Origin of the sequence: Mesorhizobium sp. Root552, from assembly GCF_001427285.1 — a bacterium.
Lineage (GTDB): Bacteria > Pseudomonadota > Alphaproteobacteria > Rhizobiales > Rhizobiaceae > Mesorhizobium.
The window spans coordinates 57,235-251,443 of sequence record NZ_LMFV01000023.1 but is presented as its reverse complement, the minus strand read 5'-3'; the positions used below and the strand labels follow the sequence as shown (position 1 = coordinate 251,443).

Here is a 194,209-nt window from a genome sequence, read left to right as displayed (position 1 = left end):
AGTGCCGGATGAAAGCATGGCAATCTTGGTAATCTCCCCCCTTGAGGGGGAGATGGCCGGCAGGCCAGAGGGGGGTGTTGTTCTTGTGAGGCTTCTGATCGCGTAGGGGACAAATCACGCCTCCGCACAAAATCCTTCACCCCAYTTATCCCCACCCTCCGTGTCTCCCGCATACTCATGCCATCGCCCTTGCGGGAGACCTGGTGCGCACCGGGTATCAGGGAAGGGCGTCGGTGCCGGATTGGTCGCATGACGGTGTGCGGCTGGGTGATGAGCGCATACTCATGCCATCGCCCTTGCGGGAGACCTGGTGCGCACCGGGTATCAGGGAAGGGCGTCGGTGCCGGATTGGTCGCATGACGGTGTGCGGCTGGGCGATGAGCCCCTAAGTTCGGCCCTCGAACCGGGCGCAGTGTTGCCCGCAGTTGTCGGCCTTCAAGGCTGGAGCTGCGGCATGGCCGGTGTACTGGTTGAGGGAAGCCACCGGACGGGCGGCCGCAAGGCCGCATTATCTATCTAAACGAGCGACCGAACGGCCGCCCGTCCTCCCGACCTCTCAACCGAGGTCAGTTCTTTGACAATGGCCAGACGGCGTTAGCCGGGCGTGGCGATGAATAAGTATGCGGCGAAGCGTCAGTACAGCTTGCAGCGCGTCTTCGACGTGACCTGATAGGTCATCGTGTCTTCGCTCCTGCTAGCATAATGACGCGAGGTTTCCGGACTGCTGGAGGACGCTTTGCCCTTCAGCGAGAAGGACTTCAGCGTGCATTTTTTCCCGGCAATGACCACGACGACACTTTGGTCATTGGTGACCACGTAACTCGTGGTGCTGTCGGTCGCGATGTCAAGCGTGTAGGTGCCGCGCTGGGTGACCTTGCCGGACAGTTTCAGGACACCGCCCGAATAGCTGCCGGTGCCCTTGATGGTGGTCTTGAACGACCCGCGCTGCGACTCGTCCTTGATCTTGCAGTTGAAGTTCTCGTTCTGGGTGCCGTCCACCTTGTAGGAGAAGCTTGGGGTCTGCAACGCCCCGTCGATCTTGCACATCTTGGTCTGGAAGGTCGTCGTCGTGATCAGCGAGCCTCCCTCGAAGACCTGAAACCCGATCGACGAGTTGTCGTATTTGTTCTTCGTCCTCGACGCGCCGACATTCGGATTGCCGGACGTGTAGTTGTTGTAGACAACGGACAGGTTCTCGATCATCAGCCAACTGAAATCGACCGGCTCCGCGAGAGACGGCGAAGACACGAGGCCAGCGAGAATTGCGGAAAAGCATGCTGCGCCAAAAGACTTCCGGTTCAACATCTCTTCCCCCTACTGGCAGCGCAGCACGCCGTTGACATTGGCGCATTGGGACCCGGTCGGAATGGTCTCCCCAGCCTTGCCCGCCTTCTTTGCCTTGCGAACGAGATCGTCGTTGTGGCGCTGCAACTGCTGGACAAGGTCGTTGTCGCCAATGGTTTGCGCCATGACGATCGCCGCATGATAGGACTTGCTGGCGGCGCGGACATCGCCCTTGGTTTCCGCCTTGACCGCCGCTTGCAGGTGGCCGTGGGCAACCGCGATCGACCAGTTCTTGTCGTTTTGCGTCGCCTCGTCCCAGTTCTGGGCCTTGCGAGCGCTTTCAGCGGCAAGCTTGAACGCAGTCGCGGCGCGACTGAAGTTGCCTTTCTGCATATTCAGAAAGCCGCTCCTGTTCATCATGCGGCTCGCATTGCCCGCGCCTTTTGTATCGAGGGAAGCCTGGCCGACATTGTCTGTCGGCGTAAGCTGTCCGGCCAGCGCGCCGACGATGCCCAGGATGCCCGCAGCCGCGCCAATCGCGGCAGCCGTGTTGTTGGATGAATTGCTTCGCGAGACTGACGATTCGGGAACGCAGGCCCAGGCATTCGACGCCAACTGCTTGCCGGGGCCGCAAATGCTGTCGGCTGCTGCCGGAGCCGACCACGCGGCAAAAAGAGAAATCGTAAGCGCCATGCCGGCGCTTCTAACCGCTTGCCTTTTCAAAATGTCCCCCCGCAATAGAACAGGCCAGAAATATTGCTGGACCGCAGTATAAGAATGACTGAGCCGACGACAAGATAGCTGCCGGCGAGTACGCCGGCAAAGGCGCTTGGCTCAATCGCTCGTCCGTTGCAGGCCTTGACAAAATGTCGCGGGTCAGTCACAAGCGACGCTCCACGCCGCAAGAACGAAATTCTGCGGCCTTGAATACGGCTTCCGGCTTCATGCCGACGCGCCGCCCGAAAGTTGGATACCAATGTCTGCGATCGAAGCCAGTGCGCGAGCACCGGAAAATCTCTGGCGTGACGAGATCAAGGCGACACTCGCCCTGTCCTGGCCGATGGTTCTCACCAACCTCGCCCAGACAGCCATGACCGTCACCGACGTCATGATCCTGGGGCGTGTCAGCGCCAACACGCTGGCCGCCGGCGCGCTCGGCAGCAACCTCTATTTCGCGCCGATGGTGTTCGGCCTCGGCCTCATGCTGGCAACGATACCGATGATGGCTCATTCGGTCGGCCGCAACCGGCATTCCGTGCGCGAGCTGCGCCGCACCGTGCGCCAGGGCCTGTGGGCAGCCGTGCTGATCAGCCTGCCGATCTGGCTTTTGTTGTGGAACGGGGAACCTATCCTGCTTGCGATGGGGCAGGAACCTGCGCTGGCGGCCGAGGCAGGAGCCTACCTCAGGGCTCTGCAATGGGGCCTGCTGCCGTTCTATTTCTACATCGTGCTGCGCTCCTTCATCACGACGCTTGAACGGCCGGGTTGGGCGACAGTCGTCGCTTTCGTTGCAGTCGGCGTCAATCTGCTCGGCAACTGGGCGCTGGTGTTCGGCCATCTCGGTTCACCGGCTCTGGGCATCGTCGGCTCAGGCATCGCCACCAGCCTAGCCAGCCTGATGATGTTCGTCGGCATGGTCCTGGTGGTGTCGCTGGATCGCCGTTTCAGGCGCTATCGCCTGTTCGGCCGCTTCTGGCGCTCCGACTGGCCCCGCTTTCGGCAGTTGATGCGTCTTGGCATTCCCATTGCCGCGATGATGGCGTTTGAGACGACGCTGTTCAACGCCGCCGCCTTTCTGATGGGGGTCATCGGGGCTTCTTCGCTTGCCGCCTATGCGATCGTCATCCAGCTCTGCTCGGTCAGTTTCATGGTGCCGCTCGGCGTCAACCAGGCTGCCACCGTCCGCGTCGGTATTGCCTATGGTGCGGGCGATGCAGCAGGCGTCAGCCGGGCCGGTTGGGCCGCTTACGGTGTCGGGGTCGGCTTCATGGCGCTGTCGGCGCTGGTCATGATTACTATGCCGCACCTGCTGATAGGGCTCTTCATAGACGTCCACGACATCGCCAATGCCGAGGTCGTGGCAATCGCTGCGACATTCCTGATCTTCGCTGCCCTGTTCCAGATCGTCGACGGCGCGCAGGCAGTCGGTGCCGGCATGTTGCGAGGCCTGCACGATACCGGCGTGCCGATGGTCATCGCCGCGATCGGATACTGGGGCGTCGGCATGCCGCTCGGCGCGCTCTTGGCATTCCACTACGGCATGGCCGGCGCGGGCATCTGGATCGGCCTTTCGGCCGGGCTTGCGGTGGTCGCGGTGCTGCTCCTCTGGCGTTGGATGAAACGCGACTGGCTCGCGCCGGTGCCGAGATTCAACCCAACCTGAGGTCGGCCAGATAGGGGTTCTGTTCGGCTGCCTGCCGGAACGCCGACGGGTCGAGGTCGGCGATCAAAAGCTCCTCGACCACATTTCCGGCGGCAGCGAGAAGCGTGCCGTCGGGTGCCGCTACACCCGAAAGACCGGCATAGGCGAAGCGGTCGTCGGCGCCGCAATGATTGACGTAGGCGACAAAAAGCTGGTTCTCGAAGGCGCGCACCGGGATCATCCTGCGGGCGATGAAATCGGCATGATCGCTTGCCGGCAACGCCGTCGGAACCAGCGCGGCCTGCGCGCCCGCTTGGGCGAGCCGGCGGACGTTTTCGGGAAATTCGACATCGTAGCAGATCAGCATGCCGAACCTGATGCCGGCATGTTCGATGATCCGTGCAGAAGGCTTCTCGGCTGCAAACAAGCCTCGCTCATAAGGCCCGTAGAGATGCGACTTGCGGTAGACGACGGGCGGCTCGTCGCCATCGACGAACAATGAGCTGTTGTAGACGGTATCGCCACTCTTCTCGGCAAAGCCGGCAAGGATTGCCACGCCGGTCTCGCGAGAGACGGCGGCGAGGCGTCTCCAGCTCGCGCCGTCCGGAGCCTCGGCCAGCGCCGCCATGGCCGGACCGGCGCCGTAGCCCGGCAGTGCAAGCTCGGGCGCGACGAGCAGGTTCGCGCCTTGCGCAGCAGCCCTTCGGATAGACCCCTCGATACTGGTGAGATTGGCCCCAACGTCGCCGGCCTTCGCCTGCATCTGGTAAATCGCCAATCGCATCAATTGCCATCCGAACCCATGGCGCCAAGCAGGCGCCTGATGTCGCCGAAGCGTGCTATGGCCCCGAATACGAGCGCGGCAACCGCGACGAAGAAGATCGAAACCGAGGCCATAGTCGGCGTATAACCATAACGCAAGGCGTTGAAAATCTTGATCGGCAACGTCTCGGTGGTGAAGCCGATGGTCATGTAGGCCACGATATATTCGTTGAGCGACAGCACGAAGGCAAAAGCGTAGCCCGACACCAGATAGGGCAGGATCAGCGGCAGCACGACAGTCTTCAGCACCGTGCGATCGTCCGCGCCCATTGTGGCTGCCGCTTCGACCAGCGAACGGTCGATGGAGGCAAAGCCGAGCGACAGCGTCACCAGCGGCAAGGTAACGAAGAAGATTGCGTGGCTGATGATGGCCGTGAAAAACTGGCCGAACAGCCCGACAGTCGCCCAGAAGGTGAGGAAGCCGAGCGCCGTGATGACCGGCGGCAAGATGAACGGAGCAAGGCCGAGAACCTGGAAGATGTTCGCCCATGGCGCAATCCGCCGCCACAGGAACCAAGCTAGAGGCAGCGCGATGGCAACCGCGATTGCCGCAGAACAGACTGCAAGCGTGACCGAATGGATCAGCGCCAGACGCCATTCCGGATCGGCGAAGATCTGGCCGTACCACGACAGCGAAAATCCGCGCGGTGGAAAGGTCAGCTCCTGCTTTTCGTTGATCGAGACCCCGGCCACCACGATGAGCGGGGCGGCCAGAAACAGCGCAACAAGTGCAAAGTAAAGGCGGCGCAAGGCGATCACAGCGCATTCTCCTTGCGACCGACGAGAAGCGTCATCCCAACCAGCGCCAGCGAGATCAACACAAGGAACACCGCCATCGCCGCCGCAAACGGCATATTGGACTGGTAGATCGCCTGGTCGGTGATCAGAACCGAAAGCGTCCAGTGCTGAGGGCGGCCAAGGATTTGCGGCAACAGGTAGGAGCCGAGCGCAAAGACGAAGACCATGATCAGCGTTGCCACGATGGTGTTGCGCAATGCCGGCGTGACGACATTGAAGAAGGCGCGCAGCGGCGATGCGCCGAGGGTACGTGCGGCTTCCAGCAAGGTCGGGTCGAGACGCACAAGCGCAGGATAGAGCACCAGGATGGTGTAGGGCAGTGCCTGGTAGACCATGCCGGTCAACACCGCCCAGAAACTGGGCAGCAGCGCGACCGGTCCCTCCATCAGGCCCATGGCAACAAACAGGTTGGTAATACCGGCTGTGCGCGAAAACAATGTCGACCAGGCAAAACCGATGATGACCTCGGACAGGGAGAGAACCGACAGCAGTCCGACCAGCCACAACGTTTGCACGCGCCTCGAACATCTGCTCAGAAGGTAGGTGAATGGAAACGCGATGGCCACGCAACAGATCGCGACCATGACTGCCAGCATCAGGGAAAAGCCCAGCACCGATCCGAAGAAGACAGACAGGAAGCGGGCGTAGTTGTCGATGACGAAATCGGGGGTGTAGAAGCCGGCGGGATCGCGTTTGAAGAAGCTGACAACGATCATCGTGGAAAACGGCACGACGAAGAACACCACCAGCATCAGGCCGGGAAAGAAAAGCGGCGTGTAGTCGGTTATCGTCTTGGGGGCTTCGCGCCTCATTGCTTCAGCACCACGCAACTTTCAGGCGGCAGGACGACCCCGACGCTCTGGCCGACGCTGACGTTGGGTCGCTCGCGCGGAGTCGCAACGGCGATGATCGTTGTGCCGCCGGCCTCGACAAAGGTCTCGATGGTGCCACCGAGATCCCGCACGAAACTTACGGTACCGACAAGCGCGCCCTCTCGGGGCGCCGTGATACTGACGTCTTCCGGACGAATGGAAAGCGAAGCCTTGTCCATGCCGGCGGGTAGCGCAAGACCAGGAACGGTAGTGCCAAGCACGGTTACGCGACCGGCGCTATCGGCTTCAATCGGCAAAAGATTGGTGATGCCTATGAAGTCGGCAACGAAAGCATCAGCCGGCTTGCGATAGATCTCGATCGGCGGCGCGGCCTGCAGGATCTTGCCCTTGCCCATGACCACGACAAGGTCGGCCATGGTCATCGCCTCGCGCTGGTCGTGGGTGACGACGACGGTTGTAATGCCAAGTCGCTGCTGCAATTGGCGCAGTTCCACCTGCATGTCTTCGCGCAGCTTGGCGTCGAGCGCCGAAAGCGGCTCATCGAGCAGGAATAGCTTGGGCGAAAGGGCGAGCGCGCGCGCAATCGCGACACGTTGGCGCTGGCCGCCGGATAGTTTTGCGACCGGCCTGTCGGCAAAGCCCGGCAGATGGATCAGCGCCAACAATTCCTCGACGCGCTTGCGTTGCTCTTCCTTGGCCCTGCCGCGAATACGCAAGGCGTAGGCGATGTTTTCGCCGACGGACAAGTGTGGGAAGAGCGCCAGAGATTGGAACACCATGCCGAGATTGCGCTTGTGTGTCGGCACGGCAGTAATGTTGTCGCCGTCCAGCACGATGGCGCCGCCGGTCGGCTCCTCAAGCCCGGCAATCATGCGCAGCAACGTCGTCTTGCCGCAACCCGACGGGCCAAGCAGGCAGACGAAGGTGCCGTGGGGAACCGACAGGCTGACGTTATCTACAGCGGCAAAGTCACCAAAATTCTTGGTGATGTCATTGATGGCAAGACCGGACATGAACTCTCCTACGAGGGGCAACTGGCAGCTCTGCTGCCACGCCGGCCCTCCCTTGGGGACCAAGAGTGAAGCCGCAACAGCGGCTTCACGGCTGGCATGAGGCGGGTCTTACCCTGTGCCGAGAAGATCAGCGCATTGCGCCTCTTCTCCCCGCCTCATCTACCCTGCTTCGCAAGGCCCGGCAAAGGATGATCAGCCGACGATCAGTTCAGTCCACTTCTGGTTGATCCAGTCCGACTTGGACGTGTAAAGATCGTAGCGCGGGATGATCGGCTCGATATCCGACGACACAGCCGCGAACTCCTCCGGCTTGAGGTCGAGAACCTCTCGCTTGAGTGTAGGCGCGGTGCCGACCTTACGCGACATCAGTCCCTGGATCGCAGGCTGGCTCATATAGTCGATGAAGGCATGTGCCTCTTCCACCTTGGTCGAGGCGCGCGACAGGACCCAGTTACCGGAATCCTGGATGCCGCCCTCTTTCGGGAAGGTCGAGCGGACATGGAAGCCGTCGGCAGCCGCCAGACCTGTGACGTCATGATAATACTGGCCCATGGGGATTTCGCCCGACTTCAAGGCCTGTTCGAACTGGGCCTCGTCGCGGTACCAGAGACGCACATTGGGTTTCACTTCCGCGAGCTTTGCGAAAGCTTTTTCCAATCCCTCGTCGGTGTCCAGCGCGTTGGTGCCGCCCATGAAGGTCTTCGCCGTCACTTCGAGCAGGAAGGAGTTGGAAGCGAGCGCGAGCAGACCGAGCTTGTCCTTGTTCGCCGGATCCCAAAGCGCGTCCCACGAGGTTGGCGCATCCTTGTATGTATCGGTGTTGGTGACAAGGGTGATGTACCACGCCACGGCACCTACGCCGGCAACGCGGCCATCCGGATATTTGTTGACGAAGCGGTCGAGCAAATCGCCATAGTGCTTGAACTTCGAGGTATCTAGCGGCTGCCACAGTTCGGTCGACTGGCCCTTCAAGGTCGAGGTCTGCGACATCATCGAAAGGTCGGCCGGCGCCTGGCCTGCCTTGGCTGCCTGCTCAAGCTGGACAAGCCATGCTTCGCCGGTCGGTTCGGCAACGGATTCCACGGCAATACCGGTCGCCTTGGTGAATTCCGGGAAGATGTGCTCGTCGAACGACTTCTTGAAGTAGCCGCCGTAGACGCCAACTTTCAGAGACTTATCCTGCGCGCGCAGCACCGCCGGCATGGTGAGCATGCCCACTGCCGCAACGCCGGCGCCAAGCACGGTGCGGCGGCTGAAATTTCTGTTTGTGAAATCAGTCATGGTCATCTCCCTTGTACCGGCTTGGCCGGGTTCCCTTGTTATACGAATTTCTCGTTCACGCTGTCATTTTCAACGGCGGCCTTTCACGGCGGGGCTGAACACCATCAGGCTCAAGATCTCGAACAGCACCTGAGCGCCTGCATGCGCGGTGTTGGTGGTTGCATCGTATTGCGGCGCCACTTCGACAACGTCGCCACCGACGAGGTTTACGCCCTTCAAACCACGAAGGATTTCCAGGACCTCGCGCGTGGTCAGGCCGCCGACCTCCGGCGTACCCGTCCCTGGAGCAAATGCCGGGTCGAGGCTGTCGATATCGAAGGAAAGATAGGTCGGGCCATCGCCGACGATTTTCTTCGCCCGCTCGATAATAGCCGGGATGCCAAGGCCGGTGACTTCCTCGGCATGGATGACGGTCATGCCGGATTCGTAGGTGAATTCCCAAAGATATTCCGACGAACCGCGGATGCCGATCTGAATTGTGCGGGTCGGGTCCAGCACGCCATCCAGTACCGCATTGCGGAACGGGCCGCCGTGATGGAATTTGGTCAGATCATATGCGCCGCCGGTGTCGCAGTGGGCGTCGATGTGAATCATGCCGACGGGGCGGTTCTTGCCCACTGCCTTGAGGATCGGATGACTGATCGAATGGTCGCCGCCAACCGACAGCGGAATGACGCCGGCATCAACAACCTGGTTGAGACGATGTTCGATGTCCTCATGGCTGAGTTCGAGACGGTACCGGCTGCGAAAGGGTACGTCGCCGATGTCGGCGACCTTGAGTTCGTAGGTCGGCGCGCAGTCGAGCACGTGGTTGTATGGGCCGATGCGCTCGATGGACCGTAACGCGCGTGGGCCAAAGCGCGATCCCGTGCGGTTTGTCACGCCCAGATCCATTGGCACGCCGATCATTGCGACCTGCAAGTCGCCGAAATCCGGGCTTTCAACAGAAATCTCGCAATGGGGCGCAGCGAGGAAGGTGGGCATGCCGGCGTAGGGCGCAACGCGCGTGCCGCTCTTTGAGAATATCTTGTCGGCAACGCGGCGGAACTTCGGATCGAACAATTCGCCGCCGTGAGCCTCGCCATATTTGGCGCGCAGCGCATCTAGCTTGGTCTGGTTGAACCCCATCTTCGCATCTCCTCCCTGAGATACGGCATGCACGAACCCGCGCAGAGGGCATTGGCAGCCCTCGATGCCGTGTTGTCCGATGATCGTTGCGAATTGTCCGGGAGGACGAGTGGAAAATCAATTGATATTGTTGTAGGTCATATTGTGAGAAAAACTAACAGATGGACTGATGGCAAAACGGCTACCGCCCCTCAATCCGTTGCGTGCTTTCGAGGCGACGGCGCGTCATGCCTCGCTGACCAAGGCCGCAGGCGAACTCCATGTGACGCATGGGGCCATCAGCCACCAGATCAGGGCGCTGGAGCAATCGCTCGGCGTCAAGATGTTCGAACGCAGCGGCCAGCGCCTCAAGCTCACCCCACACGGCGCCGAACTTTTGCCGGCGGTATCGAACGCGTTTGACGGCATCGCCGCAGCGACGCAACGCCTGACGCGTCCAGCCAGCACCGGCACGCTGTCGCTTTCCTGCGTGCCGGCCCTGCTTTCGCTATGGGTCATCCCCCGTCTCGGCAGCTTTACCGCACAATATCCCGACGTTCGCCTCAAACTGACCGGCTCCAACGACACTCAGGACATTCGTTCGCCCGATATCGACCTTTGCCTGCACTATGGCGATGGCGGCTGGAGCGATTGCTGGTTGCGCAAGTGGTCGGGACTTGAGCTGTTTCCTGTCGTCAGCCCCACGCTGATCAACACACGCCCACTGCGCACCATTCGTGACCTCGCCAACCACGTCATCCTGCATGGCGATGATGGCCGCGAATGGCACACATGGTTCGCCGCTGCCGACGCACTCGATCTGGAGCGCGGACGGCGGCAATATTTCAGCGACGCCCATCTTTCGATCGGCGCCGCTTTGCACGGACACGGCGTAGCGCTCGGCGACACGGTGACCGCGAGCGATCTTCTGGCGCGCGGGCAACTGGTGGCGCCGTTTGGGCTCTCGGTCCCGGCAGTCGATGACTTCTATGTTATCTGCCGCAACGAAATGCGCTCCGCTCCGATCGTGCAGGTCTTCATCGACTGGCTGTTTGCCGAAAAGGGAGAGGCCGACGACCGCCCAAGCGGTTCGGTTGCCTCCCGCATCGGTATGCGACGCAAACGGCAAGCCTCGAAAGCCGACCATGAAATGCCTTAAGTCGTTGCGGTTACAAGGCGTTCTTTTTATCGGGCCAAGGCGAAAGCGGGCAGCACTTTGAAAAAATCGATGCTATGAGACATCGTGCGGACATGGTTCCGAGCAGCGAAGGCAACCTTGACTCATGGCCAAGACTGACATTGCGCGGCGCGTCTACAACCACACATGGAAGCTCGATCCGATCGTGCGCAGCCTGCTCGATACGGATTTCTACAAGCTTTTGATGCTGCAGATGATCTGGGGCATGTACCCCAAGGTTGACGCGACTTTCTCACTCATCAATCGCACGACTTCGGTTCGCCTGGCTGAAGAAATCGATGAAGGCGAGTTGCGCGAACAACTAGACCATGCGCGCACGCTGCGTTTCAGCAAGAAGGAAATGATCTGGCTGGGCGGTAACAACTTCTATGGCCGCAAGCAGATCTTCGAGCCGGAATTCCTCGCCTGGCTGGAGGATTTCCAGCTACCCGAATACCACCTGGCCAAGCGGGATGGCCAGTATGAACTGACTTTCCCCGGTCCGTGGATGTACACCACACTTTGGGAAATTCCGGCGCTGGCCATCATCAACGAACTGCGCTCACGTTCGGCAATGAAGGAATTCGGGCCGTTCGCGCTCGACGTTCTTTACGCGCGCGCCAAGTCCAAGATGTGGGCCAAGACCGAACAGCTCAAGAAACTGCCCGGCATCAACATTTCGGATTTCGGCACCCGGCGCCGTCACTCCTTCCTGTGGCAACGCTGGTGCGTCGAGGCGTTGAAGGAAGGCATCCGCGACTCCTTCACCGGCACATCGAACGTGCTGCTAGCCATGGACAACGATCTCGAGGCCGTCGGCACCAATGCGCACGAATTGCCCATGGTACTGGCCGCGCTCGCCGATAGCGAGGCGGAACTCAGGGAAGCGCCCTACAAGGTGCTGCAGGATTGGCAGCGCTACTATGGGGGCAACCTGCTCATCGTGCTGCCGGATGCGTTCGGCACCGCCGCCTTCCTGCGCGACGCACCGGACTGGGTGGCGGACTGGACCGGCTTCCGCCCCGATAGCGCGCCTCCCATCGAGGGCGGCGAGAAGATCATCTCGTGGTGGCGCGAGAAGGGAAAAGATCCCCGGAACAAGATTCTGATCTTCTCCGACGGATTGGAAGTCGAAACCATCGTCGAGGCTTATCGGCATTTCCATGGCAAGGTGCGCATGGCCTTCGGCTGGGGAACCAACCTGACAAACGATTTCGAGGATTGCGCGCCCGTGCCGACGGATCGGCTGAACGCGATCTCGCTGGTGTGCAAGGTGACGGAAGCCAATGGGCGGCCAGCGGTGAAACTGTCCGACAATCCGGAGAAGGCCACCGGCGACAAGACCGAGATTGCCCGCTACCTGCGCATCTTCGGCGAGAAGGACCGCGTCAGGCAACTGGTGAAGGTTTGAAGAAGCATTGCGCAATCCGCCTGCGGTGATTTCCGGTTTGTGGCCTCGTCCGGCGGCATGTTTCGCAACCCTCTTGCTCCTGGCCGCTGCGTCCGTTCCGACACCTGCCCTCGCCCATGCATCTGATCGCGGCCATGTGCTGCTCTTGCCAACCGGCTACTATGTCGTAGGCGGGGCATTCGCGGTCGGAGCATCCTTTCTCGTTCTGGCCCTGTTCCCGCCGGATATGCTGGAACGGATTTGGCGCAAGCGCCTGACGTTGTTTCCTTGTCCGGACAAGCTTCGCCCGCTTGCCAGCATGCTTTCCTTCATCTCTCTTGCGGTTCTCATTGCCGCTGGCCTGTTCGGCAGCCGCGACCCGCTGTCCAACCCCCTGCCGCTCACCATCTGGACGTTGGTGTGGATCGGACTGACGCTGCTGCACGGCCTGTTCGGCAACCTGTGGTCATGGATCAACCCGTGGTACGGCCCCTATTGGCTGGTCAGGCGATTTACGGGGATTTCGCCGGGACGAGCCCGGATTTCACCAAAACTCGGCTGTTGGCCGGCAGTCATTTTGCTGTTCGCCTTCGCATGGTTCGAGCTTGTCGACCCGGCACCGGATGACCCTGCGCGACTGGCTTTTGCAGTCGGCTTCTATTGGTCCGCAACTTTCATCGTCATGCTGATCTTCGGCTATGGCGAATGGAGCCGCTGCGGCGAGTTCCTCTCGGTTTTCTTCGCCATTGTCTCGCGCTTCGCCCCGGTGGCGCAGGGTGCGGACAATCGCTTACGGCTGTGTATGCCCGGAGCGCGGCTCCTGGGCGCGGAAAAATTGCATCCCAGCGGCACCGCCTTCATTCTGCTAGCGCTGTCGTCGGTATCGTTCGATGGCCTGTCGAAGACTTTTTTCTGGCTTGGCCTCAACGGAATAAATCCGCTCGAATTCCCCGGTCGAACTGCCTTGCTAGGTATCAGCACGACCGGTCTTTTGCTTAGCTTTGCCATGCTCGCTGCGATATTCCTTCTCGCCGTTGCCGCAGGGCAGAAAATGGCGGGAGATTCATCTGCTCTCCTGGCAAATGCCGGGCTTCTGGTCTGGTCGATCGTCCCGATCGCCCTTGCCTATCACATTGCGCACTATCTGACTTCGCTGCTGGTAGACGGACAATACGCCATCGCCGCACTATCAGACCCGTTTGGGCTCGGATGGAATCTGTTCGGCACCGCGCATCTGCAGATTGGGGCCGGAATCGTAGCAGGTGCGGAATCGGCATGGGTTCTGTGGAACATCCAGTCCGGTGCGATTATCGCGGGGCACGTACTTGCGGTTCTCGTCGCGCACGGACTTGCGTTTCGCCTGCACCCTCAACCGGTCAAGGCTGCCATCAGCCAGTTTCCCCTTACCTTGCTGATGATCGGCTATACGATTTTCGGGCTTTGGCTGCTGGCGACGCCTACCGCCGGATAGGTCGGGTGAAAAGGCAAAAAGCTTCGCGCAATGGTTTCTTGCCATGTTCCGGCTTTGATGGTTTAGCTTCTGGCCATATGTTTTTGACCGTTTGCAACAAGTGCAATTTCGCATTCCACTCAATGGCCACAGCTGAAAACAGGGAACGATGCCATGACTGATCGGCAGGGATTTTTCGATCTTAGCAAGAAGGGCATTACACGCCGTACCGCGCTCAAAGGCCTTGTTGCAACAGGCTCGGGTCTCGTCGCTCCCGGATTTGTCCGCTACTCTCAGGCGCAAAGCTCCGCGCCGATCAAGATCGGCTTCCAATGCCATCGCACCGGTATCGGCGCCGCCTATGGCCGTTGGTACGAAAAGACCACCAATGCGGCGATCAAGCTGATCAACGATGCCGGCGGCATCAATGGACGCCAGGTTGAAATCGTCATCGAAGACGACGGCACCGACGCCGGCCGCGGCGCAGAGGTGGTCGGCAAATTCGCCAACCAGCACAAGACCGACATCGTCTACGGCACGCTGTTTTCGAACGTGGTGATCGGCTCCGCACCGACCGCCGGTGAGCTCAAGATTCCTTACTATGTGGTGAGCGAAGGCTACCATGTCGCCTCCGGTAAGCTGAACCGCTATTGCCTGCAGCCAGGCATCACCGATGTGCGCGCGCAGGTGACGTCGGTCGCGCCGTGGATCGCGGCAAATGCCGGCAAGAAGGTCACGATGGTCTTCCCGGACTATGCCTTCGGCTACGACCACCGCGACTACCTGCCGCCGGCGCTCAAGAACGCCGGTGCGGAAGTCGTCGCCCAGATCGCCATTCCGCCGACGGAAAGCTCGTTCACCAAGTACTTCCCGCAGATCCCTGCCGAAACCGACGTCATCTATCACGTCATGGTTGGTCCGGCCGTGCTCACCTTCGTCAAGGAACTCGGCGAATTCTACGGCTCGAACGGGCCCAAGCTGTTCGGCTTCATCGATTCGCTGGAAGCGGTAGACGTCAACAGCCCCGGCCTCGAATATCTCAACGGCAGTCACTTCTGGGAAGGCGCGCCGCGCTATGCGCAGGCCGACGACAGCGATGCGATGAAAGCCTATCGCGCAGCAGTAGGGATCGACGACAACGGCGCTTCCACAAGCGATGCCAACGACGTGTCGACCGCCGCCCATATGTTCGGCTGCTGGGAAACACTCTACGTTATCAAGAAGGCGATGGAAGACAGCGGCTACAAGGGGCCGGAAGACCGCGCCAAGCTGATCGAGGCGACCGAAGCACTGACCGAATTCGCTGAAGGGCCAGAGCATCCGCAAGGCAAGAAGGTGTTCAACGGCAAGATTCACCAGGTCTTCGGCAGCCAGAACATCTCCAAACTCGAAGGCGGCAAGCTTACCGTGGTTCACAAGACGTCGATCGAAGACGGGCAATACGAACCAGAGGCTGACTACACGACGCAGGCTCTGTGACCGGGGAGCGACCGGGTTCAATCGGGCAGCCTGACTGAATGGCCTTTGGACCTCACCTGCTGCTGGCGGTTCTGGAAGGGCTGGTCACCTCAGCCGTGCTTGCCCTGACGGCGCTCGGTCTTTCGCTCGTGTTCGGCGTCATGCGCGTCGTCAATGTCGCGCATGGCGAACTGTTCATGCTGGGCGCCGTTCTGGCGTGGGCGATCACTACCAGCATCGGCGGCAACCCGGCTATCGGTTTCATCGCAGCGCTTTTGCTGGCGCCACTGATCGTAGGTGCCGTAGCGCTGGCTGCCGAGCGGCTGGTGCTGCGCAAAGTGAACTACGATCCGGAAGCCACCATCGTGGCAACCATCGGTCTGCTCTACATCATCCAGCAGTTGGCGCTGACTTTCTATGGGGCAGATGCTCGCCCCGTCCTGCCACCATTCAACGTTCGTATCTCGCTGCCCTGGTTCGGTTACTCCGGCTACAAGCTTTCCATCATCGCGGCCTCAGCTTTGCTGCTGGTCATATCCTGGCTTGTCATGACACGGACCAAGGCCGGACTGATCATGCGCGCCACGCAGTATGACCGCGAAACAGCGCAAGCGTTCGGCATTCCGGTCGACCGCGTCTACGCCGGCGTGTTCGCGCTCGGCGCCATGCTGGCCGCCATTGCCGCGGTGCTGATCGTACCGATCAGCCAGGCGCATTACCTGATGGGTCAGGACCCACTGCTCCTGTCCTTCATCGTGGTGATCATCGGCGGGCTAGGCTCGCTGCGCGGCACCGTTGTAGCAGCCGTTCTGATCGGCGTTTCGGACGGCGTGATCTCAGTGTTCTTTTCACCGACGCTGGCCAAGATGATCGCCACCCTGCTGGTGGCAATGGTGCTGGTGTTTCGCCCGCAAGGGCTGTTCGGCAGGACAGCCCGATGATGGAAGGTTCTTCACCGGCCAAAGCCTATCTACTGCATGTGGCCGTCATCGCCCTTCTGTTCGTCCTCAACTTCATTCTGCCTGCTTATCATCATGGGTTGCTGGCACGCATCCTCGTGCTCGCCACCTTTGCCATGGGCTACAATTTGCTGTTCGGCTATGTCGGCCTGCTCAGTTTGGGCCATGCCATGTTCTTTGCCGCTGGACTCTACGGAGCAGGCCTTGGCGTTCATCATTTCGGGCTGTCGGTTCCCGTCGCCTTCATGGCCGCGCTTGCCTGCGGGGCGGTGTTGTCCCTCGTTATCGGGCTATTGGCACTTCGTACATCCGGCGTGGCCTTCATGATCGTCACGATGATGTTTGCACAGGTGCTGGCCTTGGCGATCCTCTACTTCGCACCCCTGACCGGAGGCGACCAGGGGTTGGTGTTGCAGCAGCAGGAGCGCGTGGTCCATTTGGGTGATACCGTTCTGGATCTCACAAATCCGACCGCGCGCTACATGGTAGCGTTGGTGCTGTTTTCGATCGTCCTTTTGCTGACGCTGGCTGTCGTAAGGTCGCGCTTCGGCCGCGTTCTGATCGCCGTCCGCGAGAACGAAGAGCGCACCCGTATGCTGGGCTACGATACGTTTGCCAACAAGCTTGCGGCGGTCGTGATTTCCGGTGTTATCTGCGCCGCCGCTGGCGGGGCTTATGCGCTGCTGTTCGGCTATGTCGGCGCCAATTTCGCATCGGTCCAGTATTCTATCCTGCCGCTGTTGTGGGTGCTGCTGGGAGGGGCTGCGACGACGCTTGGGCCGCTGATCGGCACGCTGTTCATGTACTATATAGTCGACATCACCAGCGGCTACACATCCGCGTATCTTCTGATCGTGGGCATAGCACTGATATTGCTCGTACTGTTCTTCCCGAAAGGCATCCTCGGTACGCTCAGGCAGCGCTGGGTACGGTGGCTGCCATGATGCCGCTGATGACCACCAAAGGCCTGTCTCGCCATTTCGGCGGCTTGCGCGCCGTGGACAATGTCGACTTCGCCCTAATGCCAGGAGAGATTCGAGCCGTCATCGGCCCGAACGGTGCCGGCAAGACCACCTTCGTCAGCCTTGTGTGCGGCCGCATAGAACCCACCGCCGGCATGATCGTGTTCGACAACGCGGACATCACCAACCTGCCGGCGCACAAACGGGTGCGCCTGGGTATCGCCTACACCTTTCAGATCACCAGCATTTTCGCAAACCTCAGCGCCTACGAGAACGTTGCCCTGCCGGTGCAGCGCACGCTGACCGATGGCCGGTCGAAAGGGCAAGTGCATGCCGGGGTGATGGAAGCACTTGAACGTGTCGGACTGGCGGATCGGGCAAATGTGCCGGCCGGACAACTCGCCTATGGTCATCAACGTCTTCTCGAGGTGGCGATGGGGCTGGCACTGAAACCACGCCTTCTGGTGCTCGATGAACCGACGCAAGGATTGGCGGACAGCGAGATCGAGAATTTCATCGGGCTTGTTCGTGAGATCGCCAGCGAAGCAACCCTACTCATCATCGAGCACAATATGCCGGTCGTGATGGAACTGGCTGACCGCATTACGGTGTTCGAGGCCGGCCGGATTTTGGCCGAAGGTACGCCAGAGGCTATCCGTTCCAACGCTGCCGTCCAGCGTGCCTATCTGGGAGGCGGCGATGATTGATGCCTTGACCGTCTCCGGGCTCGACTGTTTCTACGGTGAGGTTCAGGTCCTGCACGGTCTCGACCTCACATTGCGCCAAGGCGAAGTCCTGTGCCTGCTTGGCCGCAATGGCGCCGGCAAGACAACCACCCTGAAAGCGATCATGGGGCTGGTGCCGGCCCGTCAGGGCTCGATAAAGCTCAGCGGCATCGACCTGACAGGTTTGCCGGCGCATGAAGTGCCGAAAGCCGGCATTGCCTATGTGCCACAAGGTCGCCGCCTGTTTGCCGAAATGACGGTGGCGGAAAATCTGGAAATCGGACTCAACACGCGCCGCAAAGGGCGCGCCACGCGAGAGACCGTCCTGGAGATGTTCCCTCTGCTTCGTGAGCGGCTGAAGCAGCGTTCAGGCACCCTGTCCGGCGGCGAACAGCAGATGCTGGCGATGGCAAGGGCACTGTGCGTGGAGCCACAGGTGCTGCTGCTCGACGAACCCACCGAAGGCTTGATGCCGTCGATGATCCAGAAGATTCGTGAGGCGATTTCGCAGCTGCGCCAACGGGGTGTTTCAACCATACTGGTCGAGCAGCGGGTCGACGCGATCCTGTCCGTCGCCGACCGGGTTTCGTTCATCGAAAACGGCCGCAACCGTGAAACGCTCGAGATCGAGCAGTTGCGGGCCGATCCTTCGGCAGTGAAACGCTATGTCGGGGTTGGCTGAGTTATACCATTCTCAACCAAAGAAAATCAGACTCGACACGACAAAGACGGGGATCAGCACCAACCCGGACCACAGCATATAGCCGAAGAAGCTCGGCATCCTGACGCCCTTGTCCTTGGCGATGGCATAGACCATGAAATTGGGCGCATTGCCGATGTAGGTGTTGGCACCCATGAACACTGCACCCGCAGATATGGCCGCCAGTGTTGATGCATACTCGTTCATAAGGTGCTGCGGATCTCCGCCGGCCATTTCGAAGAACACGAGATAGGTCGGCGCATTGTCGAGGAACGACGACAGCACGCCTGTCAGCCAGAAATAGGCCAGATCGTTCGGCTCGCCTGTTTGCAACGTAACCAGCGATACGAGCGGACCGAGCGATCCATCGAGACCTGCCCGCAGGATGGCCACCACTGGCACGATGCAGATGAAGATGCCGGCAAACAGCTTGGCCACCTCGGAAATTGGCCCCCAGTTGAAGCCGTTTGCTGCCCGATATTCCTTGCGCGAAATGGCAAGCGAGGCGAATGCCAGCGCCAGGATGATGATGTCCCGAACGAGGTTCTGCAATTCGACCGTGACGCCTTGAATGGTGAAGGCAATGCCGGGCTGCCACGAAGCCGACATCAGGATTGCGGCAATGACGCCTGCAAGCAGCGGCAGGTTTGGCAAACCACGGATGCGCACCTTGGAATCCGGCGTCGGGTCCTTGATCTTGGGCGCCCCCTGCTCTCGCCTGTGAAGAATGACATCGAGGACGAAGAAGACGGCCAGCACCAACCCGCCGACAAAGAGTGTGTCGGGCAGGATATGCACCGTGGTCCAGAAGAAATCGACACCGCGCAGGAAGCCGACGAACAGCGGCGGATCGCCGAGCGGCGTCAGCGAACCGCCAATGTTTGAAACCAGGAAAATGAAAAATACGACGACATGAGCATTGAACGGCCTGTTGTCATTGGCGCGGATGATCGGCCGGATCATGACCATAGAGGCCCCGGTCGTGCCGATCACCGAAGCCAGGGCGGCTCCTATAAACAGAAGGCCGGCGTTGACCAGTGGCGTGCCATGTATGTTGCCGGCAACGAGGATGCCGCCCGAGATGGTGAAGAGAGCAAACAGCAGGATGATGAACGACATGTATTCGAGAAGCACCGCGTGCAGCACGGCTTCCGTTGCAGTGGGCATGCCATAGCCGGCGATCAGGGGCACAATGACAAGGGCCGACCAGAACGCGGCGATCTTGCCGTAATGGTGTTCCCAGAAGTGCGGAAACAGAAGCGGCCCGGTGGCGATGGACAACAAAAGACCGGCAAACGGCATCGCCCACAAGAGCGACATTTCGGTACCCGGCAATCCATGTGCCTCGGCGGCAAAGGCGGGGTTTGCCGCAACGCCCGCCAGCGCGAGAACGGCCGTCAGAATTTTAAGAATGCGCACCTGTACCCGCCCACTTTTTAATTGTTGGCCACCGCGCAATTGTCGCGGCAACGATTTTCCATCCGCCTAGACCAGCTTGACGCCCGCCTCGCGCATGCGCTTGACCATGGCATCGACGGAACCATTCAAGTTGATGCCCCGGCAGGCATCAAGGCGCACCGACGTTTCGAACCCCTGTTTCACAGCGTCCAGCGCGGAATAGGCAACGCAAAAATCGGTGGCAAGGCCGGCCAGGATAATCGAACCGATGCCGCGCTCCTTCAGGTAGCCCGCCAATCCGGTCGGGGTCTTGTGGTCATTTTCGAAGAAGGCCGAGTAGCTGTCGATTGCGGTGCGAAAGCCCTTGCGCACGACCAGTTCGGCCTTGGTCCATGCAAGGCCGGAATGAAAGTCCGCCCCGAGGCTGCCCTGGATGCAGTGATCGGGCCACAATGTCTGTTCACCATAGGGCATGGTGATCGCTTCGAACGGCTTGGTGCCCTGATGGCTGGACGCAAAGCTGGAATGGCCCGCAGGATGCCAGTCCTGGGTCAATACGACATGTTCGGTATTGCGGATCATGTCGTTGACCAGTGGTACGATCTCGTCGCCGCCGGTGACCGCCAATGCGCCGCCGGGGCAGAAATCGTTCTGCAGGTCGATAACGACGAGTGCTTCGCCAGCCATGAAGCCTCCTTGTGAACCGATTGCACAGCGCCCTTGTGGGCCGGTGTAACTTGACCAGATGCGGGCCTGCGTCAACCTCAAAGCAACATCCCAAAAGCTGCTTTGACAATCCGGGGCGGCTTGATATCATTTGCATACGAATGAATTTGACCGGCGCCAAAAGCCGGCCGGGCCACGGGAACGGCCCCCGCCTGCGTGGCAAAGGAAGGCAACGTGTGATCCGTTACGCGAAACCCACCAAGGTCGCCGAGGCGCTGTCGCTGCTCGGAGATGATGACTGGCGCATTCTGGCCGGCGGCACCGACTTCTACCCCGCTCAAGGGACCAGGCCAGTGCGCGAGAACATCCTCGATATCAACGGATTGGCAGAGCTTCGCGGCATAGCCGAGACCGAATCCCACTGGATAATAGGAGCGCGCACGAGCTGGGCGCAGGTTGCAGGCGCTCCGTTGCCGGCGTGTTTCGACGCGCTGAGGCAAGCTGCGCGCGAGGTGGGTTCGCAGCAGATACAGAACGTCGCAACGGTGGCCGGCAATCTATGCAACGCCTCGCCAGCGGCCGACGGCGTACCGGCGCTGCTTGTTCTCGACGCGGATGTGGAACTGAACTCGGCGCAGAGAAAACGGCATCTGCCTCTTGGCGACTTCATCCTCGCAAACAGGCGGACCGCCCTGCAGCCGGGCGAAATGGTCACCGCCATCCGCATTCCGAAATCGGCGGCAGTCGGGCAGTCCGCATTCCATAAGCTCGGCGCGCGGCGTTATCTCGTCATCTCGATCGCGATGGCGGCCGTTCGGCTGGTCATTGAAGACGGCATCATAACGAATGCCGCAGTGGCGGTCGGAGCCTGCGCCGCGACTGCCAAGCGGCTTCATGGCATCGAAACCACAATTACCGGCCGCGAGGCGGACCGTTCGATGGCGGAAGCAATCATGTCTGCGCCAATCACGGAGTTGACGCCGATCGACGATGTGCGCGGCACCGCAAGCTACAGGCAGGATGCGGCGCGTGAGATCGTGGCACGCTCAGCGCTCGCGATCGTCGACGAAAGCCTCGGCAAGGCGGCAGCATGAACCCGCGGCTACCGCTCACCGCGTTCGAGGTCAACGGTTCAGCCGTGGCCTTGCCGGTTTCGCCGGTCAAACGGTTAAGCTCGGTGTTGCGCGACGACCTGCACGTGACCGGCGTCAAGGTTGGCTGCGACGCCGGCGATTGCGGCGCCTGCACCGTTCTTGTCGATGGCGAGCCTGTCTGCGCGTGCCTGATGCCGATTGCCTCTGCCGTTGGGACGAAGATCACGACGGTCGAAGGCTTGGGCAATGGTGGTCTGTCGGCGCTGCAAGCTTCTTTCCTCGAACACGGTGCAGCGCAATGCGGCATCTGCACACCTGCCCTTCTGGTGGCCGCGTCAGCTTTGCTGGAACGCAACGCAGAACCCGATGAGGCCGCAGTGCAAGACGCGCTGGGTGGAATTTTGTGCCGCTGCACCGGGTATCGCAAGATCGTCAACGCAGTGATGGCGGCAGCTCGTAAACAAGCCCGCCCCGTTGGCGGCATCGACTTTCGATTGCCCGCGTCCGGCTGCGCGATTGGCTTATCTCCCGTCAGGCTGGATGGAATTGCCAAGGTAACTGGTGCGGAAAAGTATGGGGCGGATTCATTTCCGCCGGACGCGTTAACTGTGCTGGCCGTTCGCTCGCCGTACTATCACGCAAGGTTTTCCTTGGGCGACATCGACGCCTGGAAGAGAATGAACCCAGGCATAGTGGCCGTGTTCACGGCCGCAGACATCCCCGGCATCAACCGCTTCGGCGTCATCCCACCCTTTGCCGATCAGCCGGCATTGGCGGAACGGGAGGTGCGTTTTCGTGGCGAAGCGGTAGCCGTGATCGCAGGGGAACGCGACGCCATCGCCAACCTCGGCCTTGCGGATTTTCCCATTGTCTGGACCGAGCAGCCGCATGTGCTCGAGCCCGGCGCAGCAAACGCCGAAGGCGCACAACTCATCCACGAAAATAGGACGGGCAACATTCTTACCAAGGGTTTCGTCGAGCGCGGCGACCCGGAGGCGGCGCTTGACGGCGCTGCCGTCATCGCTTCCGGCGAAATCGAGACGTCCTATGTCGAGCACGCCTATATCGAACCGGAAGGCGGCTATGCCTATCTCGACGGCGAGACGCTGGTCATCGTTGCCTGCACACAAGCGCCTTACATGGATCGCGACGACACCGCCAAGGTGCTGGCGCTTGCACCAGAGAAAGTCCGCATCGTGCCGACGGCAACCGGCGGAGGATTCGGTTCGAAGCTCGACATTTCGCTGCAGCCGCTGATCGGGCTTGTTGCGCTCAAGACGGGACGCCCGGCGGCGATGGCCTATAGCCGCAACGAATCCATGATATCGACCACCAAGCGGCATCCCGCTTTCATGAAGGCATCGATCGGCACCGATGCGGATGGCCAGATATGCGGTATGGTATTCGATGGCGATTTCAACACCGGCGCCTATGCGAGCTGGGGGCCGACCGTCGCCAACCGGGTTCCGGTCCATGCCTCCGGCCCCTATGCGACCCCCAACTATCGCGCAACCGGCCGCGCCGTTCATACGAATGGACCGATCTCAGGCGCATTCCGCGGCTTCGGCGTGCCGCAAGCAGCCATCATGCAGGAAACCCTGTACGACGAACTTGCCGGCAAGCTTGGCAAGGATCGACTGGATTTCCGTCTGCAAAACTGCCTGCGCGAGGGCAATGTTACTGTTACCGGACAGAAGATGGATGCAAGCGTCGGTATCGCCGATTGCCTCGAGGCGCTGAAGCCGCACTGGGCCCGCGCGCTTGCCGATGCCTCGGCCTTCAACATGAGCAGCGAAAGCGTCAAGCGCGGTGTCGGTGTCGCGTCCTGCTGGTACGGTTGCGGTAACACCTCGCTGCCCAATCCATCGACGATCAAGGTTGCGATTTCACAGGATGGCCATGTCATCCTGCACCAAGGAGCCGTCGATATCGGACAAGGCTCGAATACTGTCATTGCCCAGATATGCGCCGACGCCCTCGGCATGCCGCTGGCAATGTTCCACCTCAAGAGCGCCGATACCGCGATCTCTCCTGATGCCGGCAAGACATCGGCTTCGCGCCAGACTTTCGTCACCGGCAAGGCGGCCGAAAAAGCCGGACGGGTGCTGCGTGAACAGATCCTGCGCTTCGCCAATGTCTCGGCAAAGGCGACGCTGACACTCGATGGCGCAACAGTGGTGGTGCGCGAAGGCGAAGCCGTGCGACGCATCGATCTAGCGGGACTTTCCGCCAATGCCGATGGCTACGTGTTCGAAGCCACGGAAAGTTACGATCCGCCCACCACCCCGCTCGACGCGAAGGGCCAGGGCAAACCCTATGCCGTCTACGGCTATGGTGCGCAGCTCGCCGAGCTGGAAGTCGATCTAAAACTTGGTACGGTCAAGCTGGTGAAGATCACTGCCGCACATGACGTCGGCAAGGCGATCAACCCGGTCATGGTCGAAGGGCAGATCGAGGGTGGCATCGCGCAAGGCATCGGCATGGCGCTTATGGAAGAGTACATTCCAGGCCGCACCGAGAACTTGCACGACTATCTGATCCCGACCATCGGCGACGTGCCGCCGATTGAATCGATCCTTGTCGAAGTCCCGGACAGTGAAGGTCCGTTCGGTGCCAAGGGATTGGGCGAACACGTGCTGATCCCGACCGCACCTGCGATCCTCAACGCTATCCGCCACGCCACCGGCGTGCTCGTCACGAAGGTGCCAGCAACACCGTCACGTATCATGGCGGCGATCCGGGCAAGCGAGGGAAGCCGATGAGCGAGCTTTCGGAACGCTTCGAAACGTATGAAAGCGGCGACAAGCAGGTTGCCGAAAAGATCCGCTGCGATGCCTGCCCGGTCATGTGCTACATCGCGGACGGCCGCACCGGGGCCTGCGACCGGTACGGCAATATCGGCGGGCGCATCGTGCGCATGGACCCGCTCACCATCCTCGACCACTCGGCGGAGACAGGCGGCAGCGTCGTGCCCTTCGTTGCCGAAGGCGAAAACTGGAACGGCGAACTGGTCAATGCCGGTCGCCGCTTTATCACGGCAATAGGAGCTGGCACCACTTACCCCGACTACAAGCCTGCGCCCTTCATCGTCAGCCAGGAAGTCGAAGGCGTGGACCTAGTCACCGTGGTGACCGAGGGCATTTTTTCCTATTGCGGCGTCAAGGTGAAGATCGATACCGACCGTCACCTTGGCCCGGAAACGGCGATGGTACGGGCGCAAGGCGAAGCAATCGGGCACGTGACGACCGGCGAATACGGCTCGCAAATGCTGTCACTGGGCGGCGTTCATCATCTCACTGGCGGCTCGAAGCCGGAAGGGCGCGCCACCTGCGACGCCATGCTGAACCTGTGCAACAAGAAACCGGTGGAGCTTGCCATAGACGGCGGCGCAAACGTGATCGTCGAAGCCGGCAAGCCGCCCATCATCGACGGCAAGCTCGAACGGCGCATGCGCGTGGGCTGCGGCTCGGCCACCATCGGCATGTTCGCCACGCAATGGCGGGGTCTGGTCGATGAGGTGGTGGTCGTTGATGACCACATCACCGGTGTCGTTTCCGAGCATCAGGCCGGCAAGGTTCTGGACTGGCAGGATACCGGCATCAAGATCGTCGGGCGGCGCTCGACACCGGGGCGCTATTTCAAGGTCTCGGAACCTGGTCTCGGCTGGGGTGGAACGACGATTTCCGATCCGTTGTCGATCCTTGGCGAATGGAACCCCAAGAAGGGCGCGAGGCCCGGCCTCTCCATGCTGATGGTTTCCACAACCGGTGAACAGTTCGCCTATTACGAACTGGACGACAATCTGAAGCCGGTCGAGAAACCGTTTCCCGACAGGCTCGCCAAGTCGGTGCGGCTGATCGAGGAAAATTGCGAGCCAGCACTGTGCACCGTGCTTTTCGTCGGTGGCGCAGGTGGTTCGCTACGTGCAGGCGTCACGGAAAACCCGGTCAACCTGACCCGCTCCGTCCATCGGCTGCAGACTTACGTCACGGTCGGAGGCGCACCCGTCTACATCTGGCCGGGCGGCGGCATCACCCTGATGGTGGACGTCACGCGCGTTCCCGACAATGCGTTCGGCTACGTGCCGACGCCGGCGCTGGTGGCGCCAATCGAATTCACCATGCGGCGCGACGCCTATATCCAGCTTGGCGGGCATGAAAAGGAAATCCGCTCGGTCGCCGATATCGTCTCGCATGGCGGAGAGTATCTTAACCCGCGCCAATCGTCGGCGGCTTCGAGCGGAAATCCCTGGCCACCATTGGCACAGTTGCACACGAGCGGAAGCATGTTGCGATGATCGGCCCGCAAGCACACTGGCTGCAGGACGGCAGGCGGTTGCACCTCAACCACGGCCCGATCGACCTGATCATCGAAGCCTTTGGCGACGACGCAGAGCGGCGTGCCGCTTATCGTCAGGCGGTTGCTCGCTTCCAGACCATCCTGCGGGAACTGATGGAAGAACTGACCGAACTGCGCCACCCTGCCGGCGAGACGCCGCGCCGCTTCGCAGGCTCGATTGCGCGCCGCATGGAAGATGCAGTTGCCCCGCTCTCGCACGATTTCATCACGCCCATGGCAGCCGTGGCTGGTTCAGTGGCTGACGAGATGCTGGCGGCGCTTACCGCTGGGCGCAAGCTGACCAAGGCCTATGTCAACAATGGCGGCGACAGCGCTCTGTACCTCACCGAAGGTAACGCGCTGACCCTTGCCATTGCCGGCACAGGACACGGCTTTGCAAACCGCCTCGTCATTCACGCTAAAGACGGTGTTCGCGGCGTAGCTACGAGCGGCTGGCGCGGACGCTCTTTCTCGCTCGGAATAGCCGATGCAGTGACCGTCCTGGCGAAAACCGGGGCCGGGGCTGACGCTGCCGCAACGCTGATTGCCAACGCCGTCAACCTTCCGGGCCATCCGGCTATCGCGCGCACCCCTGCCAGCAGCCTGTCTCCCGACAGCGATCTTGGCGAGCGGCTGGTAACGACGAGTGTCGGATACATCACCCCAATGGAAATCGACACGGCGCTTTCCTCCGGCCTCGCCGTAGCCGAAGACTTTCGCCGGCGTGGCCTGATCCACGCTGCCGGTCTTTTCCTGGCTGGGCAATTCCGCCTGTGCGGCGCGCCCAGGCTCCTCCATCGACACCAAGAATCCAAGGAACCCCTTCATGCCTGAATTTCCGATCCGCAAGGTTGCCGTGCTCACGGAAGATATCTTCCACGAAGGTGGCCCCGCTGCAAAGGAGCCACGCCGGCGAGCCGCAGCGCTGGCTGTCGTGCAGAACCCTTTTGCGGGCCGCTATGTCGAGGAACTCCAACCGGCCATGGAAGACCTGAAGCCGCTTGGCCTGATGTTGACCGACAGGCTGATCGCGGCGCTGGACGGCGACATCAGGTCGATCGACGGCTACGGCAAGGGCGCAATCGTCGGCAGCGCCGGTGAAATCGAACATGGCGCGCTGTGGCATGTTCCGGGCGGCTATGCCATGCGCGCTCGGCTGGGCGAGGCCAAGGCCATCGTCCCGTCAGCCATGAAGGTGGGCGCTTTCGGATCACGCCTCGACGTGCCGCTCGGCCACATCAACGCCGCCTATGTGCGCAGCCATTTCGATGCGTTCGAGGTCGGCTTGTCCGACGGACCGCGACCGGACGAGATCCTGTTTTGCCTGGCGATGAGCTGCGGCGGGCGCATCCATGACCGGATGGGCGGACTTGCCGTCAAGGACATCAAGGTTTGGGACGGCCAGCGGTGAGCATCAGCAGCGTCGATCCGGTGCTGGTCGAAGCGGACGAAGCCGTTCCCGACGACTACCACCTGCAGGATCAGATCGGCTTCATCCTGCGCAAGGCGAACCAGCGCCATCTTGCCATTTTTGCAGCGCGCATCAGCGACCTGACGCCGCCGCAGTTTGCGGCGCTGGCGAAGCTGCACGAAGTCGGCGAGACATCGCAGAACCAGCTCGGCACGCTGATCGCCATGGACGCGGCGACCGTGAAAGGCGTCATCGACCGGCTCAAGGCGCGTGGCCTCGTCGACTACGGCAAGCACGAGGCCGACAAGCGCCTTTTGATGGTCAAATTGACCGCAGACGGCTTTGCCATGATCGAGCGCCTGATCCCGCTCGCCGCCCAGATCACGCTGGAGACGCTGGCTCCTTTGACCGCGCGCGAGATCGGCACGTTGATGCGCCTGCTCGGCAAGATCGCCTAGCGGGCGTAGACCAGTCCTTGCGGGTCGATCTCGGTCTTGCGGCCGGCAACCAGATCGGCAAGGAACCGGCCCGAACCGCAGGCCATGGTCCAGCCGACATGGCCGTGGCCGGTGTCGAGGTAGAGGTTTTCATAGCGCGCTCTGCCGATCACTGGCACGGAATTCGGCATCATCGGCCGCAAGCCTGCCCAAAGCTCGGCCTTCTTCTCGTCGAAGGCACCGGGAAACAATTCGTGCGCGGTCTTGAACATCGGCACGAAGTCCTTCGGCTTGAAAGTACGGTCAAAGCCGGTGAACTCCGCCGTGCAGGAGAGCCGCAAACGGTTGCCGAGGCGCGAATAGCCGACAAGCCTGTCCTCGTCCGCCCCGCCCATGGTCGGCCCCTTGGTCTCGTCCTCGAGCGGAATGGTCGCCGCATAGCCCTTGACCGGGTAGACAGGCAGGTCGACGCCATAGCGACGGCCAAGCAGCCCGCTCTCCGGTCCCATGGCAACGACGACTGCATCGGCGCTGAGCATGCCCGCCGACGTCTTGACCGCGCGCACCTTGCCACCCTCTATGTCGAGGCCTTCGACGGTGGTGTTGAACTGGAATTTCACGCCGAGCTTTTCGGCCGAATAGGCTGCAAGTTTGCCGACGAACTGCCTGGAATCGCCGGTCTGGTCGATCGGCGAATAGACGCCGCCGGCGATCAGATCCTGGGCGCCGGCCAGCCCCGGTTCGATCGCGGCCAGCCGGTCACGACCGACGATGTCAATGGGCAGCCCGTGCTCGGCCAAAAAGCGATAGTTTCCGGCGCCTTCGTCGAGGCTCTTTTGCGAGCGAAAGAAATAAAGGATGCCCTTCTTGCGCTCGTCGTAGGAAATGCCTGTTTCTTCCGACAAAGCGTTGATGCAGTCACGCGAATAGAGCGCAAGGCGCAGCTTCGGCAGCGTGTTGGCCCGTAGCCGCGCCGGGGTGCATTGAGTCAGGAAGCGCAGGCTCCAAAGGTAAAGATAAGGATCGGCGCGCAGCCTGACCCTGATGCCCAGATCATGATTGAAGATGCCGCGCACGAACGTCTTGAGCGCCGCGGGGGACGCCCATGCCGTAGCATCGCCTGGCGAAACCAGACCTGCATTGCAGTAGCTGGTGCCCATCGCAGCGGTTTGGTGGCGCTCGACGACGGTAACGTCGTGGCCGTCGCGGGCGAGGTAGTAGGCGGCAGCCGTGCCTACGACCCCGGCACCCAAGACAAGTATTTTCATGTCAGCCCCTGTGCGCCAACGCGGGCATTTTTCGCGCAGCGGTCGGCCCTCTTAGCGCGTCCATGCCCGTGTTTCGAGAGCGTCACCGGAGAAGCGGTGGATATGTCAGCCACGCGAGGAATTCTTGCCGCTCAGGATACGTTCCCATGCCAGCGCATCGTGGACGATGCCGTCGAGGTCGTCATGCTGCGGCGACCAGCCGAGTTGCTGCCGGGCTGTGTCGGAATTGGCAACCACGGCTGCGGCATCGCCGGCGCGCCGCTCTCCCATGCGGATATCGAAGTCATGGCCGAAGACGCGGCGGACGCTGTCGATGACCTGCAAGACCGAATAGCCATGACCGTAGCCGCAATTGGCGACGAGGTTCTCGCCTCCAATTCTCAGCCGTTGCAGCGCCAGACGGTGGGCGGCCACGAGGTCGCTGACATGGATATAGTCGCGGATGCAGGTGCCGTCAGGTGTCGCATAGTCGGTGCCGAACACCTGCATGAATGGACGCTTGCCCAACGCCGTCTCGCAGGCGACCTTGATCAGATGCGTGGCGCCGGGCGTCGATTGGCCTGTGCGGCCCTTGGGATCGGCCCCGGCGACGTTGAAATAGCGCAGCGCCGTATAGCTGAGGCCGTGGGCGGCGGCGGCATCGCGCAGCATCCACTCGCTCATCAGCTTGGAAAGGCCGTAGGGCGACTCCGGCGAAAGACGCGCATCCTCCTTCACTGGCTCCATGCCTGCGCCGCCATAGACTGCCGCCGTCGAGGAGAAAATGAAATTGCCGACGCCGGCGCGCACCGCCGTTTCGATCAGCGCCCGCGTCTTGCAGGTGTTGTTCTCATAGTAGGCGAGCGGATCGGCAACGGATTCCGGCACGACGATCGACCCGGCGAAATGGATGATCGCATCGACCTCATGTTCGCGGACAAGACATCCGACGAGGTCCTTGTCGGCAATGTCGCCGACCACCAGCCGCGCCTCGGGGGCCACCGCCCATTCGAAGCCGGTCGAAAGACGGTCTATGACAACGACCTCTTCGCCGGCGTCCAGCAATTCCCAGACCATGTGGCTGCCGATATAGCCCGCGCCGCCTGTCACCAAGACTGCCATCTGACCTGCTCTTTCCGCCCTGCCGCGTCCCGGACCCGATGCGCAGGCCACGATGGCGATAATCCGTTAAAAAGCCATAGCGAAAAAGCCGCCCGCGACCGGGAACGTTTTTGTTCCACCGCGATCCAACATTCGAGAAGCCGTAACTTTGACGGGCGTGGCATTATGACCGACCGCGTTCGATGGACGCCGCTTTAGCCAGCAACTAATATTCCTCGCGAAAACCGGGATGCTGAAATGAACTATCAAAGGTTCTTCGAAGAAGCCATCGACCAGCTTCACGCCGAGCGCCGCTACCGCGTCTTTGCCGATCTCGAGCGCATGGTTGGCAAATTCCCGCGCGCTTTGTGGCGCGCCGGCGGCCGCACCCAGGAAATCACCGTCTGGTGCTCGAACGACTACCTCGGCATGGGACAGCACCCCGACGTGGTGCAGGCCTTCCAGGACGCCGGCGGCCGCATGGGTTCGGGCGCGGGCGGGACCCGCAACATCTCCGGCACCAGCAACCCGCTGGTCGAACTCGAACGCGAACTTGCCGACCTGCACGGCAAGGAGGCCGGCCTGGTGTTCACGTCGGGCTTCGTTTCCAACGAGGCGGCGATTTCGACCATCGCGCGGCTTTTGCCGAACTGCCTGATCCTGTCGGACGAACTCAACCATGCGTCGATGATCGAGGGCGTGCGCCGCTCCGGCGCGGAAAAGAAGGTCTTCCGCCATAACGACGTGGCGCATCTGGAAAGCCTGTTGCAGGCCGCGGGCCGCGAACGCGCCAAATTCATCGTGTTCGAAAGCGTCTATTCGATGGACGGCGACATCGCCCCGATCAAGGAGATCGTCGAGCTCGCCGAGAAGTACAACGCCATGACCTACATCGACGAGGTCCACGCCGTCGGCATGTACGGTCCGCGCGGCGGCGGTATCACCGAGCGCGAGGGCCTGGCCCACCGCATCGACGTCATCGAAGGCACGCTCGCAAAGGCATTCGGCACGCTCGGCGGCTATATCACCGGCACGAGCGCTGTGATCGACGCCGTGCGCTCCTATGCTCCGGGCTTCATCTTCACCACGGCGCTGCCGCCGGCAATCGCCGCAGCCGCGACGACCTCCATCCGCCATTTGAAGAACTCGCAGGCCGAGCGCGATGCTCAACAGCGCCAGGCCTCGCACACCAAGCACATATTGTCTGCCGCCGGCCTGCCCGTGATGCCTTCGGTGACACATATCGTGCCGATCCTCGTCGGCGACCCGGAACTGTGCAAGATGGCCAGCGACCGGCTGCTCGGCGTTCACGGCATCTATATCCAGCCGATCAACTATCCGACGGTGCCGCGCGGCACCGAGCGCTTGCGTATCACGCCGACACCGTTCCACTCGGACCAGCTAATCATGGAACTGCAGACCGCGCTCATCGAGACGTGGGACGCACTCGGCATTCCCTACAGCACGGCAGGACGACCAGCCGTTGCCGAAAGCGAGCGTGTCGTTCCGCTGCTGGTGCCGAAGTCCGGCGGCTAGCTTTAGGTCGCTTCGTTCGCACGCACTTCTTCATCGCCTTCGTCATCCTCGGGCAAGCCTGAGCGCAGCGAAAGGCGCGACCCGAGGATCCATGCCGCGGAGATTGTGAGGTGCACGGCTACGCAGGATGGGGACTTTTTGCACCTTGCGCATTGCCGCTTGGTCACGGAATGGATCCTAGGGTCTGCGCAACGGCCTTCGGCCTGCTCCGCCCTAGGATGACGAAGAAATGGGTGTGCTTATTCATCGCCACGCCCGGATTGATCCGTCTGGCCATTGTCAAAGAACTGATCTCATCTGAGAGGTCGGGAGGACGGGCGGCCGTTCGGTCGCTCGTTTAGGTAAGTAGTGCGGCCTTGCGGCCGCCCGTCCGGTGGCTTCCCTCAACCAGTGCACCCATGCCGCAGCTCCAGCCTCAATGGCCGACAACTGCGGGCAACACTGCGCCCGGTTCGAGGGCCGAACTTAGGGGTTCATCACCCAGCCGCACACCGTCATGCGACCAATCCGGCACCGACACCCTTCCCTGATACCCGGTGCGCACCAGGTCTCCCGCAAGGGCGATGAGGGGATTATGGGCGAGACGGAGAGGGCGTGGATAAGGGAGGTGGGAAGTTTTGTGGGTAGGCGTGATTTGTCCACTACGTGATCAGAAGCCTCACAAGAACAACACCCCCCTCTGGCCTGCCGGCCATCTCCCCCTCAAGGGGGGAGATCGGCAGCTTCAAGCTTACAGCCGCCTCTGTGACCTCAGGACCGGATGAAAGCATGGCAATCGCGTGATCTCCCCCTTGAGGGGGAGATGGCCGGCAGGCCAGAGGGGGTGCCTGACGAGGCACTCGACCGGCAACCGGATCGAGCCTCTTCATCAAAAGGGGAGAGTAAGCGCGCTGGTGCCCAGAGTAGTGCCGCGATGTCACGGAATGAACCCCGGATATTCCTTTCTCGCTGCTCGAAAGTGAATTCCGGGATGACGAAACGTAGGGATGCCTTGCTTCAGCCGGGTCATGAGATGACGAAGCGGAGAGGTTGCGGTCGGGCTTGCCCGGCGAAGCGACCGTCCGCCCCTCGAAACGAGCAGAGCGGTGTTGGATGACCGTTACCGGGCAGCCGTGATCCATCGGGCCAGCCGATGCGCGGCTTCCTCGACCTGATCGAGGCGACGGTGGAAACAGAGGCGAAAATAGCGCTCCCACCCGTCGCCGAATGCCGTGCCGGGCGCAAGGCCGACATTGGCCTGATCTATGATATCGAACGCCGCACTTTTCGACTGTTCGATTCCGTCGATGGTGAAGAACAGATAGAATGCGCCTTGAGGCGCCGTGAAGCGTGCACGGCCTGTTTCGGCAAGGATGCCGCAAACGAGATTGCGTGCCTGACGCGCCCGCTCGACCTGTTCGGCGATGAAGGCGTCGCCGCTATCAAGGGCGACCACCGCTCCGCGCTGCATGAACTGCGCCACGCCCGAGGTGGAATACTGGATCAGGTTCTCGAACACCGGCTGCAGGGACGGATGGGCCTTGACCCAGCCCACCCGCCAACCAGTCATCGCCCAGTTCTTGGAGAAACTGTTGACGAACAGGATGCGGTCTTCATCCGCTGCGATATCGAGGAACGAAGGCGCGCGCGGGCCGTCATAATAGAACAGGGAATAGATTTCGTCGGCGATGATCCACAGTCCCTTTGAACGGGCGAGATCGAGGATCGCTTGCAGCGTTTCGCGGTCGGCAGTCCAGCCGGTCGGATTGGACGGCGAATTGATGAAGATGGCGCGCGTGGCAGGCGTGACAGCCGCCGCAATGCGTTCAACATCGCAGAACCAGCCGTTGCCTGACTGCTGGAGCGACACCGGAACCGCCCTTGCCCCGCCGATCCCGGCCGCAGCCGCGAAATTGGGCCAGGCAGGCGTGAGATAGATCACGTCGTCGCCCTTGCCGGCCACGGCATCGATGGCCAACTGGATGGCGTGCATGCCGGACCCGGTAACGATGAAATCGTCGCTGGCGAATTCCCGCCCGAAATGGCGCTGGTAGTAGCGCGCGAGCGCCTGGCGCAGATCCGGTATGCCCTTTTGCCATGTGTAGAAGGTTTCGCCTGCGGCAAGCGCGCGGGAGGCTGCATCGGCGATGAAAGGCGGCGTCGGCAGGTCGCCCTCGCCCGCCCACAACGGGATCAGGCCGGGACGCTCTCGCCCATAGTTCACGACGGCGACGATGCCGCTTTCGGGCGCGGCCAGCGCTTCACCGCGCAGATTCTGAATGAGGGTAATGCCAACTCCGTTCAATGCCGATGGAGTTGCTATCCGGTTTCGGCAAGCCGGAAAACAGAAAACCCCGGCCCTGACGGGCCGGGGTTTTGGTCCAGAGACCCGAATTTTTGCCTATTTGCGGGCGAGCAGGTCGCGAATCTCGGTCAGAAGAGCGACATCGGCCGGAGGCGGCGCTGCTTCAGCAGATGGCTTCTGGCGCTCGACACGCTTGCGGACGTTGTTCACGCCCTTGACCATGAGGAAGATGATCCAGGCCAGAATGAGGAAGTTCAGAACCACGGTGAAGAAGCTGCCGTAGGCAAAGACCGCACCCTGTTCCCTGGCCGCGGCAAGGGAGGTGGCCGTAACCGCCGACGACAGGCCGATAAAGTAGTTGTTGAAGTCAAGGCCACCCAAGATGGCACCGATGATCGGCATGATGATGTCGTTGACGAGCGAATCGACAATCTTGCCGAACGCAGCGCCGATGATGACACCCACCGCCAGGTCCATCACATTACCCCGGGAGATAAACTCCTGAAATTCCTTCAGCATTCGTCCCTCCTAATCATGGCAACTTCCTCGCACGCTGTTGTTGCCGACCAGTTTCCACCCTTCGGACAATAACAGAAACCGTGGGTTGCAAAATGACAAATTTACGCTTCGACTTTCCCTAACGGCAGGATGGATCGCTGCACAGGGGCAAGCCCAAGGTCTTGGTGGACATGGCGTTGCTGCTGTGATTGCTTCGCAGTCTTAGTCAGTTTGAAAGCGAAAAGCCGTGCTTGGCTGGTTGATCGTCATTGCGGCCATACTTTACGTGACGATGCTGTTTGCGGTGGCCAGCATCGGCGACCGGCATGCGGCGCGGCGCGGGCCGATCGCTTCGCGCCCCTACATCTATTCGCTCAGCCTTGCCGTTTACTGCACTTCGTGGACGTTCTTCGGCTCGGTCGGCCTCGCCTCCGAACGCGGACTGGAATTCCTCACCATCTATATCGGGCCGATCCTGATCTTCATCTTCGGCTATCCGCTTTTGAAGCGCATCATCAGGCTCGGCAAAGCGGAAAAGATCACCTCGATTGCCGATTTCCTCGCAGCACGCTACGGCAAGAGCTTCGCGGTGGCGTCGATTGCCACCATCATCGCCTCGATCGGCATCATCCCATACATCGCGCTGCAACTGCGCTCGATTGCCGGTTCAATCGGCCTGATGGTCTCGTTCTATTCGCCGGACGTGATATCGGATGATTTCGTCTACCGGGACGTGGCCTTCCTCGTCGCCTTCCTGCTGGCGGTCTTCGCGGTCTTGTTCGGGACGCGCCATGCCGACGCCACCGAACATCAGGACGGGCTGGTGCTGGCCATGGCGGTGGAGTCGGTCATCAAGCTGGCCGCGTTCCTCGCCGTCGGCACCGCAGTCAGCCTGTTCTTGTTCCACCGGCCCGCCAACCTGTTCGAGGCGATGCAGGCCAACGACATGGTGCAGGCTTCCATTGCCTACCAGACGTCGCCGGCGACGTGGATCGTGCTGACCATGCTCGCGGCCTGCGCGGTGATCATGCTGCCGAGGCAGTTCTACATGACCATTGTGGAGAACCGCAGCGAAAAGGAACTGCGCACCGCAAGCTGGCTGTTTCCGCTCTATCTGGTGCTGATCAACCTGTTCGTGGTCGGCATCGCCTTCGCCGGCCTGACCGTCGTCGGCAGCCAGGCGAGCGCCGACCTCTACGTGCTGGCGGTGCCGCTGTTCAACGGCCGCGACATCATGGCGATGATCGCCTTCATCGGCGGGCTTTCGGCGGCAACCGCGATGGTGATCGTCGAGAGCGTCGCGCTCTCCATCATGATCTCGAACGACCTCGTCATCCCGCTGTTCCTGCGCCGCCTGTTGAAGCCGGCGCCGGGCGAACGCGAGGACTGGTCGAAGGTCATCCTGGTCATCCGGCGCACGTCGATTTTCTGCATCCTGTTCGCCGGTTTCCTCTACTACCTCGAAATGGCCGACAACGTGCGGCTGGTGGCGTTCGGGCTGATCTCGTTTGCCGCGATCGCGCAGTTCGCGCCGGCCTTCGTAGGCGGGCTGATCTGGCGCGGGGCCAATGCAAGGGGGGCCGCGCTCGGCATGCTGGCGGGCATACTGGTGTGGGCCTACACGCTGTTCATCCCGTCGGTGCTGCCGCCCGAGACGGCTTTCCTCGTCAACGGCCCGTTCGGACTTACGGCGCTGAAGCCGCAGGCGCTGTTCGGGACCAGCGGCGAACCGCTCAACCACGGCGTTCTGTGGAGCCTTGCCGTCAACATCGCGTTTTACGTGCTGGGCTCGCTGTCGCGCGCATCCAAGCCGCGCGAGCGCATCCAGGCGGCGATCTTCGTGCCGCGCGAAGCCAACCCGATGCCGAGCCTGAGACGCTTCCGCACCAGCGTCACCGTCGATGAAATGAAGGATACGATCTCGCGCTATCTCGGCGTCGAGCGCACCGAGCGTTCGTTCCAGTCGTTCGAGCAACGCGAAGGGCGAGCCATTCCCGGCCATTCGCCGGCCAGCATCGAGACGATCCGCTTCGGCGAGCAATTGCTGGCGAGCGCGGTCGGCTCGTCATCGGCGCGGCTTATCCTGTCGCTTCTGGTGCAGCGCCACGACCGGTCGGCGAAGGATGCATTCCGCCTGCTCGACGACGCCTCCGACGCGCTGCAGCAGAACCGCGACCTGCTGCAGATCGCGCTCGACCAGATGGAACAGGGCATCACGGTGTTCGACAAGGATCTGCGCCTGACCTGCTGGAACAGGCAGTACAGGCTCTTGTTCGAACTGCCGGACGACATGGGGCAGGTCGGCGTGTCGCTCGGCCAGATCCTCGCCTTCCTCGCGCATCGCGGCGACATACCGGAGGTTGAGGAAGCGAGCACGCTGGACCGGCTGACCAGCTTCGGCGAACCGTGGCAACTGGAACTGAGGACAAGCGGGCGGACGATCGAACTGCGCTCCAACCCGATGCCGGACGGCGGCATCGTCGCCACCTATGCCGACATCACCCGGCGCGTGCAGGCCGACATCGCGCTGAAGCGCGCCAACGAGACGCTGGAGCAGCGCGTCGTCACCCGGACGGCCGAGCTTATGCTGGTCAACGACGAACTGGCGCAGGCGCAAAAGATCGCCGAGGAGGCAAATCTCAGCAAGACGCGCTTCCTGGCGGCGGTCGGCCACGACATCCTGCAGCCGCTGAACGCAGCCCGGCTTTATTGCTCCTCGCTTATCGAGAAGGCTGGCAGGGGGCCGGCGGGGGACGCCGCGGTCAACATCGAGTCGTCGCTGGAGTCGGTTGAAAACATCCTCGGCGCGGTGCTGGATATCTCACGCCTCGACGCGGGTGCGATGAAGCCCGACGAAACGACGTTCCGGCTCGACAGCCTGCTGCAACAGATAGCCACCGACTTCCAGCCGATGGCATCGGCCAAGAACCTCGAGCTTACCATCGTGCCGTCCTCGCTCAGCGTGAGGACCGGGCGCAACCTGTTCCGCCGCCTGATCCAGAACCTCGTTTCCAACGCCATCAAATATACAAGGCAGGGCCGCGTGCTGGTCGGCGTGCGCCGGCGCGGCAACTTGCTTGAAATCCAGGTCATCGACACAGGCATCGGCATAGCGGGCAGCAAGCTCAACACCGTCTTCCGCGAATTCACCCGCCTCGACGAGGGCGCGCGCGAAGCGGAAGGGCTTGGCCTCGGGCTGTCGATCGTCGACCGCATCGCGCGCGTGCTGCAACTCGAGATCCGCATCTTCTCGAACGAAGGCAAGGGCACCCGTTTCTCGGTCATCCTGCCGATAGCGGCCGACGTGCAACCTGCACCACTGGTCACCGACGCGCCGCCGGTGCGCTCGATCATGTCGCTTGCCGATCTCAACGTGCTTTGCATCGACAATGACATCCGCATTCTCGAAGGCATGCGCCTGTTGCTGGAAGGCTGGGGCTGCAACGTCGCGGCGTTCTCCGGCTGGCAGGCGTTCAAGGCCGGACAGGCGGGTACGCCGCCTCCCGATGTCATCCTCGCGGACTATCATCTCGATGGCGAAAACGGCCTCGATGTCATCGAGAAACTGCGCAAACTCTACGGCATCGAAATACCGGCCATGCTCGTCACCGCAGACCGTTCAAGCGAAGTGCGTTCGGCTGCAGACGCGCTCGATATCGCGGTGATCAACAAGCCGCTGAAGCCGGCGGTGCTGCGCACCATGATGGCGCGGGCAAGGCCCATGGCAACCGCGGACTGACCTCTTGCCGGCTATACGGCCGAAAGAGGATCGGTCCCGATCTTGGAAAGCTGGATTACGGCCTGGGTGCGGCTGTCCACGCCGAGCTTTTGCAGGATCGCCGACACATGCGCCTTCACCGTCGCCTCGGAGACGCTGAGCTCATAGGCGATCTGCTTGTTGAGCAGCCCTTCCCCAAGCATGCCCAGGACGCGCGTCTGCTGCGGCGTCAATGTCTGCAAACGCTTGATGAGTTCGGAGACTTCAGGGTCGCGCTCGACACCCAGATCAAGCCCGATCGGAGCGGCGATGCCACCGGCGAGAACGGTCTGCACCGCGTCCCGGATTTCGTCCATGCTTGCCGACTTCGAAATGAAGCCGGACGCGCCAAGGTCGAGCGCGCGGCGGATCGTGACCGGATCGTCATGCGCCGAGACGACCACCATCGGCACCGATGGGTGAATGCCTCGCAGCGATATCAGGCCCGACAGCCCGCTTGCGCCGGGCATGGACAGATCGAGCAGCACGAGATCGATGTCTTCATTTGCGACCACCAAAGCCTTGGCGCTCTCAAAGTCGCCAGCTTCGTGAATGGAAGAAGCGCCGCCGATGCCGGCAATTGCCTCCTTCAACGCACCGCGAAACAAAGGGTGGTCGTCGGCGATGACGAAAGTGTAGCCCACCGGCAATGGTTCCTCCCCCGACCCCTGTGTTATACTTTCTTGCGGGATCAAGCTGCCGAGATTATGCGTCGATATCCAGCGTTTTCAAGCGCAAACACCGGCTATATGGCTTTGCCAACAGTAATAGTCAAACCAACTATGGTGTAGGACACTGCTCTGGCGCCCTTCGGTCCGATTTGCCGCAGGCGCGCCAGATCAACTCAGGTCTTTTGCGGCGCCGGCTTGCCGGCGTCGCCGCCGTTGTCCTTTTCCATATCCTTGACGATGCCGAGGAAGCCGCGCAGGAAGCGCTCCATATAGCTCATCGTCTTGTTGAATTCCTCCTCGCTCGGCAGGCTGGATTCCAGCTTTGCGGCGAGCGAGTTCTCGAGCTTGGTGACGCGCCCGTTCAAATCCTCGATCGAGCGGTTCAGCCGGTCGATCTCGTCCATCGCCGCGGCGCGCTCATCGGCAGCCATGCGGCAGACCAGTTGCCCCGACTTTTCTTCGCAGCTCGACATGGCGCCGGTCTCGGTGTCCATGCGGACGTAACCGTTTGCGGTCTTTTCCAACTGATAGCGGGCGGCTTCCTGCGCCTGAACGGGCGCTGCCGCAAAAAATGCCAGCAACGAGGGAACGACGATGTGTGAAAGGCGCATCTTGTCCTCCATCGGATCAGTATACCTATGCCGATACACATAGCAGGCGTTTGCGCCGGAAATGGGGATGGCCTTGTTCCCGCCCTTCCCTGCCGGCAGGCTTCCAGCTATAGCCCGGCTATGTCTCAGCTTATTTACAAGATAGTGCCGAAATCGCTGTGGCGCGAGGCTGAAGCCGCCGGTGTGTTTACCGGCGCTCCGGTCGATATCGCGGACGGGTTCATCCATTTCTCGACGGCCAGCCAGGCCAGGGAAACTGCCACCAAGCATTTCGCCGGCCAGGACAACCTGCTGATCGCGGCAATCGACGGCGACCGGCTTGGTCCCGCCCTGCGCTACGAGCCTTCGCGCGGCGGCGCGCTGTTTCCTCATCTCTATGGTCCGCTGCCGCTGGAAAACGTGGTCTGGGTCAAACCGCTGCCGCTCGGCGCCGATGGGTTGCATGTCTTTCCAAAACTGGAGCAGGAATGAGCGCATTCGACGCTATAGGCCGCCGGCTGCTGTTCAGCCTCGATCCCGAGACAGCGCATGGCCTTTCGATTGCCACGCTGCGGTGCGGGGTGCCGGTGGCCGCCAAACCGCAAGCGGACGAGCGGCTGCGGGTTGGCCTGTGCGGCCTCAACTTTCCCAATCCCCTCGGCATGGCGGCAGGATATGACAAAAACGCCGAAGTGCCGGATGGGCTGCTCGGGCTTGGCTTCGGCTTCGCCGAAGTCGGCACGGTGACGCCGCTGGCGCAACCCGGCAATCCGAAGCCACGCATCTTTCGCCTTACCGAAGACGAAGCAGTCATCAACCGGCTCGGCTTCAACAATGAAGGCCATGACGCGGCGGAGAAACGGCTCGTCGCCAGAAAGGGGCGACCCGGCATCGTTGGCGTCAATATCGGCGCCAACAAGGACAGCACCGACCGCATCGCCGACTATGAGCGCGGCGTGCTGCGGTTTGCCGCGCTGGCATCGTATCTCACCGTCAACATTTCCTCTCCCAACACGCCCGGCCTGCGCAACATGCAAGCGCGCGAGCAGCTCGCGGAACTATTGTCGCGAGTGACGGACGCGCGCGCCAGATCGGGCGCGCAGCCGCCCATTTTCCTCAAGATCGCTCCCGACCTTGCCGAGGCAGAGCTTGAAGACATTGCCGCAGAGGTTTCGGAACGGGACGTTGACGGGGTCATTGTTTCCAACACGACGATTTCGCGCCCGCCGCTGAAAAGTGCTGCCCTTGCACGCGAAACGGGTGGCCTTTCGGGCAAGGTGCTGTTCGAGCGCTCGACCGTCGTTCTGGCCAAGATGCGCAAGCTGCTCGGACCCAAGCGGGCGATCATCGGCGTCGGCGGCGTGAACTCGGCTGAAAGCGCATTGGAGAAGATCCGCGCCGGCGCCGATCTCGTCCAGCTTTACACCTCGATGATCTATGCAGGGCCGGCCCTGCCGGGGCGCATCGTTTCGGGCATGAGCCAAGCTGTTGCAAAACAAGGCCTCAAATCCGTCAGCGAGTTGCGCGGCCAGTCGCTCGACATATGGGCCGCCAAGGCCCTTTGAGGGCCAAAGCGTGTCGCGATCTTTCAGGTTCGCTCAACACGCTTTGGCGCTCTGATTTCATCCATGTCTTTGTCCCGAAACCGGTTCCCACTTTCGGGAGACATGCATTAGCGATCCACGGTTGAAAATGTCGTGCGGGTCCGGCGCGGCAGGATCATCAGCATGGTGAAGCCGCGCACCAGCAAAAACACATGCAGCGCGGCCCACAGGCCGTGGTTTCCATAGAGATGCGCAAGCGTAAAAAGCGCGGCCAGGAAGGCCAGGAGTGCGATCAGCATGGCGTTGCGCATGTCGCGGGACCACGTCGCGCCGATGAAGACGCCGTCCATCTGGAAGGCCAGCACACCGCTCAGCGCCGTGAGGGCCGCCCACGGTAGATAGATGTCGGCGACATCGCGCACGTCCGGCGCGGTTGTGATCACGGCAACCAGATCGACGCCGAACACCAGGAATATCAGCGCAGCCCCACCCGACAGGCCGAAGCCCCAATAGAGCGTCAGGCGCACCGCCCGCCGGAACGAGCTTTCCGCAAATGCGCCAACCGCGCGCCCGGAAAGCTGTTCGGCGGCGCTGGCAAAGCCGTCGAGGAAGTAGCCGCCGACGAGGAAGAAGTTCATCAACACGGCGTTTGCGGCAAGGGTGACGGTGCCGAACTGCGCACCCTGCCGGGTGAAGAGCGCAAAGGCTATGAGCAAGGAGAAGGAACGGATCATGATGTCTCGGTTGAGCGTCATCATGTGGGTGATGGCGGCCATGTCGAAGATGCGTGCGACCGGCAGCGGCGACTTGTGAAACCGGTTGAGAAGAATGGCCAACCCGACCAGCATGGCGACGAACTCACCGCAAACGGTCGCCCACGCCACGCCGGCGACACCCCAGCCGAGCTCCAGCCCAAGCAAAATGCAGAGCGCGATGTTGATGCCGTTGAGCACAAGCTGGAGGATCAGGCCCAATCCGCCCTCCCCCCGGCCGAGCACGTAGCCAAGGATGGCGTAGTTGACGAGCGAGAACGGGGCGGCCAGCAGGCGAATGCGAACGTAAGTGTCCATGGCTTCGTTGACCGTGGCCTCCGCGCCCATGAACCATTGCCCGCCGATCGAAAAGAAAGGGGCCAGTGCCGCCATTGCCACGCCTGTCACGACGGCAATCAGGACCGCGCGCCAGAAAACCGCCTGCTCCTCCATCGCATCGCCGCGCCCGAAGGCCTGTGACACCAGCCCGGTCGTTCCTGAGCGCAGGAAATTGAAGGTGCTGAACACGACGTCGAAGACGAGTGCACCTGCCGCCAGGCCGCCAAGCAAGGCGGCATCGCCAAGCTGCCCGACAACGGCGGTGTCGGTGAGGCCGAGCAGCGGCGTCGTCAGATAGGCGAGCGTCATCGGCAAGGCGATTGCCAGCACCGAACGATTGGTCACTGCGAAGGGCTTGGAGATTGGCGCTGTTGTCTGATCCAAATTGGGTTCCGCCCGGTTCGATGCCGGCTTGCCTAAAGCGCGTCGCGATTTTTCAAATGCGCCTGGCGCGCCTTGGTCTCACAATTCATGCATGTCTTTATCCCGAAACCGGTTCCCACTTTCGGCAGACATGCACTAAATCAATTCCCGTAAAAGCGCGACGCGGTTTCGCCTCTGGAATTGCATAAAAACAAATAGATAGAGATTTCTACTCGGGTTCAATCGAAGGTTTGCGGCAGCGCCTGCAATGCACCGGAAAGTTGCCTGGTGCAGATGCTAACCCGGAGCGAAGCGAAGCCCTAGAGCGTTCCCGAACCCTGCGGCTTTGCATTGGCAAGCTGGATGAAGCTGAAGTTCTTTTCATCCCGGCCCGCTTCGCGACAATGCGTGCAGAAGAAATAAGGCCGCAGGTCGGCATCCAGGCAGCCGTGATCCGCCCCCAGCATCCCGATCATCATCTCCATGTCGAGCATAGTCTGCTTGTTGCAGGTCGAGCAGATCATGGAAATGGACCCACCCAAGGCTTTCACCTTGCCGAGCGTGTCAACCTTGTGGGGAAAGGTGAGCTTCATGCCGGCCAGCATAACAGCTTAGACAGCATGAATCATCGCCAACCGCGTGTTCCAGCAGCAGCAGTTCCGCGCATCGAAGGGCATGGGCTAGCCTTCCAGAAGCGACTTCAAGTCTCGCTGCGGCTCGGACAGAAGGGCCTTGTCGGGCGACCTGCCGGAATCGAGCAAACGCTTGGCTACCATGTAGGCACGCGGATCGTTCATCGCATCGACGGCAAGCAACCGGTCTTTCGAGTAATACCAGAAAGACGCAGTTCGTCCGTCGACCCGGCGCGCGACAATCTCGTCGAAGCCAGCCGAGAGGCCGGCGATCTGGAGTTTCGTGTCATACTGATCCGACCAGAACCAGGGCTTGGCGATGTACGGCGTCCTGTCTCCCATTATGACGGATGCGGCTTTCTCGGCCTGGTCGATTGCATTGCCGACACTTTCAAGGCGCAGGCGTCCCTCGCGGTACGGAAACGACGCACAATCGCCGGCGGCGAGGATGTCGGGGTCCGATGTCTCGCAAAAGGCGTTGACCCGGATTCCGTTCTCCACCGCCAGGCCCGACTCTTCCGCTAATTGCTGATTGGGTCGAATGCCAATGCCCACGACCGCGAAATCCAGCTCAAGTTCCGTGCCATCCGACAAGGTGGCGCCGACGACACGGCCATCGCGGCCATTCAGCCTGGCGAGGCTGGTGTTCTCAAGGATCGTCACGCCATGGGCGCGATGAAGATCACGAAACCAGTCGGATGTTTCGGAAGACGCCACGCGCTTCAAAATACGGTCCGCAGCCTCGACCAGCGTTGTCTTGACGCCGTTCTTTGCCGCGACGGCGGCAGCTTCCAGCCCGATGTAACCGCCCCCTATCACCAGCGCACGGCAGTCGGCGCGGAATTCTTCGGCCATGGCGTCGGCATCCGCCAGATTGCGGACGTAGTAGACTCCGGCAAGATCGCCGCCCAGTGAAGCGGGCAGACGTATCGGCGTCGAGCCCGTGCAAAGCACGATCCTGTCGTAGCGCAGGCGCTGGCCGTCCGAGAACTCGACTGTCTTGGCTTCGCGATCAATGCGGGTTGCTCTGACGCCGGTCAAAAGCGCGATGGAGCGTTCCTCGTAAAAGGGCAGCGGGCGAAGCAGCAACCGCTCCAGGGACATCTCACCTTGCAGATAGGCTTTGCTGAGGGGCGGGCGCTGGTAGGGAGGCTGCGGTTCCTCGCCGACGAGAGCGAGGTCGCCTGAATATCCCAGGGCGCGGAGTTTCGAGCAGCAAGAAAACCCTGCCTGACCGGCACCGATCACAACAATGCTGTCAACAGGCACGCTTCAGCTTCCTTTTTGTTGTCTCGATGCAGCGCGTTTCAAATTTCCCTCGGGCGATGCCACATCACGGCAGTCTCGAGAAATAGGCAATCTTTTCCGAGATCACGCCGTGGTCGCCGAAATAGATCAGGGCCGAGCCCTGGAAGTCGGTTCCGGTTGCCTGCCACCAGCACCACGCCTTGTGGGGAACAGAGTTCTCAGTGATGACGACATCGGTGTAGGTCAAAAAGGGTTCACCCGAAGCTGGTCCCTTCCCATCGTCGACCGCGGACCGGAAGTCTTCGAAGAAGCGCAGGAAATCCTTGCGCGAAATCCTTCCGGTATTCGGATCGTCGTAGAAGAATTCAGGCGCCGTGGCGCCAAGACTCATGTTGCCGTCACCAAGACGCCAGCCTTCGAGATATGTATCAATATGATGGCGCGCTTTCGTCATGCTTCACCCGGTGGCCGGTGCCGATTGCACGGAACCGGCGGCGCATCGCGAAGCCGGCGGCGAGTAGGCGCCGCTGGCCTTCAAGGTCATCCGCCGGCATTGGAGCTGCCGGCTATGCCTGCCGCCTTTCACCCCGAGCCTTAGCAGGCTCAAGCGAGACGCCGTTTACTTCTATTTCCTTCAGCTCTGCGATGATCGAGGAGTCACGGGTGGCATCAGATGAGGCTTCGTGCCGGAATTCCATATCCATGACCTGCTCGCCGATCTTCATCAGATAGGCCCGGTCATCAATTCCATTCTGCGGCGGCAGGTGAAGGACCGTGTCCTGGCCATAAGTGCGGACCGCGTGCGATCCGGCGCTCAAAGGTTGCGGCGGCTCCTTCCCTTCCGTTGCCAGATCGCGGATCTGGCGACGGACCCGGCGACGATAGAGCGAAATACCGCGATCGGTCGGCATCAGATTTTCGCCCTTGTGGGTCGAGATCGGCCCCATTCCTTCAACCGCTTCGGAATCGGCTGGACGCCGCTGCTTTTCCTCGGGGCTGCGTTCGAAGCGCTCGCCCTGCTCGATCAATTCGCAGCCTTCCTGCGTGTTGTATTGGTGGGGGTCGCCCCTGTCGCCGAAGTTGGCCCATGCATAAACGATCGAATGCTCGTCATCGACAGGCACGACCCAGCGCGTGAAACAGGAGCGCCCGAAATAGCGGGGCTCGGTGCCGTCGGCGGCGAACGCCGAGCCGGCCTGAGTGAAATTCGGCAATACGAGTTCATTCACGCGAACCCAGGCGTTGTCGCCTACCCGCCGCGTGCTGGAACCGAGGAACTGGTTTTCATGCCGCTCGTAGAACTTGAGCTCGCCGAGTTCGGCCATGCCTTCGGAGAATTGCGGGTGGCTGTTTTGGCTATGCAGGAACGAGGTGTGCACAGGGTCCATGATCGCATCGAGCACCTGGACCCAATTGCAGTTGTATGGAGCCTTGTAGGGGCGGTTGACCATGTCCTCGATCAGGAATATGTCGTAGACCGGAAAGGGCGGCATCTTGTCGATCGGCCCCATATAGGCAAACACGATCCCGTTATATTCATGAACGGGATATGCGCCGAGGCGCGTACGTTCCCGCACCATCCTGGCCGGTTCCGCGTCTTCCGCCTCCCCAGGCGTCTCGAGAATCTCGCCGTCCGCGGCAAACAGCCAGCCGTGATAGCAACAGCGGATGCCGTTGTCCTCGCAACGGCCGTATTCAAGCGATGCCCGGCGGTGCGGACAATATTTGTGGACCAGGCCGACCTTGTCTCCGCCATAGCGGAAAACCACCAGTTCCTCGCCGAGAATCTTGATCGCCCGCGGCAGATCGCCGAGTTCGCTGGTGAGATAGATCGGGTGCCAGAAGCGGCGCATATATTCGCCGCATGGCGTGCCTGGCCCGACACGCGCAATCTCTTCGTCGATCGCCGATGGATGCGCCTGCTGATAACCCCGAAAATTTGCGGATGCCGGCTCAGCGGATACGTTTTCAGATGCTTGCTTCATCGTTCTGACCTCAAGTGGTGTGGGGCCGGCGTCGGCGCCAAGCTTCAATACGATGCCATATTGAACTAATTATTTCGCACGTCAATGCGCATTTTTTTGCGCTTTACAAAATTTGAATGTTTATTTTTATGATTTGCGTATAAAATCTTTTCGCATCTGCCCCGTGGCGCGATTTTCGGTGAAACAAGGCGGCAGAAGATTTTCCCCTCGGGACTTTCACGAGAGTGTTTTGCCTTTATTGCTGTTTGCGTATCAAAATCGTGTTGACATGCTGATTTACGTTATCATATTTACAAAAAGTATGAATTTCGTAAAATGAAAATGCAACGGTTTTGGTGAACCGAAACCCTCCAGCGGTGTTGCGCACCACCCAGCCAAGCCAGATGGCAGATTGCCCGTCCGGGCAATGCCTCCAGAGCTCTAAACAGAAGCGGATTTCAAAATGGGTATCAAGGTACACGTCAAGAACAACCGCTGGCGCGAGGGGTCGTTTCCAAATACGGACGAGGGCGAGCGCGTTTTCAGCATCACGCGCGAGCGGTTTGAAGATGCGGCAAGGGGCTTTCCCAATCTCGCCGGAAAGCTGGACGTCACCATCGACTGGGACACCGACAATTTTGCCGGCTCGATGCGCTCGGCCGACGTGCTCCTGGCCTGGGACTTTCCGACGAAGGATTTGCGGAACGTGGCTCCAAAGCTCAAGTGGATCCACATCATCGCTGCGGGCGTCGAACATCTTTGTCCGATGTCGTGGTTGCCCGAAGGGGTAACCCTGACCAACAACAAGGGCGTTCATGCGTCAAAAGCCGGCGAGTTCGGCCTTATGAGCGTGCTGATGCTGCACTCTCATATTCCAGCAATCGTCACCAATCAAAGGGCGGCGAATTTCGTCTCTCTCTACGCCAGCCCCATCGCCGGCAAGACGCTTGTTGTCATAGGGACCGGCAGCCTGGGAGGTTCGGCAGCCAAGCAGGTATCCCGGCTGGGCGTCAACGTGATTGGAGTGAACCGTCATGGCCGCCCGGTTGACGGCTGCAACAAGGTCGTGACGACGGCCGAGTTGGACACTGTTCTTCCACAAGCAGATTACGTCCTTGCCGCGACGCCAGACACTCCCGAGACGCGCGGCCTTCTCGACCGCCGCCGTCTCGGGTTGCTGAAGCCGTCAGCCGGGATAATCAATATCGGCCGTCAGAGCGTCATGGACTACGACGCCCTGTGCGACATGCTCGATCAAGGCAGGCTGGCAGGCGCAATTCTGGATGTCTTTGACCCGGAACCGATCTCACCGGGCTCTCGGCTGTGGAACACCAGGAACCTGATCGTCACGCCGCATGTGTCGGCCGATGACGGCGACGCTTACGTTGCGATGACGCTTGATCTGTTTTTCCGCAACATGGAACGCTTCCTTGATGGCCGGCCTCTGATGAACCCGATCCAGCCCGACATTGGCTATTAGGAGAACCGCCATGAAAATTGGCTTCATTGGGCTTGGCGTAATGGGCGCACCGATGGCGTCGCATCTGGCGAATGCGGGGCATTCGATTGTAACGACGCTCAACAGATCCCCGTTGCCGGCATGCCTCGAACAGCACCACCTCGAGATTGCAGCTACACCGGCTGAAGTCGCCCAGCGCTGCGACGTTGTTATTTTGATGCTGCCCGATACGCCCGATGTCGAAAGGGTGGTTCTGGGACAAAAAGGCCTGATCGAAGGACTAGGTGAGCGGTCGCTTGTGATCGACATGAGCTCCATCAGCCCGATCGCCACGAGAACGATCGCGTCCGCGGTCGAAGCCAAGGGCGCAAGCTACCTTGATGCCCCCGTTTCCGGAGGCGAGGTCGGAGCAAAGGCAGCGACGCTGACTATCATGGTCGGCGGCGGGCAGGCGGCCTACCAAAGAGCCCTCCCCCTGTTCGAATTCATGGGCAAGAACATAACTCTGGTCGGCGAGGAAAACGGCGCTGGCCAGATGTGCAAGGTCGCCAACCAGATCATCGTGGCGCTCAATATCGAGGCCGTCGGCGAAGCCCTGGTGCTGGCTTCGAAGGCTGGCTGCAATCCGGCTGCCGTTCGCAAGACATTGATGGGTGGATTTGCGGCCTCGCGCATCCTCGAAGTCCATGGCGAACGCATGATCAAGCGCACGTTCGACGCGGGCTTCAGGATCAGGCTTCACCAAAAGGACCTTGGACTTGCACTGGAGACCGCTCGAAGCCTGGGTGTTTCACTGCCGAATACCGCGACTTGCCAGGAGCTGTTCAACAGCAGCAAGGCAAGAGGCGATGGGGAACTCGACCATTCCGCGCTTGTCCGCTCGCTCGAGGTCATGTCGGCGCACGAGATCGGTTCCCAGGCATAAAGCCCGTCCAATCATCAAATCCAGCATGTGAGGTGCACCATGCAGATAACGCGTCACGGCTCCAACCGGCGGACCAGCCAAGCCGTCATCGATGGACATACCATTTACCTGGCAGGGCAGATCGCCAACAATGTGAAAGGCACTTCGATTGAAGTGCAGACCAAAGAAGCCCTGGCAAATATCGACGAATTGCTGGCGAGCTGCGGCAGCAACAAATCGAAGATACTGCGGATAAGCGTCTATCTGGCCGACCGCGCGGATTTCGAAGGGATGAACGCAGCATGGAGCGCGTGGGTGGACGGCGAGAACCCGCCTGCCCGTGCTACCGTGCAGGCAGCACTTCTCGACCCAGACTGGCGCGTCGAGATGGTTGTCACGGCAAGGCTCTAGACCCGACGGCATCTGGCGCCATTGGGTTCCGCGAACAGTGCGGAATTGCCGGTGGCAAGGCCGGTTCGCCTTCGTCCAGCATGATGGAAATGGCGTGAGCAACCTATGAAATCCTGCGGCCGCCAATGGCCGCAGATGTTGCTTCATATCTCTCAAACGGCGGCAGCTTGAATAGCGCTGCCCCGCTGTGCCAGCGCTCGCCGTTCAGACCTCGATCGGATTCCTGACTGGCTTGTGGGCAACGGGCTTGAAAAGCCCTGCTGCTCCGAAGCTGGTTCTCGTCCACCGCAATCGACATGCGTCGATGCCTGCCCGGGCTTGATCCGGGAAGACGGTGTACGGCGAATCCAGTTGCACCGCATCCATCCCACATCAGGCCCAAGCGGGCCCGCATTCACCTGGCGACGTCAGGTTGTTCCAGCCGTGGAGCCCGTCATCGCAATTTCGCGAAACTGATAAATGCGTATCAATACGAAAAATAACTTCGCATTTCATATTTACTGGATTGAATTATACGTATAGCGTATGCATTGTTGAATGGCATTGGCGGAAACGCAACCGTGACCGATTAAATTGAGCCATCCGCATCACGCCATGCAGACACAGATTGTTTTTGTCCCCGGCGGGGAGCGATTGAGGAGAGACAAGTGCTGACTAAGGCCGAAAATACAAATCCCGCGGTGCCGCGTTACGCCGAAACATTTCAGGACGCACTGCCCAGCGCCGAGAAAGTCGCGCAGGTAAGAAAACGGCTGGAGGACGCAGGCGTCAAATACGTGCTGTCGTGCTGGATCGATCTCTTTGGCATTCCAAAGACCAAGCCGGTGCCGATGAGCGACTTCGAGGCGCTCTGCGCGGGCAAGGGGCCGCAGTTTGCGGTCCACTCGATTTCATTCGTTCCAGAACTGACGGCAGCCGATTCCGACCAGGTGATGGTGCCGGACCTGGACGCGGTCTATGTGTGCCCATGGGACCCGACGATGGCCGTCATCTTTGCCGACCTGTTCTGGGAGGACAAGCCTTACAATGTCTGCTCACGCCAGGTTTTGAAACGCGCAATTCGCGATGCCGCCAAAGCGGGCTATGTCGGTTACGCCGGCATCGAACCAGAATTCATCGTGATGCGCTGGGACGACAAGGGGCAGCCCGTAAAGGCATTCGATAACGACCCACGCAGCACGACGGGCCTTCGGCCACGCCGTCAGGCATTCGGCTATGACGTGGAATACTCCATCGACTCGATGCCTTTCCTGAAGGACATGATCGACATTCTCGAGGGACTCGGCTGGAACCTGCACGACGTCGTCGCCGAGGGCGCCTATTCCCAGTTTGAACTTGATTTCCACTACACCCACCTGCTGGAAATGGCCGATCGGCTCGTGTTCCTTCGCATTGTCTTGAAGGAAGTGGCCAAGAAGCACGGCATGTTCGTGACCTTCATGCCGAAGCCCACGACCGGCGACTGGCGCTCCGGCGCGCACATCAACTTTTCACTGCGCTCGCTTGCCGAGCCGGACAGGAACCTGTTCCAGGATGGAAATGGCGACTGGTCCGACGAGTCCCGTTATGCGGTGGGCGGATTGCTGGCGCATGCTGAAGCGATCACGGCAATCACATGCCCGACGGTCAACTCGTACAATGGCCTGGTGCCACGCGTCGGCGGCTTCGAGGGCGGAACGGTGACCTGGGCGCCGACCAACATCACCTACGGTTTCAACAATCGGTCGGCGCAGTTCCGCCTGCCGCAGAGCCGCTACTGCATCGAGAACCGCGCTGCGGACATGTGCATGAATGTCTATCTCTCGCTCGGCGTTACGCTCGCTGCGACCGTCGAGGGAATTTCCAACAAGATCGACCCCGGCAAGCCGACGGACCGCGACCTCTATGCGATGACGCCGGATGAAATAAAGAAAGCCGGAATCCGCCGGCTGCCGCGGAACCTCATGGAGGCGACGTCCTGGCTCTCCGAAGACAAGCTGATGGCCAAGGTTCTGGGCCCCACCATGCTGAAATCCTACATCGCCTACAAGTCGGACGAATGGGAGCGCTACCACCAGACCGTCACGGACTGGGAAGTGAAGGAATATCTGCGGCTTTACTAAGGGTCGATCATGTTGGCGTCGGCGCAGCTTCCCGCAGCGCCGACGCCAACGAATTTCGCGAGCTTCGACGGAGACCTTCATGACCCAGCCTGACTACGAGATTTTCGATTTGGGCCGCGTCGAACTGCAATCCGGCGAAGCGCTCATTGACGCAAAGCTCGCTTACAAGACCTATGGCATGCTCAACGCCAAAGGCGACAATGTCGTCGTACTGCCGACGTTCTACACCGGCAGCCACAGGCGAAACGAGGGCTTCTTCGGTCCCGGCCGCGCAATCGACCCGGCAAGGCATTTTGTTGTTTCGGTCAACCTGTTCGGCAACGGCATTTCGACATCGCCGAGCAATGCGTCGCCCTCGCAGCAAGGTCCGGAATTTCCCTGCATCACGCTGTTCGACAATGTTTACTGCCAGCATAGGCTTCTGACCGAACGTCTTGGTGTCAAACGCATCGCGCTGGTTGCCGGGTGGTCGATGGCGGGCTGCCAGGCCTATCAATGGGCGGCGCAGTATCCGGACATGGTGGGCGCGATTGTTCCGTTTTGTGCCTCGGCCAAGACCTCACCGCACAATTTCGTCTTTCTCGAGGGCGTGAAGGCGGCGCTGCTGGCGGATGGCAGCTGGAACAACGGCGCCTACACCTCGCCACCCGTAAACGGCCTCAAGGCGTTTGGCCGGGTCTACGCGGGATGGGCATTTTCGCAGACCTTCTTTCGCGATGGCCTCTACCGCAAGCTGGGCTACGGGACGATCGAGGATCTTCTGTCGGATTGGGGTGAGGACCACGCCAAGAACTGGGACGCGAACAACCTGCTTGCGAAACTGTGGACGTGGCAGAAGGGCGACATCAGCGCGAATTCAACCTATCTCGGCGATTTCGAGAAGGCGTTGCGAAGCATCCCGGCGCGCGCCATTCTCGTCCCTTGCACGCAGGATCTGTACTTCCCGCCCGCCGACAACGAGATCGAGGCCCGGCATATGGTGAACGCGCAACTGCGCCCGTTCGATTCACCGTTCGGGCATTGCGTGGCCAACCCCGGCAACGATCGGGAATTCGAGCGCTTCCTCGACCAATGCATTCGCGACGCGATGGCCGCATAACGAAGCTGGAATACAGGTTTATCGCTAGTTGAAGTCTCGCTTGAGAAGAAACTGGTTCTTGTACATCACAAGACCAGTCATGATTTCAATCGAGGAAATGTCCGATTCACTGTAGCAGTGCACCGTCAGGAAATTGGTCAGATCGTCGTAAGAATCAAACACGACCTCGACCAGGAGATCGTAGCGGCCGCTGACCCAGAGCGCGTACACCACCTCGGGATGCACGCCAAGCCGTTCCGCCACTTTCGCCGGCGACCAGCCTGGCGCCACCTTGATGCCGAGCATGGCGTCGGTCCGGTATTGCATTGCCGTCGGATCGACGACGGCGACAATGGTCAAAACGCCTGCTTCCTTCATCCAGGCGACGCGGTTGCGCACCGTGCCTTCGGAGACATCCAGAATTTCGGCGATCGAGCGGAAACTCATTCGCCCGTCGCTTTGCAAGTGCCTGATGATCTGTTGATTCAAAGCATCGTAAGGTGATGCTCGCGAAGCTCCAGACTGCCGGTCTGCATCTTCGTCATCGAGCGAATTGACTACATTGGTCATTTCGAAAAAGCCTATCTCAGATGTGTATTGGCATTACCCAGGAAAGTGGTCGACATAGGATTGTGGGTTGTCCACGGTGTCGCCCGCTTCGAACATCAACCGGCAGATCGCGCATCTGGCGTTGCCTCATCATGAACGCATGCCGTTAAGCAAATCCGTAACCGTGATCACCCCGATAGGACTGCTATGCGAATCGACTACCACGATAGGGTCGTAATTCGAAGCGTTCACCTTCAACTTGATAAGACTATCGAGGTCAGTGTTCTCCGTAACGCTTGAATAACGTTCGAGGTTCGCGCCGCGACGTCCATGCGTCCCGCGGTACTGATCTATTCCGCACATCAGGGAATGAGCTCGAACGAACTTCAGCTTCGAGATACCGTGGACGAAATCACGAACATAGTCGTCCTTCGGATTCGTCACGATCTCCTCGGGCGTGCCGATCTGAACGAAACGCCCCTCTTTCATGATCGCAATGCGGTCCCCGATGCGAATTGCTTCGTCCAGGTCGTGGGTGATGAACAATGCCGTCTTGTTCAGTGTTTTCCAGATACGCAAAAACTCGTCCTGGAGCTGGCGGCGGATGAGCGGGTCGAGCGCGCTAAAGGGCTCGTCCATCAGTATCAGTTCAGGATCGGTCGCGAGCGCGCGAGCCAGGCCCACCCGCTGCTGCATTCCACCCGACAGTTCCGACGGGTAGCGATCCGCCCATTGCCCAAGGTGCACCAGTTCGAGCTTTTCCTGGGCGATGGCCAGCCTTTCGGCGCGCTTGACCTTGCGCACTTCCAAACCGAAAGCGACGTTGTCGCGTACGTTCCAGTGCGAGAACAGGCCCGTGTTCTGGAACACCATGCTGATCTTTTCGGCGCGAAGACGCCTGAGTTCTTTTTGAGAAGCCGCTCCTATGTCCTGGTCCCCGATCAAGACCTGCCCCGCCGTGGGCTCAACCAAACGGTTCACATGCCGGATGAGGGTAGACTTGCCGCTACCCGATAGCCCCATGATGCAAAGGATTTCACCCGGATAGACGTCGAAACTGACACCCGCGACGCCGGCTATTGCGTGAAATCTCTCCAAGACCTCCGCCCTCGCCAGATTGTCCCGCTTGAGCGCCTCCATCGCCTCGGCAGGATTTGGCCCAAAGATTTTCCAGATATCGCGGCACCTAACCACGGGTTTCGCATCGGCTTTCATCGTCATCCTTCAAGGCTTTTGACTGGGCGCCAGCGCCGGCCCGTTGAAATCATACGAGCGGCGCCGGCGCCATGAACAGTGTGCGTTTACTTGGCCGCCCGCGCTTCCTCGATCCAGCCATCAAACTGCGCTTGATTTGCAGCAATCCACGTCTCGGCATGACGGCGAATATCGGCAGCGGATTTCTCCCCGTCATTTATCTGCAGATTTTCCTTGTTCACTTCTTCGATGGGAACCGTGACCAGTTCGAACCACCGCTTTGCGATCGGATTGGCCTCGAGGAACTTGTTGTTCGCAATTATCCGGATGTTGTTGACCGAGAATCCCACATTGCGCCCATCGGGCAGCGTCGTGTTGTCCTTGGCGTCATCCGGCAGAGCGGTGAAGGGAACCTCGAGCCATTCGACTTCCGTGCCAGGACGCAGGACCTGCGAAACCCACAGCGGCGTATAGGTGTAGTACAGGACGGGCTCCCCCGCCTTGAAGCGGCTTACGACGTCGGCCGCCATCACCATGAATTGCCCCTGATTGTGCGTAACGGTTTTCCGCAGATCATAGGCATCCATCTGGTGCTCGATCACTTTCTCGCAGCCCCAGCCCGGAGGGCATCCAGCCAGGTCCGCCTTGCCATCGCCGTCGGTGTCAAAGATCTTTGCGATTTCGGGGTCCTTCAATTGCTCAACGTTCTTGATCCCGTATTTCTCCGCGGTTGCCCTGTCGACAAGATAGCCTTGCCCCGCCCCGGAGACCAGCGAGCCGAGCCGGGTCATCGCATCCGTGCCGCCTGCCTTGTCGAAATAGCTGTTTTGCAGCGGCTCCCAATGTACCGCCGTGAAATCGGCATCGCCTTGCCCAACTGCCAAAGTCATCGACGGGATATCGAGGTGGCTTACCGGGTCGACTTTGTAGCCCAGTTTTTCCAGCCCTATGTTGACGATCTCGGTCTGAAACAATCCTTCCAGCAGGCCATCGTCCGCCGGCCTGACCACGCCAAGATCCTGCGCGCTTGCTGTATGAGCGCCCGTGATGGTCAGGAAGGATATGAACGCGCATGCGAGACTGTTCTTAAAGCTTGCCATTTGCTGTCCTTTCTCGGTGAAGTAGGTGTGACTGGAATATCGATCGCAAAAACCCAATGGGGCCACGATGCGTCCATCGGGTCCTGTTTCGCGATTGTTCGGTTATGCTGCTTGTGATCCGGTCGAGTATCATTGCCAGGATGACGATGCCGATGCCGCCAACCGCGGCCAGGCCGACATCCAGGCGGCCGATGCCGCGCAGGACCATTTGCCCTAGCCCTTCGACGGCAATCATCGACGCGTAGACGACCATCGAGAGCGCCATCATGATGGTCTGGTTAACGCCAGCCATGATCGTGTTTGCCGCCAAGGGTATCTGGATACGGAAAAGGATGCGCGATTCCGGCGCCCCGAAGGCCCGAGCAGCCTCTATGGTGTCAGAGGGAACCTCCCGCAGACCGAGATTGGTCAAGCGGATTATCGGCGGCAGCGCAAACACCACCGTCACGATGATGCCCGGCACATTGCCAATGCCGACCAGCATGACCACCGGGACCATGTAGACGAACCCAGGCAAGGTCTGCATGACATCGAGAATGGGCCGCAGGATCGCCTCGACCCGATCGCTCTTGGCGGACCAAATTCCCAGCGGAAGCCCGATCGCAACGGCGAACAGAACCGACGAAAGCACCAAGGCAATCGTGGTCATGGATTCCTGCCACATGCCAAGAAAGCCCATGAGGGTCATGGCAGCCGTGCAGAAAATCGCGGTCCGCAGGGTTGTGAACTGCCAGCAGAAGAAAAACAGCAGAACGAGAAAAATGACCGGGTTAAACGAGATCAGCGACTGCTCGATGGCATCGAGGACCGTTCCAACGGGAACGCGTATCGCGTGAAAGATCGGCCGGTATTCTTTGACGACGTAATCGAGAAACGATTGAATCCAGTCGCCGAGCGGTATGTGGTAAATTTCGAATGGATCGACCATATTGCGCTCCTGTTGACCTTCGGCTGCGTGTTGCCGTCAAAATTTGCGATATTCCAAAGGCACCCGATCCCGTTCGCTGAATGCCGCGCCGAACTCGTCCGGACCACTTCCCCAACCGATTTCTTATCTGGCTTCCCCGGCCATTGTTTTATGCGCCCACGTTTCCGGCGCATTCAAAGTAAAGCCTATATCTACGTAACGCGCAACGAAAATGTGCTGTGATTGCAATATGCGTATCTCTTTTGTGAAATTTATGTTGAAATATCACTTGGAGCGGCTAGGATGATGGTGTGGACGCTCGCATTCCCGTGAACTTCCAAGGGCAGGCGACCAAGCGGCCTGCATAGAAATCCTATTGGTGACAGCAATGGTCGAAATCACATTCATCGAGTTCGATGGCAGCCGGCGGAAATGCGAGGGGCAGCCAAAAATGTCCGTGATGGAGGTGGCGGTTCAAAACCAGGTCGAAGGCATCGACGCCGATTGCGGCGGCGCGTGCGCCTGCGCAACGTGCCACGTCTACGTGGCCGAGCCTTGGATGGAAGTCGTGGGCGATCGCAACCAGATGGAAAACGACATGCTCGAATTTGCTGTCGACGTGCGCGGAAACAGTCGACTGGCTTGCCAGGTCAGGGTTTCCGAAGAGCTCCACGGCCTGGTCGTGACGGTTCCGGAAAAACAATTCTGAAGCATCGGCAAGGACGGATCTCCAGGAATTGCTGGAGTGGAAGCTGCGACATGGAATTTCAAGGAACTATCGAGCTTCCAGATGTGGAGGCGCATCAAGCGGGGAAAGTGGCATGCAAAAGCTGTGTATCCATCGCTACTTGCGATCGGTTAGAACCGCCTTGTACAAAATCCTGCTGGCACGGGCTGGTCGGATTTTAAGCAACGATGCGGTTGAAGAACTTTGTTTTCCGGGAAAGATCGGTCGGTAGAGCCCGGTTCCTGCAGTTGCAAGATTGTCGGCTGTGCAATGTTCACAGCAAATGAGATGCGCTGCAAGTCAGCCTGATCCAGACGCTGCCCCTTGAACGGGCAGCGATGCGAAACGCCTGTATTCTCATGCCGAAGCAGTGCCGAGTTGCTATTTCCTGTAGCTCGCTATGCGCAGCAGGATGAACGCCGGGACGACAATCGCCGCGCCCAAGAGGATATAGCCCAGGAAGCGGTCAATGGCGCGAAAGCCCATGTTCCAGATGTCGAGGAAGAAATTCTGCACGCCACGCAGCACATCGTAGGGCGACCAGCCGAACGTATGCATGACCAGGCCGACGAGAAACGAAACGACCAAAAGCTTGATGATTACCCTGAGCGGCGAGTCACCGAGAAAGCGGGCCAAGGCGGACAAGGCGGTCTCCTTCGATTCCGTTCAGACCCTTGAGATACGTGAGCCGCGACAAAGCTTCAAGCGGCATGGCTTTGCGATTGCCCAAGGCACGGAGCGCATGCTAACGAAAGCGGCGCGCGGGTATGATGTAATGGTAGCTTGTCAGCTTCCCAAGCTGAACGCGAGGGTTCGATTCCCTCTACCCGCTCCAAACCCCATACCAAGATTGCCGTTTGCGGCAAGCGAAGCCAAAGAGGTAGAACCGAGGGCCACGGCCGTGCCGCGCCCCCGGTTGTCACCGTTTCTCAATAGATGTCGAAGTCGAAATACTTCGCCTGGATCGTCTTGTAGGTGCCATCCGCAACGATCGCATCGATGGCGGCGTTGAATTTCTCACGCAGCGCGTTGTCGTCCAGACGCACCGCAATGCCCGCTTCCGTCTCGGTGCCATTGACGTCGCCGATCAACTTGCAGCAGGCTCCGTCGGCGGCGTTCTTCAGCCAATCGACCAGAACGAACTTGTCGGAAATCACCGCATCCAGCCGGCCGTTGATGAGATCCTGAACCGCCTCTTCCTGTGTCGGATAAAGCTTCACGTCTGCTCCCGCCTTGGCGTAGAAATCCTCGGCGTAGATCGACTGTGTCGTGGAAGCCTGCGCTCCGACCGTCTTGCCGGCCATCGAAGCGGGATCGGTTTCGGTCAACGCACTGTCCTTCAAGGCGGCAACCGCCAGCGGCGTGACGTAATACTTGTTGGTGAAGGCGACCTGCTTCTTGCGCTCTTCGGTGATCGACATCGAAGCGACGATCGCATCGAACTTGCCGGCCTGAAGGGCGGGAATGATGCCGTCCCAGTCCTGCGTGACGAATTCGCATTCGGCCTTCATCTGGGCGCAAAGCGCATTGGCGATGTCGACATCGAAGCCAATCAGTTTTCCGTCGGCCGTGATGCTGTTGAACGGCGGGTAAGCGCCTTCCGTGCCGATCTTGATCTTGGTTGCATCCTGAGCCCACGCATATGACCCTGAAACAGCCAGCATCGCTGCTGCAGCAGCGCCCACGATCCATCCGGAAATCCGCATTCTGTCACCCCCTTGGCAAAACCGGCGACGGTGGCCGGCACCGCAGCCAAGCACGGCGCGGTCCGCGAAACAAGGCTGGAGCACGGCTGGCACAGAAGTTACGCCGTGCCAGCACCTCCCATAAGGCTTCCCCTAGTCGGCAACCCGTTTGCAGGTGCTTGCAACGATCCTTGGTGAATTCACCATTTCATAAACGCCGTAGATCGGGCCTGCTCCATTGGCCAACTGGCAAGTCCAGGTGCCGCTCTTGTCAATTCCGGTGTCGTCGCTGGCGACCGTGGAAGCTTCCACCGGGGCTTCGATCTGCCGGCAGTATTCCATCAGATTGTCCAGGTTCGCGGTGAAGGCGGAACTCCAGAAGCCGAAGAAGCCGCCGCCGCCCTGCTTGCACATCCAAGGCTGGAAATCGGCTTCGGCAACATGCTGGGGCTTTTTGGACGAGGTGTCAGGCGTCGCCAGCGACGCGGACTTGGCATCCTGCTGGCGCTTGGCTTCGGCAGCTTGCGCCTTCTCGTCGACACACCCTGTTGGCCCGTTCTTCAACTCACAATTCAAACCGTCGCCCGACTGCGCGCTGGCAGCGGACGCACCCTGATCTGCCGAGGTCGTGGCCCCATTTTTGTTGCCGCAGCCTGGTGTCTGCGAAACACCCAAGACCAACGCCGCCGCAAGCATTACCAGCTTCATACACCCCTCCCCTTCAATTGCCTTGAAAGTTGCCCGAACCCAAAAACGATGAGAATTCGCAGTGCCAGTTATTCAAAAGAAAACGGAGATACGCTTCCGGTACTTGAACTATTGCTTTTCCATTCGACAACCCGGCCGTTGAAGAGCAGTTCCGGTAGTCAGCCTGCCGGGCGAAAATGCTTCGACAGTTTCAGGCCCTGCGCCTGATAGTTGGAGCCGAGATCGGTGCCATAAAGTGCCTTCGGGCGTTTCAGCATGTGCTCGTAAACGAGCCGGCCGACGATCTGGCCGTGGTCGAGAATGAAGGGCACCTCATGGCTGCGCACTTCAAGCACCGCGCGGCTGCCCTTGCCGCCCGCAGCCGAGTGGCCGAAACCGGGATCGAAGAAGCCGGCATAGTGGACGCGGAATTCGCCGACGAGCGGATCGAACGGCGTCATCTCGGCAGCATGGAGCGGCGGCACGTGCACGGCTTCCTGGCTGACGAGGATGTAGAATTCATCCGGGTCGAGCACGAGTTCGCCGGCACCGCGGTTGTAAAGCGGCTCCCAGAAATCGAACACGTCGTGGGCGGCGCGCTTGTCGACATCGACGAGGCCGGTGTGGTGCTTGCCGCGGTAGCCGACGAGGCCGTTCTTATCGCCGGCCAGATCGATGGAGAGCGCTATGCCGCCCCATGATATGTTGGGCGGGTCGGTCGCGACCAGCGTCTCAGCGTCGTGCAGGTCGTGCAGTTCGCTTTCCGACAGCACCGCGTGGCCGATGCGGAAACGAATTTGCGACAGGCGCGAACCGGTACGCGCGACGATCGGGAAGGTGCGCGGACTGACCTCGAGATAAAGCGGGCCGTGGTAACCGGTGGCGATCTTGTCGAATTCGGCGCCGTTATCGGTCATGACGCGGGTGAAGATGTCGAGACGGCCGGTCGAGCTTTTCGGGTTGGCCGAGGCCGAAATATCCGCAGGCAAGGCCAGCGTTTCCAGAAGCGGAACGATATAAACGCATCCCGTTTCCAGCACCGCGCCGGCAGTGAGGTCGATTTCATGCAGCTTGAGGCGGTCGAGCTTGTCAGCGACGCTGTGGTTGGGGCCGGGCAGAAAGCTGGCGCGCACCCGCCACGCCTTTTCACCAAGCCGCAGGTCGAGGCTGGCCGGCTGGATCTGGTCCTTGTCGAGTGCGCGTGGCGTTTTCAGGGCACCGCTGTCAAACAGCGCTGCTATGTCCTGATCGGGGAGAATGCCTGTCTGTCGCAATATCCGCTCCCGCGGCCAACTCGAAGCCACCTACAGACCTCTTAATCACGCGGGTAATTGACGCAAGCGGTGGTGAGGTCTAAAGGGGCTTTATCCCGTGGTGATTTGGCCGGTCGGCTTGCAGCCACGTTAAACAAGTCGCTAAAGGACCGTCGGGCCGCCAGGCCATGTGGACCGGTTGCGACTTTCGCGGCCGGTTTTTTTGTATTTGGGAACGGACCTATGACATCTGACGGCAAGCGCAACTGGAAGCCGCAAACCACGCTCATTCATTCCGGAACGCTGCGATCCCAGTTCGGGGAGATGTCGGAATCGATCTTCCTTACCCAAGGCTACGTCTACGAAACCGCCGAGGCTGCCGAAGCGCGTTTCAAAGGCGAAGACCCCGGCTTCATCTACTCGCGCTACGCCAACCCGACCGTCGACATGTTCGAAAAGCGCATGTGTGCCTTGGAAGGCGCGGAAGACGCCCGCGCCACCGCGTCCGGCATGGCTGCTGTCGCGGCGGCGATCCTGTGCAGCCTGAAGGCCGGCGACCATATCGTCGCGGCGCGCGCGCTGTTCGGCTCCTGCCGCTGGATCATCGAGACGCTTGCGCCAAGCTACGGCATCCAGTCGACGCTGGTCGACGGCACCGACATCAGGAATTGGGAAGAGGCGGTTCGGCCCAACACCAAGCTGTTCTTCCTCGAAAGCCCGACCAACCCGACGCTCGAGGTGATCGATATTGCTGCGGTTTCCGCGCTGGCCAACTCGATCGGTGCCCGCGTGGTGGTGGACAACGTGTTTGCCACGCCATTGCAGCAGCGCCCGCTCGAGCTTGGCGCACATGTCGTGGTCTATTCGGCGACCAAGCATATCGACGGCCAGGGCCGTTGCCTGGGCGGCATCGTGCTTTCCGACAAGGCCTGGATCGACGAAAACCTGCATAACTACTTCCGCCACACCGGCCCCAGCCTGTCGCCGTTCAACGCCTGGACGCTGCTGAAAGGACTGGAAACGCTGCCGATCCGCGTCGCTCAGCAGATGCAGTCGGCAACCCGCATCGCGGACGTGCTGGCCGACCGGCCGGAAATCGAACGCGTCATCTATCCGGGCCGGGCGGACCACCCTCAGGCCGACATCATCAAGAAACAGATGTCGGGCGGCTCGACGCTGATCTGCCTCGACGTGAAGGGCGGCAAGAAGGCCGCTTTCGCGTTCCAGAATGCGCTCGACATCATCCTGATCTCGAACAATCTGGGCGACGCGAAGAGCCTGGTCACCCATCCGGCAACCACCACGCACAAGAACCTGACCGACGAGGCACGCGCTGAAATGGGCATCGGGCCTGGGACGTTGCGGCTATCGGTTGGGCTCGAGCATCTTGACGACCTGCTGCAAGACATCGAGCAGGCACTGGCCAGCGCAAAGGCCGCCTAACGGGCGAGCGTCGACCAGGCCATTTTCATGGCATGATGCAGGGTGGCCTCGTCGGCAATGTCGAGCGCCACCTTGGTCCAGCCCTTCTGGCCCCACGAGCCGTCGACGGGCGAAAAGACCGTGCGGGATGTCTCCATCAGCAGTTTTTGCTGATCGGGCGCGAGTTTCAGCACGGCGCGGCTATCCTTGTCGCGCCATGTCGCAAATATCCGGCCTTTGACCCGAAAGTCGGTCACATCGAAATGACCACCTTCGACCGCACCGGCAAAAGAAAGCGCCATGTCTCGAAACCGGGAACCAGTGACCATCGTAACTGCCTTTGCCCTGATCATGCCGCAAACAAGCTTATCAAGCGATACCGCCACGCTGGGCTGATTTCGAATTGACCAGATGGTGCGACAAGCCGATCCTCAGCCGTCCAGGAGGCGAACATGTACAGCGCCACGACACGCGACATCGAAGTGCGGGTGAGACCGTTCTATATCGAGGACCGGTCGGACCCTTCCGAGAACCGCTATGTCTGGGGCTATCAGGTAACGATCAACAACCAGTCCGAAGAGTTCGTCCAGCTGTTGTCGCGCTACTGGCATATCACCGATGGAACGGGGCGAGTCGAAGAGGTCAGCGGGGCCGGCGTTGTCGGCGACCAGCCGGAACTCAATCCCGGCGACAGCTACCAGTATACATCCGGCTGCCCGCTCTCGACGCCTTCCGGCATCATGGTCGGCCGCTACACCATGCGCAACGCCAAGGGCGACACGTTCGACATCGCCATTCCGGCGTTCTCGCTCGATTTGCCGGGCGTGAAGCGAACCGTGAACTGACGGCCGGAAACGCAAAGGCGCATCCGGCCGATCTCGTCTAGTTTGAACCTGCGAACGCTGCGGGGTCGAAATCATAGGCCGTCGAGCAGAATTCGCATGCGACGCGGATCCGGCCGTCTTCGGTGCTTTCCCGGATTTCCTCAGCGGTAAAGCCGCTCAAAATGCCGTGGATCTTGTCCTGCGAGCAGGAACATTGATCCGCCACTTCAACGGCATCGAACACCCGTACCCCATGCTCATGGAAAAGCCTGAATAGCAGACGTTCCGCGCCAACCGTGGGGTCTATCAACTCCGTCGGCTCCACGGTGGAAAGCAAGGCAAGCGTTTCCTGCCACGCGTTGTCGATCGGTTCGGGAGCAAATTCAGCGCTATCGCCATCACCGCCCGGAATGTCGGCTACGCGCATGCGCTCCGGAGCTTGCGGCAGGAACTGCGCCAGCAGCCCGCCAGCGCGCCACCGCTCACGCCCGCCCGGCTCGACCAGCTTGGCGACAGAGAGCCGCAGGTCGGTCGGGATCTGCTCGGACTGCCGGAAATAGATGCGCGCTGCTTCTTCGAGCGAAGTTCCGTCAAGCTGTACGATGCCCTGGTAGCGTTGCGTGTGAGCGCCCTGGTCGATGGTGAGCGCCAGCACGCCGGCGCCAAGCAGCGTTTCGTCGCTGACTTCGCCTGCCGCCACCAAGGCGTCGAGCCGCTCGGCGTCATAGCGGGCATAGGCGCGCAGAGCGTGCGGTGTGGTGAAATCAGTAACCAGCATATCGACCGGACCATCGGTGCGGGTCTGCAGGATGAACTTGCCTTCGAATTTCAATGACGTGCCCAACAGAACGGTAAGCACGCAGGCTTCGGCAAGCAAGCGGGCAACGGGTTCGGGATAGGCATGGCGCGAAAGAATCGCGTCGAGCATCGGGCCAAGCTGAACGGCGCGGCCACGCACATCGAGCGCATCTATGGCAAAGGGCACGACGTGATCGTCGCCCGCATGGCCAAATTCGCCGAGTTTCGGTTTGTGTTGAGTCAATTGCACGGTTTCCAGCATGACACATCTCCGGCCGCAGACCATCCCCTCGAAAAGAGGGCATGCCTCGGGTGGTCGGTATTTCAGGTGATGCGCCGGAGATAGGCATCACCCTGCCGCGGTTCAAGCGCAGCGGCTCAGGCGCCAAGGCACCAGGCGAGCACGGCCTTTTGCGCGTGCAGCCTGTTTTCGGCTTCATCGAACACCACCGAATGTGGTCCGTCGATCACCTCGTCGGTAACTTCCTCGCCACGATGGGCCGGCAGGCAATGCATGAACAACGCATCCCGCTTGGCCTTTGCCATCAAGGCGGCGTTGACCTGATAGGGCAGGAAGACATTGTGGCCACGCGCCCGGTGTTCCTGTCCCATCGAGACCCAACTGTCGGTGACGATACAGTCGGCTCCGGTCACGGCTTCCTCGGCTGTCTTGCTGAAATTCACCTTGCCGCCGTTTTCGCGCGACCAGTCGACAAATCTCTGCATGGGTTCGCTGCCGGGCGGAACGGCAACGTTGATGGTAAAGCTGAAGCGGGCCGAAGCTTCCATCAGCGAGTGCAGCACATTGTTGCCATCGCCGCTCCAGGCGAAGGTCTTGCCGGAAACCGAACCGCGATGTTCCTCGTAAGTCAGCATATCGGCCATCAATTGGCACGGATGGGTGTCGTCGGTCAGGCCATTGATGACCGGGATCGTCGCGTTTTCGGTCAGTTCGATCAGCCGATCGTGCGAGGTCGTACGGATCATGATCGCATCGACGTAGCGAGAGAGGACCTTTGCCGTGTCGGCTATGGTCTCCGAACGGCCGAGCTGCATTTCGGTGCCCGTCAGCATGATGGTTTCGCCGCCAAGCTGGCGCATGCCGACATCGAAGGACACGCGCGTCCTCGTCGAGGGCTTGTCGAAGATCATCGCCAGGACCTTGCCTTCCAGCGGCTTCGAGCGCTCACCGGCCTTGAGGCGCGCCTTGCGCGCAGCTGCATCGTCCAGAATGGCGCGCAGGTCCTGTCCGGAAATAGCAGACAGGTCGGTAAAATGACGAAGGCTCATCGATGATCTTCCGGCTATTTCGCGGCCGCGAGGGCTTCGGACATGGTCTGTGCAGCCGCGCGGATGCGGCCAAGGCCGTCCTGGATTTCCGCATCCGTCACGGTAAGCGGCGGCAAAAGGCGGATGACGTTGTCGCCGGCTGGCACGGCAAGAAGCTTCTGGTCACGCAAGGCCATGTTTACCTTGCTGTTCGGCGCAGCGCATTTGAGGCCGAGCATCAGGCCGGTTCCGCGTATGCCTTCGATGATTTCGGGAAACTCGTCGGCAACGGCGGCGAGACCCTGCTTCATCAAGAGAGCCTTGCGCTGTACGTCCTCAAGGAAGCCGTCGGCCAGAACCACGTCCAGCACCGCATTGCCGACCGCCATGGCGAGCGGATTGCCACCGAAGGTCGTGCCGTGGACGCCGGGGGTCATGCCCTTGGCAGCCTCGTCGGTGGCGAGACACGCGCCCATCGGGAAGCCGCCGCCGATGCCCTTGGCGATCGCCATCAGGTCGGGGGTGATGCCGGCCCATTCATGCGCGAACAGCTTGCCGGTGCGGCCGATGCCGCACTGCACTTCGTCGAAAATCAAAAGCAGGCCGTGCTTGTCGCAAAGCTGCCTGAGGCGCTTGAGCGACTGCACCGGCAAGGAGCGAATGCCGCCCTCGCCTTGCACCGGCTCAACAAGAATGGCTGCCGTTTCGGCAGTGATCAGCTTTTCGGCGGCGTCGATGTCGTCGAACGGCACCTGATCGAAGCCATCGACCTTGGGGCCGTAGCCTTCAAGGTACTTCTGCTGGCCGCCGGCAGCGATCGTCGCCAGCGTGCGGCCATGGAAAGCGCCCTCGAAGGTGATGGTGCGATAGCGCTCGGGATGACCGTTCACATAATGATAGCGGCGCGCCGTCTTGATGGCGCATTCGAGAGCCTCGGCGCCCGAATTGGTGAAGAACACCTTGTCGGCGAAACTTGCATCGGCCAACCGCTCGGCCAGCCGATGCTGGTCCGGGATTTCGTACAGGTTGGAGACGTGCCACAACTTGGCGGCCTGGCCGGTGAGAGCTTCCACCAGATGCGGGTGGCCATGGCCGAGCGAATTGACGGCGATGCCAGCGGCGAAATCGAGGTATCGCTCGCCCTTGTCGGTGATCAGCCAGGCGCCCTCGCCCCGGTCGAAGGTCAAGGGAACACGAGCAAAGGTCTCGTAAAGCGCCGAACCGCTCATTATATGCGTCTCCGGAACCGGAAAATCAAAAAGCCGCCCACGCGGCGGCTTTCGCGGCTTATCATGTTTTTCAGCCACAGTGTCAACGGAAACGTGGCCAGGCGCATGATTGGCCTTCCCCTACGTAAGCTGTTTTGCATCAGCGAGCGGGCAAGTTGGGGAAAACCGAAAAAACAGATTCGTGTTGCCTTTGGGACTCTTGTCACCGAGTCAGCGCGTAAGGTAATTGTGGGCAGGAAATAACTAGATTTCGTGCGGCGGATCTAATCACCCCAGTATATGTGGTGCCCAGCTGGCTTTTGCCGGATCGGGAAGGGAGTCCAGAGTCGCACGGTTCAAAGGAGCGCAGTCTCATGAACTGGACTGACGAGCGAGTCGAACTCTTGCGGAAACTGTGGTCGGAGGGCTTGAGCGCCAGCCAGATCGCAGCACAGCTCGGCGGCGTCAGCCGCAATGCCGTCATCGGCAAGGTGCACCGGTTGAAACTGTCGGGGCGCGGCCGTACAAGTGCAGCGCCTGCGCGCCAGAAAAAGACTTCGCAAGGCGCAAGCGTCAGCAAGTCTGTCTCGCGGGCGGCCAGCACCACGCGCCATGTGACGACATCCATCGGGGCGACCGCGCTGCAGGTTCAGTTCGACGCCGAACCAGTCGCACGCACCTACCTGCGCCCTGTGGAAAACGTGGTGGTCCCAATCTCGCGCCACCTGACGCTGGTGGAACTGACCGAGCGCACCTGCAAGTGGCCGAACGGCGATCCCCTGTCGGAAGATTTCCATTTCTGCGGCAATGATGCCGCCGAGACCGGCCCCTACTGCACCTATCATTCGCGCATTGCATTCCAGCCAGCTTCGGAGCGGCGGCGGGTTCGCTAAGACGCCAAGCGCGCCTTTGCAGCGCAAGGGCCATCCTGCTCCTTGACCATGCACGGCATGGCCCGCAATCGGGACGCGCGGCGCACGTTTTGCTATGCAGCCTGATATGCCTGCAATCTTTGCGGGCGCATGATTCAACCTGAAGCTGATGGCGCGATCTAGATCGCACAACTACGATCTGTATCGTGAATTGGAATAGGCTTGTCGAGGCGATGAGGCAGCCATTTTGTGCGCCCGTCCTGTCTGAAGTGCTGCAAGGAAGCGACGCCAGCCCGCAACTGACGTCGACATCGCGTGGTCGTAGCCCGACCTTCGCCCGAACAAGCGGCGTCGTTGGCAACAGCACACTGACCACTTCCACCATCGGAATAAATTCGAGGCGGCCCGGCGGACTACCTTTCCGCGCCCGGTACGCAAGACCGTTGGCAGATTTCAACCCGTGCGGGAACCATAGGAGGTCGCTGACATCCGGCTAGCAGCTCGCGTTGCGGCCAAGGCCAACATGGCGTGGATTGGTCGCATCACGAGGAATATTTCAAACGTGCATTCCGCAATTGAACGGGGGCCGTTCAACAGCGGCAGGGGCTTGGGGGAATTGAATGCAGTCGTCCGTTGCGGGCGGCGGGAGGGATGCGCAACGTGGAGGGCACGTTGCGCGCGACGAAGGTGCGGCAACAGCGGGAAGCGCTCCCGCATCTGCCTCGCCTCAAATTGCCTATCCCGAAGTCGATGAATGGCACCCGGTTCTCAAGAGGCTTTCCATAGATCGGGAGGTCGCGATTGAAATAGCGGCTCTTGCCCGTAAATCAGGCGAAGACTTCGTTTCCCGCCTCCTTGCGTCGGGTGTCGCTAGCCGTATCGACTTGACCGGAGCCATCGCCGCAGATCTCGGTTTGAAGGCCTGCCACAACATCGACCCGAAGAGGCTGATCGCCAGCGACGACCAACTTGTCATGGTGTTGCGGGGCGGCGGCGACAACCTTCCCGTAAAGCTGCTCGAAAAGGATGGCTCCGTTTCCTTTCTCATCCCCTCCAGACGCATCCGGCTGGATTGGATGCGCGCCTATGTCCGGTCCCATCCTGATCTTACCCAGCATCTCAGAGTTGCCGACATCGACGATCTCCAGGCGGCGGTAACGGAGCGGGTCCGCCCGTTTCTGGCCCGGATCGCGGTTAACGGCCTTTCCGAGCGCTTTCCCGAGATGTCGGCTCGCGTCGTCGCCAATGGCTGGCAAGGTGCCGTTCTGGGAATTTTCATGACCATGCTGCCAGTCGGTCTTGCCTTGGCGCCTGGCCTCACGCTCGGGCTGTTGCACGGTCTGGCCACATTTTTCTTTTTCGCCTGCGTAGCGCTGAGGTTCGCCGCGGTAGCGTCGGTGACAACGGGCAAGCGCCTGCAACGTATCGAGACGCCGCCGGCAAACGCGCCTGTCTATTCGGTGCTGGTTGCTCTCTACAAGGAAGCTGACATCGTGCCGGACCTGCTTACGGCGCTGGACTGGATTGTCTGGCCTCGCGACAGGCTGGAAATCAAGCTGGTCTGCGAGTCAGACGACGCCGAAACGCTGGCAGCCATCGAGATGCGCCCGCTTCCTTCCCACATCAAAGTCGTCCGGGTGCCGCCGACGGGACCGCGGACCAAGCCGAAGGCCCTGGCCTACGCCTTGCCGATGACGAGAGGCGAGTTCGTCGCGCTCTATGATGCGGAGGATTGGCCCGATCCGATGCAACTTGCCGAGGCGTGGACAAGATTTCGTGAAAGCGGGCCGGAACTGGCGGTTCTGCAGGCCCCGCTCGAAATATCGAATCCAAGCGAAAGCCTTATCGCCCGCATGTTCGCCTTCGAATACAGCGCCTTGTTTCACGGGCTTTTGCCGTGGTTGTCGCGCCATAGGCTGATGCTGCCGCTGGGCGGGACCTCCAACCATTTCCGCCGCGCGGCGCTTGAGGCAGTCGGAGGTTGGGACCCGTTCAACGTCACCGAGGATGCCGACCTCGGCACGCGTCTTGCCCGCTTCGGATATCAAGCCGCAACCATTTCCGCGCCGACCTATGAGCAGGCTCCGATCAAGCTTTCGGTCTGGCTGCCGCAACGCACGCGCTGGTTCAAGGGTTGGGCGCGCACTTTTCAAGAAAACATTATATCGTTGTTTTTGCTACGTTATCATACGCATGTGAACTCGACATGCCAGCATATAGCAACTCTATAGCAACATTCGAGCTTTGAGCGTTGCCAAAATAGGGATTTTTTCCTATATTCTAGAAGCACCAACCGCAAATGTGAGAATAGCAATGTCGGCGCCCGGAACTGAACTACAAATTCGATTCGCAATCGCATTCGCGCGAAATGGGGGCAACTCCACCGCCGCTGCACTCGAAGCTGGATATTCGCCTAAGTCTGCCGAGGATTTAGGCAGGCGTGCTCTTGAGTCTCCAATAGTCAATGAAATGATTTTGGTCGAGCTTACGCGGCAGCGCGCTAGAGCCGGCGTCATAGGCCTCAATGCGCTCGTGCAAGTGGCGACAAATGACAAGGCGCCGGCGCCTGCAAAGGTCGCAGCGGGCCGCGCGCTACTTGAATTTGCGGGTGTGGCGGGCTCCGCTGTGGACGACGAACGTTGGCGAGGAAACGGAAAGCCCGCGCCAGACTATAAGGCTATTCTTGATTCGTTTGCCGCTGCGGGCGTTGCGGCGAGTACCGTTCAGTGAAGCGCCCCAGGGCATCTCATAGAGATGAGCCCACCGCGCCCGCCGATATTGCCGAGGCGATAGAACGCATTTGCGGCGTGCCATGCCCGGCACCGGATGCGCCCAACCAGGCGGAGCTTTGGGCAGAGTACGAAGTGGTTGGTAATTTTTGCCTGTCGGCTCGCTTTTTGCCGCCGGGAGAGGCCCAGCGCAACGCTGCGGAATTCACGCTGCAGAATCCAGTCTATCCATTGGATATGACAAGGCCGCACATAGAGCGCGGCCTCGGTAGGAAATTGACGGACGATGAAATCGCTTTAAAGGCGATTCTTGACTAGTGCAACGGGACTATCGGTGCGGGAAAATCCTCCAAGGGCGACAAAAATTCACTTTCATCATACTCGTCAGCCAATCCAATGTGGAACGTGGCTATCGCATACGCTTCCGCCGCGCTAGCTGGTGCGAAGCCACGCCGCTCAGCTTCGAAAATCATTCTCTCGTCCGAAGCCTTCCCGTTTATCACAAACCTCTTTCGTATGTCCGGCGTACGAACGCCACAGCAAGCGATCCCCCGCGATCGGGCCCAAGCCACGATTGCTTTGTGCATCTCTTTTGCCGAACGCCGGCCTTCGGGGGTAGTTTGCCGCTTTGGCATTGCGATTAGCAATTTGCTGGCATGGATTGCCTTTGCGAGATCGTCCAGGCACCGAAACAACATATCCTCGACACCTTCGCTGTGGTGAGGTTCAATCGTAGCTGACATCATTGCGCCCCAACCACCGGCGGCGATGCCGAAAGACTTGCCGGGCGATACGGTAAGCAGTCTGGTTTGTGTAGACATATTGATTTTTCCTTGGTTTGAATCGCTCTCTAAGTGGAGCACAGTAAAAGTTGCGCGGAAACCACGCCGAGTCAACTGTAAAATTTTGTAACTGTCTGTTTTTAAAGTATTTTGTCTTCTTATAGGACCGGAACGCGGTGCAACAATACGCGACAATGGCAACACATTTTAGAAATCACCCCCTGGGGGGAGGGCGAAATCTTATTTGGTGAAGCCCATAAGCTGACTCTACTAATTTTGCAGGCTCTAGGAATCGGTTTGCAAGAGAACTATATGCTGCGGCAACCACGCACGGCACCGCATCGGTAACCACTGTCGGATAACAACACCGTGCAGCATTGAGTGTCAGCATCTCAGGCGTCCATGCCTTGGCGCGATGCTCTAGGGGTGTTGCCTAGGCCGAAATCGATAATGTGCAGAACGGGCGGCGCCCGATCCTCTTAGTCGATGATTTCTTGACCGAACACCCTGGAATGGAGTGACCGGGCTAACCCTCCAACCCCCATCAGGGACACACGTACGCAAGTAGAAACGCGAACAGAGTGATTGCTATCGCCGAAAATATGAAGATGACAAAAAAATCCAACCGAGATATCCATGACGGTCCTGGTACCATGAGGAAAAGGGCCGGCGAAGCCATGTGCAATAGCCTAGGGAATCCCAACCGCCGGCCCTCTGCGCGAGGCGCGATACGCGGGCTTCAACGAGCAGCGGAATATCTGGTTCCAGTGAATTCGACCGAACTTGGCACGAAAATGGTCAAACGGGCAGCCGACGCACTAGCGTTTGGGGGGGGCAATAGCGCGCCGGCCTTTGCAGCCTCCTTGGATGACCGCTGGCAAACCCTATCCCTCCCGACCTTCCCTGACAATCAGGCGGAACAAACGGTGTTGAAGGCTCATGCCATGATGGCCCAAAGGATGCCGACAATCGCGATGATCGCGACCACCACATAGAACCATTCCTGCATGGTGAAGTGCGTTAGCGGCCCCATGCTTCTGCCCTCCAAAGGGCAAGAGTAGCAAACCCGTAAATCCTGACAACTTGAAAGGACTAGACTATGCTCGTCCGTAACTGGCGGGCCGTGCTGCGCTATGCGTGGACGGTGCGCTTGGCGATTGTCATCGCTCTGGTTCCGTGAGTCAGTGCAGCCGACACTGTTTCCGTGAGGTTCCAAAACCTGAGTACGACTTCATCGATCAACCTCACCAGCGGAACGCTACGGACGCGCGTCCGCAAGGCTTAACTGATCCGTTTGCTGGAGGGGGCGATAATCAAGATAGAAGTTCCAATCCAGCAAGTAATATCAAGCCAGAGGGAATATCGAAAATCTGGCGTTACCGCCGCGCCGATTACCCCAATCTCATAAAGAATCCCGCTCGCAAGTAGGCCTGCGGCGACCATGAAACGAGAAGTTGAGTAACATATGTATGAAACGAACGCGACAATAAACGACCCAATGGCTACCAGTAAAAAAATTGCCTGGCTGTAAAGTGGTGTCGGCAGAAAGATCGACAAAAATCCGCGATATGCCCGGCGAAGCGAATTATCAGAGAATTCAAAACCCAAGTTGTTCTTGTGCATTATCAGGGCGGGGCCAGGATACCAAAGCGGACCGCCATCCAATCCGAGAACGTATTTCGCCATTCGCATCCTGTGGTCCAGATAGCTTGAAGTGCTGCTTGTGATCGCGCGGAGCCAATCCGCACGGAGTTCAGCAATATCGTTTTCGCTGTCTGATCGTGTCGCGAACGGCTCCGTCTTCTTGCATACCCTGAAAATGCAGACGTAGTTTTTGCCGCTCCCGAAGTTTTCGCGTACTTTATCAAGCGACGGTACGTCGGGAACTATCGAGGGATAGCGGTCGGAAAAAAGAATCTCTCCCTTTTCGATCGAGGTGCCAGCGAGGTCGTACGCAAACAGTATCTGCGTTAGGTCCACGTGACGGGTGGCAAGGGTCGAGTTCAAATAGCTGCTCGCCGTCAACGAACCTACCGTCGCCACCACAATCACCATTGGAACCCATCGATACCTGATACCCGCCAGTAAGGCGATAACGGCGAATAGCGGGGGAGTTGCTGCTACTGCATTGTGGCGGAGTCCAACGGCGGCGACAAAGAGGATAGACGCCACAACGAGCAGCAAATAACCCTTTACGCGGTCGGGGTGGGATCCGCCCATGATACCTACAGCGAATGCAAGCATCAAAGTTGCGTGCATCCAGTTATCCGCCCAGATAACACCTATAAGCCCCCAAACAGGAGGTAAAATGAGTACGGCGTATATTGCGGCTCGACCCAAAGCCCTCTGCGGATAAATACTCGTTGCAAGCAAGTAGAGCGCAACGGCCAAGGTTGAGGTTTGAAAAACAAGCGGAAGAATCGGCCCTGCAATGATCCTGTCAAGATAGCCGACGGAAGTGATCAAAAAAGGAGATTGCCAATCATTAATTTGGCCAGATCGTGCCTGCTTGAAAAATGACACGCTGTCCGGGCTGAGCATGCCGGGGTAGAAAAAGTAGACCGTAGCCAGAACGTAAAACAGCAGAAACGCTATGTCATACCGAAAAATTCTATCCGGCATGTCGATGTCCAATTAACACTAGGTTGCTTGTGACACCCGCAAGACGAACCTTTTGGACTCGCCAATCCCAATCTGAAATTTCATTTGCAAGCGAAAGCAATCCTCTCTCCGTCAGTAAATTGAGGTTTTCTTCGTGCGAGAAAAAGTCCAACTTTGAATTTCTTAGAAGTCTGCGGAATACCGGCTTAGGAAGCCAATGCAAAAATGGGATTGAAGTATGAACCTCAATCGGAAACCACCTATTGGGAGTGGTGAGGCATACGGATTTTCGAGCGACGCGCGTGCATTCCAAGATCAGCCTTGCTTGGCTTTCCTTTGAACCTACGTGCTCCAGGACGGCGGACGAGTGCGCAACATCGAAGCTTTTGTCTTCGAAGGGTAAGTCTGTACCGTCCCCTTTGACAAACTTGATTCCAGGGAATTGAGCTTCCAAGTGGGAAGCGTCATCAAGGCCAACGGCGGTGATATTGGATTTGTGGGGGTACCAAAGCTCGATATAATTCGATGCGGAATATGTTTGGTCGGAGGTTGCCCCCACATCCAGTATCGTATCCCGCTCCGAGGCCACAGAGTTTTCGACAAAAAGCCTGTACATAGCCAGGCGCTGTCGGTGCGCCACTTTCATGGATAGACTATCGGCTCTGGCAATATTGTACTGACTGTTTGGCTTGTCTCCGCTCACAGGTTCAGGTTCCGATTTCGATGACCGATTGAAGGAAAGCGGTAAAAGCGAGTTGGAGCCCCAGTGCGATCAGTGTGCAGGATATGGTCAGAGTTCGCACCATTGATCCGTATTCTAGTGGGCCGAATGAGACGTTGGCCCAAAGCCAGATGGAATGAAACAGCCCGGCGATCCCAACAGCGGTCAATAAGGCACCAACGATTAGTAGGCGTTCCAAGGTTGCGGCCGACCTCAATCTTTCGCCCGTCACGCTTGCGGGGAGAAACCCCCTGAGAGCGGCATACGAGCGAGCCAAAATACCGAATGAAAAGCATTGCATGCCCACGATCATCGCCATGCACCCGACAATTAGGCTGTGTGTGTCCAACACAACGCTGGGGGATATCTGCACCGGCCCGGCAGCGAGCAAGATGGTGAGGATAGCACCCAGGCCAAAGACAACGGCGCCGGGGAACATAAACAACCAACGTGGGCTGTGTAGTAACAGGTATCTCAGGTGTCGCCATCCGTCATGCCAAGTGCGCAGATGAGGAGGGCGTGTTCTGCCATCGGGCGAGAGAGTGGTGGGAACCTCGGATATCCTAAGTCCCATAAGAGAGGACCGCACGACCATCTCACTTGCGAATTCCATGCCTGGCGCGGTCAACTGGAGGTCAAGCACTTTGTCTCGGTTGAAGCCGCGCAGTCCGCAATGGAAATCCCCGACATTAAGTCGAAAAAACAATCGCCCCAAGAATGACAGGACGGGGTTGCCCAGATAGCGGTGCAGCAACGGCATTGCTCCCGCAGAAATACCTCCCTGGAACCTGTTGCCCATTACGAGATCGGACCCCGAACGTAGCTCCGCGACAAATGGATCCAAAGCAGTAAAATCGTAACTGTCGTCGGAATCGCCCATTATTACGTATTGTCCGCGTGCGTTCTCGATGCCGTGTCTAAGAGCGGCCCCGTAGCCACGGATGGGTACGTTAACAACGCGAGCGCCGTGCGTGGCCGCAATATCAAGGGAGCCGTCTGTGCTTCCGTTGTCAGCGACAAGAACTTCGCCATGAATTTTCGATCTTGCGAGAAAGTTCTTTGCTTTGTCGATGCAGGTGGCCAACGTCTCCGCCTCATTCAGACACGGCATGAGAATCGTAAGCTCGATGTCGGTATTTACAGAGTTTCTAATATCCAAGTTCATGCTGTTTTGCTTTTGAATACCCATAGTGAGGAGACGAAATAACTTGCTATGCCGCACGAGGCGGTTGAAATAACTGAAAGGTATATGCTGCTTTGGATATAGAAATGGGAAAAATACGAAATTGATGATGAAATAAGTGCGGCCAATAACACCCATGCAGCATATTTAGGCAGCGTCTTCCGAAATCCCTGCTTAGATTTGAAGACAAAATTGTTCTGCAAGAAATACGAAATGACGAAGCATATTCCGTACGATAACAGCCCTGAATAGAAGCTCCCGAAGCGGGCATATTCCAGAAATAAAAGAAACAAGGCAAAATACAGGCCAGCGAGTGCGCTGCCAACGGCAACAAATCGTATAAATTGGGAATCCAATTTGTGCATATTCACCGTATCTGAATACGCACCCCATACCCGTTCCCGCGCGCACTTCGCCAATCGAAAGAATTGCGCCTAGCTAGCAATTTTCTTGCTGGAAACTCTCGACAACCTGAAAGGCCCACCCATGCGGCTCGTTTCCAATTTGAAGCGGGTGCTTTGCCATGCGTACAGCATTCGTTTCCTGCCGCTTGCCGGCATCCTGTCCGGGCTTGAAGTGGCGCTGCCTCTGCTCGATGGCATCCTGCCCATATCGCCCACGACATTCCCCGTTTTCTCCGCTCTTACCGCGCTGAAGGAAACCGATGAGACGTTCATGATTACCTCCGCACTCCTGTGCCTCTGTCTCTGCGCCGACTATACGCTGACCGCTAAGTCTCAGGTGGTGGTCCAGACACAGTTCATCCGCGAGAAGATCCCTGCGGCCTTGATCGCTCCGACATGCGCGAAAGCCTGGAGCAAGAAGGACGGCCCCGAAATCACCGACGACTTTGTTGCGCGTGGCGACGTGAACGAAGGCGGGCTGACTTACCGCGAGGCAAAGCTTGAAGGAATACGGCAATGGAACGCAGGCCAGGAATAGCAACCTTCATCCTCATAGCGGCGTTTCTGATCTGCGCCGCAGTCAGGACCTATCTTTCATTCTAGCAGTGCAGGGGCCAGGGAAATTGGACAAGGCAAATGCGATGGACGAGAGCGCCATACCCGTCAACAGAATGGTGGAGTTGCCCGAGGAAACGAGGCAATTCCTCGCTGGCCTCAGTCGTGACGATGTCGCGACGTTGAGAACCGGCTTGCCGATCATCAGGGCCATTATCGGCTTTGCAACGGTCACCAAGTGGCTCGCCATCGCCAGCTTTGGCATTCTCGGCGGCGTGGTCATGTTTGGCGAGAGCGTAATGAAGATTGTCAGTTGGTTCCGGCAGTGACCATATTCCCGACGCCGGGGAAATGACCGCCCGTCCTGCAAATCCGCAGGGTGGGTTTTTGTGCTGCCAGGGGGAAGATCACGGGTTGGTTCGCGCGCTGATCAGGGGCGTCATCGCGTTTCTGATTATGAACGCAGATTGTTTGCACCTGTGTGTAGGCGTATGCTGCTCACCGCCGAACAACGGCAAGATTTTCCAGGAGGAAACGATGGCACGCAAGTTCATAGACTGCCGAGAATTCCCCAGTGAAATGAAGTGCACCGTTGCAATCTCTGCGGATCGCGAGGACGAGCTAATTGACGCTGCAGTGCAACACGCGGTGTCTGTTCATGGAGAACACGATACACCTCAATTCCGCTCCGAGATCAGGAAGGCTATCCACGAAGGCGCACCAGCTGCTTGAAATTTTTCATGCGCTTGGCCCGCTCAGCTTCGGCTGGGCGGGCTTTTGCGTTGGGCCGGAACAAACCCGCCGAAATCAGCGTTAAGCGGCCTGAGGATCATCTAGCTTCCCTTCCTGACCCTCTGCCTAGGCCCGCCATCCTTGCGTCCCGTCTGGTGGCGGGCCTATTTCATGCCGTCAGGCATCATCAGCAACAACATTGGCTTCTCTACGAGTGTGTCCGCGAGATCCCCAATGGTCTGAAGTCACGGTGACGACTTGGCCCGCTCCAGCCTGCTGACTCCGTGAATCAGCCCAAATCTAGAGAAGGCTTCGGTGTGAGTGAATAGATGAATGGGTTAAGGAAGGTATAGACTTGAACTGACCACAGTACCACAATACGGAAGTGCCGAGATTCGGAGGGGAGTGGGCGCGTGACCTCTACTTTGGCGGAGCGAGCGAGCGAAATCAGTACTCTGATTTCTCGCCGTCTGCGCAACCATAGTGTGGGAAGTCGTGTAGCCAAAGCTGTGTTTTTCGGGCTTTTTGCGTTCGTGGCCGGGGCCTCGCAATTCTTGGAATTCTGGCCAAACAAGCCCAGTGGATGGCAAATTTCGGGCATTGTGGCATCGGCGCTGGTATTTGTCGGGGCACTTTACGCGGCCATTGCAGACGAAAATGCGCCGCAAGAACTCGAAACATCGCGTCGCGCAATCGAAACTGCCACCGAAGCCGAATATCAGGCGAGAGAAGCACTCGCTGAAATCGAAACGTTTCAGGCGGAGGCCCGCCGGGCCGTCAACCTTTACCTGTCAGTCTACGCAATGAGGGGTGCCTTGGAGCGCTTCCCGAGCTGGAAAGAGAAAAGTGACGCTGCCGTTGCAAAGGCTTTGGTGGAAGCTGCTGGCGAGTTCATGCACATCGCAGCTGGCTTCGAAATTTGGCACCGTTGGACATTTGGCATCTACCGTGCGCGCCTCAAAGGTGACAGGACAGGAAAGCGAGAGCTGATATGCGTAGCAAAACGTAGAGCTATCGAGTGTGATATTTCCCAAGCTCGGATCTGGGACGAAGGTACTGGAATCCTAGGAGTGGCGTTTACCAACCGCCAAGAGGTAATCATTGGAGACACCAGTGACACTTCTGTCAGAGCAGTGTTCGCTATGGGATCGCAAGCAAAACCCGAAGATGGGGAGCGCTATAAATCGTTCGCGGCGGTACCTATCCTAGTGGGCAGCGACGATACGCCGTGGGGTGTCGTCATTGCAACCAACGATCAGGATGGGCATTTTGTACCTAATGGAAGGACGGGTGTACAGAATGCGGAGATTGTTCGGGCTTTCGCGGGTATGGTCGCGCTAGGTGTAGGAATGTGCCAACTGTCGAACAACGAGGAGACGAGCCTATGAACGCTACTGAAGTCGTACGTCACTCGTCCGCGGAGGCCGAGATTGATCGCAAGGCAGAGCAACTCCTAGCCCGCATTTTGAGCGGCTCGGCTACGGATCATGAACAAGCCCAATACCGCGAATTGTCGGCAGAGCGTTCCCGTCGCATGATGCGCATAGGGCCGACGAAGGAATTCAAGGTCAGGATGCGAAAGTAGCTTTAGCACCACCGTGAGTTGAGAGGGGCCGGCAAGAGCGATCCCCGGCGACGGCCTAGACATCACTCAGAAGCGCGGCCAGGTCCATGCCACCTCGTCGGTATAGACGCTGTTCACCCGGTTGCCGGTCTTGCGGTTCAGGACGTTGAAACGGATATTCTCGGCTTCTGTGACGACGCCGACGATCTTGACGCCACAACTCACCGAACCAACTCGCAGGAAGCCTTTCCAGGTGGCACGCGGCGCAACCATGCTAATCTCCATCACCGAAGCGATTCGAACGGATGGGGTGAGGAATCGTTCCGGTCTATGTGATCAGCCAGCCGAATGCAGCCCACAGACCGAAAGCGACGATTGCGGCGATGATCAGTTTGCCGGCCGGGCCAATCTGCGGTTCGTGCGGGCGCTCTGGCGTCATGGCGCTTCGTGCTGATTTACGACCGTTTCCAGGTGCGCCACCACCTCTTTCAGGATGGCGCAAGATTCGTTGTTGATGGCGAAGGTGTACGACCCTTCTTTCGTATCGATCGTCAGCGAGGCAACCGGGGGTGTTTCATCAGGGAATACGCCTGTGCTGAAACCCACCGGTATCAGGGGCTTGATGCGCTTTCCGTCACGCTCTGCCATCGTCCTGTCCTTTATGAAGGGTTGAGAGGTCCAATCATTCCGGCATGGTCGGCACCGCCTCTTGTGACATTCACCTCGCGGCCTACGCGATAGAATTGCAGGTCGCCGTCTATATCTTGTTTCAACAGCGACTTCGCGTCCGAAACCCCCGTGGCGGGATCGAGCCAGGCATCATGGGCGGCAGGGTCAAGTATTATTGGTTGACGAGTGTGCAACTTCGCCATCGGTTCCTGCGCGGCAGCCGTGAGGATCGTGCAACTGGTGAGGTCGAGGCCGGGATTGTAGGCCCATAGACCGGCGAAGCTGATAGGCACCCCCCCAATGACCGGCTTTCGGGCGGCAACACGCGGCCGTGCCCGAACATCCCGCGTTCTGCCTCGGGCGCCTGAATGTCGTAGCCGTGAAGCGCATACCAAAGCCGCTCGCCGGTGACGTTACGCCATATCCTGCGCATGTGCTTCGGTTCGGTGTTGTAGAGCTGTTCTACGGTCTGGATACTGGCGCGCAACAACCGCCGCTCCATGCCGCTACCTATTCCCGGAATATCGTCCAGGTTGAGCTTGAATAGAGGTGCGGGAAGGTCTTCCGGCTGCCAGATCATCAAGCCGTTGCCGTAGCGCTCACCAGCCTTCTTGCCGACCTTGCAAGCGATCTTCGCAAGCTGCGGGTTGGCGGCGATGCCAACCGACGAAGTGATGAACTGGCCGACATTGTGGGCCAGTGTGCCCTTCAGCTGCGCGACAAGCGTTTCGGGATAGTGTCGGCCAGCTTCGTCCAATCTGCAGGTCAGTTCATCGATCGACTTCACGGTGTCGATTGGAATTACCGCGTGGGTAGATTGCACTCCGGCTCCCTTCAAATCCATATCGTAACCACAGACCGCCTTATGCGACGGGCCAATGTTCGCCGGATGGATTTCCCTTCCCTCCGATCTGGCCCAACTAGATCGCATTGCCTCAACTCTGAAATGAGCATCTATTGGGCAGGGGCAATTTGGGGGAATGTAAAAATGAAATACTCGACCGGAGCGGCGTTTGGCGCCGCGCTGATGGTGGCTAGTTGTGCAACTGCGCCCGACAAGATACAGGCCAGCTACGTCTCGCCAATACTTTATCAAAATCTCAGCTGCGAACAGTTGGCCGTGGAGGCCGCAACCGTCTCTAGCCGTGCCGCCCAAGCGGCCGGTGTTCAAAACAAGAAGGCGGGCCAGGACGCTGCACTCGTTGCTGTCGGAATGATTGTCTTCTGGCCTGCTCTCTTTTTGGCTAGTGGAGATGGGGCAGCGGCTGCCGACGTTGCGCGGCTCAAGGGCGAGATGCAGGCTATCGAGGACGCCTCAAATCGAAAAGGATGTGGGATCGTGTTCGCCAAGGAGCCGCCGAAATCGAGCCTGAAAAAGCAGAACTATCCGTAGGTTCAGACGGCGGCGGGCCACGCCGCCCTCCTAAGCATCCCTTCATATCTAGTCGTGCGCCCCTTGGTCTTCAGGCGAAACGCTCTCCCGAGCGCCAGTTGCCGCTGCCAACAGCTTGTTCAGCTTGGCGTTCCAAAGCGGCGTGTCCACCTTCACGTTGCGGCCAAGCAAGTGTCCTGCCAGTTCAGGATCGAAATGCATACGCAGAATGATGTCCTTTACAGCCTCCTCCTGGTTCGGCAGCGTCGACATGAATATGCGAACTGTACGAAGAATGCCGCCACCCTTCAGCACACCGTAACGCGCCTTCAGACCACCTTCCAGCAAGGCCCACGCCTGCTCCGTCTTCCGGCGCTCATAGAGCGAACCCGCACTTCCCGGCTGGGAAAGTTCCTTCTGCGGCTTCAGAAGCCGGTGAGCCTGGCGCAGCGTATTCATTTCTTCGGGTGAGAAGACCGACGCTAGGGTATTTTCGTGCTCGTTAAACAGATTCTCCAGCTTGTCGAAACTGACCGGGCGGGCCGCATCGACAGTCTTCTGCACGGCAGGCGTGCTGACCCGCTGCATCATATAATCGACGACAGATGCTTTCAGCCCGTCTTTGGCCCGGCTGTTGCTGCCAATCTCGCGAAGTACACCCTTCATCGAGTTTTCGGGATCACCAGACCTGAAGATTGAGGAAACCGCATTTACCGGATCCTTGCCCAGCACCAACCCAAGCGCACCGCGATTTTTGGTAACGTCGTCCAGTTTCATTTCCGCCGAGCGCACATCGCGCGCGAGTTGGCCGAGGCGCAGGGCGCCGTCGTCGGTGCGTCGCAGCAAGTCGTCCACTTCAGCACCGAAACCTGGCGCGACATCGAGACTATTGCCCCATTGGCTGCGCCAGCGCCGCAAGGCGTCGGGCCGGAGATGGCCGGATGTTGCGTCAATCACGCCACTCTCGGCCAAGTCCGCTACGAGGTAGCGTCTAACTTCCGCTGCCGCTGCTGCTTGATCGGGCATCGAAGTCATGATCCGCCGCAGAGCGTCAACTTTCTCTGGTTGGCCAGCCCGGAGGAAACGGCCCGCTGTGGTCGACGGTGGGGATTGCGTCCGCGCGGCTCGATCGGCGTTCACGTCCCTGCGAAAGCGTGTCGCCTCATCACCGGGGCCGACGTTCCAGATAGGTGCGAATTCATCATTGTAGACGCGTTGCGCTTCCGCCGCTCGCTGACCTGCCGGCGAAGCCTCGCGGGCGAGTGTGTCCGTTTCGCGGTTTAGCGCTCGCTGGAGGGCCTGGATGTTGTCAGCAAGAGCGAAATCACCTGACGCCCTTGCTTTTGCCAGCCCGGCGGACAATTCCGGCCGAAGTGCGTTCAGTTCACCGAATGTTATAGTTCCGTTTCCCCCGGCATCCGGCGCCAGTGCAGCAATACGATCGAGCGTACGTGTGGGCAGCACGCTGCCGGGATCATTGAGCCGCCCAAGTCCGTCACGGATGGCCTGCGCGGACTGTACCAGCGGCCGGGCGTCCCGCACGACGCTCCTGTTGGGGTCAACGGCGGCAAAAGCTTCGTTCTTTCGAGCCTGCATCGGAACCAGGGATTCGCCGACCACTAAGGCATCGAGATTTTGGCTAGCCGGCACCTTTTGACCGACGGCGGCGGCTACGGGGGCGCCCAGGTTGCGAAGTTGTTCAGCGTGACCCTGCTCTGCCTGTCTTGCAGTTTCGAGATTGCCGCGCGCAGCCTGCTCACGGGAATGTTGTAGCTGATTTGCACTTTCGGTGAAGTCACGTGAAACCGCCTCCGCTGGTGATGTGCTTGTCACCAGATCGGCAGCACGAGAATTGACGGCACGATCGCGTTCGATGAAAGGCCGGGGTTCGCGCGAACGGGCTTCGCGCTCTAGCAACGCCAGGCCCGCATCGCCTGAAAGCGCGCCTGTTGTCGGCAAGGAAGCCTCGCCGCTAACCGACCGCAGACCTTCCGCGCTTTCGCGTATTCGAGCTGCAGCGGCTGTGGGGTTGGACGCCTGAGCCTGAACCGACCGCGCCGCTTCATCCATCTCCGAGCGTGAGTAAGGTCGACCCGTGCTTTCGGACATAGGCGCGGCCGGGTCCGACTTTCCCAGAATAACGTTGCGACCAAGATTGATCGTAGCATCCTTGGCGCCACTCACAATGGCATGGCCGGTTGCCCCACCCATCCCGCCTAACATTGCCGCGGCGGCCGGACCGACAGGGCCGAGCTTTTCCTGAACGTCCTCCGGCACAAAGTCTTCGTAGCCTGTCATAGTGGCGCCCGCACCAGCCCCTGCGGCAGCGTCGCCGATCATGGCTCGGGGTGAGTCCCTATATGGCGCCGTATAGCCGCGTAGAATGTCTGCAACCCGGCCCCTCCCCTGCGTGGCCATCTGCACAGGCCCGCTTGCGAGCAAGCCACCGCCCAACACCGCGCCAGTCCCAAATCTGGTCGCTTCGCCGAGAACGCGGGCGACTCCCGAAACTTCATCGGGCGAAACTGTTTCGCCGCCCAATGCTTCATTCGCTGCGGACGTTCGGTCAGCAATCCAGTCGGACCCCATGAACGGCTTTTCGACGCGATACGGAACGCTGGCGCCGAAGATGCTGGCCAGTTTGTCAGCGCCCAGCGCACCGATGTTCACCCCAGCGGCAGCAAGATCGACAGGGCCACCTAGAAAGTCAGCGATACCTCGATTGCCGCGTTGCAACACGTAGAGGGCATCTTTGTCCTCCACAGCGGGCGAGGCGTTCAAATCCTGTGTGAGGGTAGAAAGCTCGCCTGCGGCATCCGTATATGCCTGAGAGCGGGATTGCGGAATCAGGTCATCAAAAAGGCCCGCGCCTGACGCCTGATTTGTTTCCTGCGGGATGAGGTCGTCGAACAAACCTGGCTTTTTTGGCTGTGGCGCCGGACCGCCGAAGTTTTTGCGCATGACGCCTTTGGTAGTTTCGTCATCGGTCCCGTCGGGGAACTCGACGAGCGAGCCGTCCGGCGCTTGTATCTGGATCGGTTGGGAAGAGCGAGGCGCATGCGTCGTTCCCGACGGAATGAGGTCATCGAATAGCCCCCCTCTGGGCTTAGCCGTCTGCTGCGCCGTCATCTTCTTGAACGCAGCGACGGCAGAGTGTTCGTCAGGGGCTTCGACTTCGTATTTGGCGCCGTCGGGGGCTTCGAGTTCGAACAGAGGCATTCCGGTATCCATCGCAAAGACCAATTGTAGGAATAATATCCTATTTTGTCACCCCGCACCAGTCGGAATGTGGACGTACGGCATGATTGACGAGCCATTTTTATTGGGCGCACGGTACGCCGGCTGCGCTTGGTGGAGCGTGAGTCGTCAGGGTACGAAGACTATGGGGCGCTTTCTCTTGGGGCTGGCAGTCGGTGGCGGATTGGCCTTCTATCTGTCTAGCACAGCGACTGCGGAGTGGTATCTGATGGCGCCCGGAGACACAGAGGAAGTCGCCCACGCAGGGGAGCAGTCTCACCCGGCGTCGTATGAGGACTGCATGGATTTGATATCGCAGGTCAACGCGCGAGTTGAATGTCGGCCAATCCCACAGTGGCGGCACCGGGTAAACAAGGCGCGTTTGTGGGTTTCCAATGCACCCACAAGGTAGCGCCCACAGGCAATTTTGATCGTCCGCCACCCAGCGCTCAACCTATATAGGTGGTTGAGCGCGCAGTGGGCTTGGCCGCCCAATTGCGCGGCAATTGCGCACAATGCGCGCATGTCATTTTTATCCAGTTATATCAATAGGATAAGTGCATTGAGCGACTGCTGCGCAACTTGCGCGCTTAAATTGCCTATTGAGCGTATCAGATGGGCCGCGCAATCGGATTTTGCGCGGCCAATGGCTACTTTTAGCCTATGGAATGTTTGCAAGAGGTATTGGGATTCCGATCAGGTTTCGGATTACGCAAGTGCGAACATGTCATCCGATATCGATTTCGCGTGGCCACATTCGATGACTTCGTTACGCAGCTTCCGAAGATTTGACGGTGAACACCCTCGCGGCAGATCGGAGCCAAGGTGCCATGCGGGATCGGTGGCAGTGCAGTGGGCTTCCATCCAGGCGGCCCACGACACCTCGTTCTCTGCAGAAGTGGAGAGTGCAGCGACTAGAGATTGCCTGAGTTTCTCTGCGGCAGGTGCAAGTGGTATCGGATCGAATTCCGTGCCTGTAAGAAACTGAACAACACAGGATGACACATGCTGACCGGCTCGATTAAGGCCGAGGTCGACCGATTGCAGATCAAATCGAATATCCGCAGGAAGGAGCGGCATATCGCGCTGCTTTGTCGTTCGGAAGTGACGATCAGCAATTTCGATTTCCGTATCCGCTGCACCAAGCAAAGCTGAACTTCCACGCGCGCCTTTGGACGCGTCTTTGCCACTGTGATGAATGACAAGAATTGTAGCTTGGGTCGCCTCACGTATGGCGTCCAAATTGCGAATGCACTTGGTCATGTCCTTGACTGTGTTTTCGTCACCGGCGCCAAAAGAGCGGGCGAGAGTGTCTATAACGACCATGCGCAATGGCGCGGCGTGTTGGGCGGACAATGCATGGGCAGCGGCGATTACCGCCTTTACATCTGCCGCTCCGTCAAACAGGTCAATCGAACATGGCGCCAAAGCGAATGGCGTGTCACATGCGATTTGCCGCTTTTGCACGATGGCGCGAATACGCTGATTTACGCCCCGGCCGCCTTCAGCAGCCACGTAGAGCACTGACCCTTGCGAAACACCGTGCCCAGCCCAAGGAACAGCGCCAGCAATGGCGAAGGCCATATCAAGTGCGACAAACGATTTTCCGCAGTTTGGCTTGCCGTACAACACGGCCAGAGTGCCTTGATCCAGGACGTGTTCGATCAGAGGGACGGTGTCATCGGCTTGCGCTCTTTCGATTACTTCCTGCAAACCTAGCGTGTAAAATCCTCGCCGCTTTTCTGGCCGGATGGGTATCTCTATCTCCACCACGCCAAATTCATCTGCAGCCGACATAATCGATGGGCTTCGAACCCAATCTCGTGCAAGCTCTCTGGCGGACGGGCGTTCTGGTTTCGATGTCGATCGCTGCCAAATGTTCGCGAGACGAGCATAATCTTCCACTTCGAAATCGAGTGCTTTCAATTTGGCGGCCAATTCGAAGCGAAATTCATTCCCAGCGCCCTCGCCGTGCCAAAGTTGATCGAGGCCTGGGTCTTTCGACAATGCGGCCGCGAGACGATCACGCAGGTCAACAGGAAGATCATCGTATTCTGCAAAGCTAGTGTAGTCGCTTGCCAGAATCCTTTTACTCGTTTCCCTCGTTTCGGAACTGCGGTCCTGGCCGATCCGATCACTGGCAATTGGCGGGAACGCCTGTTCAAGAGCGTCGCGTGTCCATCGCCCTCGCTGCGTGCGGAGCACGGTTGCAATCGCCTTTGATCGACCTTTCGCCCGCTTCTTGGCATCTGGCAAGTTGACTGTGTACGGCAACCGCATAAGCCGATCGACGTTCCATGTGTTGTCGCCCCCGAAGTCTTTTCCCAAGCGGCGGCAGCACCCTTCGGCCCATTCAAAATCGGCCGCGGGGATTTTCGAAGCGAGTTGCCAAAAGAGTTGAACGCCTCCCCCGCTATCGATCACGATATCGGCGTCGGAAGCGAATGCTAGCGCTTTAAGTCGCTGGCGCTCTTTGGTGAGGTTTGCGTCGGCGGGGTCGATATCGGTAAACACGGCACGTATGGTGCCAATATCGCCCTTTTCCAGTTTCTTGTGCGGCGCGGTGGCCGACGGCTCGTTAACAGTGAAATATAGGTTCCGCTTGCCGTTGTGCCGTTCTACGAATTTCGAAATTTCATGGAATGCGTTAGGGGGGAAAGTACGGCCGATGGGACCGCCGCCTTCTGGATCGATCGCGACTAGATTGTGCCAGCCGCTCGGATCGAAGGACTGCAGAAACTCGACAGCGTACTCGGTTTCAAATGAAAATTCGGACATCGGCCAACCTCATGATCTTGACCGCAGTCTTTTCGACTGTCCGCGCCGCCGAAATTGGAGCCGCCGAGCGCCGGCGCCGTCCACAACCGTTATCTCGGTGCCCGGTAATGCCTCGTCATGCAAGCGTGCCTCCCAGGGCGCCAACCATTCCCATCGTGTTTTTACAACCGTCACTGCTTTGCGACGCTGCATATGATTCCACACGTCCGCAATGGTGAGTAGAACGTCCTGACGGCTGGCCTGAGTGCCAAACACGCCTCGCACGTCTTCGTGAAAGAGCATGATGATGATTAGATCTGCTGCTCGTATCACTCGACGAAGTGGGATCGTTTCGAATTTATGGGGACCCGGAACATCCGACGGCTGAAGATCCGAAATGTGAATGAACTTTGCCCAATCGGGGGAAACAGTATCGAGCGGGATAGCGGACCGATTGCAGCCATGCTCAACAATTGCAGTTGTAGATTCCACATCGAAAATGGCAGATAAGCTCGGCGCTTGGTTTTCCGCCGAGGACGTGTTATCAATGTTCATATTGATTTTTCCAAATTTGCCCGGCCGAGCTTTTGCTACGCTGGGCTTTTCTTTGCCCCGCAGTCGGCGCAATGCAGTTGTTAACGGGGCTAAGCGGCTTCGTACTTGGGGGAGCGGATTTCAGCTGACGGCAGATTGGACACATACCGTTCGAGATCCGAAACAAGTATGAGAGTCCGCTTTCCACTTTTTCGAGGCGTGAGGCTACCGTCCTGGAAAAGCAGATAAAGCGATGACCGACTTATTCCGATCATTGTTGCAGCTTGGGGGATGCTAACGGCTAATTGCGTCATTAGAGGCCAATCCTTACGTTTAAGGGACGGCCTTCGCCTACGGAATCCGCCCCGGACTCGGGTTGCAGATTGCGCAGCGACTTCAATCAGAGGAATTTACGCTTGCTCGTAAGGGAATATATTCCTCTACAGCGTTTAGGTCAAGTCTGTATCCCAATGAACACTACGTCATCCAATATCTCGCGAAAAATCGGGCCGAAACTGAATGACCGAGTCACCTTTCGCCCGGTTTCGGTTGGAGACAATTTCTGTTAAACGCGTGTCCCAAGCCTTCAGAGCTGCCTCTATTCGGTTATCGAGTTGAGGGCGGCTGTAATGCCGAACCAAAGTGCGCGTGTCCTTGGTCCCGCGCTGATGACCTACGACGGCGGCAATCGTTTCCAAGGAAATCCCCAGCTCATCCATGCCGCTGACAGCGGTCCGTCGCAGATCGTGAGTGGTGAAATGCGCGCAAGGAAGTTTGCGATGCTTGAGGGCATGCCCAAGATCGGTAGCTTTTAGCGCCCTTTCCGACATTGCCGCCCGGAACAGCGCCCCATTCTTATGTCGTGAAAGCGCCTGCTTGGCGATATTTCGCGCGTTGCCGATCAACGGGGTGATGCGTTCCTTCTTGTTCTTGGAGCGCGTAGATGGGAGCACCCACAACAATCGATTTCCATCTTCGACCAACTCGGAGGCCACCATACCACTGACCTCTCCGATCCGGGCACCAGTGCACAACTGAAGCTTAAGCGCCGCAATACAGTCCGCCGGCATGCTGTCTGCACCTGCGTCCAGCCAGTCCCATAGCAGTTTGATTTCTGCTGGCGACAGGACACGGTCGCGAGGCTCTCCGCGGCCGTAAACTTCGGCGCCTGCTGTCGGATCCATCGCCACATACCCCTTGGCCACACCCCAACGATACATGGCGCCAATAACTTGCCGGCGCTTCTCTGCCTCTCGCGGGGTTTTTTCCGCAATCACGTCCAGAAGATCGCTGATATCGCTTCGTCGAAGGCTGTCTGCAGCCCCTGCAAGTTTGGCACCTAATGCCCGCAGCAGACGGCTTTCAATGTCGTCGGCTGTACGCAACGCTCCGCCTTTTCTATGCGGGCTTCGAATACTCTTTACGTATCGTTCGATAAGTTCATGAATGGTCAGCGCGTCGCGCAGGGCATCGCGCTCCCCGCGTTCTTCATCCAGCAAGTCCCGCGATTGTCGCGCTGCTTTGATGATTTCTGCCGCCCGCTCACGAGCTTCAGATAATCCGAGGCCATTTCGACCGTGTGGATCACACTTTCCCAAGGACACACTTTTTGGAGAACCCGTCCCCTTGATCCGGTAGACCAACCCCCATGTCAGAACACCTGTTGGGGCAACACGAACACGCAATCCAGTCTGTTGCTCGTCCGACACATAGTAGGCTGCTCCTCGCGCTCGGAGGGAATCCAAAACTACGGCGGTCAGCCTCTTACGCACAGTGTGATTCCTTTTCGCGCGTTATAGCAACACTATAGCAACAATTTCCTTGGATTGGCGTGGACACGCACGCACGCCCAGGCATGAAAATTGAGTTAACATTCAAATAAGGCTCACTTTTTGGAGACGAGTGTAAACGTCAATGGATAATGGTTCAAGGGTTGGGCGCAGACCTGGCTGGTGCATATGCGCGACCCGGTGAAACTGGCCGGCGACCTTGGGCCGCGCTCATTCGTGATCGCGCAAGTGCTGTTTGCCGGCATGCTGGCTTCGTCGCTGCTTCACCCGCTTCTGCTGGCCACTTTCTGCTTCGGGCTGGTTCAGTTGCTGCTGACGGCCTCGTCCGGTCCCGTCCATTCCGCTCTGCTGATTGTCGACGTCATCAACATCACCTGCGGGTATCTGTCGTTCCTGCTGCTTGGCTGGCAAACGCTGGCAAAAAACCAGCGTCGCGGCTTCTGGAAGATCGTCGCCCTTACCCCGATCTATTGGGCCATGATGTCCTACGCCGGATGGCGGGCAGTGCTTCAGTTGTGGAAGCGCCCATTCCATTGGGAAAAGACGCCACACCGACAGGTGCTGGCGGCTGCGATGCCTCCTGCGAGCGGCGGCTAGGCCGCTGCCCGCCTATGCCAGCAACAACGAGTTGCCCTCATTGATGATCTTCTTGTCCTCCTTGCCGATGACGTCCAGATCACGCCCATCATAAGGCAGAGATAACAGGATGCGGCGAATGGTCGAAAGCCTTGCGCGCCGCTTGTCGTTGGCGCGCACGACGATCCACGGCGCTTCCTTGCTGTGGGTCCTTTCGATCATCTGGTTTCGCGCCTTTGTGTAGGCGTCCCATTTTGACAGGCCGGCAACGTCGATCGGCGAGAACTTCCAGTTCTTCAGCGGGCTGTGACGGCGGTCATGAAACCGCTCGAGTTGCGTTTCCTGGCCGATATCCAGCCAGAACTTGAAGAAATGGATGCCTTCGTTGCGGATCATCTTTTCGAAGCGCGGCGCTTCGTTCAGGAATTGCTCGTGCTGCTCAGGCGTGCAGAAACCCATGACCGGCTCGACACCGGCGCGGTTGTACCAGGAGCGGTCAAAGGTGACGAACTCTCCCTTGGTCGGGAAATGGGTCACATAGCGCTGGAAATACCATTGGCCGGTTTCAGTTTCCGTCGGCTTGGTCAGCGCCACGTTGCGTGCCGTTCTAGGGTTCATGTACTGGCGCAGCACGAAGATCGTGCCACCCTTGCCTGCAGCGTCGCGCCCCTCGAACAGGGCCAGAACCCGCTGTCCGGTGCGCTGCAGCCAGGCTTGCGCCTTCACCAGCTCAATCTGCAACTCCTCGAGCTTGGGCTCGAACTCCTCGCCCTTCATCTTCTTGTCGTAGGGATAACCTCCTGCCGTAAGCTTGTTGTCCTTGATCCAATCGGGAAGATCCGGAGCATCGACATCGAACTCGCGCTGCTTGCCCGCAACCGTAATTTTCAGCGGTCCTGACGCTGCTGTCACAGCGTTGTCATTGGAGTTTTTCATTCAGGCGAACCTTTCCAGTTGGAAACTTCATGCTATTGGGGGCTTCGGCACCGGTCCAGACTGAATTTGCCGTGCCGGCGAGCCATTGGGGCGCGTATGAGCGATATGGATGGTCAGCGACAAAATTGGGGCCGGCGTGCCTTGCAGCGCTTGCAGGCTAGTGGCTGGCTGATTGCCGCAGGCATCGTCGCGATGATCGCTGTCCAGGCATTTTCCGTTCTGTCGCCTCTCGTGGCCCCGCTGGCGATGCTGGGGTTCGTGATCGCCGCAATGGCATTGCCTCTGCAAACCGGACGGGCGGACATGGACCATGACGCATCTGCACAGGGCGGGATCTTGCCGCAGCTGTCGGCGGAACACCTTGCTGCTGCCGTTACCGAGCCGCTGATCGTGTTCGACCAGACGGCGACCGTCGTCCACGCCAATGCCGCCGCCATTTCCATCTTCGGCAGCATAACCGCAGGCATGTCGCTGCCGTTGAAATTCCGAGCGCCGGAAATGCAGGCGCTTATCGAAGACATGCTGACAGGCGGCGTGTCGTCGCTAGCCATTGACTACGTCGAAAAATTGCCCGTCGAGCGGGTCTATCGGGTCAGCGCATCGGCCATAGGCCACGGCACCGGTCTCTACGTTCTGGTGTTCAAGGACCAGAGCGAGGCGCGCCGGATCGACCGGATGCGAGCCGACTTCATCGCCAATGCCAGCCATGAAATGCGCACGCCGCTTGCCTCGATCTCCGGCTTCATCGAAACGCTGCGCGGACCGGCCCGCAACGATCCTGCCGCCCGCGAGCAGTTCCTGCAGATCATGCAGAACCAGGCTGGGCGCATGGCGCGGCTGATCGACGATCTCTTGTCTTTGTCGAGACTTGAGATGAAGTCGTTTCACAGGTCCGGGGTTCGCGTCGACCTGCGCAACGTGGTCGAAAGCGTCATCGATTCGCTTGCACCGCTGGCCAAGGACAGCGGCCTTGAAATCGAGCGGAACTTTGCCGACGGGGCGCTTGAGGTTCCAGGCGACCGCGACGAACTCTACCAGGTGTTTGAAAACCTGCTCGAAAACGCCTGCAAATATGGCCAATCGGGCGAGAGGGTCATCGTCTCCATCGCGCCCAGCACCAAGGGACCGGAACCCGGCATCGACGTGACCATTCGCGACTTCGGCCCGGGCATTGCCGAGGAACACATCCCGCGCGTCACCGAACGGTTCTACCGGGTCGATGTCGAAACCAGCCGATCACAAAAGGGAACCGGCCTCGGCCTCTCCATCGTCAAGCACATATTGACGCGCCACAACGGCCGCCTGTCCATCGAGTCTGAACTCGGCAAGGGGGCCGCCTTCACCGTTCATTTGCCGACAAACTAGCTTTGCGGGCAAGCAGGCGTTAGTCTCTCTGCGATTTGGCTGATACGCCATTCGCGCAATTGTCATGCGGGCAGCGTATCAGCACAGATTCAAGAGGCCGAATCGTCAAAGGTCCCGGAGGTCTTCGCGCATGCAATCGCTACACATCGTCACCGCCTACGACGAGGAACTGCAGTATCTGTCGAAGCGGATCGCTGCGATGGGCGGTCATGCCGAGCGCATGGTGGATCAGGCGATTGCCGCCCTTGTCGGCGCGGACCAGGATCTCGCCCGTAAGGTCGTCGGCGACGACACCGTGCTTGATGACGGGCAGCGCGAGATCGACGACAAGGCCATTCTGCTGATCGCCAAGCGCCAGCCGATGGCGAAGGACCTGCGCGAAATCGTGGGCGTCATTCGCATTTCAGCGGACTTGGAGCGCGTGGGCGACCTGGCCAAGAATGTCGCCAAGCGCGTAGCTTCCGTGGCGGATGGACGCCAGCCGACCTCGCTGTTTCGAGGCATCGAGGCGCTTTCGGACCTTGCGCTTACGCAGTTGAAGGAAGTGCTCGACGTCTACGCGTCGCGCTCGGTCGACACGATCGGCTTCGTGCGCGACCGCGACGACCAGATCGACGCGATGTACACGTCGCTGTTTCGCGAGCTGCTAACGTACATGATGGAAGATCCGCGCAACATCACCTCGTGTACGCACCTGCTTTTCTGCGCCAAGAACATCGAGCGCATTGGCGACCACGCCACCAACATCGCCGAAACGATCTACTATATCGTGACCGGCGAGCAGATGCCGGTGGAGCGTCCCAAGGGCGACAAGACCGACCGCATCGTGATCCAGGCCGACGCGTCTTCCAAGTAGCTACAATTTGCGGAGCTACGCCGCCAAAACCCGCCACTATAGTGAAGGCGGGTTCTGACGGCGACGGCGACTACCACTGGTGTTTCAGGACCACCGTCTCGGAATAGACGTTGCCGCTGGAAGAGAACTCGCCGTCGAACCTGCCGCTCAGCGAAAAGTTTCCGGCAAAGCCAATCTCTACACCGGCAGAAAGCAAGGCGCTGTCTTGCGCCGAAGCCGCGCCATCGACCGTGAAACTCGAACCCGGTAGCGCCTGGAACTCTGCCGAGATGTTGCGGTCATTGTCGAAGTCATGGACCCAGGCGGCACGCCCTTGCAGAGTCAGCAAAGTGCCGTCATCCAAAGTGAACAGCTTGTCGATACCCGTGCCGATCTCGGTCCGTGTCGTCGACGTCGTCTGCGCCGCATAGTCGAGCGCGAACTGGGCCGAGCCCGACTTGGCATATTCGCTATAAGACGGCGTATGCACCGACTGTGCCTGGAAGGCTGCGTAAGGCGTGATGCCCGCCATGGGCGTATCAAACCGATAACCACCTTCGACCCTTGCACCGAAGACGTTGGCGTTGAAGTCGGCGGCCAGTTCGTCCATGCCCGCGATCGTAACGGTGCGCGCCGTGCTCGCATCATGCCAAGCATAGGCCAGAGCCCCGGACAGGTAAGCGGCGCCGAAGTGCGTCTTGCCGTAGACGCCGGCCTGGAACATGTTGCTGTCGCCGCCGCCCAAGCCGTTTTCCAGGCTCCACGAGGTGGCGCCGCCCGACAGGGCAAAACCGGCCACGGTGTCCGCACCCAAGCGGTAGTCGATGCCAACGGCCAGTCCCGTTATGTTGTCATGCGTTTCATGCGTGCCCGCCACGAGCGCGTCCGCGTAAACTGTCGCCTGGCCGCCATAGATCGAGCCCCACATGCCGTAGCCGGGTTGACTGGGTGCGAGCGAAGGCGATGCGCCGCTCGAACCGGCTTCACCGTAGGCCGACGCAAAGACCGGAAGCTCTTGCCCCTGCGGAGCGAATGCCAACGGGGGCTCCTGCGCCGTTGCGCGCTGGCCGATGGTCGGATCGAGCAGCACACCGAGAAACGTGTCGAGCGCATGGAACGGCGACTGGATCGCGCCGGAAGCCGCCTCACCCGACAATTGCGACAAGCCGTTGACCAGTTGGCCCTGTGGCAGCCCAAGCAGCGTCGAGAAGCCCGAACCTATACCGCCACCGCCATTGAAGGCCTCGTCAAGCGTCTCGGCTACTGCCTGCTGGTTGCGGGTCAACCCCTTCATCTGCGCAGTCGCTGCTACGAGATCGATGCTGACCTCGGTTTGGCTATAGGCCAGGCTCGCCTGCAAGGCGGGGGCGTCGACAATGTTGAAGGCGTCGAATGTCGTGCCGCCAAATCCTCCGGTCGCCGACAAGATGACATAGCTCTTCGGAAGGTACGATCCCGCGCCGAAGCTCGCTTCGACTGCCCCAGAAAGTGTCGCCTTGCCCGAAACCGAAGTCATGTCGCCGGAGGTCGGCGACAAATCGACCGCGTATTTGCTTCCGGTCTTCAACGTAAGGTCGCCAGCCACCGAAAGAGTGCCGATCAAGCTATTGCCTGCGGCGAGTGTTCCGTCCGTGTCGATGATCGTGGGCGCCAAGGTGCCAATGCCGCCGACCGTGCCGCCGGCGCCCACAAACACGCTTTCCGAACTCGAAATGCTGCCATTCACCAAAAGCGTGCCGCCAAGGACAGTCGTTGGGCCGAGGTACCCGTTTGTTCCGGCAAGGGTGAGGGTGCCGGTGCCTGTCTTGTTAATGCGGCCTCCAAAAGGAGACGGCGTTGCACAAGGCTTCCCAACAGCACAATTGCTGATCGACCCAGAAAAGACGGTCGAGAGGTTGTTGCCACCGATCACAAGTCCAAGTGACCCCAGATAGACGTTGCCGCCACCCGCAATGGACCCGACCGTCGGTGCCACGAGAGCCTGGGAGAAATCGACAATTCCCGCGCTGCCGTTGGTGACGGCAGCATTGCCACCTGTACTCTTGTTCGCGAACCTCAGCGTACCGTTGTTGAGGATGGTGGCATCTTTTGCCGACGTCGGATCCCTCGGATCAAACCGGTTTGGCATCGGCCCATCGAATGCGAGCGTGCCGTTGTTGGTAATAGTGGCGTTACCCGCATTCGAGACCTCGGAAAACGACATCGTCCCGTTGTTGGTGATATTCGCACTGCCGGCTGTGCTTAATCGACTGAACGTAAGGTTGCCATTATTTGTGATTGTAGCGTTTTCTGCAGAGCTATTGCTGGTGGAATAGGACTGAACGGCATCGGAAAAGCTGACCGTGCCATAATTGGTGATCGTAGCGCTGCCGGCTTTCGTATTGTCTATAAAGTAGATTGTTCCATCTGCGGCATTGTTGATCACAGCATTTCCAGCCGTGGATGCTTCGAAAAAGGCCAGCCAGTTGTGGTTGGTGATTTCCGAGTTGCCGGCAGTGCTCGTTCCGGAAAAATTCAGGAACACACCAGGACTGTTGGTGATGGTGGCAGTTCCAGCGGAACTCGCATCACGGAAATCCAAACCGCCGAAGTTTGATATGAACGCGTTGCCGGCGGAACTTGCGTTAAGGAACGACAACCCGAGACCATTGACGAATGTCTGCTGGTTGGCGGAATTGTTGACGATACCTGCCCCCGTCAAAGCCAATGCGGCGCTATTTTGGGTACCGATGTGAAAAGTGTAGGCCTGCGCGCTTGCATCGAAAACGATCGCGCCGACAGAGGTCGGGACCAGTTCAAAATTCACAACAGCTCCGTTGGGGAGCGTAATTGTGGAGATGCCGCTGGAGGAAAAGGTCGCGGCGCCGGCGGGGACAACGCCGCCTATCCAATTCGCGGTATTGGACCATTGGCCTGAAACACCGCCGCTCCATGTCGCATCCGCAGCGATTGCCGCTTGCGAGAACAGGCCGGCCACGACCAGAACCGCCAATGCCGACGTGGTGTCTGAAAGAGACTTGTTGCGTGCACGCAAAACAAGCTCCGCCACCGCCGATTGCTCGACGCCGAAATTACCCCGGAAATGAGTCATGCGCCCCGTTTGCCCTGCTGAAATATTGCCTTTCAAGCCGTCTCAATTCGCGCGACGGCGGACGCTCCGGGCACATAGTCGATGGAGCCAGAGCCAAGTTGTATCGGATTGCGACTAAACCGGGTATAGGCTCACACGAACTTGATCTGGATCAATATCGGCAGCCAACCCTCGAAATAATTCGCTGGACTGCGGCTGCCAGAAACGATGCCAGAGCTGTTGAAAGGAAGTTGCAGAAGAGTAACCGCTGGAAGTCAAACCATGTGGCTGCGCCACAAGCCAGTCGGCGCGGCGGCAGGGTTCAGGGGCAAAGGCCGCTTGCGCGCCATTCTATTTGTCGCAGCGCAAAGCGCATCCCACGGTGAACTGCGAACAATATTGCCTGCTGCAACGGAGCAGCACACGCTGCAACGACGCAGTTAAAAACCCTCCTTCTTGCCTCGCTCCGGCGAGGCTTTTCTTTGCGCCCCCGCAAAGCGGCCTTGGCGCAGGTCCGCTAACAGTTCTCAAAATCGAACATCTTGAAATTGAGAGACGAAAATGAACTACGTTCTTTATCTGACCGGCTTCACGGTTGCCGTCGTGGCCATCCTGTCGTTCCTCGGCTTCAGCTGATCTTGACGGTCGTTCGCCGTTTCGTGACAAGACTGTTGCCAATCCCGCAGCCGACGAATGGTCAGTTGCGGGATGTTGGGGCCGTCGGGTTCATCGCGACGACATAGCTTGCCGGCGATGCGCGCCAATAAAGCACCGTTACGATGGCTACGCTGACGAGATGCAACACCCAACCGGATACGAAACTGCCTGTGGCATCGTGAAGGACGGCCACGACCCACGGTGCCATCGCAGCGATCAGGAAGCCGCCTCCCTGCATGAGCGCAGAGAGAGCGCCGGCCTCGACCGGGTCATGCAGATGATCCAGCGCCAGGATCATGGACAAGGAAAAGCAGCCGCCCAATCCCGCGCCAAGCAAAGCCGCCCAGAGAATGGGAGCAACCTCCGGTCGTAGCGCAAGCGCCGCAAAGCCAACTGCCTGCATGGCGAGCGTGAGCCAGAGCCAGGGTCGGCGATCCCCGCCCCTGCCGGCCAGTACAGGCAACACAAGGGCCGCAAAAGCCTGCCCCACCGATACGACTGCCAGCAGGCTGCCGCTCGATGCGGCACTCCAGCCGAAGTCCTGATAGTATTGCGCGAGCCACGCCACAACTGTGGAGTATCCGCTGTTGACGAGGCCGAAGCATGCGATCAGCAACCATGTCCGCGGTCGCTTGAGGAAGGTCTTCGCAACATGGCCGCTGCCCTGCCGCGCGGCCCCGCGTGGCAGGCTGCGCGCCGCCAGCAAAAGAGCGAGCACCGCCGGAATCGCCATCCAGCCGAAACCGGCATGCCAGTCACCGGCAGCTTTCGCGATCAGTGGCGCCAGTTGCGCGCCGAGCGCGCCTCCGCCCATCAGCATGGCGGAATAGAGCCCCATGACGACGCCGACATGTCGGGGAAACTGGTGCTTGATGACGCCTGGAAACACCGCCTGCACGATGGCTGCTCCTAAGCCCAGCAGGACCGTGGTTCCAATCATTTGCCAGCCGGTCGATACAAAAACGCGCAGGAACGAGGCAAAGCCGAGGACGGCAAGCGCAACAATAATTGCCTGACGCGCACCGATGCGGGCCTGCAACGAGGGGCCGGCAAAGGCAAACACACCCATCAAGAGCATCGGCACAAGAGTCAGAAGCGCCATGCCCTGCAGGTCGAGCCCGGTTTGCGCGCCTATGTCTGCCGCCAGCGGCCCGACACCGGTCATGAATGGCCTCAGGTTAAGACCAATCAGGACGACTGCCGCGAGCAACAGCGGGCGAGCCTTGGCTTCCACCGCTAGCGCTTCCCAGCGCGGCTGCGAGACCATTGATGGTAGAGATCGGGCTTGCCTTCAGGACGAATGGGCTGGTAGCTGATGGCCATGGATTGCTCGGCAAAAGGCTTGGCGAGGTCCTCGTAGATGGCCGCCGTCGAAAGCCCGAATGAAGCGCCGTCTTCGTTGGAGTAGGCGTAGGCAACCTTGTTCACGCCGGAAAGCCGCATCGCAGCCATGCACATTGGACAAGGGTGGCCGCTTGCATAAACAGCGCATCCGCCAAGATCTGGCATCCCTAACTTGCGGCTGGCGGCACGGATGGCCGACATTTCTGCATGAGCCGTCGGGTCGTTTGTCGTGTGGATCTCGTTCACGCCGATGGCGATGACTTCGCCGTCCCTGACCACAATGGCGCCGAAGGGCCGGCCGCCCTGATCGATATTGGCGCGAGCCAGTTCGATGGCCTGACACAAGAAGCCCTGTTCTTCGGTCATGCTTTTTCCCTTCCATCTGGGCGCGCGATTTCGGCCATACCGGCGCGAGAACCGATCTCGGTTCTCGTGACTGCGCGGGCACGAAGTACAGATAGGGAGAAAGAGAAATATTTGAAAATTAAATGTTTGGATAAATATCATTTGCAATACAGATATTAGAAATTTGGGAACGGCCTCGAAACAATGCTCGATCCGCGCCTTCTCCGCGCCTTCGTCGCGATCGCAGATGCCAGAAGCTTCACGCTGGCGGCGGAGCGCCTGAACATGACGCAATCCACCATCAGCCAGCAACTTGCCCGGTTGGAGGAAGCAGTGGGAGCGGCGTTGATCGATCGCGCGGCGCGGCCTGTCGAGCCGACGCCCACTGGTGAGCGGCTGCTGGGCTATGCGCGCCGAATCCTTGCCCTTCAGGAAGAGGCGCAATCGGCACTTGGCGACCCTGCCGGAACGACATCGATCCGGATCGGCGTCCCCGAAGATATCGTAACAAGCGCCATGGCGGCGGTGTTCAGCGACTTCGCCCGGCGATACCGCGCGATCAGGCTGGACGTTACGGCAGGCCTGAGCCGCGACCTGACCAGGCGTTATCGCGCCGGCGAACTCGATATCGTGGTCGTCAAGGAACCGGCGGCAGACCCCTCATGCCGGGCAACCTATCCGGAAGCCATGGCATGGTTCGAAAGTGCCGATGCAGCAGGTGAGCCACTCAACCCGATTCCGCTGGTCACTTTTCCGCCCGGCGGCCTTTATCGCGAAGCGATGTTCGAGCGCATCGAGCAAGACCAACGCCGCTAGTACATCGCCTTCTCGGGCAGCAGTTTGCATAGTGTTCTGGTTGCGGTCGAGGGTGGTATAGGCCTGTCCCTTCTCCCCAAGAGCGCGGTGGCGGGGTATCGCGTCCGGCAATGCACGGCTTTTGGAACGGAGCCCGCGATGGCCGTCTCGATCTACTCATGGGAAAGTACCGGGCCGGGCGCAGAGTTGGTGGGGCACATGAGTGCGATTCTAGCGGCCGGACGATCTCAGCATGGATAGATGGATGAGAAAAATCTGCAAATTGCAGCGGGCATTCCGGTCAGGCGCACAAGCTGCAAGAATGTACAGATGATGCCCGGCAATCGCACTATCCTTGACAGCTTGTTCAAGCAGATCGCCATCGGATGCCTGCTGCTTCTTGCTGCCGCCGGCGCGCTTGCGTTTTTCCAGCGAGATGCCCTTGTTGCGGAACTGGAACAGGAAAGCACGGTTCTTCACCGCCTCGCATCGCAGCGCGCCGACCAGCATGACGCCCATCTTACGGCATTATCGGCGATCGCGGTGGCCGCCGGGAGCGAGCAGCACAAGCTGTTTCTCGACGTGGCCGAGACCATCACGCGATTTTACCCGCGCATCGACGAGGTTCAGCTTGTCCCGCTCGATCCCCAGGGCGAAGTGGTAGGCACCGAGCCCCTAGATCCTGCCGCCGCCGATCTTGTCCGTTCGGCGGCGCAAGCTTCCAAAGGTCAGATCACGCTGCTGCCGCACCCCGGCAGGCAACACCACTACATCATGGTGAAGCGAAGCCCCAATTCGGATGCAGCACTCTACGGGCTGATGATTGGCATCGACGCGCAAAAACTGCTCGACGAGGCGGGAACATTCTGGTCGCGCCCCGGCGTAGCGCTCGGCCTGTCCCTGCCGGATGGCCATTCACTCGTGGGGGATTCCCGCTCGCCCGAAACGGTGCGATTCACCAAGGTTCTCGGCAGCCAGTCCCAGCCACTGCTTCTTGAAACCGGGATGAAGATCGGGATCGCCGACGTCTATCCTCCCCTGCAGACGGGCCTGACGCTGCTCGCCGTCGCCCTTGCCTATCTTGCTGCACTCGCAGCGCTACGCCAGCGGGCACGGGCGCGGGCGGCGGTTGAGCAGGCACGGCTGAGTGCGCTGGAATCACGCCTTGCCCATGCATCGCGGGTTAATGCGCTTGGTGAGATGGCCAGCGGCCTGGCGCATGAATTGACACAACCGCTTACGGCCATTCTGGCGCAGGCACAGGCAGGGCGGCGGATGCTCGGTCAAGGCGATGCGAGCGCGCTGGAGCCGGTGCTCGACGATACCGTGACGCAAGCGCGCCGGGCGTCGGCAATCCTGCAGCGTTTCCGCAACTGGTCCCGACCGCAACGTGGCGCAGCCACGGCTTTCGACTTGCGCGAAGTTTTGGCCAATGTGCGGTCGTTGCTCGCTCCCCAAGCCGCGCTGCACGGTGCACAACTGGAGTTTGAAATGCCGGAACACTCAGTGTCCGTTGTTGCCGACCCTGTCGAGATGGAACAAGTCGTTTTCAACCTCGTGCGCAACGCCATCGAGGCGGCGGGTAATGCAACCGGCACCGGACGGATTGTCGTCAAGCTGGAGCAGGATGGAAGTCAAACTGTACTGGATGTCGCCGACAATGGCCCAGGCGTCGCCGAGGAACTCCGTCCTCGCCTGTTCACGCCGTTCACCACGACACGCGCCGACGGCACCGGACTCGGCCTTGCGCTGAGCCAACGCCTGGTGGAACGCGCCGGTGGGGAAATCGCTCTGGTCGACGGCGGGCCGGGCGCGACCTTCCGGGTTACCTTGCCGCGCAATGGAGTTGCGGAGGCCGCACAATGACCCGTCCCGTCTATCTGGTCGATGACGACGAGGCAGTGCGCCGCGCGCTCGGCCTTCTTCTGTCCACGGTCGGCATCAAGGCCGTCGGCTTCGCCGATCCGCAAGCGTTTCTGGCGCAGGTGCCGAAGCTTTCGCCCGGCTGCCTGATCCTCGACATCCGCATGCCGGCCATTTCCGGATTGAAGCTGCAGGAGCGATTGACCGAGCAAGGCATCGACTGGCCAACCATCGTCATATCCGGCCACGGCGACATCGAGGCTTGCCGGCGGGCATTCCGCAACGGCGCGGTGGACTTCCTCTCCAAGCCGATCGATGAGCAGGACCTGATCGATGCGATCCAGAAAGCCCAGGAAGCACTGGAACGCACGCTCAACCGTCGCGCCGAACAGGCCGAAGCGCAGGCCCTGCTCGCAGCGCTGACGGTGCGCGAGCGCGAAGTGCTCGACCGCATCGCCGAAGGCTTTACCTCGCGCCAGATCGCCGAAGGGCTTGGCCTGTCTCCACGCACGGTGGAAAGCCACCGCGCGGCCATTGGCGCCAAGCTTGGCACCACCTCGCAAGCCGAGATGACGCGCCTGTGGATCGAGGGACGCGACACTCCGTAGAACTACGGACACCATTGCAAGGCCTACGAATGCCCGTCGTTCGAGACGTGCGCTAGCTTCCTTCCATCAACTTGGAAAGGAAACCAACAGATGCTCCGCAACCTCGTTCTCGCCGCTGCCGTTCTGGCTCCCCTTGCCGCCACCGCGCAGGAACTGCCGACCGCTCCCTACCTGCCGCTCGACATCGCCACCAAGGCTGCGGACGCCGCGCTGAAGGCCTGCGTCGCCGAAGGCCACAATGTCAGCGTCGCGATCGTGGCGCGCGACGGCTCGACCAAGGTTCTGATCAAGGCCGACAATTCCGGCCCGCATACCGGTTCCAGTGCGCAAGGCAAGGCATTCACCTCTGCCGCTCTCGGCCGCGATACGGCCGGGCTGGCGGAATTCATCGCTTCCAAGCCGGCAAACGAAGGCTTGCGCGACATGGATGCGCGTATGGTCATCCAGGCCGGCGGCCTGCCGATCAAGTTCGGCAAGGCACTTGTCGGCGGCATCGGCGTCGGCGGCGCTCCCTCGGGCGATATCGATGCCGGCTGCGCCGTGGCCGGTTTGAAGGCAATCGGCGCTGCCGAGTAAATCCAACGCACATTATGGAAACGGCTCGCTTGAAGGCGAGCCGATTCCTGTTTCAATCGAGCGTGAGCGGCTTACCGCCGTTTCAACGGCAATACCTTGCCCGGGTTCATGACCCCCTGGCCGTCTAGCGCTGCTTTCACTTGCGCCATGGCGCTTAGCTTGGTCGAGTCCGCGGTTGCCATCAGCGAATGGATGCGCTTGGAGCCAACGCCGTGCTCGGCTGAGAACGAACCTCCCCGCTCACGCAAGCCGTTGTAGAGGACGGCTTCCACAGCACTTGCCATGCTGTCACTCAACGGGCCGGTTCGATTAAGCGCAATGTGCAGGTTGCCGTCGGCCAGATGCCCGAACAGATAGGGCGCCAGATCCAGCTCGATTTCGGAAAGGCCGCGCAGGATATGCGCGACATAGGCGTCGATTTCCGACAGCGGCACCGACACGTCGTAGGATGGCGAGGCCGGATGAGTCCGGTAGATGACGTCCGTATCTTCGCGCAGCCGCCACAGCCCGATTTCCTGCTGCTTCGAACTGGCGATGATGCCTGTCGCTTCGGGGAAGCGGTCAAGTATTTCGGCAAAGAGCCGTTCGAATTCGTCGTATAGCGCCTGCTCACTGGCTCCGCCGAGCGACACCAGGAGGCAGATCGGCTGGTCGAGCGGAAAGTCGGGCTCGGACCAGCCATGGGCGGACGCGGCCAGCTTGATGTAGGACTGCCACAGCGCTTCCGCCGCGCGCAGATGGCCAGCCTCGGTGTCGAGGGCAAGGCGGATTGTTTCCAGCGCGGCGCTGACCGAAGGCAGGCCGAACAGAGCAGTCGCGGTGGCCTTGGGCAGCGGTTCGAGCTTTACCACCACGCGGGTGACGATGCCGAGCGTGCCTTCCGCGCCGATGAAGAGATGCTTCAGGTCGTAGCCGGCAGAGGTTTTCACGACGCGGGTCAGGTCGGTCATGATCGAGCCGTCGGCCAACACCGCCTCAAGGCCAAGGACGCGGTGGCGCATGACGCCGTTGCGAAAGGCCATGATGCCGCCCGCATTGGTGGAAACCATGCCGCCAATGGTCGCCGAACCGCGTGACGGCAGATCGATGCCGGGTTCGAGCCGATGCTCGGCGGCGGCGGCTTGCAGCGTTTCCAGCGTGCAGCCCGCCTGAACGACGGCAACTCTTTCGACCGGGTCGAGCCGCTCGATGGCGTTCATGCGCGCCAGCGACAGAATGATTTGGCCCTGGCTTGAGACGCTTCCGCCCACGAGGCCTGTGCGTCCGCCTTGCGGCACCAAGGATACCTGATGGTCGCGGCAGAGCTGGATGACGGCGGCAACCTGTTCGGTCGAGCCGGGTGCAACGACGATGCCCGCGCCGAAATTGTCGGGATTCCAGCCGGGATCGGCAGACGTTACCGCCTCCCCGGTCCGCACGTTTGCCGAACCCACGATGGCGCGCAAGGCATCGAGCGTCGCTTCAGGGACCAACTCTGCCACAAGAGAACCGGACGTCATCGTGATACCAATTGTCCGAGGGCCTGGATCAGGCGGTCGTTTTCAGCTGGCGAACCTATGGTGACGCGCAGGAACCGCTCATAGCCCTTTTCGCGCCATGCCTTGACGATGATGCCCGCCTGAAGAAGCGATGCGGCGAGCGCGGAACTTTCGCCGCCGCAATCGAAGAACAGGAAATTGGTCTGGGACGGAGCAAGGCGCAAGCCGAGCTTTCCAAGCGCCGCAGCAACGCGCGCTCGCTCAGTGCGGATGCGCGCGACGGACGCCTTCATCCAGGCGTCGTCTTCCAGCGCTGCAATAGCCGCGATCTGGGCGGCGGCATTGACGTTGAAGGGTGTCTTGGCAGCCGAGACGACGCGCGCAACTTCGCTATCGGAACAGACCGAATAGCCGACGCGCAGTCCCGCCAGCCCATAGGCCTTGGAAAAGGTTCGCAGCACGACATACGCGATGCCGCTTTCGCGCAGCAGTTCGATACCGTTCGGCGCGTCCGGATCGGCAAACTCGAAATAGGCCTCATCCAGCACGAACAGCGTGCCGGGCCGCACCGCATTGACCAGACGCTCAAGCTCCCGCCGGTCGAGGCCCGGTCCGACCGGGTTCCACGGAGAAGACAGGAAGACGATGCGCGGGCCTGCGGCGATCGCCTGTTCCAGCGCGTCGAGATCGAAACCGAGCGATGCAGTCATCGCAATCTTGATCACTTTCGCGCCCGCTGCCAGCGGCTCGATCTCGTGCAAGCCGAAGCTCGGCACCACGGTGACGACGGATGCCTCGGGAACGAGCATGGCCCGGGAAATCGCGGCGATCATTTCCTCCGATCCGTTGCCGACGACGATATGCGACGGCTCGACCTTCAGCCTTTCACCGAGCGCGGTCCGTAGCGCCGTGCAGGCCGGATCGGCATAGCGCCACGGCTCGAAACCGGCGGAGGAAAGTGCCGCCATTACCTTCGGCGAGCAGCCGTCCGGGTTCTCGTTGCTGGCGAGACGAGCGATGTCGTGATGACCGCTGACGGCGCGCGCCGCGGCAATGTTCATGCCGGCATTGTAGGCTGGCAGCGATGCGACATGAGGGTTGAAGGGCAGTTCGCCTTCCGGTCTGGTTTTCGCCGATTGTTCCAAGGGAATTTCCGTTTGTGAGGTGAAGTAGTACGAACCGTGCGGTTCCAAATTCGCCAACCGGTCAGATGTCGATCACCACCGGCCCCTGGGGTTTCGAGCAGCAAAGCAGCACTTCGTTCGTGCCGAGTTCATCCAGCGGATCTTCGAAATAAGCGACCGCGCCTTCAACCAGATGCGACTTGCAGGTGCTGCAGATGCCGGCACGGCAACTGAACTCCGGCGAAAGGCCTTGCGACTCGGCAAAGTCGAGCAGCGATCCGGCCTTCTCATCCCACGGCACGGTGAGGCCGGATTTGCGGAACTCGACCGTGATGGCATCGCTGGCGATTTTCTTGTCCGAAACGGGAGGCGCGGCGACGAGAACAGGTGCAGGCACCTGTTCAAGCACGGTCGCCGGGCCGAAGAATTCATAGGCAATGCGGTTCTTCTCGATGCCGAGGCCGCGCAGGGTTTGGTAGAGCGCCTGCATGAAGGGCGGCGGCCCACACAGGTAAACCTCATAGTCATCGAGCGGCAAAAGGCGCTGCAGCAATTCGCGTGTGACGACGCCTTCGCTGTGGTGGAGCTTGCGCGCCTTGTCCTGTTCCGTCGGGAACCGGTAGCAGAAATGCGCGCTGATGCCTGGTCGGGACGCAGCAATCGTCTCGACCTCGTCACGCAAGGCGTGCACGTCGCCGTTCTCGCAGGCATGGACGAAGAAGGCCGGGCGATCGCTTTCGATGGCGAGCGCGTGCAGCATCGACACCATCGGCGTCAGGCCGACGCCGCCGCTGAGCAGCACGACCGGCCGCGTGCTGGTGCGGTCGAGGACAAACTCGCCGCGCGGCCCCTCGGCCACGAGCACGTCGCCGACCTCGATCGTGTCGTGCAGATAGCAGGAGCTCACTCCGTTCGGCACATCGGATCGGGGCGCTGCTTCCCGCTTCACGGTGATGCGATAGCTGCCTTCGCGCGCAGGCGAGCAGGAGACACTGTAGTTGCGCAGCACGAAATCCTTGCCATCCGCTACCGGGATGCGGAAGACAAGGAACTGTCCCGGCTGGAAAGCCCGCCAGCCTTCCGGCTCGACGGGTTCCAGGTCAAAGGAAGTGATGATGCTGCTTTCGCGGGTTTTCGTGACCACTTTCAGGTCGCGAAAGCCCGTCTTGCGTCCAGCTTGCGGCGTTACCAGCGCGTTCATTCAGCCGCCGCAAGCTTCTGGTTTTCAGCTGCGATCAGGTTGGCGAGGTTGCGGCGATAGCGCAGCGGACCAACGTCGATCTTGAGATCGAGATTGGGAGTGCGCTTGTTGGCCATGCCCTTGTGAACGGCATTGAGCACCGCTCGATCTTCGTCGAATGCACCGCGTACGGACTTGGCGAACTGGCTCGACACTTCCTCGTCGTTCGGCGCGAAGTTGCGCATCTGGAACCAGTAATATTTCGTCTGGTTCTCGTCGATCGGCGTCATGAAGTTGTAGCTGTCCATGAGGAAGACGTCGTCATGGTAAGGCTTGTCTTCGCCGCCAGTGTTGGCCGGCACGAAAATGGCCTTGATGATCGCGTTGCTCGGATAGCGCACTTCGTAGTGCTGCTTGCGGTCGCAATTGCCCTTGAACTTCAGGAAAGGCGCATAGAAGGGCGCCGGTTCGACGTCGATCATCCAGCGCCAGACCGTAACCCCGTTTTCACCGACGGTGGTTTCGAGCGGCACGCCTTCGATTGCCGCCACGCCGCCGAACGAGGTCTGGTGCACCCAGGACACATGCGACGGGTCGAGCAGATTGTCGGTCATGTAGAGATAGTTGCAGTCAAGCATCATGGATTCGCCGCGGTTGACGCCCCAGGCCGGGTCACCCCAATGGTCGACTTCGAAGATTTTCGCAGGGTCGGCCTGTTCCGCCTCGCCCATCCAGATCCAGAGCAGGCCGTAGCGCTCGGCGACCGGATAGGACTGGACCCTCGCAACGTGCGGGATCTTTTCAGCGCCCGGAACACGCGTGCAGGTACCGGTGCAGTCGAAGGTCAGGCCATGATAGCCGCATTCGACGTCGTCACCCTTGATGCGCCCCATCGACAGCGGCAGTTTGCGGTGCGGGCAGGCATCCTCCAGTGCGGCAGGCGTGCCGTCGCTCTTGCGATAGAGGACGATTTCCTCGCCGAGGATCTTGATGGGTTTCAAATCGCGCCCGACCTCATGATCCCATGCGGCGACATACCAGGCGTTCTTGAGAAACATGTTGGCTTCCTCCCAGGGTGGCTATTTCTTTATTGAGAATACGCCGCCGCCCAAAATGCATAAAGGCCTTGCAAATGCGTTCTGTTTTAGAAAATCTAAAACAAACCTCAACAGCGGCATGATACCCTTGGCCAGCAACCTGCCTCCCCTGCGTGCGATACAGGCTTTCGAAGCCTTTGGAAGGCACGGTAGCGTCACCGCTGCCGCCAAGGAGCTTGGCGTTTCCGCCGGAGCGATCAGCCAACAGATCCGCAAGGCCGAGGAGACGCTCGGCGTTAAGCTTCTGGAGCGGCGAGGCAAGACCGTGGCGCTGGGTTCGTGGGGCAGGATCTATCACGCCGAAATCTCGCGCGGCTTCAACCAGATAAGGGAAGCGCAGGAAATCCTGGCCCGCAAGCGGCTGGAAAGCGGGTTCACCATCTCCTGCCTGCCTTCGCTCGCCATCAAATGGATTGCGCCCCAGCTTTTCGACTGGCAGGCTGACCATCCTGACGCGGCAGTGCGCCTTGAAGGTACCGAGCTTGAGCCCCGCTTCGGTGACGACCAGGTCGATTTTCGCATCTCGTATGGCGCCAAGGTGCAGGAGTTCGACCACTATTCCGAACTGTTCACCGACTGGGTGGTGCCGGCCTGTTCGCCTGCGTTGCTGGCGAAGTACAAATTGCGAAGGCCATCCGACATATTGAGCATGCCGCTGCTCGGCATAGAATGGGACCGCAGCCACAGCCTGCTGCCGGGCTGGCCGGAATGGGCGGCAAGCATCGGCGAGCACTACAGCAAGACATCGGGCGAGCTTACGCTGTCGCTGTCGAGTGCCGCCATCGACGCCGCCGTCAATGGCCGTGGCTTCGTGCTGGCGCAACTTTCTATGTCGGCTGACGAGATCGCGTCCGGCCGGCTCGTAGTTCCTTTCAATCAGCGGCTGCGCATGTCGCACGCCTACTTCCTGGCATGGGACCGTGCCGCTTTGGAAAAGCCGTATGGGCCGGAACTGCGCACGTGGATTACCTCGATCTCCCGGCGTCAGGAAGCTTTTGCAGCTAACTGGACGCCGCCGCCCGTCAAAGCCGGCTGAGCGTCCAACTTCCAGACCGGTTCTCCGATGGTTATGCATCCAGAGTCGGGACCTAGCCCAGTATCGTGCGTGCGATGATGTTGCGCTGTATCTCCGACGACCCCTCATAGATGCGGAAGATGCGTGCATCGCGAGCGTAGCGTTCGAGCGGCAGGTCGCGCGTATAGCCATATCCGCCATGGATCTGGATTGCCTTGTCGGTAACGCGACCGACCATTTCGGAGGCAAACAGCTTCGCCATGGAGGATTCGCGCGAATAGCGCTCGCCTGCCTCGCGCTTGGTTGCCGCCGCCATGCCGAGAAGGCGCGCAGCCTCGATGTCGGTCGCCATGTCGGCGAACATCCATTGCAGGCCCTGGAAACCGGCTATCGGCTCACCGCCGATCTTGCGCTGTTTCGCCCACTCGATCGCCGCCCCGAGAGCTGCCTCGGCAATACCGACGGCGCAGGCTGCGATCTCGACGCGCCCGCCATCGAGAACCTTGAGCGCGGTGCGAAAGCCCGAGCCTTCCGACCCGAGACGGTCTTCCTCCGCAACGAGGCAATCGATCGATACCTCGAAAACATGGCCGCCACGCAGGCCCATGGTCCGCTCAGGCGAACCGAAACGTACGCCGCCAGCCTTCGGATCGACCACGAAAGCAGAGATGCCGCGCGCACCTGCCGCCGGATCGGTCTTGGCATAGACGACGATGAACGCGGCCTCCGCCGCGTTGGAGATGAAATGCTTGGTGCCGGTGATGCGATAGAAGTTGCCTTCACGCACCGCGCGCGTCTTCATGTCGGCCGGATTGGAGCCTGCGCCGGGTTCGGTCAGTGCGAATGCGCCAATGCTCTTGTCGGCAGCGCCTGTGAGATAGCGATGCCGCTGCGCCTCGTCGCCGCCATACAGGATGGAATCGGTTGCAAGCCAGTGCGCGGTGATCATGGAAGCCGTGGAGCCGCAAGCACTGGCGATCAGCGCGACCGCATCGAATAAGGCGGTCGGCCGCAAGCCCAGGCCACCATATGCTTCGGGAATGTTCAGGCCCATCAATCCCATTTCGGCAAGGCTGCCCAGGTGACAGGTGGCCGAGCGGCTGGTTTCGTCGATCTCAGCGGCTGCCGGCACCAGCACCTCGGCGCAATAGCGGCGGACTGCTTCGATCAGCGCCTGATCATCCTCATTGTGCACGGTCACGTTCATGTCTCCTCGCCCAATTCGGCCAATATGGTCTGACGGTCCGCGTCGAGGGCGGGAGCCGCAGCGATACCCCCGCGCACCACGCCTGAGAAGCGGGCCGGCTGTTCAGGCACCCGCACGGCCCCCAGCAGCGGATGCTCGGTTTCCTGCAACAGGCCGCGCGCCTCGGCATGCGGAGACTTAAGCGCTTCGGCCATGTCGCTTATCTCGGCAGCGGGCACACCGGCGGCCACAAGGGCGCTGACCGCGCCTTCGGCGGTCAGTTGGCGGGACCAGCCTTCGATCGCTTCGCGCAAGGCCTGTTCGTTGGCCAGCCGGTCGGTGTCGCTGCCAAAGCGATGATCCGCAGCCAGTTCCGGGCGGCCGATGAGGTTTGCCAAAATGCCGAACAGCTTGTTGTTGAGCACTGCCAGAACGAACATGCCGTCGCGCGCCTGGAACGCACCGAAAGGTGCGGACAGCGCATGCCGATTGCCGACGCGCTGCGGGGCTTGCCCGGAGGCAAGGTAACGGGCCACGACCAGCGGCTGGATGGCGATCATCGCATCGAACATGGCAAGGTCGATGTGACGGCCGATACCAGTGGTCTGCCGCTCCACCAGCGCGGCAAGGATGGACCATGAGCCGAACAGGCCGGCAACCACGTCGGCGATGGATTCGCCCACCAGCGTTGGCGGGCCGTCCGGCGTGCCGGTGACCGACATGATGCCGCTCATGGCCTGGAGAACGATGTCGTAGGCGGGCCGGGCAGCAAGTTCGCCTTTCTGGCCGAAGCCGGAAATGGAAGCGTAAACCAGCTTCGGATTGATGCCGGATAGCTTTCCCCAGCCGATGCCCAGCTTGTCGGCGACACCGGGGCGGAAATTCTCGACGACGACATCCGACCTAGCGGCAAGCGCCTGCCCGATGGCAAGATCGCCCGGCTTGGTCAGATCCAGCGAGATGCTGCGCTTGCCGCGATTGACGGCTAGGAACAACGCGCTCTCACCTTCGATGAAGGGGCCGACATGGCGGTAGTCGTCACCTGCCGGCGGCTCCACCTTGATGACGTCGGCACCCAGATCGGCCAGCAGCGCGGTGCAATAGGGACCGGCCAGCACACGGCTGAAATCGAGCACGCGCATGCCGGCAAGAGGGCGTGTTGCGGCTTTCTGGGAAGAGGGCTCGGTCATCGGCTTCTCCGGCTGCGGAGCATGGTGGATGAAGGTTGGGCAAGAGGGTTGATTTAACGCTCTCTCCCACGGCTCTGCCTATTATGTATATACATATTGGATAGCCATGCAAGTGGGTAGCCGTCGCTTTTTTGGATGACCGCCAGCAGTCGTCTTCCAATGACGATTTCAACCCAGCATTGACTTCCGCAACGTCCGCCCTTGAAACGACACGTTGACTCGGTTTCGAAACGCTGCCTATTATGTATAGTCATATCGACTTTCGAGCGGGTCGGCGGTCGATAGTTCTTCAAGCCTACACGCCCTTGAGCGGGCACGAACACATTGGGAGGTGTTAATGCAAAAGAGGTTTTTCCTCAAAGCGCTGGTTGGTGCAGCGTTCCTTTTCGGTGCCACGGCCGGAGCCTATGCGCAGGATGCGCTGGCCCGCGTCAAGGAAGCCGGTGTCCTCAAGGTCGGCACCGAGACCGCCTTTGCGCCGTTCGACTTCATCGATGCCGGCACGCATGCGGGCCTGAACGTCGATTTGTATGACGAGATCGCCAAGGAACTCGGCGTCAAGATCGAATGGGTCCTGCTGCCCTGGGAAGGCGTGCTGCCGGGTCTTGAGGCAGGCAAGTTCGACATCGTCGGCGGCCCTGCCACGATCACCAAGCAACGCATGGAGCGCTATCGCTTCACCCCTCCGGTTGCCGAAGCGACCGTAGCGCTTTTGAAGCGCGCGGGCGATGAGACCGTGAAGAAGCCCGAAGATGTTGCCGGCAAGGCCGTCGGCGGCGGCAAGGCTTCCGCACAGCTCGAACAGCTCAAGGCGTTTGTGGACACGCTGCCCGGCAAGGCTGACGTACGCGAATATCCGGGCAACAACGAAGCCTATGCCGACCTCGCGGCAGGCCGCATCGTGGCCGTGGGCAATTCCTTGCCCAACATCGCTTTCGTCGCCAAGCAGCGCCCCGACACCTTCGAAGTCGTCCAGCCGCCGTTCGGCACCAAGGCCTATTTCGGCTACCCCGGCCTGAAGGACGACGACCACAAGAGCCTCATGGACGCAATCGAAGCCGCCATGCTCAAGATCAAAGGCGACGGCCGTCTGGGAACGATCCAGGAAAAGTGGTTCGGCTCGAAGTTCGAGACGCCCGATCTGGTCAACGACCCGGCGCTTTGATTGAGTGAACGGCCCCGCCGCGCTCACCGCAAGGAGGGCGCGGCGGCGGCGCTTCACATCAAGCCAACCCAAAACGGGTAAGCTATTCCATGTCCTGGAAATTGTTTGAACTGCTGGTCCAGGCATCGTTCTACACGGTGCTTATCAGCTTCATCTCCATCACCATCGGGCTGGTGATAGGCACGGCAGTTTCGGCGGCCTCGCTTTCGCCGAATCGTGCGCTCTCCATTTCAGGGCGAACCTTCGTCAGCTTCTTCCGCGGCGTGCCGCTTCTGGTGCAACTGCTGCTCATCTACAATCTGCTGCCGGCACTTGGCCTCAATGTGCCAAGCGTGGTTGCGGCAATCACCGGCCTTTCCCTTTGCACGGCGGCCTATCAGGCGGAGAATTTGCGCGGCGGTTTCCAGAGCGTGCCGCGCGGGCTGCTCGAGGCCGCCGACATGGCCGGACTTAGTGCGTTCCAGCAATTCCGACGCATCAAGGCGCCGATTGCGCTGCGTCTCGCCCTCCCCTCTCTGGTCAATGAAGCGATCATGATCCTGAAAGCCTCGTCGCTGGTTTCGGTGGTCGGCATCGTCGAGTTGACACGCATGGCACAGGATCTTGCAGCCAGTACGTATCGGCCGATCGAGCTGTTTTCGGCGGCTGGCCTGCTTTACCTCATCATCAACTGGCTGATCGCCTCGGGCGGCTCGGTGTTCGAACGCTCCTTCCGCTGGGGGCGGCCATGAATTTCGACACCAACCTGATCCTGAGCATCATGCCCGAGCTCGCTCGGGCGTTCGGGGTAACCATGCTGACATGGGTGGCGGGCGTGATCGGCGCAGCCCTGCTCGGCTTCCTGGTTGCCGTCGCGCGTCGGTACGGCAGCCGCTGGCTGGGCTATCCGCTGAGGTTGTGCGTCGAGGTCATCCGCGGCACCCCGTTCCTGATCCAGCTATTCCTGCTCTACTATGGCGGGCCGTTCATCGGCCTCTCGCTTGAGCCCATCCCGGCCGGCCTGCTTGGCTTGACCGTCTATGGAGCGGCCTATTTCAGCGAGATCTTTCGCGCTGGCTTCGAGGCCGTACCGCCCGGCCATGTCGAAGCCGCCGAATGCGTCGGCCTCAACCGGCGCCAGATCATCCAGCGCATCCTCATTCCGGAAATGACCATGCTGGTGCTGCCGGCTTCGGTCAACATGGCGATCATTCTGCTCAAGGAAACCGCCGTGCTTTCCATCATCACCGTGCCGGAGTTGACGCTCGTCATCAGCGCCATCGGTTCGCAGCAATACGCTTTCGTCGAATCGCTCTTCCTGCTTGCCTTGTTCTATTGGGGGCTGGTGGAGCTCGCCGGCCGACTCGGGCGCTATATGGAAGCCCGCTTCTCCAAATACAGGTTTGTGACCGCATGACGATGCCAGCCATTTCCGTAAAAGGGTTGATCAAGCGTTTCGGCGACGTCGAGGTGCTGCATGGGATCGATCTCGACATTCCGCAAGGACAGGTTTCCTGCCTGATCGGCCCTTCCGGTTCGGGCAAGAGCACGCTCCTGCGCTGCATGGCCTTCCTTGAGGAAGCATCCGATGGGCTGATATTCATCAATGGCGAGCCGCTTGGCTATGCGTCCGGCCCGCAAGGCAAGCCGGTGCGCCTGCCTGCTGCCCGCATCCGCGCGGTGCGCTCGCAGATCGGCATGGTGTTCCAGCAGTTCAACCTTTGGCCGCACATGACCGCGCTCGGCAATGTCAGCGAGGCGTTGAAGACGGTTCACGGCGTGCGCAAGAGCGAAGCCGAAGAGCGCGCCATGGTGCAGTTGAAGAAAGTCGGCCTGGCCGAGCGCGCCGGCCACTATCCATCCCAGCTTTCCGGCGGCCAGCAGCAGCGCGTCGCAATTGCCCGTGCGCTGGCGCTGGAGCCGAAGATCATGCTGTTCGACGAGCCGACCTCGTCACTCGACCCTGAGCTGACCGGCGAGGTGCTGAACGTCATGCGCGCGCTGGCGGCAGACGGCATGACGATGGTGGTGGTGTCGCATGAGATCGGTTTTGCAGCGGCGGTGTGCCAGCAGATCGCATTCCTCGACAACGGCAAGCTGTTGATGACAGGCACGCCACAGCAGATATTCGGCAAACCGCGTCATCCACGCCTCGACCAGTTCCTCGACACCTATCTGGACCGTGGCGCCGCTATGCTTGTCTAGGTCAATGAAATGGAGGCGCTGGTGAACCCCGACAGACGCTCGCTGCACCAGCGCATTCTCGACGACGTACAAGGCCGCATCCTTTCGGGCGATTGGCCGCCCGGCCACCGCATCCCTTTCGAGCACGAATTGACGGCGCAATATGGCTGCTCGCGAATGACCGTGAGCAAGGTGCTGAACCAGTTGGCGAGGGCTGGCCTCATTGAGCGCCGCCGCCGCAGCGGCAGCTTCGTGCTGCGGCCGCATTCGCAGTCAGCCGTGCTGGAAATCCGTGACATCATGACGGAAGTGCAGGCGCTCGGACTTGCCTACCGCTTCGAGATTGTCGAACGCGCAAAGCGACGCCGCGCCACCCGCGCCGACCTCGACCGGCTGCATCTGGAAAGAAAAGTTCCGGTACTCGATCTCAACTGTCTGCATTTTGCCGGCAAGGAACCGTTCTGCCATGAAGAACGCCTGATCAACCTCGATGCGGTTCCCGAAGCCGATGCGGAGACGTTTGCCGAGCGCGCACCGGGCCCCTGGCTTGTCGAACGCGTTCCGTGGAGCACGGCAGAACATCGCATCCAGGCTATCGGGGCCAACCCCGTCACGGCCGCCGCGCTCGGCATTGCCGAGGGCACCGCCTGTCTGTTGATCGAGCGACGCACTTGGGGTGCGGAGCAGCCGATCACCCATGTCCGCCTGACATATCCGGGCAACGGTCATGAGCTTGTCGCTCACTTCGCGCCGGCACGAACCTAGGGTCGGGAGCCCCCGGAAAATCTGGCGCGTCGGAGAGGACGAAAGCCAGAACCGGGAGCCTCGTGCGCACTCAGGCCAGAGCCTGTTCCGTTACCGGATCGAAATAGCGTAGCTGGCCGGGCTCGACCGTGAGATATACCGGAGTGCCCGGCTTCAACTCACGCTCCGCCTCGACGCGCGAAACCATGATCCGCGCTCCTTCGACTTCAACCTCGACCAGTTGCTCGGCCCCTAGTTGCTCGGTCAATTCGACGCGGCCGTGCAGAGCGTTGTCGGCCCTGGATTCATACAAGCGGATATGCTCCGGCCGCAGACCGATAGTCACGCCGCGTCCATCCTGTCCCACCAGCCCACGCGCGCTTTCATCGGAGACGTGGAATGCCCCGCCGGGCGCGTGGATATTGTAGCCTGAGCCGTTGCGTTTCACCTTGCCGTCAAGGAAGTTCATCGCCGGAGAGCCGATGAAGCTCGCGACGAAGCGGGTGCGCGGGCGCGAGTAGATTTCCCATGGCGTGCCGACCTGCTCGATGCGGCTGTTATTCATCACCACAACGCGATCGCCGAGCGTCATCGCCTCGACCTGATCATGCGTGACATAGACGGCGGTGGTCTCGACACGGCGATGCAGGCGCTTGAGTTCAAGGCGCATATGCGCGCGCAGCTTCGCATCCAGGTTGGACAGCGGTTCGTCGAACAGGAACACCTTGGCATTCCGCACGATGCAGCGGCCGAGCGCGACCCGCTGCTGCTGCCCCCCGGACAATTCGCGCGGCTTTCGCTTGAGCAGGTCACGCAGGCCAAGAATGTCGACCGCGCGATCGATTTCCGTCTTGATGGTGTCTTCCGGCACCTTCCGGTTGCGCAGGCCGAAGGCCAGATTGTCGTAGACCGTCATATGCTGGTAGAGCGCGTAGTTCTGGAACACCATCGCGATGTCGCGATCACGCGGCGGCAGGACATTGACCGTCTCGTCGCCGATGGCGATCGTACCGTCGGAAATATCCTCGAGGCCGGCGATCATGCGCAGCGTCGTGGACTTGCCGCAGCCCGAGGGGCCGACGAGTACGAGGAATTCCTTGTCGCGGATGGTCAGGTTGACATTGTCGACGGCGTTGTAGCTACCGTACCGCTTGCAGACGTCGCGCAGAACGACTTCAGCCATATCAAAACTCCGAATTGGGGCGCGGTCAGATGCGCAAGCCCTGGATCACGTATTTTTGGGCGAACAGCGTAATGATGACCGCCGGGATCATGGCCATCACCGCCATAGCACTCATCAGGTTCCACTCTGTGCCGAGTTCGGTCACGAACTGCGCCATCGTCACGGTCAACAGCGGCGTGCGGTTGCCGGTCAAGATCAGGGCGAACAGGAATTCGTTCCACGTCCACAGCCAGGACAGGATGCCGAGCGCGGCGATCGCAGGACCGGCAGCCGGCAGCGCGACCCGGCGAAACGCGCCCCAGCGCGTGCAGCCGTCGATCATCGCGGCATATTCCATCGAGGGATCGATGCCGTCGAAGAAGCCCTTCATGATCCACGAGAAGAAGCACACATGCACGGCGACGTGCGCGGCCAAGATGCCGAAGAAAGTGTCATAGAGGCCGAGCGATTCGTTGACCACATAAAGCGGCAGCACCCAGGAAATGTAAGGTACGGTGCGGAACACGTAGATCGACGTGAACCAGGTTTTCGGCAGCCAGCCCTTGAAGCGCGACAGCATATAGCCGCTGGTCACGGTGACGCCGAGGGAGAGGATCGTGGCTGCCGTCGCTACCAGGAACGAGTTGAAGAAGGCTTCGATGACGACGCCGCGCTGGAACACCTCGACATAGTTGGCCAGCGTAAATTCGGTGCCGCGATGGATGTAGTAGACACCCCAGCCTGGACGCAGCGAGGTCACCACCAGGATGATGATCGGCGCCAGGAACAATAGAAGCACGGCCGAGACCGCAAGGATCATGAAGGCGGCGCGCGCGCCGGGGCGCAGCAGATCGAACAGGCCGGTGCGCCGTGGCAACGGAGCGGCGGAGGAAGCGAGGCTCATCGGGACACTTCCATGAAACGGTTGATGAGTGCGTAGAGCGCCAGTCCTGCCACCATGATGATCAGCGTGCCGATGACGGCAGCCGCCGAGCCGCGGGCGAAATTCAGGTTCTGGAACGCTTCCATGAAGACGTAGATGCTGAACACTTCGGTGGAGCGAGCCGGACCGCCGCCGGTCAGCAGCCAGACCTGGTCAAAGGTGCGGAAACAGTCGATGGCCCGGATGACGACGCACACGCCGATGACCGGTCGCAGCATCGGCACGGTGATGTGCGTGAAAATACGCCAGCGCCCCGCGGCGTCGAGCGCCGCCGCCTCGAACGGCTCCTTGGGCAGGCTCTTCAAACCTGCAAGCAGCAAAAGGGCGAACCACGGCGTCCAGATCCAGACATCGGTGAAGACGATGACACCGAAGGCATACCAGCGATCGGCTAGCCAGGCAGGCTGGCCGAGCCCCAACCAGCCAAGGAATGCATTGACCACGCCGAACTGGTCGTTGAACGTCCAGCGCATCATCGTCGAGGCGATGACGGGACCGATCATCAGCGGCAGCAGCACCACGGTCTGGACCAGACGTTGGGCAGCAAAGCCGCGATGGAGAAGGAGGGCAACAGCCATGCCCAGCGCCAACGACAGGCCGACCGAGGCGACGATGAGCAGGAACGTGTTGGGCAGCACGGTAAACAGGAAATTGGTGTCGCTGAGCACATAGCGATAATGCTCGAGCCCGACCCAGGTCTTGTCCGGGTCATAAAGGGACCAACGTCGGAAACTTGCATCCGTGCCGATGAAGATCGGCACGACCTGGAACAGCAACAACACAAGCACGGACGGCAGGATCAGGCCGATCTGAAAAGAGAGCCGCTCGCCGATCAAACGGCGGCGGCGGCGCGCCGCGGGGATTGCTCCCCGCGACGCAGTCTGACGATCCCCGGCAACCGTCGGCATCACGCTACTTCGCGATCTGCTGCACGGCTGCGTCGTGCAAGGTCTTCATGCCCCGCTCCAATGCCGCGGGTATGTCTTCCCGCTTTCCGCTCAAGGCTTCGGTCGAGATGTCGGCATAAGCCTTCTGCACTGCCGGCCAGTTGGGGAAGTAGTAGGCCGACAGAACCTGGTCCTTCACATCGAAGACGACCGCCTTGAGCTTGGCGAATACCGGGTCCTGCGCGGCCAGTTCGGGCCATAGGTCGGTGTTCGGCGGCGGTCCGCCAGTCGCCTTCCACTGCGCGATCTGGCCCTCGTGGTCGAGCAGCATTGCGCCGAGCGCCTTCTTGGCGAGGTCCTTCTGCTTGGCGTCCAGGGCCTTTGGAATGCCCCAGGCCCAGATGGTGTCCCAGGCGATATTGTTGTCGAGGCGCGGACCCATCGGCCACAAGGCCATGCCGACCTTGCCGGCGATCTTCGACTTCTCAGGATCGTTGAACTGCCCCCAGAAGGTCGAGTCGGCGAAGGTGAAGGCCGATTCACCCGCCATGAAGATGGCGTTGGCTTCGTTGCGGCCATAGGAAACCATAGCCTCGGGGCTGATCTTGTCCTTGTGCAGGTTGTCCCACCAGAACTCGATGGTCTCGCGGTGGCAGTCCTCGGTCAGCGTCGGCACCCAGCCGCTCTTGTCGAGAACGGCGTTGTCGCGCTCGAACTTCGGGTTGAAGATGTCGCAACCGTTCGTCCACAGCGACCACCAGATCGAAAACCAGGTGTTCTGGTGCGTCATGCCGCCGACATAACCCCACTTGGTCTTGCCTTCCTCCTGCAGCTTGTGACCGACTTTCACCATGTCGGCCCAGGTCTTCGGTACGTCCTTTTCATCGACCAGATCGGTGCGGTAGAAGAAAGTTCCGACCGTATGGGCCAGCGGCACCGCCGTCGGCTGCCCCTCGTCATTGGGGAAGGCCCGCATCGGACCCTTGCGGATCTTGTCCATGCCCTCGACATCCGAGGTCTGCTCGACCCACTGCTTCCACAACTGGCCCCAGTCGTCGTTGTGCCAGAAGATATCGCAGTCGGTGCCGCCGCTGCTGAGCATCTGGCTCATCTTCGGCAGGTAGACCGAATAGGACATCGGGTTCTTTTCCAACTCGACGCCGCTTGCCTTGGCCCACTTTTCCATCATGGCGACATTCGCCTCGATGACAGGGTGGCTCATGTAACAGACCTTGAGCGTGTCCTCTGCTTGCGCCGGGGTTGCCCCGATCGCAGCCAGGCCGAGCAACAAGCTCCCGGCCAACGGCAGCCCGCCTAACTTTCGTGTCATAAATTTCCTCCCAAGAAGTCCGATCCACGCCACCGGCACAGCCATTGATCCGTGCGAGCCGCATGTCTCATTTGCGCGTTGCTACCAATCTTTATGAAACCGCTTTCATTTCCCTTTGAAAAATAGCGACGCGCGTAATTCTGCGCCGGCGATCGGCCTCTAACTCTTGGATTAGCCAGAAAACCCTAGCCTTTTGCCAGACTGCGAGTCAAGGAGCGGATACGGCTTTTGACCCGAATACGACGAAGGTCTGGTACGGGAAGTAGGAAAATCTGCATATTTTTCCTGCTATTTCGACCTGAAGCTTTGCAAATTATTGTTTTACATATATATTTTGTAATGCAAACGCTTTCATATGTTTGGTAATGATGTTTCTTTGGTGCTACGGTGCGTGCTACTGGATTCGCGCAGCGTGAAAGGAGTCTCGATGACGCAGTCACAGCAAGGCGAACCGAAGCGTCATCGTTCGCGCCGAAGCGCAAAGCAAAAGATGCGCCTTGCCGACGTTGCCCGCCGCGCTGGAGTTTCGGAAGCGACGGCATCACGCGCCATCAACCGGCCCGAGCTCGTGCGGCCGGAGGTGCGCGAACGCGTGGCCCGCGCCATTCAGGAACTCAGCTACGTCGCCCACGGCGCCGCCCGCGCGCTTGCCTCCGACCGGACCCATTCCATCGGCCTGATCGTGCCGACCCTGCGCACGGCGGTTTTTGCTGAATCGGCGGAGATTTTGCAGCAGGCGCTGAACCGCAGCGGCTACCACCTGATCATTGCCAGCTCCGAATACGACAAGGCGCGCGAATACCATGAAGTCAGGGCGCTTCTGCAGCATGGCATCGACGGCATGGTCCTGGTAGGCCAGGATCACGCACCCGAATTATGGCAGCTCCTCGAGAGATCAGGACTCCCGTTCGTCACGGCATTCCAATATGCGGGCGAATCCTCCTACCCCTGCATCGGCGTCGACAATCGCCAGGAATTTTACGATGCGACCCGTTTCCTCATCAATCTCGGGCACACCAATATCGGCGTGTTGACTGCGGAGACTGCCGGAAACGAGCGTCTTGCAGCGCGTGTTGCAGGCGCGCGGGACTGCATTGGCGACCACGGCCTGCCCAAGCCGGATGTCGTCGAGGTGCCATCGACGCTGACAGATGCGCGCCAGGGCCTGCGCCGACTTGTCGAGCGCAATGCGCATATTACTGCCGTCGCCTGCACCAATGATCTGATGGCATTCGGTGCTCTGGCAGAGTGCCGGACCCTCGGCATCGACGTACCGGGGCAGCTGTCGGTAATCGGCTTCGACGATCTCGATATTGCCGAGCACACCCAGCCTTCGCTGACCACCGTTCGGCTTCCGCTTGCCGAGCAAAGCCGGCGCGTGGGCGAATATCTGTTGGCCCGTATAGAGGGGCGTGATGCCCCATCTTCCACGCGCCTGAAGGCGTCCTTCATCGTGCGTGAATCAACCGGGCGCCCGCCCGAACCTGCACGAGCGACGGTTCAGCGCAGCTCTGCGGACGCCGGGCCTTTGCAAACGCCGTCTTCGAAGAGGCGCGCCCGCTCGGCCGCCGAGTAACCAAGTTCGGCAAGGATTTCTGCGGTCTGGGCACCCAGCGGTTGCGGCGTCAGGCGCAATGCCGGCGCGGCCCCGTCATAGCGGACCGGATGAGCCACCAACGTGATCGGTTCGCCGGCGGCGCTGCGTGTGTCGAAGAAGCAGCCGTTGTGACGCACTTGCGGGTCCGCCAGCACCGATTCGTAGTCTCCGACCCGCGCATGCCAGATGCCGGCCTTGGCAAAGATTGCTTCCCAGTCGCCAGCGGGCCGCTGGACAAGCACGTCTTCCAGCAGAGAACAGATGCGGTTGCGCTCCGTCCACGCGTCCGCATCGTCGATGGTTGCCAGGTCCGCCGATCCGGTTGCCTCGGCCAGCGCCTTGAGGCTGGTGAGTGAAATCGCCAGATCCGCATCGGCGGTGCGGTAGATGCCGTAGGGCGCAGGAAAATACCAGCCGCCCAGCGAGCCTTCCGTTGCAATGCCCGCTTCCGGGCGCGGACCGTTCAGGTAAGTGACGAAGGATTCGAGCTGTAGGTCGATCGCGGCATTGAGCAGGCTGACATCGACCCGGCAGCCCTTTCCGGTGACGCTGCGCCGATAAAGAGCGGCCAGAACACCGAGCGCCAGCAACGCCGCCCCATGATGGTCGACCGCCGAAACGCCCACCGGGCGCGCTGTTTGCCCAGCGCGCCCGGTGATCGCGGCCAGTCCGCTCATCGCCTGGATCAGGAGATCCTGGCCGGGGCGGTCGCGATAAGGGCCGTCGGCTCCGAATCCGGAGGCGGATGCGTAGACGACCCTGGGATTGAAGGCTTGGACAGCTTCGTAGCCGAGACCGAGTTTATCCATGACGCCGGGCCGGTAGTTCTCCACCACGACATCTGCCTGGGCAACAAGCCGCCGCGCAACCTCCACGCCCGCAGGCGACTTGAGATCGAGCGCAAGACTGCGCTTGTTTCTGCCGCCAGCCAGGAAAAGCGGCGTATCGGAGCCAATCCACTTGCCTGCCGCCGCCCAGTGCCGTTGCTGACCGCCGCCAAGCGGCTCGATCGCCACAACGTCCGCGCCCAGGTCAGCAAGGTGCTGGACGCCGACCGGCCCCATCAGGAAATGATTGAAACTGACAATGCGTACGCCGTCGAGAAGGGTCACTGTGTTTCCAATTTTTGCAAGCGTTTACATATTGAGCAAGCCGGCAGCTTTTGGAGCTACCATACAACCATATGTTTTTGTGTATATTATCCAAGCGTATCGTTGACTTGAGACTTTCAATGTGACAGATCGATCAGGTTTATGAAAGCGTTTTCATCCTTATGACAACAGTCGAGTTGATCGAGACGAGCGAGCCTGGGAGCGGCGTGCGACTGATCCGCCTCAACCGACCCAGCCGGCTGAATGCATTGAGCGGCGATCTTCTGGTCGAGCTTGCGACGGAACTGCATGCCTGCTCTGCAAGCGACGAAATTCGAGCGGTCGTGCTGACTGGTGACGAGCGCGCCTTTTCTGCCGGTGCGGACGTGCATGAAATGGCCGCTGCCGGAATCGATGCGATCTACGGTCCGCGCCGGCTCAATGCCTGGAAGGCTATCGATGCGTTCGACAAGCCGCTGATTGCGGCGGTTGAAGGCATTGCCTTCGGCGGCGGGCATGAACTGGTCATGCTGTGCGATATTGTGGTTGCCGGAGCCAAGGCCCGTTTCGCTCAACCCGAGATCGACCTCGGCTCGTTGCCTGGCGATGGCGGCACGCAACGTCTGCCGCGCAGCCTCAGCAAGGCTCAGGCGATGCGACTGGTCCTGACCGGCGAAGCCATCGACGCGGCGACTGCGGAGCGCTGGGGACTGGTGTCCGATCTGGTACCGGCCGGCGAGGCCGTGCAATGCGCCGTCGAAATCGCCGCCCGCATCGCCGCCAAGGCACCCGTTGCAGCGCGCCTGGCGAAGCAGGCAGTGCGCACCGCCTATGAGACGGCGCTTTCAGCCGGCCTGGATGCCGAACGCCAGCAAGTCCGGCTCAGCTTCCAGACCAAAGATCACGACGAGGGCGTCGAGGCCTTCATGACGAAACGCAAACCGATCTTCCAGGGACGCTGAAGCATGGCTCGCACTATTATCGTCACGGGCGCTGCGTCCGGCTTCGGCGAGGCGATCGCCAAGAGTTTCGCGACGGCAGGCGATGCCGTCATGCTGGCCGATATCAACGAAGTCGGCGGCCAGCGCGTGGCGGGAGAGATCGAGGCCGCAGGTGGCAAAGCCCGCTTTCAGTACACTGACGTGGCCGATGCGCGCTCCACACAAAGGCTGATCGACACGACAATCGAGTGGTCCGGCGGCATCGATGTTCTGGTCAACAATGCTGGCATCACGCATCCGCCGGTTCCAGTCGAAAAAATAGACGAGGCAGAGTTCGAGCTGATTTTCGCGGTCAACTTCAAATCTGTCTACCTGATGACGACACAAGCCATACCGGCACTGCGCAAGCGCAAGGGAGCGATCGTCAACATTGCCTCCATAACCGCCGAGCACCCCCGCTGGGGGCAGTCGGTCTATGCCGCGACCAAGGGGGCAATGATCAGCTTTACTAGGGCGCTGGCGATCGAACTTGCGCCCGACGGCGTGCGCGTCAACGCCGTCGCGCCGGTCGCCTCGCTCACCGGAATGACCAAGGACACACTGGGCAGCGCCGATCCGCAGGCCCGCCGCCGCCAGATCGAAGCGACCATACCGCTTGGGCGGCTTGGCGAAGCTTCTGACATTGCCGGCGTTGTCAATTTCCTGGCATCGCCTGCCTCTGCATTCCTTACCGGCGTTTGCCTGCCGATCGATGGCGGACGCTCAATCTAGAAATTGCGTGCACATTGCTTGATCTGCAATCGCATCAGAAAACCGAAGCGTTCCAGCACCTTTGCTAGAGCGTGACGTCCCGATCGAGCGGAAATATCGGGCGCGGCACGTTGCGATAGTGGCGGCGGTGATATTGTGGCGTCGACAACGCGCCGCTGTCGCAGACGATGACGCGGCCAGAAATCGGTTCGAAAGCAGCGCGAAAATGCTGCATGGATTTCAGCCCGATGACCGATTTCTCCGCTGGCATGATTCCGAACGCCTTGAACTGTTGCTGGTCCAGCATTTGCGAATTGCCGCTCACGACCAGCACATCGATTCCGTCGATGCGCAGAACGGCCGTCGGGCCGAAGCTGTGATGCAGGCCGCTGATGATAGGTCCATCCCCGATGAACCGGCCATCGCTGATCAGGCGAATTTCACCTTCGACCTCAAGCGGTCCGCCGCCGAAAGCCGGATCGTTTTTGCCACCGAGCCGTAGCTTCACCCGATCCCCTACCTTGTGCGCGGTGAGTTGGGCAGCAGCTTCGGGATCGATCATCGGACCGAAGGCCGCATTCTGCAATCTGGCATCCAGCATCGCCTTTAGCAGATTGGTCGCGTCGCCATAGGCGCCGGACCCAGGATTGTCGGAATAATCCGCAATGATCAGCGGGCCTTTCGATGCGTCGAAACCGGATGCGATGGCGGCAGCTTCCTCCACTTCGAGGTAGCGGTTCTCGCTGGCGAAGCGGGACTCCCAGATGGCATCCGAAAGCTCTTCGGCCATACTACGGGCGCGCGCTTCGACACCGGCAATATTGCGGTCATAGGTAACGAGCACGGTTGGCCCGACCTCCCTGATGTCGGCGTCCGAAAAGCCCGCGTTAATCGAAACGGCGTGAATACCCGGCTCCATCTCGAAAATGCGGGCGCGCTCGTAGACGGCGACCATCGGGCCGGCGTCGGAGCGGCCGGCATTGATTTCATCAAGCATGGGCCGATGCGCGCGCAAGGTCGCCGGGTCGATACGGCCGCTCATCGTTTGCTCAAGAATTCGCCCGGCCTGCAATCCGCGCTCGCGCATATCGATATGCGGATAGGTCTTGTACGACACGATGATGTCCGCCAGTTCGCACATTTGCGGGGTGGCATTGGCGTGAAGGTCAAGCACGATGGCGATCGGCATGTCCGGCCCGACGATCGCGCGCAGGCGCGACAGCAACTCGCCCTCGCCGTCTTCGCAAAAATCCGGCACCATTGCGCCGTGCAGGCCAAGGAGTATGCCGTCGAGACTGTCCTTTTCGGCGCGCGCTGCATCGCAGATCTTGCCGGCGATATGGTCGAAGGTTGCCCGCGCCACGCGGGCACCGGGCCCCGCATGAGCGCTGATGACGTGCTGCATGTTCCAGCCAGCTTCACGCGACGCGTCGAGGAAGCCGGCCAGTTCGGTATTTGCACTACCGTATGCGGCAATCGCGGCCTCGCCCTCGGCCAACGCTTCCGCCTCGAAATCGGCAAGCATGGTGGCACCCTTCTTGAACGTGTTGCTTTCATGCTGGAACTCGGCTGTCAGCACATGCTTGCTCATGATGGCTCCTTCTCGTCGGCGACTATGGGATGAAAGCAGGCTGCGCGATGCCCGCTTGCGTGCGTTGTCAGGGTCGGCCGCTCGCTGAGGCAGCGTGATGATGCGCGCGAACAGCGCGCCGCAAAGGCACAACCCTTGGGGAGATTGAAGGCGGAAGGGATTTCACCGGTCAGCGATGCGAGATGCCGTCGTTTGCCGGGATCGGGACTGAACGTGCTGTCGAGCAGCGCGCGCGTATACGGATGGCGCGGCTCGGTGCTCGGAGACGGAAGCTCTTCGACCACGGCGCCCAGATACATGACGATGATCCGGTCGCAGAAATAGCGTACCAGGCCGAGGTCGTGCGAAATGAAGAGGTAGGTGAGACCGAGATCCTGCTTCAGGTCCTGAAGCAATTTTATGATCTGCGCCTGAATGGAGACGTCGAGCGAAGCCGTGGGTTCGTCAAGCACGAGCAGATCAGGCCTAAGCGCCAGCGCCCGGGCAACACCCACCCGCTGGCGTTGACCACCCGAAAGCTGGTGCGGATAGCTGCGCGCAATTTCCCCGGCAAGGCCGACCTGATCGAGCAGTTCAGCGATCCGCCCCGGCGGAAGCGCTTCGCCCTGCACGGCAAAGGGTTCGCCCACAACCTGCTCGATCGTAAAGCGTGGGTCGAGCGAGGAGTAAGGGTCCTGGAACACCATCTGCATGCGCCGGCGCGCCCGGCGCAGATCACGTGGCGCAAGCTTGCCGAGATCGACACCGTCGAAATGCACGGTCCCTTGGGTCGGCTCCAGCAGACGCAGTACCAGCCGCGCCAAAGTCGACTTTCCGCAACCGCTCTCGCCGACCACGCCGACCACCGATCCACGGCTGACGCCAAGGCTGACATCGCGCACCGCCGTCATGCTACGGCGCGGCGCGAACAGGCCCGCGCCGCTGTCGAAGCGCTTGGTAAGCCGGTCAATAACCAGAAGGTTGGCGGCATCAGCCATGTCGTGCGTCGCCATTGAGCGGGAAATGGCAAGCAACCGCACCGCCCGGCAACGCCGTTGCGGCAGGAACGCTCGCCTCACATACCGACTGACGCCCGATACAGCGCGGATGAAACCGGCATCCGGAAGGAAAATGCGCCACGGAGGGCACGGAACCGGCGATCCCGGTCAGGCTGCCGCGTGCCATGCCGTCCTTGGGAATGCAATCGATCAGCGCGTGGGTGTAGGGATGGGCAGGCGCTGCAAACAGCGATCTCACGCCCTGTTGTTCAGCGAGCCGGCCGGCATATAGGACCGCGACCCGGTCGCAGCATTGCGCCACGACACCCATGTCGTGAGTAATCAGCACAAGCGCCAGCCCGCGTTCCCGAACCAGCGAGGTGAGCAGATGTATGATCTGCGCCTGAACAGTCACGTCGAGCGCGGTTGTCGGCTCATCCGCGACGATAAGGTCCGGCTCGCCGGCGAGCGCCATGGCGATGACCACCCGCTGTTTCATGCCGCCGGAGAGTTGATGTGGATACTGACGATAGATCGTGGCGGCTTCCGGTATGCGCAACTGCGTCAGGATTTCGATTGTCCGGCTGCGGGCGACGTCCGCCGGCAGACCGAGATGCAGCCTTGCCACGACATCGACCTGTTCGCCGACCGGTTGAAGCGGGTCCAGTGCCGTCATCGGATTTTGGGTGATGAAGGCGATCCTGCGGCCCCGGAACTTGCGAAGCCTGTATTCGTCCAGCCTGGTCAGGTCGGTGTCGTCGAAGCGGACGGCTCCAGCCGTCACGCGCGCTCCGATCAGCGGCAACAGGCCGGCAATTGCCAAGGCGGTCAGCGACTTGCCGGATCCGGATTCGCCGACCAGTCCAAGGATTTCGCCTCTATCCACCTCGAAAGTGATTTCTTCGAGCAATGTGAGCCGGCCGATACCTACCGACAGCCGATCGACCTCAAGAAGCCCCATGACGGTTCCTCATTCGACTCTCGGTCGTGAACGGACATCGAGCCCGGCGATCAGCGCATCGCCGAACAGGTTGATACTGACGACGGTGATTGCGGCTGCAAGGCCCGGAAAGATGATGATCCATGGCGCCTTGAACAACAGGGCTGTGCCCGACGACATCATTGCGCCCCAACTCGGCGTCGGCGGTTGCGCGCCAAGGCCGAAAAAGCCGAGCGTCGCCTCCAGGATAATTGCATCCCCGGTAGCCAGCATGCCGCTTACCAGCACCGGCGTGATCGCGTTCGGCAGGAGGTGTCGAAACAGGATGTGGCGATGCGAGGCGCCAAGGCCCGATGCAGCTTCGATGAATGTCTCGGACTTGATGGCCATGACCTGCGCGCGCGTCAGGCGTGCGAACTGCGCCAGATAGGCAACGGTGATGGCAACCATTGTGCCGGTTACCCCCGGTCCGATGATTGCGACCAGGATCAGCGCCACGAGGATTTCCGGGAATGACCAACTCAAATCGATGACGGTCGTAATCATGCGATCAAGGCGTCCGCCGAAGTATCCCGCTGCTGCGCCCAGCACCATCCCTGCCAACACCGATAGACCGATGGAGATGACCGAAACCGAAAGCGAGATGCGCGCGCCGTACAATATGCGGGTGAGAAGATCGCGGCCGAACTCGTCCGTTCCCAGCCAATGCGACAGGCTGGGCGGGCTGTAGGCAGCACTCAGTTGCTGGATATCGTACTCATAGGGTGTGAGCAGATGGGCAAAAATGGCCGCCAGGGCGAGCAGCACCAGCCATCCGCCGGCTATTGCGCCGGTCTTCGTGCGGAAAGCCCTGGCGAAAAGGTTGTCGCGCAAGGCCGGGCGGGCGGATGACGCGGCGCCTGTCATTTGAGGTTCGCCCTTACCCGTGGATCTATTGCCGCCTGAAGGATATCGCCCACGAGCGTTCCCAGCATCACCGCCATGGCAAGCATGAGCAAGCAGGCCTGGACGACCGGATAGTCGTGCTGGTTGAGCGCCTTGATCAGCAAGGTGCCGAGGCCCGGACGGGCGAACACGACCTCGACGGTAACTGCACCGCCAAGTATCCAGCCAATCCGCAACGCCAGTATCGTGACCACTGGCGTCAGCGCGTGGCGCAGCACATGGCGCAGCCTGATACGGGACGGCGACAAGCCTTTGGCGTGCAAAAGCAGAACGAAATCCTTTTGCGCAGCTTCGATCATCGCAATGCGCGTAACGCGTACGACAAGAGCGGTGCCCGCCAGCCCGATGGTCATCACAGGCAGAACGAGCGAAGACCAGGTCCGCGCCCCCGAGACTGGAAACCAGCCAAGCACGACCGAAAACAGCAGGATCATGAGCAGGCCGAGCCAAAAGGTCGGCAGGGTCGAGCCGAGAAGCACGCCGCCCATGATGGCTTGGTCAATCGGGCCATCGCGGTAGCGCATGGCGACCGCCCCGAGAACGATACCGGCCCCCGCCGACACCAGCAATGACAGGCCACCCAATGCCAGCGAATGCGGCAGCGCCTGCGCGATCAATGTGGAAACGGGCCGTTGCGCGACGATCGCGGTTCCGAGGTCGCCGCGCAAAAGGCCCGCCAGCCAGATCAGGTATTGCTCCGGCAAGCTGCGGTCCAGCCCATAGCGCGCGACAATAGCCGCGCGCTGTTCGGGGCCCGAGCCGATCTTGATGAGGTTGTCGACAGGGTCTCCCGGGATCAGATGGATGATCAGGAAAATAACCACCGACACCGCAAGAAAGACCGGCACCAGCATCAGAAGCCGTCTGACTATATATGCGGTCATTGCGGCCCCGCTCTGTCCTCTTTTCGCCGTTTCGCGCTCTACTCCTTGACCGTCATGTCCATGAAGGTCACGGGACCTACTTCCGTGCCGTGGATTTGTTCAGGCAACACCAGGCGGTCCTTGTTGTAGGCAACGTTGACCGTTGGCTGGTAGATCGGCGCCAAGGGAAACTGCGACAGGACATATTCGTGATAGGTCTTGAAGTTGGCCTGCCTCTGCTCGCTGTTGGCCGAGCCCGACATGGCTTTCTTCCGCAGTTCCTCGGCTTTCGGATCGTTGAACATGGACGTGTTGGGATAGCCCAGCCTGTCGCCACCGAAGAACCAGTCGACGATGTCGGCATTGTTCCATTCGTAGGAGCGAACGGCCAACTGCTGTTTGCCGGACTTGTACTGGTCACGTATCGAGGAACTGTCGAAAGAGGTGATCTCGGCATCGATACCGACCGCTTTCAGCTGCGCCTGCACGACTTCCGACAGGCGGCGGAACGACGTGTCGCTCTGTGTCCACAAGGATACTTTCAGCGGAGCGCCGTCCTTCGCCCTTATTCCGTCATCGGCCATTTTCCAGCCGGCCTCGTCGAGCAGGGTCTTGGACCGCTCGGGATCGTATTTGACGAGATATTTCGGATCGACTTGCGATTCCGGCAAGGCACTGATGAGGAACGTGTTGGCGACGGCGCCGACGCCGCCATAAATCGAATCCAGTATCTCCTGCTGGTTGATGGCAAATGCCGCAGCCTCGCGGACCTTGATGTCGGTGAACGGAGCCGAGGTGACGTTGATCGACATGTAGGCGACTTCACTGCCGGGCAGCGTCAGGACGGTTATGTTCGGCTCCGACTTCAACTCGCCCATGAAATCGGTAGGCACGCCCAGAAGCATGTCGACGCCGCCGGTCTTGAGTTCCAGGAAGGCGGTCGATTCCTCAGCGATCTCGCGAAACGTCAGTTTCTGGATCTTGGCCGGACCGGTGTTCTTCGACAGCGGCGATCCCCAGGTATAGGCATCATTGCGCACCAGCACCGTCTCGGAGCCGACGTTGAAACTTTCCAGCTTGTAGGGACCCGTGCCGATCGCTTCCGTCACGCCGAACTTGTCGCCCAACGCCTTGTAGGCCTTTGGTTCCGGAATGGCCATGAAGGTACTGGACAGATTGTACAGCAGGTTGGGGTCAGGGTGCTTCATGGCGAACTTGACGGTGTAGTCGTCGACAACCTCGACCTTGTCGATCGCCTCGCTCATGTAGGCGTTGTCGCTTTCCTTGAACAATTCAAGCCAGGCTGGAATGGTCTGCGCGTTGAATGGTTCGCCGTTGTGGAAGGTAACGCCCTTCTTCAGGTGGAAAACCCAGGACATGCCATCAGCCGCTTCCTCCCAGCTCTCCGCCAGATGCGGATGAAACGACAGGTCCGCATCCTGTTCCACCAGCATGTCGTAGATGAGACCGGTCGCGGCGTTGAGCATCGACGCCTTGATCGGATTGTAGGTCGGCGCGCCGACTTCGTTGGTATTGAACACGATGGTCGCTTCCTGGGCGAACACTGCGGGAACCGCAGCGCACAAGCCCGCAAAGCATATGCCGGCCGCAAGCGCGGCCTTGGCCAACAACTTCCTCATTGCGGTAGTCCTCCCTCTTTTTTCAGTCCTGTTTTTGCGGTGTCCTCTGGATGCCGGTATGGCCGACGAACTCGTTGTAGAGCGACGATATCCGAGCCATCCGTTCCTCCACGCCGGCACCGAGTTCCTTGAAGACGCCGCTGACGATCAAGCCGACCAGGCTCGACATCGCCGATGTCGTGTCCCAGAAATTGTTGAGATCGGTCTGCACGACGAATACTTCGTCAGCGTTGCCATGCGCCCAGTCGCAATAGGGATCGGTGATCAACGTGACGCCGATGCCTGCTGCTTTTGCTTCCACGGCAAGACGTTGAGTGAGGCGCGAATAGCGTCGGCCGTCTATCAGGACCAGGGCTGTCGACCTTGGGTCAGCGAGAAGGATCTCTGCAAAATGCCCACCGGCAAGATCAGCAAGATGAACGCCGGGGCGCAGGTACTGGAGATTGTGGACCAGCTGCGCCGCATGACCGCGCTCGGTCTGGAAGCCGGCAACATATACCTCTTTGCATCTGGTCAGGCGCTCGACCGCGCGGGTGAAGTCTGCCGTGGCGGCCACTTCGTAAACGGCGACGACAGCCGCGATCTCTTTCTCCAGAGCGTGCGCCAATTCTGTCGCACCCTCGAGGCTTCGCGCATGGAAGTCGCGCAGCCGATCGCCGATCAGCCAGGCCGTGTCGCCCAGGTCGGCCTGTAGCCTCCCCTTCAGGTCCTTGAAATGACGATAGCCGATGGTCCGGCAGTAGCGGCCGATCGAAGCCTCGCTTACGCCGACCTTCTGCCCAAGCGAGGCTGCGGTTTCAAAGGGAAGGCTCTGGAGGTTGCCAAGGATGTAGTTGGCAATGGCGCTTTCAGTCCTGGTGGCTTTACCAAGACTTGCCTTCAGGCGCTGAACCAGATCGGACGGCGCTTTGTCCAGATCGATTTCTTGCTTCATCCGGCAACGATGACAGAAAGATAGCATACCGTCAATGTTGCAAGAAAACTAGAAAACTCGTAGCTTGACCGGCATGGCAATCACGGAAGCAGAACCTTCTATGCTGCGAACCTCCCCTTCAGGCACAATGGCGCCGATACGGATCGACCGCGCGGAACTGAGGCTGGTTCGCCTGCCTCTCTTGGCGCCGTTTACGATCTCGACCGGGACGATGGTCGACAAAACCTTTCCACTGCTCATCCTCTATGGCGACGGTATCGAGGGTTACGGTGAAGCCGTCTGCGATCCGTTGCCTGACTACCTGGATGAAACGATCGCCGGAACGATGGCGCTGCTGCGGGATGTGCTTCTGCCGCAGATGGTAGGCGCCAGCTTCGAAAGTCCCACAGCTCTGGAAAAGCTTCTGCTTCCCTGGCGCGGCCACCAAATGGCCAAGGCTGCCGCTGAAATGGCGTTCTGGGACTTGTGGGCCAAGTCGCTTCGCTTGCCGTTGAAAACGCTGCTCGGAGGTACTACCGACAGTGTGGCGGTGGGTGTTTCCCTCGGCATCAGGACAATCGACGAAACCGTCGAACGGGCCTGCAAGCATCACGCCCTCGGCTACAAGCGGATCAAGCTGAAGATCATGCCGGGTCACGACCTGGCGCTGGTTGATGCAGTGCGCAAGGCATTGCCCGACGCCAGCCTGAGCGTCGATGCCAACAGCGCCTATTCATTGGCCGATACTGCCACCCTACAAGCGCTCGATGGCGCCAATCTCGAATATATCGAACAACCGCTCGCCTGGGACGACATTCACGACCATTCCACGCTGCAAGCGCAACTGCGCACACCCATCTGCCTCGACGAATGCATCCGCAGCGTCGCCGATGCGCGCAAGGCGCTGCAACATGGAGCCGCGCGGATCATCAACATCAAGGCGGGGCGGGTCGGCGGCCATCTTGAATCGCGCCGCATTCACGACATCGCAGCCGCCTGGGGAGCCCCGGTCTGGTGCGGCGGCATGCTGGAAGCAGGCATCGGCCGCGCCCACAACATCCACCTTTCCACGCTGCCCAACTTCCGCAAGCCTGGCGATACTGCAAGCTCAAGCTTCTATTTCGCCAGGGACATCGTCAATGAACCGCTTGAAGCGACCAACGGTCTGATGCCAGTACCTGAGGGAGCCGGAATTGGCGTCACGCTGGATTGGAAATTCCTCGACCAAGTGACGGTCGGCAAGGAGACGTTTGCGGCGTGAGCACCGTTGAATACCGCGAGCTCTCCGGCATGGAGGAGTTCTCAGCAGCCGAGGGACTGCAACGCGAGGTTTGGGGCAAGGGCGACAAGGAAGATCCCGCCGACCTCATGATGGTCATCCAGCAAGAAGGAGGACTGGTTGGCGGCGCTTTCCTCGACGGCAAATTGACCGGTTATGTGTTCGGGTTTCCGACCAGGGACCCCGGGATCCAGCACTCGCATAGGCTGGCCGTTCATCCTGTCGCGCGCGGCGGAGGCATCGGCCTGGGCCTGAAGCGCTATCAGCGGCAATGGTGCCTGGAGCGCGGCATCACTCTCGTGCGCTGGACCTTCGATCCGTTGCGGCATGCCAACGCCTACCTCAACATCGGCAGGCTGGGCGCCGAGGCATCGGTTTATTACAGCGACTACTACGGCACGATGGGAGGCATCAACGCAGGATTGCCATCCGACCGCCTGCTTGCGGAATGGCATATCGGCTCCGAGCATGCGGGTCGCCGCGCAAACGACGAGCTGGGCGCGTACCCGGTTTGCGACCGGGCTGGTCCGCGCGTCACGATTCCAGCCGATTTCGACACCCTTTTGGCAAGTGATTCCGGCACGGCCCACGCCGAACGCCTGCGCGTACGCGATACGCTGACGCGGCTCTTTGAAGACGGTTACGTCATCCGCGACTACGACAAGGCCGCGTGCGCCTACCTGCTTTCCGGTTAAACGGAAGCTCTGCGGGCATGAATTGTCATAGGCGAATTTCGTTACAACCCACGATTTATCTAGCCATCAGGCCAACCGAAATAATTGCGCCTTGCTAACAGGGAAAATTGTTTGAATCTGCGGTGGCCGAGCGAATAGCCAACTTGGCGATGCCGCAATTTCCGTGACTGAAACTCATTCCAGGCGCCGGCCTCGAGCTTACATGCCTGAGTTTGAAAAGATTTCTGGCGCACCGGACGAGATGAAAATGGGCACCGCTATGTCATTGTCGCACCTATGTTTCTGAGATCAGGGCTCAGACTGAAAAGCCCTTCTTGGGCAATCGGGGCGCATAACACGATAGCTTGACCGGTTTTCAGCCGGACCGCATGCGGAAAGCCGTTCACTCCGGCAGGCCAGCGATCCGCATGTGTTCGATCCAGCGGTCGAGGCTTCCGGGCGCGGTCCAAATCTTTTCCCACTCCCTGCGTTCCTTGCTGATGGACTCGCCGGCTGAGTCTTTGAGAAAAACTGCCAGCGCTTCCTTCGCCTCCAGCTCGTTTCCCAGACAAGCGTGGATGCCCGCGAGCATTCGCTGTGCGCCGTTCGGAATTCTCGACATTTTGCGCATCGCCGCCAGCGCCGCCTCGCAGTCGTTCTTTTCCCAGAGCGCCCAGCCCATCTGCCAGTGAAACCAGTCAGGGTGGAAAGGATCGATGCCCTTGGCGTGCTCGATCCGGTTGATCGCTTCATCGGTGCGGCCCACATAGAGCAGCGCGTCCGTGCTGCCGACAAGGATGTTCGAGTTGCTGGGGTTGAGGGCGATCGCCTGGTCGAACCGTGCAAGCGCCTGCTCCATCTCGCCGGCTTCGGTATGGATGCGGGCGCGGACATGATGCGCCTCGGCATCATCCGGCGCGATCAGGATGGCCTTGTCCGCATACTCGGCGCCGCGCTTCAACGCTTCGTTCCGGTCATACTCCTGCTCACGCCACCCGAAGACCGCATCAAAGCGATAGGACCAGGCCAGCCCGATATAGCCGAACTGGGCGTTCGGATCCGCTTCGACCGCCTTGCGGCTCAATTGCCGCAGTTTTTCGCTTCCCGCGGCGGAATTATCTTTGCGGATCTCGGCGACCCCCGTCAGGTGATAGTGAAGCGCACTGACCTGCGCGGCATCACTTTCCGGCAGGGGGCGCTCGATCCTGCGTCCGACCCGATCCGCAAGCGTGCGGATGATTTCTTCCTGGACGACGAACAGATCGCCGATCTCCCGGTTGTAGGTATTCGCCCACAGATGCGATCCGTCGCGCGCATCTAGCAACTGGGCGGTCACTTTCAGCCGGTCTCCGTTCTTCTGCTGGCTGCCTTCGAGCAGGTAGTCAACACCGAGCTCGTCTCCGATCTTCCGGACGTCGAGCGACTGGTCGCGGTATCTGAAACTCGAGTTCCGCGCGATGACGGCATAGGTCTTGCTGCGCGACAACTCGGTGATGATCCCTTCGGCAACGGCATCGCTGAGATATCCCTCGTCCGCGGTGGTACTCATGTCTTCGAAGGGAAGAACCGCAATCCGGGGCATGTCGCTGAGACGAACCGGGGCGGCCCGCCATATTTCCGCGCCGTAGTATGCGCCGATCGCTGCCGCAACGAGAACGAGTGCAGCCAGAATGAAGCCGCGTTGCGAGAACAGTGTCTTGGCGCGTTCCGGGCCGGCTGCGGCGTTTGGGTCAGCCGCACCCAATGGATCGGCATTCAGCCGGTAACCTCGCTTGGGGTGGGTTTCCACGATCACGTGCTCGTGGTCGCCCAACGCGCGGCGAATATCGGCAATGCATTGAGTGAGGCTGTCGTCGGTCACGAAGGTATCGGGCCAAACCGCCTGCATCAGCGCGTCCTTGGACACGATCTCGCTCGGTCGCGCCGCAAGCACGGAGAGCACCTCGGCCGACTGGCTGCGAAGATCGACCGCTTGGCCTTCGACGGTTTGAAGTTCTTTGCCTTTCGTCAGAAAGACAAAACCGCGGAACGTGATCGTTTCAGCATATTTCAGGTCAATTTCGGGAGCCTTTCGGGACATTTCACCCTCCTGGCGCGCTTCCTAGTTTAGCCAATTCGGCCGCCGCTTCCAAGCGACCCTGCCAACACCGGATTGGGGTGGAGGAAGACATGGAACGTACCAGGCCCATCATCGCTCTTGCTCTTGTTCTGGCAGCGCAAACGGCTGCGAAAGCAGACCCCCAATCTGTGAATGCAACCGCGCATGTGATTTCTCTCGTCTTGGTCGATGGTGGCATCGAGCAGCGTCGGGAACGAAAGTCCTTCGATACGATCGAAAACTGTCACGCCTGGAAGCATGAGAAGGATTTTCTTCCGCCGCATCCACCTGCTTTCATTTCTTTCGTATACTGTACGCAAACATGGGCGACGCTCGCATCATCCTGAGCACGATGATTGAGGGACGTTTCGCGGGGTGCGCGGTACGAGTTGAGGCGGCGCCCCAGCGAAGAACTGCAAGATTCCAGAAATTTGGATATTCGCTTATGCGCATCATGGAATGTTCCCAACGCCCGTTACATGGCGCGGCGTGAGTTCGAGGCCACGCATGTGGCCTCTGGCGATGCCATCCGCACCTTTGAGGATAATGCCCTGCCAATCATCGAGGCCGGAAGAGCTGTGCTTGTCGATATGGACCATGAACTCGATGACGAAGTGTGGCTGGAGCCGACGCCTGGCCACCCCTTAGGGCACGTGGCCGTGGCACTGAGATCTCAGGGTTAGGGGTCGTGTTTTCCGGCGACCTCATGCTTTGGCCGATGCAAGGCATGTACCCGGCTGGAATTTGCTGTGGGACACGGACCCTGAGCCGGCCCGTCGGACGCGGTGGGCGTTTTTGGACGCATGCTCGGATAATGGCCGCATTGTCATGACATCGCATTTTCCTCTGCCGTCGGCGGGAACTATCTCGCGACGCCAGTCATCATTTCGCTTTAGTGATTGTCAGCCGCGGTAATCGCCCTGTTTGCATAGCGAGAACGATGGCGTGGCGAACCCGATGCGCGCGAAATGACCAATCCGTGACCAAGACCGGCAAGCCGCGGCATGTTAAACTGGAAATGGCGCACCGGTCAGGATGAAACTGGGTACCGCTATGTCATTGTAGGTGCGTTGTAATTTCATAGGCCTGTGATCCGATAGTGCTTCGATGATCCGGCGATTGCAAACCGCCCGTGGCCGCGTTCGTCGATCATCCGGAAGTCCGATCAGCTAGATTCCATGACAAGAAACGAATACTATCTCGACGTCAGCAGAGAGGCTCCCGGATGAGTAACTTAGCGGAAGACCGCGGTATGTCTGCCGAAGAAACACTTGATCCAGCCAACTGGTCAGATGTGGAGGCGCTGGCGCACCAAATCATGGCCGACGGGGTTGGCTATCTGCGTGGTGTCCGCGACCGCCCAGTTTGGCGGGAGATGCCTGCGGAAGTAAAGGCATTTTTCACATCCCCGTTGCCGCAATCGCCGGCTTCGCTGATAGATGTCTATCGCGAGGTGGCTGAGAACGTGATGCCCTATCCTATGGTAACGTCCATCCGCGTTTCTGGGCCTGGTACATGGGGGCGAGCAATTTTACCGGGGCGTTGGGAGATTTTTTGGCCGCCGTCCAGGGCTCGAACGTTGGTGGCGGAAACCATGCCGCCACATTGGTGGATCAGCAGGTGGTGGGCTGGTGCAAGGAGATGGTTGGCTTTCCTGCGTCCGCGAGCGGCACGTTGGTGGCCGGCGGCTCGATGGCCAATATTATCGGCCTGACCGTGGCAAGGAATGCGAAGGCGGGCATCGACGTGCGTGAGCACGGTGTGGCTGCCGTGGAAAAACCCTTGCGCTTCTATGGTTCTGATCAGGTTCACAGTTGCCACCGCAAGGGAGTGGAGGCGTTGGGGCTAGGAAATCGGGCCCTACGACGCATTCCAACGGATACCGCATTGCGAATTGATCTAGCTGCATTGCGGGCAGCTATCGCCGAAGACCGTGCCGCGGGATTCAAACCTGCCTGCGTGATCGGAACGGCCGGGACAGTCAATACCGGCGCCATCGATGATTTACATGCCCTCGCGGATCTGGCGGAAGACGAGGACCTCTGGTTCCATGTCGATGGCTGCATCGGCGCTTTGATCACCATCGCCCCGTCGAATGCCCATCGCGTTGCCGGCATTGAACGCGCCGATTCCGTCGCGCTCGATCCACACAAATGGCTGCATTCGCCAATCGAAGCCGGTTGCGCCCTCGTCCGAGACGCCACAGCACATCGCAACACATTCGCGGTTACACCTGAGTATCTGGAGATGACGACCCGCGGCCTTGCATCGACCAATTGGCTTTCGGACTACAGCCTGCAGACCTCGCGCGGATTCCGGGCGCTAAAGGTCTGGATGGCTCTTAAGGAGCATGGCATCGAGAAATTTGGTAGGCTGATCGACCAGAACATTGAACAGGCTCACTATCTCTCTGCATTGGTTGAGGCAGAACCTCTTTTGGAACTGGTCGTGCCGACAAACATCAGCATCGTCTGCTTTCGCTATCGTGCAGACGGAATGGGTTCCGGGGATCTGAAGGCGCTCAACATCGAAATCATGCTGAGATTGCAAGAAGAAGGTATCGCAGTTCTCTCGGATACGACGGTTAATGGCGAACATTGTCTACGAGTTGCGATAGACAATCACAGAACGCGGCGCTGTGATCTTGACCTGCTGATCCGGGAAACGGTCCGCATCGGGGATGAGATTGTGAAAGAATGCACGACTACTATCGCCTAAGTAGCGACGCAAAAGCTATCCTCCAGCGCCTCATGGATTCAGGCAGCGACTGAACGTCTGCAAATGAACAACAACCATCCACACCGTCAGGCTGGGACGAAACATATCCAAGGTAATTGAGCGAATTCGAATCTTGTCCGGTGAAATGGCGCGCCGGTGAGGATGAAACTGGGCACCGCTATGTCATTGTAGGCGCTCTATAATTCTTGTAGCAGTGACCAGCGTTTGGGGGCGAGACCGCCTGTTTCTGGTCCAGAGTCTCAGCGAAGCGGCATTCATCAAAACGGCAGAGTTCAGTACGCTGCCACCGCAGGCTATCCCGGCGGTTCAGCATTCCCTCCGCTTGCATGAATGCGATGGAAGTTGATTTCGATCCAATCGGCCAGAATCCGTACCTTCTCCGCGACTTCTTCGCCAAGGGGGGTCAATGAATATTCCACATGGGGCGGCACAACGGGATAGGCGCGGCGCAAGACGAACCCGTCCGCCTCCAGCAATTGCAGCGCCTGCGCCAGCATGCGCTCACTCACGCCGCCAATCTTGCGGCGCAGTTCAGAAAAGCGGTGCGTTCCTCCTTCCAGCACGATCAGCACCAGAACACCCCATTGACTGGTCACATGTTTGAGCACGTCGCGCGAAGGACAACCTGCCGACAGAAGCTCGCCATGCACCTTGTCGGAAAGCCCGATCGCCGTGCCGTCATCGTGAATGTTCATACTTACCTTCCTGTGCGTACTTACTTTGCGTTAGTATGAGCCTATATCATGGCTTTGGATCATCAAGACAAGGAGTCACTCGCCATGACCATCGCCGTAACCGGAGCCTCGGGCCAGTTGGGCCGCCTCATCGTCCAGAAGCTCAAGCAGAAGATTGAGCCCAGCCAGATCGTCGCGCTGGCGCGCAGCGTCGAGAAGGCGTCCGACCTCGGCGTCGAAGTGCGCGCAGCCGATTACGAGAAGCCCGAAACCCTCGACCGGGCGCTGCAAGGCGTCGAGACGCTGATGCTGGTTTCCTCCAGCGAGGTCGGCAAGCGGGCCGCGCAGCATCGGAATATCATCGACGCCGCCAAAAAGGCCGGCGTGAGGCGCATCGTCTATACGAGCCTGCTCCATGCCGATACGTCGTCACTGAGCCTTGCACCCGAGCATGTAGAAACCGAAAGCCTCCTGAAACAGTCGGGCATCGCCAACACTGTTCTGCGCAATGGCTGGTACACGGAAAACTACACGGTCTCGGTCCCCGGCGCGGTGAAGGCCGGCGCATTTGTCGGCAGCGCGGGCGAGGGCCGCATCTCGTCGGCAACGCGCGCCGATCTGGCCGAGGCCGCCGTCGTCGTGCTGACTGGCGAGGGCCATGACGGCAAGGTCTACGAGTTGGCTGGCGACGACGCCTATACGCTGGCTGATCTCGCGGCGGAGATCTCCAAACAGACTGGCAAGGACATCCCCTACAAGAACCTGCCGCAGGATGAATATGCCGCCGTGCTGAAGGGTGTGGGTATACCTGCAGATTTCGCCGGTGCTCTGGCCGCCTTCGACATCGACGCCTCCAATGGAGCGCTGTTCGACGACAAAGGCCAGCTTTCGGCGCTGATCGGGCGTCCGACTACCCGGCTGTCGGATGCGGTGGCTGCGGCCCTCAAATCATAGACGAACAGACCCTGACCGCTCATGCGCCGGACTGCCGTACGCGATGAGGCATGGCTGCCTCCGCAACGCGTCAAGAATGATCGCTTCCGGGTTGGGTGAGACCAGTCCGGAAGCGCACAAGGGGGTCGATAGCCGACCTTCGTGCCCGGTTTTGTTCCGGAATGGTGGAGATTTGGCGCGCCGGAGAGGATGAAGCTGGGCACCGCTATGTAATTGCAGCAGCTATCTAATTTATGTCGCGTTGTCTGGTTTGGGTTCGGCCTTGGGTCGCCGGACCTTGCGCCCCATTTTCTCTACTATCGCTATTGGCCCTAGAGAAGCGCCGGGCGCAACGCTGTAGTACGCGCCGTCCAGATAGCTACGATCATCTTGGGTAAAGCCGGCGACAACCCGTTCTCCTTCTACTGCCAACTCAAGGCGCTGCAGCACGCCACCGATGCCGGCAAAAAACTCAGACTCGATTTGGTCGAGCATTTCTTCTTCAGTAGATTTACGCTCAGCAAGTTCGTATCGGGCAAGTTCAAGCGCCCGGTCGAAGGTTGCGTCAGGGATTGAGGAAACAGGCTTATGAAACAGCCTGTCCCTGTGCTTCTGGATGCGCTTCCGCAAATCGTCAGCACGCTGCTGAAATAGCGCATCCTGACCAACCGTTTCCAAAGTATCGTCGGTTGCCCACATCACAGTCGATCGGAGCCCCTGCGACTTATCCCAAGTAATTCGCCCGATCCAGGGTTTGGGACCGTCGAAGCCGAAGACGAGAAGCAGAAGCAGGGGGTCGCCGTCACCGCTATGTTGGCTAAAATAGCCTTCACAGAGCTTGGCAATCAGATTTGTCAGGCCGTCGCGTGTGGGGATGGGCTCGTCTCCGTCGGGGGCAACGAGCGCAGAAAGTGACTGGGTGATATGTGCAATCACCGTCAGCGCCTCAAAGCAGGACCCGGAGAATCCAAGGCCCACAGTCGTCTCGAAATATGGAGTGCCCCATGCCCCGACGACTGGAGAGAGCTGGTCTAGCGAATAGCAACGAACCGGGATTGCGAAGAGTTTTGTCGTCGTATCGGACACGGTCTTAAATGTGCCATCACTCCGGCGAAATGACGCACGTGTGTCCGCTAGCGCAGTAAGTCGTTCGACACCAAAGCTCTTTTCCAACCTCACACAGACCAGAGTCACAACCTAGCTCACGACTTTATCGATGAAGCCGAGCGTTGTTGCATTTTCCATGAGGGTACGGACCTTGGCGCGGTCCATGCCTCCAGGAACTTCCGCGTCGATTTCAAGCTTTAAGGACACGTCCCCGCCGGGTATTGTCGTCAACTGCTCGACGATGGCTTCAACAATTTGGTGAATTTCCCGTGCCGGACGTTCCGGGGAGATCATGACCGTTCCAATGAACCTCGTGGGCAGTTTTTCAGGCGGCGGCGCGCCAGCTCCGCCGGTGTCTCCCGCATCACCAGATTGTCCCGTCGAGCCGGTGCCGCCAGCTTGTCCATCGGTCACCGTATCGCTGCCGGACGGTGGCGTGGGGATGACCAGCTTGCTGATCGCAACCTCGGGTTTGATGATGACGCTGTCGCTGTCAATAACGACCGGGACGTTACCCGCTTTCTCAATGGCAAGGCCGTGATAGGTCTGCGTGGTCTCATCCCAGCGCTCGGCATAGGCGAACGGTCCCGGCAACATCCCCGAAATCGCTGCCTGCACTGCTTTCACAAGCACCTGCTGGTTTTGCAGGCGGGGAAGGTAGGTATAACGATTGAGATATTCCCAGAGATCTTTAAGGGAAAGATGCGATTTGCCGTTCCAGATGTACTTTTGGAGTTCACGGTCCAGTCGGGCGGGACCGAGTTCCGGTAGCAGCCCTTCGTCGCTTACCAGCTTCTTGCTTGCACGAGCCAGCAAGCCGTCCTGCGCCGGTATCTTTGCCGTGGTCCAAGTAAGGTCGGCCTGTGCGCTTTCCTGCACCGGATAGAGAAGGTAGCACCAAGCTTCCTTCATCCGGGTTTTGAGTGTTTCGTTCGCCTCCGCCACCTTTGACTTGGCCAGTGCGCTGTCGCTCTGCGTCAAATTGAGACGGTCGATTTCCCGCACGATCTCCGCCCAGGCGAGCGACGAGCGCATGGCTGACTTCAGGTTTTCCAGCTGGCGCAGCTCCGCTGCCAGAAATACGAGCATGTTCCTGTAAACGCGCGGCGTGCTGCCCCGCTGCATCAGGATGTCTTTGGCCTCGTTGTGCGCATCCGAGCCATCGTGTCCGGTATGCGGGTGGGCAACGCCAAGGACGACCGCACGGACCCCCCCGCGTTCATCGGGAACATCGGACGAGCTACCGGGTGCGATCTGGATGGCATCGAAGAGCCCGCGATCTCCCAGGCCGTTAACATAGCCGATGAGAGCCTTGTCGATTTCCATCAACACAAGCGCCTCTTCGAACTGCCCGGCGCGATCGGCCGCGATCCGGTTGAGGCTGGCCGACATCGAGTACCAGTATCGGCCAAGGTCGCTGTGCATAAATTTGGCCTGGTTGGTCAACCGCCTGAGGGCGTCGCCAAAAATGGCAGGACGCTCTCCGGGCTGGACGACCCCCAGATTGATCTGCTTGTCGTCGAGTCCCTTATTCTCCTGACCGTGTGTCGGCGCGGTTCCCATGAACACGGCACGCGCAACGCGGCGCGTAGCAGAATAGCGGTTCAGGTTAGGTGCAGACTGGTCTACCTTATAAGGTGTCGATGTGATGCCATCGACATCACCGGCAATGATCGATTGCCAGCTCGTGTCGAGATAGTGGAGCAGTTCGGGCTCCACGCGTGCGGAGCTGATCGCAACGCTGCCGGGCATAATCATGACCGACGGGTCGTTCCCCATCCACAATTCATGGATAACCTGTGCCATCAGACGCAAAACACCGCGCGTCCGCTGGAATTTTTCAAGCGATCCCCAGCTGGTATAGAGCTGGTCGAAGAGTTCGGGATGGATGGGATAGGCCTTCTCCAGCTTTCGCCGGTAATCCTCATCCGCGCAGCCTTGCGGGAAATCATTCGCGTTCTCCCGGTAAAGCTTAGCGTACTGCTTCAGCGTGTTGTCACGGTGATGAAACTTGTCGCCGGGGATTTCCTTGAAGAGACGGCGACGGACGATCTCATAGCTTTCTTCCTGCGAGGCCGGTCGCCACGACGACTCGACGCGGCTGAAGGTCTGCTTGAGGCGAGCCAGAGCTTCATGGCCGCCCTCACCACCGACCTCGATTTGGGAGGCCGGAAGCGAAGCGACAAGTAGCGTGCCGGGGCTGGCCTTCACGGCCTCGGTGAGAGCCTGGACGAAGGACAAGTTGGCGTCAAAAGAGCCAGAAGGAAGTCCATCGACCTTGTAGATTTGCCGCAGATAGGCGACCCACTCGTCGATCAGGATCAGACAGGGCGAGCACTTCTTGAAGATGGCTTCGAGCAGGTTGGAACCCGGCGCGATGCCGCGAGCATCGTTCTCGGCGACCATGTCGAACAATTCCGCGCCGCCCAGCTGCCAAGCCAATTCGCCCCACGTCGTGCGAATCTGCCTGCCGCCTTCAAGACTGATAACATCCTGCGGGCCGCGCGATGTGCCCACGAGCACGGCGCGGTTGATCTTCGCGGGAACGGTCAACCCATTCTTTGAGAGAAGCTGGTCCAGTCCCGGCAAATCCCCGACCGGGGTGCCGCTGACCATGTGGTAGAGCGCCAGCATCGAGTGGGTCTTACCACCGCCGAAATTGGTCTGCAATTCGACAACCGGATCGCCGCCCGCGCCGGCAAGCCTTTTGGCTGCGCCGACGAGCAAATTGCTGAGACCCTCAGTCAGATAGGTGCGTGCGAAGAACTCACGAGGATTGCGGTATTCGGACGGAGCACTGCCGTTATGGACCTTGGCGAGGTCGGCGGCGAACTCGGCCTGCTGGAATTCGCCCGTCGCCACGTCCTGGTGCGGCTCCACGACTTCCCGCCACGGCATAAGCCCGGCCACGGTCTCGACCGAAATTTCACTCCGCTGCGTCTTCCGGCGTTCCTCGTTGCGCTGAAGCTCAGCATACTTGGTCCGCAGGATCGTATCGCGGGATGCGCTGATCTTCTCCGCGACCTCGCTAGCGCTCACGGCTTCAAGCAACCGCCGCATTGTATCCAGCGCGCGTTCGGCATCGTCGTAGGTGAAGTTTTCGTTGTGCGCGAGCTTGTTACGGACATCAAGCAGCTCGGACACGTATGATCGCTCGGGGTGCCCCAAGACCGTTGCGAAGGCATCCTTCCAGAACGCCATCATAGTCTTCAGCAGTCCCTGCTGATCCCACGCGATCGCTGTGCCCTGGCTGTTGGGCTTCAGCCCCTGAACGCGCTGCACGACTTCGACCTGCCAATGGCCGGTTACAGAGGTTTCCAAGCGCTTTTCGACGAAGGGGATCAGCCCCTCCGGCAATAATTCCATGCCTTCAAAAACATGCTGGCGTGTGCTTTTGGCCATGAGTGCCCCCCTATAAGTTCATTCGCGTCTGGCCGTCGCCGCGCGTGTCGTGAATTGTTGCTGCTTCGCGCGTCAGTTCCGTCCAGTCCGCGATCAGGGCATTGTAGGCCGTAGCTTCCTTGGCATCCTGCCGCTTGTTGGCGCAGATATCGTAAAGGCAGTACGCCAAATCTTTGACCGCCTCCGCCTTGTCTCCGATCTTCTTCAACATGACAGCAGCCTCGTGTGAGATGCCATCCTTCTCATGCAATCGAACCAAATGCTGAAGGCACTCCCAGATTGTCAGATGCGGGTCGGTATCCGGGTCCCAATCAGTATCAATCTCATCGCGCTTAAGGACGCGAACGTTTCCGGCAACACTCTCAACGATTCCTGCATGTTTGACGCTGTCGACAGAAATACCTCGTGCTGTCGCGATATTGTTGGCGACCCCATAGTCGCCCGCCTTTAATCCATTCTGCTCAAACCATGTGATCGCAAAGCGAGTGTCGGCGTCAAACTCACCCTGAATGCCGCCGAGATAGTCATCGAGTTCGGCATTAATCAGTTGTAGAGCCGTTTTGACGGTCATAGGCTTATCATCGGCTTCCAACACACCCTTATAGCGTGAGAAGACGCCCATCCCGGGGCCGATGGCCGATTGCGGCATATCAGCAGGCGCGATGTTAGCGGCTTGAAGCTCAGCTATGGCCGGAGGCAATTCGTGCTTTAGCGCACGGATGAATTCGGCACGGGTGATGGTGGCTGCGGTCGCTTCCTTCTTGCGACAAACGAGGACAACCGAGTTGGCAAGGGCGTTGGTACCTGAGGCGATCATCCGGTTCGCCATCTCAGTGCGTATTGGCCAAGTACCTACAACGGCATAGCCCGCCTCAATCACGGCTTGAAGGAAGGTAGCCCAACCTGTGGAGCTTATGCCCTCGTCCTTCACCTCGCTCTGCTTGAAAGCGTAGTAGATCGTTGCTGGGAATTCTTGGGAGCCATTCGCCACCATCCGCGCAATCGCTTTCGTCATGCCGTCAATAAAGAAATGCTCGGCCCCGTCGCGTCCGCCATGCCTGGATGCGATCGCTACCAGCTCCTCTGTTTTCGGCGTGGACAGAACACTAAACACCTCTGGAGCGACATCCTTAAGCGTCGGTCGTAGCCAGCTGTAGAAAAAGTCTGACAGGATGGAATAGGCAATGTTATCGTAGTGTCCGGCGTCAGCGCTGATGGGACCAAAGCGGTTTAACCGAGAACGGAGGATTTCTGGCCTTTCAAAGGAGCGAAGATGAGACAGAGATCCGGGACAGGGAAAGCGCCTGCGCAGCAGGTCATCAAGGACATCCGCCGAGCGACCCGCAAGCAGTCCGCGCGGGATCACCACCATGCCGCCCCTGACGCGCGGCGGCTGCGACGAGATAAATCGCTCCTGCTCAAGCTGAATCTGACGGCGCTTGAGCCGTTCGGCGAGGTCTTCGGCACGCCGTTCGGCATTCTGCCAGTTAAGGCGCGTCTTCTTGCCGGCCTTTTCCTCTTCCTTAAGCTCGAAGGCGCGGCTGTCCCAGTAATTGATCTCCTTCTTGAGGCGCGCTTTCACCTCCTGCTCGACCTTGCCGATCTCGGGGATGCGGCGAGCCTTCACTTCGGCGACGTGCCCCTGCGCAAGCTCGACCGTCGCAAACTGCACGGCGGTCTTTTCCAGATTTGCCGTCAACCAGGGCTCATCCAGCTGGTCCTGAACCAGCGCAATTTCTTCCGGTGTGGCCGGGCGGAGATTGAGGTGCGGGGCAATTCCCGCATTCGTGGTTCGGCCTTCTTTATCAACGGACGCGAACTGAAGCTTCTGAGAGATGATGTGCGGCTTGCCGGTGCTGGTCAGCCGTCCGTCCTGAACGCTGTGCTCAAGCAGGAAGATGGCGGCAAGGTCGGTGTCCATATCCGTGTCATCGACGAGAATGGCCCCCTGCTTCATCAGCTGATCGTAGTCTTCCCGAATGATGCTGATGACGGATTCCAGAAGCGGATGGCCCGGGCACACAAATGTTGCGACCGGCTGCTGGTTGATTGCGCTCTTCTCGAAACAGATGCGTTCGTATTTCTTCTGGATGGGCGCGCCGCTGCCGACCTGCCGGTCGCGCTCCCGGATGCGGACAGGCACATGGGTGATTTCCCAGCGGCCTTCCTCGCGCTGTTTCAAGCGCCCGCCGAGATGCTGAAAAGCCTCGACGAAAAAGCTCTGGATATGATGGGGCTGCAAACGCTGGGCCTCGGCCCGCTCCATCTCAAGCCGGAGTTCATGCACCTGCGCTTCCGGCATCGTGTCATTGGTCAAAGCGCGGCGCTTTAGCAGCTCCAGCAGGTGCTCCTGATCCACCGCCCCGTCCACCTGCTGAAACAGGCGTGCGCGAACGTCCTCCTGTTCGCCGTACTGAATTGCCTGAAACAGCAGGTCCTTGAGCGCCACGCCTTCAAATAGCTCACCCAGAACGTCATAAACCCGACCGCCCAGCGCTTCGCGGGCCGCTTCCAGCTTTTCGAGAAGGCGGGCATAGACCTCACCTTCTCGCGTATCGGCGGCCACGATATTCCATAGATGGCAGACTTCCGTCTGACCGATACGATGGATGCGACCGAAGCGCTGTTCGATCTTGTTCGGATTCCACGGCAGGTCATAGTTGACCATCAGATGCCCGCGCTGAAGGTTCACACCTTCGCCGGCGGCATCGTTTGCGATCAGGACCAGCATGTCGCGGTCCTGCATGAATCGCTCAATGACTTTGCGGCGTTCTTCGCGCGTGACCCCGCCATGGATGACATCGACGGATTCAGGATTGCCAAGCCGCGACCGCACCTTATCAACGAGGTAGTGCAGCGTGTCCTTGGGTTCGGTGAAGATAATGAGCTTGCGCCGGTTGCCGTGGCTATCGACCATGAGGTCGTCATCAAGGATGCGATTGAGCTGCGACCACTTGGCGTCTTCACCGGAGCGGAGAACGCCAAGTGCCATCTGCTCCAGGTTTTTGAGCGTGTCGACTTCGATGGCCAGCTGATCGATCGTTTCGGCCGTCGTCGCCCCGGTCGAAATGATGTCTTCCAGCTCGTCGACTTCTTCCTGTCCGTATTCCTCGATATTGCGCAGGACTTCGCTGCTGACGCCGGCCTCGCCGAGACCGTCACCCGGACGGCCGCGCGCGGCAAGACGCGCCTCGGCAAGCTCGTTTTCGAGCCGCTCACGCCTGCGTTTCAGTGACTGGTAAATCGCCGCCGGTGACGATGCAAGGCGGCGCTGCAAAATCTGCAAGGCGAAGCCGACATTGTTGCGCTTTTTATTGTCGCCTTCGGCAAAACGCTGGACGCGGTTCATCTCCGTGCGGACGTAATCCGTCACGGCGCTGTAGAGAGCCGCTTCCTTGGGAGAGAGCTCGTACTTGACGGTATAGGCGCGGCGTTCGGGGAAGAGCGGTCGGCCATCGAACTTGAGCAGTTCCTCCTTGGTCAGCCGCCGCATCATGTCTTCGGTGTCGGCATAATGGACGCCGTCACGGAATCGTCCTTCGAAACGGTCCCCGTCGAGCAAGGCCATGAAGAGCTGGAAGTCTTCTTCCTTGCCGTTATGCGGAGTTGCCGACATCAGCAGCAAGTGGCGGCAAATCTGCCCGAGCCTTTGACCGACCTGATAACGCTTGGTGTATTTCACGTCGCCGCCGAAATAGGTGGCCGACATGCGGTGCGCTTCGTCGCAGATAATTAGATCCCATTCCTGCGATGTCAGCAGCTTGTCTCGAAGTTCCTCATTGCGTGCGAGCACGTCCAGCCTGACGATCAGGCGGTTATGATCGTTGAACGGATTGCCGGACCGGGAGGTTTCGATCATGTCACGGGTGAGGATGTCGAATTCCAGGTTGAATTTCTCGCCAAGCTCGTCCTGCCACTGCTCGACAAGGCTGCCGGGCGCGACAACAAGGCAGCGCTCCAGGTCGCTGCGCGCGATCAGCTCCTTGATGAGCAGGCCAGCCATGATGGTCTTGCCCGCGCCCGGATCGTCGGCCAGCAAAAAGCGAAGCGGCTGACGCGGCAGCATTTCGCCGTACACGGCCGAAATCTGGTGCGGCAGCGGATCGACGAGACTCGTGTGAATGGCGAGATACGGATCGAAATAATGGGCGAGCTTGATACGGTTCGCTTCGGTGACAAGCCGGAGAAGCCCGCCATCGGCATCAAACGACCAGAGCCTGCCGCGCGCATCGAGTTCGAGCCGGTGCTCATCGTCGCGATACAGCGTTCCTTCGGCGACGGCTCCGTTCTGGTCGCGGAAGACGACATTGACGGCCTGCTGACCGATCCAGTCGAGCGATATGATCTCGACCGGTTGCCGCGGCACAATGCCGCGCACAAACGCGCCCCCCTTTATCTCTTCAAGCCGAACCATGACTACCCCTGCGCGCCTGTATTTTCCGTATTGTTTTCAAAGAATTCAGCGCGCTCCAGCGCAGTTTGCACATCACTGTAGTTGGAAACAACAATATGTTGCCGCCGTGCCGGTAATTTTGAAGCATCTCCTAATAATCCCAGCCGGCGAAGAACATAAAAAAGCATGGCATAGCGCACCTTGAGCACACATTTACCTTCAATCATTCCATAATCTTTGGCTACGACCGCCTGCTGGCTGGCCGTAAGATCGGGATGCGGTACGATCTCGAAACTGAAAAAATCATGCCAAAGCGTATCCTTTGCCCCTGCTTTGCCCGGCTCGCCGGGACTGCGGACTTTCAGGGCGCGTGGCAACAGAAAGTCCTTGAACTTCCCGTCGATGTGGCAAAACGCACGGGCGTGCCAGCGAAAACCGTCATAGCCGAAGGCGTGAGGGGTAATGCGCCGCCAGACTGGATCGGGACGCTGCTTGCTCATTGATTGATAGTGGATTTCGAGCGAGCGATGGTCGCGCACCGCTTCGAGGATGGCGCGCAGCACATCCGTATTAATGTCGCGCTTCGGGGTCAGCGCGATATCGGTCTCGGGCGGGTGCGCAATCCACGATTCGACCGGAGCCGACAGGCCTTCGCCCAAGGAACGCAGTCGGGACAGGTAAGCATCCGGGTCAGGCCTTAAAAATCGCGGCGCGAATCTCTTGGCCGCGACATAGCGCTTGGCGCTCTTGTTATAGTCCACGTTTCCAGGCGCGCGTTCCTGGTAGAGCGCGAGGTCCTTGGAAGCTTGCGGTACCGACACGCCGAATACGTCGATGATGTCGGATCGATTAACGCCGCCTTCCCAGAAAAGCCGGAACTCGATGAATTCGAGCCGCTGCTCGACCCCCCACCGGATACCTGAATTTTCCTGATCCATCACCGCTCCACGAAAGGGTATAGAAACTATATTGACATCGAAACTCGATACGTATAGTTTCTTAACCCATAAGGTTCAAGCTCGTCAACAGCAAAGGAGATCGTCGATGGCCAAGAATGATCGCTTCGTTGTCCGTCACGGAAACGACTGGGCGGTAAAGAAAGGCGGCATCGCTCGTCCGGAAGGTGTCTATGGTACCCAGAGTGCGGCCGAACGCGCAGCCAAGGAAACAGTCCGCGAGAGTGGAGGCGGCGAAGTGCGCATCCAAGGCCGCGACGGCCGGTGGCGCGACTCGGATACGGTTTCTCCTGGCCGCGATCCGTTTCCGCCGCGCGACAAACGAAACTAAATCGGAGCGTACGTTGTCGGATATTGGTGAGTTGCCAAAGCCAGTCAGCAAGCCCGCAGCCGTGGTCGCTCCGAGCCGCGTACGCAGCATCATATTCATCAGTCACGCAACGCCGCAAGATAACGTTTTTGCCGAGTGGCTCGCCACGCAGCTCGCAATCGCCGGCTATGAGGTGTGGTGTGATGTCACAGCGCTTCTGGGTGGTGAGGCTTGGTGGGATGATATTGATGAGGCGATTGATGCCGGTGCCTTTCGCGTCCTGTTTGTCTCGACGCTGGAAGGCAATCGCAAGCCGGGCACATTGAGAGAACTGCGCCTCGCTTTGGATACGCGCGAGAAATACCAGCTTGGCGATTTTGTCATTCCGCTGAAGATCGATGACTTTCCTTTCCAAAGTATGCAGCCGTCCATTCAGGATCTGAACTGCGTGCGCTTCGATGAAACTTGGGCGCACGGACTTAGCCGACTGCTCAAGCTTCTAGAGCGGGAAGGTGCTCCAAAGTCTGCCGCAGCGGGACCGGCTTGTGTCGCTGATTGGTACCGGCGATCCATCGACTACAAGCGTCGCATTGTCGTGTCACGCGAGCGTTGTCAGTCGAACTGGTTTTCTTTCAAGCTACCAGACAGACTCTACTTCCACAAATTCAGGGGCCCTTCTGACGCTTTGACCGGAACTGCTGGTGCTCTAGGATATCCGTACAAAATTCTTGGTCAAATTCTGGTCACGTTTGCATCCCGGGCCGTCGTCGAAGACCGACTCGGACCGCATTTTTCGGAAACGCTGGATTGCCCCTCAACATCGTTTGCAAACGACGGATTTGAGACGCTGAGCGTCGCCGCATTCGATGCTGCGAATATCTTGAGCGACCTCATACGACAGGCCTGGGAACGAACAATGGAAACGCGAGGCTTTGCGTTTCACACGATGGCCAATGGACAGAAGGCCTGGTTTTTCAAAGCCGGCGTTCTGGATAAAAATCGGGGCTACTACGAAAGCACGCCAGGTAAGCGCTCGTTTCGGCAAGTTGTAGGAACTAAGTCACGGAGGACAATTGACGGCACGCGCGTGCCGGATGGCTACTGGCATTACGCTGTATCGGCCTGGCCGCAGCTTTCACCCTTCCCGCGTCTAGTCCTCAAGCATCACGTCATCTTCACCGACGACGGCATCACCCCTTGGTCTGCGGCCGACCGCATGCACAAGGCGCGACGGAGCGTATGCAAGAACTGGTGGAATGCCGAGTGGCGCGACAGACTGCGGGCCTTCATGACAACACTATGCGAGAGCCAAGCCAGCTTATCTCTCGATGTCGGGGGCGACTGCTGTATCGATGTCGAGGCGGCAAGCATGCAGATCACCAGCCCATGGACATATTACGACGACGAGCGAGAGGGACTGGACGAAAACGCAGAGATCGAATTGGTGGAGGATGACGAAGAGGGGGATGCGGATGAAGAAAAGGCATAAACCGCCGCCCAAGATGCTCGTGCCGTTCAGCGAACCGCGTCTACGATTTGGTTACGACCAAACCCTGGAGGACCCAAAGGACGGCTTGCTGCTTTTCGGACCGCCGGAAGCGCCCCTCGGGGTACAATACGGCGTGATCGGCACACCAGAAGGCATCCAACAGTTTGAGTCGTGGTGTGCGAAAATCCAGAAAACTGTTCCTCGGGACGAGAAAGTCGGGAGTTCGGTAACGTTCCCCGGCTTTGAGACGGTATTTAGATGGCCATGGCCATCTGCACCGCGCGTGAAACTCGAAGTTCATCCCGACAAGCTCGCCAGAACTGTCAAACTCAGCGACCCGCACCAGCGCGTATTTGATACGGTCGATCTCTTCGCCAATCCCATTCAACGCTTCGTGAAAGAGGAAGACCCGAGGGTTTCACTTTGGTTCGTAGTCATTCCGGAAGAGGTTTGGAAGCTCTGCCGGCCACAGTCGACACTAAGCCGGCGTGAGGGCATCCAAGCTGAACATCATCTTTCGCACGCACGCGCAATTGAAATTCTGGCCGCACCGGACTTGTTTGAGGAAACGAATCTCGCCGCAGAAAAACATCTCTATGAGAATCATTTCCACAACCAGCTGAAAGCCAAGCTGCTGGCCTGCGAGGCCGTTACTCAAATCGTGCGGCAGACAACAATCGCACCGCAGGAATTTCTGAACGCTCGGGGCAAGCCGCTCCGCAAGCTTCAGGATGACGCGACGATCGCGTGGAACCTGACAACGGCGATATACTACAAGGCTGGCGCCAAACCTTGGACACTTTCAGATATCCGGGAGGGTGTGTGCTATATCGGACTCGTCTTCAAGCGCACCAATAATCCGCACGATAGGAATGAGGCCTGCTGCGGCGCGCAGATGTTTCTGCACACCGGAGAGGGGATTGTGTTCAAAGGGGCTGTCGGTGCGTGGGGATCGGACAAGATCGGCGAGTTTCACCTCTCGCAAGAGAAGGCCGCCGACATCGTGCGTCGTTCAATTGACAGCTATATCACTTGGCACGGTAAACCACCGGCCGAAGTGTTTATTCATGGCCGCACGCGATTCAGCTCGACCGAAATCGAGGGTTTCCGCAGCGCCGTTCCCGCTGGCACAAAGATCACGGGAATACAGATAACACGTCCGAATGATCTAAAGCTGTTCAGCGAGGGGCGTCGCCCTATCCTGCGTGGGCTTGCTCTCCCTATGGACGACCGCAACGCATTTTTGTGGACGCTGGGTTACATTCCTAAACTCAAGACCTACCCCGGTCGTGAGGTGCCGTCACCTTTGAAAGTCCGCATCGTATTTGGTGAAACAAAAATCAATCAGGTTTTAGCGGATATCCTCGCACTGACAAAAATCAACTTCAACGCCTGCCTCTTTGGCGACGGCTTACCCGTTACCTTGAGATTTGCAGACGATATCGGCGAAATATTAACGGCGATTCCTGATGTGGGCTCTAAACCCCTTCCGTTTCGCCATTACATTTAAACAGCACTACAGGGGGGGCATTTTGAGCACGGAAGAACAGCGAATCGATATAACGCGAGTGGCAGCGGAGACACTCTCAGTGTTTGAGACAATCGCCTCAACCGCTGAAACGCGATTGCGTGAGCCGCATGCAACGGGTCCGCACGCGCTGGCCAGCTATAACTCGTTCACTTCCGGTGCTGCGGCAAAATCTCTGAGTTCAATCGACGGCGCGCGTCGTCAAAATCTCGAATCCCTGACGACAGAGCCAGCCATAGCGCGCGTAGTGGTCCTTCCGGAAGACGGGAAACCCCTCGTCTACTATATCTGCCGCCACACAGCTGAAAGTATCCCGGGCAGCCCCCACAAACTGGCTGGACGAAATACACCCGCCGGGCGTCTCGCATCCCTTGACGTTGGCGACGATTATGAGCTTCGTACCCCAGGCGGTCTACAATCCGTTCAGATTGTTGAAAAAGCTCTCCTTCACGCCTTTAGCAACCGGCAGGGCTGGGACTCGCGAGATTCAATTCTCAAGACCGGGGCCTATGGCCCCGTCACCGTCATCTCAATGCGTGACTTGCTTGATGGCGCAGACCTGGCTGCCGAGGAAGAGAACCTCCTTGATGCCATTCTTGCGGAGGATGAAAAGGCAGCAAACATCCTTGACGGTATAAAGCGCAACGTCATCACCAAGATGGGCTTACGAGATCAGCCCATTCTGGACCGATATCAGGATGAAATTTTCCGACTCAGCCTAGACAGCCAACTTCTGATCGTGGGCCCTCCCGGAACAGGGAAAACCACAACATTGATTCGCCGCCTAGGACAGAAAGCGGACCGCGAGTATCTGAACGAGCAAGAACGCGTCTTAATCGATAGAGCTGTCGGAGATTCTCAGCTGTCGCATAGCGATAGCTGGCTTATGTTCACGCCTACAGAGCTGCTCAAGCAGTATCTCAAAGAAGCTTTTGCACGGGAGGGAATTGCTGCCCCCGATCAAAAGATCTCGACCTGGACAAAATACCGGCACGATCTGGCGCGCAACCACTTCCGTATCCTGCGTGGGTCAACCGGCGGAGGCTCATACGTACTCAAGGACATTGACCCGCTCCTGCCAGAGGTGCTGGCCAGTCAGACTGAATGGTTTGAGGATTTCGCTGCATGGGAGAGGAGCGATTTCTGGGACGAGCTCGTAACGGCGGCATCCGCCATGTCAAGAAACAAGAGCGCGGTGGCTGGGAGGCTGGGGGAACGCGCTGAAACCATCGTTCGCCGCACAGAACAGTCGCCGCTGTCCTCGGCACTTGTCGAGATCGTTGACCTAAGTGGCGAAGCTCAAACGATGTTGGACACGCTGAAGACCGCTTCAGACAGCCTTCTTCGGAGTCATCTCAATCTAGCGGTCAACCGCGACCGACAGATGCTTCATGAAATGGCTGCGTTTCTGGATGCGCTTGGCAGCGACGACGACGAAAGCGAAGACGCTGATTCAGACGACGAAGAAGAAGGCCAAAGTCCCAAGACCCGACTTGCCGTTGCAGCCGCAACCTTCTCACGCAACATCCGCAGTCAGGCTCGCGCACGTATCAGTGGGCGCACTCTGTCCAAGAATACACGAGCAGGGAAAATCGCAACTTGGATTGCAGATAGAACGCTTGCTCAGCCGGAATTGCGCGAACTCGGCGAGAGTTTGCAATTACAGACGGCGTTGCGTCGATTTACCAATCCGGTTCGCCGCTATGTGAACGGCTTGCCTGCCCGTTACCGCCGATTCCGGCGCATGCGGCAAGCCGAAGGCACTTGGTATAGTAGCACCCAAGCTTCAGCCGCCGATGCCGGACCGCTGGAGATTGACGCGATGTTGCTATGTTCTTTGCGCACATTGAGCGGGCTTGCGCGCGAACGCGGTGTGGTCAGGAGAATAGACGAACCTGTCTTTGGGGCCATAAAAGAATTTCTTGGCCTTACACGCAACCAGGTCATGGTTGATGAAGCCACGGATTTCTCGCCTTTGCAGCTGGCTTGCATGGGGGAACTTTCTAACCCTCGGATTTCATCGTTCTTCGCCTGCGGGGACTTCAATCAGCGCATTACGAGTTGGGGTAGTCGATCAACTGTCGATATGAAATGGGCCTTCCCAAGGATCGAGGTCCGCCCGATCCAGGTTACTTATCGCCACAGCGAGCAGCTTAGCCATCTCGCAAGCGAAATCGTGCGATTGTGTTCTGGAGAGTCTGTGGATGTGGTGTTGCCGAAGGACGTGAATAGCGCTGGTGTTGACCCCGTGCTGGCCACACGTCTTTCGAACCACATCGACATCGTTGATTGGTTGGTGGCGAGAATTATCGAGATCGAAAAACTGACCACCCCTCTTCCCTCAGTGGCCATACTCGTCAATGACGAAGAAGCCGTTGGCCCGCTGGCCGATAGTCTGAAGATCGCACTTTCTAACAGCAATCTAAACGTCGTACCGTGTCATGACGGGCAGTTCGTCGGTCAGGAGAACGATATCCGTATTTTTGATGTGCAACACATCAAAGGCCTCGAATTTGAAGCGGTCTTCTTTATCGGCGTCGATGAACTGGCGCAGCGTCGACCGGAGCTGTTCGACAAATATCTCTACGTAGGCGCAACGCGCGCGGCCACATACTTGGGTATGACCTGCGATGGTCCTGCGCTGCCGAACAAGATCATTGAACTTGCGGACCTCTTCAAATCCGACTGGCAAATCTAGCCTGCTTTGGTGGTGGGCTCCCGAGCCCTCTTTACCTGCGCGAAGGATCGTGACCCGGATGGGCCGAGACGCTTTACGGCTCGGCGCGCCAGCGTAGAGCCGGACCCGCAAGGGACGCGCCCAACTACCGCTCCCGCTCAAAGTCCTTGTCATCGCCGTCTCGTTCATTCCCCCGCGCCGAACGCGACGGCCTGATCCGCCGCCCGCCGGACCCGCGCTTTCCGCCGGGCTCATCCTTGTCCCTTGCCGCCTCCCGGAACTCATCTGCCAGCGGCAACTCGGTCCAGTGCGGCTCCGGCACGGTGGGCAGCGGAGCCTCGAACACCGGCACCTGATCCTCCGGTATCTCGATATCCCGGGCCCGGTCCTGCCGCCGAGTCCGCTGGCGACGACGCACGCCGTCACCGCCATCACTACCGCGCCCACCACGCGCGCTCTCACCCTTGCCTGACCGCTGATCACCCGCCTTTTCGGCCTGCTTCTTCGCCGCCGTGCCGAACACCTTGCGCAGTGCACTATCATCACCACAATCATCGACACTCTGCCCATCGACAGTGCTGGTGATCTCGCGGTCCTTGGGCCGCTCATGACCACGATCATCATAATGATGACGATCCCGCTCGCGATAGCGGTCCTTCGCCTTGTGCGGTACTGCTGATCGACCCTTCGGCTTCAGTGCCAGATTGAGCGACGGCATGTGCTCATGCCCCTGACGCTGCTGTATACGTTCCTGCTTGCGCTGAGCTACTTCATAGCTTTTGAGCTCGCGCGCCTCGATTTGCGCCAGCGCCCTGACCTCCCGCGCGGCATCGATCGCCTGCAAAGTATGGCGATGTTCCAGTACACGCCGCGCTTCTGCATGCTGCTCCACGAGCGCCGCCTTCTCCCTTTGGAAGGCGACGTAGCGCTGTCCATCACGATGCTTGTGAAGCTTGCTGATGACGAAGCTGACGCCCGTGACCCGGCCTAGAAACGCCGCCAGCCCGGTCGGCTTTGCCGCCAACCGCGCCTCTTTCACCTGCCGGGTTTCCTCAAGATAGCGCGTGCGTAACAGCCTCCGTGCTGCCAGATGCTTTTGCGAAAGCGCGCCGACCTCGTGCCGATGCCGCGCCATCATCGTGGCCTGGGCTGCCTCGACCTTCTCCCGACGCGCTGCCTGCGCTGCTTTCAGAAGATCGAGCTTCTTGGCGTCGCGCCCGGATCTGACAAAATCCTCACGCGCCTGCCGGTGCGCGGCGACCAGTGCCTTGGCCTCATCGACGGAGGGCAAACTCTCCGGCGGGAAATCCCGCTCCAGGAAGGCGCGGATCTCCTTCGTGCGGATGCTGCGATCATCGATCAGCTTCGGCAGCGCGTTCATGTTGCCGTAGAGATCGACCAGCACATAGGGCCGGCTCCCGGTGGCGAGCACATAACCCATTTCCTCCAGCGACCTTACGAAGGCGCGCGGGCTGTCGCTGCGTTTCCAGGCGGCAGTGATCGCCGCCATGCGCTCTTCTTTGGTGAGACCGGAATTGCGCTCCTGCTGCGTCTCGTACAGAGACTTCTTCTTCCGGTCATCACCGCCGCGCTCGTACCCGGCAGGAAGGGCCAGCCCATGGTCGCGGGCAAATTCCCGCGTCACCATCATCAGCTTGTCATGATCGAACGGCTGGTGGATGGCCTTACCGGCCCGCGCATCGATCCGCGACCAGACGATGTGACAATGCTCGCGCCCCTCCTTGATGTGGAACACGAGGGCGCGGGGCTGACCCGTCAAACCGAGCGCTTCTTCAACGCGCGCGGCATAATCGCGATACTGATCGCGACTGAGCTGCCCCTGACCGAGATCGGGATTGACCGATAGGCTGTAGAGGTAATTCCGGCACTTAGTCAGGGAATGCGCGATCGCCTCCCATTCGGCGAACGCGCCGTGAAGGTCATCGGCGACCGCACCGCGCAGCTCGGCCAGCTCGACATATTCGTTGTCGTGCGCGTTGAGCAAATGGGTGGCGAGGTCCTGCCCGCCGGCACGCTGGCTCGCCTTGGGGATCATGGTTTTCGCCCCAACGCAGCGAGGCAGGCAGCCCGGATTTCGCGCAGGTCGCGCAGGGCTTCTGCGAGCAGCACGGCGTCGAGATCAGCATCGACGCCGACTGCCCCCAGGCGGTCATGCAAGCGTGCGGTTTCGACCAGAAGCCGTGCGATTGTCTGCTGCTCGACGAGGGGCCGCCGTGCCTGACGCGGCGCATCCTGGTCGAAGACGGCTTGGGTGATGTAGGCATTGACGGACAGGCCAGAGGCCTCGACACGGGCGCGAAACGCCTCCCGCAAGGCGGTGGGCGGGCGATAGGATATCGGCGCGTCTCGTGTCTTCTTCTCCGTCATGCATCAACACGTAGCCGCAAAGATCGGCACCAGACCGCGCGCAAACCGCGCTCGCCGATCTCTCTTCGACTGGCGACACACCTGTCGCAGTCGCCGCCGGGTCCAGGGGCGCAGCCATGCCCCTGGTCGATGGGATCGCAAAGGGAGAGCAGACTTCTCACCTTTGCTCGAAGCCGGTGCCGACCCTCTTACGCCAAAGGCTACGGAGGGCAGCAACACCGGGTTCCCCCGCCAAAGCTCGCAGAGCGTCGGCGGGTCGTGGTTCAGGACACGAAAGTCCTGGCCGTGGTTGCAAGGGGCGCGGATAGCCCTTTGCGCGATGGGTCCAGGGAGAGCGGCAGTCTCCATGGTCGTGATGCAACGCCGAAATCGTTGCGCTCAGCCGGATGGGTTCGACACCCAAAAAGCGCCAGCGCCCGGCTGAAAACATCCGTTGGACCGAATACGCCATGAGCGGATTCGCAGCCTTACGGATGCCCTGAGGGGGGTCTGCGGGGGACTGGAGAGTCCCCCCAGCAAGGTGCGCGTGGTAGTACCACGCACACCTTGTACTCATCTCTATCTGGGATTGCCCCTCATACTATAATTGTAGCAGAGCGGCGGGGCGGAATGGAAATGTACGTCCACTCAATCTGATGATGTGACTGGAGTGTACATTACACTGTCACCGGCCACAACGGCGCGCGGTTTAGACGAGGAAAGCGCCATCAATATTGCACGACATTCATCGCCATCACGCAATGGCACCCTGACCTTTCCTGGAATGTACATTACAATCCAACACAGGCGGTGCAGAAGGATGGTTCGCGATGAACATGCATTCTGCTCCTGCACTCCTGCCGATCAAACCCACTCGCGACACCTATGATCGATTCCAGCAGGCATACGAGCATTTCAACAAGACGCTGTTTGGCAATGAGTTGCCGAACGCGCTGATCACGCTGCAGCGCCGCAAAGGCACATTCGGATTCTTCTCCGGCGATAAATTCAATGACGATCAGGGCCGGGCTGCGGATGAAATCGCCCTTAATCCGGCGCGCTTTGGCGACCGCCCCCTGGTCGAAATCCTCGGCACGCTGGTTCATGAGATGGTGCATCTTTGGCAGCGCCATCAGGGGACACCGGGACGCGGGCGCTACCATAACCGCGAGTGGGCCGACAAAATGAAGAGCCTCGGCCTGCAGCCCACCGACACCGGCGAAGACGGTGGTAAGGAGACCGGCGAGACGGTCAACCACATGATCGTGCCGGGCGGCGCGTTCGCGCAGGCCGCCGAGAAACTGATGGCGAAGGAGTTCGCGATCATCTGGAAGGAAGCCCCGACTGCCCCCGAGTTCGATCCGGCCGGCGCGGGCGAAGCCACCGCGCCGGAAAAAAGCGGCAAGCGGGTGCGCTATTGCTGCCCCGATTGTGATCTGAAAGCCTGGGCAAAGCATGATGCCCGTCTGGTCTGCGGCGACCACATGGTGCCGATGGTGTTCGGCGAATAGACCGTGTCTGATCCAAAAATTCAGGGCGCGAACCAGCGGTTCGCGCCCTTTTTCTTGTCCGCAGCACGCGGCTAGAACAGTGTCATCTGCCGCGCTTTTTCCTGCTGCTCTTTCCACGATTTTGCCTCGGCGGCTTGGTCAAGCCAGGCTTTAACGAAGGCGACCGGTCCTCCGGCCTCCGCGATCGTCTCTGCGTCGATGAACCGGGACCGGTAGCCTGTCTCGGTTATCGGCAGAGGGGCGTTCTCCGGTTCTACGGTATTCACCTGAAGATGCGCCGTACTGAACGGCCCCTCGGTTCCCAGCCAGTTCTGCTCGTAGCGAACTTCAATCGAGAAACCGCGCCATATGATGGTGTGGTTTTCAAGGGAGCGCGTCATGACACGCTCCCGATTTCGTTCCGGTAATGGGACGCGGCGCATTGGTCGCAGCGGTCGTAGTCGACCCCGGCATTACGGCACCAGTGCCGCATGTCCGCCAGCAGGTCGATGATGGCCTCTTCGTCATAAGCCGGTTTCTCGCCTCTGGCCCAGGCTGCCCGCGCCAAGGCAGCGCGGGCGGTTTCGATGTGAAGTGATGTGGTCATGTTGTTTCCTCCCTTCGGGCAGTGAGGGGGCGCTTACGCGCCCGCCTCCTGATCGGTGTTGTCCTCGGCGGGAACCCGGAGGATGACGCGTCCGCCATTGACGGGGACCAGGTCGAGTTGAAGGGTGTAACCTTCGCCGTCCTTGTGATCCCAGGCGGCACCGATGCGGGTCCAGAAGGACTTTTCGCCTTTTTCGTCGACGTGCCAGGCGATGAACGCTGGGGTGCGGGACTCGCGGGCCGGTTTGCGGTTCGGGGTGTTGTTGCGTGCCATGATGTAAGCTCCTTTCGGTTGGGTTTTCCTCGACACGCCTCACCTAGGAGCGGGCTTCGAGCCGCCGGGTTCACGGCTGATACGCGGGAGGGGGATCGCCCGCCTTGCAGGCCTTCCGAAAGGCGGGGACACCCGCGTATCACCCCGCAGGGGCCGAAGGGCCTTGAACCCGGTGCGCGCCCGATCAGGTTGTGGCGTGTTCAGTCGAGGGAAATCCCTTAGCGAAAGATCGATGCGTTTCAGGCACGCTGAACCCGACCGCAGGCCGTTAAAGCCCACCGCCTCCGTCGCGATCGACAAACATGCAAAGAAACGGCAGCCGCTCTGTTCCCGCAACGTACGCTAAGATCAGGATGGCAATCACCCTGTCTCAGTCCGCTTCTCAATGGCGTGAAGACATCAATGATGCCGGGGCATGCTCAACTTCAGACCGAAAATAGCTGAAGCTGCTATCCGTTAGGGTTGAGCGGTGATGGTTATCCTGCCGTCTCCGCCATAGCCGCCGCGGGCGTCTTCGCCGCCGCCGCCGCCGCCACCGCCGGGAGCCGCGCCGTCATCGCCGTTATCTTCGTCACCGTTGCCGCCTACGCCGCCATTACCGCCGCCGGTTGCCCCGCCGGCTCCGCCCGCACCGGGACTGCCGCTGCCATTATTGCCGTTGGTGCCGGCCTGCGTGCTGCCGCCTGCGCCGCCGCCGCCGCCGCCGGAATCGTTGGTGGTGCCGTTGCCGCCTGTGCCGCCGCTGAATTTCGTGGTCCCGACACTGGCCGCAGCTGTGCCGCCCGCGCCGCCCGCACCATTACCGCGCGTGCCGCCGCTGCCGCCTCTGGCGAGGACATCGGCACCCGCATCGAATATGCTATCGCCACCGGCGGTGCCGTTGCTGTTGCTGCCCCGGTTTCCTCTGGCCCCCACGGTGAGATTGTAGGGTGTGCCGCCCACCAGCGCCAAGGTGGCTGCCGCATAAGCGCCGCCGCCGCCGGCACCGCTGCCGTCGTAGCCGTCGCCGCCACCGCCGCCACCGCCGCCCCATGCCTGCACCAGAGCAGACGTGCAGCCGGCGGGCATTGTATAGCTGTGAACGCCCGCCGTTACGTAATCCTGCGGTGCGGTATTGCAGCCCGCCGCCGCCGTCCATATTGCGGATACTGTATTGACCGAAATTTGTGCGGCATGGGCCGTATGGTTGACGGCGGGTGTCGTCAGCCGCACCTGCACATATTGGTTATTGTCAATCTGCTGCGGTGCTGAACCCCAGTCGTGGTCAATCAAGGTACATATCGAGTTATCGCATATCCGAAATTCCGGGGAGCCGCCCCCGGAGATTGTTATGGGCGCGGGGCAGGCCCCGGCCATGCCCGAAACTTGTACCGCCGCCGATTGAACAAGCGTGCTCACTGCCTGATTGTTTGAATCAGAGAAAGCGAAGTTTGAGGGCATATTATCGCAGGTGGTTGTCGTGCTCCAGTCATCGACGACGCCTGCAATCGACGGATTTACGGACCGCGGCGTGCTATATGAGCTGGACGTTGTCATCCGCAATTGTAGATACTGCCCGTTATCGATCGGGCGTGAACTGCTGGTCCATGTATAAGCAACGGATGAGCAGTCCGCGTTATTGCAGATTCGGAAATCGCGTGAGGAATGCCCGCCAATCGTAACCGTGGACGAGCAAGTCATGCCGTTGATCTGGACGATATTGGATTCAACGGTCGTATCGATTGGCTGCGTGGTTAGATCGCCAAAGCTATAAGCGGTGGGCACACCGTCGCAGGTGGTGACATTCCATGTATCTGTCTGTCCGCCCACGGTTGCAGAGGCACTGGACATGGTCTGGTAGGTTGCCGGTGTTGTCAGTCGCAACTGAATGAATTTGTTCGGTGCGATTTGCTGACTGCCGGTTCCCCAGGCGCTGGGGTTGACCGTGCAATTGATATCATCGCAGGTGCGGTATTGTGGTGTGCCGTCGCCGCTCACAAGCACGTTGAGCAGGCAGTCGAAGCTATTGAGCTGCGCGCCCGTCGATACCACGGTGGTGTTGATCGGTTGATCGGTCAGGTCCGTGAATGTGAAAGCAGCGGGAATCGTGTCGGTTCCAAGAATGCCGACTACACCTAGAATGTTGACCCCGCAGGCGATCTGCGCCGGGAGAAAATCGGGATCATCCGTGACGCGACTGACTTGAAGGTAGCACTCCCCGGCGTCGTCGTCTTCGCACCGGGGCTGCTTAAAATTTACCCAGTCCGCCCCATCGCAATATTCCCAAGGGGGGTCACCGGCGCTACTAAAGCGCATTCGCCCTTCTTTGTCGGCAGTGCAGGCAGCAGCATCGTAACCAACCTGAAACAAGCTTTTGCCATCATTGTTACGAACTTTTAGCGAGTTCCAGTTTGCGCCATCGCAAATGAGGATACGACCGGGCGATTGCTCCGGCCCGCCGGTCTCTCGAATACTCCCGGCTACGGTGCAGGCATCGCCGGGTTGCGTTTCCTGGGCAATCGCGGGAACGGCGACGAGCACGAGCGCTGCGAAAACAAGGTGACTAAGGCGCATTGACGTCGCCTTTCCCTTCGCGAGCCATGTGCTTGTCGACCACGCCAGCGCCCGTATCAGTGATTTGACCTTCATATTCAATGTTTCCGTCAACGCGCAGTCCAGCATTATCAAGCCGCGCCACTTCGCGACCATCGATGATGAAGCGAAAGGCCGCGCTTTCCTGATCTTCTACAATTTCAAGGGGTGCCCCTGATTTGTCCCAAGGCGCTTTACGTTCATTCGCGACAGACTGTGCGAAAGCACCGGAACTTAATAAAAGCAGAAGAAGTGATAGTAAAAATGGATTCCAAATGCGCATAAAAACCTTCCTTTATGAAATTATACTATATCATACCTTTTATAACTGTTAAAAAACATTAGGATATTGTAATATAGGGGCGTATTTTAGCGAGAAACAGCCTCTGTGCGCGCGTTCAAAAACCAACCTTTATGAGAAATTTCAATATCTTGCCTCTGCCGCCCTGTGAACCCTCATGAAAATCGGCTATGCGCGCGTCTCTACGGATGAACAAAATCTCGATATGCAGCTTCAGGCGCTGAAGGCGGCGGGGTGCGATCGAATCTATGAGGATCGCGGCGTATCCGGTGCGGCGACGACACGACCCGGCCTACGGCGCGCGATGAAGGCGCTCCGGGCCGGCGATGTGCTGATTGTCTGGCGGCTGGACAGGCTGGGGCGGTCCCTGCCACATCTGATCGACATCATTGCCGGGCTCAACGGTAAAGAGGTGGGGTTGCAGTCACTGCGGGAGCAGATCGACACCACGAGCCCGGCGGGCCGGTTCTACCTACATATGCTGGCGGCGCTTGCGGAATTCGAGCGCGAATTGATCCGCGACCGCACAATCGCCGGGATGGCCGCCGCGCGAATTCGCGGCGTAAGATTGGGCCGCCCACGCAAACTGTCGCCGCAACAGGTCAAATCCGCGCGCAAGCAGATCGCCAACGGCGAGAAACTCGCGGTCGCTGCCGAATCCCTTGGCGTCAGCGGCCTGACGTTGCGGCGCGCGCTGGCGGAATAGAAAAGCCGGAGCGTCACCGCCGCCCCGGCTAAACGCCTCACCACCAGCATGAGTAGAAGACGGTAAGACCCCCAGCCAGCGCCTCCCGCGCCTTGGCGACGAACGCCAGATCGTCGGTGATCTCGCTGCCGTCGGAGCTGCCAAAGAAGAAGCCGGTGGTCGAAGGCAGGCGGTGCTCGCGAATGGCGGCCTCCAGCTGATCAAGGTCTGCTTCTGTGAGCTGCAGATTGACGCAATTGAAGTTCGCGTCGGTGCCGCCCTTGCTGCGGTATAGCTGTTCCATCCAGCCATGCAGGTTCGGATGCTTGCGCCAGTAGTGGATTTCGCTGGCCTCATCTATTTTGAAGTCCACCGGCGCGGCAGGCTGTTCGGTGGTGGTGTGCGCGTACATATCGAGTCCCATTGTCTTTTCCTTTCGTTGTTGTTGCTGTCCCGAAGGACGCGTTTGAGCGGCCGGGCGGCAGCAGCCGCAGTCGTCATGGGCAACACGGGCCTACGCCCAAGGGCTTCGGCCCGCAGGCGGGGGCCGGCGCGGGCAGACCATTGACGACAAGGCGACGCCCGGCAGAACGCGGATCATTCCGGGAGGGACGGCAGACGAAAGGAGACAAAGGCCGCTATGTTCGCGCACCCTCCCGACGCGGTTTGTGCGCGGAATCCAAGCGCGAAGCCCTGCGATAGTCGGTGCATCTCCAAGTAAGGATAGGCAGCCGATGGACAGCTTTTATGCCGACTTCACCCGCGACATCCCACGCGGCGTGTCTACCCGCTTCCTGCATCAGCAGACGGTGCCGCAGGCGCGCTGGCTGGAGCCGGCCAAGCTCGCGTCCCATGCTACGATTGCCTACGATCCGGCCAATCCCGGTCGCAAGATCCTGGTCGGCGCGTTGGGCTCGAAGCTGATCGGGATCGAAGATAACCGGCATATGATGACCGTGGCGGGATCGCGCACCGGCAAGTCCGTCACGCTGGTCGCCAACCTGATGTTCTATCCTGGTTCTGTTCTGGCGCTTGACCCCAAGGGCGAGCTGGCCAACCTGACGGCGCGCCGTCGCGCGTCATTGGGGCAGACCGTTCATGTGCTCGACCCTTTCAACACCTGCGCGCCGCAGGCAGCAGCATTTCGCAAACGCTATAATCCGCTGGCGGTTTTGAAACCCGACAGCGCCACCATCATCGAGGATGCGGGCATGATTGCGGATGCGCTGATCGTCCCGGCGGGCAAAGACCCGCATTGGGACGAATGCGCCCGCAATTTCCTCGAAGGTCTTATCCTCCACGTTGCCACCGCGCCGCAGTTCGAAGGCCAGCGCACGCTGATCGCGGTGCGCAGCTTGCTGCGCGACGCGCTATTGGGCGATGACGGTGAAGAAGACGGGTTCGCGCTGGAACTGGCGATGTTCGCCAATGCGGAGCGCCTGCAGAACGACGCCGATAAAGCTGACATCGCCAACGCGATCGAAAGCGCGGCGCGCGAGTTTTATGAGAAGCCGGTCAATGAACGCGCGAGCGTTCTTTCGACCACGCGCCGCCATACCAAGTTTCTGGATTACCGCGCGATGCGCAGCGTGCTGTCAGGGCATGATTTCGATCTCTCTGATCTGAAATCAGCCACTGCCAGCGCGACGCTGTATCTGTGCCTGCCCGCCACCCGGATGGGACTGTGCAATCGCTGGCTGCGCCTGTTCGTCAATCAGCTGATCGACGCGATGGAGCGCACGCGCGTGAAGCCCGCCGCGCCCGTGTTGGTCTGTCTCGATGAGTTTCCGGTATTGGGTCACATGCGGCAGCTCGAAGATGCTGCCGGTCAGATCGCCTCGTTCGATGTAAAGCTCTGGGTGTTCCTGCAGGACTGGGGTCAGGGCAAGGCGCTGTATGGCGATCGTTGGGAAACCTTTGCCGGCAATGCCGGCGTCATGCAGTTCTTCGGCAATAACGACATGATGACCATGGAGTATGTGTCCGGCAGGCTCGGCAAGACCACGGTCAGCGTCACGCGCGACGGTGAGGTCAGCCCCGAACAGGGTGCCATGGGCATGGCCGGGCGCTCGACCAGTGTCGAGCTGCACCCGCTACTCACCCCCGAAGAGGTAAGCCGCCAGTTCGCGCGCAGCGACCGGCTCAAACGGCAGCTTATCATCTGGGCGGGCCGCCATCCGATGATGCTGCAACGTGTCGAATATTTCGATACGAGCAGTCCGCTGCACGCCGTGTTTGCTGGCAAATATGATGCAGGCTAGCGCGCGCGCCGCCCGGCATCCTGGTCGGGCTGCCGCGCGTCTATCTGCTGGTACTGCAGATCATAGAGATAGCGACCGACCGCGGGATTATCCGCGACTTCCATCGCCAGCGTCGCGGCGGTCCGCCCCTTGTGATCGCGAATCCGTGCGTCACACTTGCCGGTGCGCACGAGCAACCGGATGATCGGCACGGCGTTGCGGGCGGCGGCGTAATGCAGCGCAGTCATGCCGGTGCCCGCTTCCTGATAGTTCAGCTTGCTATAGCCGCCCGCCAGCCATTCCGCGACCCGCTCTGTCAGTCCTTGGCGCACGGCTTCAAGGAATGAATCCGGCATGACGAGACTTGTGCCGGGCGGCGTCGCCATCTCAAGCTTCCTCCTGCCGGCTGAAGTGCCAGATCATCTGGCTCAAGAAGCCCGGCACCGAGCTTTCAGCCGGTGCGCTGTCATCCGAGGCGAGGGGCACAATCCGCGCCCCTCCCGTGATCGGCACAGGCCGTAGCAGGTGGATGTTACGCGCGGCGTTCGCGACCCCTGCCTCTCTGTCATCGGCGACAACGGTATAGACATTGGCCTCCTCATTGAGCCGATCACGAATGAAGATGATGACCTGGCCGCGCGGCGCTTCGACCATCCATCCATCCCGCTTCTCCACTGCAGTGCTGGCGACCTTCAGGAAGCGGCGCAGCTCCGCCGGGCTGCGGGATTGCGTGACCGCGCTGGTGCTGTGCTCGGTCTCCTCGACCTGCAGGCCACTGTCGCCCACCGGCGAAACGTCGAGCAGCACGTATTTCTTTCGTCCGCCATCTGCCCGCAAAGCCAGGAACTGGCCGCAAAGCGCGTCGCGCGCTGGCAGGTGGCGCGGCGTTGCCTCTCCGAAGAAGGCGGCCAGCTGGCGCGCCGCCTCCAGTGGCGCTTGCGCCTCGCCGAGATCGCTCCCGCTCAGATAATGCTGCTCCGTCAGGAAGGCAGTGATGGCGTCAAGCCGCTCAACAGTCGGCGTCTGCAGACCGGCGGCGAACCGGCGCAGCGCTTCGCCGAGTATTTCTGAGCTTACTTCTTTCTCGTAGTAGGCAGGAGACACCGATTCTGCGTCCAAGATATCCATCGCCACGCGGTGCCAGGGACGCTTGCGCCCATTGGTGCGCGCCTCGCTGCGGTAGCGGATCAGGCGGTCACGGAGCCGCCGCAGGACCGGATCGGTGTACTCCATTTTAAAGGCTTTCAACGGACGCGGTTTGCGCGCGGTTTTGCTGCCGCGACAGGGCTTACTTTCATTTCAGAACAGTCAAAGCGCAAGCTGATTTGAAAGGATGAAAACAATGGAGATTTTCAAGCGGCCTTTTGAAGGTGAACCGGAGACCCGCGAAGTCTCCACTGCCGACGGACAGACCGAATATCATGTCACCGTCAAAGAGCTGACGCCGCTGCGCGCGCGCCTGGCCGATATCGCGGATGTGCTTTTCGGAATTTACGTCACCGGGCTCCTCATAGCCCTGTTCCTGAACGATCCTCATCAGGATTGGGCAGCTGTGGTGACAGCCGCTCTTTTTTTCGGCTGTTACTGGAAGGCGCGTTCCGGTCTGCGCGACAGCTTTCGCAAGCAAACAAAGCTACGGCTGAATGCAGAGCATCTCGCCGTCTGGCAATCTGGTGGTTGGGTCTGTTTTGACCGCAAGCTCCCCCATCGTTTCGGCATCCTGCAGCACGACTATGCCCCGATGGAAAAGCTGAAAGTCGAGTTTGAGCGGCAGAAGGCGGCGATGAAGCGCAAGGTGCTGTTCCGCAAGCCCTACTATGGCGATTCGTTCATCGTCTGCCTGGACTATCTCGGCCAACGCCAGGACCTGGTCACGGTCTATGGCCGGAAGGAAGCGTCTGCGGTGGTGGCCCGCCTGCAGGCCTGCGATGAGATCATCGAATCCCGCTCGCGGCAGGGGCGCGGTGCGCCGATCGATCCCGCCGATCAGTGGGGTCATCAGCCCGGCGATCTGGAGACTTCCGCATCTTCGACCCTGCACTAAGGTCAGCGCCCGCAACGCGGGCGCGAAAATTTCCGCAAAGGAACCGCCCAGACCGAACGTCCGGGCGGTTTTTTTCTTCAGGCGGCCATAGCGGCGCTCTCGGCCTGTGCCTGCGTACCTGCCAGAAAATCCGCCGCTTTCTGCGCGTGCGCGGCGGCGCTGAAGACTGCGCGCTTATCACCCTTCAGCACCTCCAGCCATGAGGCGATATAGGCGGCATGATCGGCGCGCAGCTCCGGCGTTAGGGCCAGATCGGCACAAACAAACGCCGCGCCCAGCTCGGCGACAAGCTCTTCCATGGCGTAACCTTCATCACCCCAACGCTTGCGCCCGAAATCACGGTCCAGCCTAGACGGGTGGCGGGTCCAGTGGGTCAGCTCATGCGCCAAGGTCGCGTAGTAGCTTTCAGCATCGCGGAAGGCCTCGAACGGCGGCATCTGCACGCGGTCGAGCGCTAGGCTATAGCAGGCCCGGTCTCCCCCATGCGTGATCTGCGCGCCCACGGTGGCAAAGAACCGCTCTGCGGGTTCAATCCGCGCCACCGGATCAAGAACCGGCTCTTGCAGGGCGTAAAAATGTGCGGGCAGACCTTCGACCTGCTCGGCATTAAAGACGGTGTATCCCTTCATGAAAGGGATATCGCGCTCGGTCTCTTCGCCGGTGCTTTCGTCCTTTTCCGACCGGGTGACGGTGTTCGCATAGACAACGGGCGATCCCTTCTCACCCTTGCGGACCTGCCCGCCCAGCTCTTGCGCTTGTTTGTAGGTCAGCCACAACGGGGCGGCGAAACCCTTGTCAACTGCGGACGCCCAGAGCATCAGAACATTGATGCCGCGATAAGCGATGCCGTTAGCGCGCAGCGGGCGCGTAATCCGCCCGGCGGCATGTTCAGCGTTCCATGGCTTCAACCAAGGGCAGACGCCCTTTTCCAGCTCGGCCACAATCTGATCGGTTACTCGTTGATAAATATCGGAAGTCATTTGCCTTTCTCCTTTGGAAACGGGTTGCGCATGCAAACCGACTAGCCAAAGCGGCAATGAGCGGGGGATCGGCGGTCAGTACCGCTGCCGGGGAAAGGGGGATCACCCGGCCTGCACAAGCCCCATCTTCGGGGCGCGGAAGGCAGGGGAAAGCCCCGGCAGCGCCCACAGCCAAAGCGGAGGGCTTGGTCTTGACGGCCGTGGGGCCGCAGGCCCCTCTTCTTTTTGAATGCTGCGCACAACGTGCGCGGCGGGCCGCAGGCCCCCTTTTCTTAAGAGCAGCGCAGAGGTGCGCGGCGGCCATCGGCCCCATGAAAGACAAAGCGCGCCAGCGGCGCTCCCATCATGCGCCAGGGATCGTCACCGCATGGCCGAGACGCGTAAGCGGCGCGGGGCAAGCCGGCAGGTGCAGCCTAGAGCCCGGTCCGCGAAGGCGGAGGTGCCAGAACAGACTCGCCTGATCCGGTTCAACAGACCATTATTGGCGAACCCTTCCGAAGGAGTGCAGCTATGGATTATGCAGCATGGAAAGACCTGCCGCCGAGGCAGAGGGCCACATGGCCCACCAGCAGTAAGGGCTATCTGCGCCCACAAGAGGAAATAACCGTCAGCATCGATGCTGATCTGGCGTCCTGGGCGGTCGATCATATTATCGGCCAGTCTTCCTTTTCGAGCGATTTTGAAGAGACCTTCATCACGGCGCTGCGGGTCATCAAAGGGGACGTCAGCGTCGACGAGCTATTGGCCCTGAAAACTTTGGCGAAACGGCGCTCGTTATAAGCGAAGGCATCAATGGTGAACACGCGGGCTCAAGGCGCAGTCTTCACGTAGAAATTCTCAGCACCGAATTGAGGATCGCGCACGACACTGCCGGTCGCGCCGTCGATTATCCGGATACAGAGTGCGCTGCGATCATCCCCTTCGCCAGTCATAGAAACGTCATTACCGTTCAAGAATTGGTCCTGCTCGCGCGCGCTCAACTCGGCCCAGAAGCCGTCAGTGCCTAGAACCAGGATGCTGTCTTTCGGGATTTTTCTTTGCGTCGCGTCAGGAGGCATGAACTCGCGGGGCCGGAAGCTGCGCGTCAACCGATGCCGGACTGCCAGCCGGGCTATTTCTGCAACGGGGATTTCGCCGACGATATTGGCCAGCGTATGTGGCTGGCACATCCACGTAATGCCGCCATCTTCCTCGACCTGTCCCAACAAGCAATCGCCTGCGTGCAGTACAAGGATCGTGTGCGCGCTCTGAACATGCACGATCATGTAGCTGGCAGAACCGCGAAGATGCTCGTGGGATAGGGCCGCATGAATTTCCCGCAGACGGGCGGTCAACGCCTCTGCGGTGATGTCCTGATCCGTGGAGACATACCAGTCTATCAGGGCGCTGGCGATCTGCCGGGCAAGCGCGCCACTGTCCGGTCCTTTGGTTGAGCCGTCCAGAACGACACACAATGCCTCATCGCCGCGCAGTCCGACCCCGCCGTAATCGCGATTATCGTCCGTCCTCGTTCCGGTCTGGCTGCGCCAGCTGATCTCGATGCCCATGATCAGCCACCGGCCTGGCTGATGGTGAGGAAGCGTTCGCGGACGATATCGACCCGACCCTCTGGACCTCGGATATTGCCCTCCAGGAAATAGTCAAAATCCCGGTCTTCCAGCAACGCCCTGGCTTGCGCCGCAATAAATTGCCTTATGTCGTCGTCGGCCTCTTGGATCTCCGCTACGATTTCCGGCCGGCCGTCGACGATGAGGAGGATGTCCTCCAGATCGCGGCTTGCGAAAAAGTCCCCCTGACCACGGCCCAGATAGGCTTCCAGCTTCGTGGCAACGAACACCGCCGGGGCCAGTCGCTTGATAGTCAGTGCGGGGGTCAGTTGGTGAGAGGTTGCCGTTTCGATGCCTTTGGCATACCAGCGATTACTAAAGCCCAGAATTTCAGGGTCATCGGGCATGAAGTCGACTTTGAGCTCGCCCAGCCGCATGCGGCAGATCACCGTGTCGTCCTGTGACTCCATAAACCCCTTCTGCCGCAACTGATCCTGCAGCTTCGCCCAAGCGGAATAGCCCGCCAGGTCGACGATGAGATCAACATCATCGGTCGCCCGGACGTCCTCAAGCGTGATTTCATCGGTGATAAACAGCGCGGTTGTGCATCCTCCGACAAATACCAGCCGTTCGCGCAAGTCGCTTCCCAGCGCTTCGGCAACGGTCTGCAGCATGTGGAGCAACTGGCCTCTGACAGTCGTCATTTTGCGTGGAGCCTTTCAGAAAGGCGGTCTCCTGCAAGACCCGCCTCTCGCTGATTGCCGAGCCGGATCGCATCCACGAGGGCGAGATACTCATACAGCCGCTCATCCTGCTGCACGGCGTCAGGCACGCTTTTGAATAGCGGTTCTACCGATTGCCCCATGTCCCGGCCCTGGGCAGATGGCCAGACATAGATATACTCACCACCGCTCACGAGCTGGCTCTTGAGCATAGGGGCGGCAAAGGCCGTTGGTACGCCACGCGTCATGGCGCCGGGCTTGACCGGGAAGACAAACTTCAGGCCATGGACAATAAAATTATGGAGATTTCGGCGATGGGGGCTGGGGCGACCCGTCTGCCTGTCCTTGATGGCAAGACCCGAAGAGAGGCAGCGCTTGATAGCGCCATTGATCTCGGACTTGCTGATCCCTAGAAGCGTTTCAAGGGTCCGCACTGAATACGGAGACTCCCCGTAAGAAGCCCATTGAGGCTGCCCCGGCAGAGCTTGCTCTTCCTGCTCCTGAAGGCTTACGAGCTTCAGAAGAACAACGATATCCTGACTTTTCATCCCGTTCATGTCTCACCTGTCCTCTGTCCTAGGACTAAGGACACTTCAGCACGAACGGCTGCCATGTGTCAACGAAAGTCTCACCGACCGACAGAGGCAGGCTGCCAACTGAAAGCCCGCTCAAGGAAAGTCTTGGCGTATCGCAGAAAGTAGGAGCCCCGCAATTCCACCCGGGAGCCAACTATGAAATTGATCAATAAGAGCGTCTATATTCCCCTATATTTCAAATGGTCTTGCCACAAACTTGCCACAAGCCCGCGCGGCCCAAGCCGGACAATCGAGGATTTCTGCGGGCTCCAGCGGATCGGCCATTTGTGGCAAAAATCATGATTTTAGGGTGTATTCTGGAAACGAATGTCTGCTAAGTCATTGAAAAGAAACGTGGAGCGGGTGAAGGGAATCGAACCCTCATAGCTAGCTTGGAAGGATAGATAGAACTCCAATCATTCTGCGGCTTGCAGCGTTCTCGCCACAGATTTGCCACATGAATTTTGCGACCCAAGGATGTTCTGCGCCAACTCTTCAGCTGTAAGTTTATACTGCTCTTCGCGCCCCCGGATCAGGTGCCCATAGACGTTGAACGTGATTTCGATCTTCGAGTGCCCCATCGCATTCTGAATGAACTTTAGGTCCTTGCCGGTCTCAATGAGCTTCGACGCAAAATAGTGTCGCAGGGCATAGGGTGTGTACTTCGGCACCGCTACCAACTTCCCGGCCTTCTGGACTTCAACCATCAGGCCGGCTTCCCGCATCAGCGGGTCCCAGCAACCCACGCGGAAGTTGGTGAGCATCATGGGTTTCCCTAAAGCTGTGGGGAACACCAGATCGGCGTTTGATACCGGACATGCAGTGCGCCATTCCGCCAGCATGCCGGAAACCAGCGCCGGCAGATAGAGGGTGCGGCGACCGGCGCGCGACTTTACCGGACCGATGATGCCGGTGGCGTCGGCGCGCTGCCGCACGACGACATGGTCTGCAGCAACCTGCGACCAGGAAAGCCCTCGATATTCAGAAGGCCGCATACCGGTAAACCCCGCCAGATAAATCAGGGGGCGGTAACGCGCCCAGCATTTCTGCATGTAGTCGTTTTTGACAGCGAGACGGTCCGCTGCTTCGTAGATGGCCCGCATTTCAGCGTCACTGGGGATTTGGACCTCTGCGTCGTCATCTTCATAGCGCCCGCCAGTCTTGATCGTGATCCCGGCCGCCGGATCATTTTGGATGAAGCCATGGCGGCGCATCTCGATAACAACAGAATGGAAAGAGGAAAGAACCCTACGCGCCAGGTCTCGCGTCTTGTTTTCCAGCAGCCAGCTGCGGAAGGCGACAACATCGGCAGCCTCGATCTCATGCAGAGGCTTCGGCCACGCATACTCCTTCATCACATTGCCACGTCGCCGGTACTCTTTCAGCGTCTCCGGCTCGACCTTTTCACGACCATCGCGTCCGATCTTCTCGCAAATATTCAGCCAGCGATCGACGGCTTCAGCAACTGTTACAAGGGTGCCGCCCGGCACGCTTTTCAATGATCCCAGATTTTCGGTGAAGGCACGCGCCTCCTTCAAAGTACTGAAGGTGGCAAAAGCGTAACCGGATGATGTGTTGCTGCTCGGATACCGGACTTGGTAGTTGGTCCCCTTTTTACCCGTGCGTTTCCTTATATCTGCCATGAAAACTGCGATTATATTTGATATTAAAAATATAGAACAAAAAGTGAATCCGTTAGTCAACCATTATTATTAAATTGTTTCTCGGCTTCTATTTGAAGCCGTTGATAAATATCGACAAGTGTCCCTTTTTCGATTTTCAGAGTCCCTTCAATGGGATCGACGAAGAACGGCAATTTGCGCCGCCCGGTCGCGTCTTTATCAGCCGCCCGCTTCATTTGACGCGGGTTCAGGTCCACTCCCATTTCGGCTAACACCTGGCGGGCCTGCTCCAGCCCGATAAATTGCGGCGGCAATCTCATCCGCACCTCCCCACTCTGGTCAATCAGTTCACGGGCAATACTCATCCGCAGCCGAACGATACGGACCCTTCTTCGTCACCTTGGAAATCACACGTCCTCGCCGGCGCGCGACGACATTTTCGTCGAGACCGTCTGTTGGATTGATGAACAGGACTGCGCCGCGCGAATAGCGGATCGCAAATTCATCCTCGATTTCATTGAGAGCTTCGAAAAGGGCCTGGCGCATTTCGGCGAAGCTGACTTCGCCCAGCAATCTGATCTGCATTGCCAATATCCATCAAATAAAAATCAGTAATAAAAACAGTACTCAATATAGTTCCATTATATCGTCTTCAGCCCACATTGCGCAAATTTCAAAATCCCGCGAACCCGCAGAAACCTGCGGGCTCCAGCGCTTTGCCCTTGGTTGTATCCACCGCGTCAGCGAGTGCCCTCCTGCAGATGGCTGGCAGTATGCCGCTCATCTCCCTCCTCCTCTTCTTTTCTCCAGCCCGTCCATCGGGACCATCCCCCGATGATGCTGTGTGTCCGGGGCCGCAAGGCCCCGATGGTCGGGGCCTCCGAACGAAGGAGGCATACAATGTCGCATCAATACAGCATCGCCGATTTGCAGGGGCGGTCACTGCCTGAACTGCAGCGCCTGCAACATCAGGTTCAATCCGCTCTGGCGCAAACCCAACCCGGCACCGAAGCCCGTCGCCAAGCTATTGCCAGCCTTGAGGCCATCCGCCGGATGATCCGGCAGAAGCAGCAGGCTATGGCCCCGCGCTTCTAGCTCCGCCCACCTTTCATGGGCCCGGCTTCTTGCGCGCGCGGTTTGCGCGCGGAAATGCGTCCGCAACGGCCCGTATCTTCGAAACACCAGATACGGGAGGACCATCTCATGACCGGCACCAAGACTCCGTCATTTCTGAGCTATGGCGCGGCGTCCAATGCGATGTTGGCCGCCTTTGAATCTCTTGCAGCCAATCGCGGCCGCCCGAAGGATGCCTGGGTGATGCAGGCCTTCTATGAGACAAGGTATGCTTACATTCACGCAGCCGGTGAAGCTTGGTACGCGGCACACCCGGGTGAATATCCCTCGTTTGAGGAGTCACCGTGGATGGAGTTAACCTGTCTGGCTCTATACGCGGGATGCTGGCCGCTAAGTACTGTTTTATACGACGGTCCCTGCTTCTCATTCCCCGAATGAGGTCACAGCGCTGTACTGGATGGGCGGAAAAAACGCCGCGTCCGCTAGCACCGGAAGCCGCTTTAGGTCACCGAACGCGATGGCTGGATCAGGCTCTATCCTGATCCAGATGCACGGCACCGACAGCCTGGTAGAGCGCTTCAAGCGACTGACCTGCTTGGTCGGCGAGCGCAAGCCATTCCGAGTTTGCTTTGACCTCCGGATGTTCGGCCAGTTCGCTGGCGACTGTTCGCGCCAGGAACGCCGCCATGTGCAGCACCTCATGCCGCGCGAATTCGTCATTCTCCGCCATCGCTACCTCCGCCCTGCGTCGGGACGCCTAACTGTTTCGCCGTGAAGCATCAGCACAAGGTCCACCGAGAAAACCTCGTGACTTCCACGCGGAAACGATCCCGAGAACCCCTTCATATTGATCCCATCACCAAACGATGGAGATCGCAATGAAAGATCGCAGAGAACATACCCCACTAGAACTCGACGTCTTTGTGCCGGTCCAGATGCCAGAAGAATTTGTCGCCTGGGCGATGGAGTATTTGGACGCGAACAGCACCAAGCCCATCAGCGAAACGGACATCTACGCGATGTTCCAGGCAGTCGGCGTAGTGATGATGGCCGGAGCGACTTTTCCGGGCACGCGGGAGCAAGCCTACAAGTTCGCCTATGCGAGCTACTGCAACACGATGGAAGCGATCTGTCGGCAGCGCGGTTACGACAAGCATCCGCATCGTCATCTACGCCCGGCGAATGATGAGTGAGCAATAACCGGCGGCGCACGGCCGCCGGTTTCCCTCACCCCACAAGACCGAAGGACTTGACCGATGCGCGGACAATCGTCCAGCGATCGCAGGATACTGTTGCCAGTCGGCCAGGTCTCTGAGCCGGCGGGCGCGCAAATCGTGCTTGATGATTTCGGCGATGACTTTCCGGTCACAGATGCCGAGCTGGATGTCGTTGAGTCATTCTTTATGAGCGAACTCTCAGCCATACTGAAGAGCACATCAAAATCCGACTCGAAAGAGCCGCAAAGATCAGACAACGATAACTGCCAAACCTCATGATCGGATAGCCCGCCATGACAGTGGACACACTCAACAACACTCTTCCCGATGCGCAGACCCGGGTGGCGTTGTACCTGCGTGTTTCAACTGGCCGGCAGGCTGAACATGATCTGTCCATTCCCGATCAGCGACGGCAGGCCATGGCGTATTGTGAAGCGCGGGGATGGACCGTCTCTGCGGAGTATGTCGAACCCGGTGCGAGCGGCACCGATGATCGCCGCCCTGAACTTCAGCGCATGCTCGACATGGCGACGACCGAGGGCGCGCCCTTCGATATCGTCCTTGTCCATTCCTTCAGCCGCTTCGCACGGGACCATTTCGCGCTGGAGTACCATGTCCGGCGCTTAAGAAAGCACAATGTGCGTCTGGTCAGCATCACCCAGGATTTGGGTGATGATCCGATGAGTGTGATGGTGCGGCAGGTGTTCGCGCTGTTCGATGAGTATCAATCGAAAGAGAACGCGAAGCACACGCTGCGCGCCATGCAGGAGAATGCCCGTCAGGGCTTCTGGAACGGCGCAAAAGCACCCTATGGCTATAAGGTCATCGCCGCCGAGCAACGCGGCTCAAAGACCAAAAAGCGTTTGGCCATCGACCCCGTCGAAGCCGAGACCATTCGGCTAATTTTCAGGCTCTTCACCAAAGGCGACGGCACAACAGGCCCGATGGGCGTCAAAGCCGTGGCGAACTGGCTCAACGATCACGGCTACCGCACGCGCCAGGGCGCGCGATGGGGCATTGGCCCTTTGCACAACCTGATCACCAGCACCGTCTATAAGGGCGAATACCGCTTTAACCGTAAAATCTGGAAGACCAAGGAAGACAAGCCCGTTGCCGAGCAGATCATGGTCCCGGTGGAGCCGATCATCGACGGCAAGACCTTCGATGATCTGCAAGCTGCCCTCAGGGCCAGAAACCCTAAGGCCACACCGCCGCGCACGGTGACTGGCCCCATTCTGCTGACCGGTCTTGCGACCTGTGCCAGCTGCCATGGCGGCATGACACTCAGAACTGGCAAGTCCGGTCGCTATCGCTACTACGCGTGCGCCACCTGCGCCCAGAAGGGCAAGAGCGCCTGCAAGGGCCGCTCAGTCCCTATGGATAAGCTCGATACCATCGTCACCGAACGCATCGCGGATCAGATTCTGACGCCCCAGCGCGTCGAAAAGCTCCTGACGGGCTTGATCGAACGGCAGGCAAACCGCAGCGCCGATTACACGGACCGCATCACCAACCTCAGAAAAAACCTCAGCGAGACAGAAGCGCGCTTGAAGCGCCTTTACGACGTCATCGAGAACGGCATCGCCGATCCCACTGACGAAACTCTGAAAGACCGCATCACCGCGATTAAAACCGAGCGGGACATCGCCCAGGTCGCGCTGGACCGCGCTCTCACCGAGCTTCGTCCCGAAGCACGGATCACGCAGGATAAGATCGCAGCCTTCACGACCATCATGCGCGACAATATTCAGAACGGGCCCATCCCGTTCCGCCGCGCCTATCTCCGCGCCATGATCGACAATGTCGAAGTCGACGACACAGAAATCCGTATCCACGGACGAAGAACGATTCTGGAAAGGCTGGTGATGGGCGGTGGGGCCTCTCCCGCAGGAGTGCCCAGTTTTGTTCGGAAGTGGCGCACCCGCTCTATCCAGCTGAGCTACGGGTGCTTTCAGGATCGCAAGCGCGATACGGAAAACAGTGCGCCGCCGAAGCGGTTAGCCAAGGCTTCTTAGCGGAACGGCGCAAGCGCTTCAACGGGTGAAATCGAGTTGTGCGCCCTCCGAAGGCAGAGGTCACAGGTTCGAATCCTGTCGGGTGCGTGCCGGGGCTGTGCCGGGGCTGTGCCGGAAGCGAAGCCCGGAGCTGATCAGATGTTAGCCCGGTGGCATTTTGCCAGTGGTTTGAACATGCAACCTTAGAGAACGAATCATTCAATCTATTCCACTATGACAGACTCTGCTTCACGGCGTGCACATAAGTCGCTCGAAGGGATGCATGAAGATGTTGCCAGCACTAGGTAGGATAACAACAGTTAGGACAACTGACGTCTGGCAAAATGAGCCCTACGTTTTCACTCCGTGGCTAGCACAGAATCTCGATCTGCTTGCCGAAGCCCTCGATATTGATGAGCTTGAACTCAAGGGAACTGAAATGTCCGCCGGCGATTTCCGGATCGACATTCTGGCCGAGGATTCTCAAGGCAACCCGGTAATCGTTGAAAACCAGTTCGGAGCTACCGATCACAAGCATCTCGGTCAGCTCATAAGTTACGTCGCCAGCCTCAGTGGTAGAGCGACGATGGTATGGATTGCAGAACGTATAAAGGAGGACCATCGAGCTGCCATCGACTGGCTGAACGCGAGCACGGTGGAGGATTTCGATTTCTTTGCTATAGAAGTAGCGGCACTTCGAATTGCTGACAGTGTGCCCGCGCCCGTGTTGAGGGTAGTCGCGAAACCAAACAATTGGGCCCGAAGAGTAGGTGCGGCGGCTCGTGAGGCTGCATCCGACGGGTTGGCAGAACGCCACAAGGCACGTATCGCCTACTGGACTTCATTTGCAAAATTCTTGGATGCTAGCGACAGCAAATTCCGCATTCGCACACCGGGCAAAGACCATTGGCATGAGTTTCCCATTGGTCGGGCCGGCTTCGCGATAAGTTGCACAATCACTATGAGCAAACAGCGCGTGGGTGTCGAACTCTATATACATAGCGATCCGCTAAAGATCGCCTTTAAACAACTTCTCGCGCAACGAGAGTCGATCGAGGCTGAATTTGGTGAGCGGCTCGATTGGCAGGATCTGAATGGCAAGAAAGGATGTCGCATCGCCAGCTTCCTTGAAGACGTTGATGCGGCTGACAAGCACACATTCCCAAGACTTCATACGTGGATGCTCGACCGGATGACGCGCTTTCGTGATGTCTTTGCAAATCGGGTGCGGATGATCGACTTAGAGATCGAAGAGGCGTCCGAAGACGAAGCTGTGTTCTCGATGGAAACTACACCTACCGGAGATACGCGATGAAATACTGGTGGGTGAATCAGAACCAAACACATGAAAGCGAGATTGGCGGAGGGTATTTATGGTCGCCGAAAACCAAGCGAGACGGTGGTAGAAACGTTTTCTATGACAACATGACGGCAGTTGAGCCAGGCGATATTATTTTTTCGTTCTATAACCAGCACATAAGCGACATTGGCGTTGCCATCTCGCCAGCTTACTCCAGCCCGAAACCGGTGGAGTTCGGGTCTGCGGGAGACTATTGGAACATTCAGGGTTGGCGCCTACCTGTGCGCTTTTTTAGTGCCGACACAGTGATCCGTCCGGCTGACCACATGGAGCAGATTGGACCGCTCCTTCCGTCAAAATATGCACCGCTCCAAGATAGCGGCCGAGGTAACCAAGGGGTCTATCTGGCTGCTCTTCCAGTGGAACTGGGACGGCTGCTGTTGAAACTATGCGATTCCGAAAACTCGATAGCGATGGATGAGACAACGGAAATCGCCACCGAACAAAGAACCGACATTCCGCCCACAACAAAAATGCAGATCATCCAGGCCAGACGTGGACAGGGCATTTTTCGCGATCGGCTTGTCCACATTGAAAAATGCTGCCGAGTTACAGGGCTGACCGCACTCGATTTCTTAGTCGCCAGTCATATGAAGCCATGGGCCCGTTCAACTGATTTGGAGAAGCTCGATGGTCATAACGGCCTCCTCCTCGCTCCTCATATTGATAGGCTGTTCGATCGTGGCTTTATCTCATTCGAGGACGATGGCACGCTTTTAGTCAGCCCTCGCCTTCCGCAGGAAGTTATCGCAGCCTGGGGCATTTTTACCCCATGCAAAGCGCGACGGTTCCAAACTGATCAACTCCCGTTTGTTGCATATCATCGAGGTGTGCTTTTCAAGCGCGACCCATTCTGAGCCGTTTCCCGCCACACAGCAGCTCACTGGCGCGCTCCGACACGCGCGGTGCTGCTCTATACAGATTTCGCGCGGAGCCGTCTGGTGAGCGCCCCTGATGCTTGGATATTGACATCAAAGGCTGGATGCTTGGCGCGCCTGCATTTACAAAGTATTTTCGGCAACCAAGCTATAACCGACACATGATGGTGGAACAAAAATATCCCGGTGAACTGGCATCTCCGCAACAGATCCAGGAACTTGCGGAAGAATATCATAGGGCGGCCAATCAGCTTCTAACACTCGGGCGACCCGGAAAGCCACTGACACGAGCACCATTCAGATTGTCAGCTCTACAGGCCATCGAACTCTACTTGACGGCATTGCTTCTCCACCGCGGACACAATCCCGTTCAAATCCGCAAAATGCAGCATGACCTGTGGGCGCGGACGGAGCACGCTGTTGCAACGGGACTGCGCCTTCGTGCAAAGACGGTCAGGCATCTGCAAACCCTCAGCCAGAATCGGGAATATCTCATTACGCGCTATGGGCCGGAACTGGCGGCGACAGCCTCACAGATCAACCGGCTCACCGCGACTCTCGATGAGGTCGCCGCAAAAGTGACCACACTGATCTCACAGCCTTCGCGAACGTCGCAGCCGCCTGCTGGTGGCCAAGCGGCGGCTGACGGCAAGGTTTGAATTTAACCCTTTCAAATTCTTGCTGCCAAAATTTCCCTTCGGTTACTCTCAGGGAGGCGCGCCCGGAAGGCCGGACCAGCGTCGGCGCGGCTCGGCGCTGAACGCAACCAGCATAACACCGGCGGTGGTCCATAGTTCGCCAACCGAATCACGTTTGCTGACACAGGGGAGCTCACTGATGTATTTCGTTCGGTCTCCTGCTGCTATATGCACACAGGATCGGAAACCGTCTGGTGGCCGGCCCTCGCGGTCTGGTGTAGATCCATCTACAGTTGGAATGTCGATGGATTTGAGATGCCCAAGAAGCCAAAGCGCGACAATGCCTATTATGAGGCGCAGCTAAAGCACCGCTTTCCCGCCATACATTCTGACTATAGGTCCGGGAAATATAGCTCGTTGCGAGAAGCTCTTATCACGTCTGGCATCAAACAGCCGCGTTCTCGGCTCCATGAGCTAAAGAACGCCTGGCTGAAGGCCACGGCCGCTGAACAGCGTGAATTCTTGCGCTGGCTGAACGCTCAGACAGCCGTGATGACCGGGCCATCAGCACCTGCTTCCGGTAGCGGCACTACCCAGGTAGCGGTGAACCGACGGCTGGAAGCGTGGGCCACTTCCAGGATCAGGGACATTATGAACAAGCGTGGTCTAACGATCGGGGACGTCATGCATGAGATGGGCTATAAGCGTTTGAATGCTTCGTTGGGCCGAGCGCTGGCACGCCGAGATCAATTGCAGCCGGACGTCATTTCCGCGCTAGAAAGATGGCTGCAGGCGAACAAAAGCATCTAGGATTGGCAAGTGCTTCTTCGACTAGAACGTGCCGAATTCGGGATTGTCCTTATACATTTCTTTGAGACCCTCACTTTTTCGAGAGCAAATGTAGGCTTGCGCTTCTCGCCTGGGACGACGAATGGCTGAAATCGTCCAAGGCAGATTTCGGCTCGTCCGAATTCCACGCTGATTCAGAATATCTGCAAGCTCACGAGCGGCGACATCTTCCGGAAGTGTCTCAAGGACTGAAACGATCTTGAGGACTGTTTCATTTGCTTTCCGGATACGAGATTCTCTCCCGAGACGCTGAGCTTCCGGAAGGTTCTTTCTGTTCCCAAGTTGAACACCCTCCGCCTTTTTTCGAGTAAGAGCTTCTCGCGTGCGCTGGGCGATGAGTTCCCCCTCGCGTTGAGCACGTGCTGCTTTAGCAGCGATAATGACTGGATTGTGAAGTTTTCCATCCCTGGCAGAGATAATGGTTACGCCATACTTGCTGACAATCTCATTAACGGTGCTGGTTTCCCGAGATATTCGATCCAGACCCGAAACGATGATAGGAATGCCATCGGAGATGGCTCTGCCGATTGCGGCCTGTAGGCCTGGGCGCTTGAGAAGATTGTGTTCTCCTCGGCCAGAGGCAATATCATGATACTCGTGTTTAAGCTGGTGTCGATCCGCTTCCGCGTAGGCCGTAATAGCTGCCCATTGCCCTTCTAACCCAACACCGCTAGCGCCTTGCTTATCTGTGGACACGCGCCTGTAAGCGATCGCATCCTTCCATCTTCTTGATCTACCCATCCTGAGACTCCAAGCGGTTGATATGAGCATATCTATACGATACCTTTTACAAATGCTCAGAACCAGATATGGTGTCAATCAGGAGAGCATCAAGAAATTGGTGCGAACTCATGGTGCCATGCAACAGGCCCGGTCGAAGGGAGGGATCGTCGATAAGCTATTTTGGCAACCGGAACCATCCGGATCAATGCAAGTGGAAAATCTCTAGGACTTCATCGCCTACCAAGGAGTTTGACATGGCGATCGTGACAGCATGATTCTCATCGGTATCGAAAAGGGTTGTGAATTTTTGCAAGGCGGCAGGATCGATGATTTATGGCACATGCTCAATCGTCCTGCTCTCATCAGAATCGAAATACAGACCCACTATTCACTTCGAGGGAACGGAAACCATCGTGTATTCAGCGACATACATTGGCACCGCCCGGTTGATCGGGATTTCGGCCGAATATATCAGAATAAGATAAAGTTCTGTATCAGTCGTTGTTCGTCAATCTAGCGTAAAGCGGCGTCAACTTTCTGGCGCAGAAACGGGTCGAAGCGTTGTCTACATTCAGGTTCTCCAACTTAGATTGACATGGCGAAATTGACTACGCTTGACAGATTTACGCTTGAAGGCCCGAGCACCTTCAAGCAGGAAATAAGGAAAAGTCGCTTTGTGGCGGTTGCTGGCCACATTGCAGGAGAGGCGGAAGCAAAAGACTTTATCGCTTCCCATTCGGATCCAACGGCTTCACACAATTGCTGGGCGTGGCGGGCTGGTCAGAACTACCGGTTCAATGATGGCGGCGAACCAAGCGGCACGGCCGGGAAACCAATCCTGCAGGCGCTCGACGGTCAGGCGCTCGACAACGTCGCCATCGTGGTCGCACGCTGGTTCGGTGGCGTGCTTCTCGGCAACGGCGGTCTCATTCGAGCTTACGGCGGAACGGCTGCGATGTGTTTGCGATCAGCAACGAGAGTGCCGGTCATCTCGACCGTCGAGATCACCGTTGCGTGTGATTTCTCTGACCTGGCTCTCATCCAATCGAGGCTATCTGCGATGGAGTCAGCGCGGGTGATCTCTCAGCGCTACAGTGGGATCGGCGGTGAGATCGTTCTCAATGTTCATGAAGCGGAAGCCGACATCGTCCGGCAGATGGTTCTCGATCTAACGAGCGGACGAGCCATCATTTCCGACAGAGATTGAAACGACACCGGGTGATCCAGTCATAGATGCATCTACGCAAGCTTGGCGACTAGGTCCTCGGCGCGCAAATGGCTATAGCGCTGTAACATCCGAAGCTCTTTATGTCCCGATATTGTCGCCGTCTCGATTACGTTAAGGCCGCGTTCCAGCAGACGCGACACAGCTTCGTGGCGCAAATCATGGAAGTGCAGATCGGTCAGTTTCGCGCGCGTCCGGAGATGTCCCCAGGCTTGCTGCACACCGCTTTTGGTCGACGGCACGACTCGCTCGTCGATCTGCTGCTGCTTGAGAACACCGAGCGCGTCGAGGGCACGGCTGCTGAGTGGCACGTCGCGGCTCTCACCATTCTTGGTCATGTCCAGATGAGCAATACGTCTGTCGAGATCCACATCGTTCCAGGTGAGCGAAAGCATCTCACCCTGGCGCATGGCAGTCTCGATTGCCAAGATGATCAGTGGTCGCATGTAGGGACTGCGTCCGGCGTCGGCGGCAGCGAGCAGAAGTTGCTCTTCATCCCCATTCAAACGACGATCGCGACCGCGCGGAGGTGCTGGGCGCCGGATCATGCGGACAGGGTTTTGCACCATGTGCACACCCCATTCTTTGCGTGCCACGTCGACCGCGTGCGCGATGGTATTGAGCTCGCGTATCACGCTGGACGTTGAGACAACCTTGAGGCGCTCGTCGCGATAGCTGGCGATGTCGGCAGACGACAGCATGGCGAGCGTCCGGTGCGCAATGTCTCGCTTCATCAGTGCCTTGACGCGATATGTTTCTGTGGAAGCGCTGCGCTTGGTCGGTGTGATTTCCATCAGATAGCGAGCCAGCAGTTCACGGACGGTCATGCGCTCGGCGAGCCGCGTATCGGGCAGGTTACCGCAGCGGTCGATGTCGGCTTCGAGATTGCGCGCCCACCTCTCAGCGTCAGATTTTGCATCAAAGGACTTGGCACGCGGGGCCAATCCTTTACGTCTGACTTGGGCCTGCCACCTTCCTCGAAGCCGCCGGATCGTCGCCATGAAGCACCTCCTCGGGTTGTGCCTCATTCGAGTAGGACGCCCCTCAGATGGAGCCAAGGAGGTTTCCAGCTACAGTGTGATCAAATTGTGCCGGGAGTGTCAGGGGCGCTCTATGGCGCTTTGTAAGGCGCTGCATGGATCGTGGAATATCAAGGACTTCCGGACAACCGAACAGTGCAGAGAGCGCTGCTTTTGATAGGCAGATGTAGTGTATACACCCAGACGGGAGCATGCCGACCAAACCACTGAGGTTGAATTGGTGATCAAGAGAAAGCGCAGGAAACCGCTAAAATTCAAGATCGCATTAGCTAAGATTGAGGAAATCGCTCGACATGTTGGTGACGACATCGAGGACGCCTTACTGAACATGTCCGTGATGGAAGCGGGAAACGACCTGATTAATGCTGCCCCTGAGCGGACATACCCAGGGGCAAAATCCTACTCTGCTATACAACATGCATTGACCATCAGCGTGCTGCTAACTGTAGCCAGATTGTTCGATCAAGACGGCCCGCATAGAGATCCGAACAAGAGCGACAAAGCATCACTTCCGAATCTGATACGGCTACTAAGTCAAAAGCGCTGTGCAGAGGAATTTGCGAGGCGAGCGCGCTCATGGATACCACACATGCCGGATATTTCAGATTCACAAGAGGCAGCCTGTAGAGAGGCGCTCTCCGGCGCAATCTCCAGCTACCGCACTTTCCGCAAATCAACTTCTTATCGCAACGCGCTGAAACGTGTCCGAGAACTTCGAGATCGCGAGATTGCCCACTCTCTCACACGTCCACCTCGCGAAGCGCTGCCCATCTATCGAGAGCTTTTCGACCTGCTGAAAATCTCTAAAAGCATCGTTAGGCTCGCGAGATTCGCGATTGAGGGAAGTAACTTTGACTACGATGACGTCGAGCGTATCATGCGTAATGACGGCGATCGGTTTTGGCGAATGGCCCTATTAGGAAGACGGAGTGAAAACACATCCGACCCTCAACTGGATCAAGATGCACACTGATCAAGGGAGAGTGGCGGGGTTGTGCCAAATAGCTGATTGACCCCAACGAAATCCGGAGGATACCCTTGCCCGTAAGGCTTTGAATTTATTACAATGCCCAATTTACCCAGCTTCGGAGCTCTATCCAGCTGAGCTACGGGTGCTTTCAGGATCGCAAGCGCGATACGGAAAACAGTGCGCCGCCGAAGCGGTTAGCCAAGGCTTCTTAGCGGAACGACGCCAGCGCTTCAACGGGTGAAATCAAGTTGTATTCGGGCCCAAAGCCAAACCAGTCGCGGTGGTCGCCCCCAAAGGTGTGGCGAAATGGAAGCATAACGACCTCTTTCTTGCCATTGGCGTACACAAGCCTCGACTCGCCAAGTCACTTTCCATAGGTTGCGCCGCATCTACTCCCGAGCGGCAACGTATGAAGAAACTGGCCCTTGTTGTTCTGAGCCTTGTTGCGGCGGCAATTGTCATGCCCGCAAGCGCGGCCACGCTTGTGCCGCCCGGCAACACGTCCGTCGAGCAACCGCCCATTCCAGGCGCCTCGTCCCGGCGCACGCAAGCGACGAATACGACCTTCCAGGCGAAGTACCGCAAGATTTACGGGCTCCTGAAAAGCGATGCCGCCCTTCGCGACAAGATCAGGCAGGCCGCCGCCGCCTACGGCATCAAGCCCATCCACATCGTCGGCGCCATCGTCGGCGAACATACCTACAACGTGGATGCCTATGACAGGCTGCAGACCTACTACGTCAAGGCGATCTCGTATCTGTCCAGCCAACTCACCTTTGCCTACAAGGGCGAGGACGTTTCCGACTTCGTTGAGCGGCCGGAATTTGCCGACTGTTCCAGCCAGGCCGGCAGCTATGAGCTTTGGGAATGCCGGGAGCAAGTATGGAACCGCTCGTTTCGCGGCAAGACCGTCGGCGGAACCAGCTTTCCCAACGACCGCTTCGGCGCCACGTTCTTCCAGCCTTACTATGCCGGGCAGACCTTCGGCCTCGGCCAGCTCAATCCGTTGACCGCCTTGCAGATGAGCGACATCGTCCACAAGGTTTCCGGCCTGCCGCAACTCGATGTGAAGGACCCCAACCAGGTCTACAAGACCATCATGGATCCCGACCTGACGCTTGCCTACGTCGCGGCTACGCTCAAGAAGTCGATCGATGCCTACAGGGATATCGCTGGTTTCGACATTTCCGAGAACCCGGGAGTAACGGCCACACTCTATAACGTCGGCAATCCCGAAGCCCGCGCCTATGCGCTCAAGACGGAAAACGAGCGCCGCAGCGCCGCCGGCGAAGCCCAGAAGATGCCGGAGGAAAATTATTACGGCTGGCTGGTGAACGACAAGCTGCCGGAACTCGAGGCGCTGTTTTAAGGCGTTACAATTTCCTGCCCGGCACTGAAAAAGTGTCGAAACCGGCGCTTTAAGGCGGCCCGATCAGCGGAAATCTATTCGACAGAGCCAACCAGAACCTGCTGGTCATCGCGGATCGAAACCCAACGGCCGGTGTTGTCGATCGCCTGGCGCTTCAGGAAACGGTAGCCGGTCTGATCCCAGGAACGCACCTTGTCGTTCAGGTTGTCGAGCACGAAATCGCCTTTGCTCGTGCGCACCGTCAACACGGCATGGCCCTCGCCGTCAGGCTTGCGCACTACCGTGATGAGCAGATTCGACAAAGGCACGCCCATGCGGCTCAGCATGCGGCGCTTTTCCAACACATAGTCCTCGCAGTCGCCCACGCCCTTGTCGGGATAGGCCCAGACTTCGTCCTTGCCGTAGATGTCGATATCGTTCATCGGCTTGACGGCGGCGTTGACCGTCGCCGTCACACTGGCCAACTGCTTCCAAAGCGCTCCAGTCATCCTTACGGGCGAAAGGTCGGCCGAGCGAACCGAGCATTCCATGGGGTTGGCCTTGCAGAAATCGTAGTGCCCGATCGGCTGCGAGGTTATCCCGCCAGTCATCATGGCGCCGGCGGCGGCAGCGGAAGTGACAGCCGATGCGGCAGCCACAACTCCAACCATCCCTGCGATGCAGAAGCGCAACCCTAGCGCCACCGGTGAGGAATTCATTGTCCCCGCTCGCCCCTGTTTGTTAACGAAAAGTTAAGGGCGATTTACACTCCGTGTCAATTGAACACGGCGGCTGTTTGCAAGCATGGTTACTCGCGCGAGGGCGACCGCGGCGATTGTGCAACAGTGTCGCATATCGGCAACCAGGTGCCGGTAGCGATAGATGTGGTTAAGCCGGGCTGCGGTTCAGCTTCTAGGGTCAGGCCCTAGATGTACGCACCAGCCGTGGCTTGGCCGGCGCGCGGTTTTGTCGACCGTGGCTCACGATGAAATCGACGATCCGCGGCACGATCTCCGAACGGAAGCGCGAACCGTTGAAAACGCCGTAGTGGCCAACGGCCGGCTGCATGTAGTGAGCCTTCATGCCGTCCGGGATATTGATGCAAAGGTCGTGGGCGGCCCTGGTCTGGCCGATGCCCGATATATCGTCGTTCTCGCCCTCGACCGTGAACAAGGCGGTGCTGCGAATGGCCGACGGGTCGACAGGCGTGCCGCGGTGCATCATCTCGCCCTTCGGCAAGGCATGGCGGATGAATACCGTATCGACGGTCTGCAGATAGAACTCTGCGGTCAGGTCCATCACCGCCAGATATTCGTCATAGAACTCCCGATGCTTCTCGGCGCTGTCGCCATCGTGCTTGACGAGATGCATGAAGAAATCCTTGTGGGCGATGATATGCCGGTCAAGGTTCATGCCCATGAAGCCCGAAAGCTGCAGAAAACCGGGGTAAACGAAGCGCCCGAAGCCGGGGGCCGGCCACGGCGCTTGCATGATGACATGCTCGCGGAACCAGTCGATGCCCTTTTCCTTGGCAAGCGCATTGACGGCGGTCGGGTGGCTGCGCGTATCGATCGGGCCGCCCATCAGCGTCATGGTCGAAGGCGCAAAGGCATCGCCGCGCGCCTCCATCAGTGAAACAGCAGCCAATACCGGCACCGAAGGCTGGCACACCGCCATGACGTGGGTGTCGGGGCCAAGCTCATGCAGCATGTCGATGACGTAGTCTACGTAATCGTCGAGATCGAAGCTGCCCTCAGCCATCGGCACCATGCGCGCATCCACCCAGTCGGTAATGTGCACCTCGGCATGCGGCAGCATCGCCTCGACCGTCCCGCGCAGCAGGGTCGCGTAGTGGCCCGACATCGGCGCCACGATCAAAAGCTTTGGACCGGGGTTTTTGCCCGCAGGCATCGCCTTGTTGAAACGGATAAGATTGCAGAACGGCCGCGACCACACCACCTGCTCGCTGACCGGAACGCTTTTCCAGTCTACCTCGACGGAGGTGATGCCAAAGCTCGGCTTGCTGTAGTGGCGCGTGGTGCGCTCGAACAGTTCGGCGGTCGCGGCAATCGACCTTCCCCACAAGGTGTTCGACAGCGGATTGAGCGGATTGCTGTAAAGCATGCGCACCGCATCCGCATAGGCGCGGGCGGGCTGCAAGGCCGCGTGGTTCAATTCGTAGAGCTGATAGAACATGCTAGGTCCCCGCTGCTGCTTCCGACGAAGGACGACGAAGCAGCGCCGAGCCTTGACTGTCTCGCGCAGAGGTTAACAACAAATTGCTGCGACGCAATACATCAATGCACGTTTTGGACATTGGACATTGGTCCAAGCCATTGAGAACGCGAAAGCATTTTGAGGAGCCGGCTACCAGCGCAGGTGCGAAGCCGGCAAAGTCCCGGATGGAAAATAGTTTCCACCACGCTCGCGGCAGAACTTCCCCAAGGTCAAGCCCTCAGGCTGAGACCCTAGACCTGCGCCATGCAGATGGACGTATGGCCCGACTTGATGAACCCAAGCCTGTTCGCCGCACCTTTCGACAGGTCAAGCACGCGGCCCTTGATGAACGGACCCCGATCATTGATGCGTACGACTACACTCTTGCCGTTCTTTCGGTTGGTGACCTTGACGCGCGTGCCGAACGGCAAGGTGCGATGGGCCGCCGTCAGCGCGGACGGGTTCATGCGCTCGCCCGAAGCGGTGCGCGAATGCAGAGCATACCAGGAAGCGCGGCCACATTGAGCCGCCGCGTCATTGGTGGAAAGACCCATCACCATCGCTGCCGTCAATGTCGCCGCGACAAGGGCAGACTTGCTTTTTCTGTCCATGAAAGGAACTGGCTCCGTTTTCAGATACGGGGCCGTAGGGGGCAAATGAGGCAGCAAATGCGGCGAGCATCCGTCAGAAACGTGGCGGAGTCACACTTTTCGAATCACTTCGACACAGTTTGTCAGGCGTTTTCTAACCTATATCGATTGAATACATATAATGAGTAATTGAAATAGGAAAAAATATTTAGTCCGAAAGCTGCTCCTATTTGCTTCAATACACAACGGATATCCTATCGAATGTTACGAGTGATACATTCGCGCTCATTCGTTGATCTTGGGAATTGTGCGTCCATCAGTCCCAAATCGGGACACGACTCAGCCGAACTGATATTCCCACTATTGATGCCGAATTGCCGGATGGCTGGCAGCCCGAAGCTGTCTCAGGCGTTTTCGCGGAAGAACTTCTTGACCGTCTTCACGATGCCGGCGTCGGACACGGCATAGCCCGGTAGCGTCGACACCGCTCGACGGTAGTCGGTGCCGGAAATGATCTCGCGCAGCCGCTCGATCGGCTTGGAATTAAGGATGTTGGAACGGCACAGAAAGAAATAGTCCTCGCGAATGACGTGGACGAAATCCAAGTCGAATTCGATCGCTGCCGCCTCGACGCCGAAACCGGTGTCGGCCATGCCCCTGGCGACATGGGCGGCGACCGCAGCATGGGTCAGTTCCACGTTCTGGTAGCCGGGAATGCGGTCGCTTTCGATCTTTTCCTGCGCCAGCAACTGCTCGAACAGAAGGCGCGTGCCCGAACCGGCATCGCGGTTGACGAAGGTGATGGTGGGATCGACCAACGAATGAAGGCCGGTAATGTTGAGCGGATTGCCGCGCTTGACGAACAGGCCCATCTCGCGCGTCACGAAGCCAAGCACGCAATAGATCGAGGGATCGAGCCAGCGCTTGCAGTCGGCGGCGGCCCGCTTGCGCAACTCGCCGTGCGGCAGGTGAATTGCGGCAAGCTCGCATTCCTGGGCTCTCAGCGATTCCAGCGATGCCTGGTTGCTCATGTAGCGAAGGTCGAGATTGGTGCCGGGTTCGCGGGCGATGAACTCACCCAGCTTGGAAATGGCGAAGCCGTGGCTGGCGTGGATCCTGATGCGCGGCGGCAAGCCCGGCAGCAAACTTGCCAGTTCCATCTCCAGTTCCTGGGCGATGTTGTGCAGTTGCGGCCCAAGGCGCGCGTTGAGGTGCTGTTCAGCCCAGACCAGCTTGTTGCCGAGTGCGGTCAGATGGGTGCCTTTGCCACGCTGGCGTTCAACCAGCGGCTCGCCGAAGAAGGCCGACCACTGGTCGACAAGGTTCCATGCGTGGCGATACGACATGCCGCTGTGGTCGGCGGCGCTGGCGAGTGTGCCCGTCTGCTTGATTTCGCGCAGGATGCTCAAGATGACGCGCATCGAATGCGGCGAGGTCTCGCTCGTGAAATTCCACAAAGCCTCGATCTGGATCCGCATCATCGCGCGCCGGCCTCCTTGCCAACACTGTTAAATGGCCAAGGCCAAATATACAGTCGAGCACGCGAACCAATATGTCGCTGCCGGAAAATGCGGCGCAAAACTTTGCCCGTGGAGGCATTGGCGCCGGCGCGTGGCACCGGCGTCCAAGGGTCGAAACCCGTCAGTGACCGGTGCCGCTTGCGGCCACCTCAACGCCATACTCCAGCGAAGACTCAACAAAAAGGTGCCACAGCGTGTCCGAGAAGCTGGTGAAGACGAGCGCCACGTAAGCAGGGTTTCCGCTTGCGTCGTCTGCCTCGCGCCAGAAATTCACTGCGGTGTGATCGATCGATGTCGTGGCGGCCGAGCCGACCGGGAACACCGAGTCGTGCAAGTCGAGCGACGTCATCTTGGCGAGCGCATCCCGCGCATTCGGGCCGGAGATGCGGATCAGGCAGCGTCCGTCCGACTGATTGGAAAGCGATGCCGAACCGGAAAACGCCTGTTCCTGCTGCTCTATGGACGGGGCTGTCTGCGGCAATTCCGAAAAAGCCAGGAACTGGTCAGGACCGGACCACACCAAGGTAACCACCTTGCCGCTCGATATCTTGAGAGCGGCAGGCGGCTCGGCTCCGAACAGCTTCTTTGCAGCCTTCGCCACGTCCGCGTTGCGGCCGCGCCGCGCCATGACCTGAACAAGCGCGATGTCACTGACATGCGACAACGCTACACCGGGCGCGCCCTTGCCTGCCCCATGACGGCCGGGGACAAGCGCCTTCTTGAGCGGCGATTGCGAACTCCAGACAAAATCAGGCACGCTGGCGCACTCCCTCAGGATCGTAGAACACCGGGCTGCATAGCTCGACATCATAGGTTTCGTTACGCAACGGATCATGCGCCTTGACGATTTCGCCGTGGCGTTCTGCGCCGCGAGAAACAAGGCCGAGGCCCAGCCACTGGTTCTGGGTCGGCGAGAAGCAGACCGAGGTGACATAGCCCTGATCCGTATCCGGCCCCGGTATCGCGCCCTTGGGCACGATGTGGGCGCCAGAGCGCAGGCGACGCGCCTTGTCGACCGGGCGGATGCCAACGACGACCTGGCGGTCCGGCGCGGTCAGCGCCTCGCGCTGCGAAAGCACGCGACCAATGAAGTCTTTCTTCTTGGACGCCATCTTGCCGAGGCCGAGATCGCCGGCAGTGGTCGTGCCGTTCAGTTCCGGACCCGCGACGTGACCCTTTTCGATACGCATCACGCCAAGCGCTTCAGTACCGTAAGGCGTAACGCCGAAGGGTTCGCCGGCAATCATCAGGTTGCGTGCCATGGCCTCGCCATAGCGGGCAGGCACAGCGATTTCGAACGCCATTTCACCGGAGAAGGAGATGCGGAACAGCCGCGCTTCCATGCCGCCGCGCAGCTTTACCGTGCGTACGCCCATGAACGGGAAGCCTTCGTTCGACATGTCCTCGGATGGGTCGACGAGCGCCTGCAAAAGATCACGCGTGCGCGGTCCGGCAATCGAGAACTGCGCCCATTGGTCGGTTGCCGACGACAACTGCACGTCGAGTTCCGGCCACAGAACCTGCCGGCAGAATTCGAGATGCTGCATCACCGGGCCGGCCTTGGCCGTGGTCGTGGTCATGAAATAGTGGTCTTCGGCAAGGCGCGAGGTCGTGCCGTCGTCCATGACGATGCCATCTTCGCGCAGCATCAACCCGTAGCGCGCCTTGCCCACTCCAAGAGCCGAGAAGGCGTTGATGTAGACGCGGTCGAGGAAAGTACCCGCATCCGCGCCACGCACATCTACCTTGCCGAGCGTCGAGACATCGCAGAAGCCAACGCCATTGCGAACCGCGAGAACTTCACGCGTCACCGACTGCAGCCAGTCGGTCTCGCCGGGCAGAGGGAACCACTGCGCGCGCTTCCACAGGCCAGTATCCACGAACACCGCACCACGCTCCGCCGCCCAGTAGTGCGAAGGCGTCAGGCGAGTGGCATGGAAATTTTCGTCGCGGTTGTGGCCGGCGAGCGCACCGATAGCGACAGGCGCATAAGGCGGGCGATAGATTGTCGTGCCGGTATCGGCAATGCTGCGGCCAACCGCATCGGCCATGATGGCAAGGCCGGTGACGTTGGACGTCTTGCCCTGGTCGGTCGCCATGCCAAGCGTGGTGTAACGCTTGAGGTGCTCGACGGATTCATAGCCTTCGCGCTGGGCCAGCTTCACGTCGGAAGCAGTCACGTCGTGCTGGAAGTCGACGAATGCCTTGCCCTTCACCTGCACATGCCACAGCGGCTTGATGGCGAAAGCTTCGTCGGAAGCCTTGGCGGCGTTGCCGGACTTGCCCTTCGCACCAGCTTCAGCGGCTGCCATGGCGCCCGCTGCATGACCTGTCCGCAGGCATGCGCCCAGCGACAGATCGCCATTGGCCGCACCTGCCATGGTCATGCCCGCTGGGGCATTGGCTGGCACGAATGCTGCAATATCTTCCCGCCATGCCGGCTTGCCGCGATGGAAGCAGGAAAGCGCAAGATTGGGATTCCAGCCGCCGGACATAGCCAGGCAGTCGGCCTCGATCTTCTGGTTGCCGCCCGCGCCGTTGACAGTGATGCTGTTGACACCGTCGACGCCGCCGCCGACATCGGCGACGACACCCTGGATGACGCGGATACCGGAGTAGTCGCCCGTCGCCGGCTTGCCGCGCGGGTCGATGACGGCAGCCACTTCGACGCCGGCGCGGCGAATGGCGTCGACCGTGGTCCAGCCATCGTCGTTGTTGACGAACAAGGCAATGCGCTTGCCCGGCAGGGCAGCAAAGCGGTTCACATAGGTACGCACAGCCGAAGCCATCATGACCGCAGGCCGGTCGTTGCCCGGGAACACGATCGGACGCTCGATGGCACCCGCGCCAACAACGCTGCGCTTGGCAGAGATGCGCCACAGGCGCTGGCGAACCTGATGCTCGGGCGGCTGCGGCACGTGATCGTTGACGCGCTCGAGCGCACCGAAGTCGCCACCGTCATAGACGCCGAACACTGCGGTGCGGGTCATGATGCGGACGTTTGGAAGCGAGGACAGTTCGGCAACCGCCGACTGCACCCATTGCAGCGCATCGACGCTGTCGATCACGCCGCCATCGGACTGGAGCCTGCCGCCAAGCTGGCTGTCGTCGTCACACAGGATGACGCGCGCGCCTGCCCGGCCGGCTGAAAGCGCAGCCGCAAGACCGGTCGCGCCACCGCCGACGACCAGCACATCGCAATGCGCCCAGGCCTTGTCGTAGTGGTCCGGGTCGGCGATGCCAGCCGTCTTGCCAAGACCGGCAGCGCGGCGGATCGCAGGCTCGTACAGGGCTTCCCAAAACTTGGCTGGCCACATGAAGGTCTTGTAGTAGAAGCCGGCGACGAAGATCGGCGAAGCCAGCTGGTTGACCGACATGAAGTCGTGGCGCAGCGAAGGCCAGCGGTTCTGGCTCTGCGCGACGAGGCCGTCATAGAGCTCCGAAGTGGTGGCGCGTGTATTGGCCTCGCGCCGCGCGCCGGTGCGCAGCTCAACCAGCGCATTCGGCTCTTCCGGGCCGGCGGTCAGGATGCCGCGCGGACGGTGATACTTGAACGAGCGGCCAACCAGCCTGACGCCGTTCGCCACCAGCGCGGAGGCGAGCGTGTCGCCGGCAAAGCCGGTCATCTGCTTGCCGTCGAAGCTGAAATTCAACGGGGCATTGCGGTCGATCTGGCCGCCACTACCCAAGCGGTGCGACTGGCCCGCGACGGTTCTGGTGCTACCCTCCATCACCGTTCTCCTGCTTGCTTCGCCTTCGCGGCGCCCGCGCCGGGGGCTGCCGTTACCGACTTGAATTCATGGGTTGTCGTACTGCGCTCGGCGATCAGCCACGACCGGCAGCCGCCACCGTGATACCAGTATTCACGGGTGAGCCCGGCCACATTGTCGCGCAGGTAGACATAGTCGTAAAATTGATCCTCAACGGCCACACCGCCGTCGATCGGAGCATCGGGCCGTTTGGGTGAGGCGTCGCCAAGGTAAGTAAACTCGCCCGAGTCGCGTGCGCCGCAGAAGGGACATGCAATACGCATTCGCCAGTCTCGCTGTTTAGTGCAGGTTTGGTTGGGCGCCCTGGCCCTTTTCGTCGATCATCGCGCCGCGCCGGAAACGGTCGAGGCGGAAGCGTCTT

The 194,209-nt window shown here is 59.7% G+C and carries 181 protein-coding genes, 1 tRNA gene, 2 pseudogenes and 1 riboswitch (1 of these 185 cut by a window edge); of the genes and pseudogenes, 80 read left to right on the top strand and 104 right to left on the bottom strand.

The window, feature by feature from the left end; all coding sequences use genetic code 11:
• Positions 1–633: 633 nt before the first annotated feature.
• Together ASD50_RS11970 and ASD50_RS11965 are read right to left on the bottom strand one after the other, a co-directional pair.
• Positions 634–1,305, bottom strand: coding sequence for a hypothetical protein (locus ASD50_RS11970; protein WP_056241090.1), 672 nt, complete (start codon positions 1,303–1,305; stop codon positions 634–636).
• A 9-nt stretch (positions 1,306–1,314) separates the two neighbouring features.
• Entirely contained in the window at positions 1,315–1,977 is a 663-nt protein-coding gene (locus ASD50_RS11965) for a hypothetical protein (protein WP_056241089.1), read from the bottom strand.
• A 283-nt stretch (positions 1,978–2,260) separates the two neighbouring features.
• Here ASD50_RS11965 and ASD50_RS11960 point away from each other — a divergent pair, with 283 nt between their 5' ends.
• Positions 2,261–3,667: an MATE family efflux transporter gene (locus ASD50_RS11960; protein WP_056241086.1), complete on the top strand. Its 1,407-nt coding sequence runs from the start codon at positions 2,261–2,263 to the stop codon at positions 3,665–3,667.
• Here ASD50_RS11960 and ASD50_RS11955 read toward each other — a convergent pair.
• The 6 genes from ASD50_RS11955 to speB all read right to left on the bottom strand — a co-directional run bounded on the left by ASD50_RS11955 (position 3,654) and on the right by speB (position 9,521).
• On the bottom strand, positions 3,654–4,430 hold the full coding sequence (locus tag ASD50_RS11955) for a carbon-nitrogen hydrolase family protein (RefSeq protein WP_156465051.1): 777 nt from the start codon (positions 4,428–4,430) through the stop codon (positions 3,654–3,656). The genes ASD50_RS11960 and ASD50_RS11955 overlap by 14 nt on opposite strands.
• Complete coding sequence (locus ASD50_RS11950) at positions 4,430–5,227, bottom strand: ABC transporter permease (RefSeq protein WP_056241076.1); 798 nt, start codon at positions 5,225–5,227, stop codon at positions 4,430–4,432. The genes ASD50_RS11955 and ASD50_RS11950 overlap by 1 nt, the downstream gene beginning before the upstream one ends.
• Positions 5,224–6,078, bottom strand: a complete 855-nt coding sequence (locus ASD50_RS11945) for an ABC transporter permease (protein ID WP_056241073.1) — start codon at positions 6,076–6,078, stop codon at positions 5,224–5,226. The genes ASD50_RS11950 and ASD50_RS11945 overlap by 4 nt, the downstream gene beginning before the upstream one ends.
• A complete protein-coding gene (locus ASD50_RS11940) occupies positions 6,075–7,112 on the bottom strand; it encodes an ABC transporter ATP-binding protein (RefSeq protein WP_056241069.1) in 1,038 nt (345 codons plus the stop codon). Before ASD50_RS11940 ends, ASD50_RS11945 begins: the two co-directional genes overlap by 4 nt.
• Before the next feature lie 192 nt (positions 7,113–7,304).
• Positions 7,305–8,393 (bottom strand): ABC transporter substrate-binding protein, encoded by a 1,089-nt coding sequence (locus ASD50_RS11935; RefSeq protein ID WP_056241539.1) that lies wholly within the window; start codon positions 8,391–8,393, stop codon positions 7,305–7,307.
• Between the two features lie 69 nt (positions 8,394–8,462).
• Positions 8,463–9,521 (bottom strand): agmatinase, encoded by a 1,059-nt coding sequence (gene speB, locus ASD50_RS11930; RefSeq protein ID WP_056241066.1) that lies wholly within the window; start codon positions 9,519–9,521, stop codon positions 8,463–8,465.
• A 169-nt stretch (positions 9,522–9,690) separates the two neighbouring features.
• Between speB and gcvA the strand changes: the two genes are divergently transcribed.
• The 8 genes from gcvA (at position 9,691) to ASD50_RS11890 (ending at position 18,303) form a co-directional block, all read left to right on the top strand.
• Positions 9,691–10,659: a transcriptional regulator GcvA gene (gcvA, locus tag ASD50_RS11925; protein WP_056241064.1), complete on the top strand. Its 969-nt coding sequence runs from the start codon at positions 9,691–9,693 to the stop codon at positions 10,657–10,659.
• 124 nt (positions 10,660–10,783) lie between these two features.
• Positions 10,784–12,088, top strand: coding sequence for a nicotinate phosphoribosyltransferase (pncB, locus tag ASD50_RS11920; protein ID WP_056241062.1), 1,305 nt, complete (start codon positions 10,784–10,786; stop codon positions 12,086–12,088).
• Positions 12,089–12,125: 37 nt separating this feature from the next.
• On the top strand, positions 12,126–13,538 hold the full coding sequence (locus tag ASD50_RS11915) for a hypothetical protein (protein ID WP_413813891.1): 1,413 nt from the start codon (positions 12,126–12,128) through the stop codon (positions 13,536–13,538).
• 153 nt (positions 13,539–13,691) lie between these two features.
• Positions 13,692–14,996 (top strand): ABC transporter substrate-binding protein, encoded by a 1,305-nt coding sequence (locus ASD50_RS11910; RefSeq protein ID WP_056241059.1) that lies wholly within the window; start codon positions 13,692–13,694, stop codon positions 14,994–14,996.
• A 38-nt stretch (positions 14,997–15,034) separates the two neighbouring features.
• Positions 15,035–15,916 (top strand): branched-chain amino acid ABC transporter permease, encoded by an 882-nt coding sequence (locus tag ASD50_RS11905; RefSeq protein ID WP_056241056.1) that lies wholly within the window; start codon positions 15,035–15,037, stop codon positions 15,914–15,916.
• Positions 15,916–16,878 carry a branched-chain amino acid ABC transporter permease gene (locus tag ASD50_RS11900; protein WP_056241054.1) on the top strand — a complete coding sequence of 321 codons (963 nt, stop codon included), beginning with the start codon at positions 15,916–15,918 and terminating at the stop codon, positions 16,876–16,878. Before ASD50_RS11905 ends, ASD50_RS11900 begins: the two co-directional genes overlap by 1 nt.
• Entirely contained in the window at positions 16,875–17,603 is a 729-nt protein-coding gene (locus ASD50_RS11895) for an ABC transporter ATP-binding protein (protein WP_056241531.1), read from the top strand. Before ASD50_RS11900 ends, ASD50_RS11895 begins: the two co-directional genes overlap by 4 nt.
• A complete protein-coding gene (locus ASD50_RS11890) occupies positions 17,596–18,303 on the top strand; it encodes an ABC transporter ATP-binding protein (RefSeq protein WP_056241051.1) in 708 nt (235 codons plus the stop codon). The genes ASD50_RS11895 and ASD50_RS11890 overlap by 8 nt, the downstream gene beginning before the upstream one ends.
• A 12-nt stretch (positions 18,304–18,315) precedes the next feature.
• Here the strand turns inward: ASD50_RS11890 and ASD50_RS11885 are convergent, their stop codons facing one another.
• Positions 18,316–19,641, bottom strand: coding sequence for a sodium:proton antiporter (locus ASD50_RS11885; RefSeq protein WP_156465064.1), 1,326 nt, complete (start codon positions 19,639–19,641; stop codon positions 18,316–18,318).
• Between the two features lie 165 nt (positions 19,642–19,806).
• Positions 19,807–20,406: a bifunctional nicotinamidase/pyrazinamidase gene (pncA, locus tag ASD50_RS11880; RefSeq protein ID WP_056241046.1), complete on the bottom strand. Its 600-nt coding sequence runs from the start codon at positions 20,404–20,406 to the stop codon at positions 19,807–19,809.
• A gap of 215 nt (positions 20,407–20,621) precedes the next feature.
• On the opposite strand from pncA, the gene ASD50_RS11875 reads away from it, so the two are divergent.
• The 6 genes from ASD50_RS11875 to ASD50_RS11850 are packed head-to-tail and all read left to right on the top strand — an operon-like array spanning position 20,622 to position 27,686.
• Positions 20,622–21,479 (top strand): FAD binding domain-containing protein, encoded by an 858-nt coding sequence (locus tag ASD50_RS11875; RefSeq protein ID WP_056241526.1) that lies wholly within the window; start codon positions 20,622–20,624, stop codon positions 21,477–21,479.
• Positions 21,476–24,241 carry a molybdopterin-dependent oxidoreductase gene (locus ASD50_RS11870; protein WP_056241041.1) on the top strand — a complete coding sequence of 922 codons (2,766 nt, stop codon included), beginning with the start codon at positions 21,476–21,478 and terminating at the stop codon, positions 24,239–24,241. The genes ASD50_RS11875 and ASD50_RS11870 overlap by 4 nt, the downstream gene beginning before the upstream one ends.
• Positions 24,238–25,776, top strand: a complete 1,539-nt coding sequence (locus ASD50_RS11865) for a hypothetical protein (protein ID WP_056241038.1) — start codon at positions 24,238–24,240, stop codon at positions 25,774–25,776. Before ASD50_RS11870 ends, ASD50_RS11865 begins: the two co-directional genes overlap by 4 nt.
• Positions 25,773–26,651, top strand: coding sequence for a UPF0280 family protein (locus ASD50_RS11860; protein ID WP_056241025.1), 879 nt, complete (start codon positions 25,773–25,775; stop codon positions 26,649–26,651). Before ASD50_RS11865 ends, ASD50_RS11860 begins: the two co-directional genes overlap by 4 nt.
• Complete coding sequence (locus ASD50_RS11855; RefSeq protein WP_056241022.1) at positions 26,644–27,228, top strand: amino acid synthesis family protein; 585 nt, start codon at positions 26,644–26,646, stop codon at positions 27,226–27,228. Before ASD50_RS11860 ends, ASD50_RS11855 begins: the two co-directional genes overlap by 8 nt.
• The gene (locus tag ASD50_RS11850; protein ID WP_413813888.1) at positions 27,225–27,686 is read left to right on the top strand and encodes a MarR family winged helix-turn-helix transcriptional regulator; all 462 of its coding nucleotides are present in this window, start codon (positions 27,225–27,227) and stop codon (positions 27,684–27,686) included. The genes ASD50_RS11855 and ASD50_RS11850 overlap by 4 nt, the downstream gene beginning before the upstream one ends.
• On the opposite strand, the gene ASD50_RS11845 is transcribed toward ASD50_RS11850, so the two are convergent.
• Together ASD50_RS11845 and galE are read right to left on the bottom strand one after the other, a co-directional pair.
• A complete protein-coding gene (locus ASD50_RS11845) occupies positions 27,683–28,933 on the bottom strand; it encodes a D-amino acid dehydrogenase (protein WP_056241019.1) in 1,251 nt (416 codons plus the stop codon). The two genes, ASD50_RS11850 and ASD50_RS11845, sit on opposite strands and share 4 nt — an antisense overlap.
• 105 nt (positions 28,934–29,038) lie before the next feature.
• Positions 29,039–30,034 carry a UDP-glucose 4-epimerase GalE gene (gene galE / locus ASD50_RS11840; RefSeq protein ID WP_056241016.1) on the bottom strand — a complete coding sequence of 332 codons (996 nt, stop codon included), beginning with the start codon at positions 30,032–30,034 and terminating at the stop codon, positions 29,039–29,041.
• A gap of 237 nt (positions 30,035–30,271) precedes the next feature.
• Here galE and hemA point away from each other — a divergent pair, with 237 nt between their 5' ends.
• Positions 30,272–31,549, top strand: coding sequence for a 5-aminolevulinate synthase (gene hemA / locus ASD50_RS11835; protein ID WP_056241012.1), 1,278 nt, complete (start codon positions 30,272–30,274; stop codon positions 31,547–31,549).
• Positions 31,550–32,648: 1,099 nt separating this feature from the next.
• On the opposite strand, the gene ASD50_RS11830 is transcribed toward hemA, so the two are convergent.
• Both ASD50_RS11830 and mscL read right to left on the bottom strand, forming a co-directional pair.
• On the bottom strand, positions 32,649–33,818 hold the full coding sequence (locus ASD50_RS11830) for a pyridoxal phosphate-dependent aminotransferase (RefSeq protein WP_056241521.1): 1,170 nt from the start codon (positions 33,816–33,818) through the stop codon (positions 32,649–32,651).
• 111 nt (positions 33,819–33,929) lie between these two features.
• Entirely contained in the window at positions 33,930–34,352 is a 423-nt protein-coding gene (mscL, locus tag ASD50_RS11825) for a large conductance mechanosensitive channel protein MscL (RefSeq protein WP_056241010.1), read from the bottom strand.
• A 226-nt stretch (positions 34,353–34,578) separates the two neighbouring features.
• Here mscL and ASD50_RS11820 point away from each other — a divergent pair, with 226 nt between their 5' ends.
• Positions 34,579–38,070, top strand: a complete 3,492-nt coding sequence (locus tag ASD50_RS11820; RefSeq protein WP_056241007.1) for a PAS domain-containing hybrid sensor histidine kinase/response regulator — start codon at positions 34,579–34,581, stop codon at positions 38,068–38,070.
• An 11-nt stretch (positions 38,071–38,081) separates the two neighbouring features.
• Here the strand turns inward: ASD50_RS11820 and ASD50_RS11815 are convergent, their stop codons facing one another.
• Together ASD50_RS11815 and ASD50_RS11810 are read right to left on the bottom strand one after the other, a co-directional pair.
• A complete protein-coding gene (locus ASD50_RS11815) occupies positions 38,082–38,738 on the bottom strand; it encodes a response regulator transcription factor (protein WP_056241002.1) in 657 nt (218 codons plus the stop codon).
• 194 nt (positions 38,739–38,932) lie between these two features.
• A complete protein-coding gene (locus tag ASD50_RS11810) occupies positions 38,933–39,370 on the bottom strand; it encodes a hypothetical protein (RefSeq protein WP_056241518.1) in 438 nt (145 codons plus the stop codon).
• 120 nt (positions 39,371–39,490) lie between these two features.
• Between ASD50_RS11810 and ASD50_RS11805 the strand changes: the two genes are divergently transcribed.
• Both ASD50_RS11805 and ASD50_RS11800 read left to right on the top strand, forming a co-directional pair.
• Positions 39,491–39,841 (top strand): DUF952 domain-containing protein, encoded by a 351-nt coding sequence (locus ASD50_RS11805; RefSeq protein WP_056240998.1) that lies wholly within the window; start codon positions 39,491–39,493, stop codon positions 39,839–39,841.
• On the top strand, positions 39,838–40,914 hold the full coding sequence (locus ASD50_RS11800; protein WP_056240995.1) for a quinone-dependent dihydroorotate dehydrogenase: 1,077 nt from the start codon (positions 39,838–39,840) through the stop codon (positions 40,912–40,914). The genes ASD50_RS11805 and ASD50_RS11800 overlap by 4 nt, the downstream gene beginning before the upstream one ends.
• Before the next feature lie 107 nt (positions 40,915–41,021).
• On the opposite strand, the gene ASD50_RS11795 is transcribed toward ASD50_RS11800, so the two are convergent.
• The 5 genes from ASD50_RS11795 to ASD50_RS11775 all read right to left on the bottom strand — a co-directional run bounded on the left by ASD50_RS11795 (position 41,022) and on the right by ASD50_RS11775 (position 46,212).
• Positions 41,022–42,368, bottom strand: a complete 1,347-nt coding sequence (locus ASD50_RS11795; protein ID WP_056240990.1) for an MATE family efflux transporter — start codon at positions 42,366–42,368, stop codon at positions 41,022–41,024.
• Between the two features lie 299 nt (positions 42,369–42,667).
• The gene (locus tag ASD50_RS11790; RefSeq protein ID WP_156465049.1) at positions 42,668–42,940 is read right to left on the bottom strand and encodes a hypothetical protein; all 273 of its coding nucleotides are present in this window, start codon (positions 42,938–42,940) and stop codon (positions 42,668–42,670) included.
• 87 nt (positions 42,941–43,027) lie between these two features.
• Complete coding sequence (locus ASD50_RS11785) at positions 43,028–44,248, bottom strand: NAD(P)/FAD-dependent oxidoreductase (RefSeq protein ID WP_156465048.1); 1,221 nt, start codon at positions 44,246–44,248, stop codon at positions 43,028–43,030.
• Between the two features lie 64 nt (positions 44,249–44,312).
• Positions 44,313–44,681, bottom strand: coding sequence for a hypothetical protein (locus ASD50_RS11780; RefSeq protein WP_056240984.1), 369 nt, complete (start codon positions 44,679–44,681; stop codon positions 44,313–44,315).
• Positions 44,682–44,793: 112 nt separating this feature from the next.
• A complete protein-coding gene (locus tag ASD50_RS11775; protein WP_056241513.1) occupies positions 44,794–46,212 on the bottom strand; it encodes an aromatic ring-hydroxylating dioxygenase subunit alpha in 1,419 nt (472 codons plus the stop codon).
• 442 nt (positions 46,213–46,654) lie between these two features.
• Here ASD50_RS11775 and ASD50_RS11770 point away from each other — a divergent pair, with 442 nt between their 5' ends.
• The 5 genes from ASD50_RS11770 (at position 46,655) to ASD50_RS11750 (ending at position 52,166) form a co-directional block, all read left to right on the top strand.
• Positions 46,655–47,671: a D-2-hydroxyacid dehydrogenase gene (locus tag ASD50_RS11770; protein ID WP_056240981.1), complete on the top strand. Its 1,017-nt coding sequence runs from the start codon at positions 46,655–46,657 to the stop codon at positions 47,669–47,671.
• Between the two features lie 10 nt (positions 47,672–47,681).
• Positions 47,682–48,575, top strand: a complete 894-nt coding sequence (locus tag ASD50_RS11765; protein WP_056240978.1) for a 2-hydroxy-3-oxopropionate reductase — start codon at positions 47,682–47,684, stop codon at positions 48,573–48,575.
• A gap of 39 nt (positions 48,576–48,614) precedes the next feature.
• On the top strand, positions 48,615–48,965 hold the full coding sequence (locus tag ASD50_RS11760; RefSeq protein ID WP_056240973.1) for a RidA family protein: 351 nt from the start codon (positions 48,615–48,617) through the stop codon (positions 48,963–48,965).
• 647 nt (positions 48,966–49,612) lie between these two features.
• Positions 49,613–51,067, top strand: coding sequence for a glutamine synthetase family protein (locus ASD50_RS11755; protein ID WP_056240970.1), 1,455 nt, complete (start codon positions 49,613–49,615; stop codon positions 51,065–51,067).
• 79 nt (positions 51,068–51,146) lie between these two features.
• Positions 51,147–52,166, top strand: coding sequence for an alpha/beta fold hydrolase (locus ASD50_RS11750; RefSeq protein ID WP_056240967.1), 1,020 nt, complete (start codon positions 51,147–51,149; stop codon positions 52,164–52,166).
• 24 nt (positions 52,167–52,190) lie between these two features.
• Here the strand turns inward: ASD50_RS11750 and ASD50_RS11745 are convergent, their stop codons facing one another.
• The 4 genes from ASD50_RS11745 to ASD50_RS11730 all read right to left on the bottom strand — a co-directional run bounded on the left by ASD50_RS11745 (position 52,191) and on the right by ASD50_RS11730 (position 55,916).
• Positions 52,191–52,715, bottom strand: a complete 525-nt coding sequence (locus ASD50_RS11745; protein WP_056240963.1) for an Lrp/AsnC family transcriptional regulator — start codon at positions 52,713–52,715, stop codon at positions 52,191–52,193.
• 129 nt (positions 52,716–52,844) lie between these two features.
• Positions 52,845–53,909, bottom strand: a complete 1,065-nt coding sequence (locus ASD50_RS11740; RefSeq protein ID WP_056241504.1) for a quaternary amine ABC transporter ATP-binding protein — start codon at positions 53,907–53,909, stop codon at positions 52,845–52,847.
• Positions 53,910–53,995: 86 nt separating this feature from the next.
• The gene (gene proX, locus ASD50_RS11735; RefSeq protein WP_082549606.1) at positions 53,996–54,988 is read right to left on the bottom strand and encodes a glycine betaine/L-proline ABC transporter substrate-binding protein ProX; all 993 of its coding nucleotides are present in this window, start codon (positions 54,986–54,988) and stop codon (positions 53,996–53,998) included.
• Complete coding sequence (locus ASD50_RS11730) at positions 54,975–55,916, bottom strand: ABC transporter permease (protein ID WP_056240960.1); 942 nt, start codon at positions 55,914–55,916, stop codon at positions 54,975–54,977. The genes proX and ASD50_RS11730 overlap by 14 nt, the downstream gene beginning before the upstream one ends.
• Before the next feature lie 367 nt (positions 55,917–56,283).
• On the opposite strand from ASD50_RS11730, the gene ASD50_RS11725 reads away from it, so the two are divergent.
• Positions 56,284–56,604 carry a 2Fe-2S iron-sulfur cluster-binding protein gene (locus tag ASD50_RS11725; protein ID WP_056240957.1) on the top strand — a complete coding sequence of 107 codons (321 nt, stop codon included), beginning with the start codon at positions 56,284–56,286 and terminating at the stop codon, positions 56,602–56,604.
• Between the two features lie 399 nt (positions 56,605–57,003).
• Here ASD50_RS11725 and ASD50_RS11720 read toward each other — a convergent pair whose 3' ends face one another.
• Complete coding sequence (locus tag ASD50_RS11720) at positions 57,004–57,267, bottom strand: DUF6460 domain-containing protein (protein ID WP_056240953.1); 264 nt, start codon at positions 57,265–57,267, stop codon at positions 57,004–57,006.
• 116 nt (positions 57,268–57,383) lie between these two features.
• Between ASD50_RS11720 and ASD50_RS11715 the strand changes: the two genes are divergently transcribed.
• Positions 57,384–57,457 (top strand) — tRNA-Gly (locus ASD50_RS11715).
• Between the two features lie 94 nt (positions 57,458–57,551).
• On the opposite strand, the gene ASD50_RS11710 is transcribed toward ASD50_RS11715, so the two are convergent.
• The 3 genes from ASD50_RS11710 to ASD50_RS11700 form a co-directional block, all read right to left on the bottom strand.
• Positions 57,552–58,328 (bottom strand): ABC transporter substrate-binding protein, encoded by a 777-nt coding sequence (locus ASD50_RS11710; RefSeq protein WP_056240951.1) that lies wholly within the window; start codon positions 58,326–58,328, stop codon positions 57,552–57,554.
• A gap of 132 nt (positions 58,329–58,460) precedes the next feature.
• Positions 58,461–59,015 carry a hypothetical protein gene (locus tag ASD50_RS11705; RefSeq protein ID WP_056240949.1) on the bottom strand — a complete coding sequence of 185 codons (555 nt, stop codon included), beginning with the start codon at positions 59,013–59,015 and terminating at the stop codon, positions 58,461–58,463.
• 158 nt (positions 59,016–59,173) lie between these two features.
• Positions 59,174–60,268 carry a 2'-deoxycytidine 5'-triphosphate deaminase gene (locus ASD50_RS11700; RefSeq protein WP_056240947.1) on the bottom strand — a complete coding sequence of 365 codons (1,095 nt, stop codon included), beginning with the start codon at positions 60,266–60,268 and terminating at the stop codon, positions 59,174–59,176.
• An 87-nt stretch (positions 60,269–60,355) separates the two neighbouring features.
• Positions 60,356–60,433: riboswitch (SAM riboswitch) on the top strand.
• A gap of 57 nt (positions 60,434–60,490) precedes the next feature.
• Between ASD50_RS11700 and ASD50_RS11695 the strand changes: the two genes are divergently transcribed.
• Positions 60,491–61,690 carry an O-succinylhomoserine sulfhydrylase gene (locus ASD50_RS11695; protein ID WP_056240943.1) on the top strand — a complete coding sequence of 400 codons (1,200 nt, stop codon included), beginning with the start codon at positions 60,491–60,493 and terminating at the stop codon, positions 61,688–61,690.
• Here the strand turns inward: ASD50_RS11695 and ASD50_RS11690 are convergent.
• The gene (locus tag ASD50_RS11690) at positions 61,687–61,998 is read right to left on the bottom strand and encodes an MmcQ/YjbR family DNA-binding protein (RefSeq protein ID WP_056241499.1); all 312 of its coding nucleotides are present in this window, start codon (positions 61,996–61,998) and stop codon (positions 61,687–61,689) included. The genes ASD50_RS11695 and ASD50_RS11690 overlap by 4 nt on opposite strands.
• Before the next feature lie 123 nt (positions 61,999–62,121).
• Here ASD50_RS11690 and apaG point away from each other — a divergent pair, with 123 nt between their 5' ends.
• Complete coding sequence (apaG, locus tag ASD50_RS11685; protein WP_056240940.1) at positions 62,122–62,514, top strand: Co2+/Mg2+ efflux protein ApaG; 393 nt, start codon at positions 62,122–62,124, stop codon at positions 62,512–62,514.
• A 37-nt stretch (positions 62,515–62,551) separates the two neighbouring features.
• Here apaG and ASD50_RS11680 read toward each other — a convergent pair whose 3' ends face one another.
• The 3 genes from ASD50_RS11680 to ASD50_RS11670 all read right to left on the bottom strand — a co-directional run bounded on the left by ASD50_RS11680 (position 62,552) and on the right by ASD50_RS11670 (position 65,789).
• On the bottom strand, positions 62,552–63,553 hold the full coding sequence (locus tag ASD50_RS11680) for an Hsp33 family molecular chaperone (RefSeq protein ID WP_056240937.1): 1,002 nt from the start codon (positions 63,551–63,553) through the stop codon (positions 62,552–62,554).
• A gap of 116 nt (positions 63,554–63,669) precedes the next feature.
• The gene (gene argF, locus ASD50_RS11675; RefSeq protein ID WP_056240934.1) at positions 63,670–64,581 is read right to left on the bottom strand and encodes an ornithine carbamoyltransferase; all 912 of its coding nucleotides are present in this window, start codon (positions 64,579–64,581) and stop codon (positions 63,670–63,672) included.
• A gap of 14 nt (positions 64,582–64,595) precedes the next feature.
• Positions 64,596–65,789: an aspartate aminotransferase family protein gene (locus ASD50_RS11670; RefSeq protein WP_056240931.1), complete on the bottom strand. Its 1,194-nt coding sequence runs from the start codon at positions 65,787–65,789 to the stop codon at positions 64,596–64,598.
• 353 nt (positions 65,790–66,142) lie between these two features.
• On the opposite strand from ASD50_RS11670, the gene ASD50_RS11665 reads away from it, so the two are divergent.
• The 4 genes from ASD50_RS11665 (at position 66,143) to ASD50_RS11650 (ending at position 69,687) form a co-directional block, all read left to right on the top strand.
• A complete protein-coding gene (locus tag ASD50_RS11665; RefSeq protein ID WP_056240927.1) occupies positions 66,143–66,661 on the top strand; it encodes a GcrA family cell cycle regulator in 519 nt (172 codons plus the stop codon).
• A 599-nt stretch (positions 66,662–67,260) separates the two neighbouring features.
• Complete coding sequence (locus ASD50_RS11660) at positions 67,261–68,871, top strand: glycosyltransferase (protein WP_056240923.1); 1,611 nt, start codon at positions 67,261–67,263, stop codon at positions 68,869–68,871.
• 13 nt (positions 68,872–68,884) lie between these two features.
• Positions 68,885–69,370 (top strand): terminase small subunit, encoded by a 486-nt coding sequence (locus tag ASD50_RS11655; RefSeq protein ID WP_156465047.1) that lies wholly within the window; start codon positions 68,885–68,887, stop codon positions 69,368–69,370.
• The gene (locus ASD50_RS11650) at positions 69,367–69,687 is read left to right on the top strand and encodes a hypothetical protein (RefSeq protein ID WP_056240914.1); all 321 of its coding nucleotides are present in this window, start codon (positions 69,367–69,369) and stop codon (positions 69,685–69,687) included. Before ASD50_RS11655 ends, ASD50_RS11650 begins: the two co-directional genes overlap by 4 nt.
• Here the strand turns inward: ASD50_RS11650 and ASD50_RS11645 are convergent.
• The 5 genes from ASD50_RS11645 to ASD50_RS24270 all read right to left on the bottom strand — a co-directional run bounded on the left by ASD50_RS11645 (position 69,684) and on the right by ASD50_RS24270 (position 75,021).
• The gene (locus ASD50_RS11645) at positions 69,684–70,346 is read right to left on the bottom strand and encodes a hypothetical protein (RefSeq protein WP_156465046.1); all 663 of its coding nucleotides are present in this window, start codon (positions 70,344–70,346) and stop codon (positions 69,684–69,686) included. The two genes, ASD50_RS11650 and ASD50_RS11645, sit on opposite strands and share 4 nt — an antisense overlap.
• A gap of 1,086 nt (positions 70,347–71,432) precedes the next feature.
• On the bottom strand, positions 71,433–72,773 hold the full coding sequence (locus tag ASD50_RS11640) for a hypothetical protein (protein WP_056240909.1): 1,341 nt from the start codon (positions 72,771–72,773) through the stop codon (positions 71,433–71,435).
• The gene (locus tag ASD50_RS11635) at positions 72,763–73,455 is read right to left on the bottom strand and encodes a class I SAM-dependent methyltransferase (protein ID WP_056240906.1); all 693 of its coding nucleotides are present in this window, start codon (positions 73,453–73,455) and stop codon (positions 72,763–72,765) included. The genes ASD50_RS11640 and ASD50_RS11635 overlap by 11 nt, the downstream gene beginning before the upstream one ends.
• Before the next feature lie 4 nt (positions 73,456–73,459).
• Positions 73,460–74,584 carry a glycosyltransferase family 2 protein gene (locus ASD50_RS11630; protein WP_413813890.1) on the bottom strand — a complete coding sequence of 375 codons (1,125 nt, stop codon included), beginning with the start codon at positions 74,582–74,584 and terminating at the stop codon, positions 73,460–73,462.
• Between the two features lie 50 nt (positions 74,585–74,634).
• The gene (locus tag ASD50_RS24270; RefSeq protein WP_082549604.1) at positions 74,635–75,021 is read right to left on the bottom strand and encodes a GtrA family protein; all 387 of its coding nucleotides are present in this window, start codon (positions 75,019–75,021) and stop codon (positions 74,635–74,637) included.
• Between the two features lie 121 nt (positions 75,022–75,142).
• Here ASD50_RS24270 and ASD50_RS11625 point away from each other — a divergent pair, with 121 nt between their 5' ends.
• From ASD50_RS11625 to ASD50_RS11605, 5 genes are all read left to right on the top strand, one after another.
• Complete coding sequence (locus ASD50_RS11625; RefSeq protein WP_156465044.1) at positions 75,143–75,598, top strand: hypothetical protein; 456 nt, start codon at positions 75,143–75,145, stop codon at positions 75,596–75,598.
• Positions 75,561–75,944, top strand: coding sequence for a hypothetical protein (locus ASD50_RS23100; protein WP_156465043.1), 384 nt, complete (start codon positions 75,561–75,563; stop codon positions 75,942–75,944). Before ASD50_RS11625 ends, ASD50_RS23100 begins: the two co-directional genes overlap by 38 nt.
• 208 nt (positions 75,945–76,152) lie before the next feature.
• Positions 76,153–76,347 carry a DUF1059 domain-containing protein gene (locus tag ASD50_RS11615; RefSeq protein WP_056241493.1) on the top strand — a complete coding sequence of 65 codons (195 nt, stop codon included), beginning with the start codon at positions 76,153–76,155 and terminating at the stop codon, positions 76,345–76,347.
• A gap of 413 nt (positions 76,348–76,760) precedes the next feature.
• Positions 76,761–77,735 (top strand): GAF domain-containing protein, encoded by a 975-nt coding sequence (locus ASD50_RS11610; RefSeq protein WP_156465042.1) that lies wholly within the window; start codon positions 76,761–76,763, stop codon positions 77,733–77,735.
• Positions 77,732–77,932, top strand: coding sequence for a hypothetical protein (locus tag ASD50_RS11605; RefSeq protein WP_056240892.1), 201 nt, complete (start codon positions 77,732–77,734; stop codon positions 77,930–77,932). The genes ASD50_RS11610 and ASD50_RS11605 overlap by 4 nt, the downstream gene beginning before the upstream one ends.
• A 66-nt stretch (positions 77,933–77,998) precedes the next feature.
• Here the strand turns inward: ASD50_RS11605 and ASD50_RS11600 are convergent, their stop codons facing one another.
• From ASD50_RS11600 to ASD50_RS23855, 4 genes are all read right to left on the bottom strand, one after another.
• Entirely contained in the window at positions 77,999–78,184 is a 186-nt protein-coding gene (locus tag ASD50_RS11600; RefSeq protein WP_200952398.1) for a hypothetical protein, read from the bottom strand.
• Between the two features lie 162 nt (positions 78,185–78,346).
• Positions 78,347–78,559, bottom strand: a complete 213-nt coding sequence (locus ASD50_RS11595) for a hypothetical protein (protein ID WP_056240887.1) — start codon at positions 78,557–78,559, stop codon at positions 78,347–78,349.
• Positions 78,560–78,570: 11 nt separating this feature from the next.
• Positions 78,571–78,867 (bottom strand): SOS response-associated peptidase family protein, encoded by a 297-nt coding sequence (locus tag ASD50_RS22475; RefSeq protein ID WP_244484507.1) that lies wholly within the window; start codon positions 78,865–78,867, stop codon positions 78,571–78,573.
• A complete protein-coding gene (locus tag ASD50_RS23855) occupies positions 78,753–79,403 on the bottom strand; it encodes a DNA polymerase thumb domain-containing protein (protein ID WP_244484508.1) in 651 nt (216 codons plus the stop codon). Before ASD50_RS23855 ends, ASD50_RS22475 begins: the two co-directional genes overlap by 115 nt.
• Positions 79,404–79,568: 165 nt before the next feature.
• Between ASD50_RS23855 and ASD50_RS11585 the strand changes: the two genes are divergently transcribed.
• Positions 79,569–79,973, top strand: coding sequence for a hypothetical protein (locus ASD50_RS11585; RefSeq protein WP_056241490.1), 405 nt, complete (start codon positions 79,569–79,571; stop codon positions 79,971–79,973).
• 48 nt (positions 79,974–80,021) lie between these two features.
• Here the strand turns inward: ASD50_RS11585 and ASD50_RS11580 are convergent, their stop codons facing one another.
• From ASD50_RS11580 to ASD50_RS11560, 5 genes are all read right to left on the bottom strand, one after another.
• Positions 80,022–83,171 carry a hypothetical protein gene (locus ASD50_RS11580; protein ID WP_156465041.1) on the bottom strand — a complete coding sequence of 1,050 codons (3,150 nt, stop codon included), beginning with the start codon at positions 83,169–83,171 and terminating at the stop codon, positions 80,022–80,024.
• A 726-nt stretch (positions 83,172–83,897) separates the two neighbouring features.
• Positions 83,898–85,967: a helicase RepA family protein gene (locus tag ASD50_RS11570; protein WP_056240874.1), complete on the bottom strand. Its 2,070-nt coding sequence runs from the start codon at positions 85,965–85,967 to the stop codon at positions 83,898–83,900.
• A gap of 9 nt (positions 85,968–85,976) precedes the next feature.
• Positions 85,977–86,501, bottom strand: coding sequence for a hypothetical protein (locus tag ASD50_RS11565; protein ID WP_056240873.1), 525 nt, complete (start codon positions 86,499–86,501; stop codon positions 85,977–85,979).
• An 89-nt stretch (positions 86,502–86,590) separates the two neighbouring features.
• Positions 86,591–86,794, bottom strand: coding sequence for a helix-turn-helix domain-containing protein (locus ASD50_RS24265; RefSeq protein ID WP_082549602.1), 204 nt, complete (start codon positions 86,792–86,794; stop codon positions 86,591–86,593).
• Positions 86,795–86,962: 168 nt separating this feature from the next.
• The gene (locus ASD50_RS11560) at positions 86,963–88,189 is read right to left on the bottom strand and encodes an integrase family protein (protein ID WP_244484498.1); all 1,227 of its coding nucleotides are present in this window, start codon (positions 88,187–88,189) and stop codon (positions 86,963–86,965) included.
• Positions 88,190–88,432: 243 nt separating this feature from the next.
• On the opposite strand from ASD50_RS11560, the gene ASD50_RS11555 reads away from it, so the two are divergent.
• Complete coding sequence (locus ASD50_RS11555; RefSeq protein WP_156465040.1) at positions 88,433–88,867, top strand: hypothetical protein; 435 nt, start codon at positions 88,433–88,435, stop codon at positions 88,865–88,867.
• Between the two features lie 12 nt (positions 88,868–88,879).
• On the opposite strand, the gene ppk2 is transcribed toward ASD50_RS11555, so the two are convergent.
• Positions 88,880–89,782, bottom strand: a complete 903-nt coding sequence (ppk2, locus tag ASD50_RS11550; RefSeq protein ID WP_056240865.1) for a polyphosphate kinase 2 — start codon at positions 89,780–89,782, stop codon at positions 88,880–88,882.
• Between the two features lie 96 nt (positions 89,783–89,878).
• Between ppk2 and ASD50_RS11545 the strand changes: the two genes are divergently transcribed.
• Complete coding sequence (locus tag ASD50_RS11545) at positions 89,879–91,147, top strand: sensor histidine kinase (RefSeq protein ID WP_056240862.1); 1,269 nt, start codon at positions 89,879–89,881, stop codon at positions 91,145–91,147.
• 130 nt (positions 91,148–91,277) lie between these two features.
• Positions 91,278–92,003, top strand: coding sequence for a phosphate signaling complex protein PhoU (gene phoU, locus ASD50_RS11540; protein ID WP_056240860.1), 726 nt, complete (start codon positions 91,278–91,280; stop codon positions 92,001–92,003).
• A 70-nt stretch (positions 92,004–92,073) separates the two neighbouring features.
• Here the strand turns inward: phoU and ASD50_RS11535 are convergent, their stop codons facing one another.
• From ASD50_RS11535 to ASD50_RS11525, 3 genes are all read right to left on the bottom strand, one after another.
• Positions 92,074–95,073 carry an autotransporter domain-containing protein gene (locus ASD50_RS11535; RefSeq protein ID WP_056240856.1) on the bottom strand — a complete coding sequence of 1,000 codons (3,000 nt, stop codon included), beginning with the start codon at positions 95,071–95,073 and terminating at the stop codon, positions 92,074–92,076.
• A 676-nt stretch (positions 95,074–95,749) separates the two neighbouring features.
• Positions 95,750–96,976, bottom strand: a complete 1,227-nt coding sequence (locus ASD50_RS11530) for a cyanate transporter (RefSeq protein ID WP_056240852.1) — start codon at positions 96,974–96,976, stop codon at positions 95,750–95,752.
• The gene (locus ASD50_RS11525) at positions 96,946–97,419 is read right to left on the bottom strand and encodes a nucleoside deaminase (RefSeq protein ID WP_056240851.1); all 474 of its coding nucleotides are present in this window, start codon (positions 97,417–97,419) and stop codon (positions 96,946–96,948) included. The genes ASD50_RS11530 and ASD50_RS11525 overlap by 31 nt, the downstream gene beginning before the upstream one ends.
• A 183-nt stretch (positions 97,420–97,602) precedes the next feature.
• Between ASD50_RS11525 and ASD50_RS11520 the strand changes: the two genes are divergently transcribed.
• The 4 genes from ASD50_RS11520 to ASD50_RS11505 all read left to right on the top strand — a co-directional run bounded on the left by ASD50_RS11520 (position 97,603) and on the right by ASD50_RS11505 (position 101,240).
• The gene (locus ASD50_RS11520; protein ID WP_200952397.1) at positions 97,603–98,214 is read left to right on the top strand and encodes a LysR family transcriptional regulator; all 612 of its coding nucleotides are present in this window, start codon (positions 97,603–97,605) and stop codon (positions 98,212–98,214) included.
• 240 nt (positions 98,215–98,454) lie between these two features.
• Positions 98,455–100,059, top strand: a complete 1,605-nt coding sequence (locus ASD50_RS11515) for a sensor histidine kinase (protein WP_244484497.1) — start codon at positions 98,455–98,457, stop codon at positions 100,057–100,059.
• Positions 100,056–100,664, top strand: a complete 609-nt coding sequence (locus ASD50_RS11510; RefSeq protein WP_056240849.1) for a response regulator transcription factor — start codon at positions 100,056–100,058, stop codon at positions 100,662–100,664. Before ASD50_RS11515 ends, ASD50_RS11510 begins: the two co-directional genes overlap by 4 nt.
• A 90-nt stretch (positions 100,665–100,754) precedes the next feature.
• Positions 100,755–101,240, top strand: a complete 486-nt coding sequence (locus ASD50_RS11505) for a GlcG/HbpS family heme-binding protein (RefSeq protein ID WP_056240846.1) — start codon at positions 100,755–100,757, stop codon at positions 101,238–101,240.
• Between the two features lie 71 nt (positions 101,241–101,311).
• Here ASD50_RS11505 and ASD50_RS11500 read toward each other — a convergent pair whose 3' ends face one another.
• The 4 genes from ASD50_RS11500 to ASD50_RS11485 all read right to left on the bottom strand — a co-directional run bounded on the left by ASD50_RS11500 (position 101,312) and on the right by ASD50_RS11485 (position 106,080).
• A complete protein-coding gene (locus ASD50_RS11500) occupies positions 101,312–102,739 on the bottom strand; it encodes an FAD-binding oxidoreductase (protein WP_056240844.1) in 1,428 nt (475 codons plus the stop codon).
• Positions 102,736–103,863, bottom strand: a complete 1,128-nt coding sequence (hisC, locus tag ASD50_RS11495) for a histidinol-phosphate transaminase (protein ID WP_082549600.1) — start codon at positions 103,861–103,863, stop codon at positions 102,736–102,738. Before hisC ends, ASD50_RS11500 begins: the two co-directional genes overlap by 4 nt.
• Before the next feature lie 61 nt (positions 103,864–103,924).
• Complete coding sequence (locus ASD50_RS11490; protein WP_056240841.1) at positions 103,925–105,043, bottom strand: 2Fe-2S iron-sulfur cluster-binding protein; 1,119 nt, start codon at positions 105,041–105,043, stop codon at positions 103,925–103,927.
• Positions 105,040–106,080: an aromatic ring-hydroxylating dioxygenase subunit alpha gene (locus ASD50_RS11485; protein ID WP_056240838.1), complete on the bottom strand. Its 1,041-nt coding sequence runs from the start codon at positions 106,078–106,080 to the stop codon at positions 105,040–105,042. Before ASD50_RS11485 ends, ASD50_RS11490 begins: the two co-directional genes overlap by 4 nt.
• A 127-nt stretch (positions 106,081–106,207) precedes the next feature.
• Here ASD50_RS11485 and ASD50_RS11480 point away from each other — a divergent pair, with 127 nt between their 5' ends.
• Positions 106,208–107,155 (top strand): LysR substrate-binding domain-containing protein, encoded by a 948-nt coding sequence (locus tag ASD50_RS11480; protein WP_244484496.1) that lies wholly within the window; start codon positions 106,208–106,210, stop codon positions 107,153–107,155.
• 52 nt (positions 107,156–107,207) lie between these two features.
• Here ASD50_RS11480 and ASD50_RS11475 read toward each other — a convergent pair whose 3' ends face one another.
• Together ASD50_RS11475 and ASD50_RS11470 are read right to left on the bottom strand one after the other, a co-directional pair.
• On the bottom strand, positions 107,208–108,335 hold the full coding sequence (locus ASD50_RS11475) for an acyl-CoA dehydrogenase family protein (RefSeq protein WP_413813887.1): 1,128 nt from the start codon (positions 108,333–108,335) through the stop codon (positions 107,208–107,210).
• Positions 108,336–108,337: 2 nt separating this feature from the next.
• Positions 108,338–109,510, bottom strand: a complete 1,173-nt coding sequence (locus ASD50_RS11470; RefSeq protein ID WP_056240830.1) for a CaiB/BaiF CoA transferase family protein — start codon at positions 109,508–109,510, stop codon at positions 108,338–108,340.
• A gap of 337 nt (positions 109,511–109,847) precedes the next feature.
• On the opposite strand from ASD50_RS11470, the gene ASD50_RS11465 reads away from it, so the two are divergent.
• From ASD50_RS11465 to hutC, 5 genes are all read left to right on the top strand, one after another.
• Complete coding sequence (locus ASD50_RS11465) at positions 109,848–110,675, top strand: transporter substrate-binding domain-containing protein (RefSeq protein ID WP_056240827.1); 828 nt, start codon at positions 109,848–109,850, stop codon at positions 110,673–110,675.
• A gap of 89 nt (positions 110,676–110,764) precedes the next feature.
• Positions 110,765–111,406, top strand: a complete 642-nt coding sequence (locus tag ASD50_RS11460; protein ID WP_056240825.1) for an amino acid ABC transporter permease — start codon at positions 110,765–110,767, stop codon at positions 111,404–111,406.
• Entirely contained in the window at positions 111,403–112,071 is a 669-nt protein-coding gene (locus tag ASD50_RS11455; RefSeq protein ID WP_056240821.1) for an amino acid ABC transporter permease, read from the top strand. Before ASD50_RS11460 ends, ASD50_RS11455 begins: the two co-directional genes overlap by 4 nt.
• Entirely contained in the window at positions 112,068–112,859 is a 792-nt protein-coding gene (locus ASD50_RS11450; RefSeq protein ID WP_056240819.1) for an amino acid ABC transporter ATP-binding protein, read from the top strand. Before ASD50_RS11455 ends, ASD50_RS11450 begins: the two co-directional genes overlap by 4 nt.
• Positions 112,860–112,868: 9 nt before the next feature.
• Positions 112,869–113,603: a histidine utilization repressor gene (hutC, locus tag ASD50_RS11445; protein ID WP_056240816.1), complete on the top strand. Its 735-nt coding sequence runs from the start codon at positions 112,869–112,871 to the stop codon at positions 113,601–113,603.
• A gap of 70 nt (positions 113,604–113,673) precedes the next feature.
• Here hutC and ASD50_RS11440 read toward each other — a convergent pair whose 3' ends face one another.
• From ASD50_RS11440 to ASD50_RS11425, 4 genes are read right to left on the bottom strand one after another with little or no spacing between them, the layout of a single operon-like run.
• Positions 113,674–114,765 (bottom strand): ABC transporter ATP-binding protein, encoded by a 1,092-nt coding sequence (locus ASD50_RS11440; protein WP_056240813.1) that lies wholly within the window; start codon positions 114,763–114,765, stop codon positions 113,674–113,676.
• Positions 114,766–114,790: 25 nt separating this feature from the next.
• Positions 114,791–115,648 (bottom strand): carbohydrate ABC transporter permease, encoded by an 858-nt coding sequence (locus ASD50_RS11435; RefSeq protein WP_056240810.1) that lies wholly within the window; start codon positions 115,646–115,648, stop codon positions 114,791–114,793.
• Entirely contained in the window at positions 115,645–116,595 is a 951-nt protein-coding gene (locus tag ASD50_RS11430; RefSeq protein WP_082549619.1) for a carbohydrate ABC transporter permease, read from the bottom strand. The genes ASD50_RS11435 and ASD50_RS11430 overlap by 4 nt, the downstream gene beginning before the upstream one ends.
• A gap of 4 nt (positions 116,596–116,599) precedes the next feature.
• Entirely contained in the window at positions 116,600–117,904 is a 1,305-nt protein-coding gene (locus tag ASD50_RS11425) for an extracellular solute-binding protein (protein WP_056240804.1), read from the bottom strand.
• A gap of 427 nt (positions 117,905–118,331) precedes the next feature.
• On the opposite strand from ASD50_RS11425, the gene ASD50_RS11420 reads away from it, so the two are divergent.
• Entirely contained in the window at positions 118,332–119,480 is a 1,149-nt protein-coding gene (locus tag ASD50_RS11420; RefSeq protein WP_056240800.1) for a LacI family DNA-binding transcriptional regulator, read from the top strand.
• On the opposite strand, the gene ASD50_RS11415 is transcribed toward ASD50_RS11420, so the two are convergent.
• Positions 119,405–120,613, bottom strand: coding sequence for a CaiB/BaiF CoA transferase family protein (locus tag ASD50_RS11415; protein WP_056240797.1), 1,209 nt, complete (start codon positions 120,611–120,613; stop codon positions 119,405–119,407). The genes ASD50_RS11420 and ASD50_RS11415 overlap by 76 nt on opposite strands.
• 161 nt (positions 120,614–120,774) lie before the next feature.
• Here ASD50_RS11415 and ASD50_RS11410 point away from each other — a divergent pair, with 161 nt between their 5' ends.
• Together ASD50_RS11410 and ASD50_RS11405 are read left to right on the top strand one after the other, a co-directional pair.
• A complete protein-coding gene (locus tag ASD50_RS11410) occupies positions 120,775–121,554 on the top strand; it encodes an enoyl-CoA hydratase-related protein (RefSeq protein WP_056240794.1) in 780 nt (259 codons plus the stop codon).
• A 3-nt stretch (positions 121,555–121,557) separates the two neighbouring features.
• The gene (locus ASD50_RS11405; protein ID WP_056240790.1) at positions 121,558–122,304 is read left to right on the top strand and encodes an SDR family oxidoreductase; all 747 of its coding nucleotides are present in this window, start codon (positions 121,558–121,560) and stop codon (positions 122,302–122,304) included.
• A gap of 64 nt (positions 122,305–122,368) precedes the next feature.
• Here ASD50_RS11405 and ASD50_RS11400 read toward each other — a convergent pair whose 3' ends face one another.
• The 7 genes from ASD50_RS11400 to ASD50_RS11370 are packed head-to-tail and all read right to left on the bottom strand — an operon-like array spanning position 122,369 to position 130,173.
• Positions 122,369–123,874, bottom strand: coding sequence for a M81 family metallopeptidase (locus tag ASD50_RS11400; protein ID WP_056240787.1), 1,506 nt, complete (start codon positions 123,872–123,874; stop codon positions 122,369–122,371).
• Positions 123,871–124,851 carry an oligopeptide/dipeptide ABC transporter ATP-binding protein gene (locus tag ASD50_RS11395; protein ID WP_082549618.1) on the bottom strand — a complete coding sequence of 327 codons (981 nt, stop codon included), beginning with the start codon at positions 124,849–124,851 and terminating at the stop codon, positions 123,871–123,873. Before ASD50_RS11395 ends, ASD50_RS11400 begins: the two co-directional genes overlap by 4 nt.
• Positions 124,844–125,812, bottom strand: a complete 969-nt coding sequence (locus ASD50_RS11390; RefSeq protein ID WP_056240780.1) for an ABC transporter ATP-binding protein — start codon at positions 125,810–125,812, stop codon at positions 124,844–124,846. The genes ASD50_RS11395 and ASD50_RS11390 overlap by 8 nt, the downstream gene beginning before the upstream one ends.
• Before the next feature lie 9 nt (positions 125,813–125,821).
• Complete coding sequence (locus tag ASD50_RS11385) at positions 125,822–126,697, bottom strand: ABC transporter permease (RefSeq protein ID WP_056240777.1); 876 nt, start codon at positions 126,695–126,697, stop codon at positions 125,822–125,824.
• A complete protein-coding gene (locus ASD50_RS11380; protein ID WP_056240774.1) occupies positions 126,694–127,620 on the bottom strand; it encodes an ABC transporter permease in 927 nt (308 codons plus the stop codon). Before ASD50_RS11380 ends, ASD50_RS11385 begins: the two co-directional genes overlap by 4 nt.
• A gap of 38 nt (positions 127,621–127,658) precedes the next feature.
• Positions 127,659–129,239 (bottom strand): ABC transporter substrate-binding protein, encoded by a 1,581-nt coding sequence (locus ASD50_RS11375; protein ID WP_056240769.1) that lies wholly within the window; start codon positions 129,237–129,239, stop codon positions 127,659–127,661.
• 22 nt (positions 129,240–129,261) lie between these two features.
• Complete coding sequence (locus ASD50_RS11370; RefSeq protein ID WP_056240766.1) at positions 129,262–130,173, bottom strand: MurR/RpiR family transcriptional regulator; 912 nt, start codon at positions 130,171–130,173, stop codon at positions 129,262–129,264.
• A 100-nt stretch (positions 130,174–130,273) separates the two neighbouring features.
• On the opposite strand from ASD50_RS11370, the gene menC reads away from it, so the two are divergent.
• Both menC and ASD50_RS11360 read left to right on the top strand, forming a co-directional pair.
• Complete coding sequence (menC, locus tag ASD50_RS11365; protein ID WP_244484494.1) at positions 130,274–131,413, top strand: o-succinylbenzoate synthase; 1,140 nt, start codon at positions 130,274–130,276, stop codon at positions 131,411–131,413.
• Entirely contained in the window at positions 131,410–132,126 is a 717-nt protein-coding gene (locus ASD50_RS11360) for a GNAT family N-acetyltransferase (protein WP_082549598.1), read from the top strand. The genes menC and ASD50_RS11360 overlap by 4 nt, the downstream gene beginning before the upstream one ends.
• Before the next feature lie 382 nt (positions 132,127–132,508).
• On the opposite strand, the gene ASD50_RS11355 is transcribed toward ASD50_RS11360, so the two are convergent.
• Complete coding sequence (locus ASD50_RS11355; protein ID WP_056240762.1) at positions 132,509–134,185, bottom strand: winged helix-turn-helix domain-containing tetratricopeptide repeat protein; 1,677 nt, start codon at positions 134,183–134,185, stop codon at positions 132,509–132,511.
• Between the two features lie 89 nt (positions 134,186–134,274).
• On the opposite strand from ASD50_RS11355, the gene ASD50_RS23095 reads away from it, so the two are divergent.
• Positions 134,275–134,550, top strand: coding sequence for a hypothetical protein (locus ASD50_RS23095; RefSeq protein ID WP_156465039.1), 276 nt, complete (start codon positions 134,275–134,277; stop codon positions 134,548–134,550).
• A gap of 105 nt (positions 134,551–134,655) precedes the next feature.
• On the opposite strand, the gene ASD50_RS23690 is transcribed toward ASD50_RS23095, so the two are convergent.
• Entirely contained in the window at positions 134,656–134,844 is a 189-nt protein-coding gene (locus ASD50_RS23690; RefSeq protein ID WP_210168931.1) for a hypothetical protein, read from the bottom strand.
• A 584-nt stretch (positions 134,845–135,428) separates the two neighbouring features.
• On the opposite strand from ASD50_RS23690, the pseudogene ASD50_RS11340 reads away from it, so the two are divergent.
• Positions 135,429–136,921, top strand: a pseudogene (locus ASD50_RS11340) (pyridoxal phosphate-dependent decarboxylase family protein).
• Between the two features lie 314 nt (positions 136,922–137,235).
• Here ASD50_RS11340 and ASD50_RS11335 read toward each other — a convergent pair.
• Positions 137,236–137,637 carry a winged helix-turn-helix transcriptional regulator gene (locus ASD50_RS11335; RefSeq protein WP_056240753.1) on the bottom strand — a complete coding sequence of 134 codons (402 nt, stop codon included), beginning with the start codon at positions 137,635–137,637 and terminating at the stop codon, positions 137,236–137,238.
• Between the two features lie 84 nt (positions 137,638–137,721).
• Here ASD50_RS11335 and ASD50_RS11330 point away from each other — a divergent pair, with 84 nt between their 5' ends.
• A complete protein-coding gene (locus ASD50_RS11330; protein ID WP_014131772.1) occupies positions 137,722–138,570 on the top strand; it encodes an SDR family oxidoreductase in 849 nt (282 codons plus the stop codon).
• Positions 138,571–138,801: 231 nt separating this feature from the next.
• Here the strand turns inward: ASD50_RS11330 and ASD50_RS11325 are convergent, their stop codons facing one another.
• The 4 genes and pseudogenes from ASD50_RS11325 to ASD50_RS11310 all read right to left on the bottom strand — a co-directional run bounded on the left by ASD50_RS11325 (position 138,802) and on the right by ASD50_RS11310 (position 148,389).
• Positions 138,802–139,527 carry a hypothetical protein gene (locus ASD50_RS11325; RefSeq protein ID WP_156465038.1) on the bottom strand — a complete coding sequence of 242 codons (726 nt, stop codon included), beginning with the start codon at positions 139,525–139,527 and terminating at the stop codon, positions 138,802–138,804.
• Between the two features lie 219 nt (positions 139,528–139,746).
• Positions 139,747–143,058 carry a DUF499 domain-containing protein gene (locus ASD50_RS11320; RefSeq protein ID WP_056240747.1) on the bottom strand — a complete coding sequence of 1,104 codons (3,312 nt, stop codon included), beginning with the start codon at positions 143,056–143,058 and terminating at the stop codon, positions 139,747–139,749.
• Between the two features lie 2,608 nt (positions 143,059–145,666).
• Positions 145,667–147,472: pseudogene (locus ASD50_RS23850) on the bottom strand (DEAD/DEAH box helicase); the annotation flags it as partial.
• A 2-nt stretch (positions 147,473–147,474) separates the two neighbouring features.
• A complete protein-coding gene (locus ASD50_RS11310) occupies positions 147,475–148,389 on the bottom strand; it encodes a helix-turn-helix transcriptional regulator (protein WP_056240744.1) in 915 nt (304 codons plus the stop codon).
• Between the two features lie 106 nt (positions 148,390–148,495).
• Between ASD50_RS11310 and ASD50_RS11305 the strand changes: the two genes are divergently transcribed.
• The 4 genes from ASD50_RS11305 to ASD50_RS11290 all read left to right on the top strand — a co-directional run bounded on the left by ASD50_RS11305 (position 148,496) and on the right by ASD50_RS11290 (position 154,432).
• Positions 148,496–148,738 (top strand): DUF2188 domain-containing protein, encoded by a 243-nt coding sequence (locus ASD50_RS11305; RefSeq protein ID WP_056240742.1) that lies wholly within the window; start codon positions 148,496–148,498, stop codon positions 148,736–148,738.
• A 13-nt stretch (positions 148,739–148,751) separates the two neighbouring features.
• The gene (locus tag ASD50_RS11300; protein ID WP_056240739.1) at positions 148,752–150,206 is read left to right on the top strand and encodes a toll/interleukin-1 receptor domain-containing protein; all 1,455 of its coding nucleotides are present in this window, start codon (positions 148,752–148,754) and stop codon (positions 150,204–150,206) included.
• A complete protein-coding gene (locus tag ASD50_RS11295) occupies positions 150,184–151,716 on the top strand; it encodes a hypothetical protein (protein WP_156465037.1) in 1,533 nt (510 codons plus the stop codon). The genes ASD50_RS11300 and ASD50_RS11295 overlap by 23 nt, the downstream gene beginning before the upstream one ends.
• A 79-nt stretch (positions 151,717–151,795) precedes the next feature.
• The gene (locus ASD50_RS11290; protein WP_200952396.1) at positions 151,796–154,432 is read left to right on the top strand and encodes an ATP-binding domain-containing protein; all 2,637 of its coding nucleotides are present in this window, start codon (positions 151,796–151,798) and stop codon (positions 154,430–154,432) included.
• Positions 154,433–154,556: 124 nt separating this feature from the next.
• On the opposite strand, the gene ASD50_RS11285 is transcribed toward ASD50_RS11290, so the two are convergent.
• The gene (locus ASD50_RS11285; RefSeq protein WP_056240731.1) at positions 154,557–156,467 is read right to left on the bottom strand and encodes a relaxase/mobilization nuclease domain-containing protein; all 1,911 of its coding nucleotides are present in this window, start codon (positions 156,465–156,467) and stop codon (positions 154,557–154,559) included.
• Complete coding sequence (locus tag ASD50_RS11280) at positions 156,464–156,799, bottom strand: hypothetical protein (RefSeq protein WP_056240728.1); 336 nt, start codon at positions 156,797–156,799, stop codon at positions 156,464–156,466. Before ASD50_RS11280 ends, ASD50_RS11285 begins: the two co-directional genes overlap by 4 nt.
• A gap of 809 nt (positions 156,800–157,608) precedes the next feature.
• On the opposite strand from ASD50_RS11280, the gene ASD50_RS11275 reads away from it, so the two are divergent.
• Positions 157,609–158,289, top strand: a complete 681-nt coding sequence (locus tag ASD50_RS11275) for a SprT-like domain-containing protein (RefSeq protein WP_056240724.1) — start codon at positions 157,609–157,611, stop codon at positions 158,287–158,289.
• Positions 158,290–158,360: 71 nt separating this feature from the next.
• Here the strand turns inward: ASD50_RS11275 and ASD50_RS11270 are convergent, their stop codons facing one another.
• From ASD50_RS11270 to ASD50_RS23085, 5 genes are all read right to left on the bottom strand, one after another.
• Complete coding sequence (locus tag ASD50_RS11270) at positions 158,361–158,669, bottom strand: hypothetical protein (protein ID WP_056240721.1); 309 nt, start codon at positions 158,667–158,669, stop codon at positions 158,361–158,363.
• Positions 158,666–158,875 (bottom strand): hypothetical protein, encoded by a 210-nt coding sequence (locus ASD50_RS22465; protein WP_082549595.1) that lies wholly within the window; start codon positions 158,873–158,875, stop codon positions 158,666–158,668. The genes ASD50_RS11270 and ASD50_RS22465 overlap by 4 nt, the downstream gene beginning before the upstream one ends.
• A gap of 33 nt (positions 158,876–158,908) precedes the next feature.
• Positions 158,909–159,148: a hypothetical protein gene (locus tag ASD50_RS11265; protein ID WP_056240717.1), complete on the bottom strand. Its 240-nt coding sequence runs from the start codon at positions 159,146–159,148 to the stop codon at positions 158,909–158,911.
• 456 nt (positions 159,149–159,604) lie between these two features.
• Positions 159,605–161,701 (bottom strand): glycine-rich domain-containing protein, encoded by a 2,097-nt coding sequence (locus ASD50_RS24075; protein WP_156465036.1) that lies wholly within the window; start codon positions 161,699–161,701, stop codon positions 159,605–159,607.
• A complete protein-coding gene (locus tag ASD50_RS23085) occupies positions 161,691–162,002 on the bottom strand; it encodes a hypothetical protein (protein ID WP_156465035.1) in 312 nt (103 codons plus the stop codon). The genes ASD50_RS24075 and ASD50_RS23085 overlap by 11 nt, the downstream gene beginning before the upstream one ends.
• Positions 162,003–162,177: 175 nt before the next feature.
• Between ASD50_RS23085 and ASD50_RS11255 the strand changes: the two genes are divergently transcribed.
• A complete protein-coding gene (locus ASD50_RS11255; RefSeq protein ID WP_056240711.1) occupies positions 162,178–162,726 on the top strand; it encodes a recombinase family protein in 549 nt (182 codons plus the stop codon).
• 37 nt (positions 162,727–162,763) lie between these two features.
• Here ASD50_RS11255 and ASD50_RS11250 read toward each other — a convergent pair whose 3' ends face one another.
• Positions 162,764–163,129, bottom strand: coding sequence for a hypothetical protein (locus tag ASD50_RS11250; RefSeq protein WP_056240708.1), 366 nt, complete (start codon positions 163,127–163,129; stop codon positions 162,764–162,766).
• A gap of 310 nt (positions 163,130–163,439) precedes the next feature.
• Between ASD50_RS11250 and ASD50_RS11245 the strand changes: the two genes are divergently transcribed.
• On the top strand, positions 163,440–164,966 hold the full coding sequence (locus tag ASD50_RS11245) for a type IV secretory system conjugative DNA transfer family protein (RefSeq protein WP_056240703.1): 1,527 nt from the start codon (positions 163,440–163,442) through the stop codon (positions 164,964–164,966).
• On the opposite strand, the gene ASD50_RS11240 is transcribed toward ASD50_RS11245, so the two are convergent.
• Complete coding sequence (locus ASD50_RS11240) at positions 164,963–165,331, bottom strand: ankyrin repeat domain-containing protein (RefSeq protein WP_056240700.1); 369 nt, start codon at positions 165,329–165,331, stop codon at positions 164,963–164,965. The genes ASD50_RS11245 and ASD50_RS11240 overlap by 4 nt on opposite strands.
• Position 165,332: 1 nt before the next feature.
• Positions 165,333–166,178, bottom strand: a complete 846-nt coding sequence (locus tag ASD50_RS11235; RefSeq protein ID WP_056240697.1) for a hypothetical protein — start codon at positions 166,176–166,178, stop codon at positions 165,333–165,335.
• A gap of 109 nt (positions 166,179–166,287) precedes the next feature.
• On the opposite strand from ASD50_RS11235, the gene ASD50_RS11230 reads away from it, so the two are divergent.
• Positions 166,288–166,989, top strand: a complete 702-nt coding sequence (locus tag ASD50_RS11230; protein ID WP_056240695.1) for a hypothetical protein — start codon at positions 166,288–166,290, stop codon at positions 166,987–166,989.
• A 77-nt stretch (positions 166,990–167,066) separates the two neighbouring features.
• Here the strand turns inward: ASD50_RS11230 and ASD50_RS11225 are convergent, their stop codons facing one another.
• Positions 167,067–167,969 (bottom strand): ArdC family protein, encoded by a 903-nt coding sequence (locus ASD50_RS11225; protein WP_056240692.1) that lies wholly within the window; start codon positions 167,967–167,969, stop codon positions 167,067–167,069.
• 510 nt (positions 167,970–168,479) lie between these two features.
• Here ASD50_RS11225 and ASD50_RS11220 point away from each other — a divergent pair.
• On the top strand, positions 168,480–168,749 hold the full coding sequence (locus ASD50_RS11220) for a hypothetical protein (protein WP_056240688.1): 270 nt from the start codon (positions 168,480–168,482) through the stop codon (positions 168,747–168,749).
• A 29-nt stretch (positions 168,750–168,778) separates the two neighbouring features.
• Here the strand turns inward: ASD50_RS11220 and ASD50_RS11215 are convergent, their stop codons facing one another.
• The 6 genes from ASD50_RS11215 to ASD50_RS11190 form a co-directional block, all read right to left on the bottom strand.
• Positions 168,779–169,516 (bottom strand): PP2C family protein-serine/threonine phosphatase, encoded by a 738-nt coding sequence (locus ASD50_RS11215; protein WP_056240684.1) that lies wholly within the window; start codon positions 169,514–169,516, stop codon positions 168,779–168,781.
• 2 nt (positions 169,517–169,518) lie between these two features.
• Positions 169,519–170,220 carry a hypothetical protein gene (locus tag ASD50_RS11210; protein WP_056240679.1) on the bottom strand — a complete coding sequence of 234 codons (702 nt, stop codon included), beginning with the start codon at positions 170,218–170,220 and terminating at the stop codon, positions 169,519–169,521.
• Positions 170,217–170,786 (bottom strand): hypothetical protein, encoded by a 570-nt coding sequence (locus ASD50_RS11205; RefSeq protein ID WP_056240675.1) that lies wholly within the window; start codon positions 170,784–170,786, stop codon positions 170,217–170,219. The genes ASD50_RS11210 and ASD50_RS11205 overlap by 4 nt, the downstream gene beginning before the upstream one ends.
• Before the next feature lie 443 nt (positions 170,787–171,229).
• Positions 171,230–172,456: a tyrosine-type recombinase/integrase gene (locus tag ASD50_RS11200; protein ID WP_056240667.1), complete on the bottom strand. Its 1,227-nt coding sequence runs from the start codon at positions 172,454–172,456 to the stop codon at positions 171,230–171,232.
• Positions 172,457–172,512: 56 nt separating this feature from the next.
• Positions 172,513–172,755, bottom strand: a complete 243-nt coding sequence (locus tag ASD50_RS11195; protein ID WP_082549617.1) for a hypothetical protein — start codon at positions 172,753–172,755, stop codon at positions 172,513–172,515.
• Positions 172,756–172,783: 28 nt separating this feature from the next.
• Entirely contained in the window at positions 172,784–173,020 is a 237-nt protein-coding gene (locus ASD50_RS11190; RefSeq protein ID WP_056240664.1) for a hypothetical protein, read from the bottom strand.
• Between the two features lie 315 nt (positions 173,021–173,335).
• Between ASD50_RS11190 and ASD50_RS11185 the strand changes: the two genes are divergently transcribed.
• The gene (locus ASD50_RS11185) at positions 173,336–173,530 is read left to right on the top strand and encodes a hypothetical protein (RefSeq protein WP_156465034.1); all 195 of its coding nucleotides are present in this window, start codon (positions 173,336–173,338) and stop codon (positions 173,528–173,530) included.
• A 108-nt stretch (positions 173,531–173,638) separates the two neighbouring features.
• Positions 173,639–173,947: a hypothetical protein gene (locus tag ASD50_RS23080; protein WP_156465033.1), complete on the top strand. Its 309-nt coding sequence runs from the start codon at positions 173,639–173,641 to the stop codon at positions 173,945–173,947.
• An 88-nt stretch (positions 173,948–174,035) separates the two neighbouring features.
• On the opposite strand, the gene ASD50_RS11180 is transcribed toward ASD50_RS23080, so the two are convergent.
• Positions 174,036–174,239 (bottom strand): hypothetical protein, encoded by a 204-nt coding sequence (locus tag ASD50_RS11180; RefSeq protein ID WP_056240658.1) that lies wholly within the window; start codon positions 174,237–174,239, stop codon positions 174,036–174,038.
• A gap of 148 nt (positions 174,240–174,387) precedes the next feature.
• On the opposite strand from ASD50_RS11180, the gene ASD50_RS11175 reads away from it, so the two are divergent.
• The 7 genes from ASD50_RS11175 (at position 174,388) to ASD50_RS11145 (ending at position 180,406) form a co-directional block, all read left to right on the top strand.
• Positions 174,388–174,702 carry a hypothetical protein gene (locus tag ASD50_RS11175; protein ID WP_156465032.1) on the top strand — a complete coding sequence of 105 codons (315 nt, stop codon included), beginning with the start codon at positions 174,388–174,390 and terminating at the stop codon, positions 174,700–174,702.
• A gap of 63 nt (positions 174,703–174,765) precedes the next feature.
• Positions 174,766–175,005 carry a hypothetical protein gene (locus ASD50_RS11170; protein ID WP_056240652.1) on the top strand — a complete coding sequence of 80 codons (240 nt, stop codon included), beginning with the start codon at positions 174,766–174,768 and terminating at the stop codon, positions 175,003–175,005.
• Between the two features lie 14 nt (positions 175,006–175,019).
• Entirely contained in the window at positions 175,020–176,741 is a 1,722-nt protein-coding gene (locus ASD50_RS11165; RefSeq protein WP_056240648.1) for a recombinase family protein, read from the top strand.
• 262 nt (positions 176,742–177,003) lie between these two features.
• Positions 177,004–178,035: a DUF4268 domain-containing protein gene (locus ASD50_RS11160; protein WP_056240644.1), complete on the top strand. Its 1,032-nt coding sequence runs from the start codon at positions 177,004–177,006 to the stop codon at positions 178,033–178,035.
• Positions 178,032–178,937 (top strand): HNH endonuclease, encoded by a 906-nt coding sequence (locus ASD50_RS11155; RefSeq protein WP_056240641.1) that lies wholly within the window; start codon positions 178,032–178,034, stop codon positions 178,935–178,937. The genes ASD50_RS11160 and ASD50_RS11155 overlap by 4 nt, the downstream gene beginning before the upstream one ends.
• 101 nt (positions 178,938–179,038) lie before the next feature.
• Entirely contained in the window at positions 179,039–179,617 is a 579-nt protein-coding gene (locus tag ASD50_RS11150) for a hypothetical protein (RefSeq protein ID WP_244484492.1), read from the top strand.
• A 294-nt stretch (positions 179,618–179,911) separates the two neighbouring features.
• On the top strand, positions 179,912–180,406 hold the full coding sequence (locus tag ASD50_RS11145) for a hypothetical protein (RefSeq protein WP_056240638.1): 495 nt from the start codon (positions 179,912–179,914) through the stop codon (positions 180,404–180,406).
• 21 nt (positions 180,407–180,427) lie between these two features.
• Here the strand turns inward: ASD50_RS11145 and ASD50_RS22455 are convergent, their stop codons facing one another.
• The gene (locus tag ASD50_RS22455; RefSeq protein WP_162252010.1) at positions 180,428–181,186 is read right to left on the bottom strand and encodes a recombinase family protein; all 759 of its coding nucleotides are present in this window, start codon (positions 181,184–181,186) and stop codon (positions 180,428–180,430) included.
• A gap of 577 nt (positions 181,187–181,763) precedes the next feature.
• Between ASD50_RS22455 and ASD50_RS11135 the strand changes: the two genes are divergently transcribed.
• Positions 181,764–182,375, top strand: a complete 612-nt coding sequence (locus ASD50_RS11135; RefSeq protein WP_056240633.1) for an IMPACT family protein — start codon at positions 181,764–181,766, stop codon at positions 182,373–182,375.
• A gap of 32 nt (positions 182,376–182,407) precedes the next feature.
• Here ASD50_RS11135 and ASD50_RS11130 read toward each other — a convergent pair whose 3' ends face one another.
• Positions 182,408–183,394, bottom strand: a complete 987-nt coding sequence (locus ASD50_RS11130) for an integrase (RefSeq protein WP_056240630.1) — start codon at positions 183,392–183,394, stop codon at positions 182,408–182,410.
• Between the two features lie 208 nt (positions 183,395–183,602).
• Between ASD50_RS11130 and ASD50_RS11125 the strand changes: the two genes are divergently transcribed.
• Entirely contained in the window at positions 183,603–184,406 is an 804-nt protein-coding gene (locus ASD50_RS11125) for a hypothetical protein (RefSeq protein WP_056240626.1), read from the top strand.
• Between the two features lie 406 nt (positions 184,407–184,812).
• Positions 184,813–185,772 (top strand): DUF1402 family protein, encoded by a 960-nt coding sequence (locus ASD50_RS11120; RefSeq protein WP_056240623.1) that lies wholly within the window; start codon positions 184,813–184,815, stop codon positions 185,770–185,772.
• 74 nt (positions 185,773–185,846) lie between these two features.
• Here the strand turns inward: ASD50_RS11120 and ASD50_RS11115 are convergent, their stop codons facing one another.
• The 8 genes from ASD50_RS11115 to ASD50_RS11080 all read right to left on the bottom strand — a co-directional run.
• Positions 185,847–186,470 (bottom strand): transglutaminase-like cysteine peptidase, encoded by a 624-nt coding sequence (locus ASD50_RS11115; RefSeq protein WP_056240618.1) that lies wholly within the window; start codon positions 186,468–186,470, stop codon positions 185,847–185,849.
• A 199-nt stretch (positions 186,471–186,669) separates the two neighbouring features.
• Entirely contained in the window at positions 186,670–187,947 is a 1,278-nt protein-coding gene (locus ASD50_RS11110; protein WP_056240615.1) for a polyhydroxyalkanoate depolymerase, read from the bottom strand.
• 272 nt (positions 187,948–188,219) lie between these two features.
• Positions 188,220–188,579 carry a septal ring lytic transglycosylase RlpA family protein gene (locus ASD50_RS11105; protein WP_056240613.1) on the bottom strand — a complete coding sequence of 120 codons (360 nt, stop codon included), beginning with the start codon at positions 188,577–188,579 and terminating at the stop codon, positions 188,220–188,222.
• 383 nt (positions 188,580–188,962) lie between these two features.
• Complete coding sequence (locus tag ASD50_RS11100) at positions 188,963–190,039, bottom strand: substrate-binding domain-containing protein (RefSeq protein WP_056240611.1); 1,077 nt, start codon at positions 190,037–190,039, stop codon at positions 188,963–188,965.
• A 160-nt stretch (positions 190,040–190,199) separates the two neighbouring features.
• Positions 190,200–190,835: a sarcosine oxidase subunit gamma gene (locus ASD50_RS11095; RefSeq protein ID WP_056240609.1), complete on the bottom strand. Its 636-nt coding sequence runs from the start codon at positions 190,833–190,835 to the stop codon at positions 190,200–190,202.
• Positions 190,828–193,809, bottom strand: a complete 2,982-nt coding sequence (locus ASD50_RS11090; protein ID WP_056240605.1) for a sarcosine oxidase subunit alpha family protein — start codon at positions 193,807–193,809, stop codon at positions 190,828–190,830. The genes ASD50_RS11095 and ASD50_RS11090 overlap by 8 nt, the downstream gene beginning before the upstream one ends.
• Positions 193,809–194,111, bottom strand: a complete 303-nt coding sequence (locus ASD50_RS11085) for a sarcosine oxidase subunit delta (RefSeq protein WP_056240602.1) — start codon at positions 194,109–194,111, stop codon at positions 193,809–193,811. Before ASD50_RS11085 ends, ASD50_RS11090 begins: the two co-directional genes overlap by 1 nt.
• A gap of 16 nt (positions 194,112–194,127) precedes the next feature.
• On the bottom strand, positions 194,128–194,209 hold the final stretch of the coding sequence (locus ASD50_RS11080) for a sarcosine oxidase subunit beta family protein (protein WP_056241466.1). The gene runs 1,169 nt beyond the window's last position; only the last 82 of its 1,251 coding nucleotides appear in the window; its start codon lies beyond the right edge, outside the window; its stop codon occupies positions 194,128–194,130.

Bases quoted from the DNA above. Each gene is read 5' to 3' on its own strand.
- ASD50_RS11970 (WP_056241090.1), bottom strand. From the start codon at position 1,305: ATGTTGAACCGGAAGTCTTTTGGCGCAGCATGCTTTTCCGCAATTCTC.
- ASD50_RS11965 (WP_056241089.1), bottom strand. From the start codon at position 1,977: ATGGCGCTTACGATTTCTCTTTTTGCCGCGTGGTCGGCTCCGGCAGCA.
- ASD50_RS11960 (WP_056241086.1), top strand. From the start codon at position 2,261: ATGTCTGCGATCGAAGCCAGTGCGCGAGCACCGGAAAATCTCTGGCGT.
- ASD50_RS11955 (WP_156465051.1), bottom strand. From the start codon at position 4,430: ATGCGATTGGCGATTTACCAGATGCAGGCGAAGGCCGGCGACGTTGGG.
- ASD50_RS11945 (WP_056241073.1), bottom strand. From the start codon at position 6,078: ATGAGGCGCGAAGCCCCCAAGACGATAACCGACTACACGCCGCTTTTC.
- ASD50_RS11940 (WP_056241069.1), bottom strand. From the start codon at position 7,112: ATGTCCGGTCTTGCCATCAATGACATCACCAAGAATTTTGGTGACTTT.
- ASD50_RS11935 (WP_056241539.1), bottom strand. From the start codon at position 8,393: ATGACTGATTTCACAAACAGAAATTTCAGCCGCCGCACCGTGCTTGGC.
- speB (WP_056241066.1), bottom strand. From the start codon at position 9,521: ATGGGGTTCAACCAGACCAAGCTAGATGCGCTGCGCGCCAAATATGGC.
- gcvA (WP_056241064.1), top strand. From the start codon at position 9,691: ATGGCAAAACGGCTACCGCCCCTCAATCCGTTGCGTGCTTTCGAGGCG.
- pncB (WP_056241062.1), top strand. From the start codon at position 10,784: ATGGCCAAGACTGACATTGCGCGGCGCGTCTACAACCACACATGGAAG.
- ASD50_RS11910 (WP_056241059.1), top strand. From the start codon at position 13,692: ATGACTGATCGGCAGGGATTTTTCGATCTTAGCAAGAAGGGCATTACA.
- ASD50_RS11905 (WP_056241056.1), top strand. From the start codon at position 15,035: ATGGCCTTTGGACCTCACCTGCTGCTGGCGGTTCTGGAAGGGCTGGTC.
- ASD50_RS11900 (WP_056241054.1), top strand. From the start codon at position 15,916: ATGGAAGGTTCTTCACCGGCCAAAGCCTATCTACTGCATGTGGCCGTC.
- ASD50_RS11895 (WP_056241531.1), top strand. From the start codon at position 16,875: ATGATGCCGCTGATGACCACCAAAGGCCTGTCTCGCCATTTCGGCGGC.
- ASD50_RS11890 (WP_056241051.1), top strand. From the start codon at position 17,596: ATGATTGATGCCTTGACCGTCTCCGGGCTCGACTGTTTCTACGGTGAG.
- ASD50_RS11885 (WP_156465064.1), bottom strand. From the start codon at position 19,641: ATGTCGCTCTTGTGGGCGATGCCGTTTGCCGGTCTTTTGTTGTCCATC.
- pncA (WP_056241046.1), bottom strand. From the start codon at position 20,406: ATGGCTGGCGAAGCACTCGTCGTTATCGACCTGCAGAACGATTTCTGC.
- ASD50_RS11870 (WP_056241041.1), top strand. From the start codon at position 21,476: ATGAACCCGCGGCTACCGCTCACCGCGTTCGAGGTCAACGGTTCAGCC.
- ASD50_RS11865 (WP_056241038.1), top strand. From the start codon at position 24,238: ATGAGCGAGCTTTCGGAACGCTTCGAAACGTATGAAAGCGGCGACAAG.
- ASD50_RS11860 (WP_056241025.1), top strand. From the start codon at position 25,773: ATGATCGGCCCGCAAGCACACTGGCTGCAGGACGGCAGGCGGTTGCAC.
- ASD50_RS11855 (WP_056241022.1), top strand. From the start codon at position 26,644: ATGCCTGAATTTCCGATCCGCAAGGTTGCCGTGCTCACGGAAGATATC.
- ASD50_RS11845 (WP_056241019.1), bottom strand. From the start codon at position 28,933: ATGAAAATACTTGTCTTGGGTGCCGGGGTCGTAGGCACGGCTGCCGCC.
- galE (WP_056241016.1), bottom strand. From the start codon at position 30,034: ATGGCAGTCTTGGTGACAGGCGGCGCGGGCTATATCGGCAGCCACATG.
- hemA (WP_056241012.1), top strand. From the start codon at position 30,272: ATGAACTATCAAAGGTTCTTCGAAGAAGCCATCGACCAGCTTCACGCC.
- mscL (WP_056241010.1), bottom strand. From the start codon at position 34,352: ATGCTGAAGGAATTTCAGGAGTTTATCTCCCGGGGTAATGTGATGGAC.
- ASD50_RS11810 (WP_056241518.1), bottom strand. From the start codon at position 39,370: ATGCGCCTTTCACACATCGTCGTTCCCTCGTTGCTGGCATTTTTTGCG.
- ASD50_RS11805 (WP_056240998.1), top strand. From the start codon at position 39,491: ATGTCTCAGCTTATTTACAAGATAGTGCCGAAATCGCTGTGGCGCGAG.
- ASD50_RS11800 (WP_056240995.1), top strand. From the start codon at position 39,838: ATGAGCGCATTCGACGCTATAGGCCGCCGGCTGCTGTTCAGCCTCGAT.
- ASD50_RS11790 (WP_156465049.1), bottom strand. From the start codon at position 42,940: ATGAAGCTCACCTTTCCCCACAAGGTTGACACGCTCGGCAAGGTGAAA.
- ASD50_RS11780 (WP_056240984.1), bottom strand. From the start codon at position 44,681: ATGACGAAAGCGCGCCATCATATTGATACATATCTCGAAGGCTGGCGT.
- ASD50_RS11775 (WP_056241513.1), bottom strand. From the start codon at position 46,212: ATGAAGCAAGCATCTGAAAACGTATCCGCTGAGCCGGCATCCGCAAAT.
- ASD50_RS11770 (WP_056240981.1), top strand. From the start codon at position 46,655: ATGGGTATCAAGGTACACGTCAAGAACAACCGCTGGCGCGAGGGGTCG.
- ASD50_RS11765 (WP_056240978.1), top strand. From the start codon at position 47,682: ATGAAAATTGGCTTCATTGGGCTTGGCGTAATGGGCGCACCGATGGCG.
- ASD50_RS11760 (WP_056240973.1), top strand. From the start codon at position 48,615: ATGCAGATAACGCGTCACGGCTCCAACCGGCGGACCAGCCAAGCCGTC.
- ASD50_RS11750 (WP_056240967.1), top strand. From the start codon at position 51,147: ATGACCCAGCCTGACTACGAGATTTTCGATTTGGGCCGCGTCGAACTG.
- ASD50_RS11745 (WP_056240963.1), bottom strand. From the start codon at position 52,715: ATGACCAATGTAGTCAATTCGCTCGATGACGAAGATGCAGACCGGCAG.
- ASD50_RS11740 (WP_056241504.1), bottom strand. From the start codon at position 53,909: ATGAAAGCCGATGCGAAACCCGTGGTTAGGTGCCGCGATATCTGGAAA.
- proX (WP_082549606.1), bottom strand. From the start codon at position 54,988: ATGGCAAGCTTTAAGAACAGTCTCGCATGCGCGTTCATATCCTTCCTG.
- ASD50_RS11730 (WP_056240960.1), bottom strand. From the start codon at position 55,916: ATGGTCGATCCATTCGAAATTTACCACATACCGCTCGGCGACTGGATT.
- ASD50_RS11725 (WP_056240957.1), top strand. From the start codon at position 56,284: ATGGTCGAAATCACATTCATCGAGTTCGATGGCAGCCGGCGGAAATGC.
- ASD50_RS11710 (WP_056240951.1), bottom strand. From the start codon at position 58,328: ATGCGGATTTCCGGATGGATCGTGGGCGCTGCTGCAGCAGCGATGCTG.
- ASD50_RS11705 (WP_056240949.1), bottom strand. From the start codon at position 59,015: ATGAAGCTGGTAATGCTTGCGGCGGCGTTGGTCTTGGGTGTTTCGCAG.
- ASD50_RS11695 (WP_056240943.1), top strand. From the start codon at position 60,491: ATGACATCTGACGGCAAGCGCAACTGGAAGCCGCAAACCACGCTCATT.
- ASD50_RS11690 (WP_056241499.1), bottom strand. From the start codon at position 61,998: ATGGTCACTGGTTCCCGGTTTCGAGACATGGCGCTTTCTTTTGCCGGT.
- apaG (WP_056240940.1), top strand. From the start codon at position 62,122: ATGTACAGCGCCACGACACGCGACATCGAAGTGCGGGTGAGACCGTTC.
- ASD50_RS11680 (WP_056240937.1), bottom strand. From the start codon at position 63,553: ATGCTGGAAACCGTGCAATTGACTCAACACAAACCGAAACTCGGCGAA.
- argF (WP_056240934.1), bottom strand. From the start codon at position 64,581: ATGAGCCTTCGTCATTTTACCGACCTGTCTGCTATTTCCGGACAGGAC.
- ASD50_RS11670 (WP_056240931.1), bottom strand. From the start codon at position 65,789: ATGAGCGGTTCGGCGCTTTACGAGACCTTTGCTCGTGTTCCCTTGACC.
- ASD50_RS11665 (WP_056240927.1), top strand. From the start codon at position 66,143: ATGAACTGGACTGACGAGCGAGTCGAACTCTTGCGGAAACTGTGGTCG.
- ASD50_RS11660 (WP_056240923.1), top strand. From the start codon at position 67,261: ATGCAGTCGTCCGTTGCGGGCGGCGGGAGGGATGCGCAACGTGGAGGG.
- ASD50_RS11640 (WP_056240909.1), bottom strand. From the start codon at position 72,773: ATGCCGGATAGAATTTTTCGGTATGACATAGCGTTTCTGCTGTTTTAC.
- ASD50_RS11630 (WP_413813890.1), bottom strand. From the start codon at position 74,584: ATGCCGTGTCTGAATGAGGCGGAGACGTTGGCCACCTGCATCGACAAA.
- ASD50_RS24270 (WP_082549604.1), bottom strand. From the start codon at position 75,021: ATGCACAAATTGGATTCCCAATTTATACGATTTGTTGCCGTTGGCAGC.
- ASD50_RS11625 (WP_156465044.1), top strand. From the start codon at position 75,143: ATGCGGCTCGTTTCCAATTTGAAGCGGGTGCTTTGCCATGCGTACAGC.
- ASD50_RS11615 (WP_056241493.1), top strand. From the start codon at position 76,153: ATGGCACGCAAGTTCATAGACTGCCGAGAATTCCCCAGTGAAATGAAG.
- ASD50_RS11605 (WP_056240892.1), top strand. From the start codon at position 77,732: ATGAACGCTACTGAAGTCGTACGTCACTCGTCCGCGGAGGCCGAGATT.
- ASD50_RS11600 (WP_200952398.1), bottom strand. From the start codon at position 78,184: ATGGTTGCGCCGCGTGCCACCTGGAAAGGCTTCCTGCGAGTTGGTTCG.
- ASD50_RS11595 (WP_056240887.1), bottom strand. From the start codon at position 78,559: ATGGCAGAGCGTGACGGAAAGCGCATCAAGCCCCTGATACCGGTGGGT.
- ASD50_RS11585 (WP_056241490.1), top strand. From the start codon at position 79,569: ATGAAATACTCGACCGGAGCGGCGTTTGGCGCCGCGCTGATGGTGGCT.
- ASD50_RS11580 (WP_156465041.1), bottom strand. From the start codon at position 83,171: ATGCCTCTGTTCGAACTCGAAGCCCCCGACGGCGCCAAATACGAAGTC.
- ASD50_RS11570 (WP_056240874.1), bottom strand. From the start codon at position 85,967: ATGTCCGAATTTTCATTTGAAACCGAGTACGCTGTCGAGTTTCTGCAG.
- ASD50_RS11565 (WP_056240873.1), bottom strand. From the start codon at position 86,501: ATGAACATTGATAACACGTCCTCGGCGGAAAACCAAGCGCCGAGCTTA.
- ASD50_RS24265 (WP_082549602.1), bottom strand. From the start codon at position 86,794: ATGACGCAATTAGCCGTTAGCATCCCCCAAGCTGCAACAATGATCGGA.
- ppk2 (WP_056240865.1), bottom strand. From the start codon at position 89,782: ATGAAAAACTCCAATGACAACGCTGTGACAGCAGCGTCAGGACCGCTG.
- ASD50_RS11545 (WP_056240862.1), top strand. From the start codon at position 89,879: ATGAGCGATATGGATGGTCAGCGACAAAATTGGGGCCGGCGTGCCTTG.
- phoU (WP_056240860.1), top strand. From the start codon at position 91,278: ATGCAATCGCTACACATCGTCACCGCCTACGACGAGGAACTGCAGTAT.
- ASD50_RS11535 (WP_056240856.1), bottom strand. From the start codon at position 95,073: ATGACTCATTTCCGGGGTAATTTCGGCGTCGAGCAATCGGCGGTGGCG.
- ASD50_RS11530 (WP_056240852.1), bottom strand. From the start codon at position 96,976: ATGGTCTCGCAGCCGCGCTGGGAAGCGCTAGCGGTGGAAGCCAAGGCT.
- ASD50_RS11525 (WP_056240851.1), bottom strand. From the start codon at position 97,419: ATGACCGAAGAACAGGGCTTCTTGTGTCAGGCCATCGAACTGGCTCGC.
- ASD50_RS11520 (WP_200952397.1), top strand. From the start codon at position 97,603: ATGCTCGATCCGCGCCTTCTCCGCGCCTTCGTCGCGATCGCAGATGCC.
- ASD50_RS11515 (WP_244484497.1), top strand. From the start codon at position 98,455: ATGGATGAGAAAAATCTGCAAATTGCAGCGGGCATTCCGGTCAGGCGC.
- ASD50_RS11510 (WP_056240849.1), top strand. From the start codon at position 100,056: ATGACCCGTCCCGTCTATCTGGTCGATGACGACGAGGCAGTGCGCCGC.
- ASD50_RS11505 (WP_056240846.1), top strand. From the start codon at position 100,755: ATGCTCCGCAACCTCGTTCTCGCCGCTGCCGTTCTGGCTCCCCTTGCC.
- ASD50_RS11500 (WP_056240844.1), bottom strand. From the start codon at position 102,739: ATGACGTCCGGTTCTCTTGTGGCAGAGTTGGTCCCTGAAGCGACGCTC.
- ASD50_RS11490 (WP_056240841.1), bottom strand. From the start codon at position 105,043: ATGAACGCGCTGGTAACGCCGCAAGCTGGACGCAAGACGGGCTTTCGC.
- ASD50_RS11485 (WP_056240838.1), bottom strand. From the start codon at position 106,080: ATGTTTCTCAAGAACGCCTGGTATGTCGCCGCATGGGATCATGAGGTC.
- ASD50_RS11470 (WP_056240830.1), bottom strand. From the start codon at position 109,510: ATGACCGAGCCCTCTTCCCAGAAAGCCGCAACACGCCCTCTTGCCGGC.
- ASD50_RS11465 (WP_056240827.1), top strand. From the start codon at position 109,848: ATGCAAAAGAGGTTTTTCCTCAAAGCGCTGGTTGGTGCAGCGTTCCTT.
- ASD50_RS11460 (WP_056240825.1), top strand. From the start codon at position 110,765: ATGTCCTGGAAATTGTTTGAACTGCTGGTCCAGGCATCGTTCTACACG.
- ASD50_RS11455 (WP_056240821.1), top strand. From the start codon at position 111,403: ATGAATTTCGACACCAACCTGATCCTGAGCATCATGCCCGAGCTCGCT.
- ASD50_RS11450 (WP_056240819.1), top strand. From the start codon at position 112,068: ATGACGATGCCAGCCATTTCCGTAAAAGGGTTGATCAAGCGTTTCGGC.
- hutC (WP_056240816.1), top strand. From the start codon at position 112,869: ATGGAGGCGCTGGTGAACCCCGACAGACGCTCGCTGCACCAGCGCATT.
- ASD50_RS11440 (WP_056240813.1), bottom strand. From the start codon at position 114,765: ATGGCTGAAGTCGTTCTGCGCGACGTCTGCAAGCGGTACGGTAGCTAC.
- ASD50_RS11435 (WP_056240810.1), bottom strand. From the start codon at position 115,648: ATGAGCCTCGCTTCCTCCGCCGCTCCGTTGCCACGGCGCACCGGCCTG.
- ASD50_RS11430 (WP_082549619.1), bottom strand. From the start codon at position 116,595: ATGCCGACGGTTGCCGGGGATCGTCAGACTGCGTCGCGGGGAGCAATC.
- ASD50_RS11425 (WP_056240804.1), bottom strand. From the start codon at position 117,904: ATGACACGAAAGTTAGGCGGGCTGCCGTTGGCCGGGAGCTTGTTGCTC.
- ASD50_RS11420 (WP_056240800.1), top strand. From the start codon at position 118,332: ATGACGCAGTCACAGCAAGGCGAACCGAAGCGTCATCGTTCGCGCCGA.
- ASD50_RS11410 (WP_056240794.1), top strand. From the start codon at position 120,775: ATGACAACAGTCGAGTTGATCGAGACGAGCGAGCCTGGGAGCGGCGTG.
- ASD50_RS11405 (WP_056240790.1), top strand. From the start codon at position 121,558: ATGGCTCGCACTATTATCGTCACGGGCGCTGCGTCCGGCTTCGGCGAG.
- ASD50_RS11400 (WP_056240787.1), bottom strand. From the start codon at position 123,874: ATGAGCAAGCATGTGCTGACAGCCGAGTTCCAGCATGAAAGCAACACG.
- ASD50_RS11395 (WP_082549618.1), bottom strand. From the start codon at position 124,851: ATGGCTGATGCCGCCAACCTTCTGGTTATTGACCGGCTTACCAAGCGC.
- ASD50_RS11390 (WP_056240780.1), bottom strand. From the start codon at position 125,812: ATGGGGCTTCTTGAGGTCGATCGGCTGTCGGTAGGTATCGGCCGGCTC.
- ASD50_RS11385 (WP_056240777.1), bottom strand. From the start codon at position 126,697: ATGACAGGCGCCGCGTCATCCGCCCGCCCGGCCTTGCGCGACAACCTT.
- ASD50_RS11380 (WP_056240774.1), bottom strand. From the start codon at position 127,620: ATGACCGCATATATAGTCAGACGGCTTCTGATGCTGGTGCCGGTCTTT.
- ASD50_RS11375 (WP_056240769.1), bottom strand. From the start codon at position 129,239: ATGAGGAAGTTGTTGGCCAAGGCCGCGCTTGCGGCCGGCATATGCTTT.
- ASD50_RS11370 (WP_056240766.1), bottom strand. From the start codon at position 130,173: ATGAAGCAAGAAATCGATCTGGACAAAGCGCCGTCCGATCTGGTTCAG.
- menC (WP_244484494.1), top strand. From the start codon at position 130,274: ATGCTGCGAACCTCCCCTTCAGGCACAATGGCGCCGATACGGATCGAC.
- ASD50_RS11355 (WP_056240762.1), bottom strand. From the start codon at position 134,185: ATGTCCCGAAAGGCTCCCGAAATTGACCTGAAATATGCTGAAACGATC.
- ASD50_RS23095 (WP_156465039.1), top strand. From the start codon at position 134,275: ATGGAACGTACCAGGCCCATCATCGCTCTTGCTCTTGTTCTGGCAGCG.
- ASD50_RS11335 (WP_056240753.1), bottom strand. From the start codon at position 137,637: ATGAACATTCACGATGACGGCACGGCGATCGGGCTTTCCGACAAGGTG.
- ASD50_RS11330 (WP_014131772.1), top strand. From the start codon at position 137,722: ATGACCATCGCCGTAACCGGAGCCTCGGGCCAGTTGGGCCGCCTCATC.
- ASD50_RS11320 (WP_056240747.1), bottom strand. From the start codon at position 143,058: ATGGCCAAAAGCACACGCCAGCATGTTTTTGAAGGCATGGAATTATTG.
- ASD50_RS11310 (WP_056240744.1), bottom strand. From the start codon at position 148,389: ATGGATCAGGAAAATTCAGGTATCCGGTGGGGGGTCGAGCAGCGGCTC.
- ASD50_RS11305 (WP_056240742.1), top strand. From the start codon at position 148,496: ATGGCCAAGAATGATCGCTTCGTTGTCCGTCACGGAAACGACTGGGCG.
- ASD50_RS11295 (WP_156465037.1), top strand. From the start codon at position 150,184: ATGCGGATGAAGAAAAGGCATAAACCGCCGCCCAAGATGCTCGTGCCG.
- ASD50_RS11285 (WP_056240731.1), bottom strand. From the start codon at position 156,467: ATGATCCCCAAGGCGAGCCAGCGTGCCGGCGGGCAGGACCTCGCCACC.
- ASD50_RS11280 (WP_056240728.1), bottom strand. From the start codon at position 156,799: ATGACGGAGAAGAAGACACGAGACGCGCCGATATCCTATCGCCCGCCC.
- ASD50_RS11275 (WP_056240724.1), top strand. From the start codon at position 157,609: ATGAACATGCATTCTGCTCCTGCACTCCTGCCGATCAAACCCACTCGC.
- ASD50_RS11270 (WP_056240721.1), bottom strand. From the start codon at position 158,669: ATGACGCGCTCCCTTGAAAACCACACCATCATATGGCGCGGTTTCTCG.
- ASD50_RS22465 (WP_082549595.1), bottom strand. From the start codon at position 158,875: ATGACCACATCACTTCACATCGAAACCGCCCGCGCTGCCTTGGCGCGG.
- ASD50_RS11265 (WP_056240717.1), bottom strand. From the start codon at position 159,148: ATGGCACGCAACAACACCCCGAACCGCAAACCGGCCCGCGAGTCCCGC.
- ASD50_RS24075 (WP_156465036.1), bottom strand. From the start codon at position 161,701: ATGCGCCTTAGTCACCTTGTTTTCGCAGCGCTCGTGCTCGTCGCCGTT.
- ASD50_RS23085 (WP_156465035.1), bottom strand. From the start codon at position 162,002: ATGCGCATTTGGAATCCATTTTTACTATCACTTCTTCTGCTTTTATTA.
- ASD50_RS11255 (WP_056240711.1), top strand. From the start codon at position 162,178: ATGAAAATCGGCTATGCGCGCGTCTCTACGGATGAACAAAATCTCGAT.
- ASD50_RS11250 (WP_056240708.1), bottom strand. From the start codon at position 163,129: ATGGGACTCGATATGTACGCGCACACCACCACCGAACAGCCTGCCGCG.
- ASD50_RS11245 (WP_056240703.1), top strand. From the start codon at position 163,440: ATGGACAGCTTTTATGCCGACTTCACCCGCGACATCCCACGCGGCGTG.
- ASD50_RS11240 (WP_056240700.1), bottom strand. From the start codon at position 165,331: ATGGCGACGCCGCCCGGCACAAGTCTCGTCATGCCGGATTCATTCCTT.
- ASD50_RS11235 (WP_056240697.1), bottom strand. From the start codon at position 166,178: ATGGAGTACACCGATCCGGTCCTGCGGCGGCTCCGTGACCGCCTGATC.
- ASD50_RS11230 (WP_056240695.1), top strand. From the start codon at position 166,288: ATGGAGATTTTCAAGCGGCCTTTTGAAGGTGAACCGGAGACCCGCGAA.
- ASD50_RS11225 (WP_056240692.1), bottom strand. From the start codon at position 167,969: ATGACTTCCGATATTTATCAACGAGTAACCGATCAGATTGTGGCCGAG.
- ASD50_RS11220 (WP_056240688.1), top strand. From the start codon at position 168,480: ATGGATTATGCAGCATGGAAAGACCTGCCGCCGAGGCAGAGGGCCACA.
- ASD50_RS11215 (WP_056240684.1), bottom strand. From the start codon at position 169,516: ATGGGCATCGAGATCAGCTGGCGCAGCCAGACCGGAACGAGGACGGAC.
- ASD50_RS11210 (WP_056240679.1), bottom strand. From the start codon at position 170,220: ATGACGACTGTCAGAGGCCAGTTGCTCCACATGCTGCAGACCGTTGCC.
- ASD50_RS11205 (WP_056240675.1), bottom strand. From the start codon at position 170,786: ATGAAAAGTCAGGATATCGTTGTTCTTCTGAAGCTCGTAAGCCTTCAG.
- ASD50_RS11200 (WP_056240667.1), bottom strand. From the start codon at position 172,456: ATGGCAGATATAAGGAAACGCACGGGTAAAAAGGGGACCAACTACCAA.
- ASD50_RS11195 (WP_082549617.1), bottom strand. From the start codon at position 172,755: ATGAGATTGCCGCCGCAATTTATCGGGCTGGAGCAGGCCCGCCAGGTG.
- ASD50_RS11190 (WP_056240664.1), bottom strand. From the start codon at position 173,020: ATGCAGATCAGATTGCTGGGCGAAGTCAGCTTCGCCGAAATGCGCCAG.
- ASD50_RS11185 (WP_156465034.1), top strand. From the start codon at position 173,336: ATGTCGCATCAATACAGCATCGCCGATTTGCAGGGGCGGTCACTGCCT.
- ASD50_RS23080 (WP_156465033.1), top strand. From the start codon at position 173,639: ATGACCGGCACCAAGACTCCGTCATTTCTGAGCTATGGCGCGGCGTCC.
- ASD50_RS11180 (WP_056240658.1), bottom strand. From the start codon at position 174,239: ATGGCGGAGAATGACGAATTCGCGCGGCATGAGGTGCTGCACATGGCG.
- ASD50_RS11175 (WP_156465032.1), top strand. From the start codon at position 174,388: ATGAAAGATCGCAGAGAACATACCCCACTAGAACTCGACGTCTTTGTG.
- ASD50_RS11170 (WP_056240652.1), top strand. From the start codon at position 174,766: ATGCGCGGACAATCGTCCAGCGATCGCAGGATACTGTTGCCAGTCGGC.
- ASD50_RS11165 (WP_056240648.1), top strand. From the start codon at position 175,020: ATGACAGTGGACACACTCAACAACACTCTTCCCGATGCGCAGACCCGG.
- ASD50_RS11160 (WP_056240644.1), top strand. From the start codon at position 177,004: ATGAAGATGTTGCCAGCACTAGGTAGGATAACAACAGTTAGGACAACT.
- ASD50_RS11155 (WP_056240641.1), top strand. From the start codon at position 178,032: ATGAAATACTGGTGGGTGAATCAGAACCAAACACATGAAAGCGAGATT.
- ASD50_RS11145 (WP_056240638.1), top strand. From the start codon at position 179,912: ATGCCCAAGAAGCCAAAGCGCGACAATGCCTATTATGAGGCGCAGCTA.
- ASD50_RS22455 (WP_162252010.1), bottom strand. From the start codon at position 181,186: ATGGGTAGATCAAGAAGATGGAAGGATGCGATCGCTTACAGGCGCGTG.
- ASD50_RS11135 (WP_056240633.1), top strand. From the start codon at position 181,764: ATGGCGAAATTGACTACGCTTGACAGATTTACGCTTGAAGGCCCGAGC.
- ASD50_RS11130 (WP_056240630.1), bottom strand. From the start codon at position 183,394: ATGGCGACGATCCGGCGGCTTCGAGGAAGGTGGCAGGCCCAAGTCAGA.
- ASD50_RS11120 (WP_056240623.1), top strand. From the start codon at position 184,813: ATGAAGAAACTGGCCCTTGTTGTTCTGAGCCTTGTTGCGGCGGCAATT.
- ASD50_RS11115 (WP_056240618.1), bottom strand. From the start codon at position 186,470: ATGAATTCCTCACCGGTGGCGCTAGGGTTGCGCTTCTGCATCGCAGGG.
- ASD50_RS11110 (WP_056240615.1), bottom strand. From the start codon at position 187,947: ATGTTCTATCAGCTCTACGAATTGAACCACGCGGCCTTGCAGCCCGCC.
- ASD50_RS11105 (WP_056240613.1), bottom strand. From the start codon at position 188,579: ATGGACAGAAAAAGCAAGTCTGCCCTTGTCGCGGCGACATTGACGGCA.
- ASD50_RS11100 (WP_056240611.1), bottom strand. From the start codon at position 190,039: ATGATGCGGATCCAGATCGAGGCTTTGTGGAATTTCACGAGCGAGACC.
- ASD50_RS11090 (WP_056240605.1), bottom strand. From the start codon at position 193,809: ATGGAGGGTAGCACCAGAACCGTCGCGGGCCAGTCGCACCGCTTGGGT.
- ASD50_RS11085 (WP_056240602.1), bottom strand. From the start codon at position 194,111: ATGCGTATTGCATGTCCCTTCTGCGGCGCACGCGACTCGGGCGAGTTT.